Source organism: Anaerocaecibacter muris (genome assembly GCF_943192945.1).
In the GTDB taxonomy this organism is placed as follows: Bacteria; Bacillota; Clostridia; order Christensenellales; family Pumilibacteraceae; genus Anaerocaecibacter; species Anaerocaecibacter muris.
Genome location: NZ_CALPCE010000005.1, coordinates 1 through 175,385, shown reverse-complemented (window position 1 = coordinate 175,385; position 175,385 = coordinate 1). Strand labels below are relative to the sequence as shown.

Here is a 175,385-nt window from a genome sequence, read left to right as displayed (position 1 = left end):
GGAGGACTTTTTTTGTCTATCCCCATAGCTAAAGCTCTATGATGCCCACTGGCATAGCCAGTGGTTAAATTCACTAAAACAAAATCCTCGCGTAATCGATTGCGAGGATTTTTTATGTTGTTATTTAGTTAATGTACAAATTACAGATTGATAGTGTTTTCGTCGTCGCGTATGAGATTGACGTTAAAAATGAACAGTCTGCGAGTGACAAAGTTGTAAATAAATACTATAAACTGCACTATAAGTTTTACTATCCACATGTTTCCGCCGATCACATCGTAGCCGAGCCAACTGCCGAGCGACGTTATGCCAAGTCCGATAGCGGAAAATATCAAAAATTTAATAAACCCGCGCTTGTTCTTGCCGACGTTGCCGTACTTAAATACGAAAATGGACGACAGTATATAGTTTACGAGTATGGCGAACACAAAGCCTATTACCGTCGCCGTGATGTACACCGATACTTGCGGGGAATACGGCGTGCCGCTTGTCGTCGCGCCCGTAAACACGCCCCAGAACCCGTCGTAATATTTATTGCCGTAAGCATATAAAAAAATCGCGGTTAATAAAAAATCAACCGCATTGGAAATAAGACCTACCGCAACGGATTTAAGAATTTCCACGGTGGTTTGCTTATTCTTAAACGCTGCAAAAAAATTTTTCATACGTAATACACGGCGCCGAAACGCTTACGCTTCCGTCCCGTCGTCGAGTTTGGGAATAAATCCCTCGAAGATATAGTTATCGCAAACTTCACGCGCTTTCTGCGCTGCGATTTCGCTTTTAATCGTCCATGCGATAACGGGCAATCCGGTGTTTGTTACGTACTTGTTGGGAAGATTGCTTATCTTGTAAGCGATAAAGTCCGGATGGGAAACGTCGTTGTATTTAAGTTTTTTCAGGCGTTTTTTCTCGCGGCGCGAAATGTCATCCACATGGTGAAAATAAGAGGCGAGTTGACCGCGCAAAATCTGCGGCGCGTTTTTATAGAAAAACTGTATAGAAAACGGATCGAACGACTCGACGGCAAATTCGCCGTTGTACGATTTGAGCATGTCCGTAAGTTTTTCTTCGAGCACAAAAGAGTGTTCGGCTTTTTTTATTTCTATCAACAGCGGAACTTGTCCGTTTACAGTTTCGAGCACGCGTTCAAACGTGGGGATACTGTATTCCGTTTTAAGCAGACGAATTTGATCGAGGTCGGACGTTTTAAGGTTAGAAACATAGCCGTCGCAATCCGTCATACGGCTTAATTTATCGTCGTGAAAAACAATAATATTTTGATCGTCTGTTAGGCGCACGTCAAGTTCTATGGCAAAGCCGTGCTTGACGGAATTTTCAAACGCGGGTAACGAATTTTCCGGGAAATCGAAATTATGCAAGCCGCGGTGCGCGATTGGGCGATTAAGCACCCACGAGGTTTTAGTTTCCATTAACTTACCTTTAAGTTTAATCTAAATAATTATATCATCTTTGAAACGATTTTACAATAGTTTTTAGATAGATTTAACGATTTTAGTTAAATTTTCGGGGTATATACCGAATTTTATTGCTGTTTTTGTTCGATTATGCTATAATTCAGTTATGGACAGACAGAAGTTTATTCGTAATTTTTGCATAATCGCGCATATAGATCACGGCAAATCGACGCTTGCGGACAGGCTTATGGAGTCTACCGCGACTCTCACAAAGCGCGAGCTTTCCGCGCAAATGCTGGATAGTATGGACATAGAGCGCGAGCGCGGTATAACCATAAAGCTCACGCCTGTACGCATGTTTTACGAATACAACGGCGATAGATACACGTTTAATCTTATCGATACGCCGGGGCACGTTGACTTTACTTACGAGGTGTCGCGCTCGCTTGCCGCGTGCGAGGGGGCTGTTCTTGTGGTGGATTCCGCGCAGGGCGTGGAGGCGCAAACGCTTGCCAATGTCTATCTTGCGCTCGATAACAATTTGGAAATCGTGCCTGTAATCAATAAAATAGATTTACCCGCGGCGCGACCCGACGAAGTTAAAAAGGAAATTGAGGATATTATCGGTCTGCCCGCAGACGACGCGCCGTGTATTTCCGCAAAGGAAGGCATAAACATCGACGACGTTTTGCGCGCTATCGCCGAAAAAGTCCCGCCGCCGTCGGGCGACGTTTCCAAACCGCTCAAAGCGCTTATATTCGATTCTTATTACGACAATTATAAAGGCGCGGTGTGTCTTATTCGCGTTGTGGACGGCGCGGTTAAGGCTGGCGATAAAATTATGATGATGGCAAACGGTAAGACTTACGACGTGACGGAAGTGGGCGTTTTTCAGCCCAAGCCCGTCGCCGTCGGCGATCTTATCGCTGGCGACGTCGGCTATTTGTGCGCATCCATTAAGTCGATAGCGGACACCGCTCCCGGCGACACAATCACTTTTGCCGAAAACCCCACGCCCGAACCTTGCCCGGGGTATAAAAAGGTCAAACCCGTCGTTTATTGCGGAATTTATCCTGCGGACGGGTCGCGTTACGGCGATTTGAAAGACGCATTGGAACGCTTGAAACTGAACGACGCGTCGCTGTTTTACGAACCCGAAACTTCCACCGCGCTCGGCTTTGGTTTCCGTTGCGGTTTTTTGGGCTTGTTGCACATGGAAATAATAGAGGAGCGGTTGGAGCGCGAGTTCGATCTCGATATAATTACAACTTCGCCCGGGGTTGTTTACAAAGTTTATACAGCTAACAACATGGTCGAAGTCACCAACCCGTCCAACCTTCCGCCGACGGGCGAAATAGAGCGCATGGAAGAGCCTGTCGTGACTGCGTCTATTTACACTCCGCCCGAATATATCGGACCGATTATGGAGTTGTGTCAAGACAAGCGCGGCGAGTATATCAACATGACATATATAGAAAAAACGCGCGTGTTGCTCACTTACACAATGCCGCTTAACGAAATAGTGTACGACTTTTTCGACGGACTTAAAAGTCGGTCGCGAGGTTATGCGAGTTTCGATTACGAGCAGGCGGGCTATCGCGCCAGCGATCTTGTCAAGCTCGATATTATGCTCAACGGCGATATTTGCGACGCTTTAAGCATAATCGTGCACCGCGAAAAAGCGTACTCGCGCGGTCGCGCTATGGCTGAAAAGTTGAAAGAGGTTATTCCGCGCAAGTTGTTTGAAATACCCATTCAGGCGGCTATCGGCGGAAAGGTCATAGCTCGCGAAACGATTAAAGCAATGCGCAAAGACGTCCTTGCAAAGTGTTACGGCGGCGACGTTACGCGCAAAAAGAAATTGTTGGAAAAACAAAAAGAGGGCAAAAAGCGTATGCGACAGTTCGGCACGGTGGAAATACCGTCCGAGGCGTTTATGTCGGTGCTTAAACTCGACAACGAAAAGAAATGAGCGCGGCAAAAACTTTGCAAAATGAGCGCGGAATTTACGTGCATATCCCGTTCTGCAAATCGAAATGCGGATATTGCGCGTTTATTTCCGTGACTGATTTTTCTTTGCAAAAGCCTTACGTTGCCGCATTGGTAGACGAAATATATAACAGCGCGGAACGCGGCGCATCGGCGGATAGCGTTTATATCGGCGGCGGCACTCCGTCCTGTCTTTACGGCGGCGCGCTAAAAGAAATTTTTACGGCGTTGCGCGATTGCTTTGATATAAACGGCAACGCCGAAATCACTGTCGAGTGTAACCCCGAAAGCGCGACGGAGGCTTTTGCGCAGGAGTGCCGCGAGTGCGGCGTAAACCGAATTAGTATGGGCTTGCAATCGTCGTGCGACGACGTTTTGCGCGCGGTCGGGCGTATTCACAGCTTTGACGAATATGTTTTTGCGGTTAAACTGTTGAAACGTTATTTCGACAATGTTTCATCGGATATAATATTGGGGTTGCCGCGCCAAACGTCTGACGACGTATCGCGTTCGGTTGACGTAATTTCCGAATACTGCGATCATATTTCTGTGTACGCGTTGAGCGTGGAACAAGGCACGCCGCTATGCAATAGCGGATATTTGCCCGACGACGACCGAGTTGCGGATTTATACGATTATGCCTGCGCGCGTTTACGCGTAAACGGTTTCGAGCGGTACGAAGTAAGTAACTTTGCGCGCAACGGCAAGCAAAGTCGGCACAACAATAAATATTGGAATTGTCAGCCGTATATCGGGTTCGGCGTAGCCGCGCACGGTTACGACGGCGAATATTTGCGCTATAAGCATAGCGACGACGTTAGGCGTTATATAGCTTCGCCGCACGCCGAATATTACGAATTGACGGATAAAGACCGTTTCAACGAATATGTCATGTTGAGATTGCGCACCGAAAATGGCTTGTCGCTTGACGAATTTGCGGCGCGTTTCGGTTATTCTTTTAAAGACATGCGGGGCGAGGACTTGTCGAAGTTGATTGCGGACGGATATGTATTGGACGAAAACGGGCGCGTGCGCATTGCGCCCCGATATATGTTCGTAATGAACGGAATTATAGAAAAACTTATGCTTGACTGATTGTTCGCAATTTGATATAATGCGGGCAAAACTCGGACGCTTCGGCGGGGAAATACGTGACTGATGGCAAAAACATACAATTATAAAGCCGTTTCACGGCTCGACGTGAAAAATCCGCGGTTGAAACTGCTAAATAAACTTACCGCGATAGCTTTTATCGGCATAGTAGTGAGTTGCGTCGCCGGACTGTTCCTTAATTACTTTTTGCGCATGCCCGGTACTGCGGGCGGTATGTATTTTGTATATATCGTCTGCGGATTTATAGTTTGCTTAATCTATCCGTATGTTCACGAATTTGCGCACGCCATTGCTATTATTGCAATTAAACGACAGGTTCCCTCCGTTAAATTCGGCAAGCTCGTCGCAAGCTGCGGATCGCCCGATATATTTTTCGGTAAAGCGCAATATGCTTTTGCGGCGTCGTTTCCATTTATGCTGTATTGCGCAATTTTTATTCCGCTATGCGTATTTATTCCGCCAGTGTTTTTTCCTATTTCGTTTATGCCGCTTACGTATAACGTATTCGGTTCGCTTGCTGACTTTTTCATGATAAATACAGCGTTGCGCGCGCCGCGTAAAAGCATAATCGTCGATTGCGGTACGGAAACGGTCGCTTATGCGCCGATATATTCCGACAAGCGATAAGTATATGTAAAAGTAACTATGCCTATATGTAGTATGACGGTGAATTTTTATATACCGTTTTTGGAAAAAGGTGGTTAAAATTATGTGTAAAACATTTGACAAAGGCATATCTATATGATAAACTTGTTTTAGCAGTCGGCGGTATAGATTGCTAATTCAATTAAAAAATTCGGAAAGCTCGGCGTATATGGGACTTACGGGTAGAAAAGAGAAAATACTGCAAGCGGTGGTTGACGGCTATATCGAAAACTGTCAGCCCGTTTCCAGTTCCGAAATACGCGAAAAACATTTGCCCGCGCTGTCGTCCGCCACGATACGCAACGAAATGGCGGCGCTCGAAGAAATGGGGTATTTGACGCAGCTGCACACTTCGTCGGGGCGCGTGCCTACGGCGGAAGCGTACAGACTGTACGTCGAAAAACTTATGCCGCGGCGCAAACTTACCCGTTCCGAATTGAAAATAGTCAAGCGGTACTTTAACAAAAAAGTCACGGAGTTAGACGACGTACTTAAAAGCACGGCAAAGGTTATATCGGAAATAACAAACCTTACTTCGGTCGCTTACGTACAAAATGCGGAAGACGCAACCGTCCTTAATATCCGTATAGTGCGAATAACCGATTCTACCGCGCTTATCATAATCGTAACCAACCTCGGCGTATTAAAAGATGCTACGGTGCATATAGGGCAGGGCGTTACGGACGAATATTGCGATCAGGCGTCGCGGTTCGTTTCGGAAGTTTTCAGCGGGCACAAGATTAGCGAAATCAATAAGCCCAAAGCTATTGTCAAGCAGGTCAAAAAGGAATACGAACGAGTTTTCGACACAGTGCTACGCATACTGAAAAACTACACGCACGACGAAATGTTTTCGGATATTGTGCTCGAAGGTAGCGCAAAAATTCTCGAACAGCCCGAATATTCCAACCTTAAAAAAGCCAAAGCAATGCTCGAATTTTTGGACGCAAAGGAAGAACTTGTTCCCGCGCTCCAAAATTCGGACGACATGAACATTTCCATTAAAATAGGCAAGGACAACGAAATACGCGACGGCATGCCGGAGTGCGCCATTGTCACCACGAGTTACAATATAGGCGGCGTTACGGTAGGCAACGCGGGCGTAATCGGTCCGATACGCATGGACTATTCCAAAGTTGTGTCGGTGCTCGATTATCTGTCCAAAACAGTGCAAATGTTGCCCGCGGGCGAGAGTACGCAGGGCGACGGGCAAAGCTCGGGTACGGTTGTGCCCGACGCGGAAGCGGATCAATAAATAAAAAAATTTTCGGACGGAGGATATAATGAACGACGAAAAGACCAGAGAACGGACGCGCGAACTTCCCGTTGTCGAAATGCAACAGGAAGAATACAAAGCCATGCAAAATCAAATGGTAGCGGTTTCGCAACAGTTGAGCGTAGCTCAAGCTGTCGCCCTTAAAGAAAAGTCGCGCTCCGAGGAACTTTCCAATTTGGTCAACCGTATGCAGGCGGACTTCGATAATTACCGCAAGCGTATGAACGAGAACAACAAAAAGCTCAAAGAAGACGGCATTTGCGCCGTGCTCGAAAAGCTGATACCGGAGTTAGACGTTCTCAAACAGGCAATCCAGACCATACCCGACGAAAAAGTCGCCGAGGGCGTTAAAATGATTTACCGTCAGGTCGTCGAAATATTGACGGCGTTCGGCGTAGAGGAAATACCCGCGCTCGGCATGCAGTTCGATCCGAACTTGCACAACGCGGTTATGCAGACCAAGACGACCGACCCGACCAAAATCAACATGATTGTCGAAGTCTACAACAAAGGCTACAAATTGGGCGACAGAATATTGCGGCACAGCGTCGTAAGAGTTGCCAATTAAACGCATATTACTTATAAAATAACTATTTTGGAGGATTAAATTTTATGGGCAAAATCATTGGTATCGACTTGGGTACTACCAATTCCTGTGTGGCTGTTCTCGAAGGCGGCGAGCCTGTTGTTATACCCAACGCGGAAGGCGGTCGCACGACTCCGTCCGTCGTAGGTTTTGCAAAAGACGGCGAACGGCTTGTCGGTCAGGTCGCAAAGCGTCAGGCTGTCGCGAATCCCGACAGAACAATCATTTCCATCAAACGCGATATGGGCACATCCAAAAAGGTCAATATCGACAAAAAGGATTACTCCCCGCAAGAAATTTCGTCTATGATTTTGACGAAACTTAAAAAGGACGCGGAAGCATACCTCGGCGAAACCGTTTCGCAAGCGGTTATTACCGTTCCCGCATACTTCAATGACTCGCAACGTCAGGCAACAAAGGACGCGGGCAGAATTGCGGGCTTGGACGTTCTTCGTATTATCAACGAGCCGACCGCGGCGGCGCTCGCTTACGGTCTTGACAAAGGTCAAAACGCCAGTCAAAAAGTATTTATTTACGACTTGGGCGGCGGTACGTTCGATATTTCCATACTGGAAATAGGCGACGGCGTTTTTGAAGTTATCGCAACCGCAGGCGACACGCGCTTGGGCGGCGACGACTTTGACCAAGTTATAATCGATTACCTTGTTCAGCAGTTCAAGAACGATCAAGGCATTGATTTGAGCAAAGACCGCATGGCTATGCAACGCCTTAAAGAAGCGGCGGAAAAAGCCAAGATCGACCTTTCGGGCACGCAAAAGACCACGGTCAGCTTGCCGTTTATCACGGCGGACGCAACCGGTCCCAAGCATCTCGAATACGAAATAACCCGCGCGAAGTTTGAAGCGTTGTCGCAAAAACTCGTCGAACGCTCCATCGAGCTTACCAAAAAAGCCATGGCGGACGCGGGCTACACCAACAACGACATAGATAAAGTTATCATGGTCGGCGGTTCGACCCGTATTCCCGCGGTTGTCGAAGCAGTGCGCAAACTTTCCGGCAAAGAACCGTTTAAGGGCATCAACCCCGACGAATGCGTCGCGGTCGGCGCGGCTATCCAAGGCGGCGTTTTGGCAGGCGAAGTCAAGGACGTATTGCTCCTCGACGTTACGCCGTTGTCGCTCGGTATCGAAACCGTCGGCGGAATATTCACCAAACTTATTCCGAGAAACACCACCATCCCGACCAAAAAATCGCAGGTGTTTTCTACGGCGACAGACAATCAGCCGTCCGTCGATATTCACGTTTTGCAGGGCGAGCGCGAAATAGCGGCGCACAACAAAACTCTCGCGCGCTTCGAGCTCGGCGGAATTCCGCCCGCACCGCGCGGCGTTCCTCAAATCGAGGTTACGTTCGACATCGACGCCAACGGTATAGTTCACGTATCGGCAAAGGATAAGGGAACGGGCAAGGAACAACGCGTTACCGTTACCGCTTCCACCAACCTCACCGAAGCGCAAATTCAGCAGGCCATCAAGGATGCGGAGAAGTTTGCGGACGAGGACGCGCAACGCAAAGAAGTCGTTGACGCCAAAAACCAAGCGGATATGCTTGTGTTCTCTATCGAGAAATTCTTGCGCGAAAACGGCGACACCATTTCCGCGGACGACAAGACCGAGCTTAATAAAGAAATGGCTAACGTGCGCGAGGTCATTAAGACCGAGGACTTGGAAGCTATCCGCGACGCGGTGGAAACGCTCCAAAAATTGTCCAACGGCATATTCTCCAAACTTTACGAAAACGGCACCGTTCAACCCGAAGAGGACGTTGTAATCGAAAACGCCGAAGAAGTGGTGGACGATAACAACTAATCACGACGTTTCCGTGTGAACACGGACGAACAATATACGTCGTTTTCCGATTTCGGAGTAAAGTATGGCAAAGAATTATTATGAAATGTTGGGCGTGTCAAAGACCGCATCCGACGACGAGCTGAAATCGGCTTTTCGTAAACTTGCGCGACAGTATCACCCCGACTTACACCCCGGCGACGAAGCCGCCGCCAACAAATTCAAAGAAGTAAACGAAGCATACGAAACGCTGTCCGACCCGCAAAAACGCGCCGAATACGACGCAGTTCAAGCGGGCGGCGGCAGCGGCTCGTTCGGCGGAGGTTCGCACGGACCGGGTAGCTCGCAGGGCAACAGTTTCTTCGACGAATTTGTAAACATGTTCAGCGGCGACCATCACGGCGGGGGCGGACATGGCGGAAACGGCGGCGACATAAGCCTTAACGTAACGCTCACGTTCGAGGAAGCCGCTTACGGCACGCAAAAAGAAATTACGGTAAACAGGTTCGAGCCTTGCGCGGCATGCCGCGGAACGGGCGCAAAAAACGGCACGCAGTTTGTCAAGTGTACCAACTGCGGCGGAACGGGTAAAGTGCGCTATGCGCAGGAAACGCCGTTCGGCAGGGTTGTCAGCATGAAGCCTTGTAACGTTTGCGCGGGTACGGGACGAATTGTCAAAGAACCTTGCACGTCGTGCGGCGGTCGCGGTTCGGTTCGCAAAAATTCCAATTTGCGCATAACGTTCCCCCCGGGAGTCGAGCCCAACCAAATAATGACTATCCCCGGCGAGGGCGAGCGCACGCGGTCGGGCGCGAAAGCGGGCAATCTTATCCTTACAATCACGGTTCAGCCGCACAAGCTGTTCCGTCGCAAAGGACTGGATCTGCTTGTCGATATTCCCGTATCGTTTACGCAAGCGTTGTTGGGCGACAAGGTGTTTGTGCCTGCGCTTAAAGGAAACAAGATAGCGTTTTCTCTGCCGGAGGGCGCGCAGAGCGGCATGACGTTCAAGCTCAAAGAACAGGGCTTGGAAAACCCAAAAAAGCAGATGAAAGGCGATTTGCTGGTTACAATCGATATAGAATTGCCGCGCAATCTGTCCAAAGAACAGCGTCAAAAAATTAAAGAACTGCACGACAGTTTAAAGCCCGAGCAGTACGATAAAGCGCGCGAGTTCATTAAAAAATAAAATACGGTAAACTAACCGCCGATAGCCTACGGTATTGTGCGCAACTTTTGCGCAAGATCGTACCTCGGCGGTTGTTTGCGTTTATCGCGTGATAAGTTAAGCGACATGTCTTGAATACAACGCAGTGTTTTATTGCGTTGTCGCGATTTTAGATTTGACGCGCAGTGCGGACAAGCATTGTATAAATTCGGTTAATAAAAGCGACGACGGCGCGCTATATTGCCGTCAAACATTAACAAGCTATATTTTTCGGAGAAAATATGAAGGTTTTGGTTATAAATGCGGGAAGTTCCTCGCTTAAATATCAGTTGATAGAAACGGACACAGAAGCGGTGTTGGCGAAAGGCGTTTGCGAACGCATAGGCACGGACGGGGCGTTGCTCAATCACAGCGGCAAAACGTCCGTTAAAATTCAGGCTCCCATGCCCACGCATAAGGAAGCTATCAAGCTCGTTCTCGACGCGCTTGTAAACGCAGAGCATGGCGTTATTTCGTCTATGTCGGAAATTGCGGCGGTAGGACACCGCGTTTTGCACTCCGCAGAGGACTTTAACGACAGCACTATTATAACGCCCGAAACGCTTAAAATAATAGAAACCAACATAGACCTCGGACCTTTGCACATGCCGCCCAATATCATGGGAATTAAGGCGTGCCGCGAAGTTATGCCCGATGCGCCTATGGTTGCCGTATTCGATACGACGTTCCACTCGACAATGCCCGATTACGCGTATATGTACGGTATCGATTACAACGATTATAAAAAATACAAAGTTCGCAAATACGGCTTTCACGGAACAAGCCACGCTTACGTGTCGGGTAGAGCCTCGGCGCTCATGGGCACGGATAAGATTAAAACGGTCGTGTGCCATTTGGGCAACGGCGCGAGTATAAGCGCGGTCAAAAACGGCAAGTGCGTGGATACGTCCATGGGGCTTACTCCGCTCGAAGGCTTGGTAATGGGCACGCGTAGCGGCGATTTGGATCCTGCGGTGCTCGAATATCTTATGGGAAAAAAAGGTTACGATGTTCACCGTATGACCGAATATCTTAATAAGGAATGCGGCGTTAAGGGAATAAGCGGAGTCAGTTCGGATTTCCGCGATCTCGAAGCGGCAATGGAAAACGGGAACGAGCGTGCAAAACTCGCAATCGATATGTTCAGTTACCGCGTAAAAAAATACGTCGGGTCTTACGCCGCCGCTATGGGCGGGCTGGACTGCCTTGTGTTTACGGGCGGAATAGGCGAGCACACCGTGTGCGTGCGCGAAGCGGTTTGCAAAGATATGGAGTTTTTGGGCGTCGAGTTGGATAGCAAACTCAACAAAAACGCGCCGCGCGATACGGAGTATGAGATAAGTTCTAAAAAGTCGAAAGTAAAAGTCTTTATTATCCCGACTAACGAAGAACTGTATATTGCGCGCGAAACATTAAAACACAAAGACGATTGAAACGCGGTACTGCTTACGAGCTGATCCAGACGCTTTATCCCGACGATGTAAAGTGTATCGTTTGCGGGCGTGAAATTCGTCCTAACCGTTACGGATTGTGCAATACTTGCCAACTCGAAATAAACGGCAATTTTTGTATGCGTTGCGGCAGGCATAAAGTAGGGATAGGCGATTTTTGCGACGAGTGTTCGGAAATGCCGTTGTACTTCGACGAGGCGCGTTCCGCTGTCAATTATGTAGGGCACGCCAAGGAGCTTGTACACAGGCTCAAATACGGGTCCGCGCGTTATCTTGCAAAGACGTTGAGCAGATATATGCTCGACGTTCTTTTGCTTGAAGATTGGGCTGCAAACTGTATAACTTTTGTGCCTATGCACAAAAAGCGTCGGCGCAAACGCGGGTATAATCAAGCGGAACTTTTGGCGCGCGAACTATCCGAAAAGACCAACCTGCCGTGCTTGGATTTGCTTGAAAAAACGCGCGAAACTGTGAGCCAAGCCAAACTCGACAGGGCGGCGCGCATGGAAAACCTTAACGGAGTTTTTGCCGTTACAGCTAAACCTCCGCGTAGCGTGATTTTAATCGACGACGTTATGACGACCGGATCGACAGTCAACGAGTGTTGCAAAACGCTTAAAAAGGCGGGTGCGGCAACGGTGTACGTGTTGACGTTCGCATCTGTGCCGGAGAGTCCGTTGCTCGATAACAACGGGCAAAATATCGCCGATTTTCGCAGATAAAAAACTTGACTATTTGTCGAATAAGTGTTAAAATAATATCGGTACAGTGTGTGCCTTAATTGATTTAACGTTGCGGCTTTATTATAAGCCGCAGTGGATATAATCGAAAAAAATATTTAAAGGAGAATGTCATGACCCTACTTTCAAGTACGGAGGCTGTTTTATATACTGTTTTGCCTATAATCGGCGTTTTGGTCGGCGCGGTAATCGGGATTTTCGTATTTCGCGCATATCAGAGCAAAAAGCTCGGCGCGGCGAAACAAGCGGCTAATAAAATGGTCGAAGACGCCGTAAACGAAGTAAAAGAAATGCGCAAAACAGCAACGCGCGAAGCCAAAGAAGAACTTGCAAAAGAACGAAGCGAACAGGAAAAGGAACTACGCGAAAAGCAAGCCAATATTTCCCGTTCGGAACAGCGGATTTTACAGCGCGAAGAAACGTTGGACAAAAAGGAGCAGTTGCTCGATAAAAAGTCGGACGATTTGGACGCGCAACGCAATGCGCTCGCTCAAAAACACGCGGAGGCGGACAAGCTGAAAGTCGAGCTTACCGACGCGCGTAACAAGATAGTAGACGAAATCCAGCACGTTGCGGGGTTGTCCAAAGAGGAAGCCAAATCACAGCTTATAGATTTGATACGCGACGAAGCCAAACACGATGCGGCAAAAATGGTACGCGAAATCGACGCGGAAGCCAAAGAAGAGGCGGACAAGCGCGCCAAAAAAATTGTATCGCTCGCGGTTCAACGCTGTGCCGTAGATCACAGCGCGGAAATTACCGTTTCGACGGTCGCGTTGCCCAACGACGATATGAAAGGTCGTATAATCGGCAGAGAGGGGCGCAATATCCGCGCGCTCGAAACGGCTACGGGTTGCGACCTTATTATAGACGATACCCCCGAAGCGGTTGTGCTGTCGTGTTTTGATCCTATTCGTCGCGAGGTTGCGCGCATTGCGCTCGAAAAACTGATAAGCGACGGGCGTATACACCCCGGTCGAATAGAGGATCTTGTAGAAAAAGCGCAAAAAGAAGTTGACGTCAAAATAAAAGAGGCAGGCGAAAACGCTATGTACGAAACGGGCGTGTTCGGGCTTAATCCCGATCTCGCGCGTATTCTCGGACGGCTTCGCTTCCGCACGAGCTACGGACAAAACGTATTGCGCCATTCCATTGAAACGTCCAATCTTGCGGGCATCATGGCGGCAGAACTCGGCGCAAACGTGCCGCTTTGCAAGCGCGCCGGACTTTTGCACGATATAGGCAAAGCGCTCGATCACGAGATTGACGGAACGCACGTATCTATCGGCGTGGACGTTGCCAAAAAGTACAAAGAGAACAAAGACGTTGTGCACTGTATTGCGGCGCATCACAACGACGTCGAGCCCGAAACGATTGAAGCTGTTATTGTCCAGTGTGCCGACGCTATATCGGGCGCTCGCCCCGGCGCCCGTCGCGAATCGCTTGATAATTACGTCAAACGTTTGGAAAAATTGGAAGAAATCGCCAACAGCTACGAGGGCGTCGAAAAAGCGTTTGCCGTACAGGCCGGGCGGGAAGTTCGCATTATAGTCAAACCCGAAGTTATAGACGACGTAAAGGCTATGTATATGTCCAAGGAAATCGCAAAGCAGATAGAACAAGACATGCAGTATCCCGGACAGATAAAAGTAAACGTCATACGCGAAACGCGCGCGGTTGAATACGCTAAATAAAATTTTGTAACAGTAATCAAGCGAGTCGATAACGGCTCGCTTTTTGTTGTTTTAAATTTATTAAATTTGTTGCAGTTTCCATTTATAAAGATATTCGCGGGAATTGCTTATAAATCGCCAAATACGGACAAAATAGTTCGTATTTTTTTTGTTATTCTTAAAAAGGAGTTTGCGGAAATGAAAATTGAGCATTACAGAAAATCCGACGAATTGCACGTTAAGTTGTGCGGCGAACTGGACGAGCATCATAGCGCGTATGTTCGCATGTCGCTCGACTCGCTTCTGGACAGCGACGGCGTTAAACGCCTGTATATCGATATGTCGGAGCTTGCGTTTATGGATTCGACCGGTATCGGCGTTTTGATAGGCAGATACAAGCGGTTAAAACCGCGCGGCGTTCCTATTTATATAGAGTCGCCGCCACCCGCAGTAGACAGGGTTTTGGGGTTGTCGGGTATTTACAACATTATGATTAAGGCAGGTTAATTATGAAAAACCAAATGACGGTCATATTTGACGCCGTGTCCGAAAACGAAGCGTTTGCACGCAACACTGTTGCGGCGTTCTGCGTTGCGCTCGACCCGACGGTTGACCAAATTAACGATATTAAAACCGCCGTATCGGAAGCGGTTACTAATAGTATTGTTCACGCTTATCCGAGCGGGGAAAACAACAAGATTACCGTCGTCACCACGATTGACGACGAGTCCGTACATATCGTCGTTTCGGACGAGGGTATTGGCATCGACAATATCGAAAACGCGATGCAACCTTTTTATACCACAAAGCCGGAACAGGAACGCAGCGGTATGGGTTTTACTGTAATGGAGTCTTTTATGGATGAACTGAAAGTCGAACCCAACACGCCTAACGGCACTGTCGTTTCAATGACCAAGACGATCAGAGGTGCGGATTGGAAAAAGAAGAAACGCTAAATCTTATTAAAGCGGCGCAGGGCGGCGACAAATCGGCAAGCGAGCAACTTCTTACGTTAAACTCGCCGTTGATTAAATCGGTTATTCGTCGTTACAAAAACAAGGGCGTGGAATACGACGATTTGTATCAGCTCGGTTGCGTCGGATTTATTAAGGCGGTCAAAAATTTTTCGACCGAATATGAGGTAAGGTTTTCCACTTACGCCGTGCCAATGATAGCGGGCGAGGTCAAGCGATTTTTACGCGACGACGGACCCGTTAAGGTGTCGCGCGGAACTAAATCCGCCGCGATAAAAATTGCGCGATTTGTTGACGAATACAAGCGCGACCACGGCGAATCCCCGACGGTCGATAAAATAGCCAAGCAGTTCGACTTGGAACCGCAGGAAGCGGTGTTTATCATGGATTCTTGCAAGTATCCCGTATCTATTTACGACAGCAACGACGACAACTCCAAATCGCTTATTGACAAACTGCAAACGTCCGAAAACGAGGACGAAAAACTCGATAAAATGATGCTTAAAAAAATAATAAACGAACTGTCGCCGCGCGATAAAAAAATTATATTGCTTCGCTATTTCGCAGATAAAACGCAGTCGGAAGTGGCGCGCGTATTGTCGGTATCGCAGGTGCAAATTTCTCGGCTGGAAAGCAAAATTCTCGGAAGAATACGATCGGAATACTGCGAGCAATAATATCGGTTAAATTTTTAATGAATATAAGTAAATTAAACACGGCGTTATGTCGTGTTTTTTGCTTGCAAAATTTATACGGCGCGGCGGCAATGAATAATATTTTTCACCTTTCGGCAAATTAGTTATATGAGAAACGTCAGCGAACGTGTAGGCGAGGGGCTTATAGCCGTCACGGAGCGCGAGCAATGGGCGCGGCAGGGCAAAACTCGAGAGAAAATCAATCGGTAAGGAGAGCTTTATGGCGGAAGGTTCTAACGCGATCAAACAAAGAAACGAGCGGTATAACAAGTATGTAGATACCGTTACGCCCAAAACAAGTATTCCCAAAGCGTTGTTTCACAGCTTTGCCGTGGGCGGTACAACTTGCGTTATCGGTCAAGGCATTGGCGATATAATTATGCTTATTTCGCCGGCAATGTCGAAAGATATGGTTGCCAATATTACGTCTATGATTTTAGTAACCGTAGCAATACTGTTTACGGGTTTGGGTTTTTTCGACGTAATAGCACGACAGGGCGGCGCGGGTTCGTTTTTGCCTATAACTGGTTTTGCCAACGCTATGGCGAGCGCGTCCATGGAGTTTAAGACCGAAGGGCTTATTTTCGGCACGAGCGTCAAACTTTTTTCCGTTGTCGGACCGGTTGTCGTAAACGGCATAGTTTGGTCAAGCCTCGCGGGGCTGATAAATCTGTGGATATTGGGGATGTATTAAACATGTCAATTTTCAAGCGAAATAAAAGAAGCGAACCGGAGGCGTTAAACGCTTTTAATGCTGCGACATTTCCGCCGCCTACCGAGTTTTCCAAACGTCCGAGAATTATGCGGTTTTTCAATACTCCGCGCATTGTCGGAAAAATGAGCGTTGTCGGCAATAAAGAATCAAAAGGACCCGTCGGCAAGTATTTCGATAAATGCGAAACAGACGATAAGATGGGCGAAAAAACTTTCGAGCGCGCCGAAATTCGCATGCTGGATACCGCCGTGCGCGGCGCGGTGCGCGACGCAAAGCTCGAAATAGAGGATATTGACGTAATGGTGTCGGGCGATTTGCTCAACCAGATGACGACGTCGAGTTACGCCGCGCGCGATATAGGCGTGCCGCATATCGGCATTTACGGCGCGTGTTCCACCATGACGGAAGGGCTTATGTTGTCCGCGACGCTTGTGGACAGCGGATATTTTACCAACGTGATTTGTGCGGCGTCCAGTCACTTCGCAACGGCGGAGCGGCAGTTCCGTTACCCGTTGGAATACGGCTGTCAACGTCCGCCCTATGCGCAGTGGACGGTTACGGGCGCGGCGGCGTCCGTTATATCCAAAAACACGGAAGCGACCGAGCGTTTTCCCAAACTCGTTATGGCAATCCCTGGACTTATTACCGATTACGGCGTGAACGATTTAAATAACATGGGCGCGGCAATGGCGCCCGCCGCAATGGATACTATGTTTACGCTGTTTACGCAATCGGGTTATAACGAAAACGATTTCGATTTGATTGTTACGGGCGATCTCGGCAAACTCGGCTCGGATATTTTGCGCGACCTAATGCGCAAACGCGGTATTCGGTTGGGGCAAAATTATATCGATTGCGGCAATATCATTTATGACGTCAATCAAAAATGCTATCAGGGCGGCAGCGGTTGCGCTTGTTCGGCTACGATTTTTAACTCATTTATAATGGACAAGCTGTCCAACGGCGAATATAAACGCGTCGCGTATCTTGCTACGGGCGCGCTGATGAGCACTCAAAGTTGTTATCAGGGCGAAACAATTCCGTGTATTTCGCACGCGGTAGTTGTAGAAAGCCCGTTCGGAGGGAAATAGATTATGGCGGTTTTGCAAACGATAGGAACTTACGCAACGGTGTTTGCCACGGGCGGAACGCTGTGCGCAATAGCCGAATTATTGATAGTGCGTACCAAATTGACGCCTGCGCGCATCTTGGTAATTTTTCTGATTGCGGGAATTATTTTAGAGGGTATCGGCGTTTACGACACTATTTTCAAAGTATGCCAAGCGGGTATAAGCGTTCCTATTGTCGGGTTTGGCGCGTCGCTTGCAAAAGGTTCGATAGACATGGCGCGTTCCGTCGGGTTTGTAGGGGCGTTCGCAGGCGGGCTTGTGCGCACGGCATACGGCGTCGGCGTGGCTGTGGTTATGAGCTATATCGTGACGTTGGTATTCAGTCCTCGCGCCAAATAAGGTATCAATTTGCCGTGTATTTGCATATATATTATTTGTGAACAGAGGGTGTAAGATAGTCAAGCGCAAGCGCAGCAAACGAAAGAAGTTGTTTGTTGCGCTTTTGATTATAGGCGCAATCATCGCCGCAGTTTGCATATTTATTAAAAGCAATGTAAACCCCATGATTGTCACCATTTCCAACGAGCGAATCCGCGCGTTGACGACCGACGCGGTAAGCTCCTCGGTGCTGGACGTTATGAGCGAAAATTCGTCCGTCGAGTATTTAAAAGTAACGCGCGACGACAAACAAAACATCAAGAGCGTAGACATGAACACCGCCGCTATTAACGATTTGGCGCAAAAAATTACGCTGTCCGCACAAAAACGTATAAACGAAATAGGCAACGACGGGATTAAAATACCCGTCGGGTCTTTAAGCGGCGTAACTTTATTCACAGGTTTGGGACCCGATATAAATATCAAAATATATCTTGTAGGCTCCACGCAAACGCAAATTATTTCGATGTTTACCTCGGCGGGAATAAATCAAACTTTGCATAGACTGTACATAAACATAGCGGGTTCGGTAGCGGTCGCCGTTCCCGGGCTTCCGTCCACTATAAAAACGTCTACGCAAGTATTGATGAGCGAAATGATTATAGTCGGGGAAGTGCCGCCTACGTACTTGCACTCTTCGACGGTGGGCGACATGCTCGATCTCGTCGTAAAATAACCGAAAATTGTGATTGAAAATAATTGCGCAATTTTAATATTTGTGTTACAATAAAGAAAATAAGATGCGTTTGAGTGCGGCACAAGACGAACGCGCTAACAGAGAACCGCTCACGGCTGAAAGGCGGTATGCGTTTTAAGATATTCACCGCACGAGCACCGTTGCCGAGAGAAATTGTAAGCTACGGCGTGTGCCGCGTTACGTGCATAATAAGACCCAATTCGGGTGGTACCGCGTTTTTTTGACGCCCCGATGCCAATCGGGGCGTTTTTGTATTAAATTTACGGAGGCAATATGAAACTTAACGAAATACGTGCGGACGCTTTGAAAAAGTTGGAAGCAATACACGCCAAGTCGGAACGAGATCTCGCGGCGCTCAAAACGTATCTTTTCGGTAAAGCGGGCGTGCTTACGGGACTTATGAAGTCGCTCAAAGATCTACCGCCCGAGGAAAAACCGCAAGCGGGCAAAGAAATTAACGACCTGCGCGTCGAGCTTGTCGCAAAGTGTGACGAAAAAGAAAAGGAACTGCACAGGCTCGCGATAGAAGCGGAACTCGATTCGGAAAGCATCGATTTGTCAATAGACAAACCGCTACACGCGGTGGGCGCGCGGCACCCGCTTAATCAGGTGAGAAATCGCTTGACCGATTATTTTATCGGCAACGGCTATATAGTTTACGACAGCCCCGAAATAGAAACTGACTATTATAATTTTCAAGCGCTCAACGTGCCGCAAGATCATCCCGCGCGCGATATGCAAGACACGTTTTTTATAAACGACAATATTTTGTTGCGCACGCAAACTTCGAGCGGGCAAATTCGGTTAATGGAAAAATTCAAACCGCCCATAAAAATGATTTGTCCCGGGCGCGTGTTCCGCAACGACGACGACTCCACGCATTCGCCCGTGTTCCACCAAATGGAGGGATTGGTTGTCGATAAAAACGTTACGCTCTGCGATCTTAAAGGCACGCTCGAAGGTTTTGCGAAATTCATATTCGGCGAACAAACAAAAATTCGGTTCAGACCGAGTTATTTCCCGTTTACCGAGCCGAGCGTCGAAGTAGACGTATCTTGTTTCAATTGCCACGGCGACGGTTGCCGCGTTTGTAAAAATACGGGCTGGATAGAAATTTTGGGCGCGGGCATGGTCAATCGCAGAGTGCTGGAAAACTGCGGTATCGATCCCGACGAATATCGCGGCTTTGCGTTCGGCATGGGGCTTGACAGAATTACCATGATACAGTGCGCGATTAACGATATTAAGCTGTTGTGGGAAAACGACGTGCGTTTTCTGCACATGTTTAAATAGGAGGAGTTACGTATGAAATTGCCTTTGAGTTGGTTAAAAGATTATGTCGATATAGGCGACGTGACGCCGCAGGAGCTTTCCGATAAACTGCTTTCGATAGGATTTGAAGTCGAAGAAATCATTGCGCCGCGCAACGACATAAGCGGCGTAGTGGTCGGGCGCGTAATGAACATTGTGCACCACGACAATTCGGACAAGCTGTGGGTTTGCAATATAGATATAGGCGAAAAATACGTGCAAATCGTGACGGGCGCGCAAAACGTCAAGTTAGGAAATTACGTGCCTGTTGCGACAGTCGGCGCGGTTTTGCCCGACGGTAAAAAAATATCCGAAGCAAAGTTGCGCGGCGTGGACAGTTTCGGCATGCTGTGCGGCGGTAGCGAACTCGGCGTGGATGACGATATTATCGAGGGCGCGAGCGTAGACGGAATATTGATTTTGCCCGACGACAGCGTAATAGGCGACGATATTTTGCATACTCTCGGATTGGACGATACCGTTCTCGATGTTTCGATTACGGCAAATCGCCCGGACTGTCAAGCAATAGTTAATATCGCGCGCGAAATATCTATTTTGCTCGATAAAAAATTCGTAATGCCCAAACTGACATATAAATGCCGTTGCATTTGCGATATGCCGCCCGTAACCATAGAAAATAAAGAGCTTTGCAGTCGGTATATCGGGCGCGCTATATGCAATGTTAAAATAGAAAAATCGCCGAAGTGGATGCGCGACAGATTGCGCATGTGCGGAATACGCCCAATAAACAATCTTGTTGACATTACAAACTACGTTCTTTTGGAATTCGGACAACCTTTGCATGCGTTCGATAAAAAGTTCATACAGGACAAAGTTATAGTAAGAAAAGGTCGCGACGGAGAACGTATTACCGCGCTCGATGGCAAGAAATACGACGTGAATAACATTCTTGTAATCGCCGATACGTGCAAGCCGCTTGCCATAGCAGGCATTATGGGCGGGGAGTATACGAGCATTTTTCCCGATACCCAAGACGTATTTTTGGAAGCCGCGCGGTTTGAACGCAGTAACGTAAGACGCACGTCGCGTAAAATAGGCTTGCGCTCGGATTCTTCCGCGCGATACGAAAAGGGCGTCGATTGGCAATCGGTTGAATTGGGTTCAAACCGCGCTCTTGCGCTCATCGATCAGTTGAAATGCGGAAATATATGTTCCAACATAGTCTATGATAGTACGGAACAACCCGTCGAAAAGCAAATAGTAACGACAACGGATCAAATTTGTTCGCTACTCGGTATCGAAATCGACAAAAAAATTATAATATCGATACTGAAAAAACAAGGATTCCAAGTGCGAACAGCAGCCAATACTCTTATCTGCACCGTTCCGCTTGTGCGTGAAGATATTGACGGTTATCCCGATCTCGCCGAGGACATAATGCGGTTTTACGGATATGAAAACATAGTGTCTACAAATTCCGAAAACACGCACCAAACATCAGGCGGAAGAAACGTGCACGACGACAATATAGAAACCGTCAAATCGGTTATGCGCGCGCTCGGCGCGGACGAAATCTTAAACTATTCGTTTATTTCTCCCGACGAAGCGGATAAACTTTTGCTTGACGGTAACGACGCAATGCGACGGTGTATTCCCATTAAAAATCCGTTAAGCCGCGATATATCGGTTATGAGAACGCAGCTTATTTCTTCCATGCTTAATTCCATAGCGCGAAACTGTGCGCGCAAAAACGACGTAATGCGTTTTTACGAACTCGGTAAGACGTTTATAACAAATGAGTTGCCTATAACCGATTTGCCGCAAGAACGCGACGTTATATGCGTTGCGCTGTGCAACGACGGCGATTTCTATACGCTCAAAGCCATTGTCGGCGAATTGGCAAACGTATTCGGCATGCCCGAATATTCGGCTTGCAAATGTTCGTATTTACATCCAAAACAAAGTTTACATGTAAGCTGCGACGGAGTGAGCGGGGATTTCGGCAAATTGCATCCGCTCGTATGCGAAAACTATAACTTGCCCAATAATGTATATGTCGCGCAATTAGATTTGACGGACGCTCTCAATCGTCCTATCGCGCTTGCGCAATACATGCCTATATCCAAACTTCAACCCGTAGATCGCGATTTGGCGCTTGTCGTCAAAAAAGATGTTGCGGTGGGCGACATGCTTAACGACGTTAAGTCGGTCAGTCCGTATATAGCCCAAGTAAAACTGTTTGACATTTACGACGGCGCGCAGATTGAAGAAGGATACAAGAGCGTTGCGTTCTCTATGCGCTTACAACCCACTGTAAATACTTTTTCGGATGCTGAAATTAAAAATATAATGAATTCCGTTATTGATAATGCGGCGACAAAGTTCGGCGCAAAACTGCGCTGATGCAGATCGTAGCCCCTGCGGGTAGCGCGGACGGCTTGCGCGCAAGCGTGTTTGCGGGCGCCGATGCGGTATATCTCGGTATGCCGCTTTTCGGCGCGCGCGCAAAAGCGGAAAACTTTGATGACGTCGGACTTAAAAACGCCGTCGAGTTTGCGCATTTGTACGGCGTGAAAGTGTTTATAACGCTAAATACGCTTATTAAAGACGACGAAATGAACAAGGCGATACAAGCCGCCGAATATGCGTATAATGTCGGTGTAGATGCGGCAATCGTACAGGATTTAAGGTTTATTAAGCAATTAAAGCGACATATCCCCGAACTGACTTTGCATGCCAGCACGCAAATGGGCGTACACAACGCAGAGGGCGCGCAAGCGTTGCGCGATTTGGGTATTATGCGAGCCGTGCTTGCGCGTGAAACGTTACCCAAAGACATTGCCGAAATCAAAAAGACGGGAATAGAAATAGAGTATTTTGTACAAGGCGCGCTGTGTATATGTTTTTCGGGTAACTGTTATTTTTCGTCGCTCGCTTCGTCGTACAGCGGCAACCGCGGAAAGTGCATGCAACTGTGTCGTAAACCGTATATGTTTCACGGCAATCGCGGGTATTACTTATCGGCAAAGGATTTGTGTCTGTACGATGAGCTGAACGAACTTAAAGACCTCGGCGTGGATGCAATCAAGATTGAAGGGCGCATGCGCTCCGCGGAATACGCATACAACGCCGTCGGCGTTTATAAGTCAGACATGCCGACGGATAAAGCGAAAGACATGCTAAAAGCCGTGTTTAACCGCGGCGATTATTGTTCGGCATACATGACCAAAGACGCGGCATTCAACGTCGTATATCCGCAAACGCAATCGAATATCGGTAAATTTATCGGCAAAATAGACAAGATTAGCGGCAAACAACTTTTTGTCAAAAACTTTGTTCCCGATAATGCAGACGGTTTTAAAGTAATGCGTAACGGCAAAGAGGTCGCGGGCGCTACCGTCAGAAACGGCGGGATTGTAAGCGACGGACAATGTAAAATAGGCGACGAACTGCGCCGCACTCTCGACGGAGCATTGGCAAAATCTGTTAAAGCTGCTCGCCGCGACATCGATATAAACGTTAAAATAAATATGTTTGTCGGTCACGTTCCCGAAGTAACGGTTACTTCCTACGGAGTAACAACAAAGACTGTCGGGGAAGCAAAACTGTCAAGCGCGATTACGCGCGGGATAACGGTTGACGATATAACAAGAACGTTTTTAAAAGTGTCAGATTATCCGTTTTCTCCGCATATAGAAGTAGAAACAGACGGCAATGCGTTTATGCCCGTATCAGCATTGAACGAATTGCGCCGAAAAGCATACGCCGAGCATAAGGCGAAGATATTAAGCAGCTATCGCATTGCTCGCTCCGACGGCAGGTTCGACGGGTTGTCTTTTAATCGGTTCGACGGCAAGGGCGTTATATTGCAAGTCGGCGATACGAGTTTGCTCGATAAACATATCTTGTCAAAGGTCGATTATATTTCTATAAATCCGTCCGATTATGCTCGCTTTGACATTCCGCGTGGAATAGACAAGCCTATTTTGCTTAATATGCCCATAACCATGCGCGGCGAGGATAGGCGAATATTGGAACAAGCGATTGACCGCGACGGCATATTCGGCGTGATTTCCAACAATTTGTACACTTTAAAACTGACGGACAAACCTATTTTACTCGGTACGGGGCATAATATTATAGGCGACTGCGAGTTTAATCATATTCGTTCGTTTGAAGCCGACGACACAAACGGCGGCTTTACGTATGTGTTCGGGTATGCGCCTGTTATGACGCTATGCCATTGTCCGCACGGAAAATGCGTAAACTGTTCGGGCAAAGACGAGTTGACAGACGAGAGCGGGCGCAAATTCGAGTTGCGAAGATATAAAGCGGCTAATTGCTATTGGCAATTATTGAATTGCGTTCCGCACTATTTGCCAGATGTTAAAAATGCACATAAGTTTTACGATTGCACTGCTGTTGACGGAAAAACTATTAAATCGGTACTCGATTCGGAGTATATCGGACCGTTTACGCGCGGCAACATTAAAAAAGGTTTAAAATGACGGATATTTACAAAAATCTTGAATTTAATATTATTCTCGGTCGAATAGCCGAGCTTGCATCGTCCGATGTGGTTGCCGACGAAATTCGCAACACACTGCCGAATAACGATGAATCGGTTGTGAATAAGTTATTGACGCAGACAAACGACGCGGTTACCGTGCTTGCATCGCATAGTCCTAGTTTTGCTTTTGACGATATTTTACCTATATTGAGCAAAGCGAAAGTCGGCGCAACACTATCGCCCAAAGAGTTATTAAAAGTAGGAAACGTTATTGTCGTGTTGCGCGCCCTTAAAGATTGCGTCGAGTATACGGACGGGTGCGATTCGCTTAAAGACATTACGTCGGAAGCGAGCGTATGCGCCGAACTCGAATACGATATACGCAACGCCATAGAAAACGAAACGGAAATCAAAGACAGTGCGAGCGAAAAACTTACGTCGGTCAGGCGCGCTATTTTGCGTGCCAACGCTCGGCTTAAAGATAAACTCGACAGCTATACAAGGCAGAGCGAATTCAGTAAATATTTGCAAGATAACATCGTCACTTTGCGCGGCGGGCGGTACGTCTTGCCTGTGCGGTCGGAGTGTCGTTCAAACGTTAAAGGATTGGTGCACGACGTATCGGCTTCGGGCTCTACCGTGTTTATCGAACCGTTTGCCGTTGTGGAAGCGAATAATGAGCTTATCACGCTTAAAACGGAAGAATTTAACGAAATCGAGCGTATTCTTTGCGCGTTGAGCAAAAAAGTAGTGACAAATGCCGACGCGCTTGTGCAAAGTCAATATGTTTTAACGGAGTGCGGCGTTATATTTGCGAAAGCCGAGTATGCGAAAAAAACTGATTCTTGCCGTCCTATTGTCAACATCGACGGCAAAATTACGCTAAAAGGCGCGCGCCACCCGCTTATAGATACAAACTCGGTTGTTCCAGTTGATATAGATTTAAACGACAAAAGAATTTTATTGATTTCCGGTCCGAATACGGGCGGTAAGACCGTCGCGCTTAAAACCGTCGGGCTGTTTGCGTTAATGACAATGTGCGGCATGTTTATACCCGTTCTTGACGGAAGCGAAATGAGCGTGTTTGACGATATTTATTGCGATATAGGCGATTCGCAGAGCATTGCGCAATCGTTGAGTACATTTTCGGCGCACGTGACAAACCTTGCCAAAATTACTTCCAATATGAACAAAAGCTCGCTTGTGCTTTTGGACGAAGTAGGCGACGGAACTGATCCCGACGAGGGCGCCGCTCTTGCCGTTGCGATTATTAAAAAACTGTTGACCGCACAGGCAACGGCTGTCGTTACGACGCATTTTAATTCAGTAAAAGAGTTTGCGCTCGCTTGCGACGGCGTTGCCAATGCGAGCATGCAATTCGACAGCGAAAATCTAAAACCGACGTACAGACTTTTGCAGGGCGTATCGGGATCGAGCTATGCGTTGGAAATAGCCGAACGGCTCGGTTTGGGCAAGGACATAATCGCAGACGCAAAGCGCGCTTTGAGCGCCGAAAAAATTGCATTCGATAAAGTCATGCGCGAAGTCGAAAAGTTGCGCAACAGTTTGTATGAAGAAAAACTGCAAGCGGAAGCGGCGCTTACGCAGGCAAGCGAGCAAGCCGCAAAAACGAGTAAGCTAAAATCCGAATACGAAAATAAACTTGCGGAAATTAACGACAATGCGCGCATTATTATAAAACGCAAAGCGGACGAATATGCGGAGCAGGCGGAAAGCATTATCGAAGAAATTAAAGAACAGTTAAAAACTGCCAATGAAACCGCATTATTTAATGCGCGCAAATCGTCTAAAAAAATATACGACGGAGTGCCTGTTGACGAAGTTAAGCCGGTTATATCCAATACTCCGCCCAATCCAAACGAATTGAAAATCGGTACGCGCGTGTTTATTTCAGGCTTGAATAAAGAGGGCGTAATTGCGGGATCGTTGCGCGGAAATAAAGCGGTCGTCGCCGTCGGCTCGATTAAAACCGAAATTCCGATAGCGTCACTGTCATTGATTAACGAGCGGCAAAAAGCGCCGAACAAGCAAAACAATAAACGTGAAATCGAACCCGAAAACAGAGAAGTTATGATGTTGGGTTTGACTGTGGACGAGGCTGTCGGAGAAATAGATCGCATACTATCGGATATTGCGCCGCACAGCGTGTTGCGTATTGTCCACGGCAAGGGCACGGGTGCGCTCGGTAAGGGCATACAATCGTTTTTAAAACGACAATCGCGCGTTAAGTCTTATAGATACGGAAGATACGGCGAGGGCGACACAGGCGTCACTATAGTCGAAATTAAGTAACGTCGTCAAAAAAGTATTCGTAACCGAAAGCGCTTATAAACGGTTCGCGACGATCGAATTTGCGGTTTGATTTTATATCAACGGAAATAACGTACACTATGTAATTGGCGGTCGGCATATTTATAGCGCGCACCGAATTATAATCGGCGCAGAGCACCGATTGCGCGTAATCGTCAAAATCGTCGGCGATATATTTGTATACTTCGGCAACGGTCGTATATAAAGATTTGTGTTTGCGCCTGAAACACGTAATAATTTCGTCTGCCGATTGGTGCGTGATTTGCTCGTTAAAAGCGAGGTTTGCCAAAACGCAATCGCAAATAAGCGTGCTCGACAGATAGTGCATGCTTTTAAAATGCTTTGTGACAGCCTCTGCAACATACGCGTAAAGTGCGCTCGATTTGCATGAGTTTGTAAGTCTAAACAACAGATCTTCAGTGAAATTATCGTTCATAATTTAATAAGCGAATAATTAAAATAGTCGCCGTTAAGCCGGCATAAAGTGTTGAATAGCGCGGTTGCTTTTAAATCTATATCGAGTACGGCGCGGACGTCGCTGTCATGTTCTGCGGAGGATTTTATGTCGGCGTTGTTTGTTTTTACGCAAGAGGGAAGCAGTGTAAAATCAAAATCATTTTTACATGCCAATAGCCTTGTGCAAAACTTTTTTTCTGTCGTCGATTTATCTATATTCAATAGTAAGTCAAAAAACAGTCTGTACAGTCGTTTTTTTGAATATCGTTTTCCGATTGCCTTATCGATATATTCGTCAAAATCGTACAGATTAGACATATCTTTCAGCAAAAATTCCATGCCTTCGGAACAATTACGAAGATTTTTTATTTGGTTCGGCGACGAAGTTTTAAGCGCGTACACAGCCATGCTTTTATAGCAATTTATATCGGGCGCGTGGTAATTGCGCCAAGCAGCAATTTCGTCGAACTTATATGGAATATATTTTTTTACGGAATTCAGCTTGCCGTCGATTTCGGCATTACGAATAGCCGTTGCGGATAAATAATCGCCGTTACGGTTATCGGAATTGTATTGTTCTCCGCGTCGCTTTATAATTAACGGCTCGATGTTCGCCGCATATTTATCAATCGCGCAGATGTATTCTATACACAGAATTGCATTAGGGTCGGTCAGTATTTGCGCGGCATTGCACTGTCCGCCGTAAATAGTTTCACAAAGCGCGGCAAAAGCCTGCGCGTTCGCCGCATTATAGCTTTTACCGCTTTTCAAATGCTTTTTCAGTTCGGTTGAAAACTGCGAGGCGTGTTTTATCTTAATATCGGCAAGTTTAAGAATATCGGAGCTATCGGAAACTGCGCCCATGGCCATGTGCGTAATATTTTTTATACCCGATATTATTTTTAGCGCGCCTTCTGCAAACGCTTGCGCGCTCGCGGTGGCGTAAACCGCGGGAAGTTCAATAACCGCGTTCGCTCCGCCGAGCAAAGCGCACTCCGCGCGCAATGATTTTTCGCAAAACGCAGGCGTTGCGGACTGAACGAACGCCCCGCTCATTACGCAAAAAATATTGTTCGGGACTAATTCGCGAACGCAGTCTAATTGATATTTGTGCCCCGTGTGAAAAGGGTTGTATTCGCATACTATGGCGCAATTTTTCATGATAATTACTTTACTTTATAATTTAAACAGAGTATAATATTATTTGTCGATACATGTAATTGTATCACAAAAATATGACATTGTAAATACAAATCGGAGGAATCATGAACGATTTATTGAATTCGGTGCGCGAAAAAGCAAAGGCTTTGCAAAAAACTATTGTTTTGGCGGAAGGCGAAGAACCGCGCATAATTACCGCCGCGGCGAAAATTCAAGCGGAAAGCATTGCCAAAATCATACTTATAGGCAATCCCAAAGTCATTGCGGAAAAATGCCCGAGCGCAAACCTCGACGGCGTTAAAATTATGAACGTTGCCGAAATGAATATCGAACCGTATGCGCAAATGCTGTACGAACTTCGCAAGGCGAAAGGCATGGATATAGAAACCGCGCGAAAACTCGCTAAAAATCCGCTGTATTTCGGCGTGTTGCTTATTAAGAGCGGGGAAGCCGACGGCATGGTCGCGGGTTCCGTAAACGCAACGGGCGACGTTTTGCGCCCCGCGCTACAAATAATAAAAACCGCGCCCGGGATTAAAACAGTAAGTTCGTGCTTTATTATGTTGCTCGATAAAAACTCCAAGTACGGCGAAAACGGCGTAATGGTTTTCGGCGATTGCGCGGTCAATCCCAATCCCGACTCCAATCAGCTTGCGGATATAGCTATTGCTTCGGCGGACAGCGCGGTTGCCATTGCGGGAATATCGCCCAAAGTTGCACTGCTGTCGTTCTCGACGAAAGGTTCGGCAAAGAGCGAGTTGGTAGATAAAGTTACAGCCGCGCTCGAAATAGTCAAATCGACGCGCCCCGACTTGCAAGTTGACGGCGAGCTCCAAGCCGACGCCGCGCTTGTTCCTACTGTCGCTGATTTAAAAGCGCCCGGAAGCACCGTTGCAGGCAAAGCAAACGTGCTTATTTTCCCCGATTTGCAAGCCGGTAATATCGGTTACAAACTCGTCCAACGCTTGGCGGGCGCCGAGGCAATCGGACCAATTTGCCAAGGTTTCAACAGCCCCGTAAACGATTTGTCGCGCGGTTGCAGTAGCGAGGACGTTGTAAACGTTGTCGCAATGACGGCTTTACAAAGCGTTATAAACAAATAAACTGTTTATGAAGTTTAAAAAAATTACAATTACGTGTACGTCGGAAACTTCCGAAATCGTCGCTTACACATTGCACGAAGCGGGGAGCATGGGCGAAGTATTTGACGATTACGATAATATCCGTCAAGTGCTCGACGAAAAGCGTTGGGATTATGCCGATGCCGCATTGTTCAGTCCGACCGACGGGTGCTTTGTAAGCGGATTTTTTACCACGGAAACAGACGAAACTACGGTTTTAGCAAAAATTGACGCTTTAAAATCCGAAAATTGGGCGGACTTTTCGGGTTTGAAAATATCCGTTGAAATAATCGATTCTGTCGAGTGGGAAAACGAGTGGAAAAAATACTACAAGCCGTTTAATATAGGCAATATCGTAATCGTTCCAGAATGGATTGAATATAAGCCGACATGCGGCGACATTCCGGTAAAACTTAATCCGGGATTGGCGTTCGGCACAGGCATGCACGAAACAACTTCTATGTGTATCGACCTTATGCAACGCATCCCATTACAAGAAAAACGCGTTTTGGATTTCGGATGCGGTAGCGGTATACTCGGCGTATGCGCAACTGCGCTTGGCTCGAAATCGGTGCTATTTGCCGATACGGACGAACAAGCGATTGCGGCAACTCGGTACAACTGTCAAATTAACGGCATAGACAATCCTTCCGTATTTTTACGCGACGTAAGAGAAATAAAAGAGCCTGCGGACGTCGTACTGGCTAATATTACGGCAGAGGTGCTTATTTCCGTTAAAGAAGTTATTAAAGGCGCGCTCAATAAGGGCGGATATGCGATTATCAGCGGAATAATATCCGATAAAGCCGAACTTGTTAAGTCGGAATACTTACGAGATTTTACGCTTGTAGAGTCCGCACAGAAAAACGAATGGAGAGCATACTTATTTAAATTATGAGATTTTATTTGCCCAACTTAAATAAATCGTGTGTAGAATTGACAGGCGACGCGCATACGCATGCGGCATACGCGTTGCGCATACGTGCAGGCGATTATATAACTGTTTTTGACGGCCGCGGCGTCGAATTGTCTTGCAAAGTCAAAGAAATCAAAAAAGATAAAACGCTTTTGGATGTTCTCGACAGTGCGGAAAATGTCGGCGAAACAGCTATAAACGTAACGCTTTATTTGTCCGTTATAAAACAAGACAGATTTGAACTCGCGGTTCAGAAAACAACGGAATTGGGTGTAAACAAAATAGTGCCTGTCTATTCGGCGTACACGCAACACAGTGTAACGCTTAATCACGACAGATTAAATAAAATCGCTATATCTGCGTGCGAACAGTGCGGAAGAAGTCGCGTACCGATTATAGAACAAGCCATATCTTTTGATGATTTGCTAAATCGTGCCGCAAATTCATACTTGATATTTCCGTGGGAAAGGGAATTGCACGGTAAACTGAAAGACGCTATAAACACCGAAAAGTCTGACATTGCGGTTTTTATAGGTCCGGAAGGCGGTATAACCGAGGACGAAAAGAATAAATTAACTGCCGTCGGCGCGAAATCGGTAACGCTCGGTGCACGGATATTGCGAGCCGAAACCGCGGCAATTTCCACATTGTCAGCAATCTATTATGAAATGGGAGAGTGGAATCTTTGATAGTAAAAGTTGTTACGCTCGGCTGCAAAGTCAATCAATGCGAAAGCGCGTCTATTGTCGCAACGCTTAAATCAAAGAATATAAACGCGTCGGAAGGACTTGAACCTGCCGACGTTTATATTTTAAATACCTGTTCCGTAACAGCGGAAGCAGACAAAAAATCGCGCCAATATCTGTCTAAAATGCGCAAAATAAATCCGACATGCAATATAATAGTAGTGGGATGTAGCTCACAAAATAACGCTAATAAGTTTGCGCAAAACAACGTGATCGCAATAGGCGGCACGTCAAATAAATCCGATTTTGCGCTCAAATCGATAAAAAACATTAAAAATACACCCAAATATAATACTATATCAGATAGAATACTATATCAAAATACCGAGTTTAATATAAACATGTCGGGTTATTGCTATGAACAATATCCGAAATATGAAAGAACAAGGGCATTTGTTAAAATACAGGACGGCTGTAACAGATTTTGTTCATACTGCATAATTCCATATTTGCGAGGTAGGAGTAGGTCGAGGGGTATTGACGATATATTAAAAGAGTGTAAACTAAATGAATCTAAAGAATTAGTTATTACAGGTATCGATATTTCCGCTTACGGTAAAGACAACGGGTCGTCGCTTGCGGAGCTATTAAACGCATTGAGCGGAATTCCTGCGAGAAAAAGATTGGGTTCATTGGAGTGTGAGGCTGTGACAGACGAAGTTTTATGCGCCATGAGAGAAGGTGGTTATTGCCCGCATTTTCATTTGTCATTGCAAAGCGGTAGCGACATTGTTTTAAAGTCCATGAATAGGCGATATGATTGCGAGTATTATTATAGTAAAGTTAAATTGATACGCCGATATTTTCCTAATGCAGGTATTACGACCGATGTGATTGTCGGATTTCCGACGGAAACAGAAGATTTGTTTGAAGAGAGTTGCCGCTTTATAGAAAAGTGCGCGTTTTCGGATATTCATGTTTTCCCATATAGCAGTCGAACGGGAACGTTGGCTCATAAAAAATATAAAACGCTTCCGCCCGAAAACGTCAAAGCGCGCGTTAATAAATTGCTTGAAATAAAGAGCCGATTAAAGTCAGCGTTTTTATTCGATAATTTAAATACGGTTGCGTCGGTGTATGTGGAGGATTTTGAAAACGGATACAATGTAGGATATACGCCCAACTATATCAAGGTTTATTCTAATGCGCCGTGTAACGATATTCACGATATTAAGTTGTTAAAACTCTATAAAGACGGAGTTATCGGCGAACCGATATAAACTTATTTATATAGATGGAAAACAGCTTGATTAACAAAATTCGATATAAGCAAAACAAACAGGGCAGTTGTCAAATGTTTTGGAACAATCTATCAATCACTTCGCAAAAGACAGCTTTTGCGAAGTGATTGGTTGTTTTGAATAGGACTTGCTATATGAATTGCGCGATTCTTGAATATCACTGTAATTTACTATAATATGTGATAAGTTTTATTGTGATTTCGACAAATTATTATCTTTGTTTTATATTGTTTTGCATTACATAAAAACGCTTTTGTACAAGATACTATCTATATGAAAAAAGCCGCGAAGATTTCGATTATATGTGTGATTGCGTTTATCATTACTGTTGCTATCGCGGTAGGATTTTTCTTTATTGTAATAAGCCCTAATGTAAATATGTTTAACTCACCCGATTTAAATCTTGAACAATTAACGTCGTATTCGCGGACTGTAACAATTTTAGATGTAAACGGCAACCCCATAGACGACGCGCTTTACGATAACAACAAACTGTACGTCAAAATTGACGATCTGTCGCCGCATACTGTAAATGCGTTTATAGCAATCGAGGATAAGCGATTTTATCGACACAGCGGGATTGATTATAAGCGCATGGCGTCGGCGCTTCTGTACAATATTAAATCGCGCAAATTTAAAGAAGGCGCGTCAACCATAACGCAACAGCTAATAAAGAATACTCATTTATCTAATGAAAAAACGATAAAACGCAAGATTAACGAAATGCGGTTAGCGCGCAAGCTCGAACGCATTTACGATAAAAATCAAATACTCGAAAGTTATTTTAATATTTTGTATTTCGGTTCGGGCATTCGCGGCTTGGGCACTGCAAGCCGCGTTATGTTCGATAAGCCCGCTTCGGAGCTTACGCTCGCCCAGTCTGCCGCGTTAGCTTCCGTCATAAATAATCCCACAAAATACAGTCCTTATAACAATTTCGACAACTTGACGCGCAGAAAAATACTTGTATTAAAGCAAATGCGTGAGCAAGGATTTATATCGCAATCCGAATATGACGACGCTGTATCGGAAGAAATTGTTTTTAACAAGGACAAACAAAATCAATTTGTCGCGGGGCTATTACGCAGCGCTGGTAAAGAACTGAAATGCAGTGAAAAATCGTTGTTTATAAACAACTACACTTTTAAAACAACTTACGATCCGACTATTGTTTCGGCGGTTAGAACAGTTATAAAAAATACCGATATAGACGGACATGTGCGCATAGTCGTTTTGGATAATGCGAGCGGCGGAATAAAGTGCGACGAAACAAATACTTCGGGATATTTAAACCCCCAACGTTCTCCCGCAAGCACAATTAAGCCGTTTATCGCATACGCTCCGGCTTTAGAAAACGGATTAAATCCCCTTTCGCAAATTTGTGACGAGCCGACAACATTCGGCGACTATTCGCCCGCCAATTATAAAGACGTTTATCGCGGGTATATTTCGCTTAAAGAGTGTCTTATTTATTCCTCCAATATTGCCGCGGTTAAGCTGTTACGACAAAACGGTATAGAAAATTCCGTAGCGATTGCCAAATCGTTCGGATTGCCGTTTTCCAATTCGGATATATCGTTGCCTATCGCTCTTGGAGGCATGGAAAAAGGCGTAACGTTGTTAGAGCTTGCTAACGCATACAGAACCCTTGCTAACGGCGGAGTGTATTCCGATATTCATTATTTTCAGTCGGCAACGGAAGGCAATGTTGTAAGACACACTGTAAATGATACAGCGAGGCGCGCCGTCGGCGACGATACGGCGTACTTGCTCACCGACATGTTGCGTGAATGTGCCGTAAACGGTACCGCAAAAAAACTTAAATATTCGGGAATTATTGCGGCAAAAACAGGTACTAACGGCGATAAAGACGGCAACACGGACTGTTATTGCATTGCATACACGCCTAAACATACAGTTGCCGTTTGGTTCGGCGCAAATGAAAAACCGCTCGAAAACAGCGTTACAGGCGCAACGTGTAGCGCGTTAATAAGAGAAATTTGCGAGCAAGGCTCAATTAAATCCGACATACCTTTTGATATGCCCGATTCCGTTGCGTATTATGAAATAGATAATTTAGAATTAAAAAATTCGCACAACGTGTATTTAGCGGATCCGTTATTACCGCCGCGCTACCGTAGTCGAGCGTTGCTTTCAAAGCGACATTTGCCTATCCGTAAAAATATAGATATTGTCGATTATTACGACAGCAACCTATGGAATAGCGACGAACAATCAGATTTCGACCGTTTCGATATTTTCGATAGCGGCGTCGATTAAAGCATTATAGTTTTCTATGCGACTTTCCTGCTCTTCCACTTTTTCAATAGTGGGCTTTATAAGCGGAAAATCCGGTAAGAAAACGGTACAGCAATCTTCATAAGGCTCTATTGATTTTTTAAACGTGCCTATTTTCTCCGCAATCTCGATTATTTCGTCCTTATCCATGCCTATCAACGGACGGAATACGGGTAAATCGACAACGGCATTGGTAACGGTTATACTCTCCAAAGTTTGACTCGCTACTTGTCCGAGGCTTTCGCCGTTTATTATGCACCCGCAACCGTTTTCTGCCGCTACCCGTTGCGCTATTCGCATCATAAATCTGCGTACAAGCGTAATCATGTAGTTGGGTTTACACTGTTTGTGGATTGTTTGCTGAATTTCAGTGAGCGATACGCATTTTAATTTGATGTGCGGACAAAATTCGCCTAATATGCGTGCCAAATCAACCGCTTTTTCTTTTGCGGCTTGCGAAGTGTACGGGTACGAGTGAAAATGCAATGCGGTTAGGCTCATGCCGCGTTTGGCAAGCATGTATCCGGCAACAGGGCTGTCTATACCGCCAGACAAAAGCAACAGCCCTCGCCCGCCTGTTCCGTAAGGCATGCCACCTGCGCAACGAATTGCATCGCGATATAAATACACGTCGCCGTTTTCTCGCACATCAACATGCAGTACGTAATCGGGTGCGTGCAAATCGACCGTCAGTTGCGGCTTTGCCTGTAATATTTTTTCGCCGAGTTGCATGTTTATTTGCAAAGAATCGAGCGGATATTTTTTATACGATCTGTGCGCAGAAACTCTGAAAGTACCTTTATCGGGCATAACGGACAATGCGAGTTCTACAATTTCATTAAAATCATATCCGCAACGTTTTGCAACCGACACGGAGTGAACGCCGAAAACGTGTTTTAATCTGTCTATTACAGCGTTTTCGTCGCACATTGCGTATTCTTTAACGACATAACGCCCACGCCCGAAGTACAGCTTACAAGATATATCGCTCAACTTTGCGCGTATGTTATCTTTAAGCATGTTTTCAAAATAATCTTTATTTTTGCCTTTTAGATAAAGTTCACCGTATCTTATAAGTACGACGTTTTCCGACATTATAAACTCCTTATTTGGTTAGCCGCTTGAATTATTATTTTTGCCGCTTCCATTGCTTCTTCACGCGATGTGTCGGCGGCTAAACTTATTCGTACACAGCTCTCTATTTCTTTGGCGTTAAGCCCCATTGCGCTCAATACTCGATTACCGCGTTTAGATCCCGAACACGCCGCGCCTTTGCCTATTATTACGCCGTTATCATGCGCGATATTTTGCAGTATTTCGGCTTTAACATCAGGTATACTTACGCACAGAATATATCCGCTGTTTTGCGATTGACCTATTATTTTACACCCGTTTGCAACAAAAAAAACGCACAGTTCGTTCCGCAATCGAGTAATTTCGCCGATATTGGCGAGGTGTTTAAATTCCGTTACCGCGGCGGCAAAAGCCGAAATATAGGGCGTATTTTGCGTTCCCGACCGCAATCCGCGTTCCTGTCCGCCACCGTACAACAGCGGCGCGACATTTAAACCTTGACGAATATAAAGCAGTCCTATCCCTTTGGGCGCGCCGAGTTTGTGCGCGCTTGCGCTGTAATAATCCACACCTAAATCGGATATAGGTTCGCCTGTCTTGACAAGACCTTGAACCCCGTCGCTGTGTACCAGTGCGCGCGGCGATTTTGATTTGATTAACTTTGTCAATCTTTTTATAGGATTTACCGCACCTGTTTCGTTGCTGACATGAATAAGCGAAACTAACGCCGTATTTTCGTCAATCAGATTTAACAGTGCGGATTCGTCAACAATCCCGTCGCGCGTAATCGGCGCAGTGCGGACATCTACGCCTCGGCTTTTGAGTTGCATTGCCGATTCGTATACGGAAGAGTGTTCGCCTGCGGAAATTATAACGTTGCCTTTTTTGTTTTTAATTCCGCATGAAAAAACCCAGTTGTTGGATTCTGTTGCGCAAGAAGTGAATACTATCTCGGAAGCGTGCGCTCCGATAGACGCCGCGATTTGGTTGCGCGCGTTCTCTATACACTCGCGTACTAAAACTCCGCTTTTGTATGTTGTATTTGGATTATAAAAATTTACGCTCATTGCGGCACACGCCGCTTTTACCGCGCAGTCGTAAACCTTTGTCGTTGCGGCATTATCAAGGTAAATCATTCGGTTACAGCTTCCCCGTCGTTATCTTGTTCTGTTTCCGCATTGTTATCGTCGCTGTCGTCGTTACTCTCGGTATCGGATAAATCGCTATCATCATCGTTGCGAGTTGTTGCCGCGATTTTTTCGTCCTCCGCTTTTTGATGTAAACGCTTTTCGTAATCCGATATACTTTTATCAAAAACGGTAAGCGCGGAAACCACTTTGCGCAATGCCATGATAAAACCGAGATCGGGTTCTATAAAAATAATTCTGCGACCTTTGTCGGAGCGGAACAATATATATATAACGTTTTGCTCGTCGTCATAATTGACAAGCGCAAGAATTTTCTTATCCGCCGTTCGTTCTACTTTTTTATACCCGTCGGAATCGAATACGCCCACCGATTCGATATTCCGAAGTCTTATTGTATGTTTGAGTTTGCGACGCTGTCTGTAATAAATTTCGGAAATCCTTAAATTTTCGTCGTCGAGGACGTAATCGTATTCGGTATTGTTTCGCTTGTTAATATGCCCCAAAAACAGCGCGGCGATAAAAAATGGGATTGCCAACAGCAAGAACACCCAAAAAAATGTTATCATAATCGCGCTCGATATGAGAATAAACAATCCCAACATAAAGCATACCGATCGCGCAATGACAAGAGTTTTTGTCTTTTTTGCGCGTTCGTCGATATTGTTGTTGACTACATTTTGTTCATAATACATTTCCATATTACTTCTCCGTAATTTCGGACGGTTGTTCGGTCAAACTTTCGTCCGGAGCGTTGATTATTTTTCCTGTGCGTACTTTATGTTTGGACGGGTCGAACAGCGTTAACGTAAATATAAACGTCGCGCCCGCGCCGCGACTGCTTTCCACCCAAATAACTTCGCCGTGTTCGTCGATAATTTTTTTAACAATGGACAGACCCAATCCCGAACCTTTTGTCTTAACGGGCGATCTCGATTTATCGGTCATATAAAATCTGTCCCAAATCAACATTTGGTCTTTTTTGCTTATGCCGTATCCAAAATCCTTGACCGTAATATACGCCTTATTTTCGTGTATACTTGTCGTCAAAATTATGCGCGAGTATGCAGGCGAGTACTTTATTGCGTTGTCCACAAGGTTTGTTATTACCTGTATGATTTTGTCCTTATCCGCATAAACGTAACAGCTGTTCCGCGAAAATTCAACGTTGATTTGTAAGGCTTTTTTAATAAGCGCAGGCTCGAACTTTGCGGCTATATCGTTTATAATATCGTTGATATTGAATTTAGCCATTACAAGCGGATTCTTTCCCGAATCCAACCGCGACAGATCGAGCATGGACGTGATAAGCGAATTTAGCCGTTTTGTTTCGCTCAACGCTATTTTTAAATATTTTTCCTTATCCTGTTCGGTTACGGTTCCGTCGAGCACGGCTTGCAAAAATCCCTGCACGGACGTCAACGGCGAACGCAATTCATGCGATGCGTTGGCGACAAATGACTTTCGCACCTGTTCTAACCGCGCGTACTCATCCGCGGTAATATTAACTGCTTCCAGGGCGGCCGTGGCAGCACTGTCAATGGAAACGGTCGACATTTTTTCCGCTTCCCCGCTTTTTGCCATGTCTGTCAATCGCTTTGCCGCCGCTTTGACTTTACCGTACACCAAGTAGTGCGAAACGATTATGAATATCATGACCTCGACGGCGGCGGCAAAAACTATAAACACTATTATTAAGTTTCGGTTTTCTTTTTCTGCTAACGGATAGGCATAAACGAGCGGAAAAAAAACGGTTGAAAAAAGCGCCGTCGCAGACAGTATTATTCTGAATATGTGCGATTTTAAAAACCGTTTGATTTTCGACTGTTTTTCCGACACTTTACTATCCGCCTAAAATACTTCTATCTTGTACCCGACGCCCCAAACCGTCGTAAGCCGCCAATGCGGATTATCGCCGAGCTTTTCGCGCACGCGTTTTATATGAACGTCCACCGTGCGCGGATCGCCCGAATAGCATTCGCCCCAAATTTCATTGAGCAAATCTTCGCGAGTAAACACGTGCATTGGCGTTTTGGCAAGCATATACAACAACTCGATTTCTTTGGGCGGCATGTCGAGTTTGGCGCCGTTAAGCGTAACAGTGAAATCGGACAGATTTACCGAAAGATTAAACAAATCGACGCGCTCTTTTCCTTTTAACGGCTTGGATCTGCGCAATACGGCGCGAATTCGTGCTGTGATTTCCTGCGGCTCGAACGGCTTGGTTATATAGTCGTCAGCACCGCGATCCAACCCCGTTATTTTGTCTGTAGGCTCGCCGCGCGCAGATAGCATTATGACGGGCACGTTGGAAAATTTGCGCAACGCCGTCAACACTTCAAACCCGTCCATTACGGGCATCATAACATCGAGCAACACCGCATCATATGCTGTTGTGCCGAGCTTTGCGAGCGCAGATTCGCCGTTATGACAAAACTCCGCGTCGAACCCGTCGCGTTCAAGATACAGCGCCAACAACTGACAAATATGCTCGTCGTCGTCAACCATCAATATTTTGATTTTCTTTTCGTTGTTATCCATGATTTAATGTCATCCTGACAAAATTTACAGCGCGTCTGCCATCGTCCGTTATTTCGCTGTCCGCGATATAATTGTAGTTTATCTTGAACAGCGCGCCAATTATTTCCACTACGTCTTTTATCTCCAACGCCTTACTCGAATCTATGTTATATCCAAGCTCTGCGGACGCGGATTTGATAAAACGTCGGTTGTAGTTTACACAGGCTTTAATGCTGTCGCGCACAATATTCGGAATTGTACCGTATATATCTGCGATTGTCTGTATTTCCGCAGCCTCGTCGTAATCGCTTTTAATTAAATACCGCGCCGTCAAATTGAGTATAAACTTAAAGCCGATCAGGTTGATGTTGAAGCCGTGCGCCGCTAAAATATTGCCTAACGCCAGTTTTATTTCGTCGCAGTTCCCCGCGCGTTCGACTGCGACGTCGCGAAACAAGAACGTATTTAGCGAATACTCGTTAAGCGAAGTATATCTGTTTTTAATATATGGGTTGTCCGAGATATTGTTCATTTGACATTTTTCCGTCAATATATTTTGCTCTTACATACACGGCAATGTCGCATATTATGTCTTTTGCCGTCATCGGACGGGATTGCGTAAAGGCAGTTACCCTTTGTATTAGCTTTTCGTCGTATGCGTCAAGACTTTTTTCTATCGCTCTCGTAACGGCGTCCACCGTTGAACCGTGCGCCTCGGCAAATCTCATAATTGCGTCGTTAAGTCGAATTTGCGGATTTAAGCACAGCGTTTCTACAAGTTTTGCTATTACAGCAAACGAATTGTCGTGCGGCAATAATCCGATTGCCAACATCAACTTGATTATAAACGCGCGCGGACTTTCGTATCGTTTTACATTATCGCCGACTTTATTCGAGCTTATTTCAAAAGCGACGCGGGCTTCGTTTGCAAACGCGTTGACCGCCGACTCGAATATCTCCGCATACTCGCATGGCGATCCGCATGTCGCACTGACGTATTCTTTTTGCGGAGCGCCGTTAAACACAGACATGCCTATGCTGTATATTGCGCCTGTATCTGTCGAGGCCTTATTGCGCATTTTTCCTGTAATTGGTTTCGGTAAGTTTTTGTCCGCCGAGTATATGTATGTGCAAATGCGGAACGGTTTGTTGAGCGTCCTCGCCTTGATTAACGGCTATTCTGAATCCGTTTTCCAGTCCGAGCGACGGCGCAAGCTCGCCAATCTTGCGAATACAACTGCCGAGATGCACGGCGTCTTCCGCCGTCATTTCGGTAAACAGTTTGCAGTGTTTTTTGAATATCGCCAAATAGTGCTTTTCGGCTTTCGGTTCTATATCGGCGATAATAATCATAAGATCGTCTTCATAAAACCGATGCGACGGGATTTCTCCGCTTAAAATTTTACAGAACACACAGTCTTCCATAAATCACCTCATTATGTATTATACAACAAATACAATAATTTTGCAATAGTATAAAACCTTAATTTTACTAATAATATTTGCACACGAAAAAAGCGACGGTGCAAATTCCGCAACGCCGCTTTTATGCGATTTGTTTTACTTAATAATTGCTAAGCGATTAGCGTTTTACGTTGAACGTTTTGATGCCGGGATAGTCCGCAGCTACGCCCAAAAGATCTTCGATACGCAAAAGCTGGTTGTATTTGGCAACGCGCTCGGAACGGCTGGGCGCGCCCGTTTTGATCTGTCCCGCATTAAGCGCAACAGCGAGGTCGGCGATCGTGGTGTCCTCGGTTTCGCCGCTGCGGTGCGATACGACGGCGGTATAGCCCGAACGTTGCGCGAGCTTAACTGCTTCCATTGTTTCGGAAACGGAACCGATCTGATTGAGTTTAATGAGAATAGAGTTGCCGCAGTTGAGGTCGATGCCCTTTTGCAAACGTTTTACGTTGGTAACGAACAAGTCGTCGCCGACAAGCTGAACGCGGTTGCCGATAGTGGCGGTGAGCTTTTGCCAGCCCTCCCAGTCCTCTTCGTCCAAACCGTCTTCCAACGAGTATATAGGATACTTTTCGGTGAGTTCTTTCCAATGCTCGATAAGTTTGTCCGTCGTGAGCGTGACATTGGCTTTGGGCATGCGATATTCGCCTTTCTTGCCGCCTTTCCACTCGCTCGCCGCCGCGTCCATAGCAAGAACAAAATCGCTTCCGTCTTTAAAGCCGGACTTTTTGATGGCTTCGAGGATATATTTGATAGCCTCTTCGTCGCTGGCGAGGTTGGGCGCAAAGCCGCCTTCGTCGCCGACCGACGTTGCAAGGTTTTTGCTCTTTAAAAGCGATTGAAGCGTGTGGAACACTTCCGTGCACCAGCGCAGACCTTCGGCAAAAGATTTGGCGCCGACAGGCATAATCATGAATTCCTGAACGTCAACGGTGTTGGTCGCGTGTGCGCCGCCGTTGAGTATGTTCATCATAGGAACGGGCAAACGCGTTGCCGCACTGCCGCCTATAAAACGGTAAAGCGGAATATTAAGCGCCTGCGAAGCCGCTTTCGCAGCGGCAATGGAAACCGCGAGAATTGCGTTTGCGCCGAGCTTGGATTTGTTATCCGTGCCGTCTGCGTCGAGCATAACTTTGTCTACTTTGTAAGTATCGAAAGCGTCAACGCCTTTAAGCGCTTCGTTGATAACGGTATTTACGTTGGCAACCGCTTTGGATACGCCCTTGCCGCCGTAACGCGCCTTGTCGCCGTCGCGCAACTCGATTGCCTCGAACTCGCCCGTGGACGCACCGGAGGGCGACGCGCCTCTGCCTATAACGCCGCATTCCAATTCGACTTCAGCTTCGACTGTGGGATTGCCGCGAGAGTCTATAATTTCTCTGCCGACAACTTTTTTGATTTTCAATTCCGACATAATTACTCCTTAAAAAGTATTTGGTAATGACCTATTAAAGCATAGCACAACGCACGGTAAAAATCAAGTATTTTTACATAAAAGCATAAATAAATGCGCTGTGATTTCGCCGCTGTTTTGCTGTGCAAAACGCTATTCGCCGCCCAACGCCGCAACACATTTTCGCAAAGCTATTATGCCGTGTTCGAGTGTTAGTCCGCCTTGAAAATACGCGATATAAGGCGGGCGGATCGGCGCGTCGCAAGACAGCTCTATCGATGCGCCCTGTACAAACGCGCCTGCCGCCATAATTACTTTGTCGTTATACCCCGGCATGTCCCAAGGCTCCGGCGCGGCAAAGCTATCCACGGGCGACGCGCTTTGTATTGTTTTGCAAAAATCAATCAGTTTATTTTCGTCACCGAATTTAACCGAACATATAATATCGTAAAACTTTTCGTTAGGTTTGGGCATTGTTTCGTACCCGAGCGCGGACAAAACTTGAGAAAACAGCATTGCCGTTTTGACGCTTTGCGCCGTAACGTGCGGCGCCATGAACAAGCCCTGATAGAACAGTCTATAATCGCCCGCATAAGACCCGACTTCCCGCCCTATCGACGGCGCGGTCAACCGCCCCTCAATCATGTTTATCGCCGCTCGGCTGCCGCAAATGTACCCGCCTGTCGGCGCAATGCCGCCTCCGACGTTTTTAATAAGCGAACCGACTATCGCGTCGGCTTGCGACGGTTCCGTCGCTTGCACAAATTCACCGTAACAGTTATCCAACAGTATTTTAGATTTTTGTCTATCCGCAAGCGCGATTAGTTCGTTAATCTGCTCGACGGACAGCGCAGGGCGCATATCATAACCGCGCGAACGCTGTATCATGACGACGGACGGATTTTCGCCTCTAATCGCCGCTTTTATTGCGGGAATATCGGGCGCACCGTCTTTAAGCGGGACTATTTTGCAACGCACCCCGAAATCTTTAAGCGACCCGTAACCCTCGCCGAAAATCACATCGTTCAACGTGTCGTATGGTTTGCCTGTAATACACAACAGAGTCTGATTGGGGCGAAGCAGCCCGAACAACGCTATTGTAAGCGCATGCGTGCCTGAAGTTATCAACGGAGAAACTATTGCGTCTTCCGTGCCGAATACTTCGGCATATATCTTGTTGAGAGTATCCCGCGCAACGTCGTCGTATCCGTAACCTGTAGTAGGATTAAAATGACGCAACGCGACGCGGTTGTTAATAAATGCGTTGAGCACTTTTTGCTGATTGACAAAAGCAATTTCGTCAACAGCTTTAAATTGGTCGGACAATTTTTCGATTGCCGTGTCTATAAGTTTACCGTACATAGTTATTTCTCCACAAACTGCCGTATACAATTTTCCACGGCGGAATAATCGCGCGCGTCAATAAACACTTTATCGAGCTTCATATTTTTAAAATACGTTATTTGGCGTTTGGCATAATTACGTGTTTTTTGTGCCGTAACCTCTTCTATGACCTCGCGCGGGCTTCCTTGCATAGCCGCGATTTGCTTGTAGCCGAGTGCCTGCATAGAGCCGCATTCTTTGTACTTCATAAGCCCCTCGGCTTCGCATATCAGTCCGTCGTCAAACATTTTACGTACTCTTCGATTTATTCTGTCGTATAACAATTCGCGAGGTAACGTCAATACGACAGTTAAATCGTCGTATGGCTTTTTATACTCCGCAACCGTAGATTTCGCTTCACCGCGCAACGCGTAAATTTCCAGCGCGCGAATTACGCGTTTACTGTCGTTCGCGGAAATTTTTTCGGCGGACGGCTTATCTATAAATTCGAGTAAGCCGTGCATAACCGTAATTCCGAAAAAATGCGACAGAATTTTAAGCGTTTTCCGCAAATTTTCGTCTTTGGGCGCGTCGGCGAAGTTACACCCAGATAGCAAAGAAGTTATATATAATCCCGTCCCGCCGACGATAATCGGCAGTTTTCCGCGCGCGGCGGCGGATTCTATTTCTTTTTTAGCAAACTCAACGTACTCGCCGACCGAAAAATCGGCGTCGCCGTCGGCTATATCAATCATTTTATGCTCGATCTCGCCGCACTCCGATTTAGTCAGTTTGCCGGTACCAATATCGAATCCGCGATAAATTTGCATCGAATCCGCGCCGATAAGCACACCGTTAAAACGCCTCGCCAGTTTAAGCGCGGTTTCCGATTTACCGACTGCCGTACAGCCGGCAATCGCCACCGTTTTTATACGATGCGCTTGAACCACTTTTCTATCTCCTTTTTGGAAAAGCCGACGGCAATAGGTCTGCCGTGAGGACAAAACAGCGTAATATTGCGCGCCGTCATTTCCGCGAGTAACGCGTCGATTTCCGACTGACTCAAATCGTCGATTTCACCTTTGACCGCGGCTTTGCACGCCGCTTGCATAAGCCGCTCTTTAAGTGTCATGGGGCTTTTTTCGCGCGAATTGATAAGCAACAACAAATCCGCGGCGAACGATTGCAAATCGATACCAACACACTCGTATGGCAAATAAGACAACGTAAACGTATATTCCCCGAACGGCGCAATTCCAAAACCGCAATCTTCAAACAGATCGAGATTTTCCATAATCAATTCCGCGTCCGCAGCTGACACGTCAAACACGAAAGGAATCATAAGCGGTTGCGTTTGCATGCGTTTCGATTCGTAATCGCGCAAAAGTCTGTCATACAACAATTTTTCGTGCGCCGCGTGCTGATCTATAAAATAGCACTGCTCGCCGCGTTCCAAAACCAAATACGTATTAAAAAGTTTGCCTACGTATTTGCACTCTATCGGCGCAAAAACTTCCGTTTCGGTAAAATCCGCAACGGACTGATAAACGTCCGAATACACAGGCGTTTCGCTCGTCTGCGGCGGATATATTTGCTCCGCATTTTCGGTCGCTGACAAATTATCAGAAACGTCGGATTGTTTAACGCCGTCGAACTGCGGTTCGGCAATATCGGTCTTTACGCCGCTATACTGCGGAGGCGCAACGTCGAAAAACGATCTCAACGTGTGCGCTTTCCCGTAATACATAGGCGGCGGCTCTATTCCGAAATCATCGTCGCACAACTGTTTTACGTCCGTAAGTTTGGGTTGAACCGCGTTTTTAACGGCGCGCGCGACAAGCGATTTTACTTTGAGCGTGTCGGCGAACTTGACTTGCAGTTTGCTTGGATGGACGTTTACGTCCACCATGTCGAACGGCATTGTTATATGCAGTACAAACAACGGATACTGCCGCTTCATTAAATACGGCGCGTAAACCGAATACACGGCATACTGTATATCCGCGCTCTCCACATAGCGACCGTTAATTATTATGTTTTGATAATTCTTTGACGGTTTTGTAAAAGTCGGTAAACAGGTAAAGCCCTCAACCGTCATGGGCGGCTCTTCGAGTTTTACTTTTGCGGTATTTTTTAAAACGCCGTCGCCGTAAACGGCAAAAACCGCGCTTTCGAGCCCTTCGCCCGACGACGAAAAACGTTTGCTTTCGCTGTCGAACTTAAACGTAATATCGGGATTGGCAAGAACAAGATGTTCTATCAACGTTAAAATTTTTGTTTCTTCGCGCGACGGTTTATTGAGAAACTTTTTGCGCGCGGGGATATTCTTGAACAAATTTTCGACTGTTACGGACGTGCCGTGGCTTGCGCCGCATTCTTCGTGTTCGATTAGTTTGCCGTCTTTATACACTATTCTGCCGCCGAATTCGCTATCGGCAGTACGCGTAATCATTGTTACGTCGGCAACCGAAGCAATGCTCGGCAACGCCTCGCCGCGAAATCCCAGCGTGCCTATCGTGTCGAGATCGTCGAGTTTTTTTATTTTGCTCGTCGCGTGTGGCATGAACGCGGTCGGCATATCGTCAAAATCAATACCGCAACCGTTATCGGTTATGCGAATAAAGTCTATTCCCCCGCCCTTGACGGACACGGAAATTTCAGTCGCGCCCGCGTCGATAGCGTTTTCGGTCAATTCTTTAACGATTGACGACGGGCTTTCCACAACCTCTCCCGCGGCAATTCGATTAAATATTTCGCTCGGTAGTCTGTTGATTTTCATTTACTCGGTTTTTTCCTTTAAGTCGCTTAATATGTCGAGCGCCGTGCGCGGAGTAATTTCGTTTATATCGAGCTCTTTTATTATGCGAATAATTTCGTCGTAACGCGACACGTTGTCGAATAGAGAGAGCTGACGCACATCGTTCGCTTTATGCGCAATATCGGCGTTTACAAGCTGTGCAAGCAACTGTTTTGCGCGTTCGAGCACGGATTGCGGCAGTCCCGCCAAAGCGGAAACTTCTATGCCAAAACTTTTATTTGCGCTACCCCGCATAATTTTTCGGATAAATTTAATTCCGCCGCCGTTCTCTTTTGCGGTAAACTTGTAGTTTTTAAGACCGTTTATCGTGCCTTCGAGTTCGGTAAGTTCGTGGAAATGCGTAGAGAACAACACTTTTGCGCTTAACTTTTGCGCCAAATATTCGATTACGGACCAAGCAATGCTCAACCCGTCGTAAGTCGAAGTGCCTCTGCCTATTTCGTCGAGCAAAATGAGGCTTTTGTCCGTAGCGTTTTCGAGAATTACGGAAACTTCGCTCATTTCCACCATGAACGTGCTTCGCCCCGTGGAAATATCGTCGCTCGCGCCGACGCGGGTAAACACCTTATCTACAAGTCCTATTCGCGCATGCTTTGCGGGAACGAACGAGCCGATATGCGCAAGCACCGTTATGAGCGCGACCTGTCGCATATAAAGGCTTTTACCTGCCATATTAGGACCGGTAATCAACATGATTTTAGAATCCGTATCGTTAAGCGCGGTGCTGTTGGGAACAAATATTTCGTCGGACGGCAATAGTTCCGCAACGGGGTGTCGCCCTTCCGATATGGTTACTTCACTGTCCGAAGAAATTTCGGGCTTGCAATAACCGTTGCTTTTTGCCACGGTTGCGAGCGCGACAAGACAATCGAGTTGAGCTACGGCTTTGCCGAATTTATTGAAATCCGCGCAATGTTCGCGCAGTATTGCAAGCGTTTGCAAATACAGCTCTTTTTCGCGCTTTTCGGCAAGATCCGCCGCGTTAAGCACTTTATATTCAAGCGATTTCAACTCATCCGTACAGTATCTTTCCGCATTGGCAACAGTCTGTCTGCGCTGATAATAATCGGGCACTTGCGAATCGTACTGCCTCGGAACTTCGATAAAATATCCGAATAAACGGTTGTAAGAAATGCGCAGGTTTTTAATATGCGTTTTCTCGCGCTCCTCCGCTTCCATTTTGGCAATTATGTCGCGCGAATTTTTGACAAGCGCGCGATATTCGTCCAGCTTTGCGTCATATTCCGACTTAATGATATAGTTTTCGCCGTCTTTTGAACCCGACGAATCGTTGACGGCAATGGCGCGATCAATCAAATCGGATAGTTCCGACATTTGATCTATTTCGCCGTCAATGCTTTTCAGCAACGTAGCGGACGCGTTTTGTAACGACTGCTTTATGTCAGGAACGGCGTGCAACGACGAATTGAGCGCAAGCACGTCTTTCGGCTTGATTTCGCCGAGAGCAAGATTTGCCGATATGCGAATAACGTCCTTGATATTGGATAACGACGCGCGCAGTCTTTCGCGCAAAATCGTATCGCAATACAATGCGTCAACGGCGTCTAACCGCTCCTCGATTTTCGATTTGACGCACAACGGGCGCAATATCCACTTTTGCAGAAGTCTGTCGCCCATCGGAGTGCATGTTTTATTGATTACGTCGCGCAAAGTCGTGCCGCGTTTACGGCTCTGCGATTCCACAAGTTCGAGTGTTTTTGCCGTGTTTGCATCAATATCCATGTACACTTCGGACTCGTAATTTTCGGTCGCGCCGATATTGACGTCCTTGCGGAACTGCATATTCTGAACATATGCAACAAGCGCGCCTTCCGCGCAAACACACGCGGGAGTTTTGCTCATGGCTTTCAGCTCGCGCTCGTCGATAATTCCCGTGAGCGTGCGCTTTGCCGTTTCGTAATCGAACTTTTCGTCGTCGTACTGCGACATATTGCAGACCGAGCCGTACTTGACGGCGGAAAGTTCCACGCTTTCTTCGAGCATTTTGGAATTGCAAATTATTTCCGCGGGCTTGATGCGCATAAGCAAGTCGTTTAGCTTAACTTTAATCGGGCACGGAATATAATGGTTATACGTTTCGGACGTTGTAATATCCGTCCACACCGCGCCGACGCCGTTGTCGTCGAGGTACAGCGACATAAGATAGTTGTTTTTGTCGTCGCTCAAACTGTCGGTATCGGTAATAGTGCCGCCCGTAATAATGCGCGTAACGCTTCTGTCTACAATTCCCTTTACTACGTCCGCAGGGTCTTGCATTTGTTCGCAAATCGCTACTTTATACCCTTTTTTAAGCAGTCGCGCAATATACGTCTGAACGGCATGATGCGGCACGCCGCACATGGGCGCGCGTTCGCCCATGCCGCACGCTCTGCCAGTAAGCGTTAAATCAAGTTCGCGCGATACGGTTACCGCGTCGTCGAAAAACATTTCGTAAAAATCGCCGAGCCGAAACATCAGTATCGTATCGGGATATTCGTTTTTTATCTGCTTGTACTGCTTCATCATTGGCGATAAGCTCATTGATATTTCACCTACCTCAAATAATTATATCACCCGTAAGATTGGCGTTTTTTGCCGACGTAATTTTGACGTTTACAAAATCGCCTATTTGAGCCGTCTTGCTGTCGAACGCGACTGCGGCGTCGTTTTGCGCCTTGCCGAAGCATCTGTCGCCTTTCTTTTCCGACACCAAGATCTCCACAGTTTTGCCGACCGCATTGCCCGCTATGCGCTTTGAAATTTCAAACTGACGTTTTATAAGCCTGTCGATACGCTGTTGCTTTGTTTTGTAATCGAGTTGCGGCATTTTGTCCGCGGGAGTACCGCTTCGCCGCGAATATATAAACATAAACAGATTATTGTACTCGACTTTTTCGACAAGATCGAGCGTTTGCAAAAAGTCGTCTTCCGTTTCCGTCGGAAATCCGACCATTACGTCCGAACTCAATCCCAAATCGGGCACAAACTCGCGGAACGTCGCAATCTTATCCAAATATTGCTCGCGAGTGTAATGCCTGTTCATCGCTTGCAATATTCTATTGCTTCCTGCCTGAACGGGCAAATGCAAACTTTTGCTCAACACCTTCGATGTGGCAAACAGTTCCGCAAGCGTCGGCGATACGTCTTTGGGGTGCGAGGTCATAAACTTCAAGCGATATTTAACGTCAGTTTCCGCCATTTTGAGTAAATCGGTAAAAGTTTTATCGCCGTATTTATAAGAATTGACGTTTTGCCCCAACAGCGTTATCTGCTTGTAGCCGCTCTTTAAAAGCGCGTCTATATCAGATAAAATATCGTCAATCGGTCGGCAACGCTCTCTGCCGCGCACGTATGGAACAATACAGTAAGTGCAAAAATTATTGCACCCGTACATAATATTTACCCAAGCGTTTACGCCCGAAGTTCGCGCCGCCGCAGTGTTTTCGCTTAACGACATGTCTTTTTCCGATTCCCAAACATCTACGACGCGTTTACCCGTATGCAAAAATAAATCTATGTATTCGCCTATTTGCGACTGATTGAACGTGCCGACAATAATATCCACAAACGGACAGCGTTTGGCAAGCCGTTCCGCCGCGCCCGCTTGTTGCGTCATGCAACCGCCGACTATAAGTATTGCGCCGCGCTTCTTTTGGCTTTTAATTCTGCCTAAATGCCCGTACACTTTTGTTTCCGCGGTTTCGCGCACGCAGCAGGTGTTGAGCACGATTATATCGGCGTCCTCGACGTTGTCGCACGAACAGAATCCGCGAGCTTGCAAAATACCCGCAATTTTTTCCGATTCGTGTACGTTCATCTGACAGCCGTATGTTTGTATGTGATACTTACCGTTCATCATTGTAGATTATACACTAAAATAACCGATTTGTACAGTAATTTATTCGCACTTGTCGGTTTTGTTGATTATGCCCGCAAAGCAGTCGAGCTTGGCGGCGATCTTTTCTTCGTAACGCGACATGTACAGCGGAACGTCGCGCATGTTAGCAAAACGCATAATATTTCCGTCGCCGACTATCTTGGAAATCGCGCCCGCGCCGCAAGCCATAACTCCGACAGTTTCTTCCATTGTTGTTATATTATTGACACACTCTTTTCCGATTACGGAAAACCCGACGTTTTCAAGATTTCCGGCTTGACGTTTTTGCCTGTAAAGATAATACGGACGGCATTTCCCGCGATTAAACAGCGCGTATTCCAGCATTGCGCTCGTTTGGCGGTTTTCGCCATCGTCGTAACGAATAGCGCTGCCGTTCTTCTTGGACAACGAATGAACCGTTATATTCTGCGGCGACAGTGCGCGCACGCCCTCGAAACTTTTTATAAAATCCTCGACGGTTTCCCCGTCCAAGCCCGCTATCAAATCGCAATTTATGTCGAACCCGCGCGCCGCTATCGTATCGTAAGCGGTATAAAACTGTTGAGAACTGTGGCTTCTGCCTATTGCCGCGAGCGTTCTATCGTTTAATGTTTGCGGATTGACGCATACTCGCGTAACGCCGTGCTCTTTCATAATATCCGCTTTTTCGGCTGTAACAGTATCGGGACGCCCCGCCTCGCAAGTGTATTCGCAATCTAATTTACCTATTGCCGTAAGCAATTCGTTTAACGCCGTTTCGTCCAGCGCGGTAGGCGTGCCACCGCCGATATATACCGACAAAATCTTTTTGCCGTGCGCATACAAAAAATCGACAGACCGTATAATTTCGTCGCATAAAAGTTTAACGTATACGCGCGACTGCTCGATGTTTTTACCGATAGGCGCGGACACGAACGAACAATACGTGCAACGCGTCGTGCAGTACGGAATATGCACGTACAGGTTATAATATTCGGGCGCGTAATAAATTTTACCTTTTTGCGCTTCCGTTATTTCCCGCAAAATGCCTGCGCGCGACTCGCTTACTCTGTACGCATTTTGCATGGTTTGTTGCGCTTGTTCAGGCGACTGCCCTGCGCGCAGACACTCGTAAAACAGTTTTGTAGGGCGCACGCCAGTCAATGCGCCCCACGGCATACTTTTATCGGTATACCGCACCAACGCGTCATATAACGCAATTTTTGACAGTCTGCCGAGCTTATGTTCGGCAGGAATAATATCAAACAACGGATCGGTATATGTAAATTCATACGTTTTACCGTTTACGCACACAGCAAAAACGCCGTCGTTTTCGGCAACGCTAATATCCGGAAATCCGTCGCCGTAAAACAACCGCGCAACGTCCGTCAGTTCCGTATTTTTACTGATATCACACACGAACATAATTATTGTTTTTGCGCTCGAAATCGAGCGTTGTTTGCTGACCGTGACCGGACAGTATTTTATAGTCGTGCGGCAAAGCGTATAATTTTTTAACGGAATTAATAAGTTCCGTTTTATTTCCGAAAGTGAAATTTGTACGCCCTATGCTTAAATAGAACAATGTGTCACCCGTAAAAATAACATCGTCGTCCATGATATAACACACGCTCCCGGGAGTGTGTCCCGATGTCGATATAACCTTAAACGTGTGTCCTATCAACTCCAATACGTCGTCTTGCTTAACTGATATGTCCAAGTTAAACCGCTCGACGTCAACGTAAAACATAGCGTTCAATTCACCGTTATCAACAAGATCGAAATCGATTTTAGACATGACAACGGTCGCGCCGCTTTTTTGCAATTCGCTAACAGCGCACATATGATCGAAATGCCCGTGAGTTAATAACACATATTTAAGCACTGCGTTTTTACGCTGTATAAAATCAAGTATCAGTTGCGCGTTTTCGGCAGGATCGACGACAACAGCCGCGCCGTTATCAATAATAATATATACGTTTGTTGCGTAACTGCTTAATACGAGAGTATAAATTTCCATGGTATATTTAATTCATTGTGCGGTAAACTTTATCGACGTTGCGCACCGATTTTATTCTGTTGATTACAAGTTCCAACTGTTCGGGCGAAGTTATCCGTACATTTAGCGATATAATTCCGCGCTGTTCTTTATCGAGCGCACGCGCCGACATAGATTCTATTGACAGTTTCATATCCGATACGACTTTTGTAATGCGCGCAAGCACTCCGCCCGTGTCCTTGCACTCGACCGTGAGCGACGCGGAGAACGGCGCAAAATGTTTCCCGCTCCAATGCGCCTCAATAAGTCTGTAACTTTCCGCGTTTTTAATGTTCGGACAGTTATCGCGGTGTATAGTCACGCCGCGCCCGCGCGAAATGTACCCTATTATGCCGTCGCCGGGGACAGGCGAACAGCATTTTGCCATGCGCACGAGCATATCGTTATGCCCGTCCACCACAATGCCTTTTCCGTCGTGCTTGTTGGATGTCGTAGAGCTTACAATCGGCGCTTGTTCGACGGGGTGCGCGCGCCTATAAAAATCTATCAGTTTGAGCAGGATTTGATTGGGCGTGTATGCGCCGTAACCGATTGAAGCATACATGTCGTTAATAGAAGAAAACGAGTACCGCAACATTATAACTTCCAACCACTGTTGCACCATTAAATCGCTTAATGTGTAGCCGCGGTTTTTCGCCTCGCGTTCCAGCAATTCTTTGCCGTGCTTGACGTTTTCTTCTTTCATTGCGTGCTTGAAAAACGCGCGTATTTTGCTTTTTGCGGTGGAAGTTTTTATAAACCTCAACCAATCGCGGCTCGGACCTTTTGCGTTGGGCGAAGTTATAATATCCACGTAATCGCCTGTTTGCAGTTTGGTTTCGAGCGGAACTATTTTATTGTTGACTTTTGCGCCCACGCATTTATTCCCGACTTCGGAGTGTACGGTGTACGCAAAATCTATGGGCGTCGAACCCTCGGGCAATGCTATAACGTCGCCGCGCGGAGTAAACACAAACACCTGACCGCTGTACAAATCGAGCTTTAACGATTCGTAAAACTCTTCGGGATCGGCGGTTTGGTCTTTTTCGTTTTCCATAACGCCGCGCAACCACTCGAGCTTTTCGTCGAGGTCGGAATCTACAACGCGGTTTTCTTTATACTTCCAGTGCGCCGCGATGCCGTACTCTGCTATCTTGTGCATTTCGTAAGTGCGAATCTGAATTTCAAACGGCGCGCCGTAATTGGTCATAACGGTAGTGTGCAACGACTGGTAATTGTTGGGCTTTGGTACGGCAATATAATCCTTGAACCGTCCGGGGATAGGTTTCCACATAGTATGGATAACGCCCAACACCTCGTAACAATCGCGCACGCTTTCCACTATCACGCGCACAGCGGTTAGGTCGTAAATCTGATCGAACGTTTTGTTTTGCCCGACCATCTTTTTATATATACTGTAAAAATGCTTGGGTCTGCCGCTGACCTGCCCGTTAATTTCAAGTTCTTTAAGCGTCTTTCGCAATGTTTCGCAAATATGATTGACTAAATCTTGCCGCTCCGCACGCTTTAACGACACGTCTTTAACCAACTTGTCGTAAGCCTCCGGATGAAGCGTTTTCAAACACAAATCGTCGAGTTCGCATTTATAAAACGACAAACCGAGCCGCGACGCAAGCGGCGCGTAAATGTCAAGCGTTTCTTTTGCTATCGCTACTTGGCGTTCGTGCGACAACGCATCGATCGTCCGCATGTTGTGCAGTCTGTCCGCCAGCTTTATCAATATTACACGAATATCTTTTGCCATGGCAAAAAACATACGCCTGAAATTTTCCGCCTGCTCTTCCTCTTTCGACTTGAAAACAATTTTTTCGAGCTTTGTAACCGACGTGACAAGCATACACACTTCGGACCCGAATTTAGCGGTTATTTCTTCCGACGTCGCGGGCGTATCTTCAATACAATCGTGCAACAACGCCGCGGCTATTGTCGGACTGTCAAGCCCTATGTCCAGCAATAACCCCGCGACCGCAATGGGATGCGTTATGTACGGTTCGCCCGACGCGCGCGATTGTCTCTCGTGCATTTTAACGGCAAAATCGACAGCCTTATCGAGCATTTCGATCTGCTTGTCGTTATACATCAACACATATCTCGAACGTAAATGCGCACACTCGCGCTCGGTTATTTTACGCGCGTCCTCGCTCATTTTTGCCATGCCTCGATAGTCTTATATATTTCGGAATTTTCAAGCGATGTATTGCCGCCGTTTATCACCATTCCGTCGGGGCGGAATGTCAATAACTTCAACTGCGTAAAAACGGATAAACACGCAATAAACTGCGGAAGTTCGAGCGTCTTAACCGAATTGTGCAACGCTTTAAAATAAGCGTATATGTTGGGCGCTTTGATATGCGGATGCGCTTTGATAGCGTTAAAATACTCGCCGAAAACTTTTCGCTCCGCTTTGACGCACGAAAAAAGTTCGCTACGGTTATCTATTTCGGGGATATAGACTTGCGCACTCGTCCTGCGATTGATATACGAAATGACGTTCATGGACGGCGGATAATCCACAAATATTATTTTTTTATAGTTTTCGAGCATAAACGATTTGCCGAGTTCGGGTGCAACCATCAATCTCGTATAAACGTTTACCGTGGTTTCGGTAAATATTTCGTGCAATACTATATTGTCGTTGTTTAATTCCGCGCATATATCGTAAGCGGCTTTACTTCCCGCAATAACTAGTATTCCGAACTTATCGTCAATCAAACCGTTGAGTTCAGACGCGTTATAAGTCGTATAGTCCGCCTGCGTTGCGGTAGTATAATTAAGCATACGCAAATATCCGCCGCGCGCCAACGAATCGTTTACGGCTAATTTTTCGACGGCGCAACCGCGCAAATAAAGTCGCGGCGAGTATTCTCCGCCCGCCAATTCGTACACCATTTCCCTATCGGAAACGCCGTTGTAGAACGTATTGAGTTTATATGAATTGTATGCAAAAAATTGCAAGCCGCCCGTTGATTTTAACAGTGTGTGATTAAAGTTGTTTTTTAACGGCGTGGCGGTAAGCGACGATGTTTTAGTCATAAACAGCGGTTTGGGATTGCCGTTGTTGCCCGTCGGCTCCAACAAATCGAGCGAAGCGGCAAATTCGGCGGTTACGTCTTTTTCACTCAATTCCATATCGTATTTTAACAGCGGAATAAACATATCGACGTCAACGTCTTTGAGCGCAGTGAGCACGCGCGACTTAAATTCGTCGATATACTGCGGCAAAATAGTAAAACCCGCGGCTTGATTATGCCCGCCGAATTCTTTTAAAATATCCGACTGTTTGCTCAACAGATCGTAAATATTTATGCCCTCGATACTTCGGCAAGTTCCTTTATACTCGTCGTTGTTTTTAACAAGCACAAACACGGGACGCTTAAAATCGCCCACCAATCGCGCCGCAAGAATACCCGTTATGCCCTTTTCCCATTTGTCGCTTGTAATGATAATCGCACGGTTTTCGGTTAAATTCTCTTTACGCAGGATTTCGATAGCTTCCGAATAAAGCCCGTCGCACAGTGTTTTCCTGTCGTTATTAGCTTCTATAATTTGATTAAGTCTATCGCCGACGATTTCGGGATCGCTCGAAGTAAACAGCTCGAACGCGCGATAAGCGCTGCCCATCCTGCCCGCGGCGTTAATTCGCGGCGCAATACGGAACGCTATGTCCGACGATGTAACGGTTGTAAGTTTAAGCGATTCTATAATCGATGCAATGCCGAAATTTTTGCTTTGCGGCATGCTTATAAGTCCGAGTTGAACAATAAGGCGGTTTTCGTCCGTAAGGCTCACAAGGTCCGCAACGGTAGCAATCGCCGCAAGGTCGTAATACGCGCTCGCCGCTTCGATACCGCCGAGAGCCTGCACGATTTTAAGCGCAACGCCCGCGCCGCACAAATCTTTAAACGGATATTTACAGTCGGGTTGGTGCGGGTTGACGATAACGCAATCGGGTCGCACTTCGCCCACTTCGTGGTGATCGGTTACTATAATATCCACGCCCAGCTCTTTGGCGAGTTCCACTTCCTCAACCGCGGAAATTCCGCAGTCGCAAGTGAGTATCAAATCGGGCATGACGTTTTCGATTATGCGTTCGATACTGTCAACGTTAAGACCGTAACCCTCGCCCAGTCTGTCGGGAATATGCGTATATACTTCGCCGCCTTGATTGGATAAATACAGCGCGAGAATAGACGACGCGCATATCCCGTCGGCATCATAATCCCCGTAAACAACAATTCGTTCCCCGTTTTGTACCGCGCTTTTCAATCTTTCGCAACATTCTTTCATGCCGAGCATTGTTTCGGGCGGATAAAAGTTATCAACGCTCGGATTAAGAAAAACGTCAATAGCATCGGAATTCGTGTAACCGCGCAACATCAACAACTCGACGAGCTTTTTATTAAGCCCGAGCTTGTTGCTAATGCGTTCCGCCTCGGTAAGATCAATCGAAACGTTGTTTATCTGTTGCGTTGTCAATGCCATTTTACTTATCTCTTTAACTCTGTAATTTTATACGGCAAAAGCCTTCGCTTCGGAAGGCTTTTGTGTAATACATAAACTAAACTATGCGCCTATTTCTGTAGGTTTAGATTTCTTTTCGGTCTTTTTATTTTTGTTTTTAGGCTCTATACGGAAGTTTTGCTTATTTTTACCCACGCGTTGGAACAACGCCCATAACGACGGAGCAATAAATATCGAAGAGAACGTGCCGGCAAGCAAGCCGAATATAATCGGGAACGCAAAGATTTTAATTTCGCTAACGCCGATTATTGCAATCATGAGTATCATTATCAACGTCGTTATCGTGGTATTGATAGAGCGAATTAACGTTTCTTTTATAGATTTATTGGCAACGCCCTCGGGCGACATCGATTTAGCGTACACGGTTCGCATGTTTTCGCGCACACGGTCAAACAATATAATCGAGTTGTTAATCGAATAACCGAGTATTGTGATAAGCGCGGCTATAAACGTGCTGTTTATTTCGATATTGAATATTGCCATAAAAGCGAACATGATCAACACGTCGTGCAACAACGCTATAATACATGCAATACCGCTCGACAACTGAAAGCGCAAACCAATATAACAAAGCATGAATATCAACGCGAGCGACACAGCGAGTATCGCATTGAACAGCAATTCGGTAGAAACAGTCGCGCCGACAAGGTCGCCGCCCGTCACCGAACCCGCGTACACGTCGGGCAAAGTCATAGCCGAAACTATTTTATCTTTGACTTCCGACGAATTTTCAACCGTTTTAGAAGAAGTTATTATTATCTGTTTGCGGTTTTCAGTATTCAGCTTTACGTCAACATCACTTTCGGTTAAGCCAATATCAGAAACTATCGCCAAAAACGCGTTTTTCAATGTTTCAAACGGACTGCCCGCGTTGGTATCGTCGATAGGCTCGTCGTATGTCGCAGTGATTACATTATCTTTTATTGTTACGGAAGGTACTTTGTTAAGCACGGATTTTTCCAATGCGGAAATTATCGCGGGATTTATCTGCTTGCTCATTTCGCTTTCGCTTACACCGTTCACCGCCGCATACTTAACGTGTATCGAGGCATTATCGCCCGACCCTTGACGTTGCATTGCGCCCGATATGGTTATTTTGTACTCTTTACCGTTTTCGGTTTTTACCGATTTTAGAGTTTCTGTAATCTTATCGTAATACTCTTGATAATTGTCATCGGTAAGCTGATTGCCGAGCTTAATATCTACCGAATATCCGCCCGTAAAGTCGGTGCCGAGGTTGAGCGCCGAACCGAGCGTAAAATGGAATATAATCATCATTACCGCGGCGATAACAAGTATAACAATCGGTATGGCAAAAATTATCTTACGTTTTTCGACAAGTTTAAAATCTTTATCGAGGAGGTTGTCTATTTTTTGTTTAAGTTTCATTATGCCGGTTCGCCTCCTTCTTTATTTTTAGAGCGACGCGCGGCTTTATTGCGCTTTTTGTCTTGCAGCTTTTCTTCTTTAAGCTGTTCTTTTTCCTGCTGTTCGCGTTGCATGTCCGCCATAATCGCGGCGTCGGTAGCGTCCGCCTCCAAGTTTTCGTACTGTTTACTGCGTTTAAGATTGTACAGTTTTGCATTGTACGAATTGAGGTTTATAAAATACTTGACGAGCAATCTGGACACGATAAGCGCGGTAAACAACGATACAAGTACGCCCACAAGCAAAGTCAAAGCAAAGCCGCCGACGGAGCCTGTTCCCAACAACATCAACAAGATACATGCGATAACAGTGGTTACGTTACTGTCGAGAATTGCGAACAAAGCCTTTTTAAAGCCCGCATGGTATGCCGCCATGATGGATTTTCCGCCGCGATATTCGTCTTTAATACGTTCGAATATGATTATATTCGCATCAACAGCCATGCCGATACTCAACAGAATACCCGCAATGCCGGGGAGCGTGAGCTGTACCCAAGGCAACACCGCAAGAAAGAATAAATATATTATGACGTATATAACGAGCGCGAACGACGCCGCTACGCCCAACATTCTGTATATCAAGCAAAGGAACGCTATGACAAGCACAAAGCCGACAATACCGGCAATAAGACCGTAAGTCATTGCGTTTTCGCCGAGCGTCGGAGAAATAGTCTGCGATTCTTTGAGTTCGAGCGCAACGTCAAACGTACCGCTCATTATTTGGTTGGCGCGCTCTTGCGCTTCCGCACTCGTCTTAAAACCGGTAATAATCGCCTCACCGTTTGTGATTGCGGAATTTATCGTCGGCGAACTGATAGGAGTTTCGGAATCGCCGAGATAGATGCTCATTGTTTTGCCTTGATTATTTGTCGTTGCGTCGGCAAATTTCTTTCTGCCCTCGGCATTGAGTACAAGTCTGACAACATAACCGCTCTGCGGATCGTAATATGCGTCGGCAGATACGACGTTCTCGCCCGTTATAACGGTTTCTTTCGTGTCGTCAAGCACAAACTTAACGGACGTCGGCTTGCCTATTATTTTTAAAATGCCGCTCGGATCGTCAACGTCGGGAACTTCGACGCGAATACGATCGGAACCCTCGCGCACAATAGTCGCTTCGGGATAGCCTTGCGTTGACAAAAGGTTTTCGAGCGCGGATCGCGTTCCCTCCATTTTTGCGTCGAAGTTGTCCGTGTCTGTGTTGGTCGCTTGATAAACGGCATAAACGCCGCCTTGAAGGTCAAGACCGAGGCTTATGGATTCCTTGGACAAAAACGGATGGTATTGCGTAAGCCCGAAACGCATGGGAACAAACGCAAAAATCGCACCTACCAGCAACGCTATGCCGATAAGCACAAGTTTTGTTATCGTTGATTTTTTCTTGACGGCTTTTCGAGCGGGAGCGACGACAGGCGCTTTTTTAATCGCCTTTACGTCTTGCTCCTTTTCGATTTCCGTCAAAGAATTTTTATCGTCCATAGATTTTCTCCGCGGTATCTGCTTATCGTGGAAATACATTAACTCCATTTTACCGATATGATACCTATCTATTATATAAAATACCGAGGCGCAAGTCAAATATTTAAAACGCTTATAGCGAAATAATTTCAACTTTTTTAACGGCGTACCGCCCCGAAAAGCCGCTTATGTTGCGACGAACTAATCTTGTTCGCCTTCCTCTATAGCTTTTATTGCCAACGCACATTCCACGCGCTTTTTCATAAGTTCGCATGCGGGCTTGTACGGCATGTTTATATCGCCGTTAAACTTGAACGAATTTGCCATACACCCGCCCGAGCAGTAGTACTTTGCCCAACACTCCGAACAATCGGTTTTTGTCGGCACGGAACAATAATAGAATTTTTTGCGAAGCTCGTCGTTGTTAATTCCGTCGAAAACATTGCCGAGCGCAACGCTCTTTATCCCGTCGAACTGATGGCAAGGATACACGGTACCGTCGGGAGCAACCGCAACGTACTCGCCGCCCGCGCCGCAACCCTTTAACCGCTTGACCGCACAAGGAGCATTATCTATATCGATCATAAAATGGAAAAAATTGAACCATTTGTCGGTCTTGCGCCGAGCAATGTATTCTTCCGCGAGCTTGTCGTATTCCGCTATAATACGCGGCAAGTCTTGCTCTCTAATCGACATAGGACTTTCGGGCTTTAACACGACCGGCTCTATCGATAACTGGTCGAAGCCGAGATCATTCAAAAACAGTACGTCCGAACAAAAATCCAAATTGTATCTTGTAAATGTTCCGCGTACATAATATTGCCCTTTTCGGCGTTCTTTAAACCTCAACGCGTTTTTAATTACGTCGTCGAAACTGTCCTTGCCTCCGACAGTCTTGCGCACTCTGTTATGCACTTCTTTTCGCCCGTCTATACTTATAACGACGTTGTACATTTGTTCGTTAAAAAAGTCTATGTCTTCGTCGTTTAATCTGTACGCATTGGTCGTTATGGTAAAGCGAAAATTTTTGCCGCGCTCCTTTTCGATAGAACGCGCATAGAGCACCGTTTTTTTAACAACCTCGAAGCCGAGCATAGGTTCGCCGCCGAAAAAGTCAACTTCCAAATTTCGCCGCGTGCCGCTCATTTCGACCAGCATGTCTATCGCGGCTTTCGCAGTATCGTATGACATTGTTTTGCGCTCGTCGTTATACGTTCCTCCGTCGGCAAAGCAATACTCGCAAGCAAGATTGCAGTTGTGCGAAACGTTTAAACACATAGCCTTTATAACCGGATTGAACGGCGGCAATTCGGCTTTTACCTGCGGCGCAAACAGCACCCCGTCCGATTTAAGCCGCTCGATTTCGGTTTTGGCTTCGGCTATTTCACACGACGAAAACGGCGACATATCGTCGCCGTCTATAATCGCCTTGACAATCGGATCTATTTCAAAAAACGAACCGCTCTCCGTATCAAGCGCAAACAGTCGGTTAAGCAACCCGAACGTATGAACCATTACTTGCTCTGGTTTTTGTTGGCGTTAAGGACTTTTACGGTCTTGCGCTCGCAGGACTGATTGCCGACCGTGCAGCTTGTTTTGCAAGCGGATTGGCAACTCGTTTGGCACTCGCCGCAAGCGGTGTCGCAGCCGTTGTCCATTGTAGACTTTCTGATAACTTTGATGTGAGCCATAATACAGCCTCCGAATTTCTTTTGTACGATTATACTATATTCTTAAAATAAAATCAAGTGAATAAGCGCGTTAGCTCAACAAATTTCAATGTTTTCTGATATTGACAGCGATTATTCCGCTAATCATACCGGCGACCGCGCCGAGCACGCTATCGTTGAGCAACGACAGCCCGAACACGAAATTATTATCGAGCGCGGAAAATACCACGAATGACAACCACATAAATATAAAGCCGCAAATAAGTCCGCGCAACCACCCGTTGTTAGGCTTTTTTAGCGAAATCAAACATCCGATAAATATAGAAACACTTTTAATTACTTGGTTGATAATGGGTATTGCTCCGTCAGATACCGTAAATATCTTGACGATCAACGCAGAAACAAGTATCGCAATCAACGCGACTATAAGCGCAATAATGTTTGCTTTTACTATTTCAAATACATATCCTCTGTCGCGCTCGACAGCGTTCTTTTTATGACGCATAAAAAACCTCCGTACACTTTAACAGTATGCGGAGATTCATTGTTATATAACTTTTAAAATTACTTGGTTGTTGTTTTTTTCGTGCCGGAAGTTTTTTTCGCGCTGTTCACCGGCTTTTTCTGCGCAGGCTTTACAGCTTTCGGCTTATTTTCTTCTTCCGCAATTTCCGCAACGGCGGCTTGTTCTTGGGCAGGTTCTTCCGTGCTTTCAACCTTTTCTTCTTTTTCGGGCTCGGTTACGACGGTTTCGGTTTTATCCTCGACCTTAACGGGCTGTTCCGCTTCCGCGACAACGGCGGGTGCGGCGTTTTCGACAGGTTCGGTAGGCTTATCTTCCGCATCTTCCGTAGCGGGAACAACGGTGTTATTGCGGTTTATAACCTGATAAAGCGCCTGAATATCGAATACCATGGTTGTCTTATTATCGCCATCGCCCGTTTCTATGACCATTTCTCTGTCAACCGGCGACACTTGACGAATTTCTTTGATAGTGCCGATAATGCCGCCGACTGTTTTAATAAGGTCGCCGGCTTGAAGCGAGCGGTGCAACTCTTCCGTTTGCTTCGCGCGTTTTTTGTTGGTGAACATGGGGACGATGAGCAATGCGGCGATAAGCACTACAAGTAATACAATAAATACTATTGTGGTAGGATCTACCGCATTAAGGAACGAGAACGATACCATATATACATAACTCCTTAAAAATGTTAATTCGATTATAACATGCCGACAAAAAAAAGGCAATCAAAAAGCGCCCGCTATTCGGAGTTTTTAATATTTTTTTGTCGCAATAAAATCGCGGATACCTGTTATATGTTACATAAACGTTACTTTTTGTTTTTTATAGTATTTAAAGTTTTTGCGTCGAATATCCCTATAAGACGCTTTGATAATTCCCTGTTGGATATTCGCCCGTCTATGACCAATTCGAGCGGCGCCAAATCCACCAAACAATACATCAGTTCGGAGCTGTTTCCAACGTCCAAATCGAGCACGCTGTTTTTTAACGAGCCGGTCAAGCGGTATTTCCCTTCCGTTTCGCACACGGTCAGTTTGTTTATTTTGGGATTAACAGCACTGATTAAAAATCGCAACAGTTCGTTATATGTTTCGTCGTCGTATAGATACGCGCCGTTGTTGCGAGTAAGATTGCAAATTTCCAGCCATCTTTCTTTGAGCTCGCCCAGTCGGAAATTAAATATTCCGTCGATTGTCATGCCGTCCTCAACGTGCACAATCTTGTTTAACAGTTTGCGCTCGTTCTCTCTGTCGAACGCGACAAGCGTATGCAACAAAAGCTCGTAATTCATTTGCGGCAAATTTATGGAAAGATTGCGCTTGATAAAATCGAATTTACAGACCACGCCGTACATGTCCACCAAGCACTCTTTAATAACGGCGAGCATGCGCGCTTTGGACTGCGCTTCGCACCCGAACGAATAATAAAGCCGTCGCCCCGAAATATCGAGCGCAGACACGGCAAAACAGTCGGATAACTTGTTTCTTATAACGTCGTCGATAGAATACAGCCACTCGGCTTTTGCGCTGTCTACACTGACCGTAATTTGATACATATCTCTCCTTTCACCTGACGCAGCAGTCGTTGACGCACGAATTCGGTCGGCTCGGTTTTATTAGGCGCGCCGAGTATTGAGGCTTGGCGTATTCCGCCGTACCGACCGCATTATTTTATATTCGGGCGCACGTTCAACGGCTACATAGAATATTTTATGAATAGCGACGCGGTTTTACGCACGAAAATCAATTTATTCTGAACGCGTCCCGACAAAAAAGATTAAAATTTTTTTGCAAATATATGTAAAAAGGTTGATTTTTCATTTTATATTTGATATTATAGATAAGCACTGCATGGGAGCATAGCTCAGCTGGGAGAGCATCTGCCTTACAAGCAGAGGGTCATAGGTTCGAGTCCTATTGTTCCCACCATTAGCATATGTATAGAGTACGGCACCATAGCCAAGCGGTAAGGCAGGGGCCTGCAAAGCCCTAACCCCCGGTTCAAATCCGGGTGGTGCCTCCAAAACGCATTGACTATACGGTCAATGCGTTTTACATTAACCGCAACCCGCCTATTCTGTAAGCTATATGCCGCTGTGGTGGAATAGGCAGACGCAAGGGACTTAAAATCCCTTGTGTCACACAAGATATAGACCAACCATGAGTACTTTCTACTGTATATTGTATAAAAAGGCTCATCACCAGCACTAAATTCTCGCATTTTTCTCGCATTTTGTAAAAATTACATATCTTAGCCGCTGTGGTGGAATAGGCAGACACACAAGACTTAAAATCTTGCAGGAGCGATCCTATACCGGTTCAAGTCCGGTCAGCGGTACCAAAAAAGCTCCGAAATCAAGCAATTTTAGCCGATTTCGGAGCTTTTTTATGCTTTTTACTACATTTCACTTGTTATTTTGGTACTTTTAATTCTCGCATTTTTCTCGCAAAATTCTCGCTTCATTTTTCACTATTTCAAAAAGTGCATCAGACACAGCAGACTCATAATCCCTTGAGTAATTGTATAACTTGGAGTCCTAAACATGTTTTAAAATATAATATTAAGAGCCGTAGGCAATCAAATGTATTTCAATATACAATGTATTGTATTGTCGTAGCTTAAAGAAAAATGAGACGGGCGACCTCCATATCATTCTAGTTATTATTTCTTTCTCGAACCAACCCATATTCGGAACGCACGTTTGCCGTACTGTTCGGCATAGATACGTGTTCCATCTTTAAGGGTTATAAACTTAGTAAAAATGTAATATCCACAGTCATAAGTTTTTTCCATATTTTTTGTCCTCCTTTTTAAATCTCACGCAAATGCTTGCATAGGGAGCGACAATCTGATATACTATAATTGAGTAGAAAGTATAGACAGCTCAGATTGTCAGCTTTCCTTTATACCACTCAGGCGCCAACTTGAGTGGTATATTTATGTTTTGCGACTTAATCGCCCAACAACATTTTTAACAATTTAACTAATCATCAAAAGTGATTTCCTGTTCAGCCTTATATGGTTAATCGTTATAGTAACTAAGCGGTAATTCGTAAACGAATTTACCCTCGATTAACCCCACTAAACACTTTCTATGATTTATATCAAGTTCTTCAAAGGGTTTATCAAAGACTTCATCCCATTGAAAATATGCACTTTCACCTCGTCTTTTGTGTAGCTTTGGTTTAATCGGAGCAAATACATCATAAATTGCTTTTGCAAGAATAGAATATGCATATTCACTGCTTCTTTGATTAGCTTTCGTCAACTGTTCTCCTGCTCGCTTAGATTCTTTCATGCTATAACCAGTAGCTTTTAATTCAAGCTTCCTGTATACTTCGTACAGTTCAAGCAATTCAGGATATTTCTTAAAGTTAAATCGATAGTTCATATTAATCAGCTCCTTCTATTTCTTTAAGTATATTATACATTTTTTGTTTTTGCAATAGTTTTTGTGAATTTTTAAGTGTTAGTTCATATTTTATACATTATTAATCAGTTATCTTTAATTTCATTTTAATTCGTTGTTCGGTCAAATCGTTCGTTAAATTATCCTGACCCCTTATTGCATTTTATGTACTATTGTGCGGCAATCGCACAAGCTATTGTGATAATTGCAATTCCGCCATGCTTAATTTTTTATAATGTAAAGCCGATAAAACGCAAATCGGCAAAAAGAATAAACACCAACATATTAACGCTACTGTTCCGCCGTTGCCTTGATTGCTTGCGGGCAAAGGAAGAATAGGCACAAACATACAAACGAAAAATATTCCGTGTAGCATTAAAAGAAATTTCAACGCTTTATCGATTTTATTATCGGCGTGCAAACTCAATCCGATAAAAAATGTGGAAATCGACAATAATCCGTAACCAAGTAAATCCAGATTAAACATCCAACTGCCCGCCGCCGAAAACGAAAAGGCTTGCAAAATCTTTTCGTCAACTGATTTATATAGCACCGTCGATAATTGAGTAAAGTATACAATACTGATTATTGTCGAATAAATCACGCCCGTGCAAACTCCGATTTTTGCCGCGGCAGAACGCTCTTTTTTTGCATAACAAGAGTAAACAACAGCGGTTGCCACCCACCCCCATGAAAGTATAGCGCATACGCCGTAACTCAAATTTTCCGTAAACGAAATTCGATTAAATAACGCTGCTATCAAGCAAATTAAAAATATTGCGACTGCGCTACCGATTACTATGGACGATATAAAACCTATTTTTCTATTCATTTTCCGCTCCGAATAATTTTTGCACCAAATCGTCAATCAAGTTATCCCTTTGCTGTTTATCGGAAAAGTCAAACCTATCTTTATATAATTCCCAACGCAAAAAAATACCTTGTAAACCGTGAATAAGAAATACCGTTTTGAAAAACGTATCTTCGCTTTGTTTTAAGTTACTTGCATGGGAGTAATAGCGCGCCAAAGTTTGAAACGTGTTATCATTAACTTGACCTTGCATTAAGTCGCCCAAAATCGAAATCTTGGAAATTTCCGGATTTTCCATCAAAAAATCAATCGGAACTTTAACCGAACTTTTAAGTTTCTCAATAGGAGTAAATTGCGACAAATCAGGCTTTGATTGAGCAATTACCCCGCTTATTATTTGCTGTACACAAATATCGACCAAATTCTTTTTACTTTGAAAATGATAATTGATAAGTCCGACGCCTATACCCGCCCGTTTTGCTATTTCTCTGATTGTAATTTTATCGACATTTCCATTAGCTTCTTTAATCAAGTCTATTGTAACATCGATAATTTTATCTTTAATTTCCATTGAAACACCTCACTGAACATTGCTTTGAACAATGTTCAGTATATATTAAATCACCTGTTTTGTCAAACGTTTCAATAATATATTTGCCTATTTAAATAAACAATAATAAAAGCAGTCCGTCGTAGACTGCTCTTATTGTTTTGTATTCGCTTATAAATTTTAACTCAATAATTCGTTATAAAATTTAATATATTCTTTTGCACTGACCGTCCAACTGAAATCCGTGCGCATTGCCCTATCGACAAGTCCGTCCCATTTTTCGCGGTAGTCGCGGTAAAGCCCTGTCGCGCGGTCTATTGCGCCTATCAAATCATCGGCGGCATAACGCGAGAACTTATAACCGTTGCCGAAATCGCCGTTATATGCGTCGGTTATCGAATCCTGCAAGCCGCCCGTTTCGCGCACTATCGGAATAGTTCCGTATCTGCAAGCCATCATTTGCGACAGTCCGCAAGGCTCGCTTTTACTCGGCATTAAGAACATATCCGCGCCCGAATAAATCTTATGCGACAAATCCTTATCGAATGCAATCACAGCACGCATTTTGTCGTTATACCGCTCTTGCATATACGAAAAATAACCCTCATACTCGCTGTCGCCCGTGCCCAATATAACGAACTGAACGTCGCGCGAAAGTATTTCCGGCAACGCTTCGCGCACTATATCCAAACCCTTGTGCGACGCCAAGCGTGTTATCATGGCTATAATCGGCACGTCTTTGTTAATAGGCAACCACAACAACTTTTGCAATCCCGCTTTATCGAGAACTTTCCCGCTCTTATCCTCCGCATTGTAATGCGCGAAAAGTGCGGGATTTGTTTCGGGATTATACGTGACGGTATCTATTCCGTTGAGTATTCCGCGAAGTTTGTGAGTATTATGAATCAGTATGCCGTCCAATGTGTGAGCATAGTACGGATCCAGTATTTCTTTTGCATACGTCGGGCTTACGGTACTGACCGCGTCCGAATAATCTATCGCACCGCGCATTAAATTTATTTCGCCAAAGTGCTCGATACTTCCGAATTCATAATCGGGTATGCCGAACACATCGCCTATCATGGAACGGTGGAACCAGCCTTGATATTCTATGTTGTGTATAGTAAACACGGTCTTTATTCCGCCGTATCCGTCGCGGAACATATAAAAAAGTTTATAATAAATGGGAACAAGCGCAGTCTGCCAATCGTTGCAATGCAACACGTCAGGCATAAAATCGAGCCGCGGCAAAATGTCCAGCACCGCGCGACAGAAAAACGCAAAACGCTCGCCGTCGTCGCCGTAACCGTACAGATTTTTGCGCTTAAAGTAGTACTCGTTGTCTATGAAATAAAAAACGGTATTGCCTTCTTTTATACGAAACAGTCCGCAGTATTGATTGCGCCAAGACAGGTTTACAAACGTCCAGCAAACAAATTGCAAATCTTTGCGTCTGTTCTGCGGAAAACTCTCGTAGAGCGGTAAAATTACGCGCGCTTCATATTCGCCGCCGTCGTTCACGGCGCAAGGCAGACTGCCCAAGACTTCGCCGAGCCCGCCCGTTCCCGCAAACGGAAACGCTTCCGATCCGACAAAAAGAATTTTTCTTTTGCTTGCCTTTTTATTCTCGGGCTTTTTGACAACTTCGGTTGTTTTATCTGTTTTCTGCGGCTTTATTGATTTCTCTGTCGCCTGCGATTTAGCCGATTTGAATGCGGACGGAGTGGATTTTGTTTGCGTTGCTTTTGCTTTCGGCTTACTTGTTTCGGTTATTTTTTTAGGCATATTAAACTCCTGTCGTGCGACGGTTATATGACCGCGGATTTGGCAATGAAGTACGGGTGCGTTTGGTGACCGGACAGGGTACGATCTTCGAGAATAGTAACCAATTTATCGGCAATTACGCAATTCAAGCTGCTGTTTTTGCCGATGACCGATCCTTGAAACACAATTGAATTTGTGATTTTCGCGCCTTTTGCAACCTTAACGCCGCGGAATAATATGGAATTGCGCACTTCGCCTTCGATAACACAACCGTCGGCAATCAGCGAATTGGCTACCGTTGCGGTGCGTGCGATTTTACAAGGCGCGCTGTCGCGCACTTTGGTGTATATGTTTGCGCCGTCGCGATAAAACAGCTCGTCGCGGACATCTTTATTCAACAATTCGAGTGAGTGTTTATAATAATTGCTCAAACTGTCGATATTGGCAAAGTACCCCTCAATCATATACGCAAAAATTCTGTACTTGCCTGCGCCGCGCACAAGCACGTCTTTTGTAAAGCTGTTATAATTAAGTTCGTCGGCATTTTCCGCAATGTTCAACAGGAATTTGCGGTTCATGACGATAATATTAGCGAATACGGTATGTTCGCCGCTCGCCTTGTCGGTGTTTATAACTTTTGTTATACGCCCGTCGCCGTCTGTTTCGAGTACCGTGCGCGGCTTTTTGCTCGAAAGCGTTTTCTTACGTGCGACAACAGTTATATCTGCATGGCGATCGATATGCGATTGAATAACGTCCGAAAGATTTATATTGCAAACATTATCGCAATCGCTCATAACGACATATTCTTCGTCGCAGTGCCTAATAAACGGAAGTATGCTCTTTATCGTACCGAACCGAGTTTGGAAGGGGTCAAAGCCCGAATCGCTGAACGGCGGCAACATAATAAGCCCGCCGTTTTTGCGCGACAAATCCCAGTGCTTGCCGTTGCCGACATGATCCATAAGCGACTGATAGTTGTTTTTGGTAATTATGCCGACTTTTGTTATTCCGCTGTTGACCATATTCGATAACACAAAGTCTATAAGCCGAAACCTGCCGCCGAACGGAACAGATCCGAGCGACCGAACCGCAGTCAACTCGCCGACGTCTTTATCATGAAGATTACCGAAAATTATACCCAAAGTTTTCATGCTTTTACGCTCCCTTTTTCAACTATTTCGCCCGCTTTGAGTTTTGTTTTCGCAGGGATTGCCGTATCCCTGCCTATGAGCGTAATATGATTTTTATCGGAATTTTCGTCGCCTATAACCGCGCCGTCGCCTATAACAACGTTTTCGTCGACCATGCCGTAAGAAATTTTAACGTTTTTGCCGATTACAGAGCCTTGCATTACAACGCTGTTTTCGACAACCGCGCCCTCTTTTACGGTGACGCCCTCGCCGATAACCGAATTGATAACCGTGCCGTAAATTTCGCAACCCGTTGTCATAATTGAATTTACAAACTTTCCGTTATCGCCAATATACGACGGCGGAAGCGGCTCGTTGCGCGAATATATTTTAAACGACGGATCATCAATATCGAACGCAGGTTTGTCGCCGAGTAAATCCATATTAGCTTCCCAAAGGCTTGTAACCGTACCGACGTCTTTCCAATAACCGGAAAACGAATACGCGTAAAGCCCGCTTCCCGCTTTAAGCATTTTGGTTATAATATTTTTGCCGAAATCATTTACCGAATTTTTATCGGCTTCGTCGGCTATAAGCTCGCGCACAAGCACGTCTTTTTTGAATATGTATACGCCCATGCTCGCATGATTGCTTTTTGGCGATTTAGGCTTTTCCTCAAAGGAGTTAATTCGCATATTCTCGTCGTAATCCATAATGCCGAATCGGCTCGCCTCTTCGGGCGGCACGTCGAAAACAGCTATCGTGCAATCGGCGTTATGCTGTATATGCTGTGCGAGCATTTTGGAATAGTCCATTTTGTAAATATGATCGCCCGACAAAATAAGCACGTGTTCCGAATCGTACTCGTTAAGAAAATGCAAGTTTTGATATATAGCGTTAGCCGTGCCTTTATACCACTCTCCGCCCGCCTTTGCCTGATACGGAGGCAAAGTGTGCACTCCGCCGTAACTGCGATCCAAATCCCACGGCTCGCCGTTGCCTACATACTCGTTGAGTATCAACGGCTGATATTGTGTGAGTACGCCGACGGTGTCGATACCGGAGTTGGTGCAATTGGATAACGGAAAATCGATTATCCGATATTTTGCTCCGAACGAAACGGCGGGTTTGGCAACCATGTTTGTAAGAGCATACAGACGCGTTCCTTGACCGCCTGCAAGCAACATGGCTATGCACTTTTTCTTTTTCATACATACTCCTTACGCCCGTCGAACAACTCCGTCAAACGGTTATTTACTTTTAAAATTCTATTTCCAGCCCGTCGAACGACGTGATATAACCGAGCTTGTCCGCCTCGACTTTAAGTTCGTCGTAAGTTTGCCCGCCGTTATGCGAAAAATGATTGAGTACTATTTTAGTTTTGTCATCTACAAGCCCGTGCGATTTGAGTCTTTTGACTACTTCGGCGCACGTTTTTAAACTCATGTGCCAATACCGCCACTCGCCGTTTAGCCCCAAGCACCCCGTACAATCAAGCGATAACAAATCGTAATGTCCCTCGTTTTTAAGCAACGCAAAAGTTTCTTCGGGGAAATACCCTGTGTCGTGCGCATATAATAATTTTTTTCCGTCACACCCAACGGAATAAAATACAGGCGATATGTTCGGGTCGTGATCCGCTTTCAACGGCAAAATAGAATACTTGTTTCCGTTTACTGATAACTCGAAACTTTTTCCCGCTTCGACAAGCGTCGCGTTAATGACATTATCGCCTTTTATGCCCGATATTTTTTTTGTAAGTTTTTCGTATCCGTCGCTCGACGCGTAAAAATCGAACGAATGATGTTTTCCGCTGTAATGCTCGCCCAGAATTTCGACGTCGTCGATATACAAATGATCGCAATGCGAATGAGTAATCAAACATGCGCGCACTTTGTCGCAATCGTATCCGTATTTAAGAAAATGCGCAACGGTATCGGCGTTAAAATCGATAAGAACTTCGCCGTTTATAAGCGCCTGCGAGCGCGAGCGAATATTTTTTCCGCCACGCGCACGCGAATCATTACAAACTTTGCAATTACAAAATAAGGACGGAACACCCTCGTAAGCAGCTGTTCCCAAGTACATAATTTTCATATAGTTACCCCAACTGTATTTATTATACCACATGGATCTAAAAGATTCAATAGGTTTTGAAATTTTAATAACATAATTTTAGCAACCTCAATATATGTGCGATTGATTACCGCACAATCGGGTGTCGGTATTTCCGATATTTATTATAATATTCGGCGCAAATACGGAATACGAAAGATTCATCAGATGCGTAAAAATTGTTTTGCTTGCAATTGCGTCACAACAAACATCACTCTTTCATAGAGTTCTTTACAACCGATTATCTCCGCCGTTAAACACATCGAAATCGGTTATTTACACTCTGTTATATTCCACGTCCATGCGCCGAAGTCGGGCAAACGCGGCAACAACAGTCCCGCATTTTCAAGCGTTTTTCCGCTCGCCGTTATGCCCAATTCTTTTACTGTATAACGTTTATTCGGATCGAGTCCTTTAAGTTTGATAATATAGTTTAAGTCGCACGGCACGCCGTGAATACGCTCGCCCGCAACATACGCTTGCGATTTGTCCTTGGACACAAGCATCTCGCAGAAATAATTGCTATTAAACGGGCTTGACAACCTGTAAAGATCGCCGCGCAAAACAAGCTCGTCAATATTCTTATAGCTCGCAATCTGCCGTTTGATTTCTTCTTTTTCGCAATCGTCGAGCTTTGTCAAATCGAGTTCGTATCCTGTTGCGCCCAACGACGCTATTATTCCGCGCGTAGCAAGCGGCGTAATGCGTTGAGTTTGATGATTGGGGCAAGCCGAAACGTGACAACTCATAGCCGACACGGGATAGCACATAGACGTGCCCCACTGTATTTTGGTGCGCTCGAAAGCGTCGGTGTCGTCGCTCGTCCAAATCTGCGAGAAGTAGTACAGCATACCGCCGTCAAACCGTCCGCCGCCGCCTGCACAGCCCTCGAAAAACACGTTCGGGAACGCGGACGTCAAACGGTGAGCAAGGTCGTACACACCCAAAATGTAACGGTGCGCAAGCTCGCCTTGACGCTCGTAAGGCAATTTTTCCGAATAGAATTCGGTCATAAACCTATTCATGTCCCACTTTACGTACGAAATATTGCAACTTTTAAGAACTTTCGAAACCGCATCGTATATGTAATCTACAACATCTTTCCGCGAAAAATCGAGAATAAGCTGATTGCGTTGACGACTGGGCGTAACTCCGCGCTTTCCTATTGCAAAATCCGGATGCGCGCGGTATAAATCGCTGTCCTCATTGACCATTTCCGGCTCGAACCACAGTCCGAATTTCATTCCTTTTTCGGCGCAGTGCTCGGCGACGCCTTTCAGCCCGCCCTCGAGCTTCTTTTCGTTGACGAACCAATCGCCAAGCCCCGACTTATCGTCGTCGCGCTTGCCGAACCAACCGTCGTCCAAAACAAACGTATCTATGCCGAGCGGCGCGGCGGCGTCTATGATAGAAAAAAGTTTTTCGCGGTTAAAATCGAAATACGTCGCTTCCCAATTATTTATAACTATGGGACGACGCATAAACGCTCTGTCGGGATTGATAATGTAATTGCGGAAAAAATCGGCAAATTCGCGCGACATTCCGCCCAGTCCTTCCGCACTGTAACAGAGCGCGGCTTGCGGCGTTACAAACTTCTCACCGCCGTCGAGTATCCATTCGAAATTAAGGTCGTTAATACCGCCCTGCAAACGCAAAGCACCGAAGCATGACGCCTCTGCGGTAATGGCAAAAGACCCGCTGTAAATAAGATTAACGCCGATACACTCGCCCGACGTTTCGGTGCAAGTTTTGCGCAAAATTGCCGCAAACGGATTCATCGCGTGCGACGATCCGCCCTGCGAAGAATCCACTCGGACAGTACCCTTTCCTATGGGCGTAACTTCCGGCATGCGCTCCTGCGCCCAACGACCTTGCAACCGCATTATATCGTACTGCGCGTCGGGCAATTCCAAACAGAACGAAAACGCTTTGTTCAGTCTTACTTTATTCTTGCCGCAATTACGCAATATTGCGTTGCGCACTATTACGTCGCTGTCATCGAAAACGGTATAATTAAGCGAAATTTCCATATCGGAAAGTTCATCTTTTAATACGATGCATAGCGTTTTGCCGCCGCGACGGGCATGCGGCAAACTTCCGAAATCGGGCGCACCGTCAACGACTTCATGCGATTTATATACGAATCTCGACGCGCGGAAACCGTCCTCGCGCACAAACAAAGTCGAAGGCGCGCGGTAATCTCCCTTGCCGAAAAACGCATATTCCGACGGCATGCCGTTAAAAGCGTTGTCTATATTAAATCCATTGGGTTCGGGCGCGAGAGTCTTGGCGTAAACGCTTGTAAGATAGTCGTCGCCGTCCACTTTTTTGCCGTAATACACGAACTGTAAAGTACCCGCTTCGTTGACATATATTATATAGCTGTAATTCTTGCCGTCGAGTACGAATACTTTTTTCTTGTTGTCGATTTTAATCATGAGGTTCTCCTTAACCTGCAAATATTTTTTAAACGGACTTTATCTAAAGTATATAACATTTCTACCGCAAAAGCAATAGATCACGTTAATTTCCGAAAACCGAATATCAATCAACTGTTATTATTTCCACGGGAAAAACTTTGGATTTGGGGCTTGCGTCGCCCGTTTCTATTTTGCTTATAAGCATTTCCATACCGCATTTAATAACGTCGTCGAGCTTGCCTCCGACCGAGTTAATTTTTCGGCAGATAGACAAATAACGCCATACGCCGTCTACGCCGAAAATAGTATAATCGTTATAGCCGCAACGTTCCAAAACTTCCACTACAAACGAAGCAATTTCATCGTTGTAACAGAAAATAAAATCGTTTTTGTTTGTAATAATATTATTGCGTAAATCGACGTCATCGTAATCGTATTCGTCGCACGCAACGTTGCTTTCCCTGATCGCGTCTAAAAATCCGCAACGCCTATCCTTGTTGCCTACCCAAACTTTACTGCCCGCAACGTAACACGGACGGGTTCTTCCCGACTTTAAAAATTCTTTGCCGACCAATTCCCCGCTCATATAATCGTTGGGATAAACTGCGCTTACTTCCTTGTTGCCGATATTAACGCCTATAAGCACCAACGGAATATTCCCGTAAATGCAGTAATTTTTTACATCATCGTTCATATTGGAAAAAGATATAATACCGCAAACTCGACTGCTTATAATATCCATTAGCAAATCTTTTGTCACTATATTATTGCGACAAACCATAATCAGCGGAATATAACCGAGATCGGATAATTGCGCCAACAGCAAGTTCAACGACACCGTAAAAAACGGATTGGTCGTGGAAGAAATTACAACACCGACAAGGTTTGTATTTTTGTTACGCAAATAGCCCGCTATGTTATCGGGCACGTACCCCATACTCTCCGCAAGATCTTTTATCTTGCGTTTGGTTTTGGCTCCTATGTCCGAACAATCGCGCAACGCTCTCGATACCGTGTTAATAGAACAGTTTGCGGCTTCGGCTATGTCCTTCAATTTGACCGTCATAGGCATAGTATCACCATTTTCTCCTTAACTTTATCGTTAATATATGCCTATTATAATCGACATTATCGTTAATGTCAATAGGTTTGCAAAAAATAAAATAAGATTTTTTATTGTGATATAATGCTAAACCGCACACACAGTCAAATAACTCCTAAATTTTATCAAAACGCTTTAAAAGCCGAGAATATTGTGCTATAATAAGATATATGAAAGGCATGTTATGGAATCCGTGGCACGGTTGTCATAAATGCAGTGAGGGCTGTCTTAACTGTTATGTTTACTACCTTGACGGCAAGCGCGACAAAGACGCAAGCGTTATCACCCGCTCCAAAACAAACTTTGATTTGCCTATTAAAAAAGACCGCTCGGGAAATTACAAAGTCGGTACGGGTTGCGAACTTGCGACCTGTTTCACATCGGATTTTTTCATTGAGGAAGCAGACGACTGGCGCGGCGAAGCGTGGGATATTATAAGAGCGCGCCGCGACGTTACTTTTTTGATATGCACTAAACGCATTAACAGAATGTCCGACTGCTTACCCGCCGACTGGGGCGACGGATATGACAATGTGAAAATTGCCGTGTCTTGCGAAAATCAAAATCGCGCCGACGAACGCTTGCCGTTTTTGCTCGACGTTCCCGCAAAAAACAAAAACGTATTCGTCGCGCCTATCCTTGAATATGTGTGCCTCGACAAATATCTTGCGTTCGGGCAAATCTCGTCGGTTTCTGTGGGCGGCGAATCTTATGCAAACGCGCGGGTTTGCGACTTTGAATGGATTAAAAAAATAAAATTGTCGTGCGACAAATACGGAGTAAAGTTCGATTTTCACCAAACAGGTTCTAATTTTTTAATGAACGGCAAGCAATATAAAATAAAGCACCGCGACGAATACGGTCAAGCAAAAAAAGGCTCGCTGTATCTTAACTCGCTAACCGACAATCGATAATTTTGAAATTGCATAGCAAAAGCCCGCGCTTAATCTACTATTTGCACGGGCTTTTATTATAATTTATTAAACTTTAATATCAGGCTCAAACGGCACATATTTTTCCGTCTTAAACAGCGGATCGATATACTCGTTTATAAAATCATCCACTTGCTCCGAGGCTCTGCCTATAAAGTTTTTGGGCGAGAGTATTCCGTCTATTTTGTCCTTGACGGCGGCAAAGCGTCCGTCGGCTTTAATTCTATCGATCAAGTCGTTGCGTTCGCCGCGCTCTTTAACGGCGCGCGCGCTTTCCATGGAGTGACAGCGGATAGCTTCGTGCAACTCTTGCCTGTCGCCACCCTCTTTAACGCACTCCATCAATATTTCTTCTGTCGCCATAAAGGGCAACTCGTCGTTAATTCTGCGCGCTATTACGTTGGGATACACAACCATGTTTTCGGTAATGTTAATATATATATTCAGCACGCCGTCGAGCGCGAGAAACGCTTGCGGAATTGTAAGACGCTTATTTGCGCTGTCGTCCAGCGTGCGCTCGAACCACTGCGTCGAGGACGTAACCGCCTCGTTAAACGGCATGGATTCCACGAAACGCGCAAGAGCGCAAATGCGCTCGCTTCGCATAGGGTTGCGCTTATATGCCATTGCCGAAGATCCGATTTGTGTTTTTTCAAACGGCTCCTCTACCTCTTTGAAAGACTGCATAATGCGCATGTCGTTGGCAAATTTGTACGCGCTTTGCGCTATCTGCGACAACACGGAAACAACCGAATAATCGAACTTACGCGTATATGTTTGACCGCTGACTGCGAACACGTCTTTAAAGCCCATTTTTTCGACGACTTTGCGTTGAAGTTCTTTGACCTTATCCCCGTTGCCGTCGAACAACGATAAAAAGCTCGCTTGCGTGCCTGTCGTGCCCTTAACGCCGCGCAGTTTGTAATTGTCCGTTATGTGTTTAAGATCGGCGTAGTCGAGATACAAATCGTACAGCCAAAGCGTTGCGCGCTTGCCGAGCGTTGTGAGCTGGGCGGGCTGTAAATGCGTGTAACCGAGCACGGGCAAATCTTTGTATTTAAGCGCGAACGCACGTAACTTGTCCATTACGGTGAGCATTTTTTCGCGCACTACGTTAAGCGCGTCGTATATCTGAATAAGCTCCGCGTTGTCTGTTACAAAACAACTGGTTGCGCCGAGGTGTATAATAGGCTTTGCCTTTTTTGCCTGCTCGCCGAACGCATGAACGTGCGCCATTACGTCGTGACGAACGATTTTTTCCTCTTTGATGGCAAAATCATAATTTATATCTTCCGCAAACTTCTTCATTTGCGCAATCTGCTCGTCGGTAATGTTCAAGCCTAATTCTTTTTCGCTTTCGGCAAGCGCAATCCAAAGTTTGCGCCAAAGTTTAAACCTGTAATCGTCCGAAAATATTTCGGCTGTTTTTCTGTCCGCATAACGTGTAATTAGCGGGTTTTCGTAAATGTCTTTCATTTTATTTCTCCGAATTGAAAAAACTGTATGCGTTGAAGTAAAATATTTTATAGATTGTTTTCTCGTCGTATCCCCGCTTCCGCAAACCGTCGGCAACTTTAGCAAGTCCGTCGTAATCTTTTACGTCCGTCGGGAGATCGACAGAGCCCAAAAAGTCCGTACCTATCGCCAAATGCTCCGCACCGTACTCTTGAACAAAACCGTCTATTACGTTTTGCAGTTCGTCGCAAGTATGCGCGTCGGTAAAAGCGGTTACGGCGCTCAAACCAATTATTGCACGTTTATCAAGCAAAGCACAGATTTGCCCGTCATCCAGCGATCGCAAATGACCGCTGAAACCCGTATGCGAACACAGTACTTTATCCGCGCAATCGATAGCCGCGTAAAAACTTTTTTTGTTTAAGTGCGCTACGTCCAGCGCGCAACCGCTTCTGCCTATTATCGATATTGCGCGTTTTCCGACGTCGGTCAACTCGCCGTCGTCCAGCGCACCGCCCGCAAAAGCATTGTTATAATTCCAAGTAAGCGAACTGTACGCATATGCGGAAAAGTCAAAAGTTTCATATCTGTTTAATTCCGATAAAAAACCAATATCTTCTATCGCTATCGGAACTTTCAAAGCCGTAAGCGCAATAGTCAAGCGCGAAACTTCTTTATAGGCGTTTGAGCCAAGTTCGGAAGTCCAAATCGCCGCCGTCGCGGTCACTCCCGCAGGCAAACCCGAAACGTATTTACTTACTGCGTCGGATTTTAAAGCCGTCGGGTAATCGTTGTGCAAGTCGTATATCATACTCGATATTTATGCCTTGCGCCCTACCGATTATTCTTGCTCCTCGTCCAAAAGCGCCGTAGAAATTTGAAGTATGGGACGGTAGAAATTCGACTGTTCGATTTCGCCTATTTTGAACTCGCTCAACATGAGAAAATCTTCCGACGCAATTTTGCAAACTTTGACTATTTTTGCGCGCGTTTTGTCCTTGCCCACCGAAAAATCAACGTACTTTTTAAGCGCGGGCGCGCAGCAACATGCCGCGTCGAACAACACTTTACGATAAATTTCCAATTCCGCGTCGCGAGCATTTTGCAGTTTTTTATGCGCTTTTTCTATTCTTTCGATATCGGGCACAACGTACATGTCGATAATTTCGTACAGCTTTTCGTAAAAATCGTGCAACCGATCGGCAATGCTGTTGTCTATTTCGTAACTGTCGACCAAAAAACGCGTAAGAATATCGCACCAATCGACAATATCGACAAACTTACCGAACCGCACTTCGACAAGTTTCTTGTCGTTCATAACGACGCGCGGGAATAATAAACGGTAAACCAATTTAAGCCCGTCGAAAAACAATTTCGCATGCTGTTTGTTTTGACGACTGCACATGGAACGGTAGCAGTTGAGATAAGTAAATCTCAACGCCGTTTCGCAGTCCGCCAGCATGTTTTCATACTCGCTGATAAAACCGATTAAACGCTTTTTCTCATAAGGTTTATTCGCCTCGTCAAACTTATCCATACGCGCCAACACTTTTTCGTTAAACGCATAGTTGGGCTTGAAGTCGGGCGAAAAATTATTGCCGTCGAATTTGCTGTCCAACGAATGACCGAAAAAGCAATAGTCGTTGCAAAGCGACAACAATTTTTTGTATATTTCATCGTTGGGCGAAAACAGTTCGCCGTCCTTTTCCACGGTCTGCACCGCTTTATAGCAAGTCTTAACCGCACACTCCACAAGCTCCACCAAAGCGGCTGTCACTTCGGGCGCAAACGACATAATAAGCTCGCGATCGATCTTAAACAATTCCAACAGCTTTTCGAGATCTGCTATGGAAACTTTGCGATACGCGTCTATATCGCTATCAAACAATTTATCTCGCGAAGCGAGTCTGCGCGTTACTATAATTTTAACGTCGGACAACATTGCTTTAATAAAAGTCAACTTGTCCGCAACGGGCGCGTTGGAACGCGACATTACCGTCAACGCATTGCGCGTCATACTCACTATGCCGTTCATAACGTCGAAACTTTTATTCGTTTCGTGCAAATAAATATCGCAGAGCGCGACAAAATATTGCGCGGTATACGAATTTAAGTTAGCGTCGAGCGCCTTCTTAAAATGGTCGTATGCTCCGGCAAAATCGGCGTTTACAAAATGATTTTTGGCGGACGACAACTCACGCGCTTCCACGCGCGGATCGACTAATAATTTATTTTTTTGCAATTCCGCAAAACCGAACTCCTCGCCGCAATCGGGACAAGCGAGCTTTGCCGTTCTTTCGACGTTAATGGTTTTATAGCAGTGCGGACATATCGCAAGTACGGGCATAGATATTTCCTCCTAAAAAAATCGCGCGCCGCATAATAGCCGACACGCGATTACATGTTTTTGTGTTAATCGTTCTGCTTGTCTTTTTCCGCCGCGTCGTCATTGACATTTTTTAACAAGTTGGCAAAAACATTATTATCCGATTTCTCGCTGTAAACGTCGCTTTCCTCGACGACCTTTTTAGCCGACTTCGTCGTCTTTGCCGCAGGCTTTTCTTCGTCCAAGCATGCGCGGATACTCAACGTCGTTTTGCGGTGCTGTTCGTCGTAAGCAAGAACTTTTACGTTTACTTCGTCGCCCGCGTGCAACACTTCGTTAATGTCTTTGACATACGTAGCTGCCGCTTCCGACACGTGAACCAAGCCCTCTACTCCGGGTTCGATTTCCACAAACGCGCCGTAAGGCAATACGCTTATAACCTTGCCGACAACCGTGGATCCGACGGGGTGTTTTTCCATGCACTTGTCAAACGGGTGCGGCTGTAATTCTCTGTAACCGAGCGACACGCGCTGTTTTTCTCGGTCGGTCTTTAATACCAAAAAGTCGTAAGTTTTGCCTATTTCCAAAACTTCGTCGGGCGAATCTATGTGCGAATACGACAGGTGGTCGATATGAGCCAAACAGTCGATACCGTCAACGCTGACAAACGCGCCGTAAGAACTGATGCGTTTGACTTCGCCCGCAACAACGACGTCGGGCTTGACGTTATCCCAGAATATTTCGGCTTTCTTGTCCTTTTCGTCCTTTTCCTCTTGCAGGATAACGCGTTGCGAAGCGACAATCTTGCGATTTAAATCGTCTATATCGAGCGCGCGCAAGCGAAGCGTTTTGCCGACGAACTTTTTAAGATCGGGAACGAATTTAAGCCGTATTTGCGACGCCGGAACGAAAACGCGATAAGTACCGAGCGATCCGATAAGTCCGCCCTTAATGTCCTTTTTAACGACAATCTCAAAGACCTCGCCGCCGCGGATTTGATCGACCGCCTCGTCCGTCTTGCGCAACAAATCGGCGCGACGCTTGGACAGCAGTACGCAACCGCTCACGTCGTCGCGTTTTTTCGTGACTATAGCGGTGATTTCCGTACCTGCGGGATAATCTTCGGGCTTATACTCGCCGTCCTCGCAAACTTCGGCTTTGTCTATAAAGCCGTCGTTTTTGCCTCCGACATTTACGCGTATGCCGTCCGCGCTTGCGGAAAGCACCGTTCCCGTGATAGCCTTACCCTCGCGGATAGCTACGGTTGCTTTGTTGATGGCTTCGATAAATTCCTCGTTGCTCGCTTCGCCAAATTCTTGACCCATGTAAGTCTTTACCTCCATAATCGACTCGGTCGGAGTCGATGCCCCTGCGACGATACCTACCACATCGCTACGGGAAAAATTGATATTTTTGAGTTCGCCTATCGAATGAATAAAATGTGTATTGACGTTTTTCGCCGCGCAGAGGTCGTACAGTTTGTTGGTGTTTGAACTTGATTTATCACCTACAACAAGCACAACGTCGCTGGTTTCGGCAAGACCCACCGCTTCTTTTTGGCGCTCATAAGTAGTATAGCAAATCGTGTCGAAAATTTCAACCGTTTTTGCTTGGATTTTATGTATTTTTTTAGAAATTTCTTTAAATTTTTTTCCGTCGTAAGTCGTCTGACAAACGAAGCAAAGTTTGTCATACTTCGACAGCTCCGTTAAATCGCTGTCGTTATCGACGACGGTAGCGGTGTTGTCGCACCAACCCGCTGTCGCAATCACTTCCGGATGGTCTGCGCCGCCTATTATCACTACATGATAACCGTCTTTATAATGTTTATAAACAATATCGTGAATTTTAACAACAAACGGACATGTTGCGTCGATTATTTGATAACCGCGCATACGGATACCGTCGTAAGTGGCTTTGTCCGCGCCGTGCGAGCGGATTATAACCTTGCCCGTTTCCCCGTCTTTAAGCGGCGGCAAGCTCTCGACGCCGTCGATTTTTTTCAGCCCTTTGGCTTCGAGCGAAGCGACCACGTCGCGGTTATGTATTATATCGCCGAGCAGATAGCAATTAGGCTCGGCGGCGTAACGCTGCGCCGTTTCGACGGCTTTTTTTACGCCGAAACAAAAGCCCGCGTTACTTGCAACGAGAATTTTTAGCATATTCCTTTTTGGCGGCTTTATATTGCCTGTCGAGCGCGCGCTTTTCGAGTTTTTGTTTTTTGCGCTCGCGCTTATAGCCCTTTTGCTCCACCCAAACATCGAGTTTGTCGAGCGTATTTTGCAACGCTATTCTAAAACGCTCGGTCGCTTCTTTGAGCACGCTTTCGTCCGTTCTTTTACCGTACAAGTCCGATAAATCCACGGGATCGCCGACGCCCAAGTAGTTGCGACGGAACATCTTGCCCTTGTGGTGTACGACGTAAGGAACAACCTGCGCGTCGCCTTTCAGCGCAAACAGCGCCGCGCCCGAGTGTAACGGTTGCAATTCTCTGTTTACGCGGTTGCGCGTGCCCTCCGGACAAATCGTAAGAATTTCGCCGTTTTTCAAAGCGTTAATGCAAGTGCGCATTGCCGACAGTTCGGGCTTGTCGCGATCTACGAAAATAACGCCTATGCTGTGCATAAACGCGCGCTGTAAACGGTTGCCCGAATTTTCTTTTTTGGATAAAGGACGTTTAATCCCTCCCGGTAATCCGAAATAAATATACAGTATATCCATCCATGACAAATGGTTGGATATAATTATCTGTCCGCGCGCGTACTTTTGATACTTGTGCTTGTCCATAACCTTGCACGGACACAGCAATAGCGACAACGGGAAAAGTATGATTTTTAAAAATCTAAACCACGCTCTCACGCCAAATCCTCCGTAACGCAGTCGGTTATTACAGCCGCGACTTGTTCCGCCGTAAGATTGTCGGAGTTTATCTCTATTGCGTCGTATGCGCGTTTTAACGGCGCGACGGCGCGCGTGCTGTCGTTTTTGTCGCGCGTAACAACGTCTTTATAAACGTCATCGTAACTGACTTTTTGTCCTTTTGCCGTCAACTCGTCATACCTGCGTTTTGCGCGGATTTTCGCCGACGCAGTCAAAAAGAATTTAAACTCCGCACACGGCAAAACGACCGTACCTATATCCCTGCCGTCGAGTATGACCGAACTGGACGAAGCTATATCGCGCTGTATGCCGAGCAGTTTTTGCCGCACATACGGAACTGCCGACACAGCCGAAGCCGCCATCGACACCTCGGGCGTGCGTATCTTTCCCGACACGTCCGCGCCGTCGAGAATAACGCACTGAACGCCGTCTTTGTATTCTATCGTAACGTTTGCGTCCGTCAAACATTTTTCAACGGCTTTTCCGTCCGCGGTGTTTACGCCGTCCGTCAAGCACTTTAAGCCCAATGCCCTGTACAGCGCGCCGGTGTCGAGATATGTTATTTTAAGTTTACTCGCCACCGCCTTGGCAACGGTACTCTTGCCCGCGCCCGACGGTCCGTCCAGCGCGATAGCATAAACAGACGTTAAGTCGGTGCGGAGCGCGCGCGCGCCGTTAAGATAAACGGGTTTTGCGTCGTTATCCGAATTCGCCGTCACCATCACGCGAATACAGCCTTTAACCGAGCCGTCTATACTCGGTTCCGCACATGACATAAGCGGCACGTTATGCCCCGCCTCGCGCACCGCGCGTGCGGGCGAAAACGCCGTTAGATCTTCGGTTACGGTAAACGTAATGTTGACGACATTGTCGTCGGTAATGCCGTTTTTAAAGTACAGCCTGCCCAAAAGCCGCACTGCGGCTTGCCGTATTCCGTCCTTGCTATTGTGCGCCGTAATTGCGCCGCGTATGGAAACAAGTTTAGTCATGTGTTTGCTCCGCCGCGCTTGTTCCGGCAACGTAACCGGTCGCAAGCGCGATATGAAAATTATATCCTCCGGTCAACGCGTCTACGTCAAGAACCTCGCCGCCGAAGTACAGCCCCGCGGTTATGCGCGACTGCATTGTTTTGGGATCTATCTGCTTAACGTCTACGCCGCCGTTGGTAACGACTGCGCGTTCGAGCCCCGCGTTGCCGACAACGGTAAGTCCGAAGTTTTTTATAAGCTCCGCAAGCCGTCGTCGCTCCGATTTGGTAATTGAATTTACCTGCCGCGCGCTCGATATACCCGACCTGTTTATTATATACGGAATTATCGATTTTGGCAAGAGTAAGTCAAGCGCATTTTTAAATTGTTTGTTTAACTGCGCGCCGAAATCGCGCAAAATGCGCGCATCCAATTCTTCCGCGGTCATAGCGGGTTTAAAATCCACACTGATATTATACGGAAAATCGCGCCGCGCGGCGTATGCGGACAACGTCAATATTATCGGTCCGGATACGCCGTTGTCCGTAATCATCATATCGCCGAAAATCGGTTTAATGCCGTCGGCGCGGACCGCGACGTTTTTGAGCGTAAGCCCTTCCGCTTCCGACATGCGCTCTTTGACATAAAGTTCGACGAGCGAGGGTTTGCCCGAAATAACGGCGTGTCCCAATTTTTCGATTAAGCCGTAAGAACTTCCGTCCGAGCCCGTGACGGAATAACTTATACCGCCCGTACACATTATTACAGCGTCGAATTTTTCCGTCTGCTTCGTGCGCGTAGACGTGTCAAGCGAATATATTATAAACCCGTCGGCGGTCTTTGTTATATCGGCAATGCGACAGTCCGTGCGAATTTCTGCGCCGTTGCTTTCCGCATACTTGCGCAACGCCTTTGTCACGTCGCTCGCCTTGTCCGACAGCGGGAACGCGCGGCGACCGCGTTCGGTTTTTGTCGCGCAACCGTTGGCGTTTAAAAGCTCCATAGCGTCGTAAGGCGTAAACTTTGACAACGCCGATCGCAAAAACGGCGCGTTCGTAACCACGTTTTGCAAAAACGTTTGATTGTCGCAAACGTTGGTAAAGTTGCACCTGCCCTTGCCCGTTATATAAATCTTTTTGCCGATTTTTTCGGTGTGCTCGAACAAAACGACGTTCGCGCCCTTCGCGCTTCCTGCGGCAGTCAAGCCCGCCGCGCCGCCGCCGATAACAGCAATATTCATAATTCCAACTTCGCTCCCGCAATGCTGTCGAGCGCGACGTAATCTGTGCGGTCGAGTTTTAACGGCGTAACGGTTATATATCCGTCGAGGCAATATCCTTCGTCGGTTTCACCGTCCAAATCGCAATAGCTCCTGTCGCCTGTGGGATCTATCGTCGTTTGGTCGATATATTTATAATCGTCTATAAACGTGCGCTGTGTGTTCATGCGGACGAACTTAACGCCTTTCGGCTCTGCGTTTGGAAAATTGATATTAAGCATCGTGCGCGGCGAAATGTCCATCGCCGTAAGCGCGGTTAAATTCTTTTTTACAAACCGCGCGCATCGCATGTACTGTTGATAATCGGCGTGTTTATTATCGAGCGACAGAGCAATCGCGCGCAAGCCGTAATACGAGGCTTCCGCCGCCGCGGACACCGTACCCGAATACCAAATATCACTGCCCAAATTTTCGCCGCGGTTTATTCCCGAAATTACCAAGTCGGGAGATTTGCACAGCAAAGTCATAGCGACTTTTACGCAATCCGCGGGCGAACCGTCAACGGCATAAGTTTTATAATCCCGCCCCGAAATTTCTCTGTACGGCAAAACGCGCGGCGGCAATGTTATGGAATGTGACGCCGCGGATTTTTGATTATCGGGCGCGACAACCGTAACGTCGTGTCCGTCCTTAAATAAATCGGCGACGGCTTGCAATCCTTCCGAATCGAAGCCGTCGTCGTTGGTTAGCAATATTCTCATATAGGTTGAACTAAATTGTCTTTATCGCAGATGGTTTTGTCCACGCCGTGCAATTTTGCTTCGCGCTTTTTAAAGAACGGGATAGCAAGTTGCGGGAACAGCGCGTAAGTGAGAACGTCCTCTTCCTGAATAGCGTATTCCTCGATTTCCTTTTTGTATTTATCGAGTTCGGGCGCGATATTGTCGGCGGGTCTGCACGTTATGCGCGGCGTATCGCCTATTATCTTTTTGACGATCTTTGCGTCGGGTTCGATGGGCAGTCTGCCGTACTCGCCCGCCAAAACGCCTTTGGTTTCCTTGGTGACGGTTTTATACCGCTCGCCCATAAGGACGTTAAGCACCGCTTGCGTACCGACAATCTGCGAACTGGGCGTAACAAGCGGCGGGTACCCGAGATCCGCGCGCACTCTGGGCACTTCTTCCAACACTTCCGTAAGCCTGTCGGACGCGTTCTGTTGCTTTAACTGGCTTATAAGATTGCTCAACATGCCGCCGGGGACTTGATATATAAGCGCATTTACGTCCACTTTGAGAACTTTGGGATTTAGTATGCCGTCGGCGACAAGTCTGTCCGCCACTTTGCGGAAGTACACCGTGCATTTATTCAGTTTGTCGAGGTCAAGACCCGTGTCGTACTCCGTGCCTTGGAGCGACGCGACAAGCGATTCCGTAGCGGGCTGGCTCGTGCCGTTACCGAGCGGCGACAACGCCGTATCGACAATGTCGCAACCCGCTTCGATAGCTTTTAGGTTGACCATATCGCCCGTGCCCGCCGTGTTGTGCGTGTGCAAGTGAACGGGTATTTTGACCTTGTCCTTAATGCGCGAAACAAGTTCGTAAACGGTGTACGGCAAAAGCAAGTTTGCCATGTCCTTGATACATATAATATCAGCGCCCATTTGTTCGAGCTTGACCGCAAGATCGACGAAATAATCGATAGTATGAACTTTACTCGTCGTATAGCACAACGCAGCTTCTACGGTGCCGCCGTACTTTTTGGTGCTGTCAATCGCTTGTTTCATATTGCGAATATCGTTGAGCGCGTCGAATATGCGGATTATATCTACGCCGTTCTTCAACGACAAACGGCAAAACTCGTCCACAACATCGTCGGCATAATGCTTATAGCCGAGTATGTTTTGTCCGCGGAACAACATTTGCAGTTTGGTATTGGGTATCGCTTTTTTAAGCGAACGCAAACGATCCCAAGGGTCTTCGTCCAAATATCGCAAGCATGAATCGAACGTCGCGCCGCCCCACGCTTCGAGCGCGTAAAAACCGACGTCGTCCAACAGCTTTGCCGCGGGCAACATTTCGTCGGTGCGCATACGCGTCGCGGCTTGCGATTGGTGCGCGTCGCGCAATATTGTTTCCATAATCTTGACTTTTGCCATAATTCACTCCGTAATTAAACTGAAAACGAGTAATCGATCTTACACGAACATAGACAACAACACGCCCGCCGCGACAGCCGATCCGATAACGCCGGCGACGTTGGGTCCCATTGCGTGCATCAACAAGTAATTGTTGGGATCTTCTTTTTGAGCAACGGACTGCGACACGCGCGCCGCCATGGGAACGGCGGACACGCCCGCACTGCCTATAAGCGGGTTGACCTTTCCGTGCGAAATCAAGCACAACAGTTTGCCCATCAACAGACCGCCTATTGTGCCCATAATAAACGCTATCAAGCCGAGCGCGACTATCTTTAACGTATTTAAATCGAGGAACGACGTGCCGACAGCCATAGATCCGACGCTTATTCCGAGGAATATAGTTATTCCGTTCATAAGCCCGTTGCTTGCCGTTTGCGACAGTCTGTCGGTAACCATACACTCTTTAAGCAGATTGCCGAGCATAAGCATGCCCAAAAGCGGTAAAGAATCGGGCAAGATAAGACCACATATCAACGTTATTACTATCGGGAACACGATTTTTTCGCGTTTGGAAACGGGGCGCAACTGCTCCATTTTTATCGCGCGCTCTTTCTTTGTGGTAAGCAATTTCATAATCGGCGGTTGGATTATCGGAATAAGCGCCATATACGAATATGCCGCGACCGTTATTGCCGACAACATACCGCCGTCAACGCCCATTTTTGTTGCGACGTAAATAGAAGTAGGACCGTCCGCGCCGCCTATAATCGCTATAGCCACCGCTTCAAAACCGTTAAAGCCCAACAGTATCGCGCCGAACAACGTTATAAATATACCCAACTGCGCCGCCGCGCCGAGTATAAAACTTTTAGGGCTTGCGATAAGCGGACCGAAATCGGTCATTGCGCCTATACCCAAAAAGATAATCGGCGGGAATATGACCCACTTAACGCCGCGCGTAACGTAATACAAAAATCCGCCCGCTTCGCCCGCCGTCGGCTCTTTCATAAGTATTTTTTCAGCACCGGGGATATTTATAAATAACATCCCGAACGCTATGGGAACAAGCAACAGCGGCTCTTTTTTCAATCCGATACCGACAAAAAGCAAAACGCACGCTATGAGAATCATAACATAATTCTGCCACTCGGATTGATAAAGACCCGTGCTTTTCCACAGGTTTTGCAGCATTTCGACGAAATTCATTTACAGCACCCTACTTTATATACGCAAGGACTGCGCCCGTATCAACGTTGTCGCCTTTTTTGACAACGTAAGTAATAGTTCCGTCCGCAGGCGCGTTGATGTCGTTTTCCATTTTCATGGCTTCGAGAACGACTACTTTCTCGTTCTTTTTAACGACGTCTCCGTCCTTGTGCGCAAGACCGAGTATAAGTCCGGGCATAGGCGCTTTAACGGGCGTGCCGTCGCCCGCCACGGGCTTCGCGACAGGCGCGGGAGCTGCCGCAACAGTGGATATTACGGGCGTAACCTGCCCGTCCGAACCGACCTCTTCCACGTCAACCACATAAGATTTTCCGTTGACCGTAACGTTGAATTTACGCATATATTCCTCCAAAAGAATAATTTATTATTTACGCTTGACGCGTCTGATTACAAATTCCGGTTTTACGTCGCCTTCTTGCGCTTCTCCGTCGTATATCGCCGATATTACGGCGGTTATAACCGCAAATAGCTCCTCGTCCGTTTGTTCGTCGCTATCGGCGGCGGTATCTTGAACGGGCTTGCTTTTTTGCTTGTTGCGCTCGAAAAGTTTATCCTTACTCAACGCCTTGGTTTGGAACAAAAATCCCGTAAGATAAAATATCCCGACAAGCAACAATAAAACAATCAAAACAACCGCAAAACCGATTAAAGCCTTGACAGCCGCTTCTGATATAGGCGTATCGCTCGCCGATAAGAATGCCGATATGTTCATGGCTTACTCCACATGCGCAAGAAGCGCGGCAATAAGATAAGAACGCGTCAAATTGGGTTCTATAACGTTATCGAAATACCCCGACTGCGCAACAACAAGCGCGGCGTTGTTTTCTCCGCCGTAAGAGCTTGCGAGTTTTTGCGCGGCTTTGTCCTTGTCTTTTGCCGATTTGATTTCGTCGGCATACAACAATCGCGCGGCGGCTTCCGATTCGAGCGCGCCCACCTCGGCGTTTTCCCAAGCGATTTTGTATTCGCACGGCGCGACCAAAGCGGTATACGCGCCGCCAATTGCTTTGCCGAAAACTACCGAAAACATATCTACGTCGATAGTATTCACCTGATAAACAAGGTTAGACATTTCGCGTATGAGCGTCGCGTCGTCTCTCGCCTGTTCCGTGCCTACGCAATCGGTAAGGAACACAACGGGACATTCCGCATTTTCGCAAATGTTAAGAAACTCGCTAATCTTAACGCAAGCGTCTGCGGTCAACCGACCGTCGTTCTGCTTTACGTCCGTCGCCACAACGCCGACGGGAATATCGCCGAGCGAGGCAAACCCCGTAACAGCCACGGGCGCAAAGTCGGCGCGAACAGCGAAAAAGCTGTTTTTGTCAAACACTTCTTTTATAACGTCGTTGGCGGAAACGCCCGCTTTTAACCCTTTGCAAACGCGGTTGGCGTCGTCGCCGCTCTTAACCGCGCCGTCGAACACCGACAAAATTTTAACAAGCTCTGCGCGCAAGTCTTTGTCTGTTTTTACAATGCCCGTAACAATACCGTTTTGCGCGGCTTGCTTTGCCGACCCCACGGTCTTGACGTCCGCGCCGTTTTTGGCGGCGAGCACAAGCGGAGATGCCGATGCTATAACGCCGTCGGAATACGCTATTACAAAATCGCTTATCCCCGCGACATACGAAGACAGTCCGAGATTGTTGCCCTTAATAACGGAAATAACGGGGACTTCGCCGTAAGCGACGGTGTACGCGCGCAGTATAGAGCCGTAACCTTCGAGCGCGCCGATACCCTCGGCAAACCTTGCGCCCGCAGTATCCCAAACCGCGATAAGCGGCTTGTCCATGCGCACGGCGTTATTTATAGCGCGAACAATCTTTTTGGCGTTAAGCTCGCCGATTGCGCCCTTCATAACTTTGGAATTAACGGCAAAAAGACAAACGCCCACGTCGTTTACCGAAGCAAACCCGCTGACAACGCCCTCGCCGATAGCTTCCGCCGTATCGGTTTGCGAACATACAAACGCGTCCGTTTCTACGAACGACTGTCCGTCGACGAACGCGTTAATAAATGCAAGAATATCTTTATTTGCCGAGGCGATTTTACTTTTGGTATTCTTTAAGGTTTCCATTTAGACCTCCACGCTTTACGGGTATATTATATCACCGAATAAAAAAAATTTCAACAATAATCAACGATATTTTTGCGCCTATTTTATTTTTATCGCAGCGACTTTAAATGCTCGACTTCCTTTGCCGACAAATACCGCCACTCCCCGCGCGAAAGTCCGCCGAGCCGCAGTCCGCCGATAGCTGTTCGTTTTAAAAACATAACGCGCCGTCCAAGCGATTCTATCATGTTTTTTATTTCGTGGTTTTTACCTTCCGTAACAGTTATTTCCAGTTTGGTTTCATTATTTTCAGTGCCTAAAACCGACACCTGCGCCGCGGCGTACTTAACGCCGTTGTACTCCACGCCCGCGCGCAGTCTTTTTAACTCCGCCTCGGACGGTTCTCCCTCGACGCGCACCGAATAAACCTTTTTAACCATGTTTTTGGGGTGCGTCACGGTGTTGGCAATCTCGCCGTCGTTGGTCAACAGTAACAGTCCTTCCGTGTCGTAATCGAGCCTGCCGACGGGAAAAATACGCTCTTTTAATTTGACAAAGTCGAGTACTGTTTTTCGCCCCTTTTCGTCGTGCACCGTGCAAACGCAACCTTTCGGCTTGTTTAGCATAACGTACACTTTGCGTTGCGCAAGCGCGACCGCACGACCGTCAACTTCCACATAATCGCCGTCTTTGACGTCCGTACCGAGCGCGGTAACCGTTTTGCCGTTTATTCGCACCCGACCGTCGAGCACAAGCTGTTCGCATTTCCGACGGCTGTCTATTCCGCAACCGCTCAAATATTTGTTTATTCGCATAATTTATTACCTTAACTATAATAACCGATAACGCGCCGAAAATCAAGCGTTTTAACAAGTTCGTCGCCGACTATTGACATAAACGCAAAACGGCGAATCGCGCACGCTCGCAACTCGCCGTCAGTTGTTTATCCTTTATAAAGATAGTTCCATTTGCTCACGCCGAACAATCCTTTATGATTGAGTTTTGCGTCGGGTATAACTATCAACGTCATAAACGACAACAGCATAAACGGTTCGATGTTTTTGTTGTAGTCCATTTCGGACAGAGCTTTAAACAATTCGCCGCGAATTTTAAGCGCTGTTTCCGCCGTCGCGTCGGTCATAAGTCCCGCTATTTCCAAAGGAAGCCTGCCTATCAGTCGCCCGTCCTTTACAAGCACAAGTCCGCCGTCCGACGACAGACCGTTGACGGCAAGCAACATATCGCGCGGATTATCGCCCAATACCGTAATATTGTGCGCGTCGTGCCCGACGGTTTGTGCGATTGCACCGTTTTTAAGATTGAACCCGTCCACATAACAATGCCCTATCATGCCGCTCGCGTGGTGGCGTTCTATACAGCACATAAGGTTTAGGTTTTCTCTGCTTTGGGCGGCGACCGTTTCCGTAACGACGGTGTTAGGGAACACGCGCATAATCGGCATGCCCTTTTTAAACTCGAACTCGAAGTCGCGCTCGGTTACGGGCTTGATGTGCACGCTGCCGTATAAAGCGTTTGCCGACGCGGGTTGAGTTTTAAACAGCGGCACGCCGTTTTCCGCAACGACCTTGCCGTGATAGAATACCTTGTCTAATTTCTGCGCGATATTGTCCGAACACAACAGTAAGTCCGCAGAATATCCCGAAGCGATCGCGCCGTGCTTCTTTATGCCGTAAGCCTCGAAAGCATTGAGCGAAGCTATCGTAATGGCGGACACGGGATCGAGCCCGCACTCGACGGCAAGCCTGACGGCGTTGTTAACCGTGCCTATTTCAAACAAATCCTCGACGTTGCGATCGTCGGTGCAGAATAAAAATCTGCGAAGATTGGTTTTGTTTACGGCTTTGACTGTTGTTTTAAGATTTTTGGTCTGACTGCCTTCACGGATAAGCACGTACATGCCCTTGCTAATCTTTTCCAGAACTTCCTCGACGCTCTCGCACTCGTGGTCGGTAAGGATATTGCCGCAAAGATAGGCGTTGAGCGCATTGCCCGACAGCGACGGCGCATGCCCGTCAATAATATCGCGCACACCGAGTTTTTGCATTACATCCGCGTCTGCGCCGATAACGCCGGGATAATTCATCATTTCGCCCAGTCCGAACAAACCGTACTTATCGGCAATATCTTTGACGGCGCGCGCGTCAAGCACGCAACCCGAGCAGTCCTCGGGCGTGGCGGGAACGCATGAAGGCATCATAAACCGCACGTCGGCGGGAATACCTTTTACGTCGTCAATCATGAACTTAATCCCCGCTTCGCCGCAAACGTTGGCAATTTCATGCGGGTCGGCGTTGAACGCCGTCACGCCTCTGGCGACGGCGGCTTTAAGATACTCGCTCGGTCTAATCATGACCGATTCAAAGTGCATGTGCGCGTCGTAAAAAGACGGCATGACATACTTATCCGTTCCGTCTATTTCCGTAACACCCGAATACCGACCGACGCCCGCAATCTTATCGCCGCACACCGCAACGTCGCCGCGGACAAAAACGCCGTTAAAGACGTCCGCGACGTTCGCGTTTTTAATTACTATGTCCGCTTTTACTCGCCCCGAAGCAACATCAATAAGCTGTTTCATGTGATTTTCCTTTGCGAATTTACGCGTTTTGCGCCGTCGGCTTTATTTCCAGAGCGCAATGTTATCGATATTGGCAGGACCGTTATTGCAAACTATTTCCACGGTGTGTTTTCCGTCCTCCAATTCGTCGGATATGAACATGCGTTCCGAACCCGCGTTAATACCGCTCAACGTCACGGTTTCGACCTTTTTGCCGTCGATATAAACGTCAAACCCGCCGTACTCCGGCCTTTATACGCATACACAGCGAACGCAGTGCCGCTGAATTTGAATTTAAGCGTCGCGTTGTTTTTGCCGACATACAAGTGTCCGAAAGTATACAAGCCCGATTCGATTTTCCACTCGCCGTCATACTTAAACATTGCGTTATCGGCTTCAAACACTGTGCCCGCCTTAATATGCGATAATTGAATATACGACATAGCAAACCGTCCGTTGTCAGTTTCGGTAACGGTCAATTTATAGGATTTAAACGTAATGTCCTCGCCGAAATTCAATATTATAAACTTACTGTTATTGTGCGAAATGCCTTTATACTCTTTGGCATATACAGACTTGCCGTCTTCATCGAAAAATTCAAGACTGAACGATTTGGGCGCACCTATATTCGACATTGCCTTTTCCGTCCAGCAGTTCATAGTAAGTCTATTTGCCGTAACGGTTTTACCCATATCGAAATTCATATACAAGGGATTGGATTGCGAAACCCATAAGTCTTTAGCTGTATGAATCCACGTATCCGATTTCCCGTCGATAATGTGCGACAAGTCATACCAACCCTCTTCCACATTGTCTGTCCAAGGTCTGTAATTGGTGTCGGTTATTTCCTCCGCGTCAAAAACTTCTACTTTCTCGCAACTGTTGTCACGCAGGTAGAAATAATCGGAAGTAAACTTTTCGACGGTTTCGACGTAGTTCGCACGGTACGCATTGGCATACGTTACGTTAATCGTTTCTTGCGGATTCTCTATAATATTGCCGTTGCCGTCCACAAGATTGCCGTCCTCGTCGAGAGTGCCCTGCGGCGGAACAAATTGACCGAACCCTACGCCTATATAAGCGTTTGAATTGCCCTTGTGCGTACCTTTCAACACGGCTTTAAAATACAGCCAATCGCCCGCTTCCAGTTGCTCGTAATCGTGATAAGTAGTAGGATCGTTAGGATAGAAATTTGCGTGCGTCGCATCGGTCTTAACGGTAGCGACGCGCGTGTAGTCGGCATCCTCGTTCAGCGCCGTATACAGCGCGCAATCCCAACGCCCGCGCAAAGCTATTCTGTACTTTGCGGTTTCGCCGATGTGTATCTTGCCCTTAACCTCGTAAAAGGTATTGTCGGGCAATAATTCTTTCGACCAAATTTCAGTATTGCCGTTTTGAACGGGATTGACGTTGTCGCCCGTTGTTTTATCGATATAACCCTCGTAATCGGATTCAAACGCGGCTACCGCGCTTTCGGGCGCACTGCCTTCCTCAAACGTATATGTCGTGCGTTCGAGCATGGTTTTGTTCATTTCGTAGGACTGTTTGAATTCGAGCACCAAATCCACGTCGTCAACCGTGAACGCGCCGTCGTCCTTGGTAATTGCCAATGTGACTATAATCTTGCCCGACAAATCTTGCGCGGGATCGGGCGCATACGAATACAACGTGTTGCTCTTTTTGGTAAGAGTTCCGTATTTGGGCGTCATCACGCTTTTTACATAGTACGAAAAACCGTTAGGCAACACAACACTGCCGCTTTCGTACATGCCGTTGTTTTCCTTGTAAGGGCCCAAATCTATTTCAAACGTTTCGTCGTGCTTAATATTATAAGGGCGCATTGTGGTTATGTACTTTTTCTTGCCGTCGTACATATAACTTCTGCCCGTCTGATACACCGACGAAACGGGAACGAACATCGGGTAATCCTTTTGCGTCGTTTTGAGCGAAGAATAGTCGTTACCGTTGCCCGAAAGCGAATACACTTTTGCCAATTCGAGGAAGTACGTCATATTATTATGCGTAACGTCGCCCCATTTTTGGAAATAGTTTAAGCCTCTGCCGCCGAGCGATGCGGATATAAACGCTTCCTGTCCGAAGTTATGCAACAGCGTCGCATACATTGCAAGACCGTTCGTTCCGCCTATATCGCCTCTATTGACTTTGTTCAACGCCCACGGCGCGCTCGTGTAGCAGTTCCAACCGGACATGCCCGACGCGCCGTAAGATCCGATCTGCCGCGCCGCGGAAACATTGGTAAACAACGAATACTCGACAAGCGACAACGCGTTGTTAGTTACCTCGCCGTCGTTGCCGTTGCAACCGTAGCCTTGGAAGTTATGGTTGTATTCGTGCATGTTTCCCCATGCGCCCGACTTGACGAACGAGTTGTAATTGAGCGATCCGCTCATCCAACTGTCGGGACAGTTGACCGCTCGTTGGCTTGGAAACGCAACAGCCGCGCCCGCCGCGACAAACGGATCGTAAAGAAAGACTATACCCTGCCTTGAACGCTGTGTGGAAACAAGCGAAATCTTTTCCCAAAGCACAGCCGCATTGTAAATATTGTCATAACTCGTATTGCCCGCCATGCTCTTTGGACCGGAATGCAACACGCCGTAACTGCGCACTTCGAGGTCAAAATACGGCGCGGAAGATTTAAGGTTTTCCTGATATTCTTCCTGCGTAGTGTAGCCGAGTATAAAATGCGCATAGCGCACGCCCCCCGATACCGTCACCGAGAAAGTGACGTTCTCGTTGCAAACGTATATAGGACCGCCGAGGAACGAACCGACATATCCCGTATAGATTCGTTTGGAGCTGTCGTATACGCAATTTTCTTTATTAAGAACAAAAGTATTCAAAATTACGGGCATGCGGGTAAGTCCGCGCGCCGCCCAAATATTGTTGGCTTTGTGGTTGTAAAGCGCTTGACCGATATGCACGATTATGCCGTCTGTCGCTTCCATATCCGTCTCGGATATTTCTACGGTAATAATTTCGCCCGCGGGCGCGTACATACCGGTTACGTTGTAACCGTCGTAACCGCGCGGCGTGTATGTGAGTTTTTTGATAATTGCAGGCTCGTCGACAGACACGTTGCCGCGATAAAGTCCGTCCGCGCCCGTGTGCTTATACAAATCCCGCCCCGTATCCTCGCCGTTAAGATAAAGGTTGCCGAATTTGTCCATTTTGTTATAAGTGTTTTTCGGATAGCCGTCACTGCCTATGCGCGTATTGATTGTGCACAGATTCCAGTTTTCGTTAATAATTGCGACGCGTTCTTCTTGCGAAAGATTAAGCCCCTTTCCGTACAGAGGATAACCTGTCGGCAATCCGCCGTCCTGCATTTCCGTAGGTATATTGCGAGCAACCGTGCCCAAGTATTCGGCGTTATATCCGACCTTGGTACGGTTTTTGTAGTTGTTTACGAAAGAGCCTTCTTCTATATCGGATTCGGACACAAAAATATTATCCGACGGGCGCGTCATTTGCGCAATGCTGTCGGCAGTGCCCGGAACAAGCCGAGAATCCGGAATCTTATCGCCCTTGCACGATACAAGTATAACGGTAAGGCAAATGACCACCGCCAAAACCGCCGCGGTGACCATAATGATTATTCTGTTTCGCTTTGATAACGGCTTTTTGGTTTTAGTCGCCGCAACGCTATTATTGCCGTTGCGACGTTTTCCGCTGTCGGACGTTTTTTCGGATTTATCAGCTTTTACGCGCGCGGGTTTTTCCGTATTTTTGTCCGCCGCGGCGCGAACGCTAACCGTCACAGCAGTTTCTTTACGGGCGGAGGATTCGGCAGCAACGTCGCCGCGTTTTGCAGGCGCGACCGCGCTTTTAACGGGCTGTTCGGAACGAATAGGTTTAGTCTCCGCCGTCGCCTGTTGCTTTGCCGCCGATACAGGCGTGCGCGCGGGAGTAGGTTTGACAGACTGCGCCGCGGGTTTGTTTGCAGCGGGAGTTACGGCGGTACGAGGCGCGGCGGCTTGTCTTGTCGGAGTAGCTGTTCGCGCAGGCGGCGCGGTACGCGACGTTGCGGAAGCCGTCGGCTTCGTCTGTGCGTCGCGCGCTGTTACGGTTTTAGCAGCAGGCGCAACGGCAGGTTTTGTTGTTGCGGTGTTGCGCGAGGCGGGCTTTGCCGCGGGCGCGGTAGGTTTTACAGGCGTTTTGTTTCTGTTATTATCAGGCAAGATGAAAACTCCTTTCCTATGATGTAGCCGCTCTATCAAGATATTCTATTCAAAACGGCATACAATATAATAGCACATAATTAAAAAATATGCAAAGCAAATCAAAGTCGTTTTTAATTTGTTTTGTCGAGAAAAATAAGCACTGAAAAAGCGATGTTTATTTACATCGCCTTAATAAATTATCGAATTATAGGCAGTTACCGCGAAAACGCGCAGTCCATAAGCCGCATGCACTCTTCAAACATATCGCCGCAATTAAGCACCGTGCAAATATAAGTTTTTTCGTTGCGCGTAGCGGACGACACAAGACATCTGCCCGATTTTTTGGTGAACCCCGTCTTTATCCCGTTTCCGCCCGCATAGTTGTACAGTATTTTGTTTTTGTTGGGGAAATTGCGATCGTAATCGTGATTGTGATAAGGCGTGCGGTGGCGTTTCGTAGATACTATTTCGCGGAAAGTTTCGTTGCGCATGGCATAGTACGAAATAGCGCACAGATCGCGCGCGGTCGTATAATGTTCGTCATGATGCAAGCCGTGCGGGTTCATAAAATTAGTGTTAGACGCTCCCGCCTTATTGGCAGTTTCGTTCATCAGCTTGACAAATCCCTCGACGCTCCCGCCTACCGTCACGGCGAGCGCAACGGCGCAATCGTTGCCCGATTGAAGCATAAGTCCGTACAAAAGATCACGCACCGTTAGCATTTCACCTTTTTGCAAATACAACGACGACCCCTCAACGCCTATAGCTTCGTCTGGAATAGGCACGGGCAAATCGAGCAACGTATAGTTTTCGAGTACGGTTATCGCCGTGCATATTTTTGTAGTGCTTGCAGGCTCGCGGCGCGCGTCGCAGTTTTTACTGTAAATAAGCTCGCCGGTGTCGCCGTCCACAAGCGCCATGGACGTAGCGGTGCTGTAAACTTCCGTACCCGCCGCGCTCGGTGCGGTTTCCGCCTTTATCGGCTTGCCGCACGAACAGCAAATCGCGGCGCACACCGTCGCGAGAACGATTGCCATATACTTTTTGATTTTCATTTCTTTTTCCCGAATATAGAGCCGACGACGTCGGGGACTGTTTCCACAACCTTATCGAACATGCTTTTACTGCCCACATTGAGCATGCGCACGGACTTGCCGTCGCTCACCAAAAAACACACGGGCGAAACGCTCATACCCGCGCCGCTCGCGCCCGCAAACGGATATTCGCTTTGCTGTTTTTGGCTGTACTCGCCGCCGCCCGTAACAATGCCTATGCTTATCTTGCTGATAGGCACGACTGTCGTACCGTCAGGCATGATTATGGGATTACCGACTATAATATCCGCATCGGTCAATGTGCGCATTTTTCCGAACGCGCTGTCCATTATTCGTTCTATCGGGTGTTCCGTGTGTTCACTCGGCAACAGTGTTCGCATACTTATCGCTCCTTTTTCCCGTTCCGCGCAACAGTCTGTTTATCGCCGTTGCGCAAACGGCAACTATAATATCTGCAAAACACAGTGAAAATATGCCGAAAAAGTCGAAATATATACGCTCCGAATCGTATTCGGGCAAAATGGTCACGCTCCCGCCGTCAAATCCGAAAAACGCGCAAGCCTGCGCGTACATTATCCGCATAACGCCCACTACAGTCGCACTTACCGCCGCGTCGCCCGTGCCCACAATCGCGTCGAGTTCCGCCTTGCGCACTCGCACGCGCATAGCTATGCGCCTTGCGCAGTCTATCAAAAACAACTTAAACCTACCCGACTTTTTTTGCGATTTGTCCGTCTTTTCCAATTCTTGCCCGTCTTTGTCAATTTCGTTATGTTCGCCGTTTTTATCGGTCAATTTTTCCAACACCCGACCTATGTCTATCCGCTTGACATAAATCGGTATGCCGAACAACGCGACCTTTATCTTTCCGACATTTCGATCGCTGTCCGCGTACACCGTCGCGCCAAATATTATCGGTAGCGAAATAAAATGCAAACCGAAAACGGCAAGCGCTAAATATATCATATAAATAGTGTTTGCCGTTATCCGATAAATATTTAATATATATAAAGGTTTAAGGTATTGCGAAATCCGCTTTCGCTATGAAATTTATTCCTCGTCGGTCGCGCTCGCCGCTTCGTCCGCGCCGATTAGTTCGACGTCCTCGCCCTCCAAAAAGTCGGGGTTTTCTTCCTGTTTGGCAAAGTTGTAAAGTTCTTCCTCCGTCGGTTCGGGCGCGCTCTCCTCAATCATGCGTATTTTTTCGAGCAATCCCTCCCTGTCGGGTAATTCCGAAACGTCCTCTATTCCGAACCGCTTTAAAAACGTTTCTGTCGTGCCGAAAAGCAACGGCTTGCCGAGCGCATCTTTTCTGCCCGTAATTTCAATAAGGTTGTTTTTAAGCAACGCTTGCAACGCGTAATCGCAATTTACGCCGCGAATATGCTCTATATCGAGGCGAGTTACGGGCTGACGGTACGCTATTATAGACAGCGTTTCCATTGCGGGATTAGACAACGCCTTTTCCTTGATAGGATTAAGAACGCACGACAAAGTATCGGAGTAATCGGGGTTGGACGCGAGCTGTATTTTGCCGTTGTACGAAATCAAATGAATACCCGACTTACCGCCGTATTTTTTTTGCAAACGTTTTACAGAGCTTGTCACCTCGCTCTTTTGCAGTTCCAAAAGGTCGCAAATATCGGTCACTTTAAGTCCGTCGCCCGATACAAACAATAACGCTTCCAGCACGTTATCAATCTTCTCTATTTCCAGCATCACTGTCGTTACTCCTCTTTGTAATGGTAATAGTATCGAAAATTCCCTCTTGTTTAACGCCCACTTCCTGATCTTTGACAAGGTCCAACAATGCGGAAAACGTCGTAACCACTTCGCCTATCGTATAATCCTCGTCAAACAGTTCGTCGAACGTGCACGATTCCACCAAAGTAAATCGGTGCTTTATAAACTCCTTTTTTTGCTCGACCGTAAACGGATCACGGTCTATCTTTTTGACGCGTATAAGCTGTTGCCGCTCGCCGAGCTTGTCGAACATCTTTTTAAGCGCGTTCATAAGCCCGTTGGTGGTCATGTCTTTTAACACAAGCCGAGGCTGACCGACCGACTCGTCGGGCGCGCGGTAGTGCATGTTTAACACTTCCTGTTCGCGCATTTTTTCCGCCGCTTCCTTGTACAGCTTGTATTCCTCCAAGCGGTTAATCAGCTCGGTTTCGGGATCGTCCTCTTGCGCGACGACAGGTTCTTCGGGCTTGGGTAACAGCCTTCTCGATTTGATTTCCAACAGCGTCGCCGCCATGACTATAAATTCCGAGGCTTGTTCCATATCCAATTCGTCAAGCTGTTCCATCGCCGTCAAGTACTGTTCGGTAATGTTGGAAATAAAAATATCCTCGATATTTATCTTTTCGCGCTTGACCAAATCCAACAGCAAATCGAGCGGTCCGTCGTAATTGGACAAAACCACGTGATAACTTTTGCTGTATTGCTCCTCCGCGGTCTGTTCCGCGAACTGTTCGGATAAAACTTCACGTTCCATAAATCACCGTACCGCGCTCAATTAGGTATCATCAACCACCAGAATTTTTGGAACACATACGACACCTTGCCTACGAAAAACCTTAAATACGTGCCCAAAACGTCAAAGTATTCAAACCAATACGGCAATGCAACATAGTCATACGCCATGGAAACTATAAAGCTCAATCCCACCAAGCCCCAAAGTATATACTGACCGTTGGTGCGCATAAACGCGCAAAACCTGTTGCCGCGGCGAGTTAGCGCTTCCACGACGCGAAATCCGTCGAGCGGAAAAATAGGCAGAATATTAAAAAACACAAGCGATAAATTGATCGACGTGAATATAGCAAAAAAGTTCATAAGGTACAAACACAAATTTATAACGCCGACGCTCGCAGCCCCGAACGTCGCGCTTTTGTACGCGTACCACATCAAGCACCACAGCATGACCGACACAAACGCCAAAATCAAGTTCATTATAACGCCCGCGATTGCGACCGTTATAAGCCCCCTGCGGTAATGCTTGAAATTATTGGGATTGACGGGAACGGGCTTTGCATATCCGAACCCGACAAGCATCATCATTATAAACCCTATTAAGTCGAAATGTTTTAACGGATTGAGCGACAATCTGCCCGAATATTTTGCGGTGTAATCTCCGTTCCACTTTGCAACAAGCCCGTGTGCGACCTCATGCAAAACAAGCGCAATGCAAACCGCAACGAGCGTAAATATCAAATATATAAGATAATCGACCGCACTGTCGGCGTATCTTGTAGCAAAAATCATTAAATACCGTCCTCCGAAAACACGTGTATTACGTCGTTGCGCGTCATGTCTTCATAGGTTTGCGGTTTTACCATGTATGCGGATTTTCCGTCCGCAACCGCCACAACGGGCGGCACTGCGTTTCTGTTATAGTTGGACGCCATGGAATAATGATACGCGCCCGTCGATAGCACGGCTATCACGTCGCCCGTATGCAGTTTGGGAAGTTTAATTCCGTCAATAAGTATGTCGCCGCTTTCGCAACATTTGCCCGCTATCGAGTATTCGCAATCGCAAGGCGCGTCAGCCTTGTCCGCGACTACGGCGCGATACTGCGCGTCGTACAACGACACGCGCGGGTTGTCGAACATACCGCCGTCCACAGCCGCATAAGTCTTTATATCTTTTATCGTCTTTATCGCGCCGACCGTGTAAAGCGTAATACCCGCCTCGCCCACAATCGATCGCCCCGGTTCCACGATCAGCCGCGGCGGTTTTATGCCGCGAGAATTAACAGCAGATTTTAGATAGCGCGCCGAATTTGTCATGTACTGTTCGGGCGTTAAAGGCTTGTCCTGCTCTATGTAGTGTATGCCGAATCCGCCGCCGAGATCAAGCCGCTCCACTTCGATACCGAGCGAGTTGAGCTTGACTATAAAATCGGTCATTTTGTCGATCGCTATCTCAAAGGACTGCGGCTCGAATATCTGCGATCCTATGTGACACGCAATGCCTTTAAACGATATATTATCGTAGTTTTTAATCGAGAGAATAATTTGCTCGGCTGTTCCGTCGGCAATGGAAAATCCGAACTTACTGTCGGGCGTGGTGGTCTGAATAAACTTATGCGTGTGCGCTTCCACACCCGGATTTACGCGCACGATTACGTTTTGCGGCTTTTCGGCATGCTTTGAAATTAGCGTCAATTCGTGTTCCGAATCGACAACAAAACACTCAACGCCGCTTTCAATCGCGTATGCGATTTCGCTTTCTGTCTTGTTATTGCCGTGAAAATATATTTTGGCGGGATCCATGCCGCCTTTGATAGCCGTATACAATTCTCCGCCCGATACGACGTCCGCGCCCAAACCGAGCGGAGCGAGGATAGAATATATCCCCGCGCAACAGAACGCCTTGGAAGCATAGCATACCGTAAAATCGGGATACTCGCGCCGCAACACGTCCACGTATGCCGCCGCCGTATTTTTTGCGCGGTTCACATCGAAAACGTATAAAGGCGTGCCGTATTTTTCGGCAAGCTCGCTCGCAAAACACCCGCCGACGACCAAACGCCCGCGGTTTATCGTAAGATCTCCGAACGGCGCAAGCGCTTTTTCGGATTGAGTTTTACTCTTCGTCATCGTCGTCTTCCGGAAGATTTGCGTTGTGATAAACGTTTTGAACGTCGTCGTCCTCGTCGAACATGTCGAGCATACGCCGAATTTTCGCTTCCGTGTCCGCGTCCACATCGACGGTAGATGCGGGAACCTGTTGAACTTCCGACGAAATTATAGTACGCCCCGCTTTTTCAAGCCCGTCGCGCACAACCGCGAGCGCACTCGGCGCGGCGGAAATATAGTATTCGGTTTCCGAACTGTCAAAATCGTCCGCGCCCATTTCGAGCGCAAGCATCATAATTTCCTCGTCGTCGTCGCCCTGCTGTTTTGCGATAGTGACAACTCCCTTGGATTCAAACATGTACGAAACGCAATTAGTCGTGCCGAGCGATCCGCCGCACTTGTCGAATATATGCCGAACAGCCGCCGCAGTGCGGTTCTTGTTGTCGGTAAGCGTTTCGACGATAACAGCCACGCCGCCGTTGCCGTAACCCTCGTAAGTAATAGCGTCGTAAACTACGTTGCTTTCCTCACCGCTCGCCTTTTTTATGGAACGGGTAATATTGTCGTTGGGCATATTCGCCGCGCGAGCTTTGGCTATAACGTCGCGCAAGCGCGGATTGTTATTTGGATCGGGTCCGCCGCTCTTAACCGCTACCGCAAGCTCTCTGCCTATTTTGGTAAACACGTTGGCGCGCGCCGCGTCCGTTTTGCCCTTTTGACGTTTAATAGTTGCCCATTTGCTGTGTCCCGACATATAAATTTCTCCAAATTATTATTAAATTACTGTGTTATATACAATATCGCAATACGCGTATTTATCGGTATTATACAATACGCCGCCGTTGCTTGTCAATTATTTTACGGCATACCGCATTGCGAACATCATTACGCTTGCCGCAACCGCCGCGTTAAGCGACTCCATATTGTTTTGCGGCAAAGCCATAAGCCCGTCCGCCATTGCGATAATTTGCCCGTCTACGCCGCTCGCCTCGTTGCCGACGACGATGCAATATTTGCCGGCGCGCTTGGACTCGAACACGTTTTGCCCGCGCATGTCCGCAACTATCAGTTTATATCCTGCCGCTTTAAGCTCGCTCGGCGGAATATCTATGCCCGCGCGACACTTGACCGCTGCCGACATAGCGCTTCTTATCACTTTGGGCGAATACATGTCCGCGCAGTTGTTAAGGACAATGTCGTAACCGCACGCGACAGCCGTGCGCAATATTGTGCCGACGTTACCGGGGTCGCGCACTCTGTCGAGCAATATGCACCGTTCGCCGTTCGGGAATTGCGATTTCGGTATGCGGTGTACGGACATAACGCCTTGACTGCTGTCCGTTTCCGTTAATTTTTCAAACACGCCGTCTGAAAACACGGTAATATCGTAATCGGTAAAGCTATCGCCGCGCGATTTATACGCAGTTTCGCTCAACGCGACAAAACGCACAAGATCGGGGCGCGCGGCACAACTGTCGAGCACGTTTTTAAAGCCTTCCACAAAAAATTCGCCATACTCGTCACGGTATTTTTTTTGTTTCAGCTTGCATATACGCTTAACCGTTTTATTGTCCGTCGAGGTAATTACTTCCATTATCGCTCCCAAAAACAAAAAGAGCGCAAAACGAATTGCGCTCTTGATTTTTTATTTGCCGACTGCTTTTGCGGCGGTCTGCGCGAGCGCCTTAAACGCCTCTGCGTCGTTTACCGCCAATTCCGCAAGAACTTTGCGGTTGAGGTTAATGCCGGACGCTTTGAGCCCGTGCATAAACTTGGAATATGACAGCCCGTTGATGCGCGCCGCGGCGTTGATACGAGTAATCCACAACGAACGGAAATCGCGCTTTTTGAGGCGTCTGCCGATATATGCGTACATCTGCGATTTCATAACCGCTTGACGCGCAATGCGGTACGAACGCGATTTGGATCCGAAATATCCCTTGGAAAGTTTAAAAATCTTTCTGCGCTTTTTAACTGCGTTTACTGCTCTTTTAATTCTCATAATAGCCTCCCGTTACTTCTGCGCCATATTGCGTATAGTTTTTTCTTGCTTGGTCGATTTGAGATACGCGCCCTGACGCAATCTCATAATGCGCTTTCTCGGTTTTTTGTTGAGAATGTGGTTTTTACCCTGTTGCGCACGTTTCACTCTGCCGTTGGCGGTTACGCGAAAACGCTTTTTCGCGCCGCTGTGGCTTTTCATTTTAGGCATAATATTGTCCTCCGAAAAAATTTATTTACTTATTTTGCATTAATCGGCACAAGATTCATGATAATGCTTCTGCCGTCAACCGCGGGTTTGCGTTCGATTGTCGCAATGTCTTTAACGGTTTCAAAAAAGGAATACATGATGTCCACGCCCATTTGCGGCCGAGCCATTTGTCTGCCGCGCATACGTATCGACACTTTTACTTTATCCCCGTCCGTCAAGAATTTTCTCGCTTGTTTGGATTTGGTATTTATGTCGCCCGTGTCTATCGTAATAGACAAGCGTATTTCCTTTATGTCCGCCTTTTTCTGGTTCTTTTGCGCGTCCTTTGCCTTTTTTGCCGTATCGAACCGATACTTGCCGTAATCCATTATTTGGCATACGGGCGGTTGCGCATTGGGAGTAATCATAACAAGGTCGAGTCTGCGTTCGTCGGCAAGACTTTTTGCCTGACTTGCGCGCATGATACCAAGCATCGCACCTGTTTCATCTTTAACTCTTACGTCGAGGTTATCTGAAATCCCGTCGTTTGTTATAAGCTCTTTAAAAATAGTAGGCGTCCTCCTGAATAAAAAAAATTGCGAGCTAAACAGAATTTAACTCACACTCAAAACGCTGATTATTTTGATTGATTGACCGTTCCGAGTAATCCCGAACGGTGAGATTAAATCTGCTTGCCTGTTTATTATAAGGCATTACACATTCAAAGTCAAACGTTTTGAACGAGTTTGCATAAAATTTTTTACCTTAAATTTTCGTGAATAAAAGCACGAAAGAAAAAAAAGACTAACAACAATATTTCGTTTCACGAGGTGAACCATGAAAAAAATTATCACTCTTGCAACCGTGTGCGCACTGTCCTCCGCCATGCTGTGCGGCTGCGCAAAACCTGCGCATAACGTTGACTATCGCGCCCTGCCCGAAGAACCTACGACGCGCACGGAACAACACGAAACGCAAACGCCATCCGACGGCTTTTCGCACGACATCAACATCAAGATCGACGGCAATACCGTTGACGAATTTTTCGGCGCGGACGAGTACAAGCCGATTATACACGGCATGCGCCGCATGTTCAGACAGCCCGTTGTCGGCACGTACACCGTCGAGTATATCCATGCGCCTTACGGAATAGAGCGCGACGAAACGCTCGACTTTAATCTGACGATCAACGACGACAATACTTTTACGCTTAAAATAGTTTCCAAAGGAGTCGAGTCCAACCATTACGGACGTTGGTACACTCGCGGTCGCGAAATCATGATGTTTTATGACGATCCTATCGAACAGCCCGAACACAACGTTTACGTTGCGGACAGCATGTACGGCGAACTTTTGCCGGGCGGCAAGATTTTGGTTTACGAAAACTGTCACACCGTAATATTATCGCAACCGCTCGCAACGCCTTACGAAAAGTAATTACGCCGCACAGATATAACAAATAAGCACGCAAACCGCCGCAGAATACAAAATTACGGCGGTTTTTCCTTTGTTCATCATAAAATACCCGCTCGCGCAGAACATTACGGGATAACATAAAAACACCGCCGCGGATGTTTTTACGGTAATTACCGTAAACGGCACGGCAGCTATGCCCTGCGCCGCATAATCGAGTGCGACGAGCAAATATTTACTCGCATGCAAAATCCCGCCGCAATACGGTATGGCGGCTATCGGCAATGTAGCGACCAAAGTTATAAACACAACCGATACAAACGGCAGCAATATTACGTTAGCAATAACGGACAGCAACTGTATTTGTCCGAAAAAATACGTTTGCACGGGCGTAACCGCTACCGATACGGATACCGACGCGCCTATCCCGCTCGCAATTTTGTTGTGCGCGCCGCGCTTTGCCATAAACAGCCTTATCGAATTGGCGAACAATGCAATTCCGAAAATTGCGGCGAAACTCAATAAAAATCCCGCGTCGAATAAGTACATAGGTTTTACGGCGAGAATAAACGAAAACGCGCAAAGCAACGACGACAGCAAATCTTTGCGTCCGCCCACGAAAACTGCGAACCCCGAAATCACAGCCATAATCACGGCGCGCACCACGGACGGCGAAAAATCGGCAAGCACGGTATAGCCCGCAATCGCCGCCAAGATTATGGGAAATCTGACTTTTTTGCTCAATCTATACAATACAAAATTCAAAACAAATATCAAAAAGCCTATATGCAAGCCCGAAACAGCCATAATATGCCCCAAGCCCGCCGCGGTAAAATAGTCCTTGATTTCCCCGTCGAGCGCATATTTATCGCCCGTCAACATGGAAAACGCGATATTTCCGTACTTTTCGCCCATATTTTCAACAAGCAGTTCGCGCAACCCCGCCGTAAATTTTTCCAACGCGCTCGGCGCGCCGAAAACAACCGACAGCGCGTCGCCGCGAACCGATACGTTATATCTTATATTAGTGCGATACGCATTGCCGTTAATCCGAAAACCCGAAATCAGCTTGACGTGCCGCACACTTGCCTCGAAACTCAATTTATCGCCCGTCGCGACGTGTTCCGCCGCATTGTTTTCGGCAGGCAACACCGTAACGCGCATTTTTCCGACTACGGGCTTGCCGTTCAAATACAAATCCTCGATAACAAACTTGTAATCGCCCGACGAAAAATCGACCGCGCACACCCTGCCGAGCACCGAACAGTTCCCGTTATACGCCTCGCCTGTTCTCCAATCGTCTGCGGTATACGCGCCAACGGCAAAAGCGCTTATTCCGAGCACAAAAGACAACGCCGCCGCGACGGCATAGCGCAATTTCGTTCTTTTGGTTATATATTTGTATATGACCATTATTGTGATAAACACTATCGTCGCGGTATATGCGCTTGCAAATACCGTCCCGACAATATAGTTTAATGAATAAACATATACACAAAACACCGCCGCGCCGACAGACAGCGCAACGACAATAAACGTTCTGAAATTAACAGGCGATCCCGCCATATCAATTCATTGTTACCGAACGTATAAATTCGGGCGCTTTTAGCGAACCGATTATCGATTCGGACGAAGTTCCGTCGGCAATAAGCGCGTCGGACAGCGCACGGGCGCGCTCGATTATTGCGTTGTCTATCTGCAAAGTGCCGCTTCCGTGCTGACGAAGTCCCACAAAGTCGCCCGCGCCGCGCAAATTAAAATCAAGCTCGGACACAGAAAATCCGTCCTTCAAGCCACAAAAATCTTTTAACCGCGCGTCGCTTTCGGGCGTGCCGTTTTCGCTTATCAAAAAACAATAGGACTCCTTAACGCCGCGCCCCACTCTGCCTCGAATCTGATGCAACTGCGCAAGCCCGAACCGCTCCGCATCGTAAACAACGACGGTAGTAGCTTCCGGAACATCTATGCCCACTTCCACAACGGTAGTGGAAACCAAAATTTTTATCGCACCCGATTTAAATGCCGACATAACTTCGTTTTTTTCGGCGTCTTTCATTTTGCCGTGAACGCACCCGACAAGCGGCGCGAGCGCAGAATTTTTAAGGCGTTTATAAATATCGTCCACGCCCGTAACGTCGTCGTCGCCGCCATCTATGCGCGGACAAATAATATACGTGCGCTCGTCCGCGGCGGCTTTTTTGCCTATATAGTCGTACATGTCGCCGATTTTGACCGACGGAACGACGGAAGTATGTATTTTCGGGCGGTTTGCGGGTAGCTCGCGTATTTCGGTCTGTTGTAACTCGCCGTACAGCGACAGCGCGAGCGTGCGCGGGATAGGAGTCGCCGTCATGACTATCATGTCTGTTTTATTGCCCTTGCTTTCGAGTTTGGCGCGCTGATTGACGCCGAACCGCTGTTGTTCGTCAACTATCACAAGCCGCAAATTTTTATATTCTATGCAATCGCCTATAAGCGACTGCGTGCCGACTATACAGCTTGCATTGCCGTACTTGATGTTGAACATCGCTTCTTCTTTTTGACGCGCGTTCATGGACGCGCATAAAAGCTGTGTTTTTACGCCCAACGGCTCCAAGATTTTGACCATAGTCGCATAATGCTGGCGCGCAAGCACTTCCGTAGGCGTCATTATAGCCGACTGGCAACCGCACTTTGCGGCATAAAACATTGCAAGCATGGCGACCACTGTCTTTCCGCAACCGACCTCGCCTTGCACAAGCATATTGGCGAGCTTGTCCGATCGCAATGCCGAAATAATTTCCCGCGCGGCGGCAACCTGTTCCGCAGTGAGCGAATACGGCAAACCTTTTATAAAATCGTTTATAACGGACGGCGGCGCAGAGTAAACGAAGTCGCGCCGATCGTCTTTCAACAATCGATACGAAGTAATTACGTAACAAAGATTTTCCACCGCGACCGACCTTTTGCAATCGGCAAGTTCCGCCCTGTTGCGCGGCGCATGAACGCCCTGCAACGCTTTTTGCAACGGGATAAGCCCGTATCGCTCGGCAAGCCGCGACGGGATATAACTGTTGACCTTGACGTTATCGAGCGCGGTTTTAACCGCCGCGGCAAACGTGCGCGACGGAATAGTCGTTTTATAAACGGGAATAACGCCGTCGTCGCCGTCCTGCGGCGTCAATAATGTCGGGTTCGTAAGCTGAACGGAGTTTTTAAACTTTTTTACTTTTCCTACAACATATACTCTGCTTCCGAGCTGCAAATTGCGCGCGGCGAACGGCTGATTAAACCACGAACACCGCACAAGCACGCCGTTATTTTGCACCGTACAATTAACGACGTTTAGCCCGCGCCGAATAAAAGACCGCTTTGCGGGCGAAACGACATCGCCGACAAACGATATTTCCTCGCCGTCGCGCACTCTGCCGTCAATCGCAGTATCGCAAAAAACGTACTTATCGGGAAAACGCAACAGCAAATCGGACGGAGTATAAATCCCCATCTCGTTAAGCGCTTGCAAACGCTTTGCGCCTATGCCTTTTATCTCCGAAAGTTCCAATATCCGAGCGTTAATCGTAAAAAGCCGTGCCGACGGACTTATTTCCGGTCGGTACGGCTATTGTTTATGCTATTCGAGCGAAACGATAAAGTAGTAAAGCGGTTGACCGCCGTAATGCACGTCAACGTCGCACATGCGGTACTTTTTGGTTATATCGGCAGCTATGGCGTTTGCATCCTCTTCCTTTACGTCGTTGCCGAAATACAAGGAAATGCAACTTACCTCGTCGTCCATCATTTTGTCTATAAGCTGTTCGGTAACTTGATTGACGCTGTCGCCCTTTGCAACAATGTCTTTGGCGTCCATACCGATAATGTCGCCTTCTTTGAGATCGAAATTGCCGATTTGCGTACTGCGAACGGCGTAAGTGACCGATCCCGAACGCACGCTGCCGAGCGCGTCGTTCATGTTTTTAAGATTTCCGTCCACAGTGTCCTCGGGATTGAACGCGAGCACAGCCGACAATCCCTGCGGGATATTGGACGTGGGAATTACGTGAATAGTGCGTTTTGACAACGCTTTTGCCTGATTTGCGGCAAGAACGATATTTTTGTTGTTGGGGAAAACAAATACGTCTTTAGCCGCGACCGCGTCGCACGCCTTGGCAATATCGTCCGCCGAAGGGTTCATTGTCTGCCCGCCTTCGATTACGTTATCCACAAGCAAATCTTTGAATATCGCGGTAAGACCGTCGCCTGCGCAAACGGAAACCAAGCCGAACGGCTTTAAGTCCTCTTGCTGTTTGCTCTTGAGATCGCGGTTCTGTTGCAACATGTTTTCGATCTTTAAGTGATCGAGTTCGCCGAGTTCGAGCGCATAAGTAAGCACTTGCCCGGGCGCGTTGGAGTGAACGTGAACTTTTACCATGGACAGATCGCCGATAACAAGCACGCAATCGCCTATGTTCATAAGTTTTTCGCGGAACAAGTCTATATCCGCTTCGGTTGTCTTTTTGTAAAGATTGATAATAAAGAACTCGGTGCAGTACGCGAATTCGATCTCGGCAAGATCGTTATAGTTGAAATGCGCCTGCTCGTCGTAAGGGCTGTCGTTTGCGCCCGCTTTATATGAATCGTCGAATTCTATGGAATAATCCTCTTCCTGCCCCAACAGTATGTTTTGGAAGCCTTGAAGAAGTATCAAAAGCCCTCTGCCGCCCGCGTCCACAACGCCCGCTTTTTTGAGTACGGGCAACATTTCGGGCGTTTGTTTAAGCATTTCTTCGCCGGCGTCGATAACGGCTTGGAAAAAGTCTTTAAGCTCGACGTTCTTTTTAGCCGCCTTTTCCGCAGACTCGGATATGGCGCGCACGACCGTCAGTATAGTTCCTTCTTTGGGTTTGGTAACGGCTTTGTACGCGATTTCCGTACCCGCCGCAAACGCTTTAGCAAAAACCTTTGCCGTAATCTCGGTGTTTTGCGCAAGCACCGAAGTCATGCCTTTAAGTATCTGGCTCAATATAACGCCGCTGTTGCCTCTCGCGCCGCGTAACGCGCCCTTGGCGACCGCGTCGCACAGTTCGGGCATATTGTTGGTAGAACATCCCGACACCTCGCGGGACGCGGAAAGCATTGTCATCGACATATTGGTACCGGTATCGCCGTCGGGAACCGGAAAAACGTTAAGTTCGTTTACGTGCGCTTTGTTCGCATCCAACAGCTTTGCGCCGTTAAGAACCATCTTGCGAAAAGTAGCGCCGTTGATAGATTTTTGCATTTTAATCCTCCGAGAGTCGGTACTAAACCTTAATACCCACAACGTGGACGTTAATAGTATCTACCACCATGCCCGAAAAATGCTCGACTCGATACTTGACCGCTTTTTTGAGCGACTGAGCAACGGCTTCGATAGACAGACCGTATTTGATTATAACGTATAAATCAATGAAAATTCTGTCCCCGTTGGTAAATACGTTCACTCCGCGCGACAGGCGTTTGCGCCTGAACAAATCCGACAGATTGTCGGAAAAGGTTTTGGATACGAGGTCCACTATGCCGTAGCAGTCCAAAGCGACGTCGGCAGCAACCTGTGCTATCGAGTCCTCCGTAACCGTTATTCTGCCATAGGCATTGGAAGTATGGACGCTCACAATAACTCCAAAACAATTAAGTATATGTACCGCACGGATATATTTTAACCTATTCATTATTATTTTGCAAGGGTTTTACCCTAAAAATTATAAAATTTAGCAAAAAAGTGCCTATTTTCGGTTGCCAAAAGGTCAAAAAAGTGGTATATTGTTATAGAAAATCAGGTTGTACCGCGTTAGGAGGTTAAAACACATGAGCAAAGTTTGTTCGGTTTGCGGTAAAGGTAAAGTGTCCGGCAACAACGTCAGCCACTCGCACAAAAAGACAAAACGCAGCTTCAATGCCAATGTTCATAAAGTAACAACGGAAGTTGACGGCAAAATCTCGCACGAGTATGTTTGCACGCGTTGTCTGCGCACCGCTAAAAAGCAAGAAAACGACTAATATCGCGTTTTAATTTCCGACGTATATTATTACAAACAAGCGCTAAATCCGAGTAGTCTTTCCACTCGGATTTTTTATGTTGTGACGGTAAATTGTGATTTACATGTATGCGGCGGTTCGCCTTGATTTCTCCGCTCCGCGCGTTCCGCGTTTCGGTCGAAATGATGGGCGTAAAGGCATAGTCGCTTGTTATAAACTATAGCTAAAAATATAGAAAAGCAAAGCCCAATCCCCATCATTTCGAGCTTGTCGAGAAATCAAGGCGTTAGCCGCACCAAGCACAGCTTGGATTTCTGTCGTGTGTGGGCTTTGACCGTTTATTGTGTTTGCTCCCGAATAATTGCGTTACGTTAATGTAATCTTGTACTCCCTGCGGCGGCGGTTCGCCAGCTCAATCGACAAGCTCGGAATGACGGGGTTTGGCGTTACTTCTATATATATCTCTAATCAAGTTTTGCTTTACGCAAAACTTCCGCAACTATTATCTTTTATCTCTTATTTATTATCTTGTTCCCCCCCCCACATCATTTCGACCGAAGCGATCACGCCCTTACCCTCTCCCCATCATTTCGAGCTTGTCGAGAAATCAAGGCGTAGCCGCACTATATTCTAATCAAGTTTTGCTTTACGCAAAACTTCCGCAACTATTATCTTTTATCTCTTATCTATTATCTATAACAAAGCCTTGCTTATTTAGCAAGGCTTTGTTACTTACAGCAACTTTTCCAGTTCTCTTGTCAGTTTTTGGATACGGTCGCGCTTGACCTCTATTTCCGCAGTGAACGCGCGGAAGTATTCCACGTCCTCTTTCTTCGGTTCGCTCTTGCTTATAAGCGACTCTATCAACGCCGCTTCCGAGCGACTGCGCTTTATTTCAAGCAGTGACCATCTTTCCTGTTATTAACTGCAACACGCCTTTCACGTGCAATATTACCATTACCGCTACTATTATCGCTATTACTCCCATCACTATTAACAGCACGCCCCACCACGGCATGCCTTCTTCCACTATTACCGTTGTTCCCTCTATGTCGTACACTCTAAACGTATTCGTGTATTTAAGTCCCGTATAGTTGTCCGTGCCTTTTACTTCAGCCGTCATTATATACAGACCTACGCCCATACTGCTTAACAGGTTTTATATTATATACTCCGCTATTTTCCTTGTCAAATAAAACAATCGTATTTATGAACTTTTAATGTAATTAATGTAAATATAGGGAATCTGTGTGATCTGAAATAAAAAATCCGAGGGCTATTTAACTCGGATTTTCGTTAATTGATTTTCTTGTCTATTTGGAACGCTTAAACAAACGCACTATCCGCCCCAGTACTTTAGGTAATTTAACACATATTATCTTCGTCATGCCGCACCTCCTCTACACTTTTTATGCGGCAAGAGCGCGCGGCGTTACTTTTTTATACAGGTTTTATTCGCCGCGCAAGAATTTGACCGCCGCGGCTCTGTCAGTCGCGCCGAACACTGCGTTGCCCGCAACCAATACGTCTGCGCCTGCGCCGATTATGCTTGCGGCGTTTTCTTTGTTGACTCCGCCGTCAACTTCGATAAGCGCGTGCGGCGCATACTTGTCGCGCAACGATTTGGCGCACGCTATTCTTTCCAACGACCCGTCGATAAACTTTTGTCCGCCGAACCCCGGAAAAACCGACATTATCAATATTAAATCGAGGTTTGCGAGATAAGGCGTTATTACGTCCACGGGCGTATCGGGATTTATAGCAAGCCCGCACTTACAGCCGACCGCTTTAATCTTTTCGATCGCGCCTTTAATATCCTGTTCCGCTTCGTAATGGAACGACACGAGTTGCGCGCCCGATTTTACGAACCGCTCGACGTAGCGGATAGGTTGCGTGATCATAAGATGCACGTCGAAAAATATTTGGGAAAGCGGGCGCAGATCGCTTATCATCTTAAACCCGAACGTTAGGTTTGGCACAAACACCCCGTCCATAACGTCCACGTGGATCCAATCCGCGCCTATTTCCGTCATGTTTTTTACGTCGCTGCCCATATCGGCGAAGTTGCCGCTCAATATCGACGGTGCTATAAGAACTTTGCTTTTGCTCATGGCTACATTTTACCACAAGAAGGCGCGACCGTCAACAGATTTCGACAAAAACGCAATGTTACGCGCTATTTTACCGTCGATCGATTTACCACTTGGATATAAAGTCGTCGAGTATATCCTTATATCCTTTTTGAGCGCATCCGTTTTGCGCAATCGCGTTTACTTCCGCAAAGTCGTTGCCGTTGAGCTTGATTATTACTTTACCGACAACGTCGCCGCTCTTGACGGGCGCGGTAAGTTTGTTTATTTGCGGTTCGAGCGAAAATTCCGATTGTTCGCCGCTCGCAATAAACGCCGAACAGTCTTTTTCGAGCACAACCGTAATTTTATCGGTCTTGCCGTTGGCTACCGCAAATTCGCCTATCACTTCGCCTTTGCGTGCCGCGTACACGGTTTTGTAATTCGCAAACCCGTAGTTAAGCATTTCAGAAACTTCTTTATTGCGAGTTTTGGAATTTTCCGCACCGATTGCGACGCAGATTAACCGAGTGTCGCCGCGCTTCGCCGTGACGGTTATGCACGAACGCGCTTCGTCGGTGTAGCCTGTCTTACCGCCGTCGCAACCCTCGTAAAACTTTATGAGCTTGTTGGTGTTGGTAAGCCCCGTAACTCTGCCGCTCGGATGCTGAAAATCGTACATCCAAACTTTGGCATAATCGAAAAAACGCTCGTGCTCGGTGAGCAGTTTAAACATTGCGGCGACGTCCGCGGCGCAACTGTACTGACCCGCTTGCGGCAAGCCCGTGCAGTTGACGAATTTAGTATCGGTCAAACCGAGCTTTTGCGCGCGTTCGTTCATAGCCGCTACAAACGCTTCGACACTGCCGTACAGATACTCCGCAACCGCAACGCACGAATCGTTAGCCGACGCGACTACTATGCTTTTTAACAGCTCGTCCAGCTTGTAATCGGCGTTTGCATCCAAGAACGCTTGCGATCCGCCCATTGCCGCCGCGTTTTCGGACGCGGTTACGATGCTGTCGAACGGAATTTCGCGCCGCTCGATTTCGTCGAACGCAAGACCCAAAGTCATGATTTTGACCATGCTTGCAATCTGCAAGTGCTCGCGCGTGTTCTTTTCGTAAACGACCGTGCCTGTTTCGCTGTCTATGAGCATAGCCGCTTTGCAGGTGTTAGCCAAACCCTTCGGCTCGACTTCCGCACCCGCGGCAAACGCGTTGCCGAATAACGGCGTAAACGCTATGATAGCCGTCAATACGGCGGCTATCCCTACCAAAAACTTTTTATTCATATTCCCTCCGAAGAAATCCATATCGATATTTTGTCTTTTCTCGGAGCTTTTAATTCATCAAATTATGCCGATAAGCGCAGATCCGAACAACGCGAGTGTGATTGCCTTAATAAGGCCGCACGCCGCCAGCACAAACACGAACTGTAAAAAACAGCGATAATACATTTTTAGGTCGGCGCGCGACGGCATTACGCCGCAATTCATTGCGTTAAATCGGAAACACCCGAACGACAGCATACACAGCACGCCTATTTCTATAATGCTTATCGGCACATACAGCACGAAAAGCATGGGAATCGACGACACCGAAAACGCAACTATAATAACGCTTACGTTCATGCCGAGCACATAAGTCCTGTATGCGCACGGCATAAGCGATAAAAACGTCAACGCTTTATAAAAAAACATTGATGCGGCAAACAGCGCGTAAATACACGTTATGAGTAAATCGAGGAAAAAATATGTAACTATACCGATATCGCCGCACAGGAATCGAAAAATTCCCGCGTCGTTGCGCACTACAAACACCGTCTTGTCGGCGATGTTAATGCCGACAGCTATGCCGACCACCAAAAACAACAGACATATCAACGCATAAATAAGCACCGATAAGCGGTTGCGCTTTACGGTGTGCGACAGTCTGTATAACCAATCGGATATTGCAAACGTCCGTTTCATACTGTAAATCTATGACGGACTATTCGCGCTTATTCGTCAATTTCAAACAAAATTCTTTCTTTTATTAGCGCGATTAACTCTTTTGCGGTCATTTGCACGTCCGAATCCGCTTCCGCGACCGCGAGCGAGCAAGACCGTTCAACCGCGCCCGCTTTCACGCCGCGCTTAATAGCGACTTCCGCATACACGCGTTTTAAGCTGTCGCCGCCGCTTTCGTAAAGCTCGACCGCATCGGTAAAATATTCCAACGCTTTGCCTCGTTTTATATATTTATTCAGTTCCGTTTTAATTCGCTCGCGCATGCAATCATTGTAACACCGTCGCCGCGCGTAAAATTAAGTAATTTGATAGTTTACTGCCGCTTTAACTCGAAAATCGATCAGTTGAGCCAATCGGCGTACACGCCGTAACCTTTGGTAAAGTCGTTTAAAAAAACGTGAGTGACCGCTCCGATAACTTTTCCGTTTTGTATTATGGGCGAACCGCTCATGCCGCGCACGACGCCGCCCGTGCTGTCCAGCAAACGCTTATCCGTGATGCGCAAAACCATTCCTTTTTCCTTTCGCGACGGTTGCTTGGACGCTTTGATTATTTCTATATCGTAATATTCGGGCGTACCGTTTACAGCCGTTTTGATCTGCGCTTTGCCTATTTTTACCTCGTCGCGCGTAGCGAGCGGCAAAAGCTCGCTTTTGTCGAACTTCGCGCTGAATTTACCGGCGATGCCGAAACTGTTGTTACACACAACGTCGCCGTACACTTTTTCCACGGTTATGGACGCGAGTATCGCGCCCGCCTCGCCTTTCTTACCGCGCTTTACGCCTATAACTTTGCAAGCGTGGACGTGCCCGCCCGCAAACGGAATATGCACGCCCGTTTCGCCGTCGTAAATTTCATGACCGAGCGCCGCGTACTTCCCGTCCTCGCGCACAAAAGTTACCGTGCCTACGCCGTAAACCTTATCTTTTATCTTAACGCCCAAACGCGGCTTTAAGCTGTATGCCTCGATTACGGGCGTGATTTCCACGCTTATAAGCCGACCGTCGCGCAGTAATTCCACCGTCGCTTTTTCGTCGGTAAGCAGTTCCGAAATATCGTCAACCGACAAAACGTCCGCGCCGTCCACGGTTTTTATAATATCGCCCTTTTGCAGTCCTTCCACTTCGACCGTGCCGTATTCAGTTTCCACGCCCGTAACGCTTTCAACGAGCAGTCCGCCCGCGTCGACCGAGATCCCGATCGGGAACCCGCCGACATACACCATTTGCCGTTCCGCCGCGACATAAACGTTTTGCGGCGCGCACAAAATCATGACAAGCGCCAGCACGGCACATAATATCACGCGCAATTTTTTCATACTTTCGATAGTGTTTGCCGCGTGTCGAATTATATACTTCTTAATCGAATTTTATATGCGCCCGATAATATCAACCGCCGACAAGCGCGGCTTTAAACGCGTCGCTCCAATCTTTAAGCTCGGTCGCGTTTTTATCGGACGACGTAGACACGCCCTTTGTTCCCGACAGCCGCGAGATCTCTCCGATCATGCCGTCGCGCCCCAACGCGGTTACGCGCGTCGTCGTGTCGCCGTCCGTTTCGTACTTTTCTATATAATAATGCCCGTCCGCCATTGCGGCTATTTGCGGTAAGTGAGTTACGCACAACACCTGATGTCCGCGCGACAGTTCGGCGAGCTTTTTGGCAACGCAAAGTCCCGTCGCGCCGCTTATACCCGTATCGATTTCGTCGAATATCATCGTTTCAATCGCGCTCAAATCGCCCGTAATAAGTTTTATCGCAAGCATAAACCGCGACATTTCGCCGCCCGATATTATTTTGGCAAGCGGCAACAGCGGTTGTCCGACGTTGGGACTTAAATAAAACTCGCACTCGTCAAAGCCGTTTGCGTTTACTTTACCTGTAAAATCGTCATAGCTCGGTTGCGGCGCAAACACAACCTCGAACGCGGAATTCGCCATGCCGAGATCGGCAAGCTCCGCGAGTATGCGCGCGCTCATGCGCGCCGCGCCGTCGCGCCGAAGCGCGGAAACGGCAACGCTGTTTTCGTACAACGCCTTGCGAAGTTTGCTCTCTTTTTCGCACAGTTCTTCGTAATACTCCGCACCGTTCTGCGCTACGTCCAGTTCCTTTTCGGCGTTAGCCAAAAACTTTTGCATAGCCTCGTAACCGCCGTACTTGGCTTTTAGCGCGCGCAGTTTGTCCAGCCTGTCCGCAACTTCGTCCAGCTCGCGCTCGCTTCCGTCCATGCCGTCAAGCTCGTCTTTTATGCACTCGGCAATGTCGTCGAGTTCTATCTGCACCGAACGCAACCGTTCGTAAAGCTGCGCGTACTCTTCGCCGAGCGATGAAATAGAGGACAGCGAACGCCCCGCGTCCGCCACTGCGCCGCTTGCGCCGTCGTCCGAATCCAACCGCGAAAACCCGTCAGCCAAAGCGTTTTTTATACGCTCCGCCGCCATTAGCACATGCCTGCGCTCGACAAGTTTTTCCTCCTCGCCCGCTTGCACCGCCGCGGCTTTGATTTCGTCTATTTGATATTTGAGAATATCTATGCGCTGTGCGCGCGCCGCTTCGTCGCCCAGCGCGGTCATATCCGCCTTTACTTTTTTATATTCGTTATAAAGCTCGCGTTGAGTTTTAAGCCGCGCGTCGTCCGTTTTGAAAACGAAATAATCGAGGATTTTGCGCTGTTCGGTTATTTTCATCAACGATTGATATTCGTTTTGTCCGTAAATATCAACGTAGTTCTGCATGAGTTCGCGCAACATTGCGGTCGTCATTTGCTTGCCGTTTACGCGAATATCGTTGCGCCCGTCCTTGGTGAACTTGCGCGTGACGATAAATATTCCGTCCTCGCAGTCTATACCCGCGGCAATAAGCGGTGCGTCGTCCTTAAAATCGAACACGCCCTCGACATACCCGCTTTCAGCACCGAACTTGATAAGCGATTTGTCGTACCGCGCACCTACAAGTAGCATCAGCGAATCTACTATTATGGATTTGCCCGCGCCCGTTTCGCCCGAAAATACGTTGAGTTCGTCCGAAAATTCTATTTCCAGATCGCGTATCAGCGCAAGATTATGTATCGTTATCCTTTGTAACATCAGTCCTCCGCTGCCGACCAGCGATTGAGTTTATTGAGCAATCGCGAATAGAAACTTTTTCTGTCGAACCTTACGAACATCGCGCTCCTGTCCCAGCCCGTGACGGAAACAACCCCGCCGCCGGACAGCTCCGCCGCGCGCTCGCCGTCCACAAACACCGCGGCGCGTTCCGCGCCGACGTTTGTCATAGTGATTTGCTCGAACGACCCCACGACTATCGGGCGGGTGCGAAGCGTGTGCGGGTTGACGGGGGTAAGCGCGATTACGGGCGTATTGGGACCTATGACCGACCCGCCCGCCGAAAGCGAGTACGCCGTCGAACCCGTCGGCGTACACGCTATATAACCGTCGCATTTAAACTTATCTATCAACGCGTCGCCCACGCGCACTTCCATGGCTATCATGCGCCCGCCGACCGAACGCATAACCACGTCGTTAAGCGCAAAAAACTGTTCGTCGCCCACGCGCGCGTCAATCAGCGCGCGGCGTTCGAGTATGTAATCTTTATCTTTAAGGCGTTTGAGCGCCGCTTGAATATCGCTCGGCTCTACCTCCGTCAAAAACCCGACCGTGCCCATATTCACGCCGAGTATGGGCGTGTCCGACTGAACGCAGTTTTTTACAACGCGCAAAATCGTGCCGTCGCCGCCCACGGACACTATAAAGTCGTACTTGTCCGCTTCGGCAAACGGTTCGGCGGTTATGCCGAGTTCGCGCGCCGCGGAAAACACTTTGTCGCGCACTTTGTTGCCGACGTCCTTATTCGGATTGGAGAACACCCCGATTTTCATACCGACATTATACCCTGTTTGACAAAATTATTCAAGACTTTTCACCGTCTTTATCAATATTTCTTCGCATATTCCCGACGACGCGAGCGACGAAGCTATGTCGCGGTCGTCGATAAACCTGTCGCCGTGCGCTATTATTGCGCAGTCCGCTTTTTTGCCGCCGTCGCAAGAATTTAAAAACGCAAGCACATTCGACCCGAAGCCGCCGCGCTCGATATTGTCCTCTACCGTTACAATCGCATTGCCGCTCTTGTTTATGTCGCGCAAAAACCGCTCGTCGAGCGGCTTGACAAACCGCGCGTTGACTATATTTATTTTAACTTTATTGAGCGCGGAATACGCCGCGTCGAGCGCGCGCCCGCCTGCGCACAGCACATAAACGTTGGATTTTGCTTGGTGCAAAAGTTCCCACTTGCCGTACTCTATCAACGAGTGCGTTCGCTCCGAAACATAAGACTTGGGATAACGAATAGCGAGCGGCGCGTCGAACGTCAACGAAAATTCGAGCGCGGCGCGCAGTTCCGCTCCGTCCGTCGGGCACATTACAGTCATATTGGGCATTAACGACAGATAACTCAAATCGAACACACCCTGATGTGTCATGCCGTCCGCCCCGACTACGCCCGCTCTGTCAATGCACAGCGTAACGGGATAATTGCCTATACACACGTCGTGCAACAGCTGATCGAACCCTCGCTGTAAAAACGTGGAATAAACCGCAAAATACGGTTTAAGCCCTGCGGCGGCGAGCGCGGCGCAATACGTTACGGCATGCTCCTCCGCAATCCCGACGTCCTTAAATTTATCGGGATGCACCGCCGCAAAATTTTCCAGTCCCGTGCCTATGCCCATGGCGGCTGTCACCGCCGTTATCCGATTGTCCTTGCTTGCGGCTTCGATCAAAAAATCGCCGAGCACTTTTGAAAAATCCTTGCCCGCGTTACTTCCCACCGAAGATATACCGTGCGAGTGTTCGGGATCGATTGCCGCACTTTTCAGACCTCTGCCCTTGTCGGTAATAACGTGAACGATTGCGGGTCCGCTCTTTTTCTTAACCTGCGAAAATACGTCGATAAGTTCGCGCGTATTGTGCCCGTCGAACGGACCGTAATACGATATGCCCATTGCCTCGAACATCTTATTTGACAGCACGACGCGCTTTAACAGCTTTTTGCCCTTTTCCATCAAATGGATAGCGCCGTCGCCGAACAGCGGGATTATGGACACCGCGCGTTTTATTTCCGCTTTCATGCGCGCATACTTTTTACTCACGCGCAGGCGCGTAAGATATTTACTCATTGCTCCGACGTTTTTACTGATTGACATGTTATTGTCGTTAAGCACTATAATTACAGGCAGTTGCTCGCTACCGATTGCGTTTAACGCCTCGTAAGCCATGCCGCCCGTAAGTGCGCCGTCGCCTATCACCGCGACAGATTTGTTTTCTTCGCCGCGTCGTTTTGCCGCTTCCGCAAAGCCGAGCGCGACCGATAACGACGTGGAAGAATGTCCCGCGCAAAAACAGTCGTACTCGCTTTCCGTCGGTTGAGGAAAACCCGAAATGCCGCCGTTGCGCCGCAAGCCGTCGAATTTATCGGCGCGATCGGTGAGCAATTTATGCGTATACGCCTGATGTCCGACGTCGAATATAAACTTGTCGCGCGGACAGTCGAACACGTAATGCAACGCGACGGTAAGCTCCACCGTGCCGAGGTTAGACGCGAGATGTCCGCCGTTGTTTTCCACAACGTTTATTATTCGCTCGCGCAGCCGTTCGCACAGCCCGCCGAGTTCGGAAATATTAAGCCGCTTTAAGTCCTGCGGTGTTTTTATATTGCCGTAATCCACTTTAACCTATACTTACACCACGACGAATTTTTGCAACAATGCCCGCAAATATTCGGTTCTGTTGCCTATTACGTCCAGAGTTTTAGCCGCGTCGTTGAGATAATCGTTGAGCGCGATTTTCGCCTGTTCGAGATCCATGTATTTGAGCGCGCTCGTTTCGACAACCTCCTCGCCGTCGATATATTCGGTTATATCGTCGTACAGCTGGAACGCGCAACCGAACGCGTCGCCGAACCCCGAAGCCATGACGTATTCTATAAGCCGCATATCGCTTTGCGGTATATCCGCAACGTCGGTCGCCGTCGATTCGGCGTACAGCGAATTTATCAGCTTATCGCAAATTTTGTAATTAAGATTGTTGCCGAGCATAAATCCGCTTATGCACGCAAGTCTGATAAGCGCGCCCGTTTTAAGTTTGTACATTTTAACAAGGTCGTCGAACGTATTTATTTCGCCGTACAAATCGACGTACTGACCTTGAATAAGTCCGAGGTCGCCGCACAACGCCGACAGCATGGCAAACGGGCTTGCTTCGCCTTGCGGCGTGGGCATGCTCAACAGCCTGTAAGCGAGGTCGAGAAGCGCGTCGCCCGCGAGCAATGCTTTACCCTCGCCGTACTTTTTATGTACGGACGGTTTGCCTCGGCGAATATCGTCGTTGTCCATGCAAGGCATATCGTCGTGAATAAGCGAGTACGAATGTAAAATTTCTATGCCGCAAGCGTAACGCAAAGCGTATTCGTCGGGCGCGGAAAAAATGCTGTGCCACTCCAACATCAATACGGGGCGCAACCGCTTTCCGCCCGGGAAAAGCGCGTATTCGAGAATTTCTTTAAACCCGTCCGAATAATCGAGCTTGTCGAGTATTGCTTTAAGCTCGGCGTCGATCTGCTCTTTCCAGTCCGCCAAGCGAGCGTCGAATATCTTACTCATTATATTCACCGCCCGCGGGCTGTTGCAAGATAATATCCAACTGACGGTTTAAATCGGCAATACGTGCTTGCATAGCGTTGAGATCGCTCACGCACTCGCGCGTCAATTTTAACCCGTCCTCGTACAACTTAATGCTTTCTTCGAGCGATACGCCCGCGTCGCTTTCCAGTCTATCCACCAATTTTTGAAGCTCGCCGATTTTCTTTTCAAAATCCGCCGAGGTCGTTTGGTCGTTTTTTTCGGTTTTGTTCATGGTTTTCTCCCGTCGATCTCTCAATCGATTTTAATGCCCGTGATCGCGGCTGTAGCAACGCCGTCCGCAAACACCAATTCGATTTCGTCGTCTTTGCGCAGTTGCTTTGCGCCGCTTACGCTCGATTTACCGCGAAGCACCGCGGCATAGCCTATCTTGATTATTCTGTGCGGGTCGAGTGCGGATAGCACCGCCGCCAACCCGTCGCAACGCGCGCGACTGCCGTTAAACGGCTTAACCGCCGCGTTCCGCAGTTGCGCCGCGCCCGTGCTTAAACGCATAGCCGCGTTTTCGGTTTTACTGCGAACGGCGTATCCGACGCGCCGTGCCGCAAGTCGCACCGCGCCGAAGCAGTCGTTTACGCGTTCGGACACGGCGGCTGTTACGGACGTGCCCAGCTTATTAAGCCTGCGCACACGCTTATCGTAACGCGCGCCGACCGCCGATTGAAGTCTGTACGTCGCGCTTGCCAAATCATTTAATATAGCGCTCGCCCTCGAATTGACTATTTCGCCCGCAATGGACGGCGTGCCCGCGCGCGTTCCCGCGCAGAAATCACACAGCGAATAGTTTATTTCGTGTCCGACCGCCGATATAATCGGTATTTCTGACAACGCGACCGCCGTTGCGAGTTTTTCGTCGTTAAAGCAGTCCAAGTCCTCGTCGCTGCCGCCGCCGCGACAAAGCACTATTACGTCCGCTCTGTACGACTGCAACCGCGCTATCGCCTGCGCCATTTGCGCCGCCGCGCCCTCGCCCTGAACCTTGACGGGATAAACCCGAATTTTAACGAACGGGTTTTTGTCGTAAACCACGCGTAAAAAGTCGCGTATCGCCGCGCCGTCGGGACTTGTAACCGCTACGACGTTGACTATATATCGCGGCAGTTGCGGTCTGTTCTCGAAGTAACCGAGCGCGCACAGTTTTTCTTTAAGTTCGTTGAGCCGCGCGTTCTTGTCGCCCACTCCCTGTAAAAAAAACTCCGAATAATTGAACGACACCGAATTGCGCTTATCGTAAAAACTCACGCTCCCGCGCAACGCTACCCGCGCGCCTTTTTCTATCTTGTCGCGCGCCGAAAAGTGTACGCATCGCACAGAATACGCGCCCTCGGCAAGCGTGATAAAAGTATGCCTGTCCGAGTACGACACCTCGGTCACTTCGCCCGTAAGCGTCACGTCATGCAACAGTTCTTCGTCGTCGAACACCCCGCGCAAATACGCGGACAGTTGCGCGACGGTCATCGCTCTGTTCATGCGCCCGCGCCGTCCACCGTGTTTAAAAGCAACATCGCAACCGTCATAGGTCCGACGCCGCCTGGAACGGGCGTAATGTAGCCGGCAACTTCTTTCACTCCGTCAAAGTCAACGTCGCCGTGCAACCCGCTCTCGTCGCGGTTCATACCTACGTCTATAACCACCGCGCCGCGCTTGACCATGTCCGCCGTGACGAAATGCTTTTTGCCGACTGCAACGACGAGTATGTCCGCTTGGCGCGTAATTTCTTTTAGATCAACGGTCTTGCTGTGGCATACCGTAACCGTCGCGTTATGTTCGAGCAGTAACGCCGCAACGGGTTTTCCGACTATATTCGATCGACCTATAACGACGGCGCGCTTGCCCTCTATTCCAACGCCCGTCGATTTAATCAACTCTATTATTCCGCGCGGCGTGCACGCGACCGTTCCGTCGCGCTCGCCCAAAAACAGCTTGCCCGCATTGACCGCATGAAACCCGTCCGCATCTTTTTCCGGCAAAATCACGGACAGCGTTTCGCGCTCGTCAATATGTTTGGGCAACGGAAGTTGCACCAAAATTCCGTCCACGCAAGCGTCGGCGTTGAGCGTGCTTATAAGCTCAATCAATTCCGCTTGCGACGTATTTGCGCCCATACAATGCGAATATGAGGCTATACCGCACTCCTCGCATGCCTTTATCTTGTTTTTGACGTATATTGCGGACGCGGGATCGTCGCCGACACGCACTACCGCAAGCCCTACTTTTCGTCCGTGTTTGCGCTCGAACGCGCTCGCACGTTCAAGCACGGTTTTGCGAATTTCCGCCGCAACGGCTTTGCCGTTTATAATCTCACTCATTTGCGCCGTCCCCTTTGATAACGGAGGCGAGTATGCCGTTTATAAACGCATGACTTTTTGTGTCCGAATAGGTTTTGGCTAACTCGACCGCTTCGTTGGCGACCACCGCGGGCGGCGTGTCCGTGTACATAATTTCGTAACACGCAAGATACAAAACCGCGAGATCGGTTTTGTAAATGCGGTCGAACTCATAGCCCTTGGCATACTTGACTATTACGGCTTTAAGCTGATCTTTGTGCGCGGTAATCCCGTCGATAACGCTATCGATATAAGACCGCGCATCCTTGTCCGCGTCTACCCAAAGTTCGTCTTTTGTTTCGGGGTTGAACTGCCCCGTCATTACCATTTCGTATGTCAGTTTAAACGCTGTTTCGCGCGCGGCGCGTCGTTTCATATAATCTCCTAATGCTTCAAGAATTTAACCGATATGATATTTACGTTTATCACGCCCATTTTGTAATCGGTCATTGTTTCCACCGATTTCTTAATGTTGGCTTGCACCTTGTACGCTATATCGGAACAGCTTACCTCGCTGTTCACTTCGATATAGACGTCCGCGTCGATAGTATCGCCCACGATATAACAGCGGACGCCTCTGCCGCTGACAGATTCGACGCCGCTTATTTCCTGCGTAGCCAAACGGATAATCGAACGCAGTACGTTATGCCCGTACGTTATTCCGTCCGAAAATACATTGTTACGCTTCGCGCTCATTAAAGTTACTCCTTGCAAGCATAAGCATATTCATAATAATTGTACCACAACGCGCAATAAATTACAATACTTTTTATGCGGTTGCGCAGGAATTTTTAACACATAAAAAAACGGACGCCTTTATAATGCGCAATTTCCATAGGGAATAAAAAACTAAATTTTTTAGAGTTGCACTTTCAAGCGAGGACAAAAGCTCTCAAACGATATGTTCGAGAGCTTTTTAAATACGCATTATTTAGAAAAATAAATTGAAATTTATCGTTACTATGATAATTTGTTATTCAAGCACTGAATGTATTGTGCGACTAAAAAATAATTTTTTATATCTGTTTCGTCTAATCCTCTGAACAGAAAAAGGTCATCGTAAATTTCCGCCACTCTATTAATATCTTTTCCTTCAATATGGAAAAACCCCGTAACTAAATCAATCCCGACTAAAACAGATGAATCTTTAGCTTTATATGCAACAATTTGCGGTACTGCACCTTGCGGTAATTTCTCTCTATTAGATTCATTTTTCATAATGTTGAATTCTACGACATCATGAAAAGATAAAGAATCTAATTTCTCAAAACGATATTTGTTGCAAAAATAATCATTTATTTCTGCTCCGCTTTTCCGATTCGGTTTCAACTTATCACGATTTTCGTTATATATGCATTTCCACTCCTGAATCATTTCAATAGTTGGCTCTGTTGTAAGCATATTAAAATCTCCGCTAAATTACTGTTTATCGTACAATTATTATATCACGAAAAAATGAAAGAACGCAACCGATTGAATTTTGCGGGAAATATAAAACATATCTATATCTCACTAGGCTACGAGTAGCCTAATTCGTCCACGAAAAAAAGTACAGAAAAGGCACAGCTTAACGCTATGCCTAAACCTTTTTATTTGCGTTTTATTAAATTCCCTATGGGAATTACGGTAAGCGCCCGCAGTTTTTATAAGACTGTTACACGTCAAGCGATTTAACGCGAACGTAATCGATTGTTTTGCCCGTTTCGGTCATTACGACGTCGAGCACGCGCGCAACTTCCTCGTCGGTCATTTCGTCGGACTTAACTATTACATTGATGTTTTCTTTGCCGACGGTCACAAGGCAGTCGCCGAAGCCCAACGCTTTAATAAGCGTTTCGAGCTGTTGTTCGGTTTTCATGCCTGCAACGACTGCGGCGAGTTCGGTTTCGGCGTTCTTCTTTGCCGTTTCCGAGGACGCTTCGTTATTGATAATCGCCTCGTAGTACATAACCGTTTCCGAACGCGAAGAATCTCTGTCCGCGCGCGACGCCGCAAAGTAGTCGCTGTAACTTACCTGATTGTTCGCGTCCGCGCTTTGCGAACCCGGGCGGTTGAGAAAATAGTTCAAACAACCCGTAAGAACAAGCAATGCGACCATACTCGCAAGAACAATGATTTTTTTCTTTTTACTCATATTGCCTCCTGACTATTTGGATTTAGGATAAACCATAATTTTTTCTATTGACAGATCGAGCAGTGTAGAAACCGCATAAATCACGTCGAGCTTGACTTTGGTATTGCCGCCGCCGTCGCATACTACAAGCACGCCCACGGCTTTGGGGTTTTCGGACTGCGAGCCGGAAAATGATGCGGACACACTCCTGTCCCAGTTGATTACTACTGACGCGCTGCCCACGCCCGAAATTTGTGATACTATGTTTTCTACTTGAGCTTGCATAGACGCGCAGTAGTCGGACTTGTCTATATCGAATTTTCCGTTTACGTCGTCAACGGTCTCGCCGCCGCACGACGCAAAAGAAAAATATGCGACAAGCACTGCCGCAAGCACTGCGCAACACGCTATTATTTCTATGTGCTTTATTGCTTTCAGTTTTGCAAGAAAGCCGGACAGCTTACCCATAAGACATAATCGCCTCCTCGCCGATGCCGAAGTAGTCCGCAACCAGCTTGATGATTTCACTCTTATTTATATGCTCGGTATTTTCGGGCATGCCCAAATCCGAAAAATTAAGAGTCGCCGATTTTACGCTCCAACCGTCAAGCTCCACGGTAAGAGTAAAGCCTTCCTTATACCCTTTTTCCGCAAGGTACGCGATCGCCGCGCGCTCGACGGTTTTGCGTTTTAGCCCGTCCGTATACTCCAAATATTCATCGTCCATTTGCACCGAACCGTCGGGGAACTCGAATTTGAAGCCCGATTTCAGCAGGCTCGGCAACGGCGTTACTATTACGAGCACCGCAATCGTCGCCGCGACCGATCGAATAACGTTGCGCGTCTTGCCCTTGGGCAATAGCATTTCGGCTATCGTCGTGACAACAGCAAGCCCCAGTATCGTCAAGCCCCACGCCGCAAAAGAATTCATAATCCTATATTCCCCGTGCAAATTATCATCGACAAAAACATCACGTACAGGAACGTCATTGCTATTACGACCGTCGCTATCATGGACGACGACTTGGACACAGACGTAAGCACGCCTCCGAACCTGTCGCCGCCGAGCGGCTCCGCTATCGCGGCGGTCAGTTTGAGCGTAAGCGTATACACGGCGAGCTTGGATACTACGGGCGCGGCGCAAAGTATTATAAGCGCCACCGCGCTCGACCCAACCGCGTTCTTTATAAGCACGTTGCCCGCCATAACAAAATCGAAGCCCTGCGACAAATACCCGCCTATTATCGGCACGTATTTGGACACGGCAAACCGCGCCGCCCGTACCGATATGCCGTCGCGCACCGACGCGGTTATGCCCGACACGCCGATAACCGCGATAAACAAAAAGAACGCCGTGCCTAAAAACCACTTGCATGCGGAACGAAAAAACTCCGCCGTTTTACCGAGCTTAATTCCCGTGGACACCGACCCGATAATATCGAAAACAAGCGCCATCAATAGCGCGGGAAAAGCCAAATAAGTTATAATGCTCGTCATGCCGCCGCCGAGCACCGCGACGGTGGGCGTGTACACTCCCGCGGATGACGACGCGCCTGCCGCGGTCATAAGCGTTATGAGCACGGGCGAAACGGTGTTGATCTGTGTTTTTACCGACGCGATAAACTTGACGGCATAGACAAGCGCGGTCGAAAAATACCCGACCACAAGCGATACCGCAAGCGTGCCCGTAGCAAAGTACACGACGCGTTCGATCGCTTCCGAAGCGAACTTGCCTTTTACCGAGTTGACAAGATTGTACGCCAAAACAATGGCAAGACAACCTATCAGCATAGGCAAAAACTCGAATACGTCCGCGCCGAACAGCGCGAACACATACGATATTATACTGCCGAAATCACTGCTGTACTCGCCGTTGGCAACTGCGCGCACGCGCTTGACAATATCGTCGAAGCCGAACACCGCCAACTGGTCGGACGTAAGCAAGTCGATAAGCCCCTGTATGCCCGCAAGATTGAGATTGCCGAGCAGGTCGTCTACGCTTTCGTTTACGTCGCCGTCGTTCTCCCCGTCTTTTGCATTGACAGTGCCCGCCGAATAAATTCCGTCGTTATTAACGTCCGCCGCCCGAGCGGGCGCGGCGCTTGTCCGCAAAAACACAAGCGGCGCAATCACCGCCACAACAATCAATATCAACAGTTTTTTCATGTAAGCATACCCGCTATAAACTCAAACAACTGCACGACCACGGGCAAAGACACGCCCACAATAATCAGCTTGCCCGCGAGCGTCACTTTATCCGCGAGCGACGACAGCCCCACGTCCTCTATGACGGATGCGGAAAATTCCGTTATGTACCCGACGGCTATCACCTTGAACAAAAGCGTCACCACCGAAGCGGCAAGCCCCGCGCGCTTGGCGATCGCCGACACCACCGAAAAAATATCCGCAAAATAATCGACGACGGACAGAACTACCACAATGCCGCCCGCAAGCGCGACCACGGCGGCGAGTTCGCTCTTGACGTCGCGCAAAACAAGCACGCAAAACGCCGTTATCAACGCGATAGCGACAATGCGAAAAATATCCATCAGTACATACCGAACACGGATTTAAGCGTGTCGAAAAGCTGTCCTATCATGTTTATTATCATGATAAGCACTATCACAAGCCCCGCAAGCGTGACAAGCGTGGCTATTTCGTCCTTGTCCGTCTTTTTTAGTATCTGACTGATTATAGCCGTAATAAGCCCGACCGCGGCTATTTTGAAAATTATGTCTATGTCCATGCTCACCGCCTATAAAGTCAAAATGCCCACACCCAGCCCCAATAAAAAACCGAGTTTTACCGCAACCGCGCCCTGCTTTTTGCATTTTGTTTCCGCGGCGGCGCGCATGTCGCCGAACGTTTTTAAAAACATTTCCAGCTCGTCGAGTTGCGAATTGCCGTCGCTCTTGCCGAGCGAATAAAACAGTTCGCAGACGCGCGCGTATGTTTCCGCCGAGAGAAAACCGCGGCTCAACGTCGGCTTGTCCGCCTTTCCGCCCGTATACGCTATGTATTCCGCTACGTTCTTTTTAAGTTGCGCACTGTCTATCGCCGCCGCGCCCAGCACGCTCGCCGCTGCGTCGCGCCGATACGAAATATTGCGTTTGAGTTCGTTCAATAATTTGCACACGCCGTCGAGGTAATCAAAATTACGCTTGTATACGCACATTACAAAGTAGCCCGCCGCCGTTCCGACAGCCGTGCAAATAAACACAATCAAAATCTTTACGCTCATATCGACGCCTCCTCGAACACGGTAACGGCGCGTCGCGGCGCGGGCGAAATAACCGCGTACAGCATAAACAGTCCGCTCTCCGCCGCGGCGCGAAATTCGGGTTTTAGCATTACGTCGTCCGTATTTTTCGCGTGAACGGTTGCAACGACGGATATTCCGCAAGTCGCCGCTCGGCGCACGCTTTCAATATCCGTGCCAAACAGCTCGTCCGTAATTATCACGTCGGGGCGCATGTGCGCTATGCCTGTTTCAAACACGCGCGTTTTATCGATGCCGCTTATGACGTCCGTGCAACACCCCACGTCGAGAGTGGGCGCGCCGTAAGCGGACGCCGCGATCTCGTATTTTTCGTCGCACAACAGCACGCAGTATCCGCGATCGGACACAAGCCTGCAAAAGTCGCGCAACAGCGTCGTTTTCCCCGCCCCCGGAGGCGATATAATAAGCGTATTTTTAACAGTGCCGTCGGCTACGGCTTTTGCGCACAGCCCCGCGGCGCAACCGAAAATCTGGTGCGGCAAGCGAATATTGACCGAACTGAAATCCTTAACCGCGGTCAACGCTTGTCCGTTGGTGACGCCGCTCCCGCACACGCCCAGCCGCAACCCGCCCGAAACGGATATGTACCCGCGTTTTAGAGTTTCCGTAACGGTATACAGCGAGTGTTCGCAAGCGCGCATGACAATGCCCTCCGCTTCGCGCTCGCCCGCAATAAACGCCGCCGACTTGTCCCGAGTGATACCCGTTTTGCACAAGTAATAATACGCGCCGTCGTAACACACTCTTACGGGCGCGCGGTTAATAACGCGCACTTCGCTTATACGATCGTAACACAGCCTCGCCCTAATCGGCGCGGCGTATTTGTCGGGAATAAGTCGCATCAGCTCTTCCATACCGTTTATATCTATGGTAAAAATTGCCGTAATATGATTTATAAAACCGCTTGCGCTCCGTAAAATTATATGCTATAATATAAAAAACAAACAGAGGTGACAGTCCGTTGAGAATTCTTTCTTGCTAAAAGACCACAGTTATAAGTACCGCCGCGCCAAACGGCGTGCTTATGCAATCGCAAGAAAGATAATCGACATATCGCCTTTTCGCCATTTAACCGAAGCGTTAATCGGAGTTACGGGATTTTCTTTCTTGTAACTCTTTTTTTCACGGAGGTAATTATATGTCGCTTATTAGCGTGCAAAATCTTACGTTTTCTTACGACGGCGGAAATTCCGTCATTTTCGACAACGTAAGTTTCCAAATAGACACCGACTGGAAGTTGGGTTTTGTCGGGCGAAACGGCAAAGGCAAAACCACGTTTTTAAACCTGCTTGCGGGCAAACACGAATACCGCGGAAAAATTTCCGCGTCAGTAAAGTTCGAGTATTTTCCCTATCCCGTCGCCGACGGCACAAAACTGTGCCGCGATATACTGCAAGACGTTTGTCCCGCCGAGGACTGGGAAATTATGCGCGAATTTAATTCGATAAAATTGGATTGCGACGTTTTATATCGTCCCTATAACGAACTGTCGGGCGGCGAACAGACCAAAGCGTTGCTGTGCGGTTTGTTTTTAAACGACGGGAAGTTTTTACTGATAGACGAACCGACAAACCACCTGGACGCCGCCGCGCGCCAAGCCGTGTCCGAATATCTTAACGGCAAAAAGGGCTATATTCTCGTGTCGCACGATCGCGCGTTTTTGGACGGCTGTATCGACCATGTTTTTTCGCTCAACAGGACGGACATAGATATACAGTCGGGCAATTTCAGTTCGTGGCTTACCAATTTCGAACGCCGCCAAGCGTTTGAAACGCAACAAAACGAACGGCTGAAAAAGGACATAGACCGTCTGTCGCAAGCGGCAAAGCGCACTTCTGCGTGGGCAGACAAAACGGAAGCGTCTAAATTCGGCAAAACGGACAGCGGACTGAAACCCGATCGCGGCTATGTAGGTCACAAATCCGCAAAGATGATGCAACGCGCTAAATGCACGGAAGCGCGAAAGCAAAAAGCTATCGAGGAAAAATCGGCGTTGTTGCGCAATACAGAAAAGGTGTACGGGCTTAAACTCTCCCCGCTTGCGCACAGCTCCGTCCGCCTTGTATCGTTTTCCGACGTGACGATAAAATACGGCGACCGCGCCGTGTGCTCGCCGCCCGACTTTGAAATACGCAACGGCGACCGCGTCGCGCTCGACGGAAAAAACGGTTGCGGGAAAAGCAGCCTGATTAAAATTATAACAGGCGCGCCGATAGCTTACGATGGAACGGTGCGCGTCGCTCACGGCTTAAAAATTTCTTACGTGCCGCAACACACTTCGCACTTACGCGGCAATCTGTCCGACGTGGCTAAACTTGCCGACATTGAAGAAAGTTTGTTTAAAACGGTCTTACGAAAAATGGATTTTAAAATCGACCTGTTCGATTGCGACGTGTCTGCGTATTCCGAGGGGCAAAAGAAAAAAGTGCTTATTGCGCAAAGTCTTTGCCAAAAAGCGTACTTATATGTTTGGGACGAACCGCTTAACTACTTGGATTTTTATTCGCGCATCCAGATAGAAAACCTTATAAAAGAGTTTGAGCCGACTATGCTGTTTGTCGAACACGACAGCGCGTTCAGACAGTCGATTGCAAACAAGACAATTTATCTTTAACTCGCTGTCGGATTATCGGAAAAACGCAATAAAAAAACGGAGCGCGGCGGTTGTCCTTACGCTCCGTTTTTGCTTGACTAAATTATTATTATTTAACGCGTTCCATATACGTGCCTGTGCGAGTATCCACACGGATTTTATCGCCGATATTGACGAACAGCGGCACGCCTATGGTGTAGCCCGTTTCGAGGGTTGCGGGCTTGTTGCCGGGCTTACTGGTGTCGCCCTGAATACCGCCCTCGGTGTCCGCTATTTCCAACTCAACAAAGTTGGGCGGTTCGACGGCAAACGGCGATCCCTTGTACGACGAAATTGTAACCGTCATTTCCTCTTTTATAAAACGCAATGCGTCCTCGCAAAGGTCGTGATTGAGCGGGAGCATGTCAAACGTTTCGGTGTCCATAAAGTAGTACAGATCGCCGTCGTTATACGAATACTGGTATTCGCGTCTGTCGATATGCGCTTCCTCGTACTTGTCGGACGGGTTGAACGTGTTTTCGAGAACTTGTCCCGTTATGACGTTTTTGATTTTTGTACGGACAAACGCCGAACCTTTGCCGGGTTTTACGTGCTGAAACTCGACAACGGTATAAACCTTGCCTTCCATTTCAAATGTTGTGCCTTTGCGGAAATCTCCTGCCGATACCATAATATCCTCCTCGGAATAAATTACTAAACGTTGAGTTTTTTATCGTAAGCCGTAAGGTTGACCACTCCGTCTTCCTTGACGACAAGCATGTCTTCTATGCGAACGCCGCCCAAACCCTGCACGTAAATCCCCGGTTCCGCGGTGATTATCATATTGGGTTGCAATACGGTCTGCGACGAACTTCCCACCCGCGGGAACTCGTGAATGTCTATACCTACGCCGTGCCCGAACGAATGACCGAAATTATCGCCGTAACCGTTAGACGTTATGTATTCGCGCGCGAGCGCGTCCGCGTCGTGACACGTCATGCCCGCTTTTATATTTTTTATAGCGTATTCCTGCGCTTCCTTGACAATATTGTAAACTTCGGTTAATTGCGCGCCCGCATTGCCCAGACAGAACGTGCGCGTCATGTCCGAACAGTAACCCTTATATTTTGCGCCCATATCCACCAAAATAAGCTCGTTTTTATCGAGTTTTTTATCCGACGGATGATGGTGCGGTTGCGCGGAGTTCGCGCCGAACGCGACGATAGTTTCAAACGAATACTTTTCTGCGCCGCCGATAATCATTTCGTAATTTATTTCCGCCATCAATTCGCGCTCGGTCATACCGACTTTGGCATGCGAAATAGCGCGTTTCAGCGCGCCTTCCGCTATCTGTTGCGCGGTTTTAATCAACGAAATTTCTTCCTCGGTTTTGATGGCGCGCACCGCTTCGACGGCGGCTTCCGACGGTTTGAGTTTAAAGCCCGCGAGCGCGGTTTTTAACTCGTTATATTCGTCAATGTAAATCTTTTCGCCGAAACCGACGGATTTTGCGCCCAATGCAGTAAGCGTTTCCGCAATCTTTGCGTAAAAATCTTTATAGGTAGTAATTACAATATCAAAATCCTCGACGTGCTCGCGCGCCTCCGCTTCGTAACGGAAATCGGTTATAAACACGTTTTTGCCGCGCGACAAAACCACCGCGCCGAACGACGTTTCAAACCGAGTGAAATAAAAACGGTTGGATTCGTCGATAAACACAAAAGCGTCGATCTTCGGATTGTTATCAAACAAGTTGTTCGTAACCATAAACTACCTTCAAGTTGTTTTGCAAAATCGCTCGCGCGAGTAACGGATATGCGTTCCGCCCGTCGCCGAAACAATAATATTATATCATAAAACTTCTTATATGTTAAGCGTTTTTATGCACATTTTTTATAATGAGCGCGTCGTCGGACATTGTGCCGTTGGACTCGCAAACTATATAAGGCGACATTTTATACTCGTCAAACAGCTCGCCGAGCGGCGCGTATTCGGGACCGTATTTGTCGTCGGCGAACGTCAAATGCCTTATTTCGCCCTTGTCGCCGTACTGAATTTTAGAAAAATGCACGTGCATGACCGACGCTTTTTCAAACCCGAGTTTGTCTATCGTGTAGTCGAGTATGCGACGGTAATCGTCTTTTGTTTTAAGCCCGCCGTGCGTGTACGCGTTAATATGCCCAAAATCAAAGCACGGATAAAACATATCGTCTATCAAACAAAAATCCACCACTTCTTCGACCGTGCCTATTTGGTTGTTTTTACCCATGGTTTCGGCGCACAGTTTAAACGCGAACGGAATATCTTTACAGCTTTCGGCAAGCAGTGCGAGGTTGCGTTTTGTAGCCTCGACGGCTTCCGCTCTCGTCGCCTTGCCGCACGCCGCAGGGTGAAACACGACGCGCTCGCCACCCATTTTGTTGCACGCCGTCAACGACTGCTTGATGTAGCCTATCGACTTGGCTATCATTTCGGGATCGGGATTCGCAAAGTTAGTGTAGTACGGCGCATGCACGCTTAACGCTATGCCGTACTTGGCAAACTCCGATTTTATTTTGTTCGCCGTATCGTCAGACATGGACACTCCGCGTCCGAACGAATATTCAAACGCGTTCAGCCCGATCGAGTGTAAAAACTCGCCCTCTTGATACGTGTGCTTTCTGCCCGACGCATAAAACGCGTCGCTGTTTCCCGACGGTCCTATTCTAATCATTTTTTGTTCCACTCTATATCCTTGTGCACTTGCCGCGACAACTCCGCGGGCGTATCGAACTTGGCGATGTCGCGTAAGCGTTTGTGAAAATACAACTTTATTTCTTGATCGTAAATATTATCGTTAAAATCATTTATCATAGTTTCGACGACCGATTTTGTCAGCCCGAACGTCGGGCGCGCGCCTATATTGGTCGCGCAATCGTAGGTTTTGCCGTCAAGCACGCACGTCGTGCCGTAAACGCCGCTTTTAGGCAACATTTTTCCAGATGACAGTTTTATGTTTGCCGTGGGTATGTCAAACATGCGCCCCGCACCGCGACCGCGCACAACACGCCCGCGAAGCATGAACGGCGCGCCCAAAAACGCGTTTGCCTTTTCGACATTGCCCGAAGCGAGCAGATTTTTAACGACGGTCGTCGATACGCGCTCGCCGTCCGCCTCGTACTTGGGAACGATTATGCAGTGTATTCCGTGCCGCTCGCAGTATTCGCGCAAGAACGCGCTATCGCCTTTTGCGCCTGCGCCGAACAGATAATCGTATCCGCACACAAACGCTTTAATATTATGCCGCGCAGTTATCAAATCCAAAAAATGTTCAGCACCGTAATTTTTAAGCCGCACGTCGAACCGCATGGGCAATATGTAATCGCACAGTCCGTCCAACAGCTCGCACCGCTCGGCATAAGTGTACACCTGCTTGCCGTCGAAGTTGAACAATTTATACGCGTTATTCGAGAACGTGGCGACCGCGCAAGCAAGCCCGTTTTCGCGCGCGTACTCGCTCGCAACGTTTATAAGGTTTCTGTGCCCCAGATGCACGCTGTCGAAATATCCGAGCGCAAGGCACGCTTGTTCCGATGTCAATTCCTTCATAATCATTAGTCCCTCAAATATGTTTTGATTTTCAAAACGCCGTCGCGCGAACAGCCTATACCGAAAAACTCGCCGTTGCAATAGATACGCGCGTCGCCGTCGAACTCCGCTTTTATCTTGCGTCCGTGCGTTATATCGTCGTACAAACCCGCGTCTGCCGCGTACACGGGCATGTCGAGCATTGCCTCCTCCGCCGATATTATCGCCGCCTGCTTGCGCACTTCGAGCGACTCCAAACTTACGCTGTCTTTCACGTCGAAGCAACCCGATTGTGTGCGCTGTAAATAAGTCAACGTCGCAAGCGACCCGCACATTTTTGCGACGTCGCGGCAAATCGCTCTGATATACGTGCCCGCCGAACAGGTTATCGAAAAGACCATTTCGTCCATACGCGGTTGACAAATAAGCTCCGCGCCGTACACCGTTACGGTTTTGGGTGCGAGTTCGACTGCCTGTCCGCTACGCGCAAGGTCGTATGCGCGCTTGCCGTTTACGTGCTTTGCGCTGAACGACGGCGGAACTTGGCTTATTTCCCCTACAAGCGACAGCATTGCGTTGAGCGCTGCGTCCACGCTCGGTATGTCGTTCGTAGTTTCGACCACCGTGCCGAGCGCGTCGAGCGTGTCGGTCGAATACCCGAATTTAAACTTGGCTATGTACGTTTTTTTTCTGCCCGATAAGTAATCGAACAGCCGCGCAGACTTGCCCACGCCTATAACAAGCACGCCTTCCGCCATGGGGTCGAGCGTACCCATGTGCCCGACCGTATTTTCGCCGAGTATGCGTTTTACTTTCGACACGGCGAGAGCGGACGACATGCCCGACGGTTTGTAAAGATTTATCAGTCCGTTCACGGTAGTTTGTCTATTGCGGCGCTTGCCGCGGCGATAACTTTTTCTTCCACGTCGTAACGGTTGCCGTTTATTACACAACCCGCGGCGAGCTTGTGTCCGCCGCCGCCGAACGCGCCCGCCGCCGCCGCGACGTCCGCTTCCACCGAACGGAACGAAACGCGGAACAGTCCGCCCTGTTGCTCGCACATTGCGACGGAAACTTTTACGCCCGTGATGCTCGACGCGTAATCTATAAGCCCCTCGGTGTCCTCCGACGCGCACCCGCACGCGGCAAGGTCGTCAAGCCCTATAACCATGAGCGCGACTTGTCCGTCTTTGTACAGCCTAATCCCGTCAATCACGCGCGCGGTTAATTTAATACGTTGCAAGCTCTTATTGCAATATATATCGTGATTGATTTTTCCGACGTTCACGCCCAAGCGGCACAACTCCGCCGCTATGTTGAACACGGTGTCGTCGGTATTGGAGTGCATGAAGTGCCCCGTATCGGTAGACAAGCCGGTGTACAGCAAAGTCGCAACGCGCTCGTCGATTAGCCCTTCGTCCTTGAACAAATCGTAAAGCACTGCGCACGTACTGCACGCGTCCGGAACGATACGGTTAATCTTGCAATATCCGTCGTTAGTCGGGTGATGATCGATATTTATGCTGAAATCCGCCGACTGCAAAAACGCGACGTAATTTCCCAATCGCTTTTCGTTAGCACAGTCCACGGCAATAAAAAGATCGTATTTTTTGAGCCGCGGCGCGCAAAAAAATTCGTAATCGGGCAAAAACCCGAACGACTGCGGTTTGTCGCAATCGCAAACCGCGTCCGCGATTTTGCCTAATTTTTCGCAAATGCGCCTGACCGCAAGCGCGGAACTAATGCAATCCCCGTCGGGTCGAATATGCCCGCAAACAAGCACGCTTTCCGCGCGATTGATTGCGTTTAATATATCAGCCGTCGTGTTTTTCGTCATCCTCGTGAAAACCCTTTATAACCTGCTCTATTCGCTCGTAATACGCTTGCGACTTGTCTATCACGAAATTGAGCCGCGGCACGCCGCGCATTTCGCTGTTGGTTTCGGCAAGCTGACGGCGAATATAACCCGCACTGCCGTTGAGCGCGGCAAGCACAGATTTGTCGTCGCCGTCGATAGCGACAAACACCGTGGCGTATTTGAGATCGCGCGACATTTCCGCGTCAATCACGCTCACGCCGCGAATACGCGGATCTGACAACGAATCGACTATAACCGACACGTCGCGCTTTATTACGCTCGCTATCCGCTCCGATCTGTGGCTTGTGCCGCCGCGAAAACTCACTTACTCTCCTTTTCGACGACATAACATTCGATTTCGTCGTCTTCCAAATACTCGGTGTAACCGTCGAGCGAAATACCGCATTCCAACCCGATAGTAACTTCCTTTGCGTCGTCCTTATAACGCTTTAAGCCGGAAATATTGCCTTCGTATATGACCTTGCCGCCGCGATAGAGCTTGGCTTTTCCGCCGCGCACAATCTTGCCCGTTTGCACGTAACTGCCCGCGACGATACCTACGCCCGTAACCTTGAACGTGGTGCGCACGATTGCGCGACCCGTAACGCGTTCCACAAACTTGGGCGCAAGCATTTCGTCCATACCCGCTTGCACATAGTCAAGCGCTTCGTATATTATGCCGAACAATTTGACGTCTATACCCGCGCGTTCCGCCGCATTGCGCGCGTCGCTGTCGGGCTTGACGTTAAAGCCTATAATGCTTGCATGCGCAACATCCGCCATCATTACGTCGGACTGATTGATTGCGCCGACGCCGCTGAATACGACGTTCACTTTGACTTCGTCATTGGACAGTTTGAGCAATGCGTCTTTAACCGCTTCGCTCGAACCCTGTACGTCCGCTTTAACAAGTATTTTGTATTCTTTGAACTTATCGTTGCCGAGGTTCTTAAACGCCTCGTCGAGATCGGCTTGCGGCACGTCGGCAAGCATGTTGTTTTTGGCTTTCGCCGCGCGCTCCTCGATGACCTGACGCGCCATTTTTTCGCTTTCGACAACGGCGATGGGATCGCCCGCGGAAGGCACTTGCGCAAGTCCGTAAACCGCGACGGGCATGGACGGACCGGCGGACTTAATGTTTTTGCCCTTGTCGTCCGTAAGCGAACGCACTCTGCCGTATGTCGTGCCCGACACTATATAATCGCCCACTTTGAGCGTGCCGTTCTGTACGATAACCGTTGCGATAGGACCTTTGCCCTTGTCGAGCCGCGCTTCTATAACGTAGCCGCGCGCACTGCGGTTGGGGTTGGCGCGCAGTTCCATATATTCCGCTTGGAACAGTATGTTTTCCAACAGCGTGTCGATACCTTTGTTCTGTTTAGCCGAAACGGGTATCATAGGCACATTGCCGCCCCACTCCTCGCAAACCAATTCGTGTTCCGCAAGCTGTTGTTTAATTCTGTCGATGTTCGCGCCCTGTTTGTCTATCTTGTTTACGGCTACGACGATAGGCACGTCCGCCGCTTTTGCATGCTTGATAGCCTCTATCGTCTGCGGCATAACGCCGTCGTCCGCCGCGACGATAAGCACCGCAATATCGGTTACGGTCGCGCCGCGCCGACGCATTTCGGTAAACGCTTCGTGTCCGGGGGTGTCGAGGAAGGTTATTTTTTCGCCGTTCACGTCCACGGAATACGCGCCGATGTGCTGGGTAATTCCGCCCGCTTCGCCGCTTACGACCGATGTTTTGCGTATAGCGTCGAGCAACGATGTTTTGCCGTGATCGACGTGACCCATAACGGTGATGATAGGCGGACGTTTAACCAAGCTCTCCTCGGGATCGGGCTCTGCGTGCAATTCCAGCAATTCTTCTTCTTTGGTTTTTTCGAGTTTTAACTCGATATTTACGCCGAGCGCGTCGGCTACGAGCTGCATTGTCGGAAAGTCCACGACCGAATTGATGGTCGTCATGATTCCGAGTTCCATGAGCTGTTTTATAATTTCCTGCGCCGTCTTGCCTATCTTTTCGGACAGGATTTTGACGGTAAGGTTTTCGGTGGTGATAACCGCGCTTTCTATCTTGATAGGCGCGAACGGCACTACCTTATTGACCTTTTTGTTTTTGAGCTTGCGCGTGCCCATGCGCTCTTCGTCCACATTCTCTTGAATATAGCCTTTACGAATAAGCGTGCGCTTGTTCATTTGCCGCTTGTCGTCGGGCTTGACTGCGGATTTTTTGCCTATCGGCTCGCGCTGTTTGCGCCCTGCCGCGGGCGGCTCGAACTTTACGACCGTCGGGCGCGACGCGGCGCTTCCCGTTCTCGGCGCGGCGGGTCTTGCGGGCGCGCCCGTGCGAAGCGGCGGACGACCGTCCCTGCTCCGTTCCGTGCGCGGCTTGCTTTCCGGCGCGGGACGCGGCGTGTGTTTTATTACGCCGCGGATATAACTGGGTATGGCTGTACGCGTGCCGCCCGTCGAGGACTCGGCGGGAACTACGTTAGGCGAAACAGGCTTTACGGCTTGCTGTTGCGCGTCCTTTTCTTTTACCTGTTCCGCAGGTTGCGCGGCAGGTTGTTCCGCCTGCTTTTGCTCGTCCGCTTTGGGCGCGTCGGAAACGAACTCCGCGCCGTCCTGCGCAACGGGCTGTTCCGCTTCCGCGCTATCGACAACGGCTTCGGGCGCGGGCGCGCTCTCCGCGCGTTGCGCCTCCTGCTCTGCGGCTATGCGTTGACGCTCCTCGCGTTCCAAACGCTCGCGCTCGGACGCGTACTCGGACAGTTTGGCGCGTTCGGAAGCGTACAGCTTTTCCACCCGCTTGCGAATTTCCGCCAAACGCTTGATATAGCCTTGCACCTCGCCCGATTCTATGAGCGTGTGCAGGCGTTTAACGCCGTTCGCCGCGTCCTCCGCGGTCGTTACGTTGTTTGTCGTGGTGGTGTTATCCAAAAATATTACCTCCGTGTTCCGAGCCTTATTCCGTACTGCGTCGCGCCGTCCGAAACATAGTTCGTTATTGCGCGGGACATATCCGAATTGGTTATCCCCAGCGCTTTTACATTGCCGCCTACTTTGTCTTCGAGCGTCGGCGCATACACTATCGGGATATTCCGCTTGTCCGCCAAACGCTCCATGTCGTCTTTTAAATTGTCGGACGCCGTGTCGCTTACCGCTATAAGCCTAACGCCTTTTGCCGTGCGCAAGCTGTCGTAACCCAACACTATCGCGCCCGCGCGCTTGGCAAATCCGACCATTGTCAAAAATTTATCGCCCTGTTCTTTATTAGTCAGCATCGATACTTTCGTAAGCCTTTTCAAGCTCCTTATACACTTCGTCGGACAGCGGCTGTTTGTATGCGCGGTTGAGCGCGCGTTTTTTAACCGCCGTTTGCATGCAGTCGCCCGACTTGCATACATACGCGCCGCGCCCCGCCGCTTTGCCTGTCGCGTCTATAACGACCGCGCCGTCGGGTTGACGCACAATGCGCAACAGTTCCGATTTGTCTTTCTGCCGTCTGCATACTATGCACGACCGCAAAGGTATGTGCTTCATTTAGTCGAGTTCTCCGAGATCCTCGTCGAATACGTCGAAGTTGTCGCTGCCCATTTGCTCGGCGCGCTCGGTAGCGGCTTTAACTTCCTGCTCCATAGCCGAGTACGGCTTAATGTCTATCTTCCAGCCCGTGAGCTTTGCGGCAAGCCGTGCGTTGACGCCCTCTCTGCCGATGGCAAGACTCAACTGATCGTCCATGACGACCACTCGCGCGACGCGCTCGTCCTCTTTGGCTTCGACCATGACGACTTTGGCGGGAAGAAGCGCGCGAGCTATATATTCGAGCGGGTCTTCGTGCCAAGGTATAATGTCTATCTTTTCGCCGCCGACCTCGGAAATTATGCTGTTTACGCGCGCGCCCCTGTTGCCCACGCACGCGCCCACGGCGTCCACGCCCGAATCGGTCGCATACACAGCCATCTTGGTGCGCAATCCCGCTTCGCGGACAATGCCCTTGATAGCGACAACGCCGCTCGCAATTTCGGGAACTTCAAGCTCGAACAGCTTGCGAACAAACCCGGGCGCAGTGCGCGTTACGAGCACTTGCGGTCCGCGCGTGGTGGTTTTGATTCCGCGCACGAAAACTTTTATTTTGTCGCCGACTTTGAACTTATCGCCGGGAAGCTGATCTTTGGGATAAAGCACGGCTTCCATTTTTTGGATTTCCACGCACACGTTTTTGCCGTCGATACGGTGAACGATACAGGTAACGAGCTGTTCTTCCTTTTCGGAAAGTTCGCTGTACGCCTTTTCGCTCTCGACCGCGCGCAGTTTTTGCGTGACGATTTGTTTCGCCATTTGCGCGACGATACGCCCGAACTCCGCGGCGTCCACGGGTCCCAAAATTTCGTCGCCGACTTTGTATTTTTTATCGATAAGCCGAGCGTCTTCGAGGCTTATTTCCGTTTCGCGTTCCTCGACCTGCTCCACGACCTTTTGGCAAGTATGAATCTCGAATTTCTTAAATTCGGGCATCATAATTATTTTAATCGCCTTGGGAACGCCGTATTGCTTTTTGTACGCGCTTGTAAGCGCGTCTTGAAGCGCGTCTATAAACACTTCTTTTTTAATGCCGCGTTCGGTTTCGAGGTCGCTCAATGCGTCGTAAAAATCAGCTTGGAGCGTGAGCGTCGAACTTTTTTTAGCCATTTCTATCTTTCTCCCGAGAAATAATTTTCTTTGTTGCGTCAGAACTCGATATACGGTCTGACAAGCGCGATTTTGCCGTTTTCGATTGACGTGTTTACGCCGTCCGTTTCTATCGTGACCGCGCTGTCCGTGCGCTCGACAAGCGTGCCGACGTACAGCTTTTGCTTGGAACCGTCTATCGGCGCGAACAGCTTGACTTCCACTTTACTCCCGTAATTGCGTTCGTAATCGCGCTGCGACTTGAACGGTCTGTCAAGCCCCGGCGAGGACACGTCCAAGCAATACGGCATGGACGAAGTGGGGTCGAGCGCGTCGAGCGGCGCGTCCAAAGCGTTGGATACCGTTTCGCAATCGTCGAGGCTTACGCCCTTTTCGCTTGCGATGTACACTATAAGATGTTTGTCGCCGTACAACGTCTTATATTCTACGTCCACAAGCTCGTAACCGAGCGCGGTGACAACGTCCTCTATGATAGGCATTGCCTTTTCTATAACGCTGTTAATAGCAAACCTCCGTAACAGCAATTGAGAGCGGGCTGACAACCCACTCTCATGCTAAACCTTATAGTACCGATAATACTATACCATTATTCGTATGATTTTGCAAGCGTTTTGCAAAACTTTTAACATTTTTTAAACGTAAAAATTATTTATCTCCGCGCTTTTTATCAGCCAAAATTCGGTGCATTGCTATAAACGCTTTGGCTGTTGCCGCCGCGTCGGTCACAGCGCGGTGCGCATTGTCGTTTACAAGCCCCAGCCCTTCGAGAACTTTGTCGAGCGACAGCTTTTGTATGCCCGCAAGCGCGAGCGGCGCAATCGCCATAGTGTCGTAAGTGCGCCTGTCGCCGAACGCAAGGTTGCACCTATTCCCGCCTTTAAGCAGGAACGGAAAATCGAACGATATGTTGTGACACACGAACGAACAGCCGTAAGAAAACTTGTAAAAATCGGGCAACACGTCCTCGAACAGCGGTTGTCCTTTTACCATGTCGTCCGTTATGCCCGTTTTAACGGACACTTCTTCGGGGATAGGTCGGCGCGGATCGATAAGCGTGGAAAATGTATCGGTTATTTTTCCGTCCGAAATTTTTACCGCGCCCAGTTCCGTCGGACGATCGTACAACACGGACAGTCCCGTCGTTTCAAAGTCGAAAACAACAAAATCGCCTTTCAGTGCGGGCGGCAATTCAAACCCGCCGTCGAACATGCTCGACTGTACGTATTCGTTGTAAGGTTGAGGTTTTACCCTGTCGTATTCGGCGGGCGCGGGTACGGGCGCTATCGGACAAAGCCCGTCCGCATTGCACACGGACAGCTCCCTTACCGATACGGACGCTTCGTTGCGATATGCGTCGTATTCGGCATTGCCCAAAACGCACACCGTCTTATTGAGGAGCGTCGGATCGGCAAGACTTACGCCGCCGCTCGGACTGAACCGACACTGTAACGATGTTTCGCCGTCGTACAGCAAAAACCGCTCGTACTTTCGCCCGCCCTTGCTCGTAAACTCCGTAGGCATGGCAAACACGCCGCAGACAACGACATTGTATTCGTTTGCGATAATACTCGAAACGGACTTCGCCGTCGCGGGCGCAAGACTGCCGAGCACCGGCTTTACGTCCGTAATTGCATATTCCGACTTGCCGCCGCTCGACGCGCTCGCGGCATAATTCGATCCGCTTTGCGCATACTCGACAGCAGTCACGTCCAGTCGCACCTCATCTGCGTAAGAATTTTTTAAAAACTCCTCGAGCCGCGGGATATAATCGTTTTGCGCAAGCTCGTACATAGCCTTGTGCATTTTTATGGACACGACAAGCTGCGGCTCGGTCTGCGCCGCTATCGTATGTATTACGGACGACACGTAAGCAAACTTCTCCGTAAACTTGACAACCGCCGTACGCAACGACGAAACAGTCGGCGTCGCGCCGTCAACTGTTATTTTTATAGGCGTATGAAACGCGCACTCCGTGCGCAACAGTTCAAGCAATTCGAGCTTATTTGCATTGGCAAAAGCAACGTCGTCGGGCTTGCACGCAACGGTTACAACCGCGCTGCCGCCCTCGAACGCCACTCGCGGGAACCGCAGTTTTTCGTACTTGCCGCCCGTTCTTTCGTTTATTTTTTTATAAATTTCGTTCATTTGTCAATTATTCCCGTCGTCGGCTATCTTGTCGTTAATCATTTTCAAAAGCGTAGGGACTATGTCCGCAACGTCTATCGTGCCTATAACCTTGCCCCGCTCGAACAGCGCGGCTTTTCCGCTCGCGCCGCCTGCAACGCCGAAGTCCGCATCGGAGGCTTCCCCCGGTCCGTTGACCACGCAACCCATTACGGCAATCTTGACGCGCTTTTTAATGTCCTTGGTCGCGGCTTTCAGTTCGTCCACGGCGGACTTCAAGTCGTACTTACACCGCGAGCACGTGGGGCACGAAATAATTTCGCAATAATCTTTGTCCAAGCCCGCTTCCTGCAAAATAAGCCGCGCCGCCGCAACCTCTTTTACGGGATCGCCCGATAACGACACGCGCACGGTATCGCCTATTCCGTCAATCAACAGCGCGCCTATGCCGATTGCCGAGCGCACAACGCCGCGTTCATCCGCGCCGCTTTCCGTAACGCCGATGTGCAGAGCGTAATCGGTTTTTGCCGCAAGCTGTCTGTATGCGTCAACGGTGGTCTTTACGTCCGACGACTTGACCGAAATAACAATGTCGTAAAACCCGAACTTTTCGAGCAAGCGCACATGCTTCAACGCACTCGCAACAAGCGCGTCGCTTTTACTCATGCCCGAAAACTCTTTTTCGAGCGAACCCGTATTAACGCCTATCCTGATGGGCGTGCCGTGCGCCTTGCAAGCGTCAACGGTATATTTGACTTTGCTTTCGTCGCCGATATTCCCGGGGTTGAACCGAATTTTATCAAAGCCTATTTCGGCGCACTTGACGGCAAGACGGTAATCGAACTGAATGTCGGCGACAAGCGGCATATCGAACTTGCCGATATACGCCGCGCACGCGTTTACTTCCGCCTCGCTCGACACGGCAATGCGCGCAATGTCGCACCCCGCGAGTTGCAACCGCTTTAACTGATCCGCCGTCGCTTGCGTGTCGAGAGTGTCGGTATTGGTCATAGACTGAACGGCTATTCTGTTGCCGCCGCCTATCTGTATATTTTTTATTCTTACGGTAGCGCTCACGGATATATTCTACAACGCGAACGACAAAATGTCAACAATCAGAACAAACAACAACAGTACCGCCAACCCGACAAAATTTATAATTCCCTCTACTTTGCGGTTGATCGGCTTTTTGCGTATCCACTCGATAACGGTAAACACAATGCGCGCGCCGTCGAGCGCGGGGAACGGCAAAAGGTTGAACATTGCGAGGTTGCTCGCCAACAGCGGCAACAGTATAAGAATATTACGCCAGTCCGCGAGCGAAATGTCCGCCATCAACTTGACCGACCCGACGGGACCGGTAACGTCCGTAATGGGAACTTTGCCAGTGAACAACTGTCCGAACGAACCGAGTATCGACCACGACAGTTTGAACGTGTACGGAACGCAATATTTAAACGCGTTGGACGCATTGCCGCCGACAAATTCTGTATTGGACAAAAATCCGAATCCGACGTAAGTAACGGGCTTGCCGTCGGCGTTTGTGGACGCTATTTTCTGCTTTGTGGCTTTTACAGATACAACCTTGCCCGCTCTGTCAATTTTGAACGTGACTTCTTGACCTTCCTTAACGCCCGCTATAATGTCGTTGTAAGAATTCATTACGCTTACGTTTTCGCCGTTTACGGCAAGGATAATATCGCCCTTTTGCAAATCGCAATAAGCATTGCCGTCGGGATCGAGATACACGTCGTTAATCTGCGGCGCGGCGTACCCTACTACCCAGATATATATCAACGAAAATATTATCGCCGAAACAAAATTAAACGTAACGCCGCCGAGCAACACTATTATGCGCTTCCACGGTTTTTGTTGATTGAAAGTCTTTGCGGGATTGCCGTTTTTATCGAGCCGAACGGTTTTTTCAGCGACCTGTTTGTCTTGCGCGCCGCCGTTACTGTCCGTCTTTTCGCGCATAACGTGCTCGAACAGGTCGTCGCTCTTATTTTCGCCTGTCGCCGATTTGCCGTCCGTATCGTTCGAAACCGCACTGTCGGCATTTACGTCGGCAGTCTTTATTTCGACCTTATCGGGCTTTTGCTTTTCTTCTTCCTCGTCGTCCGTTTCGCCGAGGAACGCGCAATAACCGCCGAGCGGAAAAGCGCGGAACGAAAACAACTCGCCGTTTTTGCGACGCTTGCCGAATATTTTCGGTCCGAATCCGACCGAAAATTCCTCGATGGTAAAGCCGAGAATTTTAGCCGTAGAATAGTGCCCCAGCTCGTGAATAAGCACCATTACCAACAATATTGCAAGCGATAAAACTATATACCCAAAGTATTCCAAATTCTCTCTCCTGCGGCGACACCCGCGCAATACGTCGCTCTTTAACGCGACGTTTGCGTTACAACGGCAATTCGCCGCCGCCATTCAAGTATATTTTACGGTATACGCGATTATGCGTTTCAAAAATATTGCCCGCCGACACGTCGTCGTCCGACAGCTCTTTATCGAGTGCGGTTTCGACAGTACGCACGATGTCCGTAAACGGTATTTTGCGCTCCAAAAACAATCGCACAGCCGCTTCGTTAGCCGCGTTTAGCACCGTTGCAGCGGTGCCGCCGCGCTCTATCGCCTGTCGCGCGAGCTTGGGCGCGGGAAATTTAATTTCGTCGGGCGGCAAGAACCGCAGATTTAACGGCAAGCTCATTGGTTTGTATTCGCGCGGCGCGTGATCGGGATAGGACAACGCGTACTGTATGGGCATGCGCATATCGGGAAAACAAGCCTGCGCCTTGACCGATCCGTCGGCAAACTCGACCATAGAATGAACTATGCTTTCGGGGTGGATTACATAATCGATAGCAAACGTGTCGAACAGCCAGCGCGCCTCGATTATCTCCAAACCCTTATTCATCATTGTCGCGCTGTCCACGGAAATCTTTTTGCCCATGCGCCAGTTGGGGTGCGCGACGGCGCGTTCGGGCGTAACGTCGTTAAGCTCGTCCGCAGGCGTGAAATAAAACGGCCCGCCGCTCGCGGTCAAAATAATGCGTTTAAATTCTTTTTCGCCCTGTAAGCATTGCCACACCGCGGAGTGTTCGGAATCGACGGGCAAAATTTTGCCGCCGCGTTTTAACGCCTCGGTCACAGCCGCGCCGCCCGCGACAAGCGATTCTTTATTGGCAAGCGCGACGGTTTTGCCCGCGTTCAACGCGGCAAGCACGGCTTTAAGTCCCACCATGCCCACGATCGCCGCTACGACAATATCCGCTTCCGACATTACTTGCGTAAGCGCTTCGTCGCCGCAATAAATATCGGCGTCGGGCAAAAGCGCGCGCAGTTCCGCACGCTTTTTCTCGTCCGCGACGCCGACCGTCGCGCAACCGAATTCTTTTGCTTGCGCCGCAAGCTCTTGTACGTTTGTTCCGCAAGTAAGCCCCACGACTTTATAAACGTCGCGGTTGTTGCGTATGACGTCGAGCGTTTGCGTACCTATCGATCCGGTACTGCCCAAAACAGCTATATTTTTCATAAAATAAGCATGACTGCGAAGTACATGTAAAAGAACACGCCGCAGAACATAAATCCGTCCACGCGGTCGAGCACGCCTCCGTGCCCCGGCAACAAATTGGAAAAATCTTTAATTCCGGATCTGCGCTTGACAAACGACGCGACAAGATCGCCCGCTTGGTCGAACACCGATCCGAACAGACCGAGCGCGAGGAAGTTTATTATAGTGCTTGTCCAGCCGTCCGTTAGCATGCCTAACCCGAAAATATTGACGTTGTAGGTAACGGCGAAATAAGTCAACAGCAACACGACGCCCGCGCCAACTATTCCGCCCAAAAGCCCGCCGATCGCACCGCTTATAGTCTTGTTGGGGCTGATGCTCGGACACAGCTTTTTGCCCTTGATCGCACTGCCAATCTGATACGCAAAAACGTCGGTAAACGCGGGAACCAAAAACATAAGCGCAATGCCCGCATTGCGTTGCGGCAAAGCCGACATTACGGAAATACCTATTTCCGCGGTCATAAAGTAGTTTATGGCGACCGAAAACATGAGGATCGCGCTCGGATACAGCATGACGAAAATCGTGGAAACGGCATTGCCTTTTACGTAAGTTTTGGAACACGCCGTTATTATAAGCGTTGCTATGACGGTACCCGCAAGCACGATAAAATAAGCCGTCATGCCCGACGCGTTGGTTTTAAAGAAATATTGCGCAAACCAAAACGCCGCGAATCCGACGACGACTTGAATAAGATCTATCAAAAATATAGGCGCGCTCATTACGTTGGAAACGGCTCTGCACATTTCGTATACGCCGCCGAGCGTGATCGCAAAAATAAACACGTCGAAAAATATCGGGTGAACGTACATTGCAAGCAAGAACACCGCGACGTAAACAATCGCTATAAACGTACCTGTAACAACTCGGTCTTTTTTCACGTTACGTATCCGACCTCCCGTAACAATTATATTCGACCGCAATACTGCGGTTTATACACGCCCGAACCTACGCTGTCTGCGCCCGAATTCGTCAAGCATTTCCGTAAACTCCGCACTGTCGAAATCGGGCCACAGCGTGTCCGTAAAAAACAGTTCGCTGTATGCGGCTTGATAAAGCAAAAAATTGCTTAATCGCTTTTCTCCGCCCGTGCGCACAATCATGTCCAGCTCGGGCAAGCCCGACGTATAAAGCTCGCGTTCCAAGCCGTCGGGCGTTATTTCGCCGCGACGCGCCGCCAAACGCGCCGCGCGCACGATTTCCGCCCTACCGCTGTAATTAAGCGCGATATTAACGACTTGCGCCGATTTGTCCGTGTTTTCGTTTTCCACGTCTGACATTATCGCAATAACGTCGTCGGGGAAATAATCGCGTTCGCCCGAAAACACTACTCGCGCGCCGCGCTCTATAAGCTCGCGCGTCATAGGCTTTAAGCGCTTGCGTATCAAATCCACAAGCGCGGACACTTCGTCCTGCGGACGGTTTTTGTTCTCTGTCGAAAACGCGTAAAGCGTAACGCACCGCACGCCGTATTCAAGCGCGCACGTCACGACGGGCGTAATGTTTTTTACTCCCGCACGGTGTCCCGCGGCGCGCGGCAACAGACGCTTTGTCGCCCATCTGCCGTTGCCGTCCATTATTATGCCGACATGCCGAGGCACGCTCGACGCAGCGACCGACTCCGTGAGTTTATCAGATTTCAAGCAGATCGGCTTCCTTTTCCTTAATCAGCTTATCCACTTTCTCGACTGCGCCGTCGAGTTTCTTTTGTATTATTTTTTCAAACTCCGAGAGTTCGTCCTCGGACACTTCCTTTTTGAGTTTTTTGCCGAAGTCGAGCGCGTCGCGGCGTTCGTTGCGAAGCGCGACTTTGCTGTCCTCGCCCGTCTTTTTAACCTGCTTTATAAGGTCGCGACGGCGTTCCTCGGTGAGTTGCGGGAACGACAAACGTATAACCTTGCCGTCGTCAACGGGGTTAAGCCCCAATTCCGCCGCCAAAATAGCTTTTTTGACTTCTTTAAGCGCCGAAACGTCGTACAGCGACACGGTAAGCGTGCGCGCGTCCGAAACCGAAATGTTAGCCATTTGGTTGAGCGGAGTTTGCATGCCGTAATAATCCACCGTCACGCGGCTCAACACGACGGGATTAGCTCTGCCCGCGCGCATGGAATTGAGTTCCGATTTAAGGTGTTCGAGCACTTTGTTAAGTTTTTCGTCAATCTTGTTCGATTGCTCTATAAGTTGTTCGTTTTGCATGATATACCGTCCTCTAATGAATTATTGTCCCGATCTTCTCGCCCGATACGGCGCGAATAATGCTGTTTTCGTCCGACAAGCCGAACGCGACTATCGGGATATTGTTTTCCATGCACATGGTGACGGACGTGAAGTCCATTACCGCAATGTTTTTGTTAAGCACTTCCATGTACGTCAATTCGTTAAGTTTTTTCGCGTCGGGGTGCGTTTTGGGATCGCTGTCGTAAACGCCGTCCACGTTTTTCGCCATGAGCAGTACGTCTGCTTTTATCTCCGCCGCGCGGAGCGCCGCGCCCGAATCGGTTGTAAAATACGGATTGCCCGTGCCGCAAGCGAATATCACGATACGCCCGCACTCGAAGTGCCGCAACGCTTTACGCAGTATAAACGGTTCCGCAACGTCGGGTATGGACAGCGCAGTCTGCACGCGCGTCGGCACGCCCTTTTTCTCGATAGCGTCCTGCAACGCCAAAGCGTTCATGATAGTCGCGAGCATGCCCATGTGGTCCGCCGTAACCTTATCCATAGCGACGCCCTGCCGACCGCGCCAAAAGTTTCCGCCGCCCACGACGATAGCTATTTGCACGCCCTTTTTGGCAAGCTCCACAAGCTGTACGACGACCCTGTCCACGGTTGCGGGATCGATACCCGAACCCGCCTCGCCCGCAAGCGCTTCGCCGCTTAATTTTAACAAAACCCTCTTGTACATGGTATTCTCCTAAACACTTGAAAATCGGCTTACCGAAAAAATCAATAAGCCGATCTGACGTTAATTACTTGTTGGCGGACAGCTTGGCTACCTCTTCTGCGAGGTTGTCCGTGCGCTTTTCGATGCCTTCGCCCATGACGAACTTGGTAAACCGCACGACGTCGAGCTTTGCGACCGTCTTTTTGGCGGTTGCCTCGACAAGCTGTTCGACGGTGATCGACGGGTCTTTGGCAAACGCTTGATACAACAAGCAGTTCTCTTTGTAGAAGTTGCCGAGTTTGCCTTCCGCAATCTTTGCAAGCACGTTTTCGGGCTTGTTCTTATTCTTTTCGTCGTTCATAAGCTGCTGTTTGATAATTTCGCGCTCGTGATCGACAGCGTCCTGCGGAACGTCGCTCTTGCGAACGTAAGGCGGTTGGAACGCCGCAATGTGCATTGCTATGTCGTGCGCCATGGCGACTATGTCCGCGGTGTTGGCGGAAGTCGCGCCGTCCGCGCTGATTTCCACGAGCGTGCCCATTTTGCCGCCCATATGGATATACGCTTCTTCTATCGCGCCCGCGTTCTTTTGAACGGTCGCGCGGCGAAGCGATATTTTTTCGCCGGTCTTTGCCGTCGCCGCGGTGATAAGTTCGTCGATAGTGCCTTCCGCGGTTTTTACCGCTTTAAGTTTTTCAGCGTCTTCCTCGCCGCTCTGCGCCGCCGCTTTCGCAATATCCTCGCACAGTTTGGTAAATACGTCGCTCTTGGCTACGAAGTCCGATTCGCAGTTTACTTCAACGAGCGCGCCCGTGTGCTTGTCGTCCGAAATGTACGCCCAAGCCGCGCCCTCGGCGGCTATTCTCGACGCCTTTTTGGCGACTATCGACATACCCTGCTCGCGCAGATATTCGCACGCTTTGTCTATATCGCCGTCGGTTGCTATAAGCGCTTTTTTGCATGCCATCATACCGACGCCCGTTATATCTCTTAACTTGGCTACATCCTTTGCCGTAATTTCCATGATATTACTCCTGAAATATTTAATTGTTTTCGCTACGGGTCAACCCCGTTTTTTATTTTTGTTTACCTTACAAAACCGACCGAAAAGGAAAATTATTCCGCGGCGGCTTCCGTCGCAGGCTGTTCGTCCGCGCCGTTTGCGAGTTTGTCGAGCTGTTCTTGGGTAGCGGGAGTTTCCACAACTTCGACGTTTGCTTTGGCGGCGGCTTCCGCTTCCGCCTGCATTTGCGCCTCGACCGCGCGACGCGCCGCCAAGCCTTCCTCGCCCTCGCGTGCTTCGATAACGGCGTCCGCCATTGCGCCCGCAATCAATTTTATGGCGCGGATAGCGTCGTCGTTGCCGGGTATGACGTAATCGACTTCGTCGGGATCGCAGTTAGTATCGACGATAGCGACAATTGGAATATGGAGCTTGCGCGCTTCGAGCACCGCATTGCGTTCCTTTTTGGGGTCTACAACGAACAACGCGCCGGGGAGCGTGCGCATATCTTTAATGCCGCCGAGGTTATCTTCGAGCTTGTCGCGCTCGGCTTTGAGTTTGAGAACTTCCTTTTTAGGGAGCAAAGCAAACTCGTTCATTTTTTCCATGAGGTTAAGTTTGTTGAGCCGTTCGATACGCGATTTCATTGTTTGGAAATTGGTAAGCGTGCCGCCCAGCCAGCGCGACTTGACATAGTACATGCCGCACTTTTGCGCTTCCTGCATGATAGCTTCCTGCGCTTGTTTTTTGGTGCCGACAAAAAGTATCGACTTGCCCTCGGATGCGACGTCCTTGACAAAAGCGTATGCCTTGTCAATCATTTCCACCGTCTTTTCGAGGTTGATGATATAAATGTCGTTACGCGCGACATATATATACTTTTTCATTTTGGGATTCCACTTGCGCGTGGGATGTCCGAAATGAACGCCCGCTTCCAAAAGCTGTTTCATCGTGATTATGTTTGCCATAATTTCTCCGTTTACCGCCTCGGTTTGAACACGATCATGAAAGATTTAACCGCGCACAGAAAAACAACCGAGTGAGTATTCTTAATGATTATACCACAGCCGCAATCTTAACGCAAATATTTTACGGGTGTTTTTACGTAATTTTGCGCCGAATTTGTAATTATTTAATATATCGGCAAAAGCGTGCCCGCCTGCCCGATACTACTTTTTGTGTTCGCAACCGCAGTCGCAACCGTCATGCTCGCACTCACCGTGCTCGTGATCGCAGTCGCAACCCTCGTGATCGCACTCGCCGTGATGACAACCGCAACCGCATTCGCACTCGTCTGCGAATTCCGCCTCGGCTTTTAAATATTCGTTAAATACGGCGTCGAGCACGCTCTCGTCGGTCACGGGCTCGAACTCGTCGGTTTCGTCGTCCTTTTGAATAACCTTAAAGATAATCGCCTCGTCCTCGCCCAGACCTTCCATAGGCTCGACGGGTTGCAAAAGCGCGTAAAATTCGCCCTGATATTCGACTACCGCAACTTCGTTGAAAGCTACTTCGTTGTTGTTATCGTCGTAAAGCGTGATGACCTCTTCGTCAATGAGCTCAACGTTTTCGTCTTGATTTTCAGCCATGATAGTTATCTCCTACCGATTTTTATTATTGTCAATATAGCTCTGCAAAATGACTTTCGCCGCCATACTGTCCACAAGTAAAGCGCGTTCCGCGGCTTTCGTAACGCCCGCTTCCCGCAACAGCTCGTCTGCTTCGACCGTCGTCAAACGCTCGTCGAACAGCTCGACAGGCAAGCCCGTCACTTTTTGAACGTTGCGAGCAAACGCACGCGCACGCCCCGACTGAACGGACTCGCTCCCGTCGAGGTTGAGCGGCAAGCCCACAACTATGCCGCGCGCTTCGCTCTCCCGAGCGACCGCCGCAACGCGGTCTATGGAATTACGCATGGACTTGGTGTGATAAACGGGCAACGGCGTAGCAAGGATATGCGCGTCGTCGCACACCGCCAAGCCAATCCGCTTTAATCCGAAATCAACGCCTAAAAGTCTGCCTTCCATAGTTACGATACAGTATAACATATTAAAAGCAAATTTTACAGCTTTTTTAAAAAGATTTTACAAAATATTTTTAACGCGACGCAATCCTTGCCGTATAACGTGTGCCGTTATATTACATAATATATACGGAGGGCATTATGAAACGCATTATATTGGGATTTACAATCGGCGCGATAGCGGGCGCGGTCGCGCTCAAAAAAATGGAGAACTCCAAAGTTCCCGAAAAGGCGCTCAAAGCCGCGCAAGAAAAATTAGCCGATAATTGAAGGCATCACGCGGCTAACTTGCCGCTCGCGGACTGACTGTAGCGACGGTCGAGCTGCCGCATTTTAATATCGGCTAAACATTTTGCGCTATCGGTTAATACGGCGATCACTCGCTATTACGAAATCGAAAGCGGCGTTCCGTACTTACACGTCGGCGCGCCGCTTTTATTTTTAACGATATATAACAATCGCCTACAATTAAATCAGCCGTGACGCAACTTCGTTTACTATACGCGCCGCGGCGTTTGCCTGCTCAACGCTCACGCACCGACCGAACGAAAATCGCACGGAACAGTCCGCATTTTTCACACCCATTTCGATAAGCGTTTTGGGCGGCGTAGCCGACCCCGCAGAACACGCCGCCCCGACCGAGGCGCACACCCCCGCGCAAGACAGCGCGACAGCAAGCCTGCCGCCGTTTATCCCGTCGAACACAACCGATACAATATCGTCCGCGCTCCGCGCGCATTCGACGGGTCTGCCGACTTCGAGCGTTTTTAAAAACTCCGTTTTTACCGCCTTGACGTGCTCGTTGTATTCGCGCGCGCCCGCTTGGGCTTTTTCGATAGCCGCGCCCATGGCGACGACGGACGGAACGGCCACCGTACCCGCGCGCAATCCTCGTTCCTGCTCCCCGCCTATTAGTAGAGGCGCGGGCTTAACGCCCTTTTTTACATACAAAAATCCCGCGCCTTTGAGCGAGTAAAACTTATGCGCCGACACCGCGATCATATCCGCGCCCCACTCTTTTACGTCTATGTCCAAAGAATTTACAGCCTGTACCGCATCGGTAAATAACAGCGCGCCCGCACTGTGCGCAACGCTTGCCAACTGCGCTATCGGTTGTACGCTTCCCACTATATTATTAACCGCCATGACGCATACAAGCCCCGTATCGGCGCGTAAAAGGCTTTTTATCGCGTCGGGCGTAATTATGCCGTACCTGTCGGGCTTGGCGTAATCAACCGCATATCCGCGCGATTTAAGCCGTTCCGCGCACGCCAAAACAGAGTCGTGTTCTATTGCAGAAACCACCGCGTGAGTTTTGCCGTCCGGCATTGCGCTCATTGCCCAGTTGACGGCTTCCGTGCCGCCCGAAGTAAAAAATATTTCGGACGGGTCGGCGTTTATAGCCGCCGCGCAACGCGCTCGCGCGCTTTCCACCGCCGCCGCGACTTTTTGACCTGCGGCATGCGTGGACGAGGGATTGTAAAATAATTCTCTATAATAGGGCAAAGCTGCTTGCAACACTTCGTCGTCAACGGGAGTTGTCGCGGCGCAGTCCAAGTAAATTTTATCGTTCATAGCTCGAAGTGCGGCGCGGCGCAATTATTGCGGTAGTCGTTGACAATGTCGAGCAAAGTAACGCTGTCGAGCACGCTGTTTATTCCGTCGTTGAGTTTGTTGAGCACGTTGCGGTTGGGGCAATAAATGTCCTCGCAATTCCCCCACACGCACGCGGGCGCGTCGAATCCGTCGTCGAGCGCGACAAGCATGTCGCCCACGGTAATGAGCCGAGGCTCGCGCGCCAAAATATATCCGCCGGTCTTGCCCCTGTACGCGTTGACTATTTCGCCGCGTTTGAGCATAGCCAAAAGCTGTTCCAAATATTTTATACCGACGTCGGTTTGTCTTACGAGTTGCGACGCGGACAGCGGGGTTTTGGACAGCGCCAGCATAAAGCACAGTCGCATGCCGTAAGTAGCTCTTGTCGATAAACGCATAACGCTCTCCTTGTTTGTTTTACGGTATTAGTCTAACACTATCGCGCGGCAATGTCAAGTAATTCCCTGTTAATTTATAGGGTTTTAGATTTATCGGGTTTTTAATCACGCAAAAAGCGAGCGCGTTTTTTGCGCCCGCTTATACACACGATTATAAATAAATGCTTACGCCTTGACGTCCGAATACAGCGGGAATTTATCGGTAAGACTTTTGACCCTTTCGAGTATGCTCTGTTTTGCGCTTTCGCCTTTTTGTATAGCGTCGGCGATACAGTCGGCAATCACAGTCATTTGCTCCTCTTTCATGCCGCGCGAAGTCGCCGCGGGCGATCCTATGCGTATGCCCGAAGTTTTTGAGGGCGGCATTTTATCGAACGGCACGGCGTTTTTGTTCACCGTAATATTGCAATCGTCGAGCAACGTTTCGAGATCCTTGCCCGTCATGCCGTTTTCCAGTTTTACGAGCATTAAATGATTGTCCGTTCCGCCAGACACGAGATTGACGCCGCGCGCGGTAAATTCGTCCGCCAACGCCTTGGCGTTTTTAACAACCTGCGATTGATATTTTTTGAAATCGTCCGAAGCGGCTTCCTTGAACGCAACCGCTTTTGCCGCTATAATATGCTCCAACGGACCGCCCTGCGTGCCGGGGAAAATAGCTTTATCTATCGCCTTTGCATACTGCTCCTTGCAAAGTATCATGCCGCCGCGCGGACCGCGCAACGTTTTGTGCGTGGTGGTAGTAACTATATCCGCATACTCGACGGGATTGGGATGAAGCCCCGCCGCGACAAGTCCCGCTATGTGCGCCATGTCTACCATGAACACCGCGCCCACCTTGTTTGCAATTTCGCGAAATCTTTTAAAATCGATTACGCGCGGATACGCCGACGCGCCCGCGAGTATTAGCTTGGGCTTGTGCTCGACCGCGAGCCGCTCGACTTCGTCGTAATCTATCGTTTCGGTCTGCTCGCTCACACCGTAAGGCACGACGTTGTAATATCTGCCCGAATAATTGACTTTCGAGCCGTGCGTAAGATGTCCGCCGTGCGCGAGGTTCATGCCGAGATACGTGTCGTTGGGTTGAAGGACGGCATAAAACACCGCGTGATTGGCGTTCGCGCCGCAATGCGGTTGCACGTTGGCGTGCTCTGCGCCGAATAACGATTTTGCACGCTCGATAGCAAGCGTTTCTATTTCGTCAACGTATTCGCAACCGCCGTAATAGCGTTTGCCCGAATAGCCCTCGGCGTATTTGTTGGTGAGATGCGATCCCGCCGCCGCCATGACCGCGGGTGACACAAAGTTTTCGCTCGCTATGAGTTCGATTTTGTTGCGTTGGCGATTGAGTTCTTTTTTCATGCTCGCCGCAACTTCGGGGTCGATTTTTTCAATCAGTTCAAGTTCCATATTGCTCTCCGTTATCGGTATTTTCATTTGTTTGCCGTTCGCCCGCGTCCGCGTCCTGCGCGCATGCGGTTTCGCTTATGTCCGCTATCACAACGGGCAACGCGCCCGACTTTTTTCTGTACAGTCGTTCTATCGGTATTATCGCCGCAAGCCCTACGACAAGCCCCGCCGTCGCAAGCCCTAATTGCAACTGCCACTCGCCGACAAGACCTATCAACGCGCCTATCAGCATTGTCAACAGCGGTACCGCGTATATCAACAGCGCGGCGTTGCCTGCGGATTGAGCGGGCATGCGCACCGTCACGGTCTGTCCGACCTGCACGGGCAAGTCGCATAGCGCGGGCATGACAATCGTGTTGTTCTTGCCGAAAGCGCACATTTTGCACCCGTCGCACTTTTGCGATTTGTTCAGCTCCACGTATATTATACCGCGCCGAACTTTTTTTACCCTGCAACTCTCCGTCATACGCCCGCAAGCCTCTTAACGGCATACCCCGCTATCATCGCGCCCATAACGAGCGGCGGCGCGGCGATTGACGCGGGTTCGCCCGCTCTCACGAACGGCGGCGACGTTGCGCACACAACATCCAGCTTGTCCACGCCCGCCGTTTTAAGTTCGCGGCGAAGTTTGCGCGCAAACGGGTCGTTTTTGGTCTTGAATATATCGGTAAGCTCGAAATCGCAATCGAGCCTGTTCCCTGCGCCCATTGCGGAAATAACGGGTATTCCCGCGCGTTTGCACGCAGTAATAAGCAAAATTTTATTTTTTAAATCGTCGATAGCGTCGATACAGTAGTCGAACCGTCCGTCGCCGAGTATACCGTCGATATTATCGGCGGTCACAAACTCGGATACCGCCGTAACGCTCGCGCTCGGATTGACGCCGTGCACGCGCGCCGCGGCTACTTCCGCTTTGTTTTTGCCTACGTCGGCGACAGTGCAAAGAATTTGCCTGTTTAGGTTAGTCGGCTCGAATGCGTCGCCGTCTACGAGAGTAAGCGCGCCCACGCCCGATCGCGCAAGGACTTCCGCCGCCGCGCCGCCTACTCCGCCCAGCCCCACGACAATCACGCGCGACTGCGCCAGTCTGTCGAATGCTTGCTCGCCTATGAGCGATACAGTTCTGTCAAAAGCCTTTTGCAATCGTACCCTCTTAACTTTGCGCGCGGTCTTTTTCGACTGCCGATTTGACGTCCTGCGCAAGCCGAGCCGCGCCGATCGCCGTCGTATTGCCGTCCGCCATGCGTTTAAGCGTATATTTGCCCGACTGCATTTCCGCCTCGCCCACCGTTATTACGTAAGGGAAACCCTGTCTGTCGGCATAACGGAATTGCGCTTTCAGACTTTTACCCATCAAGTCGTATTCCGCGGAAACGCCGATGTTGCGCAACTGCGCGACAATATCGGCGCAGGTTTCGCGCGCGCTGTCGCACTGCGCCGCCGCAAACACATAAGGCGTATTGTCGGCGAACTCGATGCCGCGAGTTTCCGCCGCGGCGATAAGCCGTTCTATACCGCAACCGAACCCCACGCAAGGCGTATGCTTGCCGCCGAGCTGTTCGCACAAATTGTCGTAACGCCCGCCGCCCAGCACAGCCAAGTCGCCGTCGCAAAACTCGAATACCGTGCGCGTGTAATAGTCCAGACCGCGCACGAGATTTTTGTCCTCGAAATACTGTATTCCCGCGGCGTCCAAACCTTTAAGCACTTGTTTGTGGTGTTGCTTGCAGTTGTCGCAAAGAAAATCGGAAATCTGCGGCGCGGATTTGTAAATTTCCTTGCACGACGGGACTTTGCAATCGAGCGTGCGCAACGGGTTGATTTCTGCGCGACGTTTGCAGTCGCCGCAAATTTTATCTTTTACGCCCGCCAAAAATGCGCGCAACGCCTTGTTGTATTCGGCGCGACATTCGTTGCAACCGATAGTGTTAATGCGCAACCGCAAATCGCTAAACCCGATTTCTTTAAGGAAATCGCGCGCCATGCTCAACAGTTCCACCTCGAAGCAAGGCAATTCACTGCCGAAAAACTCCGCGCCGAACTGATGGTGTTCTCTGTACCTGCCCGCTTGCGGCTGTTCGTAACGATACACGCCCTCTATGTAAAACACCTTTTGCGGCAGTGTTTCGCACAGATTGTTTTCGAGCACGGAACGCACGACGCCCGCCGTGCCCTCCGGACGCAACGCCATTTTGCGCCCGCCCTTGTCCTCGAAAATATACATTTCCTTATTGACAATGTCCGTGCTGTCGCCTATCGAACGCAAAAATAATTCGGCATGCTCGAACACGGGCGTGCGAATTTGTTTGACGTTGTATAACGCGGTAATCTTTTTTGCCGCCGCCTCTACCGCCTGCCATTTGTGCGATTCGCGGGGCAACATATCCTTTGTGCCTTTGGGTACGTTTACCATAATACGCTGCTATAAAATGAATTTTTTGAGGTTGTGCGCGGAAATTTCCTTTGCAAGATGTTCTTCCACGTAGGCTTTGTCTACTACCACCTGTATTTGCGGATTGTTTCCGTCGGCATTAAAGCTGATGTCTTCGAGCAAACTTTCCAAAATAGTGTGAAGTCTGCGCGCGCCGATGTCCTCGCCCGTTTCGTTTTCCATGGCGGCTATGCGGCTCATTTCCTCGATAGCTTCGGGCGTGAACGTGAGTTCTATATTCTCGACAGACAGCATTGCCGCATACTGCCGCGTCACTGCGTTTTCGGGCTCGGTGAATATGCGAATAAAATCCTCGTAAGTCAACGATTCCAAATCGACGCGTATGGGGAAACGTCCTTGCAGTTCGGGGATAAGATCGGTGACGCTCGAAATTTGGAACGCGCCCGCCGCAATGAACAGAATATAATCGGTTTTGATTGCGCCGTACTTGGTCATAACGGTGCAACCCTCGACTATTGGCAAAATATCGCGCTGTACGCCCTCGCGCGATACGTCCATGCCGCCGCCGGAGCCTTGCTTGTTGGCTATTTTATCGATTTCGTCGATAAATATAATGCCGTCCTCTTGCGCGCGCTTAATGCCCTCCGCTTTGATAGCGTCCATATCCAAAAGCCGCTCGCTTTCTTCTTCCATGTACAGCGCGACAGCTTCCTCGACGGAAACTTTGCGGCGCTTTTTCTTTTGCGGAATAAGACTGCCGAGGCTTCCCAGCATTTCGCCGAGGTTAAGATCAATCGCCATCCCCGGCATTGCTTCCATTTGCGGCATGCGTTCCGCGAGTTCGATTTCTATAACGGTATTTTTGAGCTTGCCGTCGTGAAGTTCGTCAGCAATCTGCGCTTTCAACACGTTTTCGGCAATGTCCGAATTATTTTTTTTGCGCGCCTTGACAATCGCGTCTATAACCTTTTGTTCGGCAAACGCGCGGGCTTTGCTCTCCACCTCCGCCATTTGCTCTTCCTTGACGAGGTGCACCGCCGTCTCCGCGAGATCGCGTATCATTGACTCCACGTCGCGCCCGACATAGCCGACCTCGGTGTACTTTGTAGCTTCCACCTTGATAAACGGCGCGCGCATGATTTTGGCGAGCCGCCGCGCGATTTCCGTCTTGCCGACGCCCGTCGGTCCTTTCATGATAATGTTTTTGGGCGTAATTTCGTCGCGCACGCTTTCGGGCAGTTGACTTCTGCGGTAACGGTTGCGCAACGCAATCGCCACGGCGCGCTTGGCTTTTGTCTGTCCTATAATATATCTGTCGAGTTCCGCGACGATTTGCTTGGGCGTTAGATTCATTATGCGACCTCCACAACGATATTGGAGTTGGTGAATATGCAAATATCGGAAGCGATGTGCATTGCTTCGCGCGCGATTTGCTCGGCGGTCATATCGGTGTTGTCTAAAAGCGCCCTGCCCGCCGCGAGCGCATAGTTTCCGCCCGAGCCGATAGCGCACACGCCATGTTCGGGTTCTATCACGTCGCCGCTACCCGATACGATATACATATCGGTTTTGTCCGCGACTATCATAAGCGCTTCGAGCTGGCGCAAAGCTCTGTCGCCGCGCCAAAGCATGGCGAGTTCCACCGCCGCGCGCATAAGGTTGCCCGAAAACTTATTGAGCATTTCTTCAAAGCGTTCGCTCAACGTAAACGCGTCGGCTACAGAGCCGGCAAAGCCCAAAATAACGCTGTCGTTGTACACGCGGCGCACTTTGCGCGCGTTGCTTTTCATTATAACCTGCTGATTTTGCGTAACCTGTCCGTCGCCCGCAATCACGGTTTGACCGTTGCGGCGAACGCCTATAATGGTCGTTCCTTCAAGTTTCATATCGAGTTAACTCCTTTCGAGAATTTATTACAATCGGTATTTTTATCCGTCGCATTAAAAGTATTACTTGCTATCGCGCTTACGCATGTCCGCGATTGTCCGTTTTTGTGCGCTCTCGCTTGCCTTTTAATTATATCACAACGGCGCGCGGTTGACAACAAAATTGCGGATATTTAGCCGCCGTATATTGCGCTTTGCGCCCACTCGCGGATTTTTAGGTCGCTTCGGTCATAATACGCGCGCTTGCGCTCCGCTTTTTTAACGCTGTCCATAGGCGGAAGCACGCCGAAATTGGCGTTCATGGGCTGGAAGTTTACATTGGGCAAAGTGATATAATTGCACAGCGCGCCGAGCACAGTTTCGACGGGCGGCACGACGGTAGGCTCGCCGCGCAACATGCGCTCGACGTTTATCGCCGCCAGCAATCCCGTCGCTATGCTCTCCACATACCCCTCAACGCCGCACAACTGCCCCGCAATAAACACGTTGGGATAGTTTTTAAGCCGCAGATCGGAATTCAACGCGACGGGCGCGTTTATAAAGGTATTACGGTGCATAACGCCGTACCGCACAAACTCCGCGGCTTGGAGCGCGGGGATCATGGAGAATACGCGCTTTTGTTCGCCGAATTTAAGATTTGTCTGAAACCCCACAAGATTAAACAGCGTGCCCGCGCAATTTTCGCGCCGAAGCTGTAACACTGCATACGGTTTACCCGCATCTCTGAACCCGACGGGGCGAAGCGGACCGAATCGCAACGCGTCCACGCCGCGCGCCGCCATTACCTCGACGGGCATGCACCCCTCGAACACGCCGCCTATTTCGTCAACGACGCGCTCGGCGTTTATCAGTTGGACATGAAACGCAAGATATTCGTCCTTTGTCATGGGGCAATTAAGATAGTCGTCGCCGCCCTTGCCGTACCGCGCGCCGAAAAACGCGCGCGACATGTCTATGCTTTCCGCCGTCACTATGGGCGCTGCGGCGTCGAAAAAATGCAACGATCGCTCGCCCGTCAACGTCGCGAGCGACTGCGCAAGATCGTCGTGACATACAGGTCCCGCACAAACGAGCGTAGGCTCCGACACATCAATGTCGCGCACTATTCGGTTGACAATCTCGATATTTTCGCGCGAACGTATTTCATCTGTGACTGCGGCGGAAAAACGATCGCGATCGACCGCGAGCGCGCTACCCGCAGGCACTGCGTTTTGCCGCGCGATATTCAATAGCGCGCAACCCATAACGCCGAGCTCGTTTTTTAGCGCACCGCTCGCCGTTGTTTCCGCGGTGCTTTTGAGCGAGTTGGAACAAACTATTTCCGCAAAATCCGCGCTCTTGTGCGCGGGCGAACGCCACGACGGTTTAGCCTCGAACAGCCTAACCGACACTCCGCGTGCCGAAAGATACAGCGCGGCTTCAGACCCCGCAAGCCCGCCGCCTATAATGTTTACGGTTTTACTTGCCGTCATTTTCAACGCTTTTTTTGTACTTGCAGGTCTTGCCAATGCACTTGACATACTTGCCGTTTTTGCCCGTTTTCATAACGAGCGGCGCGCCGCACTCCGGACACTTTTCGCCGGTAGGCGGATCGGACGACGCAAAGTCGCAGTCGGGATAACCCGAGCATCCGTAAAACACCGACTTGCGCGTCGTTATCTTTTTAAGCGGTTTTCCGCACTTGGGACACGGCGGAAGCGGCGGTTCGTTCGCGTCCGCGGGCTTATCGAGGTTTACTATATTTTTGCACTTGGGATAGTTGGGGCACGCCAAGAATTTGCCGTATTTGCCCGTTTTAACCACCATCATGGCGCCGCACTTATCGCAGACGACGTCCGACACCTCCGGAGCCTTCGGCTCGGAAATATTGCCGTTTTCGTCCAAATTTTTGGTGTTCTTGCATTTGGGATAGTTGGGGCATGCCAAAAACTTGCCGAATCTGCCCGTCTTTATGACCATCTTTGCGCCGCATTTTTCGCACTCGAAATCGGTCTGTTCATCGGGAGCTTTAAGCGTATAATCGTCGCCCTTCGCCGCTTTGATTTTATCCTCGAACCCTTCGTAAAATCCCGCGACTACGTTTTGCCAGCGCACGCCGCCTTCCTCTATGCCGTCGAGTTCGCTCTCCATATTCGCCGTGAACCCGACGTCCATAATGTCGGGAAAATACTTAACGAGCATGTCCGTAACTTTGCAACCGAGTTCGGTAGCGGCAATAGCGCGCCCGCTCTTTTCTATATACTTGCGCGAGAACAACAGCGTGACCGTCGGCGTGTATGTCGCAGGTCTGCCTATGCCCTTTTCTTCCATGGCTTTTACAAGACTCGCTTCGGTGTAGCGCGCGGGCGGCTTTGTGAATTTCTGTTCGTATTCGTGTTTGACAAAGCCCAGCGTTTCGCCCACGGTAAGTTCGGGCACACGCTTGTTATCGTCCGACTTATCGTCGTCGGACGACGGCTTTTCCGCCGCCGCATAGACCTTTGTAAAGCCGTCGAACACGGGCGTTCTGCCGCTTATGCGGAAATCGTAATCGTTGGCGGCAATGTCCACGGACACGGAATTATATGTCGCGTCCGCCATTTGGCTCGCCAAAAACCGCTTATATATAAGATTGTAAAGCATGTAATTGTATTTGTTTAAATACGGCTTTACGCTTTCGGGCGTGCGGTCGAGCGAAATGGGACGAATCGCTTCGTGCGCGTCCTGCGCGCTCTTTTTGGACGCGTAATAATTGGGTTTTTCGGGCAAGTACTTGTCGCCGTAATTTTTGCCGATATATTCGCGCGCGGCGGCAATGGCTGCGCTCGATACGCGCGTGGAGTCCGTTCGTATATAAGTTATAAGCGCGACTTTGCCCTCGTTAGGCAATTCCACGCCCTCGTAAAGCGTTTGCGCGGCGGACGACGTTTGGCGCAAACTCATGCCGAGTTTGTTCATTGCGTCCTGTTGCATTGTGGACGTGATAAACGGCGCGTAAGGGTGCGATTTCGTCACGCTCTTTTTGACGTTTTTAACCGTATATTGCGCGTTTTCGAGGTCGAACACCAATTTTTTAACGTCGTCTTCGCACGACAGTTTAATCTTTTCGCCCTTGTACCCGTTGAGCGCGGTTTTAATATTTTCGCCGCTTTCGGTTTTTAGATGGGAAAAGAAGTTCCAGTATTCCTCGGGCACGAACGCTTGAATTTCGCGTTCTCTGTCCACGACAAGCCGAAGCGTAACGGACTGCACCCTGCCCGCGCTCAAATTGCTTTGGATTTTTTGACAAAGCACGGGCGACACCTTGTAGCCGACAAGCCTGTCGAGCACGCGCCGCGCCTGCTGTGCGTCCACCAAATTCTTATCGATGGCGCGCGGGTTTTTAAGCGCGGTTTGCACGGCGTTTTTGCTTATTTCGTTAAATTCGATGCGCACGGGCGCGTCGGCGGGAATATCGAGCAAAGTTGCAACGTGCCAAGAAATAGCCTCGCCCTCGCGGTCGGGGTCGGTTGCGAGCAACACCGTTTCTGCGCCGCTCGCCGCTTTTTTAAGGCTTTCGGCAACGCTTTTTTTGTCGTCCATAACGACGTATGTCGGCTCGAAATCGTTTTTTACGTCCACCGCCAAGCGCTTGGACGGCAAGTCGCGGACGTGTCCGCCCGTTGCGAAAACTTTATATCCGCTGCCGAGGTATTTTTGCACGGTTTCGAGCTTACCGAAACCCTCTATAATAACAAGTTTCACCGTATATCTCCTTTTTTACGATACGCAATACAAATTTTTAGCTTTTTCGTGAACCAATCCGTAGATTATGAGCGCGGACAACGCCGTGTTCAGTTCCGCGGCGGTCAGTCCGCACGCTTCGGTCAAGCCGTCGAACGACCTTTCACCCGCGGACAATTCGTCGAGAACGCGTTGTTCCGTAAAATCCAAAGCCACCGTTTTAGGCTCGGATTTTTTGGCGGACACGGAGTAATATTCCAAAATATCCGCCGCGCACGTCACGGGCACCGCGCCGTCTTTTATAAGTTTGTTTGTGCCGACAGACCGCGTTTTATCCACGTCGCCCATGACCGCAAACACATCTCTGCCCTGTTCGAGCGCGCAATTAGCGGTGATTAACGACCCGCTTCGCTCCGCGGCCTCCACGACGAGCACGCCCTTGGACAGCCCGCTTATCAACCTGTTGCGTTGCGGAAACGTGTATTCGGACGCATGCACGTCGGGCGGATATTCGCTCAAAACAAGCCCGCTCTTGCAAATTTCATCGAACAGTCGAAGATTGGACGACGGCGAAGCGTGAAATATTCCGCTACCGAGCACTGCTACGGTGTTGCCGCCGGCATTGAGCGCGGCGGTATGCGCAAACCCGTCTATTCCCGCGGCAAGCCCGCTTACTACCGTAAACGCGCCCGCAAGTTCACGTACTATCCTGTCCGTAACATATCTGCCGTACTGCGACGCTCGGCGCGTGCCGACGACGGCAATGCACGGATCGCGCGCGATCTCGATCTTGCCTTTGTAATAAAGCACGGGCGGAGGATTGACTTCCGACTGCATAAGCAACGACGGATATATCGGATCGGCGCGCGTGACGTATTTGATATTATTTGTTTCAAGGTATTGTTTTGCGCGTTCGATATATTCGACGTTGCGCGTGCGCTTTAACGCGTTGAAAGTTTTATCGTCGAGAATATATTTGCTTTCTTCGGCAAACGCGTCCCACAACGCCGTCGGCGACATCTTTTGCAGGATTTTATTTATTTTGGCAGTGGGAACGTGCGAGTACGACAACCACAGATAAAGATCGGACATCAACATTGTTATTTTACCGCCTTATCGAGAGCGCGGTACATCACAGCTTCCGCAACGTGCTTTGCCGAAATATCGGGCGCGCCGCAAAGATCGGCTATCGTGCGCGCCACCTTTAAAATGCGCGTATACGCGCGAGCAGACATGCCGAGTTTGTCGAACGCGGCTTGCAGTATTTTTTCGCCCGCGCCGTCGAGTACGCAATATTTTTTTATCATTGCGCTCGTCATATCGGCGTTGGAGTGCACCGTCGTGCCCGCATAGCGTTTGTTTTGCAATTCCCGCGCGGCGTTCACCCGCTCTTTCACGCAAGCCGAACTTTCCGCCTCGACGTCCGATGTCAAGTCGTCGTAATTTACTTCGTCCACCTGTATGTGCAAATCAATCCTATCGAGTAACGGACCCGATATTCGCGACATGTATTTCTGAATTTGCGATGTCGAGCAAGAACACTCGTGAACTTGCGACCCGTAATATCCGCACGGGCAAGGATTCATGCTTGCCACAAGCATGAAATTGGCGGGATACTCGACCGACCGCGACGCGCGCGACACGCTTACTACGCCGTCTTCGAGCGGTTGGCGCAATATTTCGAGCACGCTTCGCGGGTATTCGGGAAGCTCGTCCAAAAACAATACGCCGTTATGCGCAAAACTTATCTCACCGGGTTTTGCCGCCGCGCCGCCGCCCGTTAATGACACTCTGCTCGCGGTGTGGTGCGGACTGCGAAACGGACGCGACGCGACAATGCCTTTTTCGCAGTCGAGTATACCCGCAACGGAGTGAATTTTGGTCGTTTCCAAAATTTCGCGCTCGGTCATATCGGGCAGAATACCCGACAGACACTTGGCAAGCATGGTCTTTCCGCCCCCTGGCGCGCCTATCATTAAGATATTATGCCCGCCCGCCGCGGCTATTTCCAGCGCGCGTTTAGCCGAATACTGACCTTTTACGTATTTTAAATCCTCGCCGCAATCTACCGAACCGCCTATACTTATGTCGCTTTTTTCAAGCGGCATTGCGACCTCGCCGTTTATCAGCTTGACCGCGTCTTTAAGCGTTTCGACGGCGTAAACGTCTATGCCGTGTATGTATTTTGCTTCGTTGGCGTTTGCGCGCGGAATGACGATCTTTTTCACGCCGCGCTCGCGCGCGGATATTAGCATGGGCATTACGCCGTTTATGCGCGTGACCGCCCCCGACAAAGACAACTCACCCAAAAACGCGTATTCGCGAACCGCGTCGAGCGGTTTAAGGTGCATATCCACACCCGCCTGCTCGGTCGAACACAGTATGCCCAAAGCTATTGCAAGGTCGAAAATAGGTCCTTCCTTTTTGGTGTATGCGGGCGCGAGATTGACGGTAATTTTGCGCGGCGAAAAATCGTAACCGCAGTTTTTGATTGCGGAACGCACGCGCTCGCGCGACTCTTTTACAGCCGCGTCGGGCAAACCCACGACGTCGAACGCGGGCAAGCCGGCATGTATATCGACCTCGACCGTAACGCCGTACCCGTCAAGCCCGTTAAGCGCATAGCTGTTTATTCTCGCAAGCATCTATTATCGAACCCTCTTAACCGAAAAATACTCTTTAATAGCGGGTAAAATTCCTTCTCTGTGCTCCAACATCTTCTTTTGCCCCGTCATGCCCACGCTGACCGTAACGACGGTAAAATACAAATGCGCAAGCACCGTCACAACCGAGCACGCAATAGGCACGGCGCTCATTGCGCCCGTGAGCAATATTTGTTCCGTTCCGAAATTGTAATCGCTTAAATTATTGAGATACCCCGCCGCGCCCAGCGTTGTCACCGAGTTTATGACGTAAGCAATACCGCTAACAAACAGCACCGTCAACAGTCGCTTATCGCGCACGAGCGCGTATGCGGCTATCAAAACGATAAACACGCTCTGAAACCCGATAGCCGTCGATCCCGGGTAATATGATTGCATGGTGTACAGCGCGTACGCCGCGAGCATGACCATAGTCGCACGGTTGCGCTTGGAAAAATACACGACGCACACGACCGCAACTATTATTGCGATAAATATGCAAACGAACAGCCACGACGGAAAACGCGCGCTCGGCACACTGCCGTTCTGATTGAATATTGCGTACACGCTTAACCCGTTGAAAGTAAAATACTTCCAGTCTACGAGCGGCGCGAGCAAAAATTGATAAATGTACGTAAAAGGATTGTAGCTGTACGAAGCAATCGCGAACAGTCCCAAAACATACGCGCCGACAAGCGAGGCAATAAATCCGACAGGCACAGTCACCGCCGCGCGATAGTCGTCGGCAAGTATGCTCACGCCCTGCGGTTTGCCGCGTCTGATATTTGCGATTGCTTTAACGAAATGATATGCGCAAAACACGCACGTCACAGGGAACAGATATATGCCCTCTTTGCTCGAAAACGCCGCCGCAGTCATAAGCGCGATCGTTCCGATATACTTCTTTTGCGCGAGGCAGTAGCACCCGAAGCATGCGAACATGACGGTAAAGGTTATGGGCGTGCACCACAGGCTCGATCCTATAAAGAATATGGGACACACGCACACAAACGCGCACAACGCCAAGCCGACGCGCTTGTTGAAATATCGCTTTGCTATTTTGTAAACAGCAAAAGCCGCGAGCAGGTCGGCTATTATTAGCGGTAGTTTAATCATAAACTGCGTGCCCAAGCCGTACTGCGAAAAGCCCGTGACATTGGACAGCCCGCCGAAAATCAAATATATAAAGTACACGGTCGGATAAAGCACGACCGACGCGTCGCCGTTATAGTAACCGCTTAATCCGTAGTTTTTAAGATGGTTGAACATGCCCGTAAACAACGCGTAATCGTCGCGATACCCTCGAACACACAGAGCGAATATCAGTCTTACGGCAAACCCCGCGCCGAATATAAGCAAAAACGCGACCGCTGTGTTTTTCACCTGCCCGTCGCTGTCCGTAAACCTGCAAAGGCACACGATAAGTCCTATTATAGATAACGCCGTGAGCGCCGCCAAAAATACCGCTATAACCGCGTTGGACGTCGCAGAAACTCCGTTTTGTGATAAAAAAATCAATGTAACCGCCCTCTCTTCGGTTTATTGTAACAAATTATTTTTATAATTGCAAGAATTTTTATATAAAAGTACCCATGTTTTAGCCCGATCCGCTCAACCTTGCCTACACAAAATAAAACGGACAGGCAAATTTCGACATTATTCGGCATACAATAGAACTCCGACGCCCATACCAAATCAGTCGAAAGCGAGGGTCTATGATAATCGAAACATTTATGACGTTCCTGTCGCGTATCTTCTTTTTTACGTCGTTCGTCAACAACAACGGGTCTTTTCCCAAGCCTCTCCCCGCCGAGGAAGAACGCATGTACTTCGACCGCTACAAAAAGAACGGCGACCGCGAAGCATACGACTTGCTCGTTAGGCACAACCTGCGACTTGTCGCGCATATCGTCAAAAAGTACAACAATGCGGGCGAAGCCGACGATCTTATAAGCGTCGGAAGCATCGGGCTAATCAAGGGAATAGAAACTTTCGAGCCGAATAAGGGTTGCCAGCTGACCACTTACGCCGCCAAGTGTATCGAAAACGAAATTTTAATGTACATACGCGCCAATAAAAAGCACCGACAGGCGGTAAGCCTTTACGAATCGGTCGGCACCGACAAAGAGGGTAACGACATTGCGCTCATGGACGTAATCCCGCAACAGGGCGACGGCTATGCGGAGATTGAAAACAGCATAGTCCTCGAAAAAGTAAAAGAAGTAATGAATAAGGTGCTGTCCGATCCCGAACGCGAAGTTATTTCCATGCGTTACGGGCTAACGGGCAAAGAGGCGCAAACTCAATCGCAAGTGGCAAAAGAACTAAATATTTCGCGTTCTTACGTGTCGCGCATAGAAAAACGCGCTATCGGAAAAATCACCAAAGCGATTCACTGATATATCGCCCGTCCGCAGTTTAGTTATCCGCGACGCGACAGCAAAAATCCGTAAAAAAATGCTCACAGAACAATGTCTGTGAGCGTGAGTATGACCCGTAAGCCGAATTCTGTTATGACGGTTATCTATCTTGCCGAAGCGTTGCCGCTTGCGGTCGAGCGATTGTAAAGGACGGCGGACCACCTTAACCCTTATGTCTTGCACCGAACGGGGTTTACACGGCTCGGGGCGTTACCGCCTCGACGGTGAGCTCTTACCTCGCCTTTTCACCATTGCCTTAAATATTAAGGCTGTTATTTTCTGTTGCACTTTCCTTGAAGTCGCCTTCACCGGTAGTTAGCCGGCGTTCTGTCCTGCGGTGTTCGGACTTTCCTCGTTAAAAACGCAACCGTCCGGTCATCTCGAAAATATTATATCACTATTTAATCGGGATTGCAAGCGTTATAAACAGTGCGATTACTATTTATGCGGTTATCGGCGCACGGCGCAATATAGACAGTTCGGGCAATCTTACGCCGCACAGAGTGTAACGTTTGCACGGCACTTTTGCGTCGGTTGTCTTTTCGCCGTTATCGTCGGTCATTTCGGGCACGATTATTATCTTGTTAAGATAGCCGTCGTCGCGCGACAGTACCTCCAACTTTTCGCCCGTTTTAAAACGGTTGCGCATTTCGACCACCGCGCCGTCGGGCGAATCGTGCATGACCATACCGCAAAACTCGTAATACTTTTGCGGCGTTTCGTCGTGCGCGGGCTGACCGTAATAAAATCCCGTGTTAAATCCGCGATTGGGAGCTTTTTTTGTTTCCGCAACGTATTCGGTCGACACGCGCTTGCCCGCTGCAACCGCGTCTATCGCCTTTCTGTATGCGTTGACTATACACGCGACGTAATATTCGGATTTGACCCTGCCTTCAATTTTGAACGACGACACGCCCGCGTCGGCAAGCTCGTCCAAATGCTCGATCATGTTTAAATCGTTTCCGCCGAAAATATAAGTTCCGTCGTCCTGCGCAAATTCCAAGCCGCCCCCGCCTATTTCGGGCGTAAACACCATGCGGCATGCCTGATTACATTCGCCGCGATTGGCGGATCTTCCGGTAAGATAATTGGACAGCAAACACCTGCCCGAATAGGACACACACATCGCGCCGTGCACAAACGCTTCGAGCGTAACGTCGTCGGGCAAACCGTCGCGCAGTTTGCGTATTTGGGTTAAGTTGAGTTCGCGCGCGAGCACTATTCTTTTTACGCCCATATCGGCATACACACGCGCGGTCATGCTGTTCATGACGTTGGCTTGCGTCGAAACGTGCACGGGTACGTTGGCGTGCTTGCTTGTAACGTGCTCTATAAGTCCCAAATCGGAAATTATAAGCCCGTCCACGTGCAGACTTTGAAGGTAGTCGATATACTCGTCCACGCCCTCCAAATCCTTATCGTTGGGGAAAATATTGAGCGTGACGTAAAACTTTTTGCGCCGACTGTGCGCGGCGAGCGACGCGGCTTTAAGCCCGTCGTAGTCGAAATTTTTGCACGCGGCGCGCATGCCCAGTTTTTTACCCGCAAGATAAACCGCGTCCGCGCCGTATTCGAGCGCGACGTCCAGCTTTTTCATATCGCCCGCGGGCGCTAATAGTTCGGGAACGTTGGTCAACAATCTATCACCATGGGAAGAATCATCGGACTGCGCCGAGTCTTTTTGAATATATAGTTTTTGAGCTCTTTTCTGATCGTGTTATTGAGCATATTGCGCTCGCAATCGCGCAAGTCCATGCCCGACAGTATGCGCGCGACAGCCTCGCGGCAGCTCTCGAAAAAGTCGTCGCCGCCCTCTTTGTCGTAAGCAAAGCCGCGCGACGTAATGTCGATTGCCGACACCGTGCCCGATAGTTCGTCAATGCAAATTACGGCGATAAGCAAGCCGTCCTCCGCAAGATGTTTGCGGTCGCGCAAAACAGAGCTGTCCGTGTCGCCCACGCCCAAGCCGTCCACCAAAAGACTGCCCGAAGCAACCTGCTCGCCGATTTTGAACGTCTTGTGCGAAACGTAAACGCAGTCGCCTATATCGGTTATTATTATATGCGACGGCTGTTCGCCCATTGCGACGGCAAGCTCCGCATGCTTTTGCAAGTGTCTGTGCTCGCCGTGAACGGGAATAAAATACTGCGGTTTTAACAGCGCGTGCATGAGCGACAGCTCGTCGCGGCAGGCATGTCCCGAAACGTGAAGCTCCGCAAGACTTTCGTAAATAACGCGCGCGCCGTGACGGTACACGTTGTTTATAACAGAATACACCATACGTTCGTTGCCGGGGATCGGGTGCGCGGAGAGTATTACCGTATCGTTGTAACCGAGCTTTACTTTGGAAAAATCGTCGGACGCCATGCGCGTGAGCGCGCTCATAGGCTCGCCCTGACTGCCCGTCGTCAAAATAACCAAGTCTTTATCGTCAACATTTTTGACTTTTTCTATATCTATAATCTGACTTCTGTCTATTTTAAGCTCGCCTATGCGCGCCGCGCACTCCGCGACGTTTATCATAGACCTGCCCGAAAACGCGACCTTCCTGCCGAACTCCGCCGCAAGATCGATAATCTGTTGCAGGCGGTGTATGTTGGACGCGAACGTGGCGATAATAAGTCGCCTGTCTTTGTTCTCGTTAAATATGTTGCGCATAGATCGTCCGACCGTCGCTTCGCTCATAGACGTGCCGGGTCGCTCGACGTTGGTGCTTTCGCAAAGCAACAGCAAAACGCCCTGCTTGCCTATTTCCGCAATGCGTTGCAAATCTATCATATTACCGTCGATAGGCGTGTAATCGACTTTAAAGTCGCCCGTGTGGAACACCGTGCCGACGGGCGTCGAAACGGATAGCGCGCAAGACCCCGCGATTGAGTGCGACACCTTGACAAACTCCACTTTGAACGCTCTGCCGAGCGATATAACGTTACCCGGTTGAACGACGTTTAGCTTGGCGTTGTCTATACGCATTTCGCGCAATTTGTTTTCTATGAGCGTTAGCGTCAACCGCGTGCCGTATACGGGCACGTTACACTCTTTTAAGAAGTACGGAACAGAACCTATATGATCTTCGTGTCCGTGCGTTATGACTATGCCGCGAATCTTGTCCTTGTTTAAAAGCAGGTACGCGGGATCGGGGATAATCAAATCCACGCCGGGTGTGTCCGACGTCGGAAAAGTCGATCCGCAGTCGATAATTATAATGTCCTCGCCGAATTCGAGCGCGGTCATATTCTTTCCTATTTCGCCCACGCCGCCTAAAAATATGACTTTAAGCACTGGCTCGACAAACTTTTTTTGTTGCAAAATATTTGCCTCCGATTGATATTACTTGTGTTATGTAAACGGATTGCTCCGTGAGTTTATATATTTTAATCCGCCTCGCGGCGCAACGCAAAGCGATTAAACTCCGCGTCGAAAAGATGTCGCATGATGAGCTTTAAGCTCGAATAATTACGGGGCAAATTTGTTTCCGCGCCGACAACGCCGAAAACCGCAAACATATAAAAGCGACCGTGTATTATTCCGTTATTAAAATGACTTGTGCGACTAACCTCGCGTCACAATCATTATAACCCATTTACAAAAAAAACACAACTACTTTTTAAAAGGTTTTGTAAATTTTAAATATTCGGCGCAATTCGCCCGCCGTCCATTGCAATAACAAGTTAGTTTCAAAGCAATATATTAAATTGCTAAAACCATTATCTTAAATTTATTGCTATCAGTCGCCTACCCATTACATGAAATTAACGGCGCAATGAAACTCCCCCGGCGAAGCCGGGGGTTTCTCATATGCGGGCAAAAGCCCTAAATTGTTACTAGCCGCGCCT

167 protein-coding genes, 3 tRNA genes, 1 other RNA gene and 1 pseudogene are annotated in these 175,385 nt (G+C 48.5%); 35 read left to right on the top strand and 137 right to left on the bottom strand.

The genetic code is table 11. From position 1 onward, the window contains the following. Positions 1 to 140: 140 nt before the first annotated feature. Positions 141 to 665, bottom strand: coding sequence for a GtrA family protein (locus NFR57_RS06395; RefSeq protein WP_251183008.1), 525 nt, complete (start codon positions 663 to 665; stop codon positions 141 to 143). A gap of 24 nt (positions 666 to 689) precedes the next feature. Beyond that, positions 690 to 1,433, bottom strand: a complete 744-nt coding sequence (locus tag NFR57_RS06390) for a glycerophosphodiester phosphodiesterase family protein (RefSeq protein WP_251183007.1) — start codon at positions 1,431 to 1,433, stop codon at positions 690 to 692. Positions 1,434 to 1,584: 151 nt separating this feature from the next. On the opposite strand from NFR57_RS06390, the gene lepA reads away from it, so the two are divergent. The 21 genes from lepA (at position 1,585) to NFR57_RS06285 (ending at position 26,590) form a co-directional block, all read left to right on the top strand. Further along, positions 1,585 to 3,390 carry a translation elongation factor 4 gene (gene lepA / locus NFR57_RS06385; protein ID WP_251183006.1) on the top strand — a complete coding sequence of 602 codons (1,806 nt, stop codon included), beginning with the start codon at positions 1,585 to 1,587 and terminating at the stop codon, positions 3,388 to 3,390. Further along, the gene (gene hemW, locus NFR57_RS06380) at positions 3,387 to 4,502 is read left to right on the top strand and encodes a radical SAM family heme chaperone HemW (RefSeq protein ID WP_251183005.1); all 1,116 of its coding nucleotides are present in this window, start codon (positions 3,387 to 3,389) and stop codon (positions 4,500 to 4,502) included. Before lepA ends, hemW begins: the two co-directional genes overlap by 4 nt. A gap of 63 nt (positions 4,503 to 4,565) precedes the next feature. Beyond that, positions 4,566 to 5,147 (top strand): metalloprotease family protein, encoded by a 582-nt coding sequence (locus NFR57_RS06375; RefSeq protein WP_251183004.1) that lies wholly within the window; start codon positions 4,566 to 4,568, stop codon positions 5,145 to 5,147. Between the two features lie 148 nt (positions 5,148 to 5,295). Further along, a complete protein-coding gene (gene hrcA, locus NFR57_RS06370; protein WP_251183003.1) occupies positions 5,296 to 6,420 on the top strand; it encodes a heat-inducible transcriptional repressor HrcA in 1,125 nt (374 codons plus the stop codon). A gap of 28 nt (positions 6,421 to 6,448) precedes the next feature. Beyond that, positions 6,449 to 7,009, top strand: a complete 561-nt coding sequence (locus tag NFR57_RS06365) for a nucleotide exchange factor GrpE (protein WP_251183002.1) — start codon at positions 6,449 to 6,451, stop codon at positions 7,007 to 7,009. Positions 7,010 to 7,053: 44 nt separating this feature from the next. Beyond that, positions 7,054 to 8,856, top strand: coding sequence for a molecular chaperone DnaK (gene dnaK / locus NFR57_RS06360; protein WP_251183001.1), 1,803 nt, complete (start codon positions 7,054 to 7,056; stop codon positions 8,854 to 8,856). 64 nt (positions 8,857 to 8,920) lie between these two features. After that, entirely contained in the window at positions 8,921 to 10,024 is a 1,104-nt protein-coding gene (gene dnaJ, locus NFR57_RS06355) for a molecular chaperone DnaJ (protein ID WP_275557185.1), read from the top strand. Between the two features lie 260 nt (positions 10,025 to 10,284). Further along, on the top strand, positions 10,285 to 11,475 hold the full coding sequence (locus NFR57_RS06350) for an acetate/propionate family kinase (protein WP_251183000.1): 1,191 nt from the start codon (positions 10,285 to 10,287) through the stop codon (positions 11,473 to 11,475). Further along, positions 11,472 to 12,215, top strand: coding sequence for a ComF family protein (locus NFR57_RS06345; protein WP_251182999.1), 744 nt, complete (start codon positions 11,472 to 11,474; stop codon positions 12,213 to 12,215). Before NFR57_RS06350 ends, NFR57_RS06345 begins: the two co-directional genes overlap by 4 nt. Positions 12,216 to 12,346: 131 nt before the next feature. Beyond that, on the top strand, positions 12,347 to 13,927 hold the full coding sequence (gene rny, locus NFR57_RS06340; RefSeq protein WP_251182998.1) for a ribonuclease Y: 1,581 nt from the start codon (positions 12,347 to 12,349) through the stop codon (positions 13,925 to 13,927). A 177-nt stretch (positions 13,928 to 14,104) separates the two neighbouring features. After that, positions 14,105 to 14,413, top strand: coding sequence for an STAS domain-containing protein (locus NFR57_RS06335; protein ID WP_251182997.1), 309 nt, complete (start codon positions 14,105 to 14,107; stop codon positions 14,411 to 14,413). 2 nt (positions 14,414 to 14,415) lie between these two features. Beyond that, positions 14,416 to 14,862: an anti-sigma F factor gene (gene spoIIAB, locus NFR57_RS06330; protein ID WP_420840778.1), complete on the top strand. Its 447-nt coding sequence runs from the start codon at positions 14,416 to 14,418 to the stop codon at positions 14,860 to 14,862. Then, on the top strand, positions 14,841 to 15,557 hold the full coding sequence (locus NFR57_RS06325) for a sigma-70 family RNA polymerase sigma factor (RefSeq protein ID WP_251182996.1): 717 nt from the start codon (positions 14,841 to 14,843) through the stop codon (positions 15,555 to 15,557). The genes spoIIAB and NFR57_RS06325 overlap by 22 nt, the downstream gene beginning before the upstream one ends. 238 nt (positions 15,558 to 15,795) lie before the next feature. Further along, positions 15,796 to 16,269, top strand: coding sequence for a SpoVA/SpoVAEb family sporulation membrane protein (locus NFR57_RS06320; RefSeq protein ID WP_251182995.1), 474 nt, complete (start codon positions 15,796 to 15,798; stop codon positions 16,267 to 16,269). 107 nt (positions 16,270 to 16,376) lie between these two features. Beyond that, on the top strand, positions 16,377 to 17,381 hold the full coding sequence (gene spoVAD, locus NFR57_RS06315; protein ID WP_251182994.1) for a stage V sporulation protein AD: 1,005 nt from the start codon (positions 16,377 to 16,379) through the stop codon (positions 17,379 to 17,381). Positions 17,382 to 17,384: 3 nt separating this feature from the next. Continuing rightward, positions 17,385 to 17,759 (top strand): SpoVA/SpoVAEb family sporulation membrane protein, encoded by a 375-nt coding sequence (locus NFR57_RS06310; RefSeq protein WP_251182993.1) that lies wholly within the window; start codon positions 17,385 to 17,387, stop codon positions 17,757 to 17,759. Positions 17,760 to 17,796: 37 nt separating this feature from the next. Then, positions 17,797 to 18,474, top strand: coding sequence for a sporulation protein YunB (gene yunB / locus NFR57_RS06305; RefSeq protein ID WP_251182992.1), 678 nt, complete (start codon positions 17,797 to 17,799; stop codon positions 18,472 to 18,474). Positions 18,475 to 18,768: 294 nt separating this feature from the next. After that, on the top strand, positions 18,769 to 19,788 hold the full coding sequence (locus NFR57_RS06300) for a phenylalanine--tRNA ligase subunit alpha (protein WP_251182991.1): 1,020 nt from the start codon (positions 18,769 to 18,771) through the stop codon (positions 19,786 to 19,788). Between the two features lie 12 nt (positions 19,789 to 19,800). Continuing rightward, positions 19,801 to 22,170, top strand: coding sequence for a phenylalanine--tRNA ligase subunit beta (gene pheT, locus NFR57_RS06295; RefSeq protein ID WP_251182990.1), 2,370 nt, complete (start codon positions 19,801 to 19,803; stop codon positions 22,168 to 22,170). Then, positions 22,170 to 24,275, top strand: a complete 2,106-nt coding sequence (locus NFR57_RS06290) for a peptidase U32 family protein (RefSeq protein WP_251182989.1) — start codon at positions 22,170 to 22,172, stop codon at positions 24,273 to 24,275. Before pheT ends, NFR57_RS06290 begins: the two co-directional genes overlap by 1 nt. Next, complete coding sequence (locus NFR57_RS06285; RefSeq protein ID WP_251182988.1) at positions 24,272 to 26,590, top strand: endonuclease MutS2; 2,319 nt, start codon at positions 24,272 to 24,274, stop codon at positions 26,588 to 26,590. The genes NFR57_RS06290 and NFR57_RS06285 overlap by 4 nt, the downstream gene beginning before the upstream one ends. Here the strand turns inward: NFR57_RS06285 and NFR57_RS06280 are convergent. Both NFR57_RS06280 and NFR57_RS06275 read right to left on the bottom strand, forming a co-directional pair. Beyond that, positions 26,583 to 27,044 (bottom strand): hypothetical protein, encoded by a 462-nt coding sequence (locus NFR57_RS06280; protein ID WP_251182987.1) that lies wholly within the window; start codon positions 27,042 to 27,044, stop codon positions 26,583 to 26,585. The two genes, NFR57_RS06285 and NFR57_RS06280, sit on opposite strands and share 8 nt — an antisense overlap. Beyond that, the gene (locus NFR57_RS06275; RefSeq protein WP_251182986.1) at positions 27,041 to 28,225 is read right to left on the bottom strand and encodes a nucleotidyltransferase family protein; all 1,185 of its coding nucleotides are present in this window, start codon (positions 28,223 to 28,225) and stop codon (positions 27,041 to 27,043) included. Before NFR57_RS06275 ends, NFR57_RS06280 begins: the two co-directional genes overlap by 4 nt. Positions 28,226 to 28,329: 104 nt before the next feature. Between NFR57_RS06275 and pta the strand changes: the two genes are divergently transcribed. The 5 genes from pta to NFR57_RS06250 all read left to right on the top strand — a co-directional run bounded on the left by pta (position 28,330) and on the right by NFR57_RS06250 (position 34,529). After that, positions 28,330 to 29,328 (top strand): phosphate acetyltransferase, encoded by a 999-nt coding sequence (gene pta, locus NFR57_RS06270; RefSeq protein WP_251182985.1) that lies wholly within the window; start codon positions 28,330 to 28,332, stop codon positions 29,326 to 29,328. 7 nt (positions 29,329 to 29,335) lie between these two features. Then, entirely contained in the window at positions 29,336 to 30,244 is a 909-nt protein-coding gene (gene prmA / locus NFR57_RS06265; RefSeq protein WP_251182984.1) for a 50S ribosomal protein L11 methyltransferase, read from the top strand. Continuing rightward, positions 30,241 to 30,951, top strand: coding sequence for an RsmE family RNA methyltransferase (locus NFR57_RS06260; RefSeq protein ID WP_251182983.1), 711 nt, complete (start codon positions 30,241 to 30,243; stop codon positions 30,949 to 30,951). The genes prmA and NFR57_RS06260 overlap by 4 nt, the downstream gene beginning before the upstream one ends. Continuing rightward, positions 30,948 to 32,228 (top strand): tRNA (N(6)-L-threonylcarbamoyladenosine(37)-C(2))-methylthiotransferase MtaB, encoded by a 1,281-nt coding sequence (mtaB, locus tag NFR57_RS06255; RefSeq protein ID WP_251182982.1) that lies wholly within the window; start codon positions 30,948 to 30,950, stop codon positions 32,226 to 32,228. Before NFR57_RS06260 ends, mtaB begins: the two co-directional genes overlap by 4 nt. 294 nt (positions 32,229 to 32,522) lie before the next feature. After that, positions 32,523 to 34,529 (top strand): transglycosylase domain-containing protein, encoded by a 2,007-nt coding sequence (locus tag NFR57_RS06250; RefSeq protein ID WP_251182981.1) that lies wholly within the window; start codon positions 32,523 to 32,525, stop codon positions 34,527 to 34,529. On the opposite strand, the gene thiI is transcribed toward NFR57_RS06250, so the two are convergent. The 25 genes and pseudogenes from thiI to NFR57_RS06125 form a co-directional block, all read right to left on the bottom strand. After that, positions 34,485 to 35,642 carry a tRNA uracil 4-sulfurtransferase ThiI gene (gene thiI, locus NFR57_RS06245; RefSeq protein ID WP_251182980.1) on the bottom strand — a complete coding sequence of 386 codons (1,158 nt, stop codon included), beginning with the start codon at positions 35,640 to 35,642 and terminating at the stop codon, positions 34,485 to 34,487. The genes NFR57_RS06250 and thiI overlap by 45 nt on opposite strands. Further along, positions 35,642 to 36,757, bottom strand: coding sequence for a cysteine desulfurase family protein (locus NFR57_RS06240; RefSeq protein ID WP_251182979.1), 1,116 nt, complete (start codon positions 36,755 to 36,757; stop codon positions 35,642 to 35,644). The genes thiI and NFR57_RS06240 overlap by 1 nt, the downstream gene beginning before the upstream one ends. Continuing rightward, positions 36,754 to 37,467: a hypothetical protein gene (locus tag NFR57_RS06235; protein ID WP_251182978.1), complete on the bottom strand. Its 714-nt coding sequence runs from the start codon at positions 37,465 to 37,467 to the stop codon at positions 36,754 to 36,756. Before NFR57_RS06235 ends, NFR57_RS06240 begins: the two co-directional genes overlap by 4 nt. Position 37,468: 1 nt before the next feature. After that, positions 37,469 to 38,605 carry a sensor histidine kinase gene (locus NFR57_RS06230; RefSeq protein WP_251182977.1) on the bottom strand — a complete coding sequence of 379 codons (1,137 nt, stop codon included), beginning with the start codon at positions 38,603 to 38,605 and terminating at the stop codon, positions 37,469 to 37,471. Between the two features lie 12 nt (positions 38,606 to 38,617). After that, complete coding sequence (locus NFR57_RS06225; RefSeq protein ID WP_251182976.1) at positions 38,618 to 39,307, bottom strand: response regulator transcription factor; 690 nt, start codon at positions 39,305 to 39,307, stop codon at positions 38,618 to 38,620. Continuing rightward, entirely contained in the window at positions 39,300 to 39,818 is a 519-nt protein-coding gene (locus tag NFR57_RS06220; protein WP_251182975.1) for a hypothetical protein, read from the bottom strand. The genes NFR57_RS06225 and NFR57_RS06220 overlap by 8 nt, the downstream gene beginning before the upstream one ends. Next, positions 39,787 to 40,365: a hypothetical protein gene (locus NFR57_RS06215; protein WP_251182974.1), complete on the bottom strand. Its 579-nt coding sequence runs from the start codon at positions 40,363 to 40,365 to the stop codon at positions 39,787 to 39,789. Before NFR57_RS06215 ends, NFR57_RS06220 begins: the two co-directional genes overlap by 32 nt. Further along, entirely contained in the window at positions 40,355 to 40,711 is a 357-nt protein-coding gene (locus tag NFR57_RS06210) for an HIT domain-containing protein (protein ID WP_251182973.1), read from the bottom strand. Before NFR57_RS06210 ends, NFR57_RS06215 begins: the two co-directional genes overlap by 11 nt. A 157-nt stretch (positions 40,712 to 40,868) precedes the next feature. Then, on the bottom strand, positions 40,869 to 42,164 hold the full coding sequence (eno, locus tag NFR57_RS06205; RefSeq protein WP_251182972.1) for a phosphopyruvate hydratase: 1,296 nt from the start codon (positions 42,162 to 42,164) through the stop codon (positions 40,869 to 40,871). A gap of 132 nt (positions 42,165 to 42,296) precedes the next feature. After that, the gene (locus NFR57_RS06200) at positions 42,297 to 43,505 is read right to left on the bottom strand and encodes a methionine gamma-lyase family protein (protein ID WP_251182971.1); all 1,209 of its coding nucleotides are present in this window, start codon (positions 43,503 to 43,505) and stop codon (positions 42,297 to 42,299) included. A gap of 2 nt (positions 43,506 to 43,507) precedes the next feature. Then, complete coding sequence (miaA, locus tag NFR57_RS06195) at positions 43,508 to 44,416, bottom strand: tRNA (adenosine(37)-N6)-dimethylallyltransferase MiaA (RefSeq protein ID WP_251182970.1); 909 nt, start codon at positions 44,414 to 44,416, stop codon at positions 43,508 to 43,510. Continuing rightward, complete coding sequence (mutL, locus tag NFR57_RS06190; RefSeq protein ID WP_251182969.1) at positions 44,395 to 46,245, bottom strand: DNA mismatch repair endonuclease MutL; 1,851 nt, start codon at positions 46,243 to 46,245, stop codon at positions 44,395 to 44,397. The genes miaA and mutL overlap by 22 nt, the downstream gene beginning before the upstream one ends. Then, the gene (gene mutS / locus NFR57_RS06185; RefSeq protein ID WP_251182968.1) at positions 46,246 to 48,825 is read right to left on the bottom strand and encodes a DNA mismatch repair protein MutS; all 2,580 of its coding nucleotides are present in this window, start codon (positions 48,823 to 48,825) and stop codon (positions 46,246 to 46,248) included. Positions 48,826 to 48,841: 16 nt separating this feature from the next. Continuing rightward, positions 48,842 to 50,143 (bottom strand): tRNA (N6-isopentenyl adenosine(37)-C2)-methylthiotransferase MiaB, encoded by a 1,302-nt coding sequence (gene miaB / locus NFR57_RS06180; RefSeq protein ID WP_251182967.1) that lies wholly within the window; start codon positions 50,141 to 50,143, stop codon positions 48,842 to 48,844. Positions 50,144 to 50,182: 39 nt separating this feature from the next. Further along, the gene (hemZ, locus tag NFR57_RS06175; protein WP_251182966.1) at positions 50,183 to 51,565 is read right to left on the bottom strand and encodes a coproporphyrinogen dehydrogenase HemZ; all 1,383 of its coding nucleotides are present in this window, start codon (positions 51,563 to 51,565) and stop codon (positions 50,183 to 50,185) included. Continuing rightward, positions 51,552 to 52,160, bottom strand: coding sequence for an MBL fold metallo-hydrolase (locus NFR57_RS06170; protein WP_251182965.1), 609 nt, complete (start codon positions 52,158 to 52,160; stop codon positions 51,552 to 51,554). Before NFR57_RS06170 ends, hemZ begins: the two co-directional genes overlap by 14 nt. Before the next feature lie 7 nt (positions 52,161 to 52,167). Beyond that, positions 52,168 to 54,354 carry a RelA/SpoT family protein gene (locus NFR57_RS06165; protein ID WP_251182964.1) on the bottom strand — a complete coding sequence of 729 codons (2,187 nt, stop codon included), beginning with the start codon at positions 54,352 to 54,354 and terminating at the stop codon, positions 52,168 to 52,170. Continuing rightward, positions 54,342 to 56,681, bottom strand: a complete 2,340-nt coding sequence (gene recJ, locus NFR57_RS06160; RefSeq protein ID WP_251182963.1) for a single-stranded-DNA-specific exonuclease RecJ — start codon at positions 56,679 to 56,681, stop codon at positions 54,342 to 54,344. Before recJ ends, NFR57_RS06165 begins: the two co-directional genes overlap by 13 nt. 81 nt (positions 56,682 to 56,762) lie before the next feature. Next, positions 56,763 to 58,109 (bottom strand): protein translocase subunit SecF, encoded by a 1,347-nt coding sequence (secF, locus tag NFR57_RS06155; RefSeq protein WP_251182962.1) that lies wholly within the window; start codon positions 58,107 to 58,109, stop codon positions 56,763 to 56,765. Then, positions 58,109 to 59,626 carry a protein translocase subunit SecD gene (gene secD / locus NFR57_RS06150; protein WP_251182961.1) on the bottom strand — a complete coding sequence of 506 codons (1,518 nt, stop codon included), beginning with the start codon at positions 59,624 to 59,626 and terminating at the stop codon, positions 58,109 to 58,111. Before secD ends, secF begins: the two co-directional genes overlap by 1 nt. Positions 59,627 to 59,806: 180 nt before the next feature. Further along, entirely contained in the window at positions 59,807 to 61,120 is a 1,314-nt protein-coding gene (gene scfB, locus NFR57_RS06145) for a thioether cross-link-forming SCIFF peptide maturase (protein ID WP_251182960.1), read from the bottom strand. Positions 61,121 to 61,161: 41 nt separating this feature from the next. Next, positions 61,162 to 61,296 (bottom strand): annotated as a pseudogene (gene scfA / locus NFR57_RS06140) (six-cysteine ranthipeptide SCIFF); the annotation flags it as partial. Between the two features lie 85 nt (positions 61,297 to 61,381). Further along, the gene (locus tag NFR57_RS06135; RefSeq protein ID WP_251182959.1) at positions 61,382 to 61,780 is read right to left on the bottom strand and encodes a TIGR04086 family membrane protein; all 399 of its coding nucleotides are present in this window, start codon (positions 61,778 to 61,780) and stop codon (positions 61,382 to 61,384) included. Between the two features lie 59 nt (positions 61,781 to 61,839). After that, positions 61,840 to 62,463 (bottom strand): preprotein translocase subunit YajC, encoded by a 624-nt coding sequence (locus NFR57_RS06130; RefSeq protein WP_251182958.1) that lies wholly within the window; start codon positions 62,461 to 62,463, stop codon positions 61,840 to 61,842. Between the two features lie 143 nt (positions 62,464 to 62,606). Beyond that, entirely contained in the window at positions 62,607 to 63,353 is a 747-nt protein-coding gene (locus NFR57_RS06125; RefSeq protein WP_251182957.1) for a hypothetical protein, read from the bottom strand. A 297-nt stretch (positions 63,354 to 63,650) separates the two neighbouring features. Between NFR57_RS06125 and NFR57_RS06120 the strand changes: the two genes are divergently transcribed. From NFR57_RS06120 to NFR57_RS06110, 3 genes are all read left to right on the top strand, one after another. Continuing rightward, a tRNA-Val gene (locus tag NFR57_RS06120) sits at positions 63,651 to 63,726 on the top strand. Between the two features lie 20 nt (positions 63,727 to 63,746). After that, positions 63,747 to 63,820 (top strand) — tRNA-Cys (locus NFR57_RS06115). A 231-nt stretch (positions 63,821 to 64,051) separates the two neighbouring features. After that, positions 64,052 to 64,138 (top strand) — tRNA-Leu (locus NFR57_RS06110). A 682-nt stretch (positions 64,139 to 64,820) separates the two neighbouring features. Here the strand turns inward: NFR57_RS06110 and NFR57_RS06105 are convergent. The 9 genes from NFR57_RS06105 to NFR57_RS06065 all read right to left on the bottom strand — a co-directional run bounded on the left by NFR57_RS06105 (position 64,821) and on the right by NFR57_RS06065 (position 75,066). Further along, positions 64,821 to 65,189 carry a hypothetical protein gene (locus NFR57_RS06105; RefSeq protein WP_251182956.1) on the bottom strand — a complete coding sequence of 123 codons (369 nt, stop codon included), beginning with the start codon at positions 65,187 to 65,189 and terminating at the stop codon, positions 64,821 to 64,823. A 211-nt stretch (positions 65,190 to 65,400) separates the two neighbouring features. Then, the gene (locus tag NFR57_RS06100) at positions 65,401 to 65,694 is read right to left on the bottom strand and encodes a hypothetical protein (RefSeq protein ID WP_251182955.1); all 294 of its coding nucleotides are present in this window, start codon (positions 65,692 to 65,694) and stop codon (positions 65,401 to 65,403) included. A gap of 337 nt (positions 65,695 to 66,031) precedes the next feature. Next, positions 66,032 to 66,589, bottom strand: coding sequence for a TetR/AcrR family transcriptional regulator (locus NFR57_RS06095; RefSeq protein WP_251182954.1), 558 nt, complete (start codon positions 66,587 to 66,589; stop codon positions 66,032 to 66,034). A 159-nt stretch (positions 66,590 to 66,748) separates the two neighbouring features. Next, positions 66,749 to 68,353: a glycogen synthase GlgA gene (gene glgA / locus NFR57_RS06090; RefSeq protein ID WP_251182953.1), complete on the bottom strand. Its 1,605-nt coding sequence runs from the start codon at positions 68,351 to 68,353 to the stop codon at positions 66,749 to 66,751. Between the two features lie 23 nt (positions 68,354 to 68,376). After that, entirely contained in the window at positions 68,377 to 69,486 is a 1,110-nt protein-coding gene (gene glgD, locus NFR57_RS06085) for a glucose-1-phosphate adenylyltransferase subunit GlgD (RefSeq protein ID WP_251182952.1), read from the bottom strand. After that, positions 69,483 to 70,676 carry a glucose-1-phosphate adenylyltransferase gene (locus NFR57_RS06080; RefSeq protein WP_251182951.1) on the bottom strand — a complete coding sequence of 398 codons (1,194 nt, stop codon included), beginning with the start codon at positions 70,674 to 70,676 and terminating at the stop codon, positions 69,483 to 69,485. The genes glgD and NFR57_RS06080 overlap by 4 nt, the downstream gene beginning before the upstream one ends. 49 nt (positions 70,677 to 70,725) lie before the next feature. Next, positions 70,726 to 71,562: an MBL fold metallo-hydrolase gene (locus NFR57_RS06075; protein ID WP_251182950.1), complete on the bottom strand. Its 837-nt coding sequence runs from the start codon at positions 71,560 to 71,562 to the stop codon at positions 70,726 to 70,728. 290 nt (positions 71,563 to 71,852) lie between these two features. Beyond that, entirely contained in the window at positions 71,853 to 74,018 is a 2,166-nt protein-coding gene (locus NFR57_RS06070) for an alpha-galactosidase (RefSeq protein ID WP_251182949.1), read from the bottom strand. Between the two features lie 106 nt (positions 74,019 to 74,124). After that, positions 74,125 to 75,066, bottom strand: a complete 942-nt coding sequence (locus NFR57_RS06065) for a LacI family DNA-binding transcriptional regulator (RefSeq protein WP_251182948.1) — start codon at positions 75,064 to 75,066, stop codon at positions 74,125 to 74,127. A 206-nt stretch (positions 75,067 to 75,272) separates the two neighbouring features. Between NFR57_RS06065 and NFR57_RS06060 the strand changes: the two genes are divergently transcribed. Next, positions 75,273 to 76,016: a DUF5131 family protein gene (locus NFR57_RS06060; protein ID WP_251182947.1), complete on the top strand. Its 744-nt coding sequence runs from the start codon at positions 75,273 to 75,275 to the stop codon at positions 76,014 to 76,016. Positions 76,017 to 76,082: 66 nt separating this feature from the next. Here the strand turns inward: NFR57_RS06060 and purB are convergent, their stop codons facing one another. From purB to infC, 29 genes are all read right to left on the bottom strand, one after another. Further along, positions 76,083 to 77,510, bottom strand: a complete 1,428-nt coding sequence (purB, locus tag NFR57_RS06055) for an adenylosuccinate lyase (protein WP_251182946.1) — start codon at positions 77,508 to 77,510, stop codon at positions 76,083 to 76,085. 1 nt (position 77,511) lies between these two features. After that, positions 77,512 to 78,300 (bottom strand): dipeptidase, encoded by a 789-nt coding sequence (locus NFR57_RS06050; RefSeq protein WP_251182945.1) that lies wholly within the window; start codon positions 78,298 to 78,300, stop codon positions 77,512 to 77,514. A gap of 30 nt (positions 78,301 to 78,330) precedes the next feature. Then, positions 78,331 to 79,836: a hypothetical protein gene (locus tag NFR57_RS06045; protein WP_251182944.1), complete on the bottom strand. Its 1,506-nt coding sequence runs from the start codon at positions 79,834 to 79,836 to the stop codon at positions 78,331 to 78,333. A 65-nt stretch (positions 79,837 to 79,901) separates the two neighbouring features. After that, complete coding sequence (locus NFR57_RS06040; protein ID WP_251182943.1) at positions 79,902 to 81,977, bottom strand: bifunctional 4-hydroxy-3-methylbut-2-enyl diphosphate reductase/30S ribosomal protein S1; 2,076 nt, start codon at positions 81,975 to 81,977, stop codon at positions 79,902 to 79,904. Continuing rightward, a complete protein-coding gene (locus NFR57_RS06035; protein WP_251182942.1) occupies positions 81,952 to 82,674 on the bottom strand; it encodes a lysophospholipid acyltransferase family protein in 723 nt (240 codons plus the stop codon). The genes NFR57_RS06040 and NFR57_RS06035 overlap by 26 nt, the downstream gene beginning before the upstream one ends. Then, on the bottom strand, positions 82,671 to 83,684 hold the full coding sequence (gene cmk / locus NFR57_RS06030) for a (d)CMP kinase (RefSeq protein ID WP_251182941.1): 1,014 nt from the start codon (positions 83,682 to 83,684) through the stop codon (positions 82,671 to 82,673). The genes NFR57_RS06035 and cmk overlap by 4 nt, the downstream gene beginning before the upstream one ends. Continuing rightward, positions 83,677 to 84,903: a BaiN/RdsA family NAD(P)/FAD-dependent oxidoreductase gene (locus NFR57_RS06025; protein WP_251182940.1), complete on the bottom strand. Its 1,227-nt coding sequence runs from the start codon at positions 84,901 to 84,903 to the stop codon at positions 83,677 to 83,679. Before NFR57_RS06025 ends, cmk begins: the two co-directional genes overlap by 8 nt. After that, on the bottom strand, positions 84,900 to 85,643 hold the full coding sequence (gene surE, locus NFR57_RS06020; protein WP_251182939.1) for a 5'/3'-nucleotidase SurE: 744 nt from the start codon (positions 85,641 to 85,643) through the stop codon (positions 84,900 to 84,902). Before surE ends, NFR57_RS06025 begins: the two co-directional genes overlap by 4 nt. Further along, positions 85,640 to 87,037: an oxaloacetate decarboxylase subunit alpha gene (locus NFR57_RS06015; RefSeq protein ID WP_251182938.1), complete on the bottom strand. Its 1,398-nt coding sequence runs from the start codon at positions 87,035 to 87,037 to the stop codon at positions 85,640 to 85,642. The genes surE and NFR57_RS06015 overlap by 4 nt, the downstream gene beginning before the upstream one ends. A 39-nt stretch (positions 87,038 to 87,076) precedes the next feature. Continuing rightward, complete coding sequence (locus tag NFR57_RS06010; RefSeq protein WP_251182937.1) at positions 87,077 to 88,225, bottom strand: sodium ion-translocating decarboxylase subunit beta; 1,149 nt, start codon at positions 88,223 to 88,225, stop codon at positions 87,077 to 87,079. Between the two features lie 10 nt (positions 88,226 to 88,235). Further along, the gene (locus NFR57_RS06005; RefSeq protein ID WP_251182936.1) at positions 88,236 to 88,586 is read right to left on the bottom strand and encodes a biotin/lipoyl-containing protein; all 351 of its coding nucleotides are present in this window, start codon (positions 88,584 to 88,586) and stop codon (positions 88,236 to 88,238) included. Between the two features lie 24 nt (positions 88,587 to 88,610). Further along, entirely contained in the window at positions 88,611 to 88,958 is a 348-nt protein-coding gene (locus tag NFR57_RS06000) for an OadG family transporter subunit (RefSeq protein ID WP_251182935.1), read from the bottom strand. A gap of 3 nt (positions 88,959 to 88,961) precedes the next feature. After that, complete coding sequence (locus tag NFR57_RS05995; RefSeq protein ID WP_251182934.1) at positions 88,962 to 90,323, bottom strand: carboxyl transferase domain-containing protein; 1,362 nt, start codon at positions 90,321 to 90,323, stop codon at positions 88,962 to 88,964. A gap of 89 nt (positions 90,324 to 90,412) precedes the next feature. After that, a complete protein-coding gene (locus NFR57_RS05990; protein WP_251182933.1) occupies positions 90,413 to 91,117 on the bottom strand; it encodes a pseudouridine synthase in 705 nt (234 codons plus the stop codon). Between the two features lie 128 nt (positions 91,118 to 91,245). Next, entirely contained in the window at positions 91,246 to 92,901 is a 1,656-nt protein-coding gene (ade, locus tag NFR57_RS05985) for an adenine deaminase (RefSeq protein ID WP_251182932.1), read from the bottom strand. Positions 92,902 to 92,943: 42 nt separating this feature from the next. Next, entirely contained in the window at positions 92,944 to 93,072 is a 129-nt protein-coding gene (locus NFR57_RS08740) for a hypothetical protein (RefSeq protein ID WP_275557184.1), read from the bottom strand. A gap of 2 nt (positions 93,073 to 93,074) precedes the next feature. Next, the gene (locus NFR57_RS05980; protein ID WP_251182931.1) at positions 93,075 to 97,082 is read right to left on the bottom strand and encodes a M60 family metallopeptidase; all 4,008 of its coding nucleotides are present in this window, start codon (positions 97,080 to 97,082) and stop codon (positions 93,075 to 93,077) included. A gap of 197 nt (positions 97,083 to 97,279) precedes the next feature. After that, positions 97,280 to 98,119, bottom strand: a complete 840-nt coding sequence (locus NFR57_RS05975) for a D-alanyl-D-alanine carboxypeptidase family protein (RefSeq protein WP_251182930.1) — start codon at positions 98,117 to 98,119, stop codon at positions 97,280 to 97,282. Further along, positions 98,116 to 98,499, bottom strand: coding sequence for a spore germination protein GerW family protein (locus tag NFR57_RS05970; RefSeq protein ID WP_251182929.1), 384 nt, complete (start codon positions 98,497 to 98,499; stop codon positions 98,116 to 98,118). Before NFR57_RS05970 ends, NFR57_RS05975 begins: the two co-directional genes overlap by 4 nt. Beyond that, positions 98,477 to 99,085, bottom strand: a complete 609-nt coding sequence (locus NFR57_RS05965; RefSeq protein ID WP_251182928.1) for a hypothetical protein — start codon at positions 99,083 to 99,085, stop codon at positions 98,477 to 98,479. The genes NFR57_RS05970 and NFR57_RS05965 overlap by 23 nt, the downstream gene beginning before the upstream one ends. Before the next feature lie 84 nt (positions 99,086 to 99,169). Further along, on the bottom strand, positions 99,170 to 99,838 hold the full coding sequence (scpB, locus tag NFR57_RS05960) for an SMC-Scp complex subunit ScpB (protein WP_251182927.1): 669 nt from the start codon (positions 99,836 to 99,838) through the stop codon (positions 99,170 to 99,172). After that, on the bottom strand, positions 99,816 to 100,616 hold the full coding sequence (locus NFR57_RS05955) for a segregation and condensation protein A (protein ID WP_251182926.1): 801 nt from the start codon (positions 100,614 to 100,616) through the stop codon (positions 99,816 to 99,818). Before NFR57_RS05955 ends, scpB begins: the two co-directional genes overlap by 23 nt. 17 nt (positions 100,617 to 100,633) lie before the next feature. Further along, positions 100,634 to 101,386 (bottom strand): site-2 protease family protein, encoded by a 753-nt coding sequence (locus NFR57_RS05950; RefSeq protein ID WP_251182925.1) that lies wholly within the window; start codon positions 101,384 to 101,386, stop codon positions 100,634 to 100,636. Beyond that, positions 101,386 to 102,726: a diaminopimelate decarboxylase gene (gene lysA, locus NFR57_RS05945; protein ID WP_251182924.1), complete on the bottom strand. Its 1,341-nt coding sequence runs from the start codon at positions 102,724 to 102,726 to the stop codon at positions 101,386 to 101,388. The genes NFR57_RS05950 and lysA overlap by 1 nt, the downstream gene beginning before the upstream one ends. Further along, positions 102,713 to 103,459, bottom strand: coding sequence for a YebC/PmpR family DNA-binding transcriptional regulator (locus tag NFR57_RS05940; protein ID WP_251182923.1), 747 nt, complete (start codon positions 103,457 to 103,459; stop codon positions 102,713 to 102,715). The genes lysA and NFR57_RS05940 overlap by 14 nt, the downstream gene beginning before the upstream one ends. A gap of 99 nt (positions 103,460 to 103,558) precedes the next feature. Then, positions 103,559 to 104,299, bottom strand: coding sequence for a TrmH family RNA methyltransferase (locus NFR57_RS05935; RefSeq protein WP_251182922.1), 741 nt, complete (start codon positions 104,297 to 104,299; stop codon positions 103,559 to 103,561). A gap of 51 nt (positions 104,300 to 104,350) precedes the next feature. Next, positions 104,351 to 104,710: a 50S ribosomal protein L20 gene (rplT, locus tag NFR57_RS05930; protein WP_438848278.1), complete on the bottom strand. Its 360-nt coding sequence runs from the start codon at positions 104,708 to 104,710 to the stop codon at positions 104,351 to 104,353. A 9-nt stretch (positions 104,711 to 104,719) separates the two neighbouring features. Beyond that, positions 104,720 to 104,917, bottom strand: a complete 198-nt coding sequence (gene rpmI, locus NFR57_RS05925; RefSeq protein WP_251182920.1) for a 50S ribosomal protein L35 — start codon at positions 104,915 to 104,917, stop codon at positions 104,720 to 104,722. A 29-nt stretch (positions 104,918 to 104,946) separates the two neighbouring features. After that, a complete protein-coding gene (gene infC, locus NFR57_RS05920; RefSeq protein ID WP_338022272.1) occupies positions 104,947 to 105,435 on the bottom strand; it encodes a translation initiation factor IF-3 in 489 nt (162 codons plus the stop codon). Between the two features lie 298 nt (positions 105,436 to 105,733). Between infC and NFR57_RS05915 the strand changes: the two genes are divergently transcribed. After that, positions 105,734 to 106,333, top strand: coding sequence for a hypothetical protein (locus NFR57_RS05915; protein ID WP_251182919.1), 600 nt, complete (start codon positions 105,734 to 105,736; stop codon positions 106,331 to 106,333). Here NFR57_RS05915 and NFR57_RS05910 read toward each other — a convergent pair whose 3' ends face one another. From NFR57_RS05910 to NFR57_RS05895, 4 genes are all read right to left on the bottom strand, one after another. Then, positions 106,334 to 107,875 (bottom strand): ComEC/Rec2 family competence protein, encoded by a 1,542-nt coding sequence (locus tag NFR57_RS05910; RefSeq protein WP_251182918.1) that lies wholly within the window; start codon positions 107,873 to 107,875, stop codon positions 106,334 to 106,336. A gap of 1 nt (position 107,876) precedes the next feature. Continuing rightward, the gene (locus NFR57_RS05905) at positions 107,877 to 109,850 is read right to left on the bottom strand and encodes an ATP-dependent DNA helicase RecG (RefSeq protein WP_251182917.1); all 1,974 of its coding nucleotides are present in this window, start codon (positions 109,848 to 109,850) and stop codon (positions 107,877 to 107,879) included. Between the two features lie 69 nt (positions 109,851 to 109,919). Continuing rightward, the gene (locus NFR57_RS05900) at positions 109,920 to 111,566 is read right to left on the bottom strand and encodes a DAK2 domain-containing protein (RefSeq protein WP_251182916.1); all 1,647 of its coding nucleotides are present in this window, start codon (positions 111,564 to 111,566) and stop codon (positions 109,920 to 109,922) included. Positions 111,567 to 111,588: 22 nt separating this feature from the next. Then, entirely contained in the window at positions 111,589 to 111,939 is a 351-nt protein-coding gene (locus NFR57_RS05895) for an Asp23/Gls24 family envelope stress response protein (protein WP_251182915.1), read from the bottom strand. A gap of 193 nt (positions 111,940 to 112,132) precedes the next feature. Here NFR57_RS05895 and rpmB point away from each other — a divergent pair, with 193 nt between their 5' ends. Continuing rightward, positions 112,133 to 112,324 carry a 50S ribosomal protein L28 gene (gene rpmB / locus NFR57_RS05890; RefSeq protein ID WP_251182914.1) on the top strand — a complete coding sequence of 64 codons (192 nt, stop codon included), beginning with the start codon at positions 112,133 to 112,135 and terminating at the stop codon, positions 112,322 to 112,324. A gap of 711 nt (positions 112,325 to 113,035) precedes the next feature. Here rpmB and NFR57_RS08735 read toward each other — a convergent pair. The 25 genes from NFR57_RS08735 to NFR57_RS05770 form a co-directional block, all read right to left on the bottom strand. After that, positions 113,036 to 113,170, bottom strand: a complete 135-nt coding sequence (locus NFR57_RS08735) for a hypothetical protein (protein WP_275557183.1) — start codon at positions 113,168 to 113,170, stop codon at positions 113,036 to 113,038. Positions 113,171 to 113,198: 28 nt separating this feature from the next. Then, complete coding sequence (locus NFR57_RS05885; RefSeq protein ID WP_251182913.1) at positions 113,199 to 113,447, bottom strand: hypothetical protein; 249 nt, start codon at positions 113,445 to 113,447, stop codon at positions 113,199 to 113,201. A 307-nt stretch (positions 113,448 to 113,754) separates the two neighbouring features. After that, positions 113,755 to 114,414, bottom strand: a complete 660-nt coding sequence (rpe, locus tag NFR57_RS05880) for a ribulose-phosphate 3-epimerase (protein WP_251182912.1) — start codon at positions 114,412 to 114,414, stop codon at positions 113,755 to 113,757. A gap of 85 nt (positions 114,415 to 114,499) precedes the next feature. Then, on the bottom strand, positions 114,500 to 115,666 hold the full coding sequence (locus NFR57_RS05875) for a D-alanyl-D-alanine carboxypeptidase family protein (RefSeq protein ID WP_251182911.1): 1,167 nt from the start codon (positions 115,664 to 115,666) through the stop codon (positions 114,500 to 114,502). 57 nt (positions 115,667 to 115,723) lie between these two features. Next, positions 115,724 to 116,344: a hypothetical protein gene (locus NFR57_RS05870; RefSeq protein ID WP_251182910.1), complete on the bottom strand. Its 621-nt coding sequence runs from the start codon at positions 116,342 to 116,344 to the stop codon at positions 115,724 to 115,726. Between the two features lie 29 nt (positions 116,345 to 116,373). Continuing rightward, complete coding sequence (locus tag NFR57_RS05865) at positions 116,374 to 116,646, bottom strand: hypothetical protein (protein WP_251182909.1); 273 nt, start codon at positions 116,644 to 116,646, stop codon at positions 116,374 to 116,376. 77 nt (positions 116,647 to 116,723) lie between these two features. Further along, positions 116,724 to 117,701, bottom strand: a complete 978-nt coding sequence (locus NFR57_RS05860) for a SpoIVB peptidase S55 domain-containing protein (protein WP_251182908.1) — start codon at positions 117,699 to 117,701, stop codon at positions 116,724 to 116,726. Positions 117,702 to 117,771: 70 nt separating this feature from the next. Further along, a complete protein-coding gene (gene recN / locus NFR57_RS05855) occupies positions 117,772 to 119,469 on the bottom strand; it encodes a DNA repair protein RecN (protein WP_251182907.1) in 1,698 nt (565 codons plus the stop codon). After that, the gene (locus NFR57_RS05850) at positions 119,469 to 120,260 is read right to left on the bottom strand and encodes an NAD(+)/NADH kinase (protein ID WP_251182906.1); all 792 of its coding nucleotides are present in this window, start codon (positions 120,258 to 120,260) and stop codon (positions 119,469 to 119,471) included. Before NFR57_RS05850 ends, recN begins: the two co-directional genes overlap by 1 nt. A 27-nt stretch (positions 120,261 to 120,287) precedes the next feature. Next, entirely contained in the window at positions 120,288 to 122,108 is a 1,821-nt protein-coding gene (gene dxs / locus NFR57_RS05845) for a 1-deoxy-D-xylulose-5-phosphate synthase (protein ID WP_251182905.1), read from the bottom strand. Between the two features lie 12 nt (positions 122,109 to 122,120). Continuing rightward, the gene (locus NFR57_RS05840; RefSeq protein WP_251182904.1) at positions 122,121 to 123,041 is read right to left on the bottom strand and encodes a polyprenyl synthetase family protein; all 921 of its coding nucleotides are present in this window, start codon (positions 123,039 to 123,041) and stop codon (positions 122,121 to 122,123) included. Next, entirely contained in the window at positions 123,034 to 123,294 is a 261-nt protein-coding gene (xseB, locus tag NFR57_RS05835) for an exodeoxyribonuclease VII small subunit (protein WP_251182903.1), read from the bottom strand. Before xseB ends, NFR57_RS05840 begins: the two co-directional genes overlap by 8 nt. A gap of 20 nt (positions 123,295 to 123,314) precedes the next feature. Then, complete coding sequence (xseA, locus tag NFR57_RS05830) at positions 123,315 to 124,550, bottom strand: exodeoxyribonuclease VII large subunit (protein ID WP_251182902.1); 1,236 nt, start codon at positions 124,548 to 124,550, stop codon at positions 123,315 to 123,317. Next, entirely contained in the window at positions 124,547 to 125,389 is an 843-nt protein-coding gene (folD, locus tag NFR57_RS05825; RefSeq protein WP_251182901.1) for a bifunctional methylenetetrahydrofolate dehydrogenase/methenyltetrahydrofolate cyclohydrolase FolD, read from the bottom strand. The genes xseA and folD overlap by 4 nt, the downstream gene beginning before the upstream one ends. Next, positions 125,382 to 125,783 carry a transcription antitermination factor NusB gene (gene nusB / locus NFR57_RS05820; RefSeq protein ID WP_251182900.1) on the bottom strand — a complete coding sequence of 134 codons (402 nt, stop codon included), beginning with the start codon at positions 125,781 to 125,783 and terminating at the stop codon, positions 125,382 to 125,384. The genes folD and nusB overlap by 8 nt, the downstream gene beginning before the upstream one ends. Before the next feature lie 8 nt (positions 125,784 to 125,791). Then, positions 125,792 to 126,103, bottom strand: a complete 312-nt coding sequence (locus NFR57_RS05815; RefSeq protein WP_251182899.1) for an Asp23/Gls24 family envelope stress response protein — start codon at positions 126,101 to 126,103, stop codon at positions 125,792 to 125,794. Positions 126,104 to 126,367: 264 nt separating this feature from the next. Further along, a complete protein-coding gene (locus tag NFR57_RS05810; RefSeq protein WP_251182898.1) occupies positions 126,368 to 126,808 on the bottom strand; it encodes a hypothetical protein in 441 nt (146 codons plus the stop codon). 253 nt (positions 126,809 to 127,061) lie between these two features. Beyond that, on the bottom strand, positions 127,062 to 127,541 hold the full coding sequence (locus tag NFR57_RS05805) for a SpoIIIAH-like family protein (protein WP_251182897.1): 480 nt from the start codon (positions 127,539 to 127,541) through the stop codon (positions 127,062 to 127,064). 12 nt (positions 127,542 to 127,553) lie between these two features. Further along, positions 127,554 to 127,988 carry a hypothetical protein gene (locus tag NFR57_RS05800; protein ID WP_251182896.1) on the bottom strand — a complete coding sequence of 145 codons (435 nt, stop codon included), beginning with the start codon at positions 127,986 to 127,988 and terminating at the stop codon, positions 127,554 to 127,556. Beyond that, a complete protein-coding gene (locus NFR57_RS05795) occupies positions 127,981 to 128,451 on the bottom strand; it encodes a stage III sporulation protein AF (protein ID WP_251182895.1) in 471 nt (156 codons plus the stop codon). The genes NFR57_RS05800 and NFR57_RS05795 overlap by 8 nt, the downstream gene beginning before the upstream one ends. After that, positions 128,448 to 129,686 (bottom strand): stage III sporulation protein AE, encoded by a 1,239-nt coding sequence (locus tag NFR57_RS05790; protein WP_251182894.1) that lies wholly within the window; start codon positions 129,684 to 129,686, stop codon positions 128,448 to 128,450. The genes NFR57_RS05795 and NFR57_RS05790 overlap by 4 nt, the downstream gene beginning before the upstream one ends. Next, positions 129,683 to 130,069 (bottom strand): stage III sporulation AC/AD family protein, encoded by a 387-nt coding sequence (locus NFR57_RS05785; protein ID WP_251182893.1) that lies wholly within the window; start codon positions 130,067 to 130,069, stop codon positions 129,683 to 129,685. Before NFR57_RS05785 ends, NFR57_RS05790 begins: the two co-directional genes overlap by 4 nt. Continuing rightward, positions 130,069 to 130,266 carry a stage III sporulation protein AC gene (gene spoIIIAC / locus NFR57_RS05780; RefSeq protein ID WP_251182892.1) on the bottom strand — a complete coding sequence of 66 codons (198 nt, stop codon included), beginning with the start codon at positions 130,264 to 130,266 and terminating at the stop codon, positions 130,069 to 130,071. The genes NFR57_RS05785 and spoIIIAC overlap by 1 nt, the downstream gene beginning before the upstream one ends. A 9-nt stretch (positions 130,267 to 130,275) precedes the next feature. Then, positions 130,276 to 130,761 carry a stage III sporulation protein AB gene (locus NFR57_RS05775; RefSeq protein ID WP_251182891.1) on the bottom strand — a complete coding sequence of 162 codons (486 nt, stop codon included), beginning with the start codon at positions 130,759 to 130,761 and terminating at the stop codon, positions 130,276 to 130,278. Further along, on the bottom strand, positions 130,758 to 131,654 hold the full coding sequence (locus tag NFR57_RS05770) for an ATPase, T2SS/T4P/T4SS family (protein WP_251182890.1): 897 nt from the start codon (positions 131,652 to 131,654) through the stop codon (positions 130,758 to 130,760). Before NFR57_RS05770 ends, NFR57_RS05775 begins: the two co-directional genes overlap by 4 nt. 284 nt (positions 131,655 to 131,938) lie before the next feature. On the opposite strand from NFR57_RS05770, the gene abc-f reads away from it, so the two are divergent. After that, positions 131,939 to 133,414 (top strand): ribosomal protection-like ABC-F family protein, encoded by a 1,476-nt coding sequence (gene abc-f, locus NFR57_RS05765; RefSeq protein WP_251182889.1) that lies wholly within the window; start codon positions 131,939 to 131,941, stop codon positions 133,412 to 133,414. A gap of 88 nt (positions 133,415 to 133,502) precedes the next feature. On the opposite strand, the gene efp is transcribed toward abc-f, so the two are convergent. The 24 genes from efp to ruvX form a co-directional block, all read right to left on the bottom strand. Continuing rightward, entirely contained in the window at positions 133,503 to 134,063 is a 561-nt protein-coding gene (gene efp / locus NFR57_RS05760) for an elongation factor P (protein WP_251182888.1), read from the bottom strand. Between the two features lie 23 nt (positions 134,064 to 134,086). Next, positions 134,087 to 135,139: a M24 family metallopeptidase gene (locus NFR57_RS05755; protein ID WP_251182887.1), complete on the bottom strand. Its 1,053-nt coding sequence runs from the start codon at positions 135,137 to 135,139 to the stop codon at positions 134,087 to 134,089. A gap of 103 nt (positions 135,140 to 135,242) precedes the next feature. Continuing rightward, entirely contained in the window at positions 135,243 to 136,085 is an 843-nt protein-coding gene (locus NFR57_RS05750) for a TIM barrel protein (RefSeq protein ID WP_251182886.1), read from the bottom strand. Then, positions 136,082 to 136,960: a riboflavin biosynthesis protein RibF gene (ribF, locus tag NFR57_RS05745; RefSeq protein WP_251182885.1), complete on the bottom strand. Its 879-nt coding sequence runs from the start codon at positions 136,958 to 136,960 to the stop codon at positions 136,082 to 136,084. Before ribF ends, NFR57_RS05750 begins: the two co-directional genes overlap by 4 nt. Before the next feature lie 5 nt (positions 136,961 to 136,965). Then, positions 136,966 to 137,814, bottom strand: coding sequence for a tRNA pseudouridine(55) synthase TruB (gene truB / locus NFR57_RS05740; RefSeq protein ID WP_251182884.1), 849 nt, complete (start codon positions 137,812 to 137,814; stop codon positions 136,966 to 136,968). Next, a complete protein-coding gene (locus NFR57_RS05735; protein WP_251182883.1) occupies positions 137,811 to 138,776 on the bottom strand; it encodes a DHH family phosphoesterase in 966 nt (321 codons plus the stop codon). The genes truB and NFR57_RS05735 overlap by 4 nt, the downstream gene beginning before the upstream one ends. Continuing rightward, positions 138,754 to 139,122 carry a 30S ribosome-binding factor RbfA gene (gene rbfA, locus NFR57_RS05730; protein WP_251182882.1) on the bottom strand — a complete coding sequence of 123 codons (369 nt, stop codon included), beginning with the start codon at positions 139,120 to 139,122 and terminating at the stop codon, positions 138,754 to 138,756. Before rbfA ends, NFR57_RS05735 begins: the two co-directional genes overlap by 23 nt. After that, on the bottom strand, positions 139,119 to 141,743 hold the full coding sequence (gene infB, locus NFR57_RS05725; protein ID WP_251182881.1) for a translation initiation factor IF-2: 2,625 nt from the start codon (positions 141,741 to 141,743) through the stop codon (positions 139,119 to 139,121). Before infB ends, rbfA begins: the two co-directional genes overlap by 4 nt. Positions 141,744 to 141,748: 5 nt before the next feature. Then, complete coding sequence (locus NFR57_RS05720; RefSeq protein ID WP_251182880.1) at positions 141,749 to 142,087, bottom strand: ribosomal L7Ae/L30e/S12e/Gadd45 family protein; 339 nt, start codon at positions 142,085 to 142,087, stop codon at positions 141,749 to 141,751. After that, on the bottom strand, positions 142,077 to 142,346 hold the full coding sequence (gene rnpM / locus NFR57_RS05715; protein ID WP_251182879.1) for an RNase P modulator RnpM: 270 nt from the start codon (positions 142,344 to 142,346) through the stop codon (positions 142,077 to 142,079). The genes NFR57_RS05720 and rnpM overlap by 11 nt, the downstream gene beginning before the upstream one ends. After that, positions 142,347 to 143,495 carry a transcription termination factor NusA gene (gene nusA / locus NFR57_RS05710; RefSeq protein WP_251182878.1) on the bottom strand — a complete coding sequence of 383 codons (1,149 nt, stop codon included), beginning with the start codon at positions 143,493 to 143,495 and terminating at the stop codon, positions 142,347 to 142,349. Between the two features lie 38 nt (positions 143,496 to 143,533). Next, positions 143,534 to 143,974, bottom strand: a complete 441-nt coding sequence (locus NFR57_RS05705) for a ribosome maturation factor RimP (RefSeq protein ID WP_251182877.1) — start codon at positions 143,972 to 143,974, stop codon at positions 143,534 to 143,536. A 166-nt stretch (positions 143,975 to 144,140) separates the two neighbouring features. Then, on the bottom strand, positions 144,141 to 145,640 hold the full coding sequence (locus NFR57_RS05700; protein ID WP_251182876.1) for a 3'-5' exonuclease: 1,500 nt from the start codon (positions 145,638 to 145,640) through the stop codon (positions 144,141 to 144,143). Positions 145,641 to 145,643: 3 nt separating this feature from the next. Next, positions 145,644 to 146,696 (bottom strand): flavodoxin-dependent (E)-4-hydroxy-3-methylbut-2-enyl-diphosphate synthase, encoded by a 1,053-nt coding sequence (gene ispG, locus NFR57_RS05695; protein WP_251182875.1) that lies wholly within the window; start codon positions 146,694 to 146,696, stop codon positions 145,644 to 145,646. Between the two features lie 9 nt (positions 146,697 to 146,705). Beyond that, complete coding sequence (locus NFR57_RS05690) at positions 146,706 to 148,049, bottom strand: M50 family metallopeptidase (protein ID WP_251182874.1); 1,344 nt, start codon at positions 148,047 to 148,049, stop codon at positions 146,706 to 146,708. Beyond that, the gene (gene dxr, locus NFR57_RS05685) at positions 148,024 to 149,154 is read right to left on the bottom strand and encodes a 1-deoxy-D-xylulose-5-phosphate reductoisomerase (RefSeq protein ID WP_251182873.1); all 1,131 of its coding nucleotides are present in this window, start codon (positions 149,152 to 149,154) and stop codon (positions 148,024 to 148,026) included. Before dxr ends, NFR57_RS05690 begins: the two co-directional genes overlap by 26 nt. Further along, positions 149,151 to 150,074 carry a phosphatidate cytidylyltransferase gene (locus tag NFR57_RS05680; RefSeq protein WP_251182872.1) on the bottom strand — a complete coding sequence of 308 codons (924 nt, stop codon included), beginning with the start codon at positions 150,072 to 150,074 and terminating at the stop codon, positions 149,151 to 149,153. The genes dxr and NFR57_RS05680 overlap by 4 nt, the downstream gene beginning before the upstream one ends. A gap of 51 nt (positions 150,075 to 150,125) precedes the next feature. Beyond that, a complete protein-coding gene (uppS, locus tag NFR57_RS05675; RefSeq protein WP_251182871.1) occupies positions 150,126 to 150,836 on the bottom strand; it encodes a polyprenyl diphosphate synthase in 711 nt (236 codons plus the stop codon). Further along, a complete protein-coding gene (gene frr / locus NFR57_RS05670; RefSeq protein ID WP_251182870.1) occupies positions 150,826 to 151,389 on the bottom strand; it encodes a ribosome recycling factor in 564 nt (187 codons plus the stop codon). The genes uppS and frr overlap by 11 nt, the downstream gene beginning before the upstream one ends. A gap of 13 nt (positions 151,390 to 151,402) precedes the next feature. Further along, a complete protein-coding gene (pyrH, locus tag NFR57_RS05665; protein ID WP_251182869.1) occupies positions 151,403 to 152,098 on the bottom strand; it encodes a UMP kinase in 696 nt (231 codons plus the stop codon). Positions 152,099 to 152,162: 64 nt separating this feature from the next. Continuing rightward, the gene (tsf, locus tag NFR57_RS05660) at positions 152,163 to 153,101 is read right to left on the bottom strand and encodes a translation elongation factor Ts (protein ID WP_251182868.1); all 939 of its coding nucleotides are present in this window, start codon (positions 153,099 to 153,101) and stop codon (positions 152,163 to 152,165) included. Positions 153,102 to 153,193: 92 nt separating this feature from the next. Further along, positions 153,194 to 154,048, bottom strand: a complete 855-nt coding sequence (gene rpsB / locus NFR57_RS05655) for a 30S ribosomal protein S2 (RefSeq protein ID WP_251182867.1) — start codon at positions 154,046 to 154,048, stop codon at positions 153,194 to 153,196. Between the two features lie 201 nt (positions 154,049 to 154,249). Then, on the bottom strand, positions 154,250 to 154,669 hold the full coding sequence (locus tag NFR57_RS05650) for a DUF1292 domain-containing protein (RefSeq protein WP_251182866.1): 420 nt from the start codon (positions 154,667 to 154,669) through the stop codon (positions 154,250 to 154,252). A 12-nt stretch (positions 154,670 to 154,681) separates the two neighbouring features. Continuing rightward, the gene (ruvX, locus tag NFR57_RS05645) at positions 154,682 to 155,128 is read right to left on the bottom strand and encodes a Holliday junction resolvase RuvX (RefSeq protein WP_251182865.1); all 447 of its coding nucleotides are present in this window, start codon (positions 155,126 to 155,128) and stop codon (positions 154,682 to 154,684) included. Positions 155,129 to 155,244: 116 nt separating this feature from the next. Between ruvX and NFR57_RS08730 the strand changes: the two genes are divergently transcribed. Continuing rightward, on the top strand, positions 155,245 to 155,373 hold the full coding sequence (locus NFR57_RS08730; RefSeq protein ID WP_275557182.1) for a hypothetical protein: 129 nt from the start codon (positions 155,245 to 155,247) through the stop codon (positions 155,371 to 155,373). Between the two features lie 198 nt (positions 155,374 to 155,571). On the opposite strand, the gene NFR57_RS05640 is transcribed toward NFR57_RS08730, so the two are convergent. The 13 genes from NFR57_RS05640 to NFR57_RS05580 form a co-directional block, all read right to left on the bottom strand. Then, entirely contained in the window at positions 155,572 to 156,678 is a 1,107-nt protein-coding gene (locus NFR57_RS05640) for a cysteine desulfurase family protein (RefSeq protein ID WP_251182864.1), read from the bottom strand. Continuing rightward, positions 156,675 to 157,097 (bottom strand): RrF2 family transcriptional regulator, encoded by a 423-nt coding sequence (locus tag NFR57_RS05635; protein WP_251182863.1) that lies wholly within the window; start codon positions 157,095 to 157,097, stop codon positions 156,675 to 156,677. The genes NFR57_RS05640 and NFR57_RS05635 overlap by 4 nt, the downstream gene beginning before the upstream one ends. 165 nt (positions 157,098 to 157,262) lie before the next feature. Continuing rightward, positions 157,263 to 158,507 (bottom strand): serine hydroxymethyltransferase, encoded by a 1,245-nt coding sequence (locus NFR57_RS05630; RefSeq protein ID WP_251182862.1) that lies wholly within the window; start codon positions 158,505 to 158,507, stop codon positions 157,263 to 157,265. Further along, the gene (locus tag NFR57_RS05625) at positions 158,497 to 158,973 is read right to left on the bottom strand and encodes a SoxR reducing system RseC family protein (protein WP_251182861.1); all 477 of its coding nucleotides are present in this window, start codon (positions 158,971 to 158,973) and stop codon (positions 158,497 to 158,499) included. Before NFR57_RS05625 ends, NFR57_RS05630 begins: the two co-directional genes overlap by 11 nt. Then, complete coding sequence (locus NFR57_RS05620; protein ID WP_251182860.1) at positions 158,970 to 159,650, bottom strand: tRNA threonylcarbamoyladenosine dehydratase; 681 nt, start codon at positions 159,648 to 159,650, stop codon at positions 158,970 to 158,972. The genes NFR57_RS05625 and NFR57_RS05620 overlap by 4 nt, the downstream gene beginning before the upstream one ends. Positions 159,651 to 159,660: 10 nt before the next feature. Beyond that, on the bottom strand, positions 159,661 to 160,920 hold the full coding sequence (hisS, locus tag NFR57_RS05615) for a histidine--tRNA ligase (RefSeq protein ID WP_251182859.1): 1,260 nt from the start codon (positions 160,918 to 160,920) through the stop codon (positions 159,661 to 159,663). A 9-nt stretch (positions 160,921 to 160,929) separates the two neighbouring features. Then, a complete protein-coding gene (hslU, locus tag NFR57_RS05610; protein ID WP_251183009.1) occupies positions 160,930 to 162,255 on the bottom strand; it encodes an ATP-dependent protease ATPase subunit HslU in 1,326 nt (441 codons plus the stop codon). Further along, the gene (gene hslV / locus NFR57_RS05605) at positions 162,252 to 162,785 is read right to left on the bottom strand and encodes an ATP-dependent protease subunit HslV (RefSeq protein ID WP_251182858.1); all 534 of its coding nucleotides are present in this window, start codon (positions 162,783 to 162,785) and stop codon (positions 162,252 to 162,254) included. The genes hslU and hslV overlap by 4 nt, the downstream gene beginning before the upstream one ends. A 173-nt stretch (positions 162,786 to 162,958) precedes the next feature. After that, entirely contained in the window at positions 162,959 to 164,257 is a 1,299-nt protein-coding gene (trmFO, locus tag NFR57_RS05600) for a methylenetetrahydrofolate--tRNA-(uracil(54)-C(5))-methyltransferase (FADH(2)-oxidizing) TrmFO (protein ID WP_251182857.1), read from the bottom strand. Next, positions 164,244 to 166,508, bottom strand: a complete 2,265-nt coding sequence (topA, locus tag NFR57_RS05595; protein ID WP_251182856.1) for a type I DNA topoisomerase — start codon at positions 166,506 to 166,508, stop codon at positions 164,244 to 164,246. The genes trmFO and topA overlap by 14 nt, the downstream gene beginning before the upstream one ends. Positions 166,509 to 166,523: 15 nt before the next feature. Further along, positions 166,524 to 167,585: a DNA-processing protein DprA gene (dprA, locus tag NFR57_RS05590; protein ID WP_251182855.1), complete on the bottom strand. Its 1,062-nt coding sequence runs from the start codon at positions 167,583 to 167,585 to the stop codon at positions 166,524 to 166,526. Positions 167,586 to 167,587: 2 nt separating this feature from the next. Continuing rightward, on the bottom strand, positions 167,588 to 169,132 hold the full coding sequence (locus tag NFR57_RS05585; protein WP_251182854.1) for a YifB family Mg chelatase-like AAA ATPase: 1,545 nt from the start codon (positions 169,130 to 169,132) through the stop codon (positions 167,588 to 167,590). Between the two features lie 3 nt (positions 169,133 to 169,135). Beyond that, positions 169,136 to 170,647 (bottom strand): glycosyltransferase family 39 protein, encoded by a 1,512-nt coding sequence (locus NFR57_RS05580; RefSeq protein WP_251182853.1) that lies wholly within the window; start codon positions 170,645 to 170,647, stop codon positions 169,136 to 169,138. A gap of 197 nt (positions 170,648 to 170,844) precedes the next feature. Here NFR57_RS05580 and sigK point away from each other — a divergent pair, with 197 nt between their 5' ends. After that, the gene (gene sigK, locus NFR57_RS05575; RefSeq protein ID WP_251182852.1) at positions 170,845 to 171,528 is read left to right on the top strand and encodes an RNA polymerase sporulation sigma factor SigK; all 684 of its coding nucleotides are present in this window, start codon (positions 170,845 to 170,847) and stop codon (positions 171,526 to 171,528) included. An 81-nt stretch (positions 171,529 to 171,609) separates the two neighbouring features. On the opposite strand, the gene rnpB is transcribed toward sigK, so the two are convergent. From rnpB to NFR57_RS08725, 4 genes are all read right to left on the bottom strand, one after another. Continuing rightward, positions 171,610 to 171,932: RNase P RNA component class A (gene rnpB / locus NFR57_RS05570), an RNA gene on the bottom strand. 59 nt (positions 171,933 to 171,991) lie between these two features. Next, positions 171,992 to 173,146 (bottom strand): peptidase U32 family protein, encoded by a 1,155-nt coding sequence (locus NFR57_RS05565; RefSeq protein WP_251182851.1) that lies wholly within the window; start codon positions 173,144 to 173,146, stop codon positions 171,992 to 171,994. Positions 173,147 to 173,181: 35 nt separating this feature from the next. Next, positions 173,182 to 174,858, bottom strand: coding sequence for a ribonuclease J (locus tag NFR57_RS05560; protein WP_251182850.1), 1,677 nt, complete (start codon positions 174,856 to 174,858; stop codon positions 173,182 to 173,184). Between the two features lie 65 nt (positions 174,859 to 174,923). After that, entirely contained in the window at positions 174,924 to 175,055 is a 132-nt protein-coding gene (locus NFR57_RS08725; protein ID WP_275557181.1) for a hypothetical protein, read from the bottom strand. Positions 175,056 to 175,385 lie beyond the last annotated feature (330 nt).

What these genes read in the sequence shown, in the direction of transcription:
- NFR57_RS06070 (WP_251182949.1), bottom strand. Translation starts at nt 74,018, where the DNA reads ATGATTAAAATCGACAACAAGAAAAAAGTATTCGTACTCGACGGCAAG.
- NFR57_RS05850 (WP_251182906.1), bottom strand. Translation starts at nt 120,260, where the DNA reads ATGAAAATCGGGGTGTTCTCCAATCCGAATAAGGACGTCGGCAACAAA.
- rny (WP_251182998.1), top strand. Translation starts at nt 12,347, where the DNA reads ATGACCCTACTTTCAAGTACGGAGGCTGTTTTATATACTGTTTTGCCT.
- NFR57_RS06365 (WP_251183002.1), top strand. Translation starts at nt 6,449, where the DNA reads ATGAACGACGAAAAGACCAGAGAACGGACGCGCGAACTTCCCGTTGTC.
- NFR57_RS06300 (WP_251182991.1), top strand. Translation starts at nt 18,769, where the DNA reads ATGAAACTTAACGAAATACGTGCGGACGCTTTGAAAAAGTTGGAAGCA.
- NFR57_RS05785 (WP_251182893.1), bottom strand. Translation starts at nt 130,069, where the DNA reads ATGGATATTTTTCGCATTGTCGCTATCGCGTTGATAACGGCGTTTTGC.
- NFR57_RS05840 (WP_251182904.1), bottom strand. Translation starts at nt 123,041, where the DNA reads ATGAGTAAGATATTCGACGCTCGCTTGGCGGACTGGAAAGAGCAGATC.
- NFR57_RS06100 (WP_251182955.1), bottom strand. Translation starts at nt 65,694, where the DNA reads ATGTTTAATCTGGATTTACTTGGTTACGGATTATTGTCGATTTCCACA.
- NFR57_RS05995 (WP_251182934.1), bottom strand. Translation starts at nt 90,323, where the DNA reads ATGGAAACCTTAAAGAATACCAAAAGTAAAATCGCCTCGGCAAATAAA.
- NFR57_RS05565 (WP_251182851.1), bottom strand. Translation starts at nt 173,146, where the DNA reads ATGAAAAAGCTGGACGTCGCGCTCGAATACGGCGCGGACGCGGTTTAT.
- NFR57_RS06130 (WP_251182958.1), bottom strand. Translation starts at nt 62,463, where the DNA reads ATGGTATCGTTCTCGTTCCTTAATGCGGTAGATCCTACCACAATAGTA.
- prmA (WP_251182984.1), top strand. Translation starts at nt 29,336, where the DNA reads ATGAAGTTTAAAAAAATTACAATTACGTGTACGTCGGAAACTTCCGAA.
- NFR57_RS05885 (WP_251182913.1), bottom strand. Translation starts at nt 113,447, where the DNA reads ATGGGCGTAGGTCTGTATATAATGACGGCTGAAGTAAAAGGCACGGAC.
- NFR57_RS05700 (WP_251182876.1), bottom strand. Translation starts at nt 145,640, where the DNA reads ATGAACGAAATTTATAAAAAAATAAACGAAAGAACGGGCGGCAAGTAC.
- lepA (WP_251183006.1), top strand. Translation starts at nt 1,585, where the DNA reads ATGGACAGACAGAAGTTTATTCGTAATTTTTGCATAATCGCGCATATA.
- NFR57_RS05755 (WP_251182887.1), bottom strand. Translation starts at nt 135,139, where the DNA reads ATGGTTACGAACAACTTGTTTGATAACAATCCGAAGATCGACGCTTTT.
- NFR57_RS05935 (WP_251182922.1), bottom strand. Translation starts at nt 104,299, where the DNA reads ATGGAAGTAATTACCTCGACGGACAATAAAACGGTTAAGCGTATATGC.
- nusB (WP_251182900.1), bottom strand. Translation starts at nt 125,783, where the DNA reads ATGAAACGACGCGCCGCGCGCGAAACAGCGTTTAAACTGACATACGAA.
- ribF (WP_251182885.1), bottom strand. Translation starts at nt 136,960, where the DNA reads ATGAAGGAATTGACATCGGAACAAGCGTGCCTTGCGCTCGGATATTTC.
- ruvX (WP_251182865.1), bottom strand. Translation starts at nt 155,128, where the DNA reads ATGTTATACTGTATCGTAACTATGGAAGGCAGACTTTTAGGCGTTGAT.
- NFR57_RS06005 (WP_251182936.1), bottom strand. Translation starts at nt 88,586, where the DNA reads ATGCGTAAATTCAACGTTACGGTCAACGGAAAATCTTATGTGGTTGAC.
- NFR57_RS05635 (WP_251182863.1), bottom strand. Translation starts at nt 157,097, where the DNA reads ATGCGTTTATCGACAAGAGCTACTTACGGCATGCGACTGTGCTTTATG.
- recN (WP_251182907.1), bottom strand. Translation starts at nt 119,469, where the DNA reads ATGTTACAAAGGATAACGATACATAATCTTGCGCTGATACGCGATCTG.
- miaB (WP_251182967.1), bottom strand. Translation starts at nt 50,143, where the DNA reads ATGATGAACGGTAAGTATCACATACAAACATACGGCTGTCAGATGAAC.
- NFR57_RS05915 (WP_251182919.1), top strand. Translation starts at nt 105,734, where the DNA reads ATGAAAAAAATTATCACTCTTGCAACCGTGTGCGCACTGTCCTCCGCC.
- NFR57_RS05955 (WP_251182926.1), bottom strand. Translation starts at nt 100,616, where the DNA reads ATGGAACGTGAAGTTTTATCCGAACAGTTCGCGGAACAGACCGCGGAG.
- NFR57_RS05805 (WP_251182897.1), bottom strand. Translation starts at nt 127,541, where the DNA reads ATGAGTAAAAAGAAAAAAATCATTGTTCTTGCGAGTATGGTCGCATTG.
- ade (WP_251182932.1), bottom strand. Translation starts at nt 92,901, where the DNA reads ATGAAACAGCTTATTGATGTTGCTTCGGGGCGAGTAAAAGCGGACATA.
- recJ (WP_251182963.1), bottom strand. Translation starts at nt 56,681, where the DNA reads ATGGCATTGACAACGCAACAGATAAACAACGTTTCGATTGATCTTACC.
- pheT (WP_251182990.1), top strand. Translation starts at nt 19,801, where the DNA reads ATGAAATTGCCTTTGAGTTGGTTAAAAGATTATGTCGATATAGGCGAC.
- NFR57_RS05810 (WP_251182898.1), bottom strand. Translation starts at nt 126,808, where the DNA reads ATGCTTACAACAGAGCCAACTATTGAAATGATTCAGGAGTGGAAATGC.
- NFR57_RS06125 (WP_251182957.1), bottom strand. Translation starts at nt 63,353, where the DNA reads ATGTATCAAATTACGGTCAGTGTAGACAGCGCAAAAGCCGAGTGGCTG.
- NFR57_RS06335 (WP_251182997.1), top strand. Translation starts at nt 14,105, where the DNA reads ATGAAAATTGAGCATTACAGAAAATCCGACGAATTGCACGTTAAGTTG.
- NFR57_RS06010 (WP_251182937.1), bottom strand. Translation starts at nt 88,225, where the DNA reads ATGAATTTCGTCGAAATGCTGCAAAACCTGTGGAAAAGCACGGGTCTT.
- hemW (WP_251183005.1), top strand. Translation starts at nt 3,387, where the DNA reads ATGAGCGCGGCAAAAACTTTGCAAAATGAGCGCGGAATTTACGTGCAT.
- mutL (WP_251182969.1), bottom strand. Translation starts at nt 46,245, where the DNA reads ATGAAAATCAACAGACTACCGAGCGAAATATTTAATCGAATTGCCGCG.
- NFR57_RS06060 (WP_251182947.1), top strand. Translation starts at nt 75,273, where the DNA reads ATGAAAGGCATGTTATGGAATCCGTGGCACGGTTGTCATAAATGCAGT.
- NFR57_RS05970 (WP_251182929.1), bottom strand. Translation starts at nt 98,499, where the DNA reads ATGCGAACACTGTTGCCGAGTGAACACACGGAACACCCGATAGAACGA.
- NFR57_RS05815 (WP_251182899.1), bottom strand. Translation starts at nt 126,103, where the DNA reads ATGAGCGCGAAGCGTAACAATGTATTTTCGGACGGAATAACGTACGGG.
- NFR57_RS06015 (WP_251182938.1), bottom strand. Translation starts at nt 87,037, where the DNA reads ATGGCAAAAGTCAAGATTATGGAAACAATATTGCGCGACGCGCACCAA.
- NFR57_RS05630 (WP_251182862.1), bottom strand. Translation starts at nt 158,507, where the DNA reads ATGGAACTTGAACTGATTGAAAAAATCGACCCCGAAGTTGCGGCGAGC.
- secD (WP_251182961.1), bottom strand. Translation starts at nt 59,626, where the DNA reads ATGGACGATAAAAATTCTTTGACGGAAATCGAAAAGGAGCAAGACGTA.
- NFR57_RS05720 (WP_251182880.1), bottom strand. Translation starts at nt 142,087, where the DNA reads ATGCTGACTAATAAAGAACAGGGCGATAAATTTTTGACAATGGTCGGA.
- NFR57_RS05770 (WP_251182890.1), bottom strand. Translation starts at nt 131,654, where the DNA reads ATGGAAGAGCTGATGCGACTTATTCCCGACAAATACGCCGCGCCGATT.
- NFR57_RS06210 (WP_251182973.1), bottom strand. Translation starts at nt 40,711, where the DNA reads ATGGAAGACTGTGTGTTCTGTAAAATTTTAAGCGGAGAAATCCCGTCG.
- rpe (WP_251182912.1), bottom strand. Translation starts at nt 114,414, where the DNA reads ATGAGCAAAAGCAAAGTTCTTATAGCACCGTCGATATTGAGCGGCAAC.
- dnaK (WP_251183001.1), top strand. Translation starts at nt 7,054, where the DNA reads ATGGGCAAAATCATTGGTATCGACTTGGGTACTACCAATTCCTGTGTG.
- NFR57_RS05750 (WP_251182886.1), bottom strand. Translation starts at nt 136,085, where the DNA reads ATGATTAGAATAGGACCGTCGGGAAACAGCGACGCGTTTTATGCGTCG.
- NFR57_RS06215 (WP_251182974.1), bottom strand. Translation starts at nt 40,365, where the DNA reads ATGCGCAATAAGGCCTCGACAGATACAGGCGCAATATACAGCATAGGC.
- eno (WP_251182972.1), bottom strand. Translation starts at nt 42,164, where the DNA reads ATGTCGGAATTGAAAATCAAAAAAGTTGTCGGCAGAGAAATTATAGAC.
- NFR57_RS06095 (WP_251182954.1), bottom strand. Translation starts at nt 66,589, where the DNA reads ATGGAAATTAAAGATAAAATTATCGATGTTACAATAGACTTGATTAAA.
- rpmB (WP_251182914.1), top strand. Translation starts at nt 112,133, where the DNA reads ATGAGCAAAGTTTGTTCGGTTTGCGGTAAAGGTAAAGTGTCCGGCAAC.
- xseA (WP_251182902.1), bottom strand. Translation starts at nt 124,550, where the DNA reads ATGAACAGAGCGATGACCGTCGCGCAACTGTCCGCGTATTTGCGCGGG.
- pyrH (WP_251182869.1), bottom strand. Translation starts at nt 152,098, where the DNA reads ATGTACAAGAGGGTTTTGTTAAAATTAAGCGGCGAAGCGCTTGCGGGC.
- NFR57_RS05860 (WP_251182908.1), bottom strand. Translation starts at nt 117,701, where the DNA reads ATGAAAAAATTGCGCGTGATATTATGTGCCGTGCTGGCGCTTGTCATG.
- NFR57_RS05625 (WP_251182861.1), bottom strand. Translation starts at nt 158,973, where the DNA reads ATGACGGAGAGTTGCAGGGTAAAAAAAGTTCGGCGCGGTATAATATAC.
- efp (WP_251182888.1), bottom strand. Translation starts at nt 134,063, where the DNA reads ATGGTATCGGCAGGAGATTTCCGCAAAGGCACAACATTTGAAATGGAA.
- NFR57_RS06045 (WP_251182944.1), bottom strand. Translation starts at nt 79,836, where the DNA reads ATGCCCGTACTTGCGATATGTCCGCACTGCTATAAAACCATTAACGTC.
- NFR57_RS06395 (WP_251183008.1), bottom strand. Translation starts at nt 665, where the DNA reads ATGAAAAATTTTTTTGCAGCGTTTAAGAATAAGCAAACCACCGTGGAA.
- NFR57_RS05640 (WP_251182864.1), bottom strand. Translation starts at nt 156,678, where the DNA reads ATGAACGATAAAATTTACTTGGACTGCGCCGCGACAACTCCCGTTGAC.
- NFR57_RS05950 (WP_251182925.1), bottom strand. Translation starts at nt 101,386, where the DNA reads ATGATTTTTGCTACAAGATACGCCGACAGTGCGGTCGATTATCTTATA.
- NFR57_RS05940 (WP_251182923.1), bottom strand. Translation starts at nt 103,459, where the DNA reads ATGTCGGGACACAGCAAATGGGCAACTATTAAACGTCAAAAGGGCAAA.
- NFR57_RS06310 (WP_251182993.1), top strand. Translation starts at nt 17,385, where the DNA reads ATGGCGGTTTTGCAAACGATAGGAACTTACGCAACGGTGTTTGCCACG.
- NFR57_RS05910 (WP_251182918.1), bottom strand. Translation starts at nt 107,875, where the DNA reads ATGGCGGGATCGCCTGTTAATTTCAGAACGTTTATTGTCGTTGCGCTG.
- tsf (WP_251182868.1), bottom strand. Translation starts at nt 153,101, where the DNA reads ATGGAAATTACGGCAAAGGATGTAGCCAAGTTAAGAGATATAACGGGC.
- thiI (WP_251182980.1), bottom strand. Translation starts at nt 35,642, where the DNA reads ATGTCGGAAAACGTCGTACTTATAAGATACGGTGAACTTTATCTAAAA.
- NFR57_RS06105 (WP_251182956.1), bottom strand. Translation starts at nt 65,189, where the DNA reads ATGAACTATCGATTTAACTTTAAGAAATATCCTGAATTGCTTGAACTG.
- NFR57_RS05790 (WP_251182894.1), bottom strand. Translation starts at nt 129,686, where the DNA reads ATGAAAAAACTGTTGATATTGATTGTTGTGGCGGTGATTGCGCCGCTT.
- NFR57_RS05690 (WP_251182874.1), bottom strand. Translation starts at nt 148,049, where the DNA reads ATGGCGGCGGCGAATTGCCGTTGTAACGCAAACGTCGCGTTAAAGAGC.
- NFR57_RS06350 (WP_251183000.1), top strand. Translation starts at nt 10,285, where the DNA reads ATGAAGGTTTTGGTTATAAATGCGGGAAGTTCCTCGCTTAAATATCAG.
- trmFO (WP_251182857.1), bottom strand. Translation starts at nt 164,257, where the DNA reads ATGACGGCAAGTAAAACCGTAAACATTATAGGCGGCGGGCTTGCGGGG.
- NFR57_RS06170 (WP_251182965.1), bottom strand. Translation starts at nt 52,160, where the DNA reads ATGGAAATTTATACTCTCGTATTAAGCAGTTACGCAACAAACGTATAT.
- NFR57_RS06135 (WP_251182959.1), bottom strand. Translation starts at nt 61,780, where the DNA reads ATGCGTCATAAAAAGAACGCTGTCGAGCGCGACAGAGGATATGTATTT.
- NFR57_RS06065 (WP_251182948.1), bottom strand. Translation starts at nt 75,066, where the DNA reads ATGACGGTCAAATTGAAGGACATAGCCGAAGCCGCAAACTGTTCTATT.
- rpsB (WP_251182867.1), bottom strand. Translation starts at nt 154,048, where the DNA reads ATGGCAAACATAATCACGATGAAACAGCTTTTGGAAGCGGGCGTTCAT.
- NFR57_RS05795 (WP_251182895.1), bottom strand. Translation starts at nt 128,451, where the DNA reads ATGAATTCTTTTGCGGCGTGGGGCTTGACGATACTGGGGCTTGCTGTT.
- NFR57_RS06225 (WP_251182976.1), bottom strand. Translation starts at nt 39,307, where the DNA reads ATGGATAACAACGAAAAGAAAATCAAAATATTGATGGTTGACGACGAC.
- NFR57_RS05965 (WP_251182928.1), bottom strand. Translation starts at nt 99,085, where the DNA reads ATGATATATTTAGCGCTTGCCGTTTTCGGTTTGCATTTTATTTCGCTA.
- hslV (WP_251182858.1), bottom strand. Translation starts at nt 162,785, where the DNA reads ATGAAACTTGAAGGAACGACCATTATAGGCGTTCGCCGCAACGGTCAA.
- folD (WP_251182901.1), bottom strand. Translation starts at nt 125,389, where the DNA reads ATGAGTGAGATTATAAACGGCAAAGCCGTTGCGGCGGAAATTCGCAAA.
- mutS (WP_251182968.1), bottom strand. Translation starts at nt 48,825, where the DNA reads ATGAGCTTATCGCCAATGATGAAGCAGTACAAGCAGATAAAAAACGAA.
- NFR57_RS06280 (WP_251182987.1), bottom strand. Translation starts at nt 27,044, where the DNA reads ATGAACGATAATTTCACTGAAGATCTGTTGTTTAGACTTACAAACTCA.
- abc-f (WP_251182889.1), top strand. Translation starts at nt 131,939, where the DNA reads ATGTCGCTTATTAGCGTGCAAAATCTTACGTTTTCTTACGACGGCGGA.
- NFR57_RS06290 (WP_251182989.1), top strand. Translation starts at nt 22,170, where the DNA reads ATGCAGATCGTAGCCCCTGCGGGTAGCGCGGACGGCTTGCGCGCAAGC.
- NFR57_RS06240 (WP_251182979.1), bottom strand. Translation starts at nt 36,757, where the DNA reads ATGATTTACCTTGATAATGCCGCAACGACAAAGGTTTACGACTGCGCG.
- surE (WP_251182939.1), bottom strand. Translation starts at nt 85,643, where the DNA reads ATGAGAATATTGCTAACCAACGACGACGGCTTCGATTCGGAAGGATTG.
- NFR57_RS05865 (WP_251182909.1), bottom strand. Translation starts at nt 116,646, where the DNA reads ATGCGCGAGCGAATTAAAACGGAACTGAATAAATATATAAAACGAGGC.
- nusA (WP_251182878.1), bottom strand. Translation starts at nt 143,495, where the DNA reads ATGGCTAAAAAAAGTTCGACGCTCACGCTCCAAGCTGATTTTTACGAC.
- NFR57_RS05990 (WP_251182933.1), bottom strand. Translation starts at nt 91,117, where the DNA reads ATGCGAATAAACAAATATTTGAGCGGTTGCGGAATAGACAGCCGTCGG.
- NFR57_RS06375 (WP_251183004.1), top strand. Translation starts at nt 4,566, where the DNA reads ATGGCAAAAACATACAATTATAAAGCCGTTTCACGGCTCGACGTGAAA.
- scfB (WP_251182960.1), bottom strand. Translation starts at nt 61,120, where the DNA reads ATGGTTCATACGTTCGGGTTGCTTAACCGACTGTTTGCGCTTGATACG.
- NFR57_RS06075 (WP_251182950.1), bottom strand. Translation starts at nt 71,562, where the DNA reads ATGAAAATTATGTACTTGGGAACAGCTGCTTACGAGGGTGTTCCGTCC.
- NFR57_RS05875 (WP_251182911.1), bottom strand. Translation starts at nt 115,666, where the DNA reads ATGAATAAAAAGTTTTTGGTAGGGATAGCCGCCGTATTGACGGCTATC.
- NFR57_RS06080 (WP_251182951.1), bottom strand. Translation starts at nt 70,676, where the DNA reads ATGAAAAAGAAAAAGTGCATAGCCATGTTGCTTGCAGGCGGTCAAGGA.
- xseB (WP_251182903.1), bottom strand. Translation starts at nt 123,294, where the DNA reads ATGAACAAAACCGAAAAAAACGACCAAACGACCTCGGCGGATTTTGAA.
- secF (WP_251182962.1), bottom strand. Translation starts at nt 58,109, where the DNA reads ATGAAACTTAAACAAAAAATAGACAACCTCCTCGATAAAGATTTTAAA.
- NFR57_RS05775 (WP_251182891.1), bottom strand. Translation starts at nt 130,761, where the DNA reads ATGAGCGTAAAGATTTTGATTGTGTTTATTTGCACGGCTGTCGGAACG.
- NFR57_RS08730 (WP_275557182.1), top strand. Translation starts at nt 155,245, where the DNA reads ATGAAACGCATTATATTGGGATTTACAATCGGCGCGATAGCGGGCGCG.
- spoVAD (WP_251182994.1), top strand. Translation starts at nt 16,377, where the DNA reads ATGCGGTTTTTCAATACTCCGCGCATTGTCGGAAAAATGAGCGTTGTC.
- NFR57_RS06050 (WP_251182945.1), bottom strand. Translation starts at nt 78,300, where the DNA reads ATGATATACGACTTGCACAACGATTACCCGACGGCTTTAAAATCCGAC.
- hemZ (WP_251182966.1), bottom strand. Translation starts at nt 51,565, where the DNA reads ATGTTCGTGTGTGATATCAGTAAAAATACGGAACTGACGGACGTTGCG.
- NFR57_RS05800 (WP_251182896.1), bottom strand. Translation starts at nt 127,988, where the DNA reads ATGGGTAAGCTGTCCGGCTTTCTTGCAAAACTGAAAGCAATAAAGCAC.
- NFR57_RS05900 (WP_251182916.1), bottom strand. Translation starts at nt 111,566, where the DNA reads ATGCAAAAATCTATCAACGGCGCTACTTTTCGCAAGATGGTTCTTAAC.
- dxr (WP_251182873.1), bottom strand. Translation starts at nt 149,154, where the DNA reads ATGAAAAATATAGCTGTTTTGGGCAGTACCGGATCGATAGGTACGCAA.
- rpmI (WP_251182920.1), bottom strand. Translation starts at nt 104,917, where the DNA reads ATGCCTAAAATGAAAAGCCACAGCGGCGCGAAAAAGCGTTTTCGCGTA.
- NFR57_RS06235 (WP_251182978.1), bottom strand. Translation starts at nt 37,467, where the DNA reads ATGGAAATGTATTATGAACAAAATGTAGTCAACAACAATATCGACGAA.
- glgD (WP_251182952.1), bottom strand. Translation starts at nt 69,486, where the DNA reads ATGAAAACTTTGGGTATAATTTTCGGTAATCTTCATGATAAAGACGTC.
- NFR57_RS05870 (WP_251182910.1), bottom strand. Translation starts at nt 116,344, where the DNA reads ATGAAACGGACGTTTGCAATATCCGATTGGTTATACAGACTGTCGCAC.
- rnpM (WP_251182879.1), bottom strand. Translation starts at nt 142,346, where the DNA reads ATGAAGCACATACCTTTGCGGTCGTGCATAGTATGCAGACGGCAGAAA.
- NFR57_RS06320 (WP_251182995.1), top strand. Translation starts at nt 15,796, where the DNA reads ATGGCGGAAGGTTCTAACGCGATCAAACAAAGAAACGAGCGGTATAAC.
- NFR57_RS05705 (WP_251182877.1), bottom strand. Translation starts at nt 143,974, where the DNA reads ATGCCTATCATAGAGGACGTTGTCACCGCGCTCGGTTACGAGCTTGTG.
- pta (WP_251182985.1), top strand. Translation starts at nt 28,330, where the DNA reads ATGAACGATTTATTGAATTCGGTGCGCGAAAAAGCAAAGGCTTTGCAA.
- NFR57_RS06285 (WP_251182988.1), top strand. Translation starts at nt 24,272, where the DNA reads ATGACGGATATTTACAAAAATCTTGAATTTAATATTATTCTCGGTCGA.
- NFR57_RS06040 (WP_251182943.1), bottom strand. Translation starts at nt 81,977, where the DNA reads ATGCTAAAAATTCTCGTTGCAAGTAACGCGGGCTTTTGTTTCGGCGTA.
- sigK (WP_251182852.1), top strand. Translation starts at nt 170,845, where the DNA reads ATGATAATCGAAACATTTATGACGTTCCTGTCGCGTATCTTCTTTTTT.
- cmk (WP_251182941.1), bottom strand. Translation starts at nt 83,684, where the DNA reads ATGACTAAACTTGTTTCCATACGCGGCGCAATTACGGCGCACAATAGC.
- NFR57_RS06260 (WP_251182983.1), top strand. Translation starts at nt 30,241, where the DNA reads ATGAGATTTTATTTGCCCAACTTAAATAAATCGTGTGTAGAATTGACA.
- NFR57_RS08725 (WP_275557181.1), bottom strand. Translation starts at nt 175,055, where the DNA reads ATGTTTGCGGTTTTCGGCGTTGTCGGCGCGGAAACAAATTTGCCCCGT.
- NFR57_RS06025 (WP_251182940.1), bottom strand. Translation starts at nt 84,903, where the DNA reads ATGAATATTGCTGTTATCGGCGGCGGCGCGGCGGGCTTGACTGCCGCA.
- spoIIIAC (WP_251182892.1), bottom strand. Translation starts at nt 130,266, where the DNA reads ATGGACATAGACATAATTTTCAAAATAGCCGCGGTCGGGCTTATTACG.
- NFR57_RS05650 (WP_251182866.1), bottom strand. Translation starts at nt 154,669, where the DNA reads ATGGCTGAAAATCAAGACGAAAACGTTGAGCTCATTGACGAAGAGGTC.
- NFR57_RS06275 (WP_251182986.1), bottom strand. Translation starts at nt 28,225, where the DNA reads ATGAAAAATTGCGCCATAGTATGCGAATACAACCCTTTTCACACGGGG.
- spoIIAB (WP_420840778.1), top strand. Translation starts at nt 14,416, where the DNA reads ATGAAAAACCAAATGACGGTCATATTTGACGCCGTGTCCGAAAACGAA.
- NFR57_RS06200 (WP_251182971.1), bottom strand. Translation starts at nt 43,505, where the DNA reads ATGTACGGTAAACTTATAGACACGGCAATCGAAAAATTGTCCGACCAA.
- NFR57_RS05975 (WP_251182930.1), bottom strand. Translation starts at nt 98,119, where the DNA reads ATGAAAATCAAAAAGTATATGGCAATCGTTCTCGCGACGGTGTGCGCC.
- NFR57_RS06220 (WP_251182975.1), bottom strand. Translation starts at nt 39,818, where the DNA reads ATGAACAATATCTCGGACAACCCATATATTAAAAACAGATATACTTCG.
- purB (WP_251182946.1), bottom strand. Translation starts at nt 77,510, where the DNA reads ATGAAAGACATTTACGAAAACCCGCTAATTACACGTTATGCGGACAGA.
- dnaJ (WP_275557185.1), top strand. Translation starts at nt 8,921, where the DNA reads ATGGCAAAGAATTATTATGAAATGTTGGGCGTGTCAAAGACCGCATCC.
- NFR57_RS06390 (WP_251183007.1), bottom strand. Translation starts at nt 1,433, where the DNA reads ATGGAAACTAAAACCTCGTGGGTGCTTAATCGCCCAATCGCGCACCGC.
- NFR57_RS05735 (WP_251182883.1), bottom strand. Translation starts at nt 138,776, where the DNA reads ATGACGAAAAACACGACGGCTGATATATTAAACGCAATCAATCGCGCG.
- NFR57_RS06000 (WP_251182935.1), bottom strand. Translation starts at nt 88,958, where the DNA reads ATGAACATATCGGCATTCTTATCGGCGAGCGATACGCCTATATCAGAA.
- NFR57_RS06165 (WP_251182964.1), bottom strand. Translation starts at nt 54,354, where the DNA reads ATGGCAAAAATGAGCGAGGACGCGCGTAAAATAACCGAGCGCGAGTGT.
- NFR57_RS06250 (WP_251182981.1), top strand. Translation starts at nt 32,523, where the DNA reads ATGAAAAAAGCCGCGAAGATTTCGATTATATGTGTGATTGCGTTTATC.
- dprA (WP_251182855.1), bottom strand. Translation starts at nt 167,585, where the DNA reads ATGTTGATGTCCGATCTTTATCTGTGGTTGTCGTACTCGCACGTTCCC.
- lysA (WP_251182924.1), bottom strand. Translation starts at nt 102,726, where the DNA reads ATGACGAAGAGTAAAACTCAATCCGAAAAAGCGCTTGCGCCGTTCGGA.
- scpB (WP_251182927.1), bottom strand. Translation starts at nt 99,838, where the DNA reads ATGCTGGAAATAGAGAAGATTGATAACGTGCTGGAAGCGTTATTGTTT.
- hisS (WP_251182859.1), bottom strand. Translation starts at nt 160,920, where the DNA reads ATGGTAAACGTACCCAAAGGCACAAAGGATATGTTGCCCCGCGAATCG.
- NFR57_RS05585 (WP_251182854.1), bottom strand. Translation starts at nt 169,132, where the DNA reads ATGCTTGCGAGAATAAACAGCTATGCGCTTAACGGGCTTGACGGGTAC.
- frr (WP_251182870.1), bottom strand. Translation starts at nt 151,389, where the DNA reads ATGCAAAACGAACAACTTATAGAGCAATCGAACAAGATTGACGAAAAA.
- glgA (WP_251182953.1), bottom strand. Translation starts at nt 68,353, where the DNA reads ATGCCTAAAAAAATAACCGAAACAAGTAAGCCGAAAGCAAAAGCAACG.